The 224,561-nt window shown below is 70.6% G+C and carries 216 protein-coding genes and 1 riboswitch (1 of these 217 only partly in view); of the genes, 97 read left to right on the top strand and 119 right to left on the bottom strand.

Annotated elements, in window-relative coordinates; translation table 11 throughout:
- Window positions 1–746 (bottom strand): Gfo/Idh/MocA family oxidoreductase (locus tag AB0J64_RS03490; RefSeq protein ID WP_364019930.1); only part of this gene is annotated, 746 nt, incomplete at its 3' end.
- An 82-nt stretch (window positions 747–828) separates the two neighbouring features.
- Between AB0J64_RS03490 and AB0J64_RS03485 the strand changes: the two genes are divergently transcribed.
- Window positions 829–1,716: a LysR family transcriptional regulator gene (locus AB0J64_RS03485; protein ID WP_364019927.1), complete on the top strand. Its 888-nt coding sequence runs from the start codon at window positions 829–831 to the stop codon at window positions 1,714–1,716.
- An 18-nt stretch (window positions 1,717–1,734) separates the two neighbouring features.
- Here the strand turns inward: AB0J64_RS03485 and AB0J64_RS03480 are convergent, their stop codons facing one another.
- Window positions 1,735–2,397, bottom strand: a complete 663-nt coding sequence (locus AB0J64_RS03480) for an alpha/beta hydrolase (protein ID WP_364019924.1) — start codon at window positions 2,395–2,397, stop codon at window positions 1,735–1,737.
- A gap of 115 nt (window positions 2,398–2,512) precedes the next feature.
- Between AB0J64_RS03480 and AB0J64_RS03475 the strand changes: the two genes are divergently transcribed.
- Window positions 2,513–3,067 carry an ATP-binding protein gene (locus AB0J64_RS03475; protein WP_364019921.1) on the top strand — a complete coding sequence of 185 codons (555 nt, stop codon included), beginning with the start codon at window positions 2,513–2,515 and terminating at the stop codon, window positions 3,065–3,067.
- Between the two features lie 6 nt (window positions 3,068–3,073).
- Here the strand turns inward: AB0J64_RS03475 and AB0J64_RS03470 are convergent, their stop codons facing one another.
- Complete coding sequence (locus AB0J64_RS03470; RefSeq protein ID WP_364019918.1) at window positions 3,074–4,147, bottom strand: hypothetical protein; 1,074 nt, start codon at window positions 4,145–4,147, stop codon at window positions 3,074–3,076.
- Window positions 4,148–4,248: 101 nt separating this feature from the next.
- Between AB0J64_RS03470 and AB0J64_RS03465 the strand changes: the two genes are divergently transcribed.
- From AB0J64_RS03465 to AB0J64_RS03445, 5 genes are read left to right on the top strand one after another with little or no spacing between them, the layout of a single operon-like run.
- Window positions 4,249–5,547 (top strand): hypothetical protein, encoded by a 1,299-nt coding sequence (locus AB0J64_RS03465; protein WP_364019916.1) that lies wholly within the window; start codon window positions 4,249–4,251, stop codon window positions 5,545–5,547.
- 33 nt (window positions 5,548–5,580) lie between these two features.
- Entirely contained in the window at window positions 5,581–6,081 is a 501-nt protein-coding gene (locus AB0J64_RS03460; protein WP_364019913.1) for a MarR family transcriptional regulator, read from the top strand.
- Window positions 6,072–7,328, top strand: a complete 1,257-nt coding sequence (locus AB0J64_RS03455) for an MFS transporter (RefSeq protein ID WP_364019910.1) — start codon at window positions 6,072–6,074, stop codon at window positions 7,326–7,328. The genes AB0J64_RS03460 and AB0J64_RS03455 overlap by 10 nt, the downstream gene beginning before the upstream one ends.
- A gap of 45 nt (window positions 7,329–7,373) precedes the next feature.
- Window positions 7,374–8,222 carry a hypothetical protein gene (locus AB0J64_RS03450; protein ID WP_364019907.1) on the top strand — a complete coding sequence of 283 codons (849 nt, stop codon included), beginning with the start codon at window positions 7,374–7,376 and terminating at the stop codon, window positions 8,220–8,222.
- 48 nt (window positions 8,223–8,270) lie between these two features.
- Window positions 8,271–9,002 (top strand): class I SAM-dependent methyltransferase, encoded by a 732-nt coding sequence (locus AB0J64_RS03445; protein ID WP_364019904.1) that lies wholly within the window; start codon window positions 8,271–8,273, stop codon window positions 9,000–9,002.
- A gap of 28 nt (window positions 9,003–9,030) precedes the next feature.
- On the opposite strand, the gene AB0J64_RS03440 is transcribed toward AB0J64_RS03445, so the two are convergent.
- Together AB0J64_RS03440 and AB0J64_RS03435 are read right to left on the bottom strand one after the other, a co-directional pair.
- Entirely contained in the window at window positions 9,031–10,065 is a 1,035-nt protein-coding gene (locus AB0J64_RS03440; protein ID WP_364019901.1) for a hypothetical protein, read from the bottom strand.
- Between the two features lie 7 nt (window positions 10,066–10,072).
- Window positions 10,073–10,663, bottom strand: coding sequence for a hypothetical protein (locus tag AB0J64_RS03435; RefSeq protein WP_364019898.1), 591 nt, complete (start codon window positions 10,661–10,663; stop codon window positions 10,073–10,075).
- 354 nt (window positions 10,664–11,017) lie between these two features.
- Here AB0J64_RS03435 and AB0J64_RS03430 point away from each other — a divergent pair, with 354 nt between their 5' ends.
- Both AB0J64_RS03430 and AB0J64_RS03425 read left to right on the top strand, forming a co-directional pair.
- Window positions 11,018–11,587, top strand: a complete 570-nt coding sequence (locus AB0J64_RS03430) for a hypothetical protein (RefSeq protein ID WP_364019895.1) — start codon at window positions 11,018–11,020, stop codon at window positions 11,585–11,587.
- Between the two features lie 406 nt (window positions 11,588–11,993).
- Complete coding sequence (locus AB0J64_RS03425) at window positions 11,994–12,959, top strand: virginiamycin B lyase (protein ID WP_364019892.1); 966 nt, start codon at window positions 11,994–11,996, stop codon at window positions 12,957–12,959.
- Between the two features lie 61 nt (window positions 12,960–13,020).
- On the opposite strand, the gene AB0J64_RS03420 is transcribed toward AB0J64_RS03425, so the two are convergent.
- From AB0J64_RS03420 to asnB, 4 genes are all read right to left on the bottom strand, one after another.
- Window positions 13,021–14,103 (bottom strand): Gfo/Idh/MocA family oxidoreductase, encoded by a 1,083-nt coding sequence (locus tag AB0J64_RS03420; protein WP_364019889.1) that lies wholly within the window; start codon window positions 14,101–14,103, stop codon window positions 13,021–13,023.
- Entirely contained in the window at window positions 14,088–14,792 is a 705-nt protein-coding gene (locus AB0J64_RS03415) for a ThuA domain-containing protein (RefSeq protein ID WP_364019886.1), read from the bottom strand. Before AB0J64_RS03415 ends, AB0J64_RS03420 begins: the two co-directional genes overlap by 16 nt.
- Before the next feature lie 93 nt (window positions 14,793–14,885).
- Window positions 14,886–15,716 (bottom strand): glycerophosphodiester phosphodiesterase family protein, encoded by an 831-nt coding sequence (locus tag AB0J64_RS03410; protein WP_364019884.1) that lies wholly within the window; start codon window positions 15,714–15,716, stop codon window positions 14,886–14,888.
- 183 nt (window positions 15,717–15,899) lie between these two features.
- The gene (gene asnB / locus AB0J64_RS03405) at window positions 15,900–17,741 is read right to left on the bottom strand and encodes an asparagine synthase (glutamine-hydrolyzing) (protein WP_364019881.1); all 1,842 of its coding nucleotides are present in this window, start codon (window positions 17,739–17,741) and stop codon (window positions 15,900–15,902) included.
- A 194-nt stretch (window positions 17,742–17,935) separates the two neighbouring features.
- Between asnB and AB0J64_RS03400 the strand changes: the two genes are divergently transcribed.
- Complete coding sequence (locus AB0J64_RS03400) at window positions 17,936–18,283, top strand: luciferase family protein (RefSeq protein WP_364019878.1); 348 nt, start codon at window positions 17,936–17,938, stop codon at window positions 18,281–18,283.
- Window positions 18,284–18,292: 9 nt separating this feature from the next.
- Here the strand turns inward: AB0J64_RS03400 and AB0J64_RS03395 are convergent, their stop codons facing one another.
- On the bottom strand, window positions 18,293–18,925 hold the full coding sequence (locus AB0J64_RS03395; protein ID WP_364019875.1) for a nucleoside/nucleotide kinase family protein: 633 nt from the start codon (window positions 18,923–18,925) through the stop codon (window positions 18,293–18,295).
- Between the two features lie 71 nt (window positions 18,926–18,996).
- Between AB0J64_RS03395 and AB0J64_RS03390 the strand changes: the two genes are divergently transcribed.
- The 8 genes from AB0J64_RS03390 (at window position 18,997) to hypF (ending at window position 29,202) form a co-directional block, all read left to right on the top strand.
- Window positions 18,997–19,467, top strand: coding sequence for a PPOX class F420-dependent oxidoreductase (locus tag AB0J64_RS03390; protein ID WP_364019872.1), 471 nt, complete (start codon window positions 18,997–18,999; stop codon window positions 19,465–19,467).
- Window positions 19,468–19,591: 124 nt separating this feature from the next.
- Window positions 19,592–20,191, top strand: coding sequence for a hypothetical protein (locus AB0J64_RS03385; RefSeq protein WP_364019869.1), 600 nt, complete (start codon window positions 19,592–19,594; stop codon window positions 20,189–20,191).
- A 28-nt stretch (window positions 20,192–20,219) separates the two neighbouring features.
- Window positions 20,220–24,512 carry an HAD-IC family P-type ATPase gene (locus tag AB0J64_RS03380; RefSeq protein ID WP_364019866.1) on the top strand — a complete coding sequence of 1,431 codons (4,293 nt, stop codon included), beginning with the start codon at window positions 20,220–20,222 and terminating at the stop codon, window positions 24,510–24,512.
- A 100-nt stretch (window positions 24,513–24,612) separates the two neighbouring features.
- The gene (locus tag AB0J64_RS03375) at window positions 24,613–24,738 is read left to right on the top strand and encodes a hypothetical protein (RefSeq protein WP_364019863.1); all 126 of its coding nucleotides are present in this window, start codon (window positions 24,613–24,615) and stop codon (window positions 24,736–24,738) included.
- A gap of 152 nt (window positions 24,739–24,890) precedes the next feature.
- On the top strand, window positions 24,891–25,166 hold the full coding sequence (locus AB0J64_RS03370; protein ID WP_364019946.1) for a GlsB/YeaQ/YmgE family stress response membrane protein: 276 nt from the start codon (window positions 24,891–24,893) through the stop codon (window positions 25,164–25,166).
- 76 nt (window positions 25,167–25,242) lie between these two features.
- Window positions 25,243–25,920, top strand: a complete 678-nt coding sequence (locus AB0J64_RS03365; RefSeq protein WP_364019860.1) for an alpha/beta hydrolase — start codon at window positions 25,243–25,245, stop codon at window positions 25,918–25,920.
- A gap of 159 nt (window positions 25,921–26,079) precedes the next feature.
- Entirely contained in the window at window positions 26,080–26,805 is a 726-nt protein-coding gene (locus AB0J64_RS03360; RefSeq protein WP_364019857.1) for a hypothetical protein, read from the top strand.
- 129 nt (window positions 26,806–26,934) lie between these two features.
- Window positions 26,935–29,202 (top strand): carbamoyltransferase HypF, encoded by a 2,268-nt coding sequence (gene hypF, locus AB0J64_RS03355; RefSeq protein ID WP_364019943.1) that lies wholly within the window; start codon window positions 26,935–26,937, stop codon window positions 29,200–29,202.
- Here hypF and AB0J64_RS03350 read toward each other — a convergent pair.
- On the bottom strand, window positions 29,178–29,693 hold the full coding sequence (locus AB0J64_RS03350) for a hypothetical protein (RefSeq protein WP_364019854.1): 516 nt from the start codon (window positions 29,691–29,693) through the stop codon (window positions 29,178–29,180). The two genes, hypF and AB0J64_RS03350, sit on opposite strands and share 25 nt — an antisense overlap.
- 108 nt (window positions 29,694–29,801) lie before the next feature.
- Here AB0J64_RS03350 and AB0J64_RS03345 point away from each other — a divergent pair, with 108 nt between their 5' ends.
- The 12 genes from AB0J64_RS03345 (at window position 29,802) to hypE (ending at window position 39,272) form a co-directional block, all read left to right on the top strand.
- On the top strand, window positions 29,802–30,848 hold the full coding sequence (locus tag AB0J64_RS03345; RefSeq protein WP_364019851.1) for a hydrogenase expression protein HypE: 1,047 nt from the start codon (window positions 29,802–29,804) through the stop codon (window positions 30,846–30,848).
- A 16-nt stretch (window positions 30,849–30,864) separates the two neighbouring features.
- Entirely contained in the window at window positions 30,865–32,670 is a 1,806-nt protein-coding gene (locus AB0J64_RS03340; RefSeq protein ID WP_364019848.1) for a nickel-dependent hydrogenase large subunit, read from the top strand.
- Between the two features lie 9 nt (window positions 32,671–32,679).
- Entirely contained in the window at window positions 32,680–33,117 is a 438-nt protein-coding gene (locus tag AB0J64_RS03335; protein WP_364019846.1) for a hypothetical protein, read from the top strand.
- Window positions 33,114–33,740 (top strand): DUF5947 family protein, encoded by a 627-nt coding sequence (locus AB0J64_RS03330; protein WP_364019843.1) that lies wholly within the window; start codon window positions 33,114–33,116, stop codon window positions 33,738–33,740. Before AB0J64_RS03335 ends, AB0J64_RS03330 begins: the two co-directional genes overlap by 4 nt.
- Window positions 33,737–33,955, top strand: a complete 219-nt coding sequence (locus AB0J64_RS03325; RefSeq protein WP_357603912.1) for a hypothetical protein — start codon at window positions 33,737–33,739, stop codon at window positions 33,953–33,955. The genes AB0J64_RS03330 and AB0J64_RS03325 overlap by 4 nt, the downstream gene beginning before the upstream one ends.
- A 10-nt stretch (window positions 33,956–33,965) precedes the next feature.
- Entirely contained in the window at window positions 33,966–34,604 is a 639-nt protein-coding gene (locus AB0J64_RS03320) for a DUF6084 family protein (RefSeq protein WP_364019839.1), read from the top strand.
- Window positions 34,605–34,610: 6 nt separating this feature from the next.
- On the top strand, window positions 34,611–35,489 hold the full coding sequence (locus tag AB0J64_RS03315) for a hypothetical protein (protein WP_364019836.1): 879 nt from the start codon (window positions 34,611–34,613) through the stop codon (window positions 35,487–35,489).
- Window positions 35,486–36,286 carry a hydrogenase maturation protease gene (locus tag AB0J64_RS03310; protein WP_364019834.1) on the top strand — a complete coding sequence of 267 codons (801 nt, stop codon included), beginning with the start codon at window positions 35,486–35,488 and terminating at the stop codon, window positions 36,284–36,286. The genes AB0J64_RS03315 and AB0J64_RS03310 overlap by 4 nt, the downstream gene beginning before the upstream one ends.
- A 124-nt stretch (window positions 36,287–36,410) precedes the next feature.
- Window positions 36,411–36,776, top strand: a complete 366-nt coding sequence (locus AB0J64_RS03305; RefSeq protein ID WP_364019831.1) for a hydrogenase maturation nickel metallochaperone HypA — start codon at window positions 36,411–36,413, stop codon at window positions 36,774–36,776.
- Window positions 36,754–37,026 carry a HypC/HybG/HupF family hydrogenase formation chaperone gene (locus AB0J64_RS03300; RefSeq protein ID WP_364019828.1) on the top strand — a complete coding sequence of 91 codons (273 nt, stop codon included), beginning with the start codon at window positions 36,754–36,756 and terminating at the stop codon, window positions 37,024–37,026. The genes AB0J64_RS03305 and AB0J64_RS03300 overlap by 23 nt, the downstream gene beginning before the upstream one ends.
- Before the next feature lie 21 nt (window positions 37,027–37,047).
- Window positions 37,048–38,202, top strand: a complete 1,155-nt coding sequence (hypD, locus tag AB0J64_RS03295; RefSeq protein ID WP_364019825.1) for a hydrogenase formation protein HypD — start codon at window positions 37,048–37,050, stop codon at window positions 38,200–38,202.
- On the top strand, window positions 38,199–39,272 hold the full coding sequence (hypE, locus tag AB0J64_RS03290) for a hydrogenase expression/formation protein HypE (protein WP_364019822.1): 1,074 nt from the start codon (window positions 38,199–38,201) through the stop codon (window positions 39,270–39,272). Before hypD ends, hypE begins: the two co-directional genes overlap by 4 nt.
- Here hypE and AB0J64_RS03285 read toward each other — a convergent pair.
- The 5 genes from AB0J64_RS03285 to AB0J64_RS03265 form a co-directional block, all read right to left on the bottom strand.
- The gene (locus AB0J64_RS03285; protein WP_364019819.1) at window positions 39,255–39,854 is read right to left on the bottom strand and encodes an SIS domain-containing protein; all 600 of its coding nucleotides are present in this window, start codon (window positions 39,852–39,854) and stop codon (window positions 39,255–39,257) included. The genes hypE and AB0J64_RS03285 overlap by 18 nt on opposite strands.
- Window positions 39,851–40,063 (bottom strand): HypC/HybG/HupF family hydrogenase formation chaperone, encoded by a 213-nt coding sequence (locus AB0J64_RS03280; protein ID WP_364019816.1) that lies wholly within the window; start codon window positions 40,061–40,063, stop codon window positions 39,851–39,853. Before AB0J64_RS03280 ends, AB0J64_RS03285 begins: the two co-directional genes overlap by 4 nt.
- Complete coding sequence (locus tag AB0J64_RS03275) at window positions 40,060–40,545, bottom strand: phosphoheptose isomerase (protein WP_364019813.1); 486 nt, start codon at window positions 40,543–40,545, stop codon at window positions 40,060–40,062. The genes AB0J64_RS03280 and AB0J64_RS03275 overlap by 4 nt, the downstream gene beginning before the upstream one ends.
- A 129-nt stretch (window positions 40,546–40,674) precedes the next feature.
- Window positions 40,675–41,037, bottom strand: coding sequence for a YciI family protein (locus AB0J64_RS03270; protein WP_364019810.1), 363 nt, complete (start codon window positions 41,035–41,037; stop codon window positions 40,675–40,677).
- Window positions 41,038–41,132: 95 nt separating this feature from the next.
- Complete coding sequence (locus AB0J64_RS03265; RefSeq protein WP_364019807.1) at window positions 41,133–43,859, bottom strand: AAA family ATPase; 2,727 nt, start codon at window positions 43,857–43,859, stop codon at window positions 41,133–41,135.
- A 99-nt stretch (window positions 43,860–43,958) separates the two neighbouring features.
- Here AB0J64_RS03265 and AB0J64_RS03260 point away from each other — a divergent pair, with 99 nt between their 5' ends.
- Window positions 43,959–44,423, top strand: coding sequence for an SAM-dependent methyltransferase (locus AB0J64_RS03260; protein WP_364019804.1), 465 nt, complete (start codon window positions 43,959–43,961; stop codon window positions 44,421–44,423).
- Between the two features lie 18 nt (window positions 44,424–44,441).
- Window positions 44,442–45,605 carry an FAD-dependent monooxygenase gene (locus AB0J64_RS03255; protein WP_364019802.1) on the top strand — a complete coding sequence of 388 codons (1,164 nt, stop codon included), beginning with the start codon at window positions 44,442–44,444 and terminating at the stop codon, window positions 45,603–45,605.
- Here the strand turns inward: AB0J64_RS03255 and AB0J64_RS03250 are convergent.
- The 5 genes from AB0J64_RS03250 to AB0J64_RS03230 all read right to left on the bottom strand — a co-directional run bounded on the left by AB0J64_RS03250 (window position 45,595) and on the right by AB0J64_RS03230 (window position 48,970).
- Entirely contained in the window at window positions 45,595–46,818 is a 1,224-nt protein-coding gene (locus tag AB0J64_RS03250) for a cytochrome P450 (RefSeq protein WP_364019799.1), read from the bottom strand. The two genes, AB0J64_RS03255 and AB0J64_RS03250, sit on opposite strands and share 11 nt — an antisense overlap.
- Before the next feature lie 38 nt (window positions 46,819–46,856).
- Window positions 46,857–47,057: a ferredoxin gene (locus AB0J64_RS03245; RefSeq protein WP_364019796.1), complete on the bottom strand. Its 201-nt coding sequence runs from the start codon at window positions 47,055–47,057 to the stop codon at window positions 46,857–46,859.
- The gene (locus AB0J64_RS03240) at window positions 47,041–47,712 is read right to left on the bottom strand and encodes a TetR family transcriptional regulator (RefSeq protein ID WP_364019793.1); all 672 of its coding nucleotides are present in this window, start codon (window positions 47,710–47,712) and stop codon (window positions 47,041–47,043) included. Before AB0J64_RS03240 ends, AB0J64_RS03245 begins: the two co-directional genes overlap by 17 nt.
- 2 nt (window positions 47,713–47,714) lie before the next feature.
- Window positions 47,715–47,858: a hypothetical protein gene (locus AB0J64_RS03235; protein ID WP_364019790.1), complete on the bottom strand. Its 144-nt coding sequence runs from the start codon at window positions 47,856–47,858 to the stop codon at window positions 47,715–47,717.
- A 164-nt stretch (window positions 47,859–48,022) separates the two neighbouring features.
- Entirely contained in the window at window positions 48,023–48,970 is a 948-nt protein-coding gene (locus tag AB0J64_RS03230; RefSeq protein WP_364019787.1) for a right-handed parallel beta-helix repeat-containing protein, read from the bottom strand.
- Between the two features lie 335 nt (window positions 48,971–49,305).
- On the opposite strand from AB0J64_RS03230, the gene AB0J64_RS03225 reads away from it, so the two are divergent.
- Window positions 49,306–50,163, top strand: coding sequence for a hypothetical protein (locus tag AB0J64_RS03225; RefSeq protein WP_364019785.1), 858 nt, complete (start codon window positions 49,306–49,308; stop codon window positions 50,161–50,163).
- Between the two features lie 171 nt (window positions 50,164–50,334).
- On the opposite strand, the gene AB0J64_RS03220 is transcribed toward AB0J64_RS03225, so the two are convergent.
- A complete protein-coding gene (locus tag AB0J64_RS03220) occupies window positions 50,335–50,871 on the bottom strand; it encodes a TetR/AcrR family transcriptional regulator (RefSeq protein ID WP_364019782.1) in 537 nt (178 codons plus the stop codon).
- Between the two features lie 82 nt (window positions 50,872–50,953).
- On the opposite strand from AB0J64_RS03220, the gene AB0J64_RS03215 reads away from it, so the two are divergent.
- On the top strand, window positions 50,954–51,847 hold the full coding sequence (locus tag AB0J64_RS03215; protein WP_364019779.1) for an LLM class F420-dependent oxidoreductase: 894 nt from the start codon (window positions 50,954–50,956) through the stop codon (window positions 51,845–51,847).
- A gap of 16 nt (window positions 51,848–51,863) precedes the next feature.
- On the opposite strand, the gene AB0J64_RS03210 is transcribed toward AB0J64_RS03215, so the two are convergent.
- Genes AB0J64_RS03210 through AB0J64_RS03200 form a run of 3 tightly spaced genes read right to left on the bottom strand, consistent with a single transcriptional unit; the run spans window position 51,864 to window position 55,090 of the window.
- The gene (locus tag AB0J64_RS03210) at window positions 51,864–52,784 is read right to left on the bottom strand and encodes a TIGR04222 domain-containing membrane protein (RefSeq protein WP_364019776.1); all 921 of its coding nucleotides are present in this window, start codon (window positions 52,782–52,784) and stop codon (window positions 51,864–51,866) included.
- Window positions 52,785–52,835: 51 nt separating this feature from the next.
- A complete protein-coding gene (locus tag AB0J64_RS03205; RefSeq protein WP_364019773.1) occupies window positions 52,836–54,227 on the bottom strand; it encodes an aminotransferase class V-fold PLP-dependent enzyme in 1,392 nt (463 codons plus the stop codon).
- A 41-nt stretch (window positions 54,228–54,268) separates the two neighbouring features.
- Window positions 54,269–55,090 carry an AraC family transcriptional regulator gene (locus tag AB0J64_RS03200; protein WP_364019770.1) on the bottom strand — a complete coding sequence of 274 codons (822 nt, stop codon included), beginning with the start codon at window positions 55,088–55,090 and terminating at the stop codon, window positions 54,269–54,271.
- A 100-nt stretch (window positions 55,091–55,190) separates the two neighbouring features.
- Here AB0J64_RS03200 and AB0J64_RS03195 point away from each other — a divergent pair, with 100 nt between their 5' ends.
- Window positions 55,191–56,075: an alpha/beta hydrolase gene (locus tag AB0J64_RS03195; protein WP_364019768.1), complete on the top strand. Its 885-nt coding sequence runs from the start codon at window positions 55,191–55,193 to the stop codon at window positions 56,073–56,075.
- Here AB0J64_RS03195 and AB0J64_RS03190 read toward each other — a convergent pair.
- Genes AB0J64_RS03190 through AB0J64_RS03170 form a run of 5 tightly spaced genes read right to left on the bottom strand, consistent with a single transcriptional unit; the run spans window position 56,072 to window position 63,305 of the window.
- The gene (locus AB0J64_RS03190; RefSeq protein ID WP_364019765.1) at window positions 56,072–59,164 is read right to left on the bottom strand and encodes a BTAD domain-containing putative transcriptional regulator; all 3,093 of its coding nucleotides are present in this window, start codon (window positions 59,162–59,164) and stop codon (window positions 56,072–56,074) included. The genes AB0J64_RS03195 and AB0J64_RS03190 overlap by 4 nt on opposite strands.
- 18 nt (window positions 59,165–59,182) lie before the next feature.
- Window positions 59,183–59,728 (bottom strand): helix-turn-helix domain-containing protein, encoded by a 546-nt coding sequence (locus AB0J64_RS03185; protein ID WP_364019762.1) that lies wholly within the window; start codon window positions 59,726–59,728, stop codon window positions 59,183–59,185.
- A 49-nt stretch (window positions 59,729–59,777) separates the two neighbouring features.
- The gene (locus tag AB0J64_RS03180; RefSeq protein WP_364019759.1) at window positions 59,778–60,773 is read right to left on the bottom strand and encodes a cytochrome d ubiquinol oxidase subunit II; all 996 of its coding nucleotides are present in this window, start codon (window positions 60,771–60,773) and stop codon (window positions 59,778–59,780) included.
- A 2-nt stretch (window positions 60,774–60,775) separates the two neighbouring features.
- Window positions 60,776–62,215: a cytochrome ubiquinol oxidase subunit I gene (locus AB0J64_RS03175; protein ID WP_364019756.1), complete on the bottom strand. Its 1,440-nt coding sequence runs from the start codon at window positions 62,213–62,215 to the stop codon at window positions 60,776–60,778.
- Between the two features lie 58 nt (window positions 62,216–62,273).
- Window positions 62,274–63,305: a LacI family DNA-binding transcriptional regulator gene (locus tag AB0J64_RS03170; protein ID WP_364019753.1), complete on the bottom strand. Its 1,032-nt coding sequence runs from the start codon at window positions 63,303–63,305 to the stop codon at window positions 62,274–62,276.
- A gap of 71 nt (window positions 63,306–63,376) precedes the next feature.
- On the opposite strand from AB0J64_RS03170, the gene AB0J64_RS03165 reads away from it, so the two are divergent.
- The 3 genes from AB0J64_RS03165 (at window position 63,377) to AB0J64_RS03155 (ending at window position 67,502) form a co-directional block, all read left to right on the top strand.
- Window positions 63,377–64,321, top strand: coding sequence for a nucleoside hydrolase (locus AB0J64_RS03165; RefSeq protein WP_364019751.1), 945 nt, complete (start codon window positions 63,377–63,379; stop codon window positions 64,319–64,321).
- Window positions 64,318–65,232 (top strand): adenosine deaminase, encoded by a 915-nt coding sequence (gene add, locus AB0J64_RS03160; RefSeq protein WP_364019748.1) that lies wholly within the window; start codon window positions 64,318–64,320, stop codon window positions 65,230–65,232. The genes AB0J64_RS03165 and add overlap by 4 nt, the downstream gene beginning before the upstream one ends.
- Before the next feature lie 110 nt (window positions 65,233–65,342).
- Window positions 65,343–67,502 (top strand): DUF6055 domain-containing protein, encoded by a 2,160-nt coding sequence (locus AB0J64_RS03155; protein WP_364019745.1) that lies wholly within the window; start codon window positions 65,343–65,345, stop codon window positions 67,500–67,502.
- Between the two features lie 39 nt (window positions 67,503–67,541).
- On the opposite strand, the gene AB0J64_RS03150 is transcribed toward AB0J64_RS03155, so the two are convergent.
- Window positions 67,542–68,981 (bottom strand): alpha/beta fold hydrolase, encoded by a 1,440-nt coding sequence (locus AB0J64_RS03150; protein ID WP_364019742.1) that lies wholly within the window; start codon window positions 68,979–68,981, stop codon window positions 67,542–67,544.
- Window positions 68,982–69,132: 151 nt separating this feature from the next.
- Between AB0J64_RS03150 and AB0J64_RS03145 the strand changes: the two genes are divergently transcribed.
- A complete protein-coding gene (locus AB0J64_RS03145) occupies window positions 69,133–70,332 on the top strand; it encodes a sensor domain-containing protein (RefSeq protein ID WP_364019739.1) in 1,200 nt (399 codons plus the stop codon).
- Window positions 70,333–70,359: 27 nt separating this feature from the next.
- Window positions 70,360–71,004 carry a response regulator transcription factor gene (locus AB0J64_RS03140; protein ID WP_364019736.1) on the top strand — a complete coding sequence of 215 codons (645 nt, stop codon included), beginning with the start codon at window positions 70,360–70,362 and terminating at the stop codon, window positions 71,002–71,004.
- Here AB0J64_RS03140 and AB0J64_RS03135 read toward each other — a convergent pair.
- The 3 genes from AB0J64_RS03135 to AB0J64_RS03125 all read right to left on the bottom strand — a co-directional run bounded on the left by AB0J64_RS03135 (window position 70,995) and on the right by AB0J64_RS03125 (window position 74,984).
- Window positions 70,995–72,320 carry an MFS transporter gene (locus AB0J64_RS03135; RefSeq protein WP_364019733.1) on the bottom strand — a complete coding sequence of 442 codons (1,326 nt, stop codon included), beginning with the start codon at window positions 72,318–72,320 and terminating at the stop codon, window positions 70,995–70,997. The two genes, AB0J64_RS03140 and AB0J64_RS03135, sit on opposite strands and share 10 nt — an antisense overlap.
- 106 nt (window positions 72,321–72,426) lie before the next feature.
- The gene (locus AB0J64_RS03130; RefSeq protein ID WP_364019940.1) at window positions 72,427–73,674 is read right to left on the bottom strand and encodes a serine hydrolase domain-containing protein; all 1,248 of its coding nucleotides are present in this window, start codon (window positions 73,672–73,674) and stop codon (window positions 72,427–72,429) included.
- Between the two features lie 320 nt (window positions 73,675–73,994).
- Entirely contained in the window at window positions 73,995–74,984 is a 990-nt protein-coding gene (locus AB0J64_RS03125; protein WP_364019730.1) for a hypothetical protein, read from the bottom strand.
- 138 nt (window positions 74,985–75,122) lie between these two features.
- On the opposite strand from AB0J64_RS03125, the gene AB0J64_RS03120 reads away from it, so the two are divergent.
- Entirely contained in the window at window positions 75,123–76,112 is a 990-nt protein-coding gene (locus AB0J64_RS03120; protein WP_364019728.1) for an alpha/beta hydrolase, read from the top strand.
- Between the two features lie 13 nt (window positions 76,113–76,125).
- Window positions 76,126–76,839 carry a WYL domain-containing protein gene (locus AB0J64_RS03115; protein ID WP_364019725.1) on the top strand — a complete coding sequence of 238 codons (714 nt, stop codon included), beginning with the start codon at window positions 76,126–76,128 and terminating at the stop codon, window positions 76,837–76,839.
- A 94-nt stretch (window positions 76,840–76,933) separates the two neighbouring features.
- Here the strand turns inward: AB0J64_RS03115 and AB0J64_RS03110 are convergent, their stop codons facing one another.
- From AB0J64_RS03110 to AB0J64_RS03065, 10 genes are all read right to left on the bottom strand, one after another.
- Window positions 76,934–77,128 (bottom strand): hypothetical protein, encoded by a 195-nt coding sequence (locus AB0J64_RS03110; protein WP_364019722.1) that lies wholly within the window; start codon window positions 77,126–77,128, stop codon window positions 76,934–76,936.
- A gap of 174 nt (window positions 77,129–77,302) precedes the next feature.
- The gene (locus AB0J64_RS03105) at window positions 77,303–79,546 is read right to left on the bottom strand and encodes a family 43 glycosylhydrolase (RefSeq protein ID WP_364019719.1); all 2,244 of its coding nucleotides are present in this window, start codon (window positions 79,544–79,546) and stop codon (window positions 77,303–77,305) included.
- A 3-nt stretch (window positions 79,547–79,549) separates the two neighbouring features.
- Window positions 79,550–80,359 (bottom strand): carbohydrate ABC transporter permease, encoded by an 810-nt coding sequence (locus tag AB0J64_RS03100; protein WP_364019716.1) that lies wholly within the window; start codon window positions 80,357–80,359, stop codon window positions 79,550–79,552.
- The gene (locus AB0J64_RS03095; protein WP_345001687.1) at window positions 80,356–81,270 is read right to left on the bottom strand and encodes a sugar ABC transporter permease; all 915 of its coding nucleotides are present in this window, start codon (window positions 81,268–81,270) and stop codon (window positions 80,356–80,358) included. The genes AB0J64_RS03100 and AB0J64_RS03095 overlap by 4 nt, the downstream gene beginning before the upstream one ends.
- Window positions 81,270–82,604: an ABC transporter substrate-binding protein gene (locus AB0J64_RS03090; protein WP_364019713.1), complete on the bottom strand. Its 1,335-nt coding sequence runs from the start codon at window positions 82,602–82,604 to the stop codon at window positions 81,270–81,272. Before AB0J64_RS03090 ends, AB0J64_RS03095 begins: the two co-directional genes overlap by 1 nt.
- 162 nt (window positions 82,605–82,766) lie before the next feature.
- Window positions 82,767–84,593, bottom strand: coding sequence for an ABC transporter ATP-binding protein (locus AB0J64_RS03085; RefSeq protein ID WP_364019711.1), 1,827 nt, complete (start codon window positions 84,591–84,593; stop codon window positions 82,767–82,769).
- On the bottom strand, window positions 84,593–86,428 hold the full coding sequence (locus AB0J64_RS03080) for an ABC transporter ATP-binding protein (RefSeq protein ID WP_364019708.1): 1,836 nt from the start codon (window positions 86,426–86,428) through the stop codon (window positions 84,593–84,595). Before AB0J64_RS03080 ends, AB0J64_RS03085 begins: the two co-directional genes overlap by 1 nt.
- 106 nt (window positions 86,429–86,534) lie before the next feature.
- Window positions 86,535–86,966 (bottom strand): TIGR03618 family F420-dependent PPOX class oxidoreductase, encoded by a 432-nt coding sequence (locus tag AB0J64_RS03075; protein ID WP_364019705.1) that lies wholly within the window; start codon window positions 86,964–86,966, stop codon window positions 86,535–86,537.
- A 16-nt stretch (window positions 86,967–86,982) separates the two neighbouring features.
- On the bottom strand, window positions 86,983–88,410 hold the full coding sequence (locus tag AB0J64_RS03070) for an MFS transporter (protein ID WP_364019702.1): 1,428 nt from the start codon (window positions 88,408–88,410) through the stop codon (window positions 86,983–86,985).
- 71 nt (window positions 88,411–88,481) lie between these two features.
- Window positions 88,482–88,961 (bottom strand): MarR family winged helix-turn-helix transcriptional regulator, encoded by a 480-nt coding sequence (locus AB0J64_RS03065; protein ID WP_364019699.1) that lies wholly within the window; start codon window positions 88,959–88,961, stop codon window positions 88,482–88,484.
- 100 nt (window positions 88,962–89,061) lie between these two features.
- Here AB0J64_RS03065 and AB0J64_RS03060 point away from each other — a divergent pair, with 100 nt between their 5' ends.
- Entirely contained in the window at window positions 89,062–89,946 is an 885-nt protein-coding gene (locus AB0J64_RS03060) for an alpha/beta hydrolase (protein WP_364019696.1), read from the top strand.
- Window positions 89,943–91,199 carry an MFS transporter gene (locus AB0J64_RS03055; RefSeq protein ID WP_364019693.1) on the top strand — a complete coding sequence of 419 codons (1,257 nt, stop codon included), beginning with the start codon at window positions 89,943–89,945 and terminating at the stop codon, window positions 91,197–91,199. The genes AB0J64_RS03060 and AB0J64_RS03055 overlap by 4 nt, the downstream gene beginning before the upstream one ends.
- 42 nt (window positions 91,200–91,241) lie before the next feature.
- Here AB0J64_RS03055 and AB0J64_RS03050 read toward each other — a convergent pair whose 3' ends face one another.
- From AB0J64_RS03050 to sigJ, 3 genes are all read right to left on the bottom strand, one after another.
- The gene (locus AB0J64_RS03050; RefSeq protein WP_364019690.1) at window positions 91,242–94,502 is read right to left on the bottom strand and encodes a fibronectin type III domain-containing protein; all 3,261 of its coding nucleotides are present in this window, start codon (window positions 94,500–94,502) and stop codon (window positions 91,242–91,244) included.
- A gap of 85 nt (window positions 94,503–94,587) precedes the next feature.
- Window positions 94,588–94,947, bottom strand: coding sequence for a hypothetical protein (locus tag AB0J64_RS03045; protein ID WP_364019687.1), 360 nt, complete (start codon window positions 94,945–94,947; stop codon window positions 94,588–94,590).
- Window positions 94,944–95,888: an RNA polymerase sigma factor SigJ gene (gene sigJ / locus AB0J64_RS03040; protein WP_364019684.1), complete on the bottom strand. Its 945-nt coding sequence runs from the start codon at window positions 95,886–95,888 to the stop codon at window positions 94,944–94,946. The genes AB0J64_RS03045 and sigJ overlap by 4 nt, the downstream gene beginning before the upstream one ends.
- Before the next feature lie 152 nt (window positions 95,889–96,040).
- On the opposite strand from sigJ, the gene AB0J64_RS03035 reads away from it, so the two are divergent.
- Window positions 96,041–96,547, top strand: coding sequence for a carboxymuconolactone decarboxylase family protein (locus AB0J64_RS03035; RefSeq protein ID WP_364019682.1), 507 nt, complete (start codon window positions 96,041–96,043; stop codon window positions 96,545–96,547).
- 91 nt (window positions 96,548–96,638) lie between these two features.
- Complete coding sequence (locus tag AB0J64_RS03030; protein ID WP_364019679.1) at window positions 96,639–96,806, top strand: hypothetical protein; 168 nt, start codon at window positions 96,639–96,641, stop codon at window positions 96,804–96,806.
- Here AB0J64_RS03030 and AB0J64_RS03025 read toward each other — a convergent pair.
- The 3 genes from AB0J64_RS03025 to AB0J64_RS03015 form a co-directional block, all read right to left on the bottom strand.
- A complete protein-coding gene (locus AB0J64_RS03025) occupies window positions 96,797–97,726 on the bottom strand; it encodes a hypothetical protein (protein WP_364019676.1) in 930 nt (309 codons plus the stop codon). The two genes, AB0J64_RS03030 and AB0J64_RS03025, sit on opposite strands and share 10 nt — an antisense overlap.
- A gap of 43 nt (window positions 97,727–97,769) precedes the next feature.
- A complete protein-coding gene (locus AB0J64_RS03020; RefSeq protein WP_364019673.1) occupies window positions 97,770–98,522 on the bottom strand; it encodes a DUF429 domain-containing protein in 753 nt (250 codons plus the stop codon).
- A 341-nt stretch (window positions 98,523–98,863) separates the two neighbouring features.
- On the bottom strand, window positions 98,864–99,508 hold the full coding sequence (locus AB0J64_RS03015; protein WP_364019670.1) for a TetR family transcriptional regulator: 645 nt from the start codon (window positions 99,506–99,508) through the stop codon (window positions 98,864–98,866).
- Between the two features lie 100 nt (window positions 99,509–99,608).
- On the opposite strand from AB0J64_RS03015, the gene AB0J64_RS03010 reads away from it, so the two are divergent.
- Genes AB0J64_RS03010 through AB0J64_RS02995 form a run of 4 tightly spaced genes read left to right on the top strand, consistent with a single transcriptional unit; the run spans window position 99,609 to window position 103,803 of the window.
- Window positions 99,609–100,121 carry a 2Fe-2S iron-sulfur cluster-binding protein gene (locus tag AB0J64_RS03010; protein WP_364019667.1) on the top strand — a complete coding sequence of 171 codons (513 nt, stop codon included), beginning with the start codon at window positions 99,609–99,611 and terminating at the stop codon, window positions 100,119–100,121.
- Window positions 100,118–101,095 (top strand): xanthine dehydrogenase family protein subunit M, encoded by a 978-nt coding sequence (locus AB0J64_RS03005; protein WP_364019664.1) that lies wholly within the window; start codon window positions 100,118–100,120, stop codon window positions 101,093–101,095. The genes AB0J64_RS03010 and AB0J64_RS03005 overlap by 4 nt, the downstream gene beginning before the upstream one ends.
- Window positions 101,088–103,322 carry a xanthine dehydrogenase family protein molybdopterin-binding subunit gene (locus AB0J64_RS03000; RefSeq protein ID WP_364019661.1) on the top strand — a complete coding sequence of 745 codons (2,235 nt, stop codon included), beginning with the start codon at window positions 101,088–101,090 and terminating at the stop codon, window positions 103,320–103,322. Before AB0J64_RS03005 ends, AB0J64_RS03000 begins: the two co-directional genes overlap by 8 nt.
- Before the next feature lie 22 nt (window positions 103,323–103,344).
- The gene (locus AB0J64_RS02995) at window positions 103,345–103,803 is read left to right on the top strand and encodes a nuclear transport factor 2 family protein (RefSeq protein WP_364019658.1); all 459 of its coding nucleotides are present in this window, start codon (window positions 103,345–103,347) and stop codon (window positions 103,801–103,803) included.
- On the opposite strand, the gene AB0J64_RS02990 is transcribed toward AB0J64_RS02995, so the two are convergent.
- The 8 genes from AB0J64_RS02990 to AB0J64_RS02955 all read right to left on the bottom strand — a co-directional run bounded on the left by AB0J64_RS02990 (window position 103,796) and on the right by AB0J64_RS02955 (window position 117,476).
- Complete coding sequence (locus tag AB0J64_RS02990) at window positions 103,796–105,088, bottom strand: ArsB/NhaD family transporter (RefSeq protein WP_364019656.1); 1,293 nt, start codon at window positions 105,086–105,088, stop codon at window positions 103,796–103,798. The two genes, AB0J64_RS02995 and AB0J64_RS02990, sit on opposite strands and share 8 nt — an antisense overlap.
- Before the next feature lie 146 nt (window positions 105,089–105,234).
- Window positions 105,235–106,428: a site-2 protease family protein gene (locus tag AB0J64_RS02985; protein ID WP_364019653.1), complete on the bottom strand. Its 1,194-nt coding sequence runs from the start codon at window positions 106,426–106,428 to the stop codon at window positions 105,235–105,237.
- Between the two features lie 54 nt (window positions 106,429–106,482).
- On the bottom strand, window positions 106,483–108,540 hold the full coding sequence (locus tag AB0J64_RS02980; protein ID WP_364019650.1) for a sensor histidine kinase: 2,058 nt from the start codon (window positions 108,538–108,540) through the stop codon (window positions 106,483–106,485).
- Between the two features lie 153 nt (window positions 108,541–108,693).
- A complete protein-coding gene (locus AB0J64_RS02975) occupies window positions 108,694–112,668 on the bottom strand; it encodes an Ig-like domain-containing protein (RefSeq protein WP_364019647.1) in 3,975 nt (1,324 codons plus the stop codon).
- A gap of 36 nt (window positions 112,669–112,704) precedes the next feature.
- Window positions 112,705–114,537 (bottom strand): beta-L-arabinofuranosidase domain-containing protein, encoded by a 1,833-nt coding sequence (locus AB0J64_RS02970; protein ID WP_364019645.1) that lies wholly within the window; start codon window positions 114,535–114,537, stop codon window positions 112,705–112,707.
- Window positions 114,530–115,294 (bottom strand): carbohydrate ABC transporter permease, encoded by a 765-nt coding sequence (locus tag AB0J64_RS02965; RefSeq protein ID WP_364019643.1) that lies wholly within the window; start codon window positions 115,292–115,294, stop codon window positions 114,530–114,532. Before AB0J64_RS02965 ends, AB0J64_RS02970 begins: the two co-directional genes overlap by 8 nt.
- Window positions 115,291–116,205: a sugar ABC transporter permease gene (locus AB0J64_RS02960; RefSeq protein ID WP_364019641.1), complete on the bottom strand. Its 915-nt coding sequence runs from the start codon at window positions 116,203–116,205 to the stop codon at window positions 115,291–115,293. The genes AB0J64_RS02965 and AB0J64_RS02960 overlap by 4 nt, the downstream gene beginning before the upstream one ends.
- Complete coding sequence (locus AB0J64_RS02955; RefSeq protein WP_364019639.1) at window positions 116,202–117,476, bottom strand: sugar ABC transporter substrate-binding protein; 1,275 nt, start codon at window positions 117,474–117,476, stop codon at window positions 116,202–116,204. The genes AB0J64_RS02960 and AB0J64_RS02955 overlap by 4 nt, the downstream gene beginning before the upstream one ends.
- Before the next feature lie 111 nt (window positions 117,477–117,587).
- Between AB0J64_RS02955 and AB0J64_RS02950 the strand changes: the two genes are divergently transcribed.
- Complete coding sequence (locus tag AB0J64_RS02950; protein WP_364019637.1) at window positions 117,588–118,601, top strand: LacI family DNA-binding transcriptional regulator; 1,014 nt, start codon at window positions 117,588–117,590, stop codon at window positions 118,599–118,601.
- A gap of 55 nt (window positions 118,602–118,656) precedes the next feature.
- Window positions 118,657–118,926, top strand: a complete 270-nt coding sequence (locus AB0J64_RS02945; protein WP_364019635.1) for a helix-turn-helix transcriptional regulator — start codon at window positions 118,657–118,659, stop codon at window positions 118,924–118,926.
- Between the two features lie 15 nt (window positions 118,927–118,941).
- On the opposite strand, the gene AB0J64_RS02940 is transcribed toward AB0J64_RS02945, so the two are convergent.
- The gene (locus tag AB0J64_RS02940; RefSeq protein WP_364019633.1) at window positions 118,942–119,880 is read right to left on the bottom strand and encodes a beta-ketoacyl-ACP synthase 3; all 939 of its coding nucleotides are present in this window, start codon (window positions 119,878–119,880) and stop codon (window positions 118,942–118,944) included.
- A 45-nt stretch (window positions 119,881–119,925) separates the two neighbouring features.
- Here AB0J64_RS02940 and AB0J64_RS02935 point away from each other — a divergent pair, with 45 nt between their 5' ends.
- A complete protein-coding gene (locus AB0J64_RS02935) occupies window positions 119,926–120,525 on the top strand; it encodes a TetR/AcrR family transcriptional regulator (RefSeq protein ID WP_364019630.1) in 600 nt (199 codons plus the stop codon).
- A gap of 75 nt (window positions 120,526–120,600) precedes the next feature.
- Here AB0J64_RS02935 and AB0J64_RS02930 read toward each other — a convergent pair whose 3' ends face one another.
- From AB0J64_RS02930 to AB0J64_RS02915, 4 genes are all read right to left on the bottom strand, one after another.
- Window positions 120,601–120,816, bottom strand: coding sequence for a hypothetical protein (locus AB0J64_RS02930; protein WP_345001616.1), 216 nt, complete (start codon window positions 120,814–120,816; stop codon window positions 120,601–120,603).
- 37 nt (window positions 120,817–120,853) lie between these two features.
- The gene (locus AB0J64_RS02925; RefSeq protein ID WP_364019627.1) at window positions 120,854–121,204 is read right to left on the bottom strand and encodes a nuclear transport factor 2 family protein; all 351 of its coding nucleotides are present in this window, start codon (window positions 121,202–121,204) and stop codon (window positions 120,854–120,856) included.
- A 4-nt stretch (window positions 121,205–121,208) separates the two neighbouring features.
- Window positions 121,209–121,526: a DUF3140 domain-containing protein gene (locus AB0J64_RS02920; RefSeq protein WP_364019624.1), complete on the bottom strand. Its 318-nt coding sequence runs from the start codon at window positions 121,524–121,526 to the stop codon at window positions 121,209–121,211.
- Window positions 121,527–121,603: 77 nt separating this feature from the next.
- The gene (locus tag AB0J64_RS02915) at window positions 121,604–121,684 is read right to left on the bottom strand and encodes a YdeI/OmpD-associated family protein (protein ID WP_357604287.1); all 81 of its coding nucleotides are present in this window, start codon (window positions 121,682–121,684) and stop codon (window positions 121,604–121,606) included.
- Between AB0J64_RS02915 and AB0J64_RS02910 the strand changes: the two genes are divergently transcribed.
- A complete protein-coding gene (locus AB0J64_RS02910; RefSeq protein ID WP_364019936.1) occupies window positions 121,652–122,629 on the top strand; it encodes a transposase in 978 nt (325 codons plus the stop codon). The genes AB0J64_RS02915 and AB0J64_RS02910 overlap by 33 nt on opposite strands.
- On the opposite strand, the gene AB0J64_RS02905 is transcribed toward AB0J64_RS02910, so the two are convergent.
- The 4 genes from AB0J64_RS02905 to AB0J64_RS02890 all read right to left on the bottom strand — a co-directional run bounded on the left by AB0J64_RS02905 (window position 122,626) and on the right by AB0J64_RS02890 (window position 125,311).
- Entirely contained in the window at window positions 122,626–122,811 is a 186-nt protein-coding gene (locus AB0J64_RS02905; protein WP_364019621.1) for a hypothetical protein, read from the bottom strand. The two genes, AB0J64_RS02910 and AB0J64_RS02905, sit on opposite strands and share 4 nt — an antisense overlap.
- Window positions 122,808–123,602, bottom strand: coding sequence for an alpha/beta hydrolase (locus AB0J64_RS02900; RefSeq protein WP_364019618.1), 795 nt, complete (start codon window positions 123,600–123,602; stop codon window positions 122,808–122,810). Before AB0J64_RS02900 ends, AB0J64_RS02905 begins: the two co-directional genes overlap by 4 nt.
- A 354-nt stretch (window positions 123,603–123,956) precedes the next feature.
- Window positions 123,957–124,973, bottom strand: coding sequence for a LacI family DNA-binding transcriptional regulator (locus AB0J64_RS02895; protein WP_364019615.1), 1,017 nt, complete (start codon window positions 124,971–124,973; stop codon window positions 123,957–123,959).
- Window positions 124,974–125,041: 68 nt separating this feature from the next.
- Complete coding sequence (locus AB0J64_RS02890) at window positions 125,042–125,311, bottom strand: sulfurtransferase TusA family protein (protein WP_364019612.1); 270 nt, start codon at window positions 125,309–125,311, stop codon at window positions 125,042–125,044.
- Window positions 125,312–125,371: 60 nt separating this feature from the next.
- Here AB0J64_RS02890 and AB0J64_RS02885 point away from each other — a divergent pair, with 60 nt between their 5' ends.
- Window positions 125,372–128,236 (top strand): BTAD domain-containing putative transcriptional regulator, encoded by a 2,865-nt coding sequence (locus tag AB0J64_RS02885; RefSeq protein ID WP_364019610.1) that lies wholly within the window; start codon window positions 125,372–125,374, stop codon window positions 128,234–128,236.
- Here AB0J64_RS02885 and AB0J64_RS02880 read toward each other — a convergent pair.
- On the bottom strand, window positions 128,158–129,474 hold the full coding sequence (locus AB0J64_RS02880; protein WP_364019607.1) for an FAD-dependent monooxygenase: 1,317 nt from the start codon (window positions 129,472–129,474) through the stop codon (window positions 128,158–128,160). The genes AB0J64_RS02885 and AB0J64_RS02880 overlap by 79 nt on opposite strands.
- Window positions 129,475–129,904: 430 nt before the next feature.
- Window positions 129,905–130,126, bottom strand: coding sequence for a hypothetical protein (locus AB0J64_RS02875; protein ID WP_364019605.1), 222 nt, complete (start codon window positions 130,124–130,126; stop codon window positions 129,905–129,907).
- Between the two features lie 53 nt (window positions 130,127–130,179).
- Here AB0J64_RS02875 and AB0J64_RS02870 point away from each other — a divergent pair, with 53 nt between their 5' ends.
- The 4 genes from AB0J64_RS02870 to AB0J64_RS02855 all read left to right on the top strand — a co-directional run bounded on the left by AB0J64_RS02870 (window position 130,180) and on the right by AB0J64_RS02855 (window position 134,068).
- Window positions 130,180–131,316, top strand: a complete 1,137-nt coding sequence (locus AB0J64_RS02870; RefSeq protein ID WP_364019602.1) for a sensor histidine kinase — start codon at window positions 130,180–130,182, stop codon at window positions 131,314–131,316.
- The gene (locus AB0J64_RS02865) at window positions 131,313–131,981 is read left to right on the top strand and encodes a response regulator transcription factor (RefSeq protein ID WP_364019599.1); all 669 of its coding nucleotides are present in this window, start codon (window positions 131,313–131,315) and stop codon (window positions 131,979–131,981) included. The genes AB0J64_RS02870 and AB0J64_RS02865 overlap by 4 nt, the downstream gene beginning before the upstream one ends.
- A gap of 97 nt (window positions 131,982–132,078) precedes the next feature.
- Window positions 132,079–133,317 (top strand): cytochrome ubiquinol oxidase subunit I, encoded by a 1,239-nt coding sequence (locus AB0J64_RS02860; RefSeq protein ID WP_364019596.1) that lies wholly within the window; start codon window positions 132,079–132,081, stop codon window positions 133,315–133,317.
- Between the two features lie 10 nt (window positions 133,318–133,327).
- Entirely contained in the window at window positions 133,328–134,068 is a 741-nt protein-coding gene (locus AB0J64_RS02855) for a cytochrome d ubiquinol oxidase subunit II (RefSeq protein ID WP_364019593.1), read from the top strand.
- A gap of 17 nt (window positions 134,069–134,085) precedes the next feature.
- Here AB0J64_RS02855 and AB0J64_RS02850 read toward each other — a convergent pair whose 3' ends face one another.
- Genes AB0J64_RS02850 through AB0J64_RS02840 form a run of 3 tightly spaced genes read right to left on the bottom strand, consistent with a single transcriptional unit; the run spans window position 134,086 to window position 137,375 of the window.
- On the bottom strand, window positions 134,086–135,846 hold the full coding sequence (locus tag AB0J64_RS02850; protein WP_364019590.1) for a 5'-nucleotidase C-terminal domain-containing protein: 1,761 nt from the start codon (window positions 135,844–135,846) through the stop codon (window positions 134,086–134,088).
- A gap of 25 nt (window positions 135,847–135,871) precedes the next feature.
- Window positions 135,872–136,639 (bottom strand): alpha/beta hydrolase, encoded by a 768-nt coding sequence (locus AB0J64_RS02845; protein WP_364019587.1) that lies wholly within the window; start codon window positions 136,637–136,639, stop codon window positions 135,872–135,874.
- 1 nt (window position 136,640) lies between these two features.
- Window positions 136,641–137,375 carry an SDR family oxidoreductase gene (locus AB0J64_RS02840; protein WP_364019584.1) on the bottom strand — a complete coding sequence of 245 codons (735 nt, stop codon included), beginning with the start codon at window positions 137,373–137,375 and terminating at the stop codon, window positions 136,641–136,643.
- Between the two features lie 66 nt (window positions 137,376–137,441).
- Between AB0J64_RS02840 and AB0J64_RS02835 the strand changes: the two genes are divergently transcribed.
- Complete coding sequence (locus AB0J64_RS02835; RefSeq protein ID WP_364019581.1) at window positions 137,442–138,038, top strand: TetR/AcrR family transcriptional regulator; 597 nt, start codon at window positions 137,442–137,444, stop codon at window positions 138,036–138,038.
- Between the two features lie 28 nt (window positions 138,039–138,066).
- Here the strand turns inward: AB0J64_RS02835 and AB0J64_RS02830 are convergent, their stop codons facing one another.
- The 4 genes from AB0J64_RS02830 to AB0J64_RS02815 form a co-directional block, all read right to left on the bottom strand.
- A complete protein-coding gene (locus tag AB0J64_RS02830) occupies window positions 138,067–139,728 on the bottom strand; it encodes an alpha-amylase family protein (protein WP_364019578.1) in 1,662 nt (553 codons plus the stop codon).
- Window positions 139,729–139,825: 97 nt separating this feature from the next.
- The gene (locus AB0J64_RS02825) at window positions 139,826–140,971 is read right to left on the bottom strand and encodes a helix-turn-helix domain-containing protein (protein ID WP_364019575.1); all 1,146 of its coding nucleotides are present in this window, start codon (window positions 140,969–140,971) and stop codon (window positions 139,826–139,828) included.
- A gap of 63 nt (window positions 140,972–141,034) precedes the next feature.
- Window positions 141,035–141,235, bottom strand: a complete 201-nt coding sequence (locus tag AB0J64_RS02820; RefSeq protein WP_364019572.1) for an EF-hand domain-containing protein — start codon at window positions 141,233–141,235, stop codon at window positions 141,035–141,037.
- 31 nt (window positions 141,236–141,266) lie between these two features.
- Window positions 141,267–142,133 (bottom strand): LysR family transcriptional regulator, encoded by an 867-nt coding sequence (locus AB0J64_RS02815; RefSeq protein ID WP_364019570.1) that lies wholly within the window; start codon window positions 142,131–142,133, stop codon window positions 141,267–141,269.
- Window positions 142,134–142,207: 74 nt separating this feature from the next.
- Between AB0J64_RS02815 and AB0J64_RS02810 the strand changes: the two genes are divergently transcribed.
- Entirely contained in the window at window positions 142,208–143,188 is a 981-nt protein-coding gene (locus AB0J64_RS02810; RefSeq protein ID WP_364019567.1) for an aldo/keto reductase, read from the top strand.
- A gap of 65 nt (window positions 143,189–143,253) precedes the next feature.
- Here the strand turns inward: AB0J64_RS02810 and AB0J64_RS02805 are convergent, their stop codons facing one another.
- Window positions 143,254–144,549 (bottom strand): hypothetical protein, encoded by a 1,296-nt coding sequence (locus AB0J64_RS02805; protein WP_364019564.1) that lies wholly within the window; start codon window positions 144,547–144,549, stop codon window positions 143,254–143,256.
- Window positions 144,550–144,642: 93 nt separating this feature from the next.
- Entirely contained in the window at window positions 144,643–146,928 is a 2,286-nt protein-coding gene (locus AB0J64_RS02800) for an MMPL family transporter (RefSeq protein ID WP_364019561.1), read from the bottom strand.
- A gap of 177 nt (window positions 146,929–147,105) precedes the next feature.
- On the opposite strand from AB0J64_RS02800, the gene AB0J64_RS02795 reads away from it, so the two are divergent.
- Window positions 147,106–148,350 (top strand): MFS transporter, encoded by a 1,245-nt coding sequence (locus AB0J64_RS02795; RefSeq protein WP_364019558.1) that lies wholly within the window; start codon window positions 147,106–147,108, stop codon window positions 148,348–148,350.
- Here the strand turns inward: AB0J64_RS02795 and AB0J64_RS02790 are convergent.
- Together AB0J64_RS02790 and AB0J64_RS02785 are read right to left on the bottom strand one after the other, a co-directional pair.
- Window positions 148,319–148,804 (bottom strand): hypothetical protein, encoded by a 486-nt coding sequence (locus AB0J64_RS02790; RefSeq protein ID WP_364019555.1) that lies wholly within the window; start codon window positions 148,802–148,804, stop codon window positions 148,319–148,321. The two genes, AB0J64_RS02795 and AB0J64_RS02790, sit on opposite strands and share 32 nt — an antisense overlap.
- 121 nt (window positions 148,805–148,925) lie before the next feature.
- Window positions 148,926–149,555, bottom strand: a complete 630-nt coding sequence (locus AB0J64_RS02785) for a hypothetical protein (RefSeq protein ID WP_364019552.1) — start codon at window positions 149,553–149,555, stop codon at window positions 148,926–148,928.
- 67 nt (window positions 149,556–149,622) lie between these two features.
- On the opposite strand from AB0J64_RS02785, the gene AB0J64_RS02780 reads away from it, so the two are divergent.
- The 7 genes from AB0J64_RS02780 to AB0J64_RS02750 all read left to right on the top strand — a co-directional run bounded on the left by AB0J64_RS02780 (window position 149,623) and on the right by AB0J64_RS02750 (window position 156,191).
- Window positions 149,623–150,252, top strand: coding sequence for a helix-turn-helix domain-containing protein (locus AB0J64_RS02780; RefSeq protein ID WP_364019549.1), 630 nt, complete (start codon window positions 149,623–149,625; stop codon window positions 150,250–150,252).
- A gap of 83 nt (window positions 150,253–150,335) precedes the next feature.
- Window positions 150,336–151,505, top strand: coding sequence for a homogentisate 1,2-dioxygenase domain-containing protein (locus AB0J64_RS02775; protein WP_364019546.1), 1,170 nt, complete (start codon window positions 150,336–150,338; stop codon window positions 151,503–151,505).
- Window positions 151,487–152,260: a hypothetical protein gene (locus AB0J64_RS02770; protein ID WP_364019543.1), complete on the top strand. Its 774-nt coding sequence runs from the start codon at window positions 151,487–151,489 to the stop codon at window positions 152,258–152,260. The genes AB0J64_RS02775 and AB0J64_RS02770 overlap by 19 nt, the downstream gene beginning before the upstream one ends.
- Window positions 152,257–153,360: a fumarylacetoacetase gene (gene fahA / locus AB0J64_RS02765; protein ID WP_364019541.1), complete on the top strand. Its 1,104-nt coding sequence runs from the start codon at window positions 152,257–152,259 to the stop codon at window positions 153,358–153,360. The genes AB0J64_RS02770 and fahA overlap by 4 nt, the downstream gene beginning before the upstream one ends.
- A 74-nt stretch (window positions 153,361–153,434) precedes the next feature.
- Window positions 153,435–154,601 carry an Ig-like domain-containing protein gene (locus AB0J64_RS02760; protein WP_364019538.1) on the top strand — a complete coding sequence of 389 codons (1,167 nt, stop codon included), beginning with the start codon at window positions 153,435–153,437 and terminating at the stop codon, window positions 154,599–154,601.
- Between the two features lie 78 nt (window positions 154,602–154,679).
- Entirely contained in the window at window positions 154,680–155,111 is a 432-nt protein-coding gene (locus AB0J64_RS02755) for an NfeD family protein (protein WP_364019535.1), read from the top strand.
- 3 nt (window positions 155,112–155,114) lie between these two features.
- On the top strand, window positions 155,115–156,191 hold the full coding sequence (locus tag AB0J64_RS02750; RefSeq protein WP_364019532.1) for an SPFH domain-containing protein: 1,077 nt from the start codon (window positions 155,115–155,117) through the stop codon (window positions 156,189–156,191).
- A gap of 52 nt (window positions 156,192–156,243) precedes the next feature.
- On the opposite strand, the gene AB0J64_RS02745 is transcribed toward AB0J64_RS02750, so the two are convergent.
- From AB0J64_RS02745 to AB0J64_RS02725, 5 genes are all read right to left on the bottom strand, one after another.
- Window positions 156,244–156,774, bottom strand: a complete 531-nt coding sequence (locus AB0J64_RS02745) for a hypothetical protein (RefSeq protein ID WP_364019529.1) — start codon at window positions 156,772–156,774, stop codon at window positions 156,244–156,246.
- Entirely contained in the window at window positions 156,771–157,013 is a 243-nt protein-coding gene (locus AB0J64_RS02740) for a hypothetical protein (protein WP_364019526.1), read from the bottom strand. Before AB0J64_RS02740 ends, AB0J64_RS02745 begins: the two co-directional genes overlap by 4 nt.
- A 120-nt stretch (window positions 157,014–157,133) precedes the next feature.
- Window positions 157,134–157,724, bottom strand: coding sequence for a hypothetical protein (locus tag AB0J64_RS02735; RefSeq protein WP_364019523.1), 591 nt, complete (start codon window positions 157,722–157,724; stop codon window positions 157,134–157,136).
- Complete coding sequence (locus AB0J64_RS02730) at window positions 157,721–158,299, bottom strand: RNA polymerase sigma factor (protein ID WP_364019520.1); 579 nt, start codon at window positions 158,297–158,299, stop codon at window positions 157,721–157,723. The genes AB0J64_RS02735 and AB0J64_RS02730 overlap by 4 nt, the downstream gene beginning before the upstream one ends.
- Window positions 158,300–158,353: 54 nt before the next feature.
- Window positions 158,354–159,523 (bottom strand): Gfo/Idh/MocA family oxidoreductase, encoded by a 1,170-nt coding sequence (locus AB0J64_RS02725; protein WP_364019517.1) that lies wholly within the window; start codon window positions 159,521–159,523, stop codon window positions 158,354–158,356.
- Between the two features lie 223 nt (window positions 159,524–159,746).
- On the opposite strand from AB0J64_RS02725, the gene tdh reads away from it, so the two are divergent.
- From tdh to AB0J64_RS02695, 6 genes are all read left to right on the top strand, one after another.
- Window positions 159,747–160,775 (top strand): L-threonine 3-dehydrogenase, encoded by a 1,029-nt coding sequence (gene tdh / locus AB0J64_RS02720; RefSeq protein WP_364019515.1) that lies wholly within the window; start codon window positions 159,747–159,749, stop codon window positions 160,773–160,775.
- A complete protein-coding gene (locus AB0J64_RS02715) occupies window positions 160,775–161,944 on the top strand; it encodes a glycine C-acetyltransferase (protein WP_364019512.1) in 1,170 nt (389 codons plus the stop codon). The genes tdh and AB0J64_RS02715 overlap by 1 nt, the downstream gene beginning before the upstream one ends.
- Before the next feature lie 313 nt (window positions 161,945–162,257).
- Window positions 162,258–163,160, top strand: coding sequence for a LysR family transcriptional regulator (locus AB0J64_RS02710; RefSeq protein WP_364019509.1), 903 nt, complete (start codon window positions 162,258–162,260; stop codon window positions 163,158–163,160).
- A gap of 60 nt (window positions 163,161–163,220) precedes the next feature.
- Window positions 163,221–163,766 (top strand): RNA polymerase sigma factor, encoded by a 546-nt coding sequence (locus AB0J64_RS02705; RefSeq protein ID WP_364019506.1) that lies wholly within the window; start codon window positions 163,221–163,223, stop codon window positions 163,764–163,766.
- A complete protein-coding gene (locus AB0J64_RS02700; protein WP_364019503.1) occupies window positions 163,763–164,617 on the top strand; it encodes a hypothetical protein in 855 nt (284 codons plus the stop codon). Before AB0J64_RS02705 ends, AB0J64_RS02700 begins: the two co-directional genes overlap by 4 nt.
- Before the next feature lie 24 nt (window positions 164,618–164,641).
- Window positions 164,642–165,835 carry an MFS transporter gene (locus tag AB0J64_RS02695; protein ID WP_364019500.1) on the top strand — a complete coding sequence of 398 codons (1,194 nt, stop codon included), beginning with the start codon at window positions 164,642–164,644 and terminating at the stop codon, window positions 165,833–165,835.
- Here AB0J64_RS02695 and AB0J64_RS02690 read toward each other — a convergent pair.
- The 7 genes from AB0J64_RS02690 to AB0J64_RS02660 form a co-directional block, all read right to left on the bottom strand.
- Entirely contained in the window at window positions 165,821–167,527 is a 1,707-nt protein-coding gene (locus tag AB0J64_RS02690; RefSeq protein ID WP_364019497.1) for a YfjP family GTPase, read from the bottom strand. The two genes, AB0J64_RS02695 and AB0J64_RS02690, sit on opposite strands and share 15 nt — an antisense overlap.
- Window positions 167,524–169,215 carry an ABC transporter gene (locus tag AB0J64_RS02685; protein WP_364019494.1) on the bottom strand — a complete coding sequence of 564 codons (1,692 nt, stop codon included), beginning with the start codon at window positions 169,213–169,215 and terminating at the stop codon, window positions 167,524–167,526. The genes AB0J64_RS02690 and AB0J64_RS02685 overlap by 4 nt, the downstream gene beginning before the upstream one ends.
- Window positions 169,216–169,244: 29 nt before the next feature.
- Complete coding sequence (locus tag AB0J64_RS02680) at window positions 169,245–169,922, bottom strand: response regulator transcription factor (RefSeq protein WP_345002255.1); 678 nt, start codon at window positions 169,920–169,922, stop codon at window positions 169,245–169,247.
- A 44-nt stretch (window positions 169,923–169,966) separates the two neighbouring features.
- Window positions 169,967–171,379 (bottom strand): HAMP domain-containing sensor histidine kinase, encoded by a 1,413-nt coding sequence (locus AB0J64_RS02675; protein ID WP_364019491.1) that lies wholly within the window; start codon window positions 171,377–171,379, stop codon window positions 169,967–169,969.
- On the bottom strand, window positions 171,379–172,071 hold the full coding sequence (locus tag AB0J64_RS02670) for a response regulator transcription factor (RefSeq protein WP_364019488.1): 693 nt from the start codon (window positions 172,069–172,071) through the stop codon (window positions 171,379–171,381). The genes AB0J64_RS02675 and AB0J64_RS02670 overlap by 1 nt, the downstream gene beginning before the upstream one ends.
- A 17-nt stretch (window positions 172,072–172,088) precedes the next feature.
- Window positions 172,089–173,279, bottom strand: coding sequence for an L-2-hydroxyglutarate oxidase (gene lhgO, locus AB0J64_RS02665; RefSeq protein WP_364019485.1), 1,191 nt, complete (start codon window positions 173,277–173,279; stop codon window positions 172,089–172,091).
- A gap of 67 nt (window positions 173,280–173,346) precedes the next feature.
- Window positions 173,347–173,721, bottom strand: a complete 375-nt coding sequence (locus AB0J64_RS02660; protein ID WP_364019482.1) for a hypothetical protein — start codon at window positions 173,719–173,721, stop codon at window positions 173,347–173,349.
- Between the two features lie 138 nt (window positions 173,722–173,859).
- Between AB0J64_RS02660 and AB0J64_RS02655 the strand changes: the two genes are divergently transcribed.
- Window positions 173,860–174,738, top strand: a complete 879-nt coding sequence (locus AB0J64_RS02655; RefSeq protein ID WP_364019479.1) for an alpha/beta fold hydrolase — start codon at window positions 173,860–173,862, stop codon at window positions 174,736–174,738.
- A gap of 161 nt (window positions 174,739–174,899) precedes the next feature.
- Entirely contained in the window at window positions 174,900–175,832 is a 933-nt protein-coding gene (locus AB0J64_RS02650; RefSeq protein ID WP_364019476.1) for a GNAT family N-acetyltransferase, read from the top strand.
- Between the two features lie 45 nt (window positions 175,833–175,877).
- On the opposite strand, the gene AB0J64_RS02645 is transcribed toward AB0J64_RS02650, so the two are convergent.
- Together AB0J64_RS02645 and AB0J64_RS02640 are read right to left on the bottom strand one after the other, a co-directional pair.
- A complete protein-coding gene (locus AB0J64_RS02645) occupies window positions 175,878–176,534 on the bottom strand; it encodes a response regulator transcription factor (RefSeq protein WP_364019473.1) in 657 nt (218 codons plus the stop codon).
- The gene (locus AB0J64_RS02640; protein ID WP_364019470.1) at window positions 176,531–177,634 is read right to left on the bottom strand and encodes a histidine kinase; all 1,104 of its coding nucleotides are present in this window, start codon (window positions 177,632–177,634) and stop codon (window positions 176,531–176,533) included. Before AB0J64_RS02640 ends, AB0J64_RS02645 begins: the two co-directional genes overlap by 4 nt.
- 131 nt (window positions 177,635–177,765) lie before the next feature.
- On the opposite strand from AB0J64_RS02640, the gene AB0J64_RS02635 reads away from it, so the two are divergent.
- Complete coding sequence (locus AB0J64_RS02635) at window positions 177,766–179,064, top strand: alpha/beta hydrolase (RefSeq protein WP_364019467.1); 1,299 nt, start codon at window positions 177,766–177,768, stop codon at window positions 179,062–179,064.
- A 3-nt stretch (window positions 179,065–179,067) separates the two neighbouring features.
- On the opposite strand, the gene AB0J64_RS02630 is transcribed toward AB0J64_RS02635, so the two are convergent.
- On the bottom strand, window positions 179,068–180,084 hold the full coding sequence (locus tag AB0J64_RS02630) for a hypothetical protein (protein WP_364019464.1): 1,017 nt from the start codon (window positions 180,082–180,084) through the stop codon (window positions 179,068–179,070).
- Window positions 180,085–180,160: 76 nt separating this feature from the next.
- On the opposite strand from AB0J64_RS02630, the gene AB0J64_RS02625 reads away from it, so the two are divergent.
- Window positions 180,161–180,688, top strand: a complete 528-nt coding sequence (locus AB0J64_RS02625) for a SigE family RNA polymerase sigma factor (RefSeq protein ID WP_364019462.1) — start codon at window positions 180,161–180,163, stop codon at window positions 180,686–180,688.
- Complete coding sequence (locus tag AB0J64_RS02620) at window positions 180,685–181,833, top strand: hypothetical protein (RefSeq protein WP_364019459.1); 1,149 nt, start codon at window positions 180,685–180,687, stop codon at window positions 181,831–181,833. Before AB0J64_RS02625 ends, AB0J64_RS02620 begins: the two co-directional genes overlap by 4 nt.
- Here AB0J64_RS02620 and AB0J64_RS02615 read toward each other — a convergent pair.
- Window positions 181,830–183,098, bottom strand: coding sequence for an MATE family efflux transporter (locus tag AB0J64_RS02615; protein WP_364019456.1), 1,269 nt, complete (start codon window positions 183,096–183,098; stop codon window positions 181,830–181,832). The genes AB0J64_RS02620 and AB0J64_RS02615 overlap by 4 nt on opposite strands.
- A gap of 87 nt (window positions 183,099–183,185) precedes the next feature.
- On the opposite strand from AB0J64_RS02615, the gene AB0J64_RS02610 reads away from it, so the two are divergent.
- A complete protein-coding gene (locus tag AB0J64_RS02610; RefSeq protein WP_364019453.1) occupies window positions 183,186–184,154 on the top strand; it encodes an aldo/keto reductase in 969 nt (322 codons plus the stop codon).
- A gap of 108 nt (window positions 184,155–184,262) precedes the next feature.
- On the opposite strand, the gene thpR is transcribed toward AB0J64_RS02610, so the two are convergent.
- The 4 genes from thpR to AB0J64_RS02590 all read right to left on the bottom strand — a co-directional run bounded on the left by thpR (window position 184,263) and on the right by AB0J64_RS02590 (window position 188,175).
- Complete coding sequence (gene thpR, locus AB0J64_RS02605) at window positions 184,263–184,820, bottom strand: RNA 2',3'-cyclic phosphodiesterase (protein ID WP_364019450.1); 558 nt, start codon at window positions 184,818–184,820, stop codon at window positions 184,263–184,265.
- Window positions 184,821–184,903: 83 nt separating this feature from the next.
- A complete protein-coding gene (locus tag AB0J64_RS02600; protein WP_364019447.1) occupies window positions 184,904–186,133 on the bottom strand; it encodes an MFS transporter in 1,230 nt (409 codons plus the stop codon).
- Window positions 186,134–186,156: 23 nt separating this feature from the next.
- The gene (locus tag AB0J64_RS02595; protein WP_357604128.1) at window positions 186,157–186,609 is read right to left on the bottom strand and encodes a MarR family transcriptional regulator; all 453 of its coding nucleotides are present in this window, start codon (window positions 186,607–186,609) and stop codon (window positions 186,157–186,159) included.
- 123 nt (window positions 186,610–186,732) lie between these two features.
- Entirely contained in the window at window positions 186,733–188,175 is a 1,443-nt protein-coding gene (locus tag AB0J64_RS02590; protein WP_364019443.1) for an NCS2 family permease, read from the bottom strand.
- An 83-nt stretch (window positions 188,176–188,258) separates the two neighbouring features.
- Between AB0J64_RS02590 and AB0J64_RS02585 the strand changes: the two genes are divergently transcribed.
- Window positions 188,259–188,471 carry a DUF2530 domain-containing protein gene (locus AB0J64_RS02585; RefSeq protein ID WP_364019440.1) on the top strand — a complete coding sequence of 71 codons (213 nt, stop codon included), beginning with the start codon at window positions 188,259–188,261 and terminating at the stop codon, window positions 188,469–188,471.
- Window positions 188,472–188,493: 22 nt separating this feature from the next.
- On the opposite strand, the gene AB0J64_RS02580 is transcribed toward AB0J64_RS02585, so the two are convergent.
- On the bottom strand, window positions 188,494–191,538 hold the full coding sequence (locus tag AB0J64_RS02580; RefSeq protein WP_364019437.1) for a hypothetical protein: 3,045 nt from the start codon (window positions 191,536–191,538) through the stop codon (window positions 188,494–188,496).
- 162 nt (window positions 191,539–191,700) lie between these two features.
- Window positions 191,701–192,504 carry a DUF3027 domain-containing protein gene (locus AB0J64_RS02575; RefSeq protein WP_364019434.1) on the bottom strand — a complete coding sequence of 268 codons (804 nt, stop codon included), beginning with the start codon at window positions 192,502–192,504 and terminating at the stop codon, window positions 191,701–191,703.
- A gap of 125 nt (window positions 192,505–192,629) precedes the next feature.
- On the opposite strand from AB0J64_RS02575, the gene AB0J64_RS02570 reads away from it, so the two are divergent.
- A complete protein-coding gene (locus AB0J64_RS02570; protein ID WP_364019431.1) occupies window positions 192,630–194,141 on the top strand; it encodes an MFS transporter in 1,512 nt (503 codons plus the stop codon).
- Between the two features lie 23 nt (window positions 194,142–194,164).
- On the opposite strand, the gene AB0J64_RS02565 is transcribed toward AB0J64_RS02570, so the two are convergent.
- Both AB0J64_RS02565 and AB0J64_RS02560 read right to left on the bottom strand, forming a co-directional pair.
- Entirely contained in the window at window positions 194,165–194,560 is a 396-nt protein-coding gene (locus AB0J64_RS02565; RefSeq protein WP_132331104.1) for a cold-shock protein, read from the bottom strand.
- 89 nt (window positions 194,561–194,649) lie between these two features.
- Complete coding sequence (locus AB0J64_RS02560) at window positions 194,650–195,267, bottom strand: HAD hydrolase-like protein (protein WP_364019933.1); 618 nt, start codon at window positions 195,265–195,267, stop codon at window positions 194,650–194,652.
- A gap of 119 nt (window positions 195,268–195,386) precedes the next feature.
- Between AB0J64_RS02560 and AB0J64_RS02555 the strand changes: the two genes are divergently transcribed.
- Together AB0J64_RS02555 and AB0J64_RS02550 are read left to right on the top strand one after the other, a co-directional pair.
- Window positions 195,387–195,782 carry a hypothetical protein gene (locus AB0J64_RS02555; protein WP_364019427.1) on the top strand — a complete coding sequence of 132 codons (396 nt, stop codon included), beginning with the start codon at window positions 195,387–195,389 and terminating at the stop codon, window positions 195,780–195,782.
- Between the two features lie 82 nt (window positions 195,783–195,864).
- Window positions 195,865–196,482, top strand: coding sequence for a helix-turn-helix domain-containing protein (locus AB0J64_RS02550; protein WP_364019424.1), 618 nt, complete (start codon window positions 195,865–195,867; stop codon window positions 196,480–196,482).
- On the opposite strand, the gene AB0J64_RS02545 is transcribed toward AB0J64_RS02550, so the two are convergent.
- Entirely contained in the window at window positions 196,475–197,368 is an 894-nt protein-coding gene (locus tag AB0J64_RS02545) for a hypothetical protein (RefSeq protein ID WP_364019421.1), read from the bottom strand. The genes AB0J64_RS02550 and AB0J64_RS02545 overlap by 8 nt on opposite strands.
- 45 nt (window positions 197,369–197,413) lie before the next feature.
- On the opposite strand from AB0J64_RS02545, the gene AB0J64_RS02540 reads away from it, so the two are divergent.
- Window positions 197,414–199,756 (top strand): helicase C-terminal domain-containing protein, encoded by a 2,343-nt coding sequence (locus AB0J64_RS02540; RefSeq protein WP_364019418.1) that lies wholly within the window; start codon window positions 197,414–197,416, stop codon window positions 199,754–199,756.
- 25 nt (window positions 199,757–199,781) lie between these two features.
- On the opposite strand, the gene AB0J64_RS02535 is transcribed toward AB0J64_RS02540, so the two are convergent.
- Window positions 199,782–201,221 carry a hypothetical protein gene (locus AB0J64_RS02535; protein ID WP_364019415.1) on the bottom strand — a complete coding sequence of 480 codons (1,440 nt, stop codon included), beginning with the start codon at window positions 201,219–201,221 and terminating at the stop codon, window positions 199,782–199,784.
- A 352-nt stretch (window positions 201,222–201,573) separates the two neighbouring features.
- On the opposite strand from AB0J64_RS02535, the gene AB0J64_RS02530 reads away from it, so the two are divergent.
- The 3 genes from AB0J64_RS02530 (at window position 201,574) to AB0J64_RS02520 (ending at window position 205,286) form a co-directional block, all read left to right on the top strand.
- Complete coding sequence (locus AB0J64_RS02530) at window positions 201,574–203,049, top strand: AMP-binding protein (protein WP_364019412.1); 1,476 nt, start codon at window positions 201,574–201,576, stop codon at window positions 203,047–203,049.
- An 87-nt stretch (window positions 203,050–203,136) separates the two neighbouring features.
- Window positions 203,137–203,499 carry a DUF4190 domain-containing protein gene (locus AB0J64_RS02525; RefSeq protein ID WP_364019409.1) on the top strand — a complete coding sequence of 121 codons (363 nt, stop codon included), beginning with the start codon at window positions 203,137–203,139 and terminating at the stop codon, window positions 203,497–203,499.
- 140 nt (window positions 203,500–203,639) lie between these two features.
- Entirely contained in the window at window positions 203,640–205,286 is a 1,647-nt protein-coding gene (locus AB0J64_RS02520) for a DNA repair helicase XPB (protein ID WP_364019406.1), read from the top strand.
- A 218-nt stretch (window positions 205,287–205,504) separates the two neighbouring features.
- On the opposite strand, the gene AB0J64_RS02515 is transcribed toward AB0J64_RS02520, so the two are convergent.
- Window positions 205,505–205,843: a hypothetical protein gene (locus AB0J64_RS02515; protein ID WP_364019403.1), complete on the bottom strand. Its 339-nt coding sequence runs from the start codon at window positions 205,841–205,843 to the stop codon at window positions 205,505–205,507.
- A 229-nt stretch (window positions 205,844–206,072) separates the two neighbouring features.
- Between AB0J64_RS02515 and AB0J64_RS02510 the strand changes: the two genes are divergently transcribed.
- Window positions 206,073–208,082: an AAA family ATPase gene (locus AB0J64_RS02510; RefSeq protein WP_364019400.1), complete on the top strand. Its 2,010-nt coding sequence runs from the start codon at window positions 206,073–206,075 to the stop codon at window positions 208,080–208,082.
- A 78-nt stretch (window positions 208,083–208,160) separates the two neighbouring features.
- Window positions 208,161–208,691 (top strand): YbhB/YbcL family Raf kinase inhibitor-like protein, encoded by a 531-nt coding sequence (locus AB0J64_RS02505; protein ID WP_364019397.1) that lies wholly within the window; start codon window positions 208,161–208,163, stop codon window positions 208,689–208,691.
- An 80-nt stretch (window positions 208,692–208,771) separates the two neighbouring features.
- Here AB0J64_RS02505 and groL read toward each other — a convergent pair whose 3' ends face one another.
- The 5 genes from groL to AB0J64_RS02480 all read right to left on the bottom strand — a co-directional run bounded on the left by groL (window position 208,772) and on the right by AB0J64_RS02480 (window position 213,615).
- Window positions 208,772–210,397 carry a chaperonin GroEL gene (gene groL / locus AB0J64_RS02500; RefSeq protein ID WP_345001424.1) on the bottom strand — a complete coding sequence of 542 codons (1,626 nt, stop codon included), beginning with the start codon at window positions 210,395–210,397 and terminating at the stop codon, window positions 208,772–208,774.
- 451 nt (window positions 210,398–210,848) lie between these two features.
- The gene (locus AB0J64_RS02495) at window positions 210,849–211,049 is read right to left on the bottom strand and encodes a cold-shock protein (protein ID WP_238503559.1); all 201 of its coding nucleotides are present in this window, start codon (window positions 211,047–211,049) and stop codon (window positions 210,849–210,851) included.
- Window positions 211,050–211,293: 244 nt separating this feature from the next.
- The gene (locus AB0J64_RS02490) at window positions 211,294–211,569 is read right to left on the bottom strand and encodes a MoaD/ThiS family protein (protein WP_345001418.1); all 276 of its coding nucleotides are present in this window, start codon (window positions 211,567–211,569) and stop codon (window positions 211,294–211,296) included.
- Window positions 211,570–211,593: 24 nt separating this feature from the next.
- A complete protein-coding gene (thrC, locus tag AB0J64_RS02485) occupies window positions 211,594–212,826 on the bottom strand; it encodes a threonine synthase (protein WP_364019391.1) in 1,233 nt (410 codons plus the stop codon).
- A gap of 13 nt (window positions 212,827–212,839) precedes the next feature.
- Window positions 212,840–212,981, bottom strand: a riboswitch (SAM riboswitch).
- Between the two features lie 79 nt (window positions 212,982–213,060).
- Window positions 213,061–213,615, bottom strand: a complete 555-nt coding sequence (locus tag AB0J64_RS02480) for an RNA polymerase sigma factor (protein ID WP_360678901.1) — start codon at window positions 213,613–213,615, stop codon at window positions 213,061–213,063.
- A gap of 31 nt (window positions 213,616–213,646) precedes the next feature.
- Here AB0J64_RS02480 and AB0J64_RS02475 point away from each other — a divergent pair, with 31 nt between their 5' ends.
- Window positions 213,647–215,077, top strand: coding sequence for a trehalose-6-phosphate synthase (locus AB0J64_RS02475; protein ID WP_364019388.1), 1,431 nt, complete (start codon window positions 213,647–213,649; stop codon window positions 215,075–215,077).
- Between the two features lie 47 nt (window positions 215,078–215,124).
- Here AB0J64_RS02475 and AB0J64_RS02470 read toward each other — a convergent pair whose 3' ends face one another.
- The 3 genes from AB0J64_RS02470 to AB0J64_RS02460 are packed head-to-tail and all read right to left on the bottom strand — an operon-like array spanning window position 215,125 to window position 216,842.
- Window positions 215,125–215,697, bottom strand: a complete 573-nt coding sequence (locus tag AB0J64_RS02470; RefSeq protein WP_364019385.1) for a hypothetical protein — start codon at window positions 215,695–215,697, stop codon at window positions 215,125–215,127.
- Window positions 215,698–215,732: 35 nt separating this feature from the next.
- Entirely contained in the window at window positions 215,733–216,503 is a 771-nt protein-coding gene (gene otsB, locus AB0J64_RS02465; RefSeq protein ID WP_364019382.1) for a trehalose-phosphatase, read from the bottom strand.
- A 39-nt stretch (window positions 216,504–216,542) separates the two neighbouring features.
- Window positions 216,543–216,842 carry a DUF3263 domain-containing protein gene (locus AB0J64_RS02460; RefSeq protein WP_345001405.1) on the bottom strand — a complete coding sequence of 100 codons (300 nt, stop codon included), beginning with the start codon at window positions 216,840–216,842 and terminating at the stop codon, window positions 216,543–216,545.
- A 111-nt stretch (window positions 216,843–216,953) separates the two neighbouring features.
- Between AB0J64_RS02460 and AB0J64_RS02455 the strand changes: the two genes are divergently transcribed.
- From AB0J64_RS02455 to AB0J64_RS02435, 5 genes are all read left to right on the top strand, one after another.
- Complete coding sequence (locus tag AB0J64_RS02455; RefSeq protein ID WP_364019378.1) at window positions 216,954–217,760, top strand: SAM-dependent chlorinase/fluorinase; 807 nt, start codon at window positions 216,954–216,956, stop codon at window positions 217,758–217,760.
- Window positions 217,761–217,922: 162 nt separating this feature from the next.
- On the top strand, window positions 217,923–218,447 hold the full coding sequence (locus AB0J64_RS02450) for a hypothetical protein (RefSeq protein WP_364019376.1): 525 nt from the start codon (window positions 217,923–217,925) through the stop codon (window positions 218,445–218,447).
- Window positions 218,444–219,583, top strand: a complete 1,140-nt coding sequence (locus tag AB0J64_RS02445; protein ID WP_364019373.1) for a S8 family serine peptidase — start codon at window positions 218,444–218,446, stop codon at window positions 219,581–219,583. The genes AB0J64_RS02450 and AB0J64_RS02445 overlap by 4 nt, the downstream gene beginning before the upstream one ends.
- Before the next feature lie 52 nt (window positions 219,584–219,635).
- A complete protein-coding gene (locus AB0J64_RS02440) occupies window positions 219,636–220,040 on the top strand; it encodes an OB-fold domain-containing protein (protein WP_364019370.1) in 405 nt (134 codons plus the stop codon).
- A complete protein-coding gene (locus AB0J64_RS02435) occupies window positions 220,037–221,221 on the top strand; it encodes a lipid-transfer protein (protein WP_364019367.1) in 1,185 nt (394 codons plus the stop codon). Before AB0J64_RS02440 ends, AB0J64_RS02435 begins: the two co-directional genes overlap by 4 nt.
- A 50-nt stretch (window positions 221,222–221,271) precedes the next feature.
- Here the strand turns inward: AB0J64_RS02435 and AB0J64_RS02430 are convergent, their stop codons facing one another.
- The 4 genes in view from AB0J64_RS02430 to AB0J64_RS02415 are tightly spaced (at most 14 nt apart) and all read right to left on the bottom strand, a layout consistent with a single transcriptional unit that may run on beyond the window.
- A complete protein-coding gene (locus AB0J64_RS02430; RefSeq protein WP_364019365.1) occupies window positions 221,272–222,285 on the bottom strand; it encodes a dipeptide ABC transporter ATP-binding protein in 1,014 nt (337 codons plus the stop codon).
- On the bottom strand, window positions 222,272–223,312 hold the full coding sequence (locus tag AB0J64_RS02425) for an ABC transporter ATP-binding protein (RefSeq protein ID WP_364019362.1): 1,041 nt from the start codon (window positions 223,310–223,312) through the stop codon (window positions 222,272–222,274). The genes AB0J64_RS02430 and AB0J64_RS02425 overlap by 14 nt, the downstream gene beginning before the upstream one ends.
- A gap of 14 nt (window positions 223,313–223,326) precedes the next feature.
- Window positions 223,327–224,301 (bottom strand): ABC transporter permease, encoded by a 975-nt coding sequence (locus AB0J64_RS02420; protein WP_364019359.1) that lies wholly within the window; start codon window positions 224,299–224,301, stop codon window positions 223,327–223,329.
- Window positions 224,294–224,561 carry the final stretch of an ABC transporter permease gene (locus AB0J64_RS02415; RefSeq protein ID WP_364019356.1) on the bottom strand. 677 nt of this gene lie beyond the right edge of the window, so 268 of the gene's 945 nt are visible here — the last part of the coding sequence; the start codon falls outside the window, past its right edge; the stop codon is at window positions 224,294–224,296. Before AB0J64_RS02415 ends, AB0J64_RS02420 begins: the two co-directional genes overlap by 8 nt.

Below are 224,561 nucleotides of genomic sequence, written 5' to 3'. Positions count from 1 at the left end.
TCAGGCCCGGCTGGAACCCTCCAACGGCCCATCATGACCCGAGTCTGAGTCCCCAAACGCCGCCTGGGAAGACCACCAAGATCTTCAGGAGACTCATAGGCGGTGTCTTCCGCGGCCGCACCGTAGGTGACGTGGGTGCGGACCGGTGAGAGAGGCCCGAGCAGCCGGTCGGTCAGGAACAGGTAGTGCGAGGCGACCTCGCGCAGGAACCCGCCCTGCGCCCGCCCGGCCACCCACCCGGCGCTCTCCTGGAACGAGCGGGGCCACTCGGGGAAGGTGAACCGCATCTCGACCCCGCGCACGGTGCCGGCCTGGCCGGTACGCAGCGCCTCCGCGACGGCCAAGGCGGCGCCGCGGTCGGACATGACGAAGTTCAGCGCGTTCACCGTGCCCGTCGCCGCGGCCACGGTCACCATCTCCTCGCCCTCGGCCAGGTCCACGGCGAGTGGCTTCTCGGCGAAGACCGCCAGCCCCGCCTTCATGGCGCGTACCGCGTAGTGGGCGTGCGTGGCCGGCGGCGAGGCGATGTAGACGGCATCGAGCGCGCGGCGGCCGAGCAGTTCGTCCGGGTCCCCGACATAGGCCGGTGCCGGCTGGGCCGCCCGAGCCCGTTCGACCGCCTGCTCGCTGGGATCCGCGGCCACGACCACCTCGAACCGCGGGTGCCGCTGCGCGACGTCGAGCATTTCAGCGCCCATCACGCCCAGGCCGATGACGCCGAGGCGGATCTTGCTCCCCATTTCCATGTACGGATCCTCGACTATGGGGAAATTTCAGCACAAGCGATGATTTCTTAACCATTGTGAAGTGGGACTGTATGATCGGCCCGTGCTGGACGTTCACCGCCTGGCTGTGCTGCGGGCCGTCGTGGAGACCGGCTCGATCCAGGCCGCCGCCGCCAACCTCGGCTACACGCCCTCCGCGATCAGCCAGCACATCGCCGCCCTGCAGCGGGAGACGGGCACGGTGCTCATGGAGCGCCACGGCCGCGGCATCCGGCCCACCGAGGCGGGCCGGCTCCTGGCGAGCCACGCCGGGCAGATCCAGACCCAGATCGCCCGCGCCGAGACCGCACTCGCCGACCTGCGCGCGGGCAGAACGCGCCGGCTTACCGTCCGCTACTTCGCCACGGCCGGAGCCGTCCTGATCCCGCCCGTCATCGCGGAGTTCAACCGCCGGTTCCCGGAGGTCAGGGTGGAGCTACGGCTCGGCAAGGGACTGACCGGCGAGGCCGCCGACGCCGAGATCATGGTGCTGGACGACACCGTTCAGGTGCCGGCCGGGCTGCGGGCCGTCCACCTGCTCGACGACCCCTTCCTGGCGATCCTGCCGCCGGGGCACGCGCTCGCCGCCGAAGAGGTCATCGAGCTGGGCAGGCTACGCGGCGAACCGTGGATCGACAACGAGTGGCCCACCAGCGTCTGCCGGCAGACCATGCTCGACGCGTGCGGCGCGGCCGGCTTCAGCCCCAACTTCGTGGTGGAGGCCCACGACTACGCCACCGCGGTCGCCTTCGTCGCGACCGGACTGGGCGTGACCATGGTTCCCCGGCTCGCGCTCAGCATCATGCCGGCCACCACGTTCACCTGCGTGCCGGTCACCCGGCCCGCTCCGGTCCGCTCCATCTTCGTCGTCGTGAAGGAATCGACCGAGGGTCATCCGCCGCTGTCGGCGTTCCTGGACCTGCTCCGGGAAGCCGCCGCCGCGCATCGTTGACCCCGTACCGCCTGCGCGTCACGCTCCGCCGGCCACGCCGACCAGGTAGTCGGCCAGCTCGCGCGGGTGCGACAGCATCGCCATGTGGCTGCCGGGCAGCTCGTCCGGGGCGATGCCGAGGCGCTCCTTCACGTGGCGGCGGACGAAGTCCGGGGTGAAGAAGCGGTCGTCGCGGCAGAGCACGTACCTCGTCGGCACGTCGGGCCAGGCCGCCAGTGGCCAGGGCTCGCGAACCGCCCGGTCCATGCTCATCTTCTCGGCGAGCGCGCGGTCGTGAGCCAACACCCGCTCGCCCAGCTCGCGCGGGACGTCGTGCAGGTAGAGCTCGTACTCGTCCTCGATGTCCGACGAGGGCCGGCCGCTGCGCTCCCACCAGTCGCCCGGCGCCTCCCCCGGACTGGGGATCATGGCGGTGACCAGCACCAGCGCGTCGGCCCTTGCCCGCGCGCAGACGAGCGGGCCGACGAAACCGCCCCAGGAGTGGGCCACCACGACCAGGTCCCGGCGGTCGCCGACTGCCTGGACGACGGCGTCCGCGTAGTCCCAGAGCCCCGCCTGCGGGTCGGACACCGGGAGGTCCACCGCGACCGTGTCATGCCCCTGGGCGCGTACCTCGGCTTCGACCAGGTGCCAGTCGAAGGCGCTGCCACCGCCGCCGTGGATCAGAGCGAAGGTTGTCATGACTGTGTTGACCTGCGGCGGGGCGGAAACTCATCGCGGTGTCCCGGCATAAGCTCCTCCGGTGGGCACATCAAGGACTTCGTGGCGTAACACAACACATGACTGGGCGAGTGGCGTGGACGGCGAGCACCTCGCCCATATCCGTCAGGACCCGCTCGCCTTCGCTCCCGGCGGTCTTCGCCACCTGGTCCTCGAAGTCGTCGCCTACGCGGCCGACGAGGCGGAGAGCAGCGGCGGCGGGCACTGCACCGTCACGCTCCATGCCGACGGCTCGGTGTCGGTGGCGGATGACGGGCGGGGCACCGACACCCGCCTCGACGAGCACGACCGCGCCGTGAAGAAGCCGATCATGGCCACGAAGGACCTGCGGTTCTTCGACCGCCCCGGCACGCAGGTGCTTCCCGACGGTCATCCGCGCCGGGGGATGTCCGTCGTCGCGGCGCTCAGCGAGTGGCTCGTCCATACCAACCGCCGCCGGGGCGGTGCCTGGACGCAGCGGTACGAGCACGGCGTACCCGTGACCGATCTGGTGCCGATCGCCGACGACGGCACGACGGGAACGGTCGTCCACTTCCGCCCGGACGGGCTTCCAGGTGCGGCGAGCGGAGAACTGGCGCGCCTGGTCTCCTCGTGGGGCCTGCTGTCGGTCGAGATGAACGACCACCGCTAGCGCCGTTCAGGGACGGCGCGGCGTGTACGGGGCCAGTGCGGCGAGGTCCACGTCGGCGTCCGGCCAGCGCCGGCGTAAGGCGTCGGCCAGGCGGTGGCACCAGCCGGCCAGTCGCGGCAGTGCCCGCCAGGCCTCGGCGGTGCGGGCGGCGGCCTCCAGGACCGCGACGAGCTGGGTCCGGCTGTTGTCACCGGCTGGACGGGCATCCAGCACAGACAGGCGCCACAGGCGGACCAGCGCGAACGCCACGCACGCCGCCGCCAGGGCCGTGCCGTAGCGCCGCTCGTCCTCGGCCTCCGGCACACCGGCGGCCAGAGCGCGCCGGTAGGCATCGGCCGGCTCCCGCTGAGCAGCCGCGGCGGGCGTGCCCACCGACATCCACGCCGGGCCCGGGACGTACAGGCAGACGGCGTCGTGCAGGGCGTGGGTGAAGCCCGCGAACTCGAAGTCGATCAGGCGCGCGTCAGGCGGACCATCGGCGTGCACCAGCACGTTGTTGGCCTCCGCATCGCCGTTGCTGAGCACCAGGAACGGCCCTGGATCGGCCAGCGTCTCCAGCGCCGAGGCGAGCTCGTGCTCGACCGCGCCGGTGATCGGCTCCCCCAGCACCTCGGCCTGCGGCACTCCTTCCGCGCGCAGCCGCGCGACCCGCCCGAGCCGGTCGGCCTCCGCGTCAACCGGCCCGAGTGCGGCTCGGCGCCGGTAGTACGGCTCCGCGCGACCGGTGGTGAGCGCCCCGAGCTCGCCGCGAGCGCGGGCGCAAGCGGTCAGCCGTTCCAGATGGGCGTCGGCGCCGTCACGGCGCAGCAGCCCGTCCAGCGCGGTCCGCGGGGCGAGGTCCTCCAGCACGATGCGCCCGCCGGGCAGGTCCTCCGCCAGCACGCGCGGAGCCAGGTCAGCTCCAAGGTCCTCCGACAGGAACCTGAGCGCCGCCACCTCCGTGCACAGCCGCCATGCCTCACTGTGCCTGCCGTCGACGTGCGGACCCGTCCATTTGACGATCACCGTCTCGTCGCGGTCGGTGCGGGCGCGGGCGACCCGCCACGGCTCCAGCCTGGTCCATGCCACCACGTTGAGCATCGCCGATCACCTGTCCTGTGGGCGGTCTGGAGCCGGCCTATGGTCACGTCCACTTGCATGGTGTATGAGTCGATCTTAACGGGTGAACAAGGGAGACCTTCGTGGCCGAGCAGTGGATGACGTCCGCTCTGACCTGGTTCGTACGGATGGCAGCCGCGTGCGCCCTGGCCGCACCCGTGATGTCACCCACCGGCGCGGCGGCACTGACGACCGCTGCGGCGCCGCTCCAACCGCTGAGCCTGACAGGCCTCGCTCTGCGCGCCGGATCCGACCCCTACACGGTGCCGCTCTCGGCGGAGTACGAGCAGGTGGGCATGGGCGGCGTGCTCAGCGGGAGCGACCGTACCGCGTTACCGGGCAGCGAAGACGCCGGCTGCGCGGCCCGGGCGGCGTACCGGCCGCTGGTGCCGGTCAGCACCTGGTTCTGCTGGGACGCCGCCGCCCAGGGCGACAAGGACGACCTCCCGCACTCTCCCTGGGTACCTCAGGGGCTGGCCACCTCCGGCGAGGCCCAGCTCGGCGGCACCCCGATCGGCAGTGAGCACAGGGCGCTCATCACCAGCTGGGCCTGGCTGAACTCGCCCGACCCGAACGCCCCCGACTACCGCACCAACTCCGTGATCCTGAAGGTCGTCGACCTCGACGACCGCCGCTACCGCAACGTCCTGCCCGTGTGGGTGGACAGCCGGGGCGGGCTGCGACGCGTCTACGGACACGGCGGCGGGCTGGCGTGGTACGGCCCCTACCTGTTCATGACCTCCAGCTCCAACTGGAATGGCTACTCAGGCCCCGACTCCACCCAGCACACGATCCGGGTGTTCGACACCCGCAAGATCTACCGCAAGCGGGACGGAGGGGGCGGTGACTACCGTTACGTCATTCCGGAGGTACGCCACTACATCACCCCCATCCTCCTCGACTTCGTCTCACTCGACCGCAACAGCTCCGGCGGCGCGAGCCTGGTCGCGGGCACGTACAAGCGCTCCAGCGGCACCTCCGCCTCCCTGGCCGGCACCAAGCTGGTCCGCTACCGCTTCCAGCCGCCGCCCGACGGCGACTACCGGCTCATCACCTCCCCCGTGCAGGCCTGGGTGTCCACCGTCCCGGCGAACCCGGCCGACGCCATCAGCGACGTGCAGGGCGTTCAGGCCGACGGCAACGTCCTCTACCTCAACATGTCGGCCGGCTCTCACCCCGGCCCGAACCCCAGCAGGCGCTTCGCCACCGTGAACGTCAGCGGCGCCGCCTCCACCTGGACGATCCACGCCCACACGAGCTGGGCCTACCGGCCGGAGGACCTGTCACTCTGGTACGGCACCGGCGAGCTGTGGGGGCTCACCGAAGGCGAGGAGGAACGGGTCGTCTTCTCCGTCAGAGTCGCCGACACCGATCCGGCATAACAGCACTTATATAAGCACTGTTACAATGCGGGCATGACGGAAGACCCCACACTCGATCCCACAGACCAGAGCCTCTGGCGGCCGCTGCGGCTGCTCCAGGAGTCGATGGACGCGGACATCGCCCGGCTCTACACCGAGAACCAGATCGACGGCCTCAAGCCCAGCTTCGTGATGGAGCTGCTCCGGCTGCACGCCCGTGGACCGATGACCATCACCGAGCTGGCCGAGTCGGTCGGCAGGACGCACTCGGCGCTCAGCCAGAAGGTGGCCGCGATGCGCACGGCCGGTTGGGTGGAGACCGTCACGGGCGACGACGCGCGCAGCAAGAAGGTGACGCTCACGGACGACGCCCGCGCCGTCGTCGGTCGCCTGGCGGCGGAGTGGCGGGCCACCGAGGCCGCCCTCGCCGACCTCGAGGCGGAGATCCCTTATCCGCTCTCCCGGGTCGTCACCGACATCGAGCGGGCTCTCGAGCGCAAGAGCTTCCACGACCGGATCGCCGAGAAGCTGGCCCAGGACCCCGCGTGGGGCTGAGGCACGCGCTGGTCGACGTCACCCCGCTGCGGTCGTCACCGCCGTTCCGGCGGTTATGGATCGGCGGGGCGCTGTCCGGGTTCGGCAGCCAGATGACGCTCGTCGCCGTGATGTTCCAGGTCTGGCAGACGACGGAGAGCACTGCCTGGACCGGCGCCGTCGGCCTGGCGCAGGCGATGCCGCTCGTGGTGCTCGGACTCTTCGCCGGGTCGGTCGTCGACCGCGTGGACCGCCGGAAGCTCTGCCTGTTCACGACCGCCGGGCAGGCGGTGTGCTCCTTCCTTCTCGCGCTTCAGGGCTTCTTCGGGCACCTCCCGGCCGCCGGGGTGCTGGGGCTGGTGGTCCTGCATTCCTGCTGCTCCGCCGTCGGCGGCCCGGCCTCGCGCACCTTCGTCACGCACCTTCTGCCGAAGCACCAGCTGGCCGCCGGGCTGGCGCTGAGACGGATCTCCTTCCAGGGCTCCATGCTGGTGGGCCCCGCACTGGGCGGGCTGGTCGTGGGCGGGCTGGGTGTCGGCGGCTGCTACCTGATCGACGCGCTCACCTTCCTCGTCGCGCTCTACAGCGTGTCCGGCCTGCCGCCGATGAGCCCCGAAGGCGAGCCCGCCCGTCCCGGTCTGCGCGGAGTGCTGGACGGCCTGACCTTCCTGGCGGGCACTCCCGTCATTCGCGGAGCCCTGCTCACGGACCTGGCCGTCACCGTGCTGTCGATGCCGGTCAGCCTGTTCCCACTGATCAACGCCGAACGGTTCGGCGACGATCCGCGTGCTCTCGGGCTGTTCCTCACGGCCATAGCCGTCGGCGGCGTCGCGGCGTCCCTGTTCTCCGGGACCTTCACCCGGCTGCCCCGCCCCGGCCTGGTCATGCTCGGCGGATCCGCCACATGGGGCGCGGCGCTCACGCTGTTCGGCCTGTCGCCCCATCCATGGGCAGGACTGGCCTTCCTCGTCGTGGCCGGCGCCGCCGACACCGTCTCCGTGGTGTCCCGGAGCACCATCGTCCAGACGCACACCCCGAACGAACTGCTCGGCCGCGTCAGCGCCGCAGAACAGATCGTCGGGCAGGCCGGTCCGGACCTCGGCAACCTGCGCGGCGGTCTCGTCGCGGACGCCACGTCAGGCGCGGCGGCCCTGGTCAGCGGCGGCCTGCTCTGCCTTTGCGCCGTCGCTCTGGTGGGGGCCACGACGCCGGGCCTGCGTCGGCCGTCCGCGGTGTCCTCGCCCCAGGCAACGCCGACCAGCCCGTAAGGCCCCGGCCTCTCGTGCCAAGATCACCATATGGACCGATTAGTCATGACACTTCTGGTGGCGATGCTGCTCCTCAGCGGTGGCAGATACCTGATCGGACCGCTCGAGTTCGAGGACCACGCCGCGCAGGCCGTCCGGACCTGGCGGACCAGCGGCGCCGCGGAGATCTGGCGCGACGGTTTCGTGCCCCTCGGGGACCTGAGCGCGATGTCGCCGGAGGTGCGCAAGAAGATCGAGCACGACGACGAGGAGTACGGCTGGGGCGTGGCCGGCCCGCTCCCCGCTCCCCCGGCTGGGGCCCAGATCCGCTGGGACGACGGGTCCACGATGCGGGTCCCCGTGATCGAGCCGCGGGAGGCGCTGATGGCGCTGTCCCCCTGGCCGGAGGAGTACACCTTTCCTGATGACAAGACGTACAAGCTGACCGGGGCCACCCTCACGACGATGCGGCTGGAGACCGTACGCGGCATGGCGACCGTGCCCGCGTGGCGGCTGCACTTCACGAACCTGCCCGGCCCGATCGACCGTGTCGCGGTCGATCGGGGCGCGATGGTCAGCATCGTGGACGCCGTGGGCGAACACGCGTCAGGCGAGGGGGTCACAGACGTCAAGGTGCTCGACGAACGCACGCTGCTGGTGGAATACGCGTACGGCTCCTGCGGCGGCGAGCCGCCCGACGCCCGGCTACGCGTCAGCGAGCGGTCGGATGTGGTGGTGTTGGGCCTCTATGTCGCCGAGCAGGTCTCCGGTCCGTGCGCGGGCGTCGGCCTGTGGGGCGAGGACGTCATCAGGCTGGAGGAGCCGCTGGGCGATCGCGTGGTGCTGGACGCGAGCAGCCGGCTTCCCGTCCTCTGTCATGATGCGCCGTACGGGTGCGATTCCAGGAACGGGTGACCTGGAAATTCGGTTGGCAGCCGCTGACAGTGTCGTGATACTGCGGGGATGTTCACCGATGCCGACGCCGCCGCCCTGTACGACGTGCTCAACCCGTGGGACCCCGTCCGGTATCCCAGCAGCGCGTTCTACGACGAGTTCGTGATGGCCGCGGACGCCGTGCTGGACGTGGGGTGCGGCACCGGAAGCATGCTCCACCAAGCCCGCGCGCTCGGTCACCGCGGGCGTCTCGTCGGGCTCGACCCGGACCTGGCCGCGCTGGAACGGGCCCGGCGGCGCACGGACATCGAGTGGGTCGCCGGCGTCGCGGCGGACGCGGCCTGGGATCGCGAGTTCGATCTGGCGATCATGGCCAGCAACGCCTTCCAGTGCTTCGTCACCGACGAAGAGCTGTCGGAGTCGCTGGCCGCGATCCGGAGGGCGCTATATGACGGCGGCCAGTTCGTCTTCGAGACGCGCAACCCCAGGGCGCGCCAGTGGGAAGAGTGGAACCCGTCGAACGCCATCGACATCGTGGACGGAGAGGGCCGTCGGCTCCGCGTGTCGCACCACGTCGAGTCGGTGGTCGACGACGTGGTGACGTTCACCGAGACGACTGCCGACCAGGACGGAGCCGTCCTGCGCGTCGATCGTGCGAGTCTGCGCTTCCTCGACGTGCCGGAACTCGGGACGTTCCTCAGCGAGGCGGGCTTCGAGATCGAGGCGCAGTACGGTGGCTGGCACCGCGAGCCTGTCACCGATGCCGGCCGCTCGATCGTCACGATCGCGCGCAGGATCTAGACGCGCACCGCTGGGCTCCTGGCTGGTGTCAGCCGGTGGCTTGCGCGCGCGTACGGCGGAAGCGGAAGAAGACCATCACCGCGGCGGCGATCAGGCTGACGAGGCCGGCGAGCGCGAGAATCAGGATCCAGGGCGAGTCCACCGAAGCCGCCAGGCCCCACGTTCCGGCCTTGGCGGGAAAGGTGAGCGTCCCGGTCGTCGTGCGGGCGACCCGGCCGCTCCTGAGGATGAGCTCGAACTTCCACGGCCCGTCGGGGAGTTCATCACCCAGCTCCACGGTGATGTCCCCGCGCTGGCCGGGTGCCAGGGTCGTGCCACGGGCGACCTGGAACGGCCCGGCGCTCATGGAGCTCGGCCCTTCCGTCAGCGTCAGGTGCCCGTCGATGTCGATGGCGCGCTCGCCGGTGTTGGCGACGGCCGCCACGACCTTGGGCTGCCCATCGTCGGTCCGCTGGGGAGTGATCGTGCCGATCTGGAAGTCCGAGGGCGGGTCCCCGCCGAGCCCGACATCGAGATAGGCGCGGATTCCGACGCGGTTGACGAGCGTGACGTTTCCGTTGGTGCCGTTCGCCTTGTCCGACGAGACCTGGGCCCAGATGACGGCGTAGCGCTCCCCTTTGCTGGCCCATCGCGGCACGGCGACGCGGGCCTTCAGCCGCGCGCTGCCGTGCGGCGGAAGGTCCACCGCTGAGCGGTCGAGCCTGATCCACGAGGTCAGCTCGTTGGCGGTGCGGTCGGGCGCGAAGGTGAAGCGGCCGCGACCGACGGAGGCCGCGGCCGGGTAGAGCTCGACATGCTGCGCCTCGTCCGAAGTGCTGCGGATCTCCATGCGCCGGGTGAAAGCGGTGCCCGGATTGACATGGTCGACGATGAACACATGTGAGCGCGGGTCGTCCACCCGGTTGGCGGGGATCTCCAGCAGCCTGATGCTGATCGTGCCATCGTCCGAGGGGCGCGCACGTCCCCGCTCCGGGTCCGCGACCGCCGGAACGCCGATCATGGCGTGCAGAAGGAACGCGAGCAGCGTCGCGGAGGCGGAGCGGGGAAACGTTGATCGAGACATGTACGCGTTACGCGACTGAGTGGTTCACCGTGCCCGTATAGGTGCCCGCCACCGCGGCGTCGGGGACGTTGATCACCAGAGTGGGGTTCCAGGTGGCGAAGTTGTCGCCGGAGCCGGTCGTCTTGCTGAAGGCGGTGCGTGTGGCAGACAGTGTCTCGGCGGCGGCAGCGGTGAGCTGGCCTGGCACGAATGTTCCGCCGGTGTTCGAGGTGGCTGTGGCCGGGCCCGACCAGTACAGCACAGCCGTATTGGGGATGGTCTCGGCACCCGTGCTGCCGCCGGTGGTGAAGCCTCCCGATGCGGCGACCACCGACGCGACCCAGGTGGCGTTGAGCGCCGCGCGCTGGTCCTGCACCGTGACCGAGCCGAGGTGGCCGCTGATCTGGCCGCCCGAGTTGCCGCTTCCGAGGTCCACGGCGGGAGGGCCCGGCACGGTTATGGACAGTCCTCCCTCGGCGGTCACCGTGAAGGTCACGGTGGTGGGGCAGGTGGTGCTCGCGGCGCAGGTGGTGTCGGCCTGCGCGGGCGCGGTCATGGCCACGGCTGCGACCAGGCCGGCGGCACCCGCAAGAGAAGAGCCCAGACGACGGTTGAACACTGCTGTCTCCTTCATCGATTGCCGCCCAGTGCCCGGGCTGCCTGCATAGTCACATTCTTCGCAGCAGTCACAGAAGAAAAACCGGACGCATCGGTGCATGGACAATTCTTGGCTTGCGCGTGGGGGACGCCACATATCTTCCGTCGTCGCCCCTTCCTGGAAATTCACCGTATAGCGGGGACGAAACGACAGCATCCGAGCGCCGCTGCCGAATCGGCGTCCTTACCGAGGCCATTACGTCAGGCTTGCGATACACATACGCGGCGAGGGAATGCCCAGGGGCTGCGGTGATCTAGGCTGCCAACGTTCGCGCACACCATTTAGCTGACGCTCCACGCGCTGCGAGGAATCGGAATGAGGACGAGCCGTGCCGATGGCTCCGTAACGCGAGTCTGCTGGTCGCTGCTCGCGTCGGCCGTGCTGCTGGTCTCCCTTCACCCGTCGGCGGCCCAGGCCGCCAGGACGGTGCCGAGCAGGGCGCTCGGCCGGCATGCCGCCACGCTGTCCGTCACCGTGCCCAGCGGCACGGTCAACTTCGGAAACGTCTCCAGGGGCGCCACGATCAGCGCCTCCCTTGGCACGGTGAACGTCACCGACACCAGGATCGGGATTCCCCCCTGGACGGCAACCGTCACGTCCACTGACTTCACCACCGTCGCGACACCCACGCAGACCATCACGAAAGGCAATGCCGCTTACTGGTCCGGCCCGGTCACCGCCCAGTCAGGCACCGGCAACCGCGTCCCCGGCCAGCCCACCGCGAACGACAGACGCTCTCTGGCAACGTCGGTGACCGCGTTCAACGGGCGCAAAATCTCGGCGATCAGCCAATCGACGAGCTGGGCGCCGACGGTCGTCGTCACCATCCCAGCCTCCGCCATCTCGGGGACCTACAGGGCCACCATCAGTCACTCGGTCGCCTGAACGGACGCCTTCCGACCAGAAAGCCGAGCCTCCAAGAGACCGCCGATGAGTTGACTTTTCCATGACCAGCCACGAACACGGATGGTCCGGAGCAGGCGGTGACCGTAAGTGATATTGGGAGCACCGGAGCGATCACGGCCAGATCGGGCGTCAAAGGTCGCGCCGGTGCCGCAGGGCTCGGCTGGTGGCGGCATGACAGCCGAGAGTCCCTATGCGCCATGCGGGTCCGGCGGCCTTTCGCTCTTCGTCCGGAAAGGATGTCATGCGTTCTCGACGTCTGAAGTATCCGCTCGTGGCCATGGCTTTGGCACTGGCGGCAAGCACGCTCTCGACCGCATCCGCTGACGCGGAATCCGACCCGTCACCCCTACGCCCGTGGGTGAAGCTCTGTCTCAAACTCAAACGGATGCCCGAGCACCGTCACATACGCTGCAAATTCCCGCCCCCGCGCCGGCACGCTTCGGCTGCCAGGCTCGCGGCACAGGCCCAGCGGGCCTCGATCGACGAGATCGAGATTCCGACCAGCCCCGCCACTCCCGTCGGCATCATCAGCGGGCCGGACGACAACCTGTGGTTCACCGAGAACACCGCCAACAAGATCGGGAAGGTCACCACAGGGGGACTGTTCACCGAATACTCCATTCCCACCACCGATTCCCAGCCGGGCCACATCGCCGTCGGCTCGGACGGCGCCCTGTGGTTCACAGAGGCGGTCGGCAACAAGATCGGAAAGATCACCACCAGCGGCACCATCACCGAATACACCCTGCCCACCAGCGACGCCTACCCGTGGGGCATCACCGCGGGACCGGACGACAACCTGTGGTTCGTCGAGCAGCTGGGCAACAAGATCGGGAAGATCACCACCAGCGGCACCATCACCGAGTACAGCCTGCCGACCAGCGACGCCTACCCGATGCGCATCACCGCGGGGCCGGACGACAACCTGTGGTTCACGGAGTCGCTGACGGGCAAGATCGGAAAGGTCACCACCAGCGGGACGTTCACCGAGTACAGCATCCCGTCCTCCAACGCTATCCCCATAGGGATCACCTCGGGCCCGGACGGCAACCTGTGGTACACCGACGCCAACGCGAAGGTGAGCAACGTCACCACCTCGGGCAGCTTCACCGAGTACGAGCTGGAGGACGTCAACGCCTTCCCGTGGGGCATCACCACGGGGCCGGACGACAACCTGTGGTTCGCCGAGCAGATCGGCGACAAGGTCGGCACCATCACCACGTCGGGAGACATCAGCGAATACGAGCTGCCCACGACCTTCTCCGGGGCGTTCGACATCACTAGCGGATCAGACGACAACCTCTGGCTCACCGAGGACTACGTCGACCAGCTGGCGATCATCACTCCTTGAGTGAACCGGCCGGCGGCGCCGCTCTCCCGGGGACCGGAAAGCGCGCCGCCGACCGCTTCTTTCACCGCATGTGGTCCACGGGGCGGGGCCGTGCGCAGGTGCTCGTGATGGTGACCGCCGCCCCGGAGTGGGCCGAGGCCAGCAGCGACTCCATGACGTCGAGCACGTGGAAGGCCAGCGATCCGTCCGTACGGGCCGTCTCTCCCGCCGGGGTCGAGGCGAAGTCCGCCAGACCCACGCCGCGCCCCGCCTCGACGTAGCCGGCCGCCTCGGGAAGGGCGCGCCATCCCTCCTCGCCCATCCCCGACACGAGGACGGACCCGTCGAAGCGGTTGGGATCGGGTACGACGAGCGAGCCCTTCTCCCCGTGCACCTCTATGTTGGGCGACTTGGTCGCCACCCCGTCGAAGCTCATCACCAGCGTGGTCAGCACTCCCGACTCGTGCACGAGCACTCCGGTGACGTGGGTGTCGACGGTGACCGGGATCTCCTCACCCCGCCGGGGGCCTGACCCGATCGTACGCTTGGCACGCGTGCGGCTGGCGGCCCCGATGACCGTCGTCACGGGTCCGAGCAGGGTCACCAGGCTGGTGATGTAGTAGGGGCCCATGTCGAGGAGGGGGCCGCCGCCGGGGACGTAGTAGAAGTCGGGGTTGGGGTGCCAGCGCTCGTGGCCGGGAGTCATCATCGTCGCGGTCGCCGCGATCGGCCTGCCGATCAACCCGTCGTCGATCGCCTTGCGCGCCGTCTGCGTACCCGTCCCCAACACCGTGTCGGGCGCGCAGCCCACGCGTACCCCGGCGGCGTCGGCCGCCCCGAGCATCCGCCCGGCATCCGCCACGGTCGCGGCAAGGGGCTTCTCGCAATAGACGTCCTTGCCCGCCGCTATGGCCTGCAGCGCGATCTCAGCATGCGCGGCCGGAACGGTGAGGTTGAGCACGACGTCCACGCGCGGATCCGCCATCAGCTCCGCCACGCTCACCACGTCGACCCCCGCGTAGGGCCGCACCGCCTCCCGCGCCCGGTCGAGGTCGAGGTCGGCGACGGCCACCAGCCGGACGTGCGGCAGCCGGTCGATGGTCTGGAAATACTGGGCCGAGATGGCGCCGCATCCGACCACGCCGACGTTCACCTGCTGGCCCACAGCATTCCCCTCTCGATGACGGTGCGCACGCTGTCGTTCTCCAGGACGTCGAGGCTGTGCCCCGGGGTCGCGACGAAGATCCGCCCACTCCCCCACTGCCGGGTCCAGATCGCCGGCGAGGTGACCTCCCGGTGCCAGGGGTCCCACGGGCGCACCTTCTGCGTCGTCGTCGCCAGCACGTCGATGTAGTCGTCGGTCAGGACCCAGTACTGCTCGGTGACGAGGTCGAAGTCCGCGATGCCCTCGGTGATGGGGTGCGTGGCCGCCTCGGGCAGCATGTTCACGGTGTACGGCACGAAGTTGTCAGCCTGCGAGCCCTCGCGCTCGGCCGGGTCCTTGCCCGGGTGGCAGGCGAACTGCCCGCCGATGAGGTGCAGGTAGTCGGAGGAGTTGCGGAAGGAGTCGGCGATGCCGCCGTGCCAGCCCGCCATTCCGGTGCCCGCCTGGATCGCGGCCTCCAGGCCCCGCAGTTCCGCCTGCTCGATCGTGCCCATCGTGTAGCACTGCACGATGAGATCGACGCCGGACATGAACGCCGGATCCGCGTACGGGGCCGGGGAGTCCGACCGGTGCACCTCGAACCCGTGCTTCTCCAGGAAGGGGACGAAGAGCTCGGTGGCCGCGACCGGGGCGTGCCCTTCCCAGCCGCCCCTCACCACGAGAGCCCTTCGCCCTTGTTCGTCTGTCATGCATTCGCCTATCGCTCAGGGGGACAAACGACTCCAATCGTCGCATTCATGAATGAACTATCTGAAGGGGCTGGTACTGACATTTTTCGCTACTTACCAGTACCGCTTGATGCTGTCGAGCTGGCCAGGCCGGTTCGTCATGATGGCGTCGACGCCGTACGAGAGCAGGCGACGCATGACGACAGGCCGGTCCGTCGGCCCGGTGTAGACCCGCATGCCCTTGCCGTGAACTGTCCTGACGAGTTCCGGTGTGAGGCTGGAGCGCGGCAGGCTGATCCCCTTGGCGAAGGTGCCCAGGTCGGAGAGCTTGCTCAGGTCCGGCTTGCCGAGCAGCGTGATGGGGACCTCGGGGATCATGCGATGGAAGGACCGCATCGCGTTCCAGTCGAACGCCTGCACGACCAGCCCACGGCCGCTCCACAACGAACGGTTCTGCCGCAGGAGGTTGGCCACCCGCTGATCGATCCCGGTATTGCCCGGCGAGTGCTTGATCTCCAGCAGCAGCCCGACGCCGTACCGCCGCATGGCCTGAAGCGCCTCGCCGAGAGTGGGCACCTTCTCGCCGCGGAACCCCGAGGAGAACCACGAACCGGCGTCCAGCCGCCGGATCTCCGCGAGCGTGAAGTCGGCGACCCGCCACGGGGACCGGTCGGGGAAGACCTGCTCGACGTTGGTGGTGCGGGACAGCGTCTGGTCGTGGATCAGGACGAGCTGCTGGTCCTTGGTCTGCTGGATGTCGAACTCGCACGCGTCGGCCCGCTGCATCCACGCCATGGTGCAGGCCGCGATGGTGTTCTCGGGCGCGTACGCGGCGCCGCCTCGATGCGCGATGTTGTCGACCGACGGCGAGGCGTGGGCCGCACCCGACATGCAGATCATGGTGGCCAGGGCCGCTGTGAAGGTGGCACCAAACGGGCGATACATACTTCCTCCTCGGGCTAGTAACCCGAACCCGACAAAGCGTCTCTTATGTCGAATGCGAGGAAAGTTCCCACTAGATGCCAGCAGCGATCGGTTTACCCGGCGTGTCGCTCATATCGGCACGAACTCTTTGCCCTGCCGGAAGCGCGGTTGGCGAGAGTGCGCCGCCGGCCAAGGATTCGTCGATCAGAGGGCGAGCCGGACCTCGTACTCCCTGAGCCACGCGTCGAGCTGCAGCATGCGCTCCAGCGCGGCGCGGTCGCCGCCGTTCTCGGCCGCCGGCCCGTCGATCAACGCACGCGCCCGGTCCAGGTCGATCACCTGTGCGCAGGCCGGGTCGCCGCGCTCGATCAGCGCGCGGGCCTCGTCGCGCAGTGCCTGGTCGTAGCCCGGGTCCTGGGTGGCGGGGTAAGGGCTCTTGACGCGCTGGAGGACCGAGTCGGGCAGCAGGTCGGCGGCGGCCGCGCGCAGCAGGCTCTTCTCGCGCCCGTCGAAAGTCTTCAGCGCCCAGGGGACGTTGAAGACGTACTCCACCAGCCGGTGGTCGCAGAACGGCACGCGCACCTCCAGCCCGACGGCCATGCTCATCCGGTCCTTGCGGTCGAGCAGGATCTGCACGAACCGGGTGAGATGCAGGTAGCTGATCTGCCGCATGCGCCGCTCGTGCCCCGTCTCGCCGGTCAGGGCGGGCACCTCGGCGAGCGCCCTGCGGTAGCTCTCGTCCTGGTAGCCGGGGAGGTCGAGGAGGCGCCGCACGTCGTCCTCGAGCAGGCGGTCCACCCCGGTCAGCGGGGAGAGCCCACCGACGAGCCAGGGGAAGGTGTCGGCCCCGACCGCCTCGGGGTCGTGGAACCACCGGTAGCCGCCGAAGACCTCGTCGGCCGACTCCCCGGACAGCGCCACGGTGGAGTGCCCCCGGATCGCCTTGAACAGCAGGTACAGCGAGCTGTCCATGTCGCCGATGCCGACCGGCAGGTCGCGGGCGCGCAGCACGGCGGCACGCACGGCGGGGTTCATCAGCTCGGCCGAGTCGAGCACGATGTCGGTGTGCTCGGCGCCGACGTGCCCGGCGAGCTCGTGCACGTACGGCGCGTCGGGCGTCGAGCGGGTGGAATCGGGCCTGAAGTGCTCGGTGTAGCCGGCGAAGTCGACGGCGAACGAGCGGACCGGGCCGAGCCCCTGGTCCCGCAGGCCCTTCGCGGCGATCGCGGTGATGGCGCTGGAGTCGAGGCCGCCGGACAGCAGCGAGCACAGCGGCACGTCGCTGATCAGCTGGCGGGTGACGATGTCGTCCAGCAGGCCGCGCACCGTCTTGACCGTGAAGTCGACGTCGTCCGGGTGCTCCTTGGATTCCAGCTGCCAGTAGCGCCGCTTGCTGATCCCCTCGCGGCCCACCCGTACCAGCTGGCCAGGACGCACCTCGTACATGCCCTTGAAGATCCCCTGCTCCGGCGTCTTGACGAACGACATCAGCTCGCGCAGCCCGTCGGCGTCCAGCACCCGCTGCGCGAGCGGGTTGGCCAGGATCGCCTTGGGCTCCGACCCGAACAGCACGCCGTGCGGCGTCGGGTAGTAGTACAGCGGTTTGATGCCCATGCGGTCGCGTACGAGGAGCAGCTCCTCGCGGGCGGCGTCCCAGACCGCGAAGGCGTACATGCCGTTCAGGCGGGCGGCCAGTTCCTCACCCCACTCCAGGTAGGCGCGCAGGACCACCTCGGTGTCGCTCTGGGTGCGGAAGCCGTGCCCGCGGGCGGCCAGCTCCGCGCGCAGCTCGCGGTAGTTGTACGCCTCTCCGCTGTACGTCAGCACGGCCGGCGCCCGCCCGCCGTCGTCGGCGACCATCGGCTGCCGGCCGCCCGGGAGATCGATGATGGCGAGCCTGCGGTGCCCGATGGCGGCGTGCGGCGCCGTCCAGAGCCCCTCGTCGTCGGGGCCGCGGCAGGCCATCGTGTCCGTCATGGCCCGGGCGATGTCCCCGGCGTCCCGTAGGTCTCGCTCGAAATCCACCCATCCGCAGATGCCGCACATATCGCTTTCCCCCGATTTCTCCGCAGGATCTGTCAGCTGCCCGGCCTGGGCGGGATATCACCCGGTCAAACGCCTCTTGACCAGGAAGAACGCCTGGTACGCGGTGCGGCGGCGGGCGGGCGGCCTGTTCCTGTGGATAACAGTTGAAGAACAGCCGATAGCGGGATTGTGGCCGTATGCAGCAGCATGGATATGTGTCAGTCATTTCCGCCAGGCGGAGATCGACCTTGCGCCGCGGGCCGTACCTGGCCCGAGCGGTGGTTCAGCTGCTGTCCTGGCCGGCGCTGGAGGTGCGCGACAACCGGCGCGGCATCGCGTTCACGGTCCAGGGCATCGAGATCCTGCGCCTGACCGGCGCGGACGAGGCGCGCCTGCGCCTGACGGAGCCCGCGATCGAACGGCTGGAGCCCGAACTGGGCGACTGCGATCAGGTCCAGCTCTGCGCCGACCACGCGTGGGTGACCTTGAAGGTCGAGGCCGAGCCCGACCTCGACCTGCTCCTCGCCCTGACCAGCGTGGCGATCAAGGCGCACGCCGCGTAAAAGGCGCTTTCAGGAGAGCGCGTCGAGGTCCACCAGCAGGTCGGCGCTCTCGCGGGTCGCGCGGATGGCGGCGGCGTTGGGCTCGTCCACCTCGGCGACCCAGCGGACGGCGTGATCGGGGGACTTGCCGAACCTGATGTGCCGCTGGGTGAGGCGGTCCAGGCGTACGCGGTCGTCGATCTCGACGTACCAGACCTCGGTCATGGCTGCCCGCACCTGCCGCCACGGATCGGCGTCGGCCAGGAGGTAGTTGCCCTCGCTGACCACGACCCGCGCGGCCGGCGGCACCGGGATGGCGCCCGCGATCGGCTGCTCGATCTCACGGTCGAACGACGGCGCGTACACGACGGCGGCGGTCTCGGCTCGGATGCGGCGCAGCAACGCCAGGTAGCCGTGGGCGTCGAAGGTGTCCATGGCGCCCTTGCGCCGCAGCCGGCCGAGGCGTTCGAGCTCGACGTCGGCCAGGTGGAAGCCGTCCATCGGCACCCACACCGCCGGCAGCCCCGACGCCGTGAGGCGCTCGGCCAGCCGGCCCGCCAGCGTCGACTTGCCCGCGCCCGGGCATCCCGCGATGCCCACCACGACCCGCTCACCGCTCGCGGCCAGCCCGTGGACGCGCTGGAGGAGCTGCTCACCGTTCACGGCACGAAGGATAGAGGTCGATGGGGGATGAAAGGATCGGAGCACTGAGGATTGACAGAAAGGCACATGAGATGGCTCCGAACATCGCCACCGCCCGCCACGTGGACCTGCCCGAACTGCTCGAGTTCCTCCGCCCCAGGCACCACGGCCTGCTCTCCACCACCCGCAAGAACGGGCGGCCGCAGCTCTCGCCCGTCACCTGCGGGGTGGACGGGGACGGCCGGATCGTGGTCTCCACGTACCCCGACCGCGCCAAGGCGCGCAACGCCCGCCGCGACGAGCGGGTGTCGATCTGCGTGGTGTCCGACGACTGGAACGGCCCGTACGTCCAGGTCGACGGCCGGGCCGAGGTCCTCGACATGCCCGACGCCCTCGAGGGGCTCGTCGAGTACTACCGGTGCATCTCCGGCGAGCACCCCGACTGGGACGAGTACCGCGCCGCCATGCGCCGCCAGGACAAGTCGCTGATCCGCATCCACATCGACGGCTGGGGCCCCATCGCCACGGGTGGCTTCCCCGCCCGCCTGGTGTCCGGGGACTGATCCCCGCCTTCTCACCAACCCCAAATTTGGGTCGGCAAAAACCTTCAAATACCCCCTGTCCGGAATAACGGGCCTGGGGGTGGATAGGGAGACCTACAGGTTTCCTCGTCCTGGAGGAGGGGTCATGGCTGTTGCCCAGCCGCGAGCCACGTCCGACGGTAAAAAGCAGTACACGCTGGACCTGCCGATGATGAGCATTCAGGTCCGGCAGCCGGACGTCCGGTTGCCGCACATCGAGATGCCACACATGGAGATGCCGCGCCTCAGCAGGCAGGAGCTCGGCCACTACATGGACGTCGCCCGCACGTTCCTCCCGGCACCGGAGCGCATGGCCTATTACGGGGCGCTCGGCGCGCTCGCGGTCTTCGGCGTGCTCGAGTGGCCCGTGGCGGCCGCCATCGGCGCGGGAACGGTCATTGCGCAGCGGCGGCCGCGGCAGACACCGATGTTCGGCCGGCAGCCGAGCCGGCCGCAGGAGACCGCCGCGGCGGCCAAGGAGCCCACGCCGCCCAGCGGGCGGGCCGCGACCACCCGGCGCGGCACCGCGACCACCCGGGGCAAGGCCGCCACGACCACCGCGGGGGCCGGCGGGCGCAAGACCACCGCCGGAAAGACCACCGCCGGAAAGACGACCGCCGGAAAGACGACCGCCGGGAAGACCACAGCCGGGAAGACCACGTCAACGTCGACCAGCAGGCGAAAGAGCACCTCGCCGAGCAAGTGAAGCCGCGACGCCGTAGACGGGAGGCCACATGGCGTTGTTCGGCCTGCGCTGTGCTGACACGCTGCTCGACCTGCTCCCCCAGCCGATAAGGAGCATCCTCCCGCGCTCCCGCCGGGTACAGCCGTGCCCTGGAGGGGTCCGCATCGAGTTGCGGAACATCGGCGGGCCGCGGACCGAGCGGCCCGCCCGCCTGTTGGAAGGGCGGCTGCGCGCGCTGGGCGCGCCGCGCGCCGAGGTGAACGGGGCGCTCGGCTCCGTGTTCGTGGCCTGCGACACCGCGACGGACGACGTGGACAAGTTCGTGTCCGTCGTGGAGGAGCTCGACGAACCGGACGGGGAACCCGCCCCTGCTCGTGTCCTGGACGGCGCGGAGCAGCAGGCCCGCGCCGCCGTCAGTCTCGGCCTCCACCTGGCCGGCACGGGGCTGGCCCTGGCCGGCCGGCTGGCCCGCGTACCGCGTCTGTCCACGGCGGTCCCCGGCTTCCTCTCGCTGGCCGAGAACACCCCGCGGGTCCACCGGGAGCTGGAGCAGCGCATCGGCAAGCCGGGCGCGGACGCGCTGATGACGGTGACCAGGATCGTCACGTACGCGCTGGCCATGCGGCCGTCGTCGCTGCTGATCGACTCCATCGCCGCGGCCGGCCGGTACGCCGCCGCGCGTGCCGGGTCGCAGGCGTGGGAGCTGCGCGAGGAGGAGTTCGCCGCCGCTGAGGGGGCCTACCGTCACACCAGGGCCGCCGCGACCCCGCGCCCGGCCCCGCTGCCCCGCGGGCCGGTGGAGCGCTACGCCGACGCGGCGAGCGTGGCGGCACTGGCCGGGCACGGCATCACCACGGTGATCAGCCGCGACAACCAGCGGGGGCTGTCCGTGCTGATCGCCGGCATCCCCAGGGCCGCGAGCCACGGCAGGGACGCCTTCACCAGCGCCGTCGGCCGGAGCCTCGCCGGACGTGGCACGATCGTGCTCGACCGCGACGCGCTCTACCGCATGGACCGCATCGACGCCGTCGTCTTCGACGCCGCCGTGCTCACCACGGGCGCGTGGACGATCGACGGCGTCGTCCCGCTCGCTCCCGAGGTGGATCCGGAGGAGCTGCACACCCGGCTGTACGCGCTCCTCGACCTCACCGACCCCTCGGCCCGGCGGGAGCTCGACGGATGGAGCGCCGAGCCCCGTACGGAGACGCCGGAGGAGGGAGTCCGCTCGGTCGAGGTGGCGCGGGACGGGACCCCGGTCGCCCTGGTCCACCTGGCCCGCGAGCTGCATCCGCTCGCCGAGGCCCTGGTGACGGCCCCGAGGGCGGCGTGCGAGGTGATCCTGGCCGGCGGGGACCCCGCGCTCGCCCGGCGGCTGGGCGTGGAGCGGGTGGTCGAGAGCGGGAACCGGCTGGCCTCGTCGGTGCGGGCGCTGCAGGCCGAGGGGCACGCGGTCGCCGTGGTGTCGCGGCGCGGCCGGCGCGGGTTGCGCCAGGCCGACCTGGGCATCGGCGTGCTCGGCGGGATGCGCGCGGTCCCGTGGGACGCCGATGTGATCGGCCCGCTCGAGGGCGCGTACCTGCTGCTCCGGTGCCTGCCGTCGGCCAGGAAGGCGAGCGTCCGCAGCGTGTGGGTGGCGGGGGGCGGCTCGATCGCCGGGGCCGGGCTGGCGCTGCTCGGCCCGGCCACGGCCGCGGTCGGACGCGCCAACCTGGTGCGCGACTGCACGTCGCTCGCCGCCATCGTGGCCGGGGAGTGGGCGGGCCGGAGCGCCGGGCGGACGGCCGCGCCGGTGCGCGCCGACCACACGCCCTGGCACGCCATGGCGGCCCGCGACGTCCTGGCCCGCCTCCGTACCTCGCCCGAGGGGCTGACCGAGGCGGAGGCCGACCGCCGCAGGACGGCCCCGGCACGCCCGCTGGTCACCGGCCCGGAGTCCCTGTTCAGCGCGTCCATGCACGAGCTGGCCAACCCGCTGACCCCGGTGCTGGCCGCCGGCGCGGGTGTGTCGGCCGCGGTCGGCTCGCTGCTCGACAGCGTGCTGATAGGCGGCGTGATGGGGGTGGACGCGCTGCTCGGCGGCGCCCAGCGGCGAAGCGCCGACCGGGCGCTGCACAGCCTCACCGAGACCACCGCCGTCCGGGTACGCATACGCCGCCCCACCGGCGCCGTGGCGGGCTACGCCGACTCCCTGGTGCCCGGGGACGTGATCGAGCTGCGGGCCGGCGATGCCGTACCGGCCGACGGGAGGCTCATCCAGGCGCACGGACTCGAGATCGACGAGGCACCCCTGACCGGCGAGTCGCAGCTCGTCACCAAGACCGACGCGCCGACGGCGGCGCCCGCCATCGCGGAGCGCGCCTCGATGGTGTACGAGGGGACGACCGTCGCGGCGGGGCACGGCCTCGCCGTGGTCGTGGCCACGGGAGAGGCGACCGAGGCGGGCAGGACCGCCAGGCTGACCCAGGAGGGCCCGCCACCGAGCGGGGTGGAGCTGCGCCTGCGCGCGCTGAGCCGTCGCATACTCCCCGCCGCCCTCGGCTCCGGCCTGTTCCTGATGGCCGTCGAGCTGCTCCGCGGCTCGCCGCTGTCGCAGGCGGTCGGACCCGCGGTGAGCATGATGGTCGCGGCGGTCCCCGAAGGGCTGCCCTTCGTCGCCACCGTGGCCGAGCTCGCCTCGGCCAAGCGGCTGTCGGCCCACAACACGCTGGTACGCAACCCGTCCACGATCGAGGCGCTCGGCCGGGTGGACGTGCTCTGCTTCGACAAGACGGGCACCCTCACCGAGGGTCACATCAGCCTGCGCCGGGTGTCGGACGGCCGGGTCGATCAGGCGGTGGAGGAGGCCACACCCGAGCTGAGGGCCGTCGTCGGCGCGGCGCTGCGCGCGGGGCCCAAGTTCGAGGGCGGGCGCGCCATCCCGCACCCGACGGACCGCGCGATCGTGGACGGCGCGGGCAGGCTCGGCGTCACGCCGCGGTACGGCCTGCGCACCTGGCAGCGCGTGGACGAGCTGCCCTTCGAACCGGCCCGCGGCTACCACGCCGTGCTCGGCCGGTCCGAGTCGGGGCAGCTGCTGAGTGTCAAGGGCGCTCCCGAGATCGTGCTGACCGCCTCCACGAGCATCGTGATCGACGGGAAGCAAGTCCCGCTGGACGACCGGATCAGGCGGCAGCTGGAGGAGGAGGTGGACCGGCTCGCCCTGCGCGGCTACCGCGTGCTCGCCGTCGCCGAGCGTCCCGCCTCCAGCCGCGCCGACCTCGACGAGTCCCGTATCGAGAGCCTGTGCTTCCTCGGGTTCCTCGGCCTGGCCGATCCGGTGCGCCCGACGGCCAAGCGGAGCGTGGAGGGGCTCATCCGGGCCGGCGTACGCGTCGTCATGCTCACCGGCGACCATCCCAGCACGGCGGAGGCCATCGCCGCGGAGACCGGCGCGCTGAACGGCCTGCGCGTCATGACCGGTCCCGAGCTCGAGGGCCTGGACGACGACGAGCTGGCCAAGGCGCTGGCGGAGGTGGCGGTGTTCGCCAGGGTCACGCCCGAGCACAAGGCGCGGATCGTCACCTGCCTGCGCAAGGCCGGCAGCGTCGTGGCCGTGACCGGCGACGGGGCCAACGACGTGCCCGCGATCCGGCTGGCCGACGTGGGCGTGGCGCTGGGGTCGCACGCCGCCCCCGCCACCAGGGCCGCAGCCGACATCGTGGTGATCGACGACCGCATCGAGACGATCATCGACGCGATCGTCGAAGGCCGGGCCATGTGGGCCTCCGTACGCGACGCGCTGGGCATCCTGCTCGGCGGCAACGTCGGAGAGATCGCCTTCACCCTGGGATCCAGCCTGCTCACCGGGCGCAGCGCGCTCAACGCCCGCCAGCTCCTGCTGGTCAACATGCTCACCGACATGCTGCCCGCCATGGCGGTGGCCGTCCGGCCGCCCAGCGCCGCGAGCCCGGAGAAACTGCTCGCCGAGGGCCCCGAGGCCTCGCTCGGCGCCGCCCTGACCCGCGACATCTACCTGCGCGCCGTCACCACGGCCGTCGCTGCCGGAGCGGCGTGGCTGCTCGCACGGATGACCGGCACCCGCGGCCGGGCGGACACGGTGGGGCTCATCGGGCTGGTGTCGGCCCAGCTGATGCAGACCCTGGCGCTGGGCGGCCGGGATCGGACGGTGGTGCTCGCCGCGGTGTCGTCCCTGGCCGCGCTGGGTGTGATCGTCTCGGTGCCCGGGCTCAGCCAGCTCTTCGGCTGCCGCCCGGTCGGCCCTGTGGGCTGGGGGATCGGGCTCGGCTGCGCCGTGGCCGCGGCCGTGGTGGCGGCGATGATCGAACGGCCGGCTTCGGAGTAGTCATCGTCTGTTCACCGAATAGACACCTAAAGCGTGACCGTATATACACCTTTCTACCGAAATATGACCTTAAGTGCAGTTTCGTTAGTGAGGTAGAGAGTTGTCCGAGTTCCTGGCCTCCCTGCTTGCCAAGGCCGCCATGATGCTGCTTGAGGCGCTGATCATGCGCTTCATCCAGAGCTTCGCCGCGTCGATCTTCCAGCCCGCGGGTTTCCGATTCGCCTAGAGCCTGGAAGCGGTCCACCGCCGCCCCCAGGGCCTCCGCCGTCTTCTCCTGGCAACCGCCGGCCGTGACCGGATCCTGACGCAGGAACCGTCACCGTGGCCGCGTTCGTTGTGCAGGACAGGCGGACCACCGAGTTTCCCGGGGAGTTCAGCGTGGAGATCACTGGCATCATTTCCGGCCTCATCATCGGCATCGTGATCGGCGCACTGGGGCGGCTCGTCCTCCCAGGCCGCCAGCGCATTCCCATCTGGCTGACGATCCTGATCGGCGTGATCGCGGCGCTGGTCGGCACCGCGATCGCCGCCGCTCTCGGCGTCGCCGACACCCGCGGGGTCGACTGGATCGAGTTCGGCATCCAGATCGCCCTGGCCGCTCTCGGCGTCTCACTGGCCGTCGGCCTGTACGGCGGCAAGCGGCGGCGCGAGTAGCGGCGGCGTTCCGAGCGGCCACGGGTCACCTCTCCCGTGGCCGTTCGCGCAGGCGCGCCGCTGCGAGACTGTGGGGATGGACACAGTTGAGGTGAACGGTCTGCGGCTGGCCTACAGCACACAGGGAGCGGCGTCGGCGCCACCCGTGATCCTGCTGCACGCGCTCGGCGAGAGCGGCTCCACGTGGGACGTCGTGGCGCCCGCGCTGGCCGGGACCCATCGCGTGTACGCGGTGGACCTGCGCGGGCACGGCAGCAGCGACCGGGTCGGCGAGTACTCGTTCGAGCTGATGCGAGACGACCTGCGTTCCGTCCTGGACGCGCTGGGCCTGTCCAAGGTGACGTTGATCGGACATTCGCTCGGAGCCGTCGTCTCCTGGCTCCTGGCGGGCGAAGACCCCGAGCGCGTGGACCGGCTGATCTTGGAGGAGCCCCCGCCGCCGGTGGCGGCGAACCCGCCACGGATGTTGCCCGAAGAGCCCGACCCCGACGCGCCTTTCGACTGGAACGCCGTCGCCGCCATCTACCGCCAGCGCAACGAGCCCGATCCTGCCTACTGGGACCTGCTCAAGCACATCACGGCCCCCACCCTGGTCATCGCCGGAGGGCAGCAGAGCCAACTGCCGCAAGATCAGCTCGCCCGGATAGCGGGACTCGTACCCGACGGGCACATGACGACGATCCCGTCGGGACATCACGTCCACCGGGACCGGCCGGAGGCGTTCATCGCCGCGGTGAGCGCCTTCCTAGCGTGAAAGCGGCCGGCCGACTCGCCCATCCGGTCAAACTCCCCGAACCGCTGACAAGAGCCGATTTTTCGGACGATCGTGTGCAAAACTCACGAGATCATGGCATCCTCTCGCAGATGCGGCCGAACTGGCACGCGCATCCACAATCTGTAAGAGGAGCTTGACATGGACCGGAGAGGGTTTCTCACGCTGACCGGCGCCACCGGACTGGCCACCCTCGGACTCGCCGGCCCGGCCGAAGCGGCCGGCGGCTATTTCTTCAACCGCCGCATCCCGGACGAGGCGCACAAGACGATGGGAAAGATGGCGGCCTCCGGCATCACCTCGTTCTCGTTCACGCCGTCCAACGGCTGGGTCATTGTGACGCAGAAGGGCGGTTACTTCGCGCGGAACATCCCTGACGAGTGCTTCGCCAAGCTGAAGCAGATGATCGCGGACGGCAACAGGATCCATTGCGTCGCGTTCGCCCCCGGAGGCGGGTGGGTGATCACGGGTGACCGTACGCTGTTCGCCCGCAACATCCCTGAGGAGTGCTACCAGCGGATCCTCTCGTACTACAAGGCCGGCCAGCAGGTCGTGCACGTCGCCTTCCCCCCGGCGGGCGGCAACCGCTGGGCCGTCGTCGCCACGAAGGGCTTCTACGCCCGCAACATCGACGAGGCGTGCTACCAGAAGATGCGCGAGCTGTCGCGCGGCGGGCACCGCGTGACCCGGGTCGCCTTCCCCTACACCGGCGGCTGGGCCGTCGTCGCCGGGAACGCCTTCTACACCCGCGGCATCGACAACGAGTGCTACCAGACGATGCGCAAGTTCGCCGCGAAGCACCTGCCGATCCACAACGTGGCCTTCTCCCCCGTCAACAACGGCTGGTCACTGATCTCGCGCGGCTGACCGAGGCTCCCCCGGTGGGCCCGGCTCCTCGGGGAGCCGGGCCGCCGCCTCCGTGCGCGCAGGCAGCGGCCGACACACGGGCAGGCGGCGAGGGTGATTCAGTCTGTGCGGGTTCCGTTGCAGACTGTGATGATGGGGGTTCGGGTACGGGTCGAAGGCGTGGTCCAGGGGGTGGGGTTCCGGCCCTTCGTGCACGGGCTGGCGACGCGGCTGGGCCTGGCGGGCCGGGTCGGCAACGACGCCCACGGCGTCTTCGTCGAGCTGGAGGGCGGCCGCGACCAGATCGGCGAGTTCCTGGTACGGCTGGAATGCGACGCGCCCCCGCTGGCCTCGATCGAACGGGTCACCGTCACCTCGACCCCCCACGTGACGCGGGCGGGCGGCCGGTTCCGCATCGTCGAGAGCGACCCGTCGGGAACGTCCCGCACGCTGGTGTCGCCCGACATCGCGACCTGCGCCGACTGCCTGGCCGAGCTGGCCGACCCCGCTGACCGGCGCTACCGCTACCCCTTTGTCAACTGCGTCAACTGCGGGCCGAGACTGACGATCGTGCGGGCGATGCCGTACGACAGGCCGCTGACGACGATGGCCGGGTTCGAGATGTGCGGCGACTGCCGCGCCGAATTCCACGATCCGGCCGATCGCCGCTTTCACGCCCAGCCCATCTGCTGCCCTGCCTGCGGCCCCACGCTCAGCCTGATGGGTGTGGCAGGCGACCCGCTGACCGGGGCCGCCGAGGTGCTGCGGGCGGGCGGGGTGCTGGCGGTGAAGGGCATCGGCGGCTACCACCTCGCGGTGCTCGCCTCCGACGAGAGCGCCGCCGCCGAGCTGCGGCGGCGCAAGCGGCGCGCGGACAAGCCGTTCGCCGTCATGGTCGCCGACCTGGACGAGGCCCGGCGGCTGTGCGAGGTGGACGGCGTGGACGCAATAGGCGCGGCGCTGCTGGCCGATCGCGCGCGTCCCATCGTGCTGCTGCCGCGCCTCCCGGAGGCGGCGGTCGCCGGCGCGGTCGCACCGGGCGAGCGCTACCTCGGGCTGATGCTGCCGTACACGCCGCTGCACCACCTGCTGCTCACCGCCGTGGGCGCGCCGATCGTGCTGACCAGCGGCAACGGCTCGGACGAGCCCATCGCGTACGACGACCGCGACGCCCTGGACCGGCTCGGCGGCATCGCGGACGCGTTCCTCACGCATGACCGGCCCATCCACCTCCGTGCCGACGACTCGGTGGTGCGCCCCTTCCGGGGGCGAGGGATGATCCTGCGGAGATCGCGCGGCCACGCCCCTCGCCCCTTCACGCTGCCGTACGAGGCGCCCCGGCACATCCTCGGCTGCGGCGCCGAGCTGAAGAGCACGTTCTGCCTGGGAAAGGGACGTCACGCGTTCGTCTCCCCGCACATCGGCGACCTGGAGAACTACGAGACGCTCCGGTCCTACGTCGAAGGGATCGAGCACTTCGCCGCGCTCTTCGGCGTGCGCCCGGAGGTGGTCGCGTACGACCCGCATCCGGAGTACCTGTCCACCAAGCACGCCCTGGACCTGCCCGACGTCGAGGTGACCGCCGTACAGCACCACCACGCGCACATCGCCTCCTGCCTGGCCGACAACGGCGAGCACGGGCGGGTGATCGGGGTCGCGTTCGACGGGCTCGGCTACGGGCTCGACGGGACTCTGTGGGGCGGCGAGTTCCTCCTGGCGGACCTGGTGTCGTTCGAGAGGGCCGGGCACCTGGCGCCCGTGCCGATGCCGGGCGGCAGCGCGGCGATCCGGCAGCCGTGGCGCATGGCCGCCGCGTACCTGGAGGGCGACGGCGCGGCGCTGGACGTGGCCCGGCGTCATGAGCGGTGGTGGGCGAGCGTGAATTCGCTGATGCGCGGCGCGCCGGTGACGTCGAGTGCGGGGCGGCTGTTCGACGCCGTGGCGGCGCTGCTCGGCGTGCGGGACACGATCACCTACGAGGGGCAGGCCGCGATCGAGCTGGAGCGACTCGCCGATCCGGCCGAGCGGGCCGCCTACCCGGCGGCCGTGTCCGACGACCTCGTCGTGGCAGGCGCGGATCTGGTGCGGGCCGCCGCGGCGGACCTGGTCGCGGGGGTCGAGCCGGCCGTCATCTCCGCCCGCTTCCACAACGGCGTGAGCGAGGTCGTCGTGCGCTGCTGCCACGTGCTGCGCGACGCCACGGGCCTGGCGACGGTGGCGCTGTCCGGCGGCGTCTTCCAGAACGTGCTGCTGCTCGGGCGCACGGTGGAACGGCTGAGCGGCGCGGGGTTCCGGGTGCTCACCCACGCCGGAGTGCCGGCCAACGACGGCGGCATCAGCCTCGGCCAGGTGGCCGTGGCCGCCGCCCGTGACCGGCTCCGGTCGTACGGCGATCAGTCCTCGGCGGGTTTCTCCTGATGCGGCCAGGGCGAGGCGCCGACCACGACCCCGTACAGCAGATGGTCGGCCAGTAGCGCGAGCCGCTCCACGGTGGTGCGGGGATGGCGGGGCAGGCCGAGCGCGGGCGCGATGGCCGTCTCGAAGGCGGCCCAGAACGCCGCCCCGTAGACCGGCCCGACCCAGGGACGGCCGCGCACCGTGGAGGGCAGCAGCCCGAACAGCACCCCGCCGCACGCGCCGTACCCCCAGTGCGCCAGCTCGACGAGGGCCGGCCGCTGCTTGGGATGCACCCGGCGGAAGATCCTGGGCATGGTGCGTTCGAGCACGGACTCGGGCGGGACCTTCGCCACCAGGCCGATCGACGTCGTCAGCTGCCGGAGCCCGGACATCGCCATGGCGCCGATCGCGCCCCGGGCGCCGGCACGCGGCAGGGAGCGCCGGGGCCGGACGGCCACGCGTTCCCGCAGGTCCTCGTATGGCCCGGTACGGGGCGGCAGGGTGTGGGTCATGGTTTACAACCCTCCTCAATACGGTATGTCCGCTACGTAGAGTCGCAGGTCGGCTACCAATCGGAGCGCGACCTAAACCTCTACCGGGCCAAGAAGGGGGCTTGGGCCATGACAACCACGCAAACGCCGACTGCCCTTGAAGAGGTGCACATCCTGTGGACCTCGGAGGGCATGAGCTGTGACGGTGACACCGTCTCGGTCACCGCCGCCACACTGCCGAGCCTGGAGGACGTCCTCCTCGGGCTCGTGCCGGGACTGCCCAAGGTGCACCTGCACAACAAGGTGCTGGCCGCCGAGGTGGGCGACGCCTTCATGGCCCCATTCCACCAGGCGCACAGGGACGAGCTCGGCCCGTTCATCTTCGTCGTCGAGGGCTCCATCCCGAACGAGCGGATCAACGGCGAGGGCTACTGGACGTCGATGGGCAACGACCCGGTCACCGGTGAGCCCATCACGGTCAACGAGTGGATCGACCGGCTCGCGCCCAAGGCGTGGGCGGTCGTCGCGGCCGGCACCTGCGCGACGTACGGGGGCATCCACGCGATGGCCGGCAACCCGACGGGCTGCATGGGGCTGGCCGACTATCTGGGCAAGGACTTCCGCTCTGCCGGCGGCCTGCCCATCGTCAACGTGCCGGGCTGCCCGGTCCAGCCGGACAACTTCATGGAGACGCTGACCTGGCTGCTCTACCAGGCCGCCGGCATGGCCCCGATGATCCCGCTGGACGAGATGCTCCGCCCGACCTGGCTGTTCGGCAAGACGGTGCACGAGGGCTGTGACCGGGCCGGCTACTACGAGCAGGGCGACTTCGCCCGCGACTACAGCTCTCCGAAGTGCCTGGTGCGCGTCGGCTGCTGGGGCCCGGTGGTCAACTGCAACGTCACCAAACGGGGCTGGATGGACGGCATCGGCGGCTGCCCCAACGTGGGCGGCATCTGCATCGCGTGCACGATGCCCGGCTTCCCCGACAAGTTCATGCCGTTCATGGACGAACCCCCCGGCGCGGCGGTGTCGGTGGCGCTCAGCAGCCAGTACGGCCGGCTGATCCGCCGCCTTCGCGCCTTCACCAACAACGCGGCGAACAAGGAGCCCAAGTGGCGCCACAACCGCCGCAAGCTGACGAGCGGGTTCGACCCCCGCTGGGGAAACGGTTGAGAGGGAGAGCGGCGAGGTGGCAATCCGTACGGAGCCGACCAAGAAGCGGGCGGGCGAGACCCGCGAGCTGGTGGAGATGTCCTGGGACCCGATCACCAGGATCATCGGCAACCTGGGCATCTACACGAAGATCGATTTCAAGAACCGCGAGGTCGTCGAGTGCAAGAGCACCTCGTCGCTGTTCCGCGGCTACAGCGTGTTCATGAGGGGCAAGGACCCTCGCGACGCGCACTTCATCACCAGCCGCATCTGCGGCATCTGCGGCGACAACCACGCGGTGTGCTCGATCTACGCCCAGAACATGGCCTACGGGATCAAGCCGCCTCCCCTGGCTGACTGGATCATCAACCTGGGCGAAGCGGCCGAGTACATGTTCGACCACACGCTCTTCCAGGACAACCTGGTCTTCGTCGACTACTGCGAGCAGATGGTCAAGGAGACCAACCCCAACCTGCTGCGCCGGGCCGAGACGACCGAGGCGCCCAACGCCGGCATCCACGGCTACCGGACGATCGCCGACATCATGCGCGCGTTCAACCCGTTCAGCGGCGACCTCTACAAAGAGGCACTGCAGGTCAGCCGGATCACCAGGGAGATGTGCTGCCTGATGGAGGGCAGGCACGTGCACCCGTCCACGCTGTATCCGGGCGGCGTGGGCACGGTGGCGACGCCCCAGGTGTTCACCGACTACATGTCACGGCTGCTGAAGGTCCTCGACTTCGTGAAGAGGGCCGTCCCGATGAACGACGACATCTTCGACTTCTTCTACGAGGCCCTGCCCGGCTACGAGGAGGTCGGCCGCAGGCGGGTGATGCTCGGATGCTGGGGCGCCTTCCAGGACCCGGCGGTGGTCGACTACGACTACCGGAGCATGAACGGCTGGGGCCGGCGGATGTTCGTCACGCCGGGCATCGTCCTGGACGGCGAGCTGCTGACCACGAACCTGGTGGACATCAACCTCGGCATGCGGATCCTGCTGGGCAGCTCGTACTACGACGACTGGCAGGCCGAGGAGACGTTCGTCACCCACGACCCGCTCGGCAACCCGGTGGACCAGCGCCACCCGTGGAACCAGACGACGCTGCCCAAGCCGCAGAAGCGCGACCTGGAGAGCGGCAACTACAGCTGGGTGATGAGCCCCCGCTGGTACGACTCGCGCACCGACGACTACCTGGCGCTCGACACCGGCGGCGGCCCGCTGGCCCGGCTGTGGTCCACGGCGCTCGGCCGCCTCGTCGACACCGGCACGGTCCGTTCCACCGGGCAGAGCGTGGAGATCAACCTGCCCAGGAGCGCGTCCCTCCCGGAGACGCGGCTGGAGTGGAAGATCCCGCGCTGGGCGAACACCCTCGAGCGAAACCGCGCCCGCGCCTACTTCGTGGCGTACGCGGCGGCGATGGCGCTGTACTTCCTCGATCAGGCGATGGGCGAGGTCAGGGCCGGGCGCACGAAGGTGTTCACCGACTTCGACGTGCCGGACGAGGCGATCGGGGTCGGTTTCCACGAGGCGGTGCGCGGGGTGCTCTCGCACCACATGGTGATCCGCGAGGGCAAGATCGCGAACTACCATCCGTACCCGCCGACGCCGTGGAACGCCAGCCCGCGCGACATGTACGGCACGCCGGGGCCCTATGAGGACGCGGTGCAGGGCATGCCGATCTTCGAGGAGAACGGCTCCGACTCGTTCAAGGGCATCGACATCATGCGTACCGTGCGCAGCTTCGACCCGTGCCTGCCCTGCGGCGTGCACATGTACCTGGGCGACGGCAAGGTGCTCAAGCAGGTGCATTCGCCCACCTTCGGCGCAAGCTTCTCCGGCTAGGGACGGGCGATGAACGAGCGCATCGACAGGATCGAGGCCCTGCTCGAACAGGCCGGCCCGGCCGCGACCGAGCTCGTCGGGGAGCTGCTCGACCTGTACGGCGAGGGCCTGGCACGGGTCATGGCCGTCGCGGGCGAGGAGGCGGCGGCGCGCCTGGCCGCGGACGAGCTGGTCTCGCCGCTGCTCCTGCTGCACGACCTGCACCCGCTGGACACGCGGGCCCGGGTGGAGACGGCGATCGCCGACAGCTCGGCCGACGTGCTCGCCGTCGAGGAGGACCTGGTACGCCTGCGCCTGCGGGCGGGCGCCTGCCGCTCGTCCACGGCCGCCATGCGGCAGGCGGTGCACGACGCGGCACCGGAGATCGAACGGGTCGAGATCGAGTTCGCGGACACGGCCCTGATCCCGGTCGAGAGCCTGGCCGTCCGCCGGGCGCCGGCGACATGACCGGTCTGCTGCGCCGGCTCGCCACGCGGCCCAATGAGCGCGAGCGGCCGCATCCGGCGCAGGACTGCGAGCTGTGCGCCGAGCCGCTGCCCGCCACCCACCGCCACCTGATCGAACTGCCCAAGCGCGAGCTGCGCTGCGCGTGCCGGGCCTGCCAGGTGCTGTTCGACCACGCGGCGGCCGGCGGCGGGCACTATCGGCTGGTGCCGGAGCGCCGCCTGCGGCTGAGCGGCCTGAGCCTGGACGAGGAGACCTGGGCGGGCCTGCGGACGCCGGTGCGCACGGTGTTCGTGATCCATGACTCGGGCACCGGGCTTCCGGTCCAGTACTACCCGAGTCCCGCCGGGGCGGTGCAGGCGTCCGTCGACCTGCCCGCCTGGGAGCGGCTGCTGCGGGAGAACCCGGCGCTCCAGGAGCTGGAGCCCGACGTCGAGGCCCTGCTCGCCGACCGCGACCGCGGCGCCTGGATCGTGCCGGTGGACGACTGTTACGCGCTCGTCGGCGCCATCCGTACGCGGTGGCGAGGGCTGACGGGCGGCCCGGACGTACGCCAGCACATCACCCGATTCTTCACCGACCTCGACGACCGGTGCTCGCCGGTCACCGACAGGAGCACGACATGACCAAGAAGAGCACGATCAAGACGGGCCGGCGCGACGTGCGCCCCGACGCCCCCGCCCACGTCAAGGGCGTCCACGAGGGCAACACGAGCGGCAACTACGACAAGCAGGACGGGCACCTGTCCGACGGCCGCTCCACGGCTCGGCGCTCGACCGGCGTCAACCCGGCCAAGCACGACCCGATCGACCCCGACATGCCCAACCTGTCGCCCGCCTGATCCCGACACCATGCCACCGACATCACCGGCGCTGCGGATCGAGGTGCGCGGCGTCGACGCGACCGAGCCCGCCGTCGCGCCCGCGCTGCGTTTCCTGCTCCGTCTGGAGGCGGACGCGCCGATCCGCGCGCTCACGCTGACCACGCAGATCCGCATCGACGCCACCAACCGCAGCTACGACGAGCAGGCGCGGGAGCGGCTGGCCGAGCTGTTCGGCCCGCCCACGGCCTGGGGACGCAACCTGTCCAGCCTGCTGTGGACGCAGACGGTCACGCACGTCCCGGCCTTCACCGGCGCCACCACCGCGCCGGTCACCGTCCCCTGCACCTATGACTTCGACGTGGCCGCGGCCAAGTACCTGCACGGCCTGCCCGACGGCGAGGTGCCGCTGCGGTTCCTGTTCACCGGCACCCTGTTCTACTCGGACGAGGGGCGCCTGCAGGCCGCCCACCTGCCGTGGGACACGGAGTCGGCCTTCCGCATGCCGGTGGCGGTGTGGAAGGAGCTGATGGACCGCCACTTCCCGCGTACCGCCTGGATCCGGCTGGAGCGCGACACGTTCGACCGCCTGTACGCGCACCGGGTGCGGCACACGCTGCTCGGCTGGGACGACGCGGTGCGGTCGCTGTTGGAGACGAGCGGAGGCTGACCACGCATGGACCATGTCAGGCAGATCGCGCGTGCCGTGCTGTACGAGGGCTACCTGCTGTGGCCGTACCGGGAGTCGGCGCTGAAGAACCGGCACCGCTGGACGATCGGCGGCGTCCACCCCGAGGGGTACGGCAGCCCGTCGATGATGCGTACCGAGTGCCTGCTCCAAGCCGGGCCCCGCGACACCGTTGACGTGTGCGTGCGCTTCCTGCACGTCGTGACCCGCAACCCGCCCGGCCAGGAGGCGCGGGAGCGCGAGGTGAACGTGCCGGGCCTCGTCCTGGACGAGCTGCTGTCCGGCCCCGTCATCACCAAGCTCGACATTCCGGACGGGCTCCGCCGCGGCCCCGGAGACGTGGCCCGCGGCTGGGAGGCCCTGTGCGGCCGGATCGAGGCGAGCGCGCGGCGGCTGCGGCCGGACCTGTTCCGGATCACGGTCGAGGTGGCCAACACGACGCCCTGGCACGGAGGCACCCGCGACGAGGCCATGCGCCGCACGCTGGTCTCCGCGCACACCGTGCTGCGAGCGCGGGGCGCCCGGTTCGTCTCGCTCATGGACCCGCCCGAGGAGCTGCGGGCGTACGCGGCGGGCTGCGACAACGTCGGCGCCTGGCCGGTGCTCGTCGGGCAGGACACCGTCCTGTCCGCACCGATCATCCTGTACGACAACCCGAAGATCTCGCCGGAGAGCCCGGGCGACCTGTTCGACGCGACCGAGATCGACCAGCTCCTCACGCTGAGCGTGCTCGCGCTCAGCGACGAGGAGCGGCACGAGATCCGTGATGGAGACCCGCGCGCCCGGGAGATCCTCGACCGCTGCGAGTCCCTCACGCCCGAGGAGCTGATGCGGCTCCACGGCATCATGCGCAGGACGGAGCCATGAGCGAATTCTGGGATCAGATGGAGAGCCCCGGCCCCGGCGAGGTGGTCGTCGGCGGAGTGCCGGTCGGGCCGGGCAGCAGGGTCCGGCTGCGACCCGGGAACCGGGCCGACATCTTCGACCTCGTGCTCGACGGCCGCGTCGCGGTGGTGGAGAGCGTGGAACAGGACGACGAGGGCGCCTTCCACGTCGCGGTCACGCTCGACGACGACCCCGGGCGCGACCTGGGCGAGGCCCGGCTGCCCGGGCACCGGTTCTTCTACTCCGCCGAGGAGATCGAGCCCCTCGAAAGCCCCGTCCGCGTCCTGGTCGCCGGGATCGGCAACGTGTTCCTGGGCGACGACGGGTTCGGCGTCGAGGTGGTCCGCCGCCTCGCTGAGGAGGCGGCCGTCCCGGAAGGCGTGGACGTCGTCGATTTCGGCATCCGCGGCATGGACCTGGCCTACGCCCTGCAACGGGAGTACGCGGGCGTGGTCTTCGTGGACGCGGCGGCGCGCGGCCAGGCTCCCGGCACGCTCACCGTCCTCGAGCCCGAGCTCCCGGACGAGAGCGACACGCTGGTGGAGACACACGGCATGGACCCGGTCAGGGTCCTGCGGCTGGCCCGGCAGCTCGGCCGGCTCCCCGCCCTGGTGCGGGTCGTCTGCTGCGAGCCGGTCTCGGTCGGGGAGGCGCTGTTCGAGCTGAGCGAGCCCGTACGGGCGATGGTCGGCGAGGCCGCGAGCCTTGTGAAGTCCCTGGTTATGGAAATGATTGCGGAAAGCACCGTTCCGGGCTCCCGCGATCCGGCACCCCGGTGAGGTGATCTGAGATGAGGAAGTCACGCGTGATATCGCTGCTCGTGGTCTGCGGGCTGACGGCGCTGATGGTCCACCAATGGCCGGACATCCGGCGGTACCTGAAGATGGAACGAATGTAGGCAGCATGCATGAGATCGGGATGTGCGAGGGCCTCGTCGAGCTGATCCAGCAGCGGGCGGGGGGCAGGCGGGTCAAGGCCGCCCGGGTACGCGTCGGCGCCCGGCACGCCGTCGTCGGTGACGCCTTCGACCAGGCGTTCACGATGGCCGCGGCCGGCACGGCCGCGCAGGACGCCGAGGTGGAGCTCGTCGTCACGCCGATGACCGTGCGCTGCGAGACCTGCGGCAGCCTCTCCGAGTCGGTGGACGCGCTGGCCGTCTGCCCCGTCTGCGGCGGTGACGACGTCGACGTCAGCGGCGGCGAGGAGCTGGTGCTGGAGTCCGTCACCTTCGGCGAGGAGGTGCCCGGTGTGTCTCGGCATCCCCGGTGAGCTCGTCGAACGCGTCCCCGAGCACGACGACCTGGCCGTGGTGGACGTCAGCGGCGTGCGCCGGCGCATCAACATCGGCCTGCTCGCCGAGGAGCGGCTCGTGCCGGGCGACTGGGTGCTCGTGCACGTCGGGTTCGCGCTGTCCAAGATCTCCGAGAAGGAGGCGCAGGCCGTGCTCGACTACCTGGAGGGGCTCGGACAGCCGTACGCGGACGAGCTAGACGCGCTGCGTGCCTCGGACATCACGTGAGATCGGGCGAGGGGGCCTCTGATGCGGTTCGTCGATGAGTTCCGCGACGCGGACCGGGCGCGGGCGCTCGCCGCGCAGATCGCCGCGCGCTGCCGGCCGGGCCGCCGGTACACGTTCATGGAGGTGTGCGGCGGCCACACGCACACCATCTACAAGCACGGCCTGGAGGACCACCTGCCGCCCGAGGTGCACCTCGTGCACGGTCCCGGCTGTCCGGTCTGCGTGATCCCGATGGGCAGGGTGGACGACGCCATCCACATCGCCCGCCAGCCCGACGTGATCATGACGTCGTTCGGCGACATGATGCGGGTGCCCGGCGGTGCGGGCTCGTTCCTGGACGCCAAGGCGGCCGGGGCCGACATCCGGATGGTCTACTCGCCGCTGGACGCACTCAAGATCGCGCGGGCCAACCCGGACCGGAGAGTCGTGTTCATGGCGATCGGGTTCGAGACCACCGCGCCCTCCACCGCGATGACCGTGCTGCGGGCCGCGGAGGAGGGCCTGGCCAACTTCTCCGTCTTCTGCAACCACGTCATGATCATTCCGGCGATCAAGGCCATCCTCGACTCGCCGGACCTGCGGCTCGACGGGTTCATCGGCCCCGGCCACGTCTCGGCGGTGATCGGCTGCGAGCCGTACGGGTTCATCGCCCGCGACTACGGCAAACCGATGGTGGTGGCCGGGTTCGAGCCGCTGGACATCCTGGCCTCCGTGCACATGCTGCTCGGCCAGCTCGCCGAGGGCCGCTGCGAGGTGGAGAACCAGTACGCCCGCGTGGTGCCCTGGGACGGCAACCGCGTCGCGCTGTCGGCCATCGGCCGGGTGATGCGGCTGCGACCGCACTTCGAGTGGCGCGGGCTCGGGTTCATCGCGCACTCCGCCCTCGCCATGGCGGACGAGTACGCCGCCTTCGACGCCGAGCGGATCTTCGACCTGCCCGGTGTGCGCGTGGCCGACCCCAAGTCCTGCCAGTGCGGCGAGGTGCTCAAAGGGGTGCTCAAGCCGTGGGAGTGCAAGGTGTTCGGCACCGCCTGCACGCCGGAGACGCCGATCGGCACCTGCATGGTGTCCTCGGAAGGCGCCTGTGCCGCGTACTACAACTTCGGGCGGTTCAGCCGGGAGCAGATGCGGGCGGCGGCTCGCGAGCCGCTGGCGGAGGAGGCGAGCCGGGCATGAGCCGCGAGCAGCAGGTGCTCGACCGCATCGAGCGGATCCGGCGCCGCAAGCCGGTCATCAGGGAGGAGCTCATCACGCTCGCCCACGGCGCCGGAGGCAAGGCCACGCAGACCCTGATCGAGGCCGTCTTCCTGGAGGCGTTCCGCAACCCGCTGCTCGCCCCGTTGGACGACGGCGCGCTCCTGCGGATCGGGGACGGACAGCTGGCCTTCACCACCGACTCCTACGTGGTGTCGCCGCTGTTCTTCGCCGGCGGCGACATCGGCGACCTGGCCGTCAACGGCACCGTGAACGACCTGGCCATGTGCGGGGCCCGGCCGGCCCACCTGTCGGCGGGCTTCATCCTGGAGGAGGGCTTCCCCGTCGCCGACCTGCGGCGCATCACCGACTCGATGGCGGCTGCCGCGGCGGCGGCCGAGGTGGCGATCGTCACCGGCGACACCAAAGTCGTCCAGCGCGGCAAGGCCGACGGCTGCTACATCACCACGGCCGGAGTCGGGCTCGTCGAGGAGCCGGTCACGCTGTCGGCCGCGCGTGCGCGGCCCGGGGACGCCGTCATCGTGTCGGGCCCGATCGGGGAGCACGGCGCGGCCATCATGCTGGCCAGGGGCGACTTCGACATCGAGGCGCCGATCACGTCCGACACGGCCCCGCTCCACGGGATCGTCTCCGAGCTGCTGAAGGCGCTGCCGCAGCACGTCAGGGCGCTGAGAGACGCCACCCGGGGAGGGGTGGCCACCGTGCTCAACGAGGTGGCCCGCGCGTCGGAGGTGGCCGTCGTGCTGCGGGAGGATCAGATCCCGGTACGGCCCGAGGTCACCGGCGTGTGCGAGCTCCTCGGCCTCGACCCGCTCTACGTGGCCTGCGAGGGCCGCTTCGTGGCGGTGGTGGACGGCGAGCACGCCGGCCAGGCACTCGAGACCCTGCGCTCCCACCCGCTGGGCGCCGACGCCGCGATCGTCGGGACCGTCGCCGACGCTCCGGCCGGGCTGGTCCTGCTCCGCACCGCCTTCGGCGGCACCAGGGTGGTGGACGTGCTCGTGGGCGACCCGCTACCCCGCATCTGCTGACACCAGGACGGCCAGCACGTGGTACAGCGTCGCCTGCGCCTCCTGGATGCGGTGCACCGACGACGACGGGACCACGAACAGGTGCTCGGCCAGCCGCTCCTCGGCCATGCGCCCGCCTCCCGAGCCGGCGAAGCCGATCGTCACCATCCCCTGGCTCCCGGCCTGGGTCAGCCCGCTCAGCACGTTCGCCGAGCCGCCGCTGGTGGACAGCGCGCAGGCGATGTCGCCCTCGCCGCCGAGCGCGGCGAGCTGGCGCGCGAACACCACGTCGAAGCCGATGTCGTTGCCGAGCGCCGTGACCAGCGCCGAGTCGCAGGCCAGCGACACCGCGGGCAGCCCACGCCCGGTGAACAGCGCCGCCAGCGATCTCGCGTCCGTGCTGCTGCCGCCGTTGCCGAACGTGAACAGCCGCCCGCCCGCGCGGAACGCGGCGGCCATCGCCGCCGCGCACGCCACCAGCGGCGCCTCGAGCTCGTCGAGCACCCGCCGCCGCAGCTCCAGGCTCTCGAGCGCCTTCTCGGCCGTGGACATCGCCAGGTCGAGCGGGTCACGCCGCAGGAACGGATAGAGCGTCCCGGTCATTGTCCGTCCCTTCCGATCACGGCGATGGCCTCGCCCGCGTGCACCAGCACGGTGTCGCCGACCCGCGCGTCCACGAGCGCCACGCTGATCTCCTCCGTACCGGCGCCGGTGTCGGCCCGTGCCAGCCCCGCGGGCAGCAGGCCGACCACCCGGACCTGTACGGCGACGTCGCCGCAGGTCACGCAGGATTCACAGGCGTCCTCGGTCATGCGGTGGCCTCCTGGAACACATGGACGAGCTCCCACAGCAGGTGGTACACCGTGATGTGGATCTCCCGCGCGACCAGCGGATCCTCGCTGCGCGCCGACAGCACGTGGTCGGCTTCCCGGCAATCCTCGTTCGCCGTCAGGGCGACGGTCAGCATGCCGAGCGCGCGGGCGGCGGCGAGATCACCGGTGGCGGGCCGGACCCCCACGGCGATGTCCTGAGGCCGTCCCAGTATCGGCAGCAACGAGGGGTCGGCGCCCAGGCAGAGCGCGGGCAGCGCGCGCTTGCCCACGATCACCGGGTGCGTGAACTCCACCGCCACGTGCGCCGCGTCCGCGGCCGCCTCGGCCCGGCCGAACGCCAGCAGCCTGCCCCCGCTCCGGAACCGCCCGGACATGTCGGACGCGGCCTCGATGACGGCGCCGACGTCTGCCACCAGCGCCATACCCGCGGCGTCACGGACCCGATCGAGCACTTGCGCCATCCCGTCTTCCTCGGATGCACGACATCGCCCATTCCACCGCGGCCCGGCATGGATGAAGGGGATTTCTCCGCCACCGATTCGGCAAGGTCCCGGCAAGATTCGCCTGGCGGGACCCTGCCGTCGGCGCGGCTACTCCAGGTGGTCGCGTGGCTCGCCCTGGAACTCGCGGACCTCGATCGGAAGCGTGGTCGCGCGGGCCAGCTTGCGGCCCCATGCGAGCGCGGACTCCAGGTCGGGGGCCTTGACGATGGACAGGCCGCCGACGTGCTCCTTGCCCTCGACGTACGGGCCGTCGGTGACCAGGGGCTCGCCGCCCCCGGGCCGCACCACGACGGCCGCCCCGGCATCGTGCAGCCCGCCGGCGAAGACCCAGGCCCCGGCCGCCTTGAGCTCCTCGTTGAACGCCGCGACCTCACGCATGATCGGCTCCAGGAGCTCCGGCTGCAGCGGGCCGCCGTCGGGCTGCTGGATGCTGAGCAGGTAGTGCCTCATATCGCTGTGATCCTCCCTTGACGTGGACGATGCCCGGCATCGGGCTTCACCGGCTACACGAACGGCCTCCCGCCGATTCGACATCGAAGGGAAGCTCAGACCATCCGATCTCCGAAGTCGATGCCCGACAGGTCGGCGCGCGAGGAGACGCCCAGCTTCGGGAAGGCCTTGTAGAGGTGGAACCCCACCGTCCGCGGGCTCAGGAACAGCTGGGCGCCGATCTGCCGGTTCGTGGCGCCCGTGGCGGCCAGGCGGACGACCTGGAGCTCCTGAGGGGTCAGCGCGTCGAGCGGTCTCGCCTCGACCCCGAGCTCCGGCAGGTCGGCGCGGGCGCCGGTCGCGGCCAGCTCCGTACGGGCCCGTTCGGCCCACGGGGCGGCTCCCATGGCGGCGAACCGGCCCATCGCGGCGCGCAGCCGCACTCCGGCGTCGGAGCGGCGGCGCGCCCGCCGCAGCCATTCGCCGTACAGCAGCTCGGTCCTGGCCCGCTCGAACTCGCACCCTCCCCGTGCGTGCCACTCGAGCGCCGCGCCGTAGTGCGGCTCGGCCTCGTCGCGCGGGGCGAGCAGGGCGCGGCAGCGATGCGCGACGGCGGCTGCCCACGGCTGCCCGCTGGCCGCCGCCCAGGCGTCGAACCGGGCGAACGCCTCGGAGGCGCGCTCCGGCTCCCCCAGCCGGGCGCAGGCCTCGACGTGGCCGGCTATGGCGAAGGTGACGATCACGGTGTGGCCGAGCGGGCCGTCGAGGACCCGCGCCATCCGCCCGGCCACCGCCTCATAGCGGGCACGTACGAGGTCGAGCAGGGTCAGCGCACAACCGCCCCACCCGGATCCGTGGCGTTCCTGGGCGGCGCCCTCGGCCTGCCGGGCGAGCCGTACGCACGTCTCGTCCTCGCCCTCGACGGCGGCGAGCCACGCCAGGATGCCGTGCAGGTGCCGCAGCCGCCCCGCCTGCCCGGTGTCGTGGGCGATCTGCCAGGCCTCGGCCCCCGACTCGGCCGCCTCCGCGTGCCTTCCGCGCAGGATCTGCGCCTGGGTGAGCAGTTGCAGGGCATGCGGCAGCGCGCCGATCAGGCCCTGCTCCCTGCAGGCGGCCACGCGCGCGGCGGCCAGCTCGCAGGCCGCGTCGGCGTCGCCGGTCATCAACGCGCTGAACACCGCGTACGTACCGGCGACCGGGTCGGTGGCGTCGCGCGGCGAGACGGCGGCGCGCATGAGCGGCAGGCCCGCGGCAGGGTCGCCGGCCGCCACGCGCTCCATGCCGCGTACCGTCCCGGCCACGGGATCGTCGCCGGGCACGACGGATTCGAGCAGTTCTGCGGCCTGCCTCAGCGCGGCGTGGTCGCCGGCGAACCAGGCCTCGCCGGCGGCGGTCGCGAGCAGGGACGCGGCGTCGGCCGGCGCGGTGCGGGCGATGCCGGCGGCGGCGTCGATCAGCGCCGCCGGCTCCGGCGTGCCGTGCTCGGAGTCGACCGCCGCCCGCACGGCGACCAGCCGGGCCAGCACCACGGGCTCGTCGGTCAGGCGCCGGCCCCGGTCGGCCGCGGCGCCGGCCCGCGCCAGCTGCCCGGCGCCCAGTGCCGCGTCGGCGGCCGCGGCCAGCCTGCGGGCCCGCCACCGCTGATCGACGGTCAGCTGCGCCGCCCGCTCGTACGCGGTGGCGGCCGAGGCATGGCTGCCGCGCTGCCGGGCCCGGTCTCCGGCGGCGGCCAGCACGCCGGAGGTCTCCTCGTCGGGCCCGACGGCCGCGGCGGACAGGTGCCAGGCCCTGCGGTCGGCGTGCTCGTCGCCGTCGAGCGCGTCGGCCAGCGCGCGATGGGCGGCCACGCGCCGCGCGAGCGGCGCCTCGTGATAGGCGGCCGTCTTGACCAGGGGATGGCGGAAGCGCAGCAGCCCGTCGGAGACCCGCACCAGGTGGCGGCGCTCGGCCGGCTCCAGGTCGGGCAGCCCCGCCCCGAAGCCCTCCGCCGCCCGCAGGACGAGCTCCAGGCCGCCGGCGCCCTCGGCCGCGGCGACCAGGAGCAGGAGCTGCGTGCGTTCGGGAAGCTGCCGGATCGCGGCGCGCAACGACTGCTCGAGCCGCCCGGCCAGGGAGAGCCTGGGCGGTTGCAGCGGCAGCGGCGCCAACTGCCCCGCCCGCTGCTCGGGGGTGAGGACGGCGGCGAACTCCACGAGAGCCAGCGGGTTCCCCTCGGCCTCCTCGATCACGCGGTCCCGGACCTCGGGCACCAGATCGGCGGCCGACTCCGCGAGCAGGGTCTCGCAGTCGGCCCGCGTGAGACCGGTCAGCCTCAGCTCGGGAACGCCGTGGACGGGCGGCTCCGCACCGTCGTCGCGGGCGGCCAGGATCATGGTGATCCGCTCGGCCTCCAGCCGGCGCGCCGCGAACACCAGCGCGTCCACCGACGCCCGGTCCAGCCACTGCACGTCGTCGACCAGGCAGAGCAAGGGGCGCTCCTCGGCGAGGTCGGCGAGCAGGGTCAGCACGGCGAGCCCGACGAGGAAGCGGTCCTGGGCGCCCTCCTCGCTCTCGCCGAACGCGCCGAGCAGCGCCGCCCGCTGCGCCGCGGGAAGGGCGGGGATGAGGTGCCGCGCCGGTCGCAGCAGCAGGTGGAGTGCCGCGAAAGGCAGCTCCGCCTCGGACTCCACGCCGGTGACCCGCAGCACCAGCAGATCATCCCCCGCCGTGCGGGCGGCCTCCGCCAGCAGCGCCGACTTGCCGATCCCGGCCTCGCCGCGCACCAGGACGGCGTTGCCCCGGCCGGTCACCGACTCGGCGATCATCTTCTCGAGGAGGGCGATCTCCGCATTACGCCCGATCATGATGCCCCCGACCCTACCTAAGCGGCAGCCTGCGCCCGCGAGCCGCCCGGTCATCGTGACTTATTCACCGGCGACGCCCGCCCCGTACGGTCAGGAGCCATGACGACCGTGACTCTGCAACCGGTGGGCACCGTCGTCGGCGGGCGCACCGAGGCGTTCGACGACGACTGGAACACCGAGGAAGCACTGATCCGCCTCGACGGGACGCGCTTCGCACCGGACTCGCTCGCCGGGCTTGACGAGTTCTCGCACCTGGAGGTGGTGTTCCTCTTCCACCTCGTGGACCCGGCTGCCGTGCACACCTCGGCCCGCCGCCCCAGAGGCAATCCGGACTGGCCGCCGGTGGGCATCTTCGCGCAGCGGGCCAAGAACCGGCCGAACCGGCTGGGGGTCTCCCGCTGCCGCCTCCTCGCCGTGGACGGCCTCGACGTGCGCGTACGCGGTCTGGACGCCATCGACGGCAGCCCGGTCCTCGATCTCAAGCCGTACATGGCGGAGTTCGGCCCGCAGGGTGAGACCGCCCAGCCGGCCTGGGCGACCGAGCTGATGCGCACCTACTACTGAGACAAGGGGATCCCGGACATGAACGCACAGCTTCCCGAGAGCACGGACGTCCTGATCGTCGGCGCGGGCCCGGCGGGCCTGGCCCTGGCCACCGCGCTGGCCCGGCAGGGCGTGCAAGCCGTCCTGGTGGACAAGGCGGCGAGCGGCGCCGACACCTCGCGGGCCTCCGTCGTGCACGCCCGCACCTTGGAGGTGCTGCGCGAGATCGACGTGAGCGACGAGCTGGTGTCCCTGGGCGTCACCGTGCCGCGCTTCACCGTACGCGACCGCGACCGGATCCTGCTGACGGTGGGCTTCGACGAGTTGCCGACCGACTTCCCGTACACGCTGCTGGTGCCTCAGGACGTGACCGAGCGGGTGCTGCTGGACCGGCTGCTGGCCGCGGGCGGGACGGTGCACCGCCCGTACGAGGTCACGGGCGTCGAGCAGAGCTCCACGGGGGTCACCGCCACGACCGCCGACGGCCGGCTGATCCGCGCCTCGTACGTGGTCGGCGCCGACGGCATGCACAGCACGGTACGCGAGCACAGCGGCATCTCCTTCACCGGCGACACCTACGCCCAGTCGTTCGTGCTCGCCGACGTGCGCCTCGACTGGGCGGGAGCCGCCGACGAGGTCTCCCTGTACTTCGCCCCGGCCGGGGTGACCGTCGTCGCCCCGCTGCCGGGCGGCCGCCACCGGATCGTCGCGACGGTCGAGGAGGCCCCCGAGCGCCCGGACATCCCCGACGTCCAGGCGCTCCTGGACACCCGCGGCCCGGTCGCCCACCCGGCCACGGTCACCGACCTGGTCTGGAGCTCACGCTTCCGCGTCCACCACCGCCTCGCCGACCGCTACCGGGCAGGCCGGATCTTCCTGGCCGGGGACGCGGCCCACGTCCACAGCCCGGCCGGCGGCCAGGGCATGAACACCGGCATCCAGGACGCGCTCAACCTGGCGGGCAAGCTCACCGCGGTGCTGCGCGACGGCGCCCCGGAGACGGTCCTGGCCGCGTACGAGGCCGAGCGGCGCCCGGTCGCCGAGGAGGTCGTCGCCTTCACGCACAAGATGACGAGAATCGCGACGGTGGGCAGCGGCCCCCTCCGCTCCCTGCGGAACACGGCCCTGCGCGCCCTGGACTTCATCCCGGCGGTTCACCACACGATGGCGATGAACCTGTCGGAGCTGGCGGTCACCAAGTGACGGGCAGCTCGTAGACGCCGTAGACCGCGCCGTCGTGCTTGAACGGGACCCGGTCCAGGTCCGTCGCCAGGCTCAGGGTGGGGACGCGCCGGTAGAGGGTGCTGTAGGCGACCTGCAGCTCCATCCGGGCCAGGGGCTGGCCGAGGCACTGGTGCACGCCGAAGCCGAAGGCCACGTGGCGGCGGGCGTCACGGCGGATGTCCAGCTCGTCCGGGTTGTCGGGGAAGGCCGAGGGGTCCCGGTTGCCGATGTCGTTGGCCATGATGATCCCCTCGCCCGCCCTGATGGTCCGGCCGGCGATCTCGATGTCCTCCAGCGCGATGCGACGGCGCCCGTTGTGGGTGATGTTGAGGTAGCGCAGCAGCTCCTCCACCGCCCCGGCGACCAGCTTGGGGTCGTCGCTCTCGCGCAGCAGGGCCAGCTGGCCGGGGTTCCGCAGCAGGGCGAGCGTGCCGAGCGCGATCATGTTGGCGGTGGTCTCGTGCCCGGCGATCAGCAGGAGCACGCCCATCTGGGCGGCCTCCTGCCGGGTCAGGTCGCCGGCCTTCACCCGCTCGGCCACCCGCGACAGCAGGTCGTCGCCCGGCTCGGCGAGCTTCCTGCCCACCAGGTCGTCCAGGTAATGAGCCAGCCGCCCGCCGGCGGCGGCCCGCTCCTCGGGCGCCACGCTGCGCTTGATGATGGTCTTGCTGTTCTCCTGGAAGAAGTCATGATCCGTGTACGGCACGCCGAGCAGCTCGCAAATCACCAGCGAAGGCACCGGCAGCGCGAACGCCTCGACCAGGTCCACCGGCTTCGGCCCTGCCAGCAGGTCGTCGATCATGTCGTCCACGATCTTCTGCACGGCCGGGCGCATGGACTCCACCCGCCTGACGGTGAACGCCGCCTGCACCATGCGGCGCAGCCGCGCGTGCTCGGGGTCGTCCATCAGGATGAAGCTGAGTCCGATGCCGCCGCCGCTTCCGGCGGGCGCCGGGATCGGGAAGCCAGGGCGGGTGACGTCGGAGCTGACCCTCGGGTCGGCCAGCAGGGCCCGCTGCTCGGCGTACGTCGTCACCAGCCACGCGGTGCCGCCGCTCTCCGGGATCCGGACCCTGGCCAGCGGCCCTTCCTGCTGCAGGGCGCGCAACTGCGGCGGCGGGTCGAACGGGCACCCGGCCGCCCTGGCCATCGGGAAGTCCGGAGTCTCGGCCGGGCTCAAGGTGTCGCTCATCGCGTGCTCTCTTCTGGGAGAAGTCGGTAGGGAGGGTGTTACGCGTTCTCGCTGAGCTCGATGGCGGCCGCGGGACAGACGGCGGCGGCCTCACGGACCGACGCGTGCAGGTGCTCGGCGGGCTCCGCCTCCAGCAGGATGACGATGCCGTCGTCCTCACGCTGGTCGAAGACGTCCGGCGCGAGCAGCACGCACTGGCCTGCGCCGCAGCACTTGTCCTCGTCAACGCGTACTTTCATCAGAAGTTCCTCTCTGCTCGTCGGGTGTGAAAGGGGCCGCCCACAGCGCGACCACGGCGTCGATCAGCCCGGTCGCGGCGTCGTGCCAGGTGGCCCGGGGCGTGGGCCGGCCTTCGGCCAGAGCGCGTTCGCGCTCGGCGCACATGTGGACCATCAGCTGGCTCGTCATTTCGCTGCGCTCAGCGCGTACCTCGGGGGGCAGCTGGGGCAGGCACCGGTTGAGCCCGGTGACGATCTCGACGAGCGTGGGCGAGGTCAGGGCCTCGTCGATCATGATGTCGCGCAGCGCGGGGTCGGTCGTCACCTGCGCGCCGAACCTGGCGAACCACGTGGGGCTGCCCAGCGCGTCCAGGTGTTCGGTGACCGGGCGGATCAGGCAGGCCGCCCAGTCGCGGGCGTCGGCCGAGTCGCCGATCTCGGCCAGCATGCGCCCGCGGATGCGCTCGAGCCGCTCGGCGTGCTTGCGCACGATCGCGCGTACCAGATCGGCCTTCGTACCGAAGTGATAGCCGACCGCCGCGTTGTTGCCCTGGCCCGCGGCCTCGCTGACCTGCCGGTTGGACACGGCGAACACGCCCTGCTCGGCGAAGAGCCGCTCCGCGGCCGTCAGGATCTGCTCGCGGGTCGCGCTGACCCGCTCGGCTCGAACGGCCATGCTCACCACCGCACCGGGACTTTCTGGAGTCCACCGACGACGAGTCCTTCGTCCCGGCGCGGCTCCGCCCACTCGGCGGGCGGCTCCAACGCGGCCTGGCTCGGAATCGGGTAGCTCAGCACCTGCTCACCGCCGGCTTGACTCACCGTGACCTCCCAGAGTGGACATCGATCCGGGTTCACCCAACCAAAGCGTCACCGCTTAAGTCAAGCGACTGAATTAAAATCTACCCTCTTCGAGGCGTACGCGAGCATGGGACGGCCTCCCACGGGTGTGGAGAAGACCCGGGGGAGGCCGTCTGCGAGTGGGGTCAGATGCTGATGCGGCCCGCGCCCGCACCTCCGGTCACGATGGACTTGACGTTGGAGGGGGTGTCCAGGGTGAAGGAGTACGGGATCGAGCCGACGCTGCCTCCGGCGCTGCCGCTGCCGGAGTTCACGAAGTAGTTGTTGCGGGCGACGAGGTTGCCCGCGGGAGAGCTGCCCTCGCCACGGTGGAACGGGTCCTTGGTGTTCTCGAAGTAGTTGCCCTCGACGAGGACGCCCGCCTCACACGTGGACGCCACACCGTAGCTGCCGATGCTGGAGTAGTAGTTGTTGTACACGTGCACCGGGTTGCCGAAGCGCACCCGCGGGTGGCGCTGGTTGGTCCCGTCGAACCAGTTGTGGTGGTAGGTCACCCTCAGGTGGCCGCGGTCCTCGCCGCCGTTGCTGTCGCTGTGGCCGAGCAGCATGGTCTTGTCGTGGTTCGAGAACCTGTTCCAGGAGACGGTGACGTAGTCGCTGGCGCGCTTGATGTCCACCGCTCCGTCGTAGCCGTTGCTGAAGGAGTTGTGGTCGATCCACACCCGCGTGGAGTACTGGACGTTGATGCCGTCGTCGTTCCAGTTGCGGAAGGTGAGGTTGCGGATGATGACGTTTGACGCGCTGGCGACGTTGAATCCGCAGCCGGCGATCACCGCGCCGGAGTTGCCGATGACGGTCTTGTTCGAGGCCACGCGGAGCATGCCGGAGCAGGAGATCGTCCCCGACACCCTGATCACCGCGGCAGAACCGGACGACAGGGCACTGGTCAGGGCGGAGGACGAGTTCACCGTCGTCGTGGCCGCGCTGCCACCGCCCGTCGTGCCGCCGCCCTGCGTAGCCCATCCGACCAGGGCGGTGTCGGCCGCCGACGCGGGCTGCGCGGTCATGGCCAGCCCGGCCACCCCGGTGATCGCGGCGGTAAGGCCGCTGATCAGTTTGGAGGTGCGTCGCATCTCTGTTCTCCTCCCGTGCTTGCGAGTCGTTTCCTGACTGCCGTTCACATTTGTGAACGCCACACACATGAGCGAACGACCGCAACGGTAGGAAAGCGCTTTCCTAGCGTCAATGCCGGGACCGGTCGCGATCACTGCCGGAAAGGCATCGCCGCTGGCCAGCGGCTAACAGTGACACTTTCTCGCGGTGAAACTTTCATGTCGGGCCGCCCTTGGGGGTGCCGAATCGGAAATTTACGATCTCCGGCAGTGTGGACAAGCGTGTCCGTCGTCGTGGCATCCTGATCGGCTGCGATGTTGGTGCTCCAGGTCTTCGCCGTCACTGGAGCGCAAGAATGATCGATCTCCACTTCGTCGGGCCCAGCCGCCCGGCCAACGACTACCTGTTCGTCGACGTGACCGACGGCGACACGCCGAAGATCGAGATGTCGATCCGCATGGTGTCGATCGACACCCCGGAGAGCCACTACGGCGGCAGCCCGCCGACCGCCCAAGCGACCCTCGAACGCACCAAGGCCCGGCTTCAGGACGGCACGTACGACGCTCTCCCCCAGCACCTGCGCGACTACCTCGTCTCGCGCATCACCCCGGACGCCGCCCTGCACCACCTGACCGCCGGCGAGCTGGCGGCCGAAGCACACCGGAGCATGGTGAAGACCCGGCTGACCCGCCGGGACGGGACGCGACGCAAGATGGCGGTCGTCGCCACCGGCGAGCTCGTCGAGGGCCACGGGCGCCTGCTGGCCTACACCGCGCCCTGGTTCTCAGGCTCCGCCTCCGATCCGCTGCCGCCGCGCGACGATCCCGAGCGGCGTACGTTCAACCTCGACATGGTGGCGCTCGGCTGGGCCGCCACCTTCGTGATCTACCCCTCCATCCCGCCCACTTCCGACCTGAACCTGCTGCTCACCGAGGCCGAGGCGGCATGGCAGGACAAGCGCGGCGCCTGGGCGAACTTCGGCCCGGATCTGCTGCTGGGGTACGAGTACCGCGCCTGCGTCAAACTCGGCACCCAGCACCTGGACGACCCTGCAGAGGCGATCGGGGACGCCTATCAGCGCGTGTGCGTGGACCTGCGTACGCTGACCGAGGTCGGCCTGTACGGCTACCACGAGGTGCCGCCGCCCTACCGGCTGTGGATCTGGGCCAAGGACCTGGACCAGGCCCGCAAGGACCTGCCCATCAAGCACTGACAGAGATGATGTAGGTGAGCACCTCCCGCCGGGTTCGACTCAAGCTCTGACTGACAGAGAGGGGCGGTTCGTTCTTGGGCCCAGGCGGACGCCGGTGGCGGTCTCCTCCGTGAGGAATTCCAGGCGAAGCGCCGCAGCTCCGGATCCAGCGAGACCTCACGGGCAAGGCGGTCAAGCGCTCCTGCGCGCCCTGAGGCCGTCGAGCAGCACGGTAGTGAGCGGGTCGTCGGGCCGGGCGCCAGGGCGGCAGACCATCACGTTGAGCAGCTCGACGACCTGCTCCGGCGTGAGGTCGCGGCGCATCGTGCCTTCTTCCTGCGCCTGCTCGACGACCTCGGCCAGCAACGCGTTGACCTCCCGTACGAGCTCGCGGGTCGAGGGCGGCGCCGGGGGCGTCCCGACGAGTGAAGTGATCAGGGCGAACGGCTGACCGGCGCAGTGACGCACGACGCGCAGGAGCACCTCCCAGCGGGAGATGTCCTCGGCCGATTGCGCCAAGGCGTGGTCGCGCAGAGCGTGCAGCGCCGTGTTCGCGATGTCCGTGACGAGGGTGAGCCGGTCGGGGAAGTGGCGATAGAGCGTACCCACGCCGAGTCCCGCCGCGTGGGCGATGTCCTCCATGGACACGGCGGGTCCGTGCTCGGCGAACAGGTCGAGCGCGGTCGTCGTGATGCGTTCGCGGTTGCGCCGCGCGTCAGCTCTTACCATTCACCCCCCCTTACCGGAATTTCCGATTCAGGTTATCGTAGCCTCCCTTAAGCGGAATATTGTCTTCACCTTAGGAGCAGCCATGAAGCTCGGTGTCTACCTCCACAGCGGCGGCGCAAGCGTGGACTCCCTGGTCGGCCATGTGCGCGACGCGAAGGCCGCGGGTTTCGAGAGCGCCTTCTTCAGCCAGCTGACCTCGTGGGACTCGATCACTGTGGCGGCGCTGGCCGGACGGGAGGTGCCGGGCATCGACGTCGGCACGGCCGTGGTGCAGACGTACCCGAGGCACCCGCTGGCGCTGGCCGGACAGGCGCTCACCGCCCAGTCCGTCAGCGGGAACACCTTCACGCTCGGCCTCGGCCCGAGCCATCGGGAGATCGTCGAGGGGGCGTTCGGCCTGTCCTATGACCGCCCCGCCCGGCACGTGCGCGAGTACCTCAGCGCGCTGATGCCGCTGTTGCGCGGCGAGACGGTCGAGTACCGCGGCGAGACGCTCTCGGCCGCCGGACAGGTGGACGCGCCCGGCGTCGCCGCGCCACCGGTGCTGCTGTCGGCGCTCGGCCCGATGATGCTGCGCATCGCGGGAGAGTTGGCCGACGGCACGGTCACCGTCTGGACGGGCGCCCAGGCGATCAGCGAGCACATCGTGCCGCGCATCACCGAGGCCGCGCGGGCGGCGGGCCGCCCCTCACCACGGGTGGTGGCCAGTGCCATGGTGGCCGTCACGGACGATCCCGAACGGGTCCGTGGCGAGATCGGCGAACGTTTCGGCTTCGCCGGGAGGTTCGCCAGTTACGGCTCCATGCTGGAGCGCCAGGGCCTTTCCGGCGTGCACGAGACGGTTATCGCCGGAGACGAGCGCACCGTCGAGAAGTCGATCGCCCAGTACGCGGACGCGGGCACGACGGAGTTCCTGGTCAGCCCGGTCGGAGACGCGCAGGAGCGGGCCCGCACCCTCGACTTCTTCCGCCGCTGAGACCAGGTGGTGGGGATCACCCACTCCCGCCGCCGCCACAACCCCCGCCGCCGCAGCCACCGCCCCCACAACCCCCGCCACCGCATCCCCAGCCGCCGCCGCTGCCGGGGATGGCCCCGTACGAGTGGCTGAGGCCCAGGTCAGCCGGGTAGAGATGGCCGTCCGGGATCGCCCGGGTGCTGAGCTCGGCCGACAGTCCGGGGTCCCCGAGGTGGCTCAGTCCGTAAAGGGCCAGCGGCATGGCCACCGCGTCGGCGACGACCCCGTGCGGGTGCTCCCGCCGCGCCTTCTCCACGTGGTGGCGCCCCGCCCGGCCCAGCGTGACCCGCCGGTTCCCGGCGTACAGGGGTGCGAGTTTCTTGGCCACCAACCAGCTCGCGCCGAACCCCAGCAGGCTTGCCACCGACAGCTCCGGCGAGCCCATCACGATCATGACGACCACGTTGGCCACCGCCCCGCCGATCGCGATCGCGGGGATCCACCTCAGCAGGTCCCGGCAGACGCGGTACCCGGCCACGGCCCGAGGATCGACGATCAGGCCCAGGCCGACGAGCCTGTCCCTGATCTCGGCGACCTCCGCGCTCCCCGCCAGCTCACGCTTGACGCGCACGGCCGGGCGGCCGACCGACCGCGCGGCCATGATCTCGAGCAGCCGCCGCTCCACCGGGTGCCCCGCGGAGACGGCGGTGCGGACGCGGTGCAGCTTGCCCCCTCTCGAGACCCGGATCTCGCCCTCCCTCGACAGCAGCCCCACCACGGTGTCCGCCACCCGCCAGGGGCCGCCCGCCAGATAGGCGAGGTCGTAGTAGCCGAGCTCGACGTCCCGCAGCCCGCCGATCCGCAGGCGGGCCCGGGCCAGCGACAACTCCGCCGTGAGAACCGTGCCGACGGTGACCGCCCCCAGCAGCGCCGACACAAGAGCCAGGACAACGTCCATAAGACCTCCCCGTGTCTCGATCAACGCATAAGGAGCAGATAAGGGTTCCGGTCAACGGACCTCCTGTGAGGCGGCCGTGCGGATGATGCCCAGGGCCTCCTCGAGGCGGTCCGCATGGGTGCGGAAGTTGAGCACGCACAGGCGGAGGAAGAACCTCCCGTCGATGGTCGTGCTGCTCAGGTACACGCGCCGAGTGGCGTTGATCTCGGCCAGGAACCGCCTGTTGCGTTCGTCCGTACCGTGTAGCCGGAAGAGCACCACGGTCAGGTCCGGCTGCCACGGCACCTCGAAGCGCGGGTCCTGGGCGAGGCGGCGGTGGAGGTCGGCGGTGAGGTCGAGCTTCTCGTCCAGCTCTCGCTCGAAGGCCCGCACGCCGTGCAGGTGCAGCGGCAGCCAGAGTCGCAGACCGCGGAACTCCCGGGTCAGCTCCACCCCGAGGTGCCCGAAGTCGGGCAGGTCGCCCGTCGGGCTGAGGTCCTGGAGGTAGCGGCCGTCGGCCGCGTGGGCGGCATGCAGTACGTGCGGGTCGCGCACCAGCAGCAGGCCGGTGCCGTACGGGAGGAAGAGGCTCTTGTGCGGGTCCAGCACGATCGAGTCGGCCGTCTCGATCCCGGCGAGGCGGGCCCGGCCGCGCTCGGTGAGCTGGAACCCCCCGCCGTAGGCGGCGTCCACATGGAACCAGAGCCCCTCCCTGCGGGCCAGCTCGCCCAGCTCGGCGAGCGGGTCGACGGTGCCGGAGCTGGTGGTCCCCGCGGTGCCGACCAGCAGGAACGGGCGGAGCCCCGCGGCGCGGTCGGCGGCGATCATCGCGGCCGCCGACGGAACGTCCATGCGCAGGTCGGCGGTGGCGGGCACGGTACGGATCCGCTCGGCGGGCAGGCCGGCGATACGGGCGGCCTTGGCGACGCAGTAGTGCGTGTGCTCGGTCACGTAGATCGTGCCGTCCCCCAGGGCCTGGCGCGCGGCGAGCAGCGCTGACAGCGTCCCCACCGAGCCACCCGTCGTGACCAGCCCGCCCGCGCCCGGCGGCAGCCCGAACCGGTCGCAGAACCAGGTCAGCACCCCGTGCTCCATGGCCACCAGCGCGGGCGCCGTCTGGGCCACGCCGGTGAACCGGTTGACGGTCTGGGCCAGCAGCTCGGCCAGCGCGGCGGTGACCAGCCCGCCCGCAGGGAAGTAGGCGAGATAGCCCGGCCCGGCCGTGTCCACGCCCTGCCCGGCGGCCTCGCGGAAGAGCTCCAGGAGCGCGCCGAAGTCGCCGGGGCCGTCGCCGGGCGGCCGCCGCAGCGCGGTGGTCAGCGGTTCGGCCTGCTCGTAGTCGCTCGCGGGGGCCGAGTCCAGCTCGCGGACCCAGTCGGCCAGGAAGTCCACCGCGTGCCGGCCCAGGCGTGCGATGGCGGAAGGGTCGAGGTCGAGAGGAAGAGCACGTTCGTCGGTTGTCACCCGGGCACGGTAGACAGGCGGCGTACGTGAAGGATTGGACGTTATTGCACCCCGCGCTGGTAAGCGCGCGGCGGCACGCCGACGAGACGGCGGAAATGCCGCGATAGGTGCGACTGATCGCAGAACCCCACCGTCACAGCCGCCTCGGCGGGCGGCGTGCCCTGCCGCAGCAGCTCGCGGGCCTTCGCGACGCGCAGCTGGGTCACGTAGGCGTGCGGCGGCATGCCGTACGCCCGCCGGAACGAGCGCACCAGGGCGTACGGCGTGACCCCCGCCACGGCCGCCAGCTCCGCCAGGCCGGGCGGGTCCGGCATCGTAGCGTGCAGCAGGTCGCGTACCCGGGCCACGCTCCGCCTGCCGATCCCACGGGTCTGGCGCTGCGGCCGGCGCGTGCCGTACGTGCGGAGCATGAGGACCAGCAGCGTGTGGAGCTGGGAGTCGGCGGCCAGCGACGCGCCGGACTCCGCCGCGCGGTGGGCGGCCAGCACCCGCCGGGCCATCCGCGGGTCGGCGATCACCCGCCGGTCGAACGACGGCGTCCCGCCCGGGACGCCGAGCTCGTCCCCGACCTCCCGCACCTGCTCGACGCTCGGGTACAGCACCCGGTACACCCAGCCGTCGGCGGTGTGGGACTGGCCCGTGTGGACGACGCCCGGCTCGATCAGCACGACCTCGTCCACGCCCGTGCGCTCCACGCCGTCGGCGAAACGGATCTCCTCCAGGCCGGCCTCCACCGTGCCGAGCGCGTACGTCTCATGGCTGTGCCGGGCGAACCGGTGCCGGACGAACTGCGCGCGCATCAGGTCCAGGCCGCCGAGCCCGTGATAGCGCCAGTAGCGGGCAAGTTCCACATGTCCCTTCATAGCGCGAAATTTGCTGAAACAGCGGTGAATGCCCCGTAAAACACCCCGCTCGCAGACTTCGTGATGTCAGGCAGTCCCGCCGCATCACCAGGAGTTCTTCATGAGCCGGCACATCACGACCCCGCTCGGCCGCCGCTACGAGGTCGAGGGCAAGCAGCTGTTCCTGCACCGCTCGGGCACCGGCGGCCCCGCCGTGGTCATCCTGCCCGGCGCCGCCGCCATGGGCCTCGACTACCTCAATCTTCACGAGCGCGTCAGCCGGTTCACCACCGGCGTCATCTTCGACCGGGCGGGCACCGGCTGGAGCGACCCCACCACCCTGCCGCGTTCCGCCGCCGAGGCGGCCGACGAGCTGCTCGGGCTGCTGCGTGCCGCCGACGTGCCGGGCCCGTATGTGCTGGTCGGCCACTCGCTGGGCGGCCTGCACGCGCGCCGCTTCGCCCAGCGCCACCCCGACCAGGTGGCCGGCCTGGTCGCGCTGGACGTCTTCTACGAGAAGTGGGACGAGTACGTGCCGGAGCCGTTCAGGCTCACGCAGGCGCAGGCCATGAACGAGACGGTGACCGAGATCCCGGCAGAGCTGGTGGAGGCCGCCCGTGGCCTGCTCGACGGCATGTTTGCGCAGTGGCCGCAGGAGATCCGCGAGGCGCTGGTCGAGCGGCACCTCGACCCGGAGGAGTTCGCCGCGGGGATGCGGGAGCGCGCCAACCTCGCCGACCTGGCCGACGAGGTCCGCCGGGCCGGTGAGGTGCCCGCCGTCCCCGTGATCGCGTTCGCCGCCATGGGCATCGACCCCGGCCAGCTGCTGTACCTGCCGGAGGAGCTGCTGCGCGAGCAGAACGAGGCCAAGCGCGCCATGTACGCCGACATGACCGGCGGAGAGGTCCGCGTGCTGGAGAACGCCTCGCACAGCTGGATCCACATCGAAGCCGAGGACGCCGTCGTCGAGGGCATCGAGGAGATGGTCGCCAAGGTCCGCGGCTAGTGGACCCGCTCGCGCAGCGCCGCCAGCGCGGCGGCACGCAGCTCGCCGCTCCCCAGGGCGCGGTATGCCGACACCGCCTCGGCGTACCGCTCCTTGCCGGCCTGCTCGGCGAGGCTCCGTACCCGGTCGGACGACATGGTCGGCTGGAACCTGCGCAGGAACGACAGCCGCTCGGCCAGCGCGATCAGCCGCACCCCCGACGCGGGCTCCCCACGCTCCAGGTCCACCACGGCGAGGGCCAGCAGCAGCGCCCCGCAGATCGGGTGGTCCACCAGGTACGGCGAGGCGCCCGCGTCGGAGTCGGCGAGCATGGCCTCCAGCGTGTCCGGCAGCTCCTCGACGATCTCCTGGACGAGGTCGAGCCGGCCGTGCCGCGCGTGGGCGATCACCGCGGCGGCCCGGCTCTCCAGCGTCCACGGCCGCAGCCCGCGCGAGTCGGGGCGGAAGATCCGGCTCCGCGTCTGGTCCAGCCGGTCCACGGCCCGCCGCCACAGCCGGAGCCCGGCCTCCACCTCGCCCCGCGCGAGCGCGATCTCCGCCCGTGCCGCCAGGTCGGGCACCAGCTCGGCCGCCGCCTCGTCGACCGGGTTCAGCTCCGTCAGCGCCAGCCACTGCTCGGCCTCGTCGATGTCGCCGAGCTGCAGGTTGGCCAGCACCAGGCCCCACCGCAGGTCGGCGACGGACGACCAGGCCCCGAGCTCCTCCAGCGCCGGCAGCGCCGCCCGGAAGTGCCGCCGCATCCGAGCCCCCTGCTCGTCCTGCATGCACAGGGCGCCGATCCGGATGTGGGCGACGAGCCGGATCCACGGGAGGTCCACGCTCTCCAGCGAGGCCAGCATCCGCGCGGCCGACTCCCGCGCCCCGTCCGGGTCGTTCTCGGCCTCCCTGACGTAGCCGGCGAACCCGTTCGCGATGCCCGCCAGCAGCGGCTGCCCGCTCTCGCACAGCTCCGGCAGCGCCGAGCGCTCCGCGACCAGCACGGTCGCCAGCGCCCTGACCACGGTGTCCGGCGGGGCGGGCGGCAGGCGGCGGAGCGCGACCAGGGCCCGCGTCGCCTGCGGACCCTGGATGGCGAACGTGTACGCCGCGCACAGGGCCGCCGCGGTCCTGGTCACCTCCACGAGCTCGGGCCCCGGCCGCAGGCGGGCCAGGGCCGCGGCCGTCTCCCGGATGAGCGCGCCCAGCCGGGGATGGTCGGACTCGACCGTCCACAGGCCCGCGAGCACGGCGCAGGCCGCCACGGCCGTCGCGTCATCCCCGCGTTCGAGGGCGTGGCGGAGCGCGTGCACGAGATTGTCCTGCTCCGCCCGGATCTGCCGCATCGCGGGGAACGGGTCGGCGCCGAACAGCGACCCGTGGTGCGCCAGGCCGAAATCGCGGGCCCAGGCCAGGAAGCCGCCGACCACGCGCTCGCCCTCCCCCGCCGACTCACGCTCGGCCGTGCTGAACTCGCGTACGGTCTGCAGCATCGACAGGCGCGTGCCCGCCTCCGTCTCCGTCACCTTGACCAGCGACTGATCGACCAGGGATTCGAGCACGTCAGGGTCGCCGACCAGCTGCCGCGCTGCCTCGGCGGTGAACCCGCCGGGGAACACCGACAGCGCGCGCATGGCCGCCCGTCCGGCCGGGTCGAGCAGGTTCCAGCTCCAGCCGACCACGGCGTGCAGCGTGTGGTGCCGGTCCGGCGCGTCCCGCGGGCCGCCGCGCAGCAGCCCGAACCGGTCCTCCAGGCGGCGGGCGATCTCGGCGACCGACATGAGCCGGACCCGCGCCGCGGCCAGTTCGACCGCGAGCGGGAGGCCGTCGAGCCGGCCGCACAGCTCGCGTACGACGTCGGCGGGCAGCTCCACGCCGGGCCGCGCCGCCCGCGCCCGCTGCTCGAACAGCTCGACGCTGGTCGGGAGCGCCAGCTCCGGCAGCGCGTACACCGACTCCGACGACAGGCCGAGCGGGGCCCTGCTGGTGACGAGGACCCGCAGGTCGGCCGTCATCGCCACGAGGGCCCGGGTCAGCTCGGCGGCGCCGCGGACGACGTGCTCGCAGTTGTCGAGGACGAGCAGCGCCGGACCGCGGCCGAGCGCCTCGACGATGCCTTGGAGGAAGTCCGGCCGGGAGACGCCGAGCGCCGAGGCGACCGCGCCCGCCACCTCGTCGTCGGCCGTGACCCCGGCCAGCGCGACCAGCTGCACGAAACGCTGCTGCGCCCGGCGGCTCACCGCGTGTGCCAGCCGGGTCTTGCCCAGGCCGCCGGGGCCGACGATGGAGGTGACCCTGGAGCGGCGGAGCAGGTCCGTCACCGCGGCGATGTCGCCGTCGCGGCCCAGCAGCGCGTTCGGTTCGTGGTCGACGCCGTGCCTGACCACGGGCGACCGGCCGCGCAACAGCTGCTGGTGCATGGCTCGCAGCGCGGGGCCGGGATCGGAGCCGAGCTCGTCGCGCAGGGACCGGCGGTAGGCGTCGTACGTGGCCAGCGCCGCCGACGGCCCGGCCGTGGCCTCCTCGCAGCGCAGCAGCTCCAGCAGCACCTCCTCGTCCTTCGGCCGGGCACGGAACAGCTCGGCCAGCGCCGGTGCCGCCTCGGCGGGCCGGCCCAGCCGCGACAGGGACAGCGCGCGTACCCGTACGAGCGACCGGTACGCGGAGCGCCGCTCCGCCCGCAGCGCCGCGACCGGGTCGTCGGACCGTCCGTCGTCGTCCGGCGTCCCCTCCCACAGCGCCAGGCCCGCCTCGGCGTGCGCCAGCGCCGCCGCGTGGTCGCCCGAGCGCGTGTGGCGGGCGCTCGCGGACAGGCGTAACACGATCGCCGAGGCGTCGACCTGGTCCTCGCTCAGCGTCAGCCGGTATCCGGCCGGAGTGCGGGCGATCACGTCGGAGCCGAGCTGGGCGCGGGCGCGGGAGACCAGCACCTGCAGCGCCCTGGCCGGGTGCTCGGGCTGCTCCTCCGGCCACAGCCCCTCGACCAGCCGGCCGGTGCCGCAGCCCGTGCGCAGGTCGCCGGCCAGGAGGGCGAGCAGGCCGCGCAGCCTGGCGCCGCTGATCTCCACGCCTTGGTAGGCCACCCGCGGCAGCAGGATGAGCTCCGTCGTCACCGGACCAGGTTAGGGGGATCAGCCGGGATCGCCGGACGGCTGCTCGATCGGGAACTGGATCGGACTGATCAGGTACTGCGTGCGCCCCGGCGCGGGGGCGTTGTCCAGCACCGGCACGATCGCGCGGCGCATTTGAGCGATCAGCTCCAGCAGCTCGTCCCGTGTGAGCCAGACGGCGTGCTGGCGGTAGCCGACGAGGTCCGCCGCCGGGTCCGCGTGCTCCTTGTCCAGATAGGCGTTGAACTCGGCGAGCAGGGCGGCCATCGCCACGGCGAACCCGCGCCGGTGATCCTCCGTCGTCAATGACCCGGCGGTGCCGGCGTCGATCGTGGCCCGGTCCTGGCGCAGCCGGTAGAGGCGCTCCACCGCGCCGCGCACCCGCCGCTCCTCGGCCACCTCCAGGATCCCCCCGGCGGCCAGCAGCTCGATGTGCCGGTAGACGGTGGCCTTCGAGACGTCAGGGATGCGAGCACACAGCTGGGAGGTGGTCAGCGTCCGGTCGCCGCGCAGCGCGTGGACGATGCGTAGCCGTACGGGCTGTCCCAGAAGCTCCAACGGGTCCATTCCCCTACGGTCTCATGCTCTGCCACCTTTCTCGAAAGTCGAGAAAGCCTTACCCGCGGTCCCGCTGGAAGGTGGCGTACAACCACCACAGCGAAGGCAGCAGCAGGACGGCGCCCACGGCCAGCGATCCCAGGCTGGCCGCCAGGACCGCGTCGGTGGCGGCCGCCTCGTCCAGGGAGACGCCGGGGAGCGGCGCGGGATACTGCCCGACGCCCCAGCCCCACAGCAGCCCTGTCACGGCCAGGGCGGCGGTGAGCCGTACGGCCACGTACGCGCGCCACCACATCAGCGCCAGCGAGGCCAGTCCCGCCACCACGGAGAGCAGGAGGAGCGGCAGGGCCCGCCCCGACGTCAGCTCGGTGTACAGGTCCGGCGTGTCGGCCCGCAGGACGATCAGGCCCACGGCCGACAGCGCCCCGACGGCCACGCCGCAGACCAGCGCGCGCCGGCGGAAGGCCGCCACCAGGTCGGCGGCGCCGGCGCGCTGGGCGTCGCGGGTCAGGTAGACACAGGCGAGGTAGGCGGCGACGCCGACGGCCAGCGCCCCCGCTGTCACGGAGGTGGGGTTCAGCCAGCTGCCCACCAGGTCGCCCCTGGCGATGCCGAGCGGCACCCGGCCCGAGGCGATGGCGCCCGCGACCGTGCCCAGGAAGAACGGGGTGACGACGGAGGAGAAGGCGAACGTGGCGCCGAACAGCCGGCGCTGCCACAGCTCCGTGGAGACCTTGCGGAAGGCGAAGGCGGCGCCGCGGCCGATGATGCCCAGCGCGGCCAGCGTGAGCGGGATGTAGAGGGTGGAGGCGACGGCGGCGAACACCGACGGGAGCCCGGTCCACGTCAGCACGATCACGAAGATCAGCCACACGTGGTTCGCCTCCCAGACGGGGCCGATCGAGTGCTCGATCAGCTCCCGCTGCCGATGCCCGGTCTTGGCGCCGCCGGCGAGCAGGTCCCAGATGCCGCCGCCGAAGTCCGCGCCGCCGAACAGCACGTAGGCGGTCAGGCCGACCCACAGGACCACGAGCATGATCTCCGGCAGCGGCATGCTCACACGACCTTGTAACCGCTGATGTCGCGTTCCTGGGGCGCGACCGGCACCGGGACGTCGCGGGCCAGCCGGCGCAGGACGTAGACGGTGGCCACGGTGAGCAGCAGGTAGACCACCGTGACCAGGACGAACCCGTACACCAGGCCGGGCGCCGGGTTGACCGCCTGCGACGTGCGCAGCACCCGGAAGACGATCCACGGCTGGCGGCCCACCTCGGTGACGACCCAGCCGGACTCCAGCGCCAGCACCGCGGCCACGCCCGACGCCGCCGCCCCGCGCAGGAACCAGGGCGAGCGGGGCAGGTCACGCCGCCGTCTCCACTCCCACGCCAGCCAGGCGGCCAGGGCCAGCAGGGCGAAACCGAACGCGACCATGATCTGGAACGCCCAGTGCACCACGTTGACCGGCGGACGGTCGCCGGGCGGCACCTCCTCCAGCCCGTGGATCTCGGCGTTCGGATCCCAGTGCGCCAGCAGCGACAGCCCGTACGGGATCTCCAGGGCGTACCGCATCTCGCCGTCGATCGCGATGCCGCCGAGATGGAGCGGGACCCCGCGCCCGGTCCTGAACACGCCCTCCATGGCGGCGAGCTTGACCGGCTGATGGTCGGCGACGGCGTGGGCGGCCCAGTCGCCCACGCCGATCTGCACCGGGGTGATGACCGCCGCCACGGTCAGCGGCAGCAGCAGGCCGAGCCGGTGGTAGCGATCGCGGCGCCCGCGCAGCATGGCGACGGCGTAGACGCTCGCCATGCCGAACCCGGAGACCATGAACGCGGCCAGGATCATGTGCGTGGTCATCGGCGGTGTGGCCGGGTTGAACATCGCCGCCCACGGATCGACCGACACCACGCGGCCGTCCTTCACCTGGAAGCCGGTCGGCCGCTGCATCCAGGCGTTGGCGCTGACGACGAAGAACGCGCTGGCCACCCCCGCGAGCACGATCGGGGCTCCGGCCAGCAGGTGCGCCCTGGGCGGCAGCCGGTCCCAGGCGTACAGGTAGATCCCCACGAAGATGGCCTCGATGAAGAACGCGATGCCCTCCAGGGAGAACGGCAGGCCGATGACCTCGCCGTACACGCCCATCATGCCCGGCCACAGCAGGCCCATCTCGAACGACAGGATCGTGCCCGAGACCGCGCCCACCGCGAACAGCACGCCCATCGCCTTGGCCCAGCGGCGGGCCAGCAGCCGGTAGTGCGAGTCGCCGCTGCGGTGCCCCCGCCACTCGGCGATCAGCGTGATGGCCGGCATCCCGACGCCGAAGCAGGCGAGCACGATGTGCCAGCCCAGCGAGAGCGCCATCTGCATCCGCGCGGCGCCCAGGTCGGCACCGCCGACGCCGTCCAGGACATGAACGGCCAGCGCGGCCCCGTGACACATGACCTTCGCTCCCCCGCTGCTCGGCTCGATCCCGCCGTCGCGGGTCCTGCCCGGCATCGGGTACGGGTAATGCCACGCCTCTCTGTAGCTCTGGTGTCACTCGGCGGATCTGGTGTCACTCCGAGCAGCCGCAGCTACGCCTCGGGACCAGGGCCGCCGTCGGCGGTTCGGCGCTCCCGTCAAGGGAGAGCAGCAGGTCCACGGCCTGTTCGGCCATGGCCTGGAGCGGCTGCTCGGTGACCGTCAGCGCGGGAGCGGTGTAGGCGCTCTCCGGGGTGCCGTCGAGGCTGATCAGGGCGAGCCGGCCGGGGACGGGAAGGCCGCAGGCCCAGGCGCCGGACAGGACGCCGATGGCCTGCTCGTCGGTGGCCGCGATCAGGGCGCGCGGCAGTGCGCCCTCCGAGATCAGGCGGCGGGTCAGTGCATCCGCCGCCGCCCGCGAGTAGTCGGAGCGCAGGAGCACGGAGCCGGGGTCACCGCCGACAGCCGCCTCCCAGGCCTCCCGCCGCACCCCCACAGAGCCGGGCTCTCCGCCAACCGCCGCCTCCCAGGCCTCCCGCCGCACTCCCACAGGGCCTCCGTCGTGCGGACCCGCCAGGAAGGCGACGCTCCGGTGCCCGTGCTCGCGCAGGTGCGCGACCGCCTGCCGCACGGCCGCCCGGTTGTCGGCCGCCACCACCGGCGCGTGCCCGCCCGCGGGGCCGTGGTGGACGTAAACGGCGGGTACGCCGGTCGGCGCAGCCGCGTCACCGGAGGTGTCCGATGAGACGATCACCAGCCCGTCGACCTGGGCGGCCAGGAAGCGCTCGACGAGATGCCCCTGGCGCTCCGGCGAGTATCCGGCGTTGCCCACCAGCGTCAGCCGGTCGTGCCTCTCGAGCGCCTGCTCGACGTACCTGGCCAGCGCGCCGAAGTACGGGTTGGACGCGTCCGCCAGCACCAGGCCCACCACCCCCGTGGTGCGCGAGCGCAGCGCGCGGGCGATGCGGTTGGGGCGGTAGCCGAGCTCGGCCGCCGCGGCCAGGACGCGCTCGCGGGTCGCGGCGGCCACGGGACGGGGGCCGTTGTTGATCACATAGCTGACCACCGCCGTCGAGGTCCCCGCTCGGCGGGCGACGTCGGCCAGAGTGCTCGGGCGTTTCGTCATAGCGGTTTACATTCTCGCATCTAATCGTTTAGATAGAGCCTTCTAAACGATTAGATGTTAGGAGGTGCGCCGTGCTGCCCTTGATCATCGACACCGACACGGGCTCCGACGACGCGGTGGCGCTGCTGCTGGCCGCCGCCAGCGGTCTGGGCGACGTCCGCGCCGTGACCACGGTGGCGGGCAACGTGCCCCTGGCGACCGGGACCCGTAACGCGCTCATCTCCCTGCAGGCGGCCGGGCGCGGCGACGTTCCCGTCCATCCCGGCTGCGAGTGCCCGCTGACCCGCCCGCTCTCCACCGCCCAGCAGGTGCACGGCCATGACGGGATGGGCGACATCGGCCTGCCGGACCCCGAGCGCGCCGCCCGGCTCGAGCACGCGGTCGACGTCCTGCTGGACTACCCTCTCCGGCACCCCGGCGAGCTGACGCTGGTCACCCTCGGCCCGCTCACCAACCTCGCCGTCGCCCTGCTCCGCGACCGCGACCTGCTCGGCCGGTACCGGCACGTCTACTGCATGGCCGGCGCCGCCGACATGCACGGCAACATCTCGGCCACCGCCGAGTTCAACGTGTGGGCCGACCCCGAGGCCGCCCGGCTGGTGCTGGAGCGCGCCACGCCGGAGCAGGTGACGTGGATCGGCTGGGACGCCTCGCGCAAGGACGCCGTCATGACGCCCGCCGACCAGCTCCGGCTGGAGCAGCTCGGCACCCCCATGGCCACGTTCGCCCACCGCGTCAACCGCACGGTCGCCGAGTGGGCCCGGGACGTCACCGGGCTGGCCGGGTACGACCTCCCCGACCCCCTGGCGATGGCCGTGGCGCTCCGGCCCGAGCTGGTCCTCGAGCAGGAGCGGGCGTACGTGGGCGTCTCCCTCGGGGACGACACCCGCGGCCAGCTGATCGTCGACCGCCGCCGCTCCGCCCCCGCCCCGAACGTGACGCTGGTCCGGCGGGTCGACGAGCACGGCTTCAAGCAGTTGCTGTTCACCACCTGTGCCCTGGAGGGACATCGATGACCCCGCGCTACGAGCTCCACTGCCACCTCGACGGATCTGTACGCCCCGGCACCGTCGCCGACCTGGCCCGCCGCCAGGGCATCACCCTGGACGGCCCGGTCGAGCGGCTGGTCACGGCGCCCGCCGGCTGCGGCACCCTGAGCAGGTTTCTCACGTACATCGACGTGCCGCTCCAGGTGCTGCAGACCCCCGACGCGCTGAGCAGGGCCGCCCGCGAGCTGGTCGAGGACTGGCAGGCCGACGGCGTGGTCTACGGCGAGGTGCGCTTCGCTCCCCAGTTGCACGGCAGGCACGGCATGTCCCAGGACGAGGCGGTCGAGGCCGTCGCCGAGGGCCTGGCGGCGGGGCGGGCGGCAACCGGAGTGCGTACCGGGCTGCTGCTGTGCTGCCTGCGGCACCAGACGCCGGAGGAGAGCCTGTCCGTCGCCGAGACGGCGCTGCGGCACCGCGACAAGGTGGCCGGGCTCGACCTGGCCGGCGACGAGCGGCTGTACCCCGCCGCGCCGCACCGGGCCGCCTTCGACCTGGCCCACGCGGCGGATCTCCCGTGTACGGTGCACGCCGGCGAGGCGGCGGGGCCGGAGAGCATGTGGGAGGCGATCGACGTGCTCGGCGCCCGCCGGATCGGCCACGGCGTACGGTGCGCGGCCGACGCCGCGCTGCTCGACCGGCTGCGGCACGACCGGATCGCGCTGGAGATGTGCCCGATCAGCAACGTGCTGACCGGCGCCGTCCCCAGCCTGGCCGCACACCCGGCCACCCGGCTCCTGGCCGCCGGGCTCCCCGTCACCGTCAGCACCGACGCGCGCACCACCGCGGGGACCACGCTGGCCCGGGAGTTCGAGGGGTGGACGGCCGAGCAGGAGGAGCTCGCCCAGGCCCACGCGGCCGCCGCGGCGTTCGGGAACTGAAATTTTCACCGCGTCTTGACAGCCCCTGTTGCCAACCCGAACACTCTATGCCGCTTCTGCGACGTGACATACCACACAGTGTTAGCGTTAACAGCTTCGGGAGGCTACTCATGAGACGATCGCGCGCGACGGCGATCGCCCTTCTCTTGCTCCTCAGCGCGTTCCTCTTACCCGGGTCACCGGCCGCGAGCGCGGCCGCCAAGACCGTCTACATCCCCTCGCGCTGGGCGAGCACCGGCGAGGTGCCGTGGGCCTCCGATCGGACGAAAGAGTCCACGAACTTCATCCTGTTATGGGGTGACCGGTCGGGCACGAACCCCAAGACCGCGCCCTCCCCGTACAACTTCGACCCCGACAACATGCTCAGCCAGTTGGAGAGCCTCTACTCCTTCTACGTGAACACCATGAAGTTCACGCCGGAGAGCGGGCTGCTGGCGCAGTACAAGATCATCGTCATCGTCACCAGGACCTGGTCGAACGCCCCGCTCGACGCGTGGGCCACCGGCGGCTCGACCGACGGCAAGGTGGGCGTCATCAACATCGCCCCCGCCGCCGCGCTCCCCGGCTCATGGGGGCTGGCGCACGAGCTGGGGCACGTGTTCCAGAACTACACGTTCCTCGGCAGGTCCGGTTACGGCTTCACCGACCCGAGCGCGGGCACGTTCTGGGAGACGAGCGCCGAGTTCATGGCCATGCAGGTCTATCCGAAGACGGCCGCGGGCGACCTGACCAGGTTCATCCGTACGGAGAACCTCGCCTACAGCAGCAGCCGGCACCACTACGGGAACTGGATGCTCCTGCAGTACATCAAGGACCGCGACGGGCTGGCCATGTTCAACCGCATATGGAACGAGGCCAGGAGCAACGAGCACCCGCTGGAGACCTACCGCCGCCTCGCCGGCATCGACCAGGCGGAGCTGAACCGGCGGCTGGGTGAGTACGCCCAGCACCAGGTCACCTGGGACTACTCCAACCGCGCCGACTTCATGCCGTTCATCACCAGCCTGTATCCGTTCGTCACGGCCTACAACGGCGTGGACGTGCAGGCGGTCAACGCCGCGGCCGGGCACTTCCGCATCTCCGACGCCCTCGCGCCCTCCGACTACGGCTACAACAAGATCCGGCTCGTCCCGAGCAGCGACGGCGCCCTCATCCGGATGCGGTTCAGGGGGCACGTGAACTCCGCGGCGCAGTCGGGCTGGTCGTACGGGTTCGTCGCGGTGAAGAATGGCACGCCCCGGTACAGCCCCATCTACAACTCCTCGAACGGCGAGGTGACCTTCCAGACCCAGTCCGGCGAGAAGGACGTCTACCTCGTCGTCCTGGGCGCCCCCGGAGCCGTGCACAAGTACGCCTTCCTCGACGGCTACCCGAAGAACTACCGCTACCCGTACCAGTTCCGCCTGCAGGGCGCCGTGCCGTGGGGCTTCGAGCCCAACCACGTGCAGCCGGCCGCGCCGGGCGGCGGCCACTGGCACTCCAACGGCGGCGGCTGGGTGGACAACCGGGCCAACGTGGCCGCCACCGCCTACGTCGGCCCCCGAGCCGCCGTGTACGGCAACAGCACGGTCAGCGGCACCGCCCGCATCGAGGACCTGGCCTGGGTCAACAGCGGCGCGACCGTCGGCGGCAGCGCCGTGGTGAAGAACAGCGCCCTGGTCCAGGGTGGGGCGAACCTCGGCGGCAGCGTGGTCATCGGCGGCGACGCCGAGCCCGCCTCGGCCTGCTCCTCGGGGACGTACCTGATGTTCAACCCGGACCGCGGCTGCGACGGGCGCGGCGGCGAGACGGACGTGAACCCGTCCCATCCGATCTTCAGCGACGCCGACCTCGCCTTCGGCACCGGCGGCGGAGGGGATCCCACCCCGGTCAACCTGGCCGCGAGCGCGACGCCCTCGGCCTCGTACACCTCGCCCTGGGAGAGCGTCGCGGCCGTCAACGACGGCCTCGTGCCCAGCCCGCGCTGGGGCACCTGGCCGGAGACCGGCACCCAGTGGGCCGAGCTGACCTGGTCCACGGCTCAGACCCTCAAGTCGGCCGAGGTCTACTTCTTCGACGACGGCGGCGGGGTGCGCGTGCCCGCGTCGTGGAAGCTGCAGTACTGGAACGGCAGCGCCTACGCCGACGTGCCGGGGGCGAGCGCCTACGGGATCGCGGCCGGCACGTACAACCCGGTCACGTTCACCGCCGTGAGCACCACCCGGCTGAGGGTCGTGCTGGAGAGCGGTCAGGGCTCGGTCGGGCTGCTGGAGGTACGCGCTTACGGCTGACGCCGAGGAGGGCACCCGGACCGGGTGCCCTCCATGGGGTCACTCGGCGGGACAGACCGTGCCGGGCGGCGGCAGCTTCAGATCCACCAGGTACGTGGTGGCGTGCCTGATCGGGCATTTCTTGCCGGACAGGTACATGACGTGCCCAGGCCCGTCGTAGGCCACGGTGACCGAGCCCGGGATCATCTTCGTGAAGCTCTCGGTCCATCCGTAGTCGACCCACGTGGTGCCGACCCCCAGGAAGGGCGGCAGCCCGCGGACCGGCAGGGGCCGGGACGGGTTGGCCGCCGGCAGGGGCCAGCCGGCGCAGGCCAGCGCGTCGAAACCGGCTCCGCCGAAGTGGGGCGAGACCGCGCGCGACCGGCGGCGGGCCTCCCGGAACTGGGCGTAGCTCGTGAACCCTCGATCGTCCCCGCAGGTCATCGCGAGGAGCCCGGGCGTCGCCCAGACGCGTGCGTTGCCGAGGGCGAAGTCGGCGAAACCGGAGCCGTCGCCTCGACGCGCCTTGTCCACGGCGTCGGCGAAGGCCAGCCACCGCGAGTTCCCCGGTCCCGGGTCTCCGACGAAGCCGAAGCTCCGCAGGTGCCAGCCGGTCAGCTCCCCCTTGCCGAACTGCGACGAGGTGACCGGGATGGGCTTGCGATCGGCGTCCCGGGTGAGCTTTCGCCAGACCGCTCCGGCGTCCTCGCCGTGCAGCGCGCAGGCAGGGGTGGTCGCGCACCAGTCGGTGAACGTGGGGAACACCAGCCGCTCCATCTGCCGCAGCGACAGAAGCCCCTGGCCGAGCCAGCCGGTGGTCTGGTTGATCGTTCCGTCCAGGTACATGGCCCTGATGCGCTGCGGGAAGAGCCGGGCGTAGGCGGCGGCGGGCACCCCTCCGTAAGAGTTGGCCATGAAGCTCAGCCGCTCCTCACCCAGTCCCGCGCGGACGGCCTCCATGTCCCTGGCCACCGAGAGCGAGTCCATGTGGGCGAAGAGCCCGGTCCTGTCGTCGTTCTGGCACGTCCTGAACGCCTTGGCCATCGTCGCCGACAGGGCCTCGTACTGCCTCCGGTTCCTGGGCTCGTACAGCGTTGTCCCGGGCTGCTTGCAGGACGCGGGCTGGTGGTCCCGCCACACGGTGGTGCGGGGGTTGTAGGCGACGAGGTCGAAGCGGTGGCCCAGTTCGGCGAGGTCGGACGCGGCCCGCTTGAGGTCGTCGATGCCCTTCGCGCCGGGGCCCCCGGGGATGCCGAGCACGCTGCCGATGCGCCGGGCGGGCTCGGTGGCGGGCAGCCTGGCCAGATCCAGTGCGATCTTCGGCCCGTCCGGCTTCGCCCAGTCCACGGGCACCTCGATCGTCGCGCACTCCATGCCCTTGGGCACGTTCTCGCCCGGGCATGCCCGCCACGTCAGCCCCTGGGCGGCCGCCGGGGGCGTTCCCGCCAGCGCAGCCGCCATTGCCGCACCGACGACCAGGGCTCTGGTCTTGCCAGACATGTCGAATCCTCCGTTTCCTGGAGCTCTCCATGACCACGCTCGCCGAGCCGGGCGGCTGACACCACGGGGACGTCCGCCGTACCGGCTTCGGGATGTCCCCCAGGGGTTGTCCGGGTGGCCTCCCGGCGCGGGTGTTCGCCAAGCTGGACGGGTGGACAAGTGGCGAACGGCGGTCACCGCCCCGGTGGGGGCACGAGCGTGGCGGGAGCTCGGATACGCGCTGGCCATGCCGCTGATGGCGGGAGCCGGTCTGATCTACCTCCTCGTCGTGCTGCTGAGCGGCCTGATGGCGGCCAACATCGTCGGCCTCCCGCTCCTCGCCCTCTCCGTACGGGGTGCGAGGGGGCTCGGCGCGGCGAACCGAGGGCTGGCGCGGGCACTGGCGGGGGTGCGGGTGCCCGCGCCGGGCCCGTTCCGGTCCGAGCCCGGCCTGCTCAACTGGATGATGGCGGCGCTCGGCGACGTCGCGGGCTGGCGGGCGATCGTCCACAGCCTCGTCAGGCTGCCGACGGCGGTCCTCGCCTTCGCCGTCGCCGCCGGGCTGTGGGGCGGCGGCCTGTTCCTGCTCGTTTCCCCGCCGTGGTGGCCGGCCGTGGCGGCCGGGCCGGTGCTGCTGTTACTGGCGCCGTGGGGGGTGCGTCTCGCGCTCGTCCCCGAGCGGAGGCTCGTACGGATGCTCCTCGGACCGGCCCCGGGCACCGCGCGGATCCAGGCGCTGGAGCGCACGCGGGCGCTGGCCGTGGACGACGCCGCGGCCGCGCTGCGCCGGATCGAACGCGACCTGCACGACGGGACGGCGGCCCGGCTGGTCACGCTTGCGATGAGCCTGGGCATGGCGCAGGAGGAGCTGGAGGAGGCTCACGAGCCCGACCGGCTGGAACGCGCCCGCTCCCTGGTCGACAGCGCGCACCGCACCGCCAAGGAGACCCTGACCGAGCTCCGCGACCTGATCCACGGCATCCACCCGCCCGCGCTGGACAAGGGGCTCGAGATCGCCCTGGCCACGCTCGCCGCACGCAGCCCGCTCCCCGTCGAGCTCGACACCGACCTGCCCGAGCGGCCGTCCCCCGCGGTGGAGAGCATCGCCTTCTACTGCACGGCGGAGCTCCTCGCCAACGTGGCCAAGCACAGCGGCGCCCGGCGGGCCTCGGTCGAGGTACGGGCGCGGGACGGCCGGCTCAGGCTGCTCGTGTCCGACGATGGCCACGGCGGCGCGGCGATGGACCACGAAACCGGGACCGGGCTGCGCGGCCTCGCCGACCGCGTGCACATGGTGGACGGCCACCTCGACCTCCGCAGCCCGGCCGGAGGTCCTACGATGATCAGCATCGACCTCCCCCTGCACGTCTGACTCCCCGCACCTCCGAACGGAACCCGCATGCGCATCGTCATCGCCGAGGACGCCGTGGTTCTCAGAGACGGCCTCTGCCTGCTGCTCACCTCCCGGGGCCACCAGGTCGTCGCCGCCGTGGGAGACGGCGACGCGCTGCGGGCGGCCGTGGCCGAGCACCGCCCCGACGTGGCGGTGGTCGACGTACGCATGCCGCCGTCCCACACCGACGAGGGCGTGCGTGCCGCGATCCAGATCCGCCGCGACCACCCGGACCTGGGCGTGCTGGTGTTCTCCCAGTACATCGAGACCCGGTACGCGGCCCAGTTGCTCGCCGACGGGGCCCGCGGGGTCGGTTACCTGCTGAAGGAGCGCGTCGCCGACGTCAGGGACTTCCTCTCCGCCCTCGCCCGGATCGCGGACGGGGAGACCGTGCTGGACCCTGAGGTCGTCACCCAGATCATGGGCGCCAGCCGGCGCGTGGAGGCACTCTCCATGCTCACCCCCAGAGAGCGCGAGGTGCTGGCCATGATGGCGGAGGGCCGCTCCAACAGCGCCATCGCCGACGCGCTGTTCCTCTCGTACGGCTCGGTGGAGAAGCACGTGACGCAGATCTTCACCAAGCTGGGCCTGTCGCCCTCGGACGGCGACCACCGCCGGGTGCTCGCCGTCCTGCACTACCTTCAGGCTTGATCGTCGTACTCGATCGCGTAGTCCTGCTGCGACCGGTCCTTCAGCATGGCCGCCGCAACCACGCTGATCAGCGCACATATCGCCATATATACGGCGATGGCGAACGAGCTCTTGTACGTGGCGTACAACCACACCGCGATCAACGGCGCGGGCCCGCCCGCCGTCACCGAGGCCAGCTGGTAGCCGAGCGAGGCCCCGCTGTAACGCAGCCGCCCGGTGAAGCTCTCGGCGATGAACGTGGCCTGCGGGCCGTACTGGATGTCGTGGATGGGCGCGGCCAGCACGATGGCCAGGAAGACCAGCGAGGGCACGCGGGTGTCGAGCAGCGGCCAGTAGATGAACGACCAGGCCACCATGGCCGCGGCGCCGACGATGTAGAGCCTCCGGCGCCCCACGAGGTCGGAGATGTATCCCCAGAAGGGCACGGTGAACAGGGACACGATCCCGGCGGCGATGACGTACGGATAGATCTGCCCCGCTTCGAACCCCAGGGTCTTGGTGGCGTACGTCAGGATGAAGACGGTGAAGATGTAGAACGGCGCCTGCTGCCCGGTCCTGAGCAGGGCGCTCAGCACGATCTCCCGCCAGTTCCTGACGATGACCTCGCGCACGGGGACGCGCTCGACCCTGTTCTCCCGCAGGACCTTGGCGAAGACCGGCGTCTCCAGGATGCCGAGCCTGATGTAGAGGCCGACGCCGGCCATCACGATGCTGAGCAGGAACGGGATGCGCCATCCCCAGTAGGGGTCGAGCGGCTGGAACACCTCGAGGGCCAGGTAGCCGAGCACGAGCCCGACCGGCACCCCGAACTGCGGCCAGCTGCCCAGGAAGCCGCGCCGCCCGCCGCGCGACCTGCCCCACTCGGTGGCCAGCAGCACGGAGCCACCCCACTCGCCTCCGACGCTGATGCCCTGGAGCAGCCGGAGCACGGTCAGCAGGATGCCGCCCCAGACGCCGATCTGCTCGTACGTCGGCACCACGCCGACGAGTGCGGTGGCGACGCCCATGCTCAGGAGCGTGATGATGAGGGTGGCCTTGCGGCCGATCCGATCGCCGTAGTGTCCGAAGATCGCCGCCCCGATCGGGCGGGCGGCGAACCCGCCGAAGTAGGTGCCGAGTGACAGCAGCAGACCCGTCGTGGGGTCACTCTTCGGGAAGAACAGGTTCGCGAAGATCGTGCTGGCGGCGAAGCCGTACAGGAAGAAGTCGTACCATTCGATCGAGGTCCCCACGGCGGAGGCGATCACCGCCCGGACCCGCTGCCTTCTCGTCTGTGATGGTTGTCCTGTCGCGTCGAGTCGCTGCTCCTCTACCATCTACCGCTCCTCGGTAGGTCTTGCCTTTCCCGCGACGGTACATGAGTCGTCATCGACGGTCACCAGTCCGATCACCGGGCGCACGGGCGCCCGGTGATCGTGCCGGTCAGAAGTACTTCGAGGTGAGGTCCGTGGTGGGCCACGTCTTCACGGTGCTGATCGCCTCGCCGAGGATGGGATCGATCGAGTCGAAGTCGGGCGTCCCCGCTTCCGCCCTGCGGTTGAAGATCGCGCAGTAGCTGACGCCGTTCTGCACCCGCGCGAGGAAGCTGAACGTGCCGGGCAGGCTGCCGGTGTGCCAGGTGTTCAGGCCTCCGGCGTTGTTCGTGCGCACGTTCCAGCCGAGGCCGTACCAGGAGCCGTTGCCGGTCACGCCGGTCTCGGGCTTGGCGAAGATCCGGGAGAGCGACGTGGAGTTGAGCACGGGCCCGGCGGCGTTGAAGACGAAGCCCCACTTGACCAGGTCGACGGCCGAGGCGAGCCAGCCGCCGTTGGCGTCCATGTTCGGCAGGTTGAAACCGCCGTACGGGAACGGCACGACGGCGCCCGACTGGTCCACGACGCTCTTGCTGGTGAGCTTCGACGCGTAGGTCACCTCGGTGGAGAAGGCCTCGGCGCGGAGGCTGCGGCCCAGCCGCGGCCGCGTGATCCCGACGGGGGCGAGCAGCTTCTGCCGCACGTACGACTCGTAGCTCATGCCCGAGACCTTCTCGATGATCCGGCCGGCCAGCATGTAGCCGTAGTTGCTGTAGACGTACTTCGTGCCGGGGTCGAAGTCGAGCTTCCTCGCGGTGACGTACTTGATGATGTCGGCGTGGTCGACCGGCAGCGGCACGCCCAGCGACGCGGAGATCGTCTGGTCGTTGAAGAGCGGGTCCTTCGACACGGCGCTGTCCCAGCCGCCGAGGTGCTGGAGCAGCCGCCACAGGGTGACGTTCGCCAGCCGGGGGTCGGCCGTGGTGGACAGCCCCAGCAGCGAGGCCACCTTCGCGCCCAGCGTCAGCTTGCCGTCCTGGACCAGCCGGACGATCGCGGCCGCGGTGAGGCTCTTGCTGAGGCTCGCGATCCGGAACAGGGATGTCGGCTGCACCCGCACGAGGGCGCCCGGCTTGGAGTAGACCCCGTAGCCGCGCGCGAGCAGGATCTTGCCGTTCTTGGCGACCGCGAGCTGGGCGCAGGAGATGTCCCGCTCGGTGATGAACGTCTTCATCGCCTTGTCGAACCCGGCCATCGCGCTCGGCACGACACCGGTGGTCAGCGGCTCGGCCGCGGCGGCCCACGCGGGACGCGTCCCAAGCGCGATCGCCGGCACGGCGCCTGCGCTCGCCTGGAGGAGCCGTCGTCGGCTGAGCATGGTCACATTGCCCCCTACCGTCACTTTTATCGCAATAGGGGTACTTCGTACCACACCAGCCTGGGAGGCGGTGTTCGTGCTGGTCAGGATAGTGCCGCCGTTCGCATCCTGGTGGCCGTGCGGCTCTGGGATCCGGGACCGAGATCTTGACCTTGAGCCGGTGGATATCGACCATCGGTGAATGCGCCTGCCCCGCGTCAAACCCGAGCACGCTCCCGGCCAGGACCGTGACGAGTGGATCGTTGGGCGAGTGGATTCGGGCGACTTCGTGGCTGTCCCCGCGGAAGGGCTGCTGCCCGACCGCGTACGGCCGCCGGCGGCTAGAACTCGCTGAGTTCGAAGACGCCGATGTCGTCGGCCGAGGTGCCCTGGCTCGGGGAGGTCTGGTTGAGCGACGCCTCCACGGCGACCCAGCCGTGGAAGCCGCCCGCGCTGTCGATGATCTGCAGCATGGGCTTCACGTGCGAGTTGCCGGTGTAGCAGTGCTCGCCGCGGGCGTCGGCCAGTTCGCGCCGCCAGTGCCAGATGGTGTCCCTGCGGTCGGTGGACGTGGCGTTCGCGGTGGACAGGTAGTAGTCGGTGGCCGTCGTGGCGCCGCCCAGGCACCGGCCGCTCGAGCAGGGTCGCCACCCGAGCATCCAGAACGGCTTGCCCGCGCCCTCGTCGAGGTACGGCGTGCCCGCGTCGGTCTTCCACAGGTGGTAGTCGTGCTTGAGCCGGGTGTGGTCGAAGGCGGCGATCTCCGCCATCGACGCGCGCTCGCTCCATGTGGCGTTGCTGCCGTAGCCGTACCCGTGCGTCGCGCCGAACGAGCTGCCGCGGTAGGTGAGCTTGGCGAGCCGCCCGGCGATCGGCTCGCTGACCGTCCATTCCTCCCATCCGTTCCCGTCCCAGGTGATCCGCAGCACCGAGCCCGTCACCGTGTAGGTCCCGCTGAGGTGCTCGGGGAAGCTGGTGGCGGGGAAGCCGCCTGCGGTCTGCACCTGGCAGGCCCGCGCGCCGCAGCCGGCGCCGGTGACGCCGGTGTAGGCGCGGGACACGCGTACGCGCTGCGACCAGTGGAAGTGGGACTCGGTGGCCTTGCCGTCGGCGGTGAGGGAGTAGGTCGCGAGGCGTACCCAGTTCTCACGCGAGGTGGTCTTCAGGCCGCCGATGGCCACCACGAACCTGTACATTCCAGCCGGCGCCGCCGTGGCCGCGGCAGCCGGTACGGCGGGCAGCGCGACAGAAGCCGCCACCGTGGACACGAGGAGTACACGCAGGAAGACCGTCACAGGGACCTCCGGAGGCGAGGGCGTGCCATCGATCATGATGACAACCGGTGGCCGGCAGGGGAACGTGACGGAAAGACCAGATGACCTTCATGAGCCGGCCGGTCCCACCTGTGAGGGAGATCACGCGGCAACCGTGACACAACGGTGTCGCGGCGGGTCACCATCCTGAGGCCCATGAACACACCGATCACGCTGCTCATCGGCCAGGAACCGGCCGAGCTCGCCGAGACCCGCGACACCAACGACCGGCTGGAGAAGTTGCTGGACAGCCAGGTTCCGCTGCACGTGGCGGACGATCCGCAGGCTACCAGGGCCGCGCAGCGCGCCGGCGGTTTCGGGTTCCCGCCGCTCGGCCACGTGAGCGAGGCGAGCTGGCGGACCGTGACCACCCCGGACGGCAGCCGCCTGCCGCTGCGAGTCGTCCTGCCGCCCGGCGACAGGCGGCCGGACGGCGTGTTCCTGCATCTCCACGGCGGCGGGGGCGTGATCGGGTCCGCCGACGGGCAGGATCGGCGCCTGCGCGACCTGGCGGTCAACTGTCACGTCGCCGTGGTCAGCGTCGAGTACCGGCTCGCGCCCGAACACCCCTACCCCGCCGGGAACGACGACGCCGAGCAGGCCGCGCTCTGGCTGATGGAGCACGCCGCCGCCGAGTTCGGCTCCGGGCGGCTGCTCATCGGCGGGGAGTCGGCGGGGGCGCGGCTGTCGGTGAGCACGCTGCTGCGGCTGCGTGACCGGCACGGCGTGTCACCCGCGGAGGCTTTCCTGGGCGCGCAGCTCTCCTTCGGTTGGTACGATCTCGCCTTCGGCACGCCCAGCAGCCGCCACGCGGGCGACCGCAACCGGCTGATCAACACGCCGATCCTGGAGTGGTTCCGGGACAAGTTGCTGCCGGGACTGGGCCCGACCGAACGGTTCGATCCTGATATTTCCCCTCTTTATGCTGATCTGAGCGCCATGCCGCCCGCCCGGTTCGCTGTCGGCACCGCCGATCCGGTGCTCGACGACTCGCTGTTCATGGCGGCTCGCTGGTGGGCCGCCGGGAACGCCGCCGAGCTGGTGGTGGCGGCCGAGGGGTGGCACGGGTTCACGCTGCATCCCACAGCGCTGGCCCGGCAGGAGCTGGCGGCGCAGGAAGAGTTCGTCCGCCGGTGCCTGGCCTGATTCGAGAGGTGTCGTGAACCGTACCGAGCGCTTGTACGCCCTGGTCGACGAGTTGCGCGCGATCGCGCCCCGGCCGCGTACCGTCGGCTGGCTGGCCGCCAGGTTCGCCGTGTCACGGCGAACCGTTCAGCGTGACCTGCAGGCGCTCATGGAGGCCGGGGTGCCGGTGCGGGTGCAGCCGGGGCAGGGCGGAGGCTGGTTCGTCGACCGCGACCACGCCCTGCCGCCGATCAACCTCACCGCGGCGGAGGCGCTGGCGGTCGCCGCGGCGCTGGCCGGGGCCGAGGACGGGACCCCGTTCTCGGCCGCGGGCCCGGCCGCGATGCGCAAGCTGGCCGCCGCGCTCGGCTCGTCCGCCGCCGAGGAGGTACGCGCGCTGACCGAACGCATCCACGTGCTGCCCGCACGCACGGCGCCGGACGTGCTCGCGACCGTCGAGCAGGCGGTGGCACGGCAGCGCGTGGTGTGGATCCGCTACGCCGACGCCGGCGGCAGGGAGAGCGAACGGGAGGTCGAGCCGGGCGGGCTGCTGGCGGCCTCGGGATCGTGGTACCTGATCGGGTGGTGTCGCAGCCGCCGCGCCGGCCGCGGCTTCCGCCTCGACCGGATCCGCGCCGCCGAGCTGCGCGACGAACCGTGCCCGGCCCGTACGGTCCCGGCGCTCGACCGCGACCTGGCCGAACGCGTACGCCGGGCGGAGACCCTGAGATCGCTCAGCGGCGCCTGATCTCCCGAGGCCAGGACACCGCACCCGTCAGGCGCTGGCCTTCAACTGGTGGACGCGCTGCTTGGACAGGCCCATGACACGTGCGGTGTCCGGCTCAGCCCGGTGGCTCGAAGACCAGCTCTACGCCGGGGGTGTCCTCCGGCCAGGCCAAGGCGTGGATCTGCGCCAAATCGCGCTCCATCTGCGACAAGGAGCCGGCCACGCCGACGCCCTCCGTCTCCCCGGTAGGGCACCGCGACACCCAGCGCCCGTGTTCGTAGGTGATGACGTAGGTGATCGTCTCGCTCATCGGCTCGTCCTTCCGATGACCGCCTCCAGGCGCTTCAGGGTTTCACGAAGCATCAGCACGCAGCCTCCTATCCGAAGAGGAAGCCATGCAGTGCAATGCCGAGACAGGAGCGCTGGGGCGACCGCGTGAGCCGCCCCAGCGCTTCCGCGCATGATCCGGCGGGCTGTCAGCCGTTCACCGATGCTGCGCCGGCGAGCGGTAGATGCGTACGTAGTCGAACTCGGCGTTGACCGCCGGCTGCGCCCCGCCGTGTGCGACGAGGCCGATGCGCGGCGCGGTGTCCTTCGGGAACGTCCACACGCCGCCCCACGTCCACGTCCTGCCGTCGCGGCTCGAGCCGGCGCGGAACTCGTGCTCCCCGCTCACCGGATCCACGTGATGCGCCAGCCTGAGCCAGGTCGTCCTGGCCGGCGGGCCGACGATGTTGCCGCCGTAGGAGAGGCGGCCGGCGAACGAGAGCTCCCGGCCGTACTCCACCTGGCGGGTGTTCCAGATGGCCACCTGGGAGAGGCGGGCGAAGTCGTCGTCGGAGACGTAGGCGACCAGACCGGCCTGCTGGTAGTTGCGTACGGTGTCCTCGCCGAGGTCGAGCGTCACCTTGGTCTCGGCGATGTAGTCGCCCTCCGGCGCGTCGCGGAGCAGGACGCTCGCGGTGTTGGCGGTGCCCACCAGGTCGGAGCCCTGGACCGGCCAGCGCAGCACGCCGCCGTCCACGCGGGCGTCCGGGTCCTGGCGGACCCACTGCCAGGCGGAGTCCGTGCCGTCGAACTCGTCGGCGTCGACCAGCTTGCCGGTACGGGGCACCGGCGCCGGACGGGTGACGGGCTTGGCGAGCTTGGCCACGCTGACGTTGTCGAAGTCGGCCACACCGTCGGCTACCAGTGCGAACGTGCCTGACAGCGCAACCGGCGAGTCGAGCCGGACCGTGGCCTGGGGATCGCCGAGGCGGCTCGACGAGACCTCGGCCGTGATCGTCCGCCCCTTGACCGTGACAGCCAGGTTGCGCCACGTGGTGGCCCCGCCCGGCAGGGCGACCGTACGGCGCGCGCTTCCCGCCGTGACGGTGAGGCCGCTGCCGGACACCGTCACGGTCGCGCCGCCGATCCGCAACCCGGCCGACTGCCCGGCCGGTTGCCCGGCCGGCTCTCCAACCGGCTGCCCGGCCGGTTGCCCGGCCGGCTCTCCAGCCGGCTGCCCGGCCAGGCGGAGGTCCGTTTCCGCGCGGACGTCCCCGCCGACCGCCTGCCGCGCCGTCAGCGCGCCCTTGTCGGTGTGCCGGACATAGCCATCCTGTATGGCCCAGCCCGCACCCCGCCACCCCGACAGATCATCGGTCAGGCTCACGAACCCGCGCGTGACCGGCGTCTCCTCGGACCGCTCCGAGGGCCCGGCGCCCGCCCGCACCGCAGGCCAACCGTCGATCCAGTCCAGCCGGTCGAGCAGCATCGGCCGCTCGTTGATCCCGTACGGCTGGTCCAGGAACGGGTCGGCCCGGTCGATCGCGTGGTACACCATCCAGTCCTGGCCGGAGAGGTCGGTGAGCTGGGCGTGGTGGCCGGTCCCGATCCAGCGGTTGCCGTTCTGGTCGAGGACGGGGGTGCCGCCCGCACGGGACGCGAGCAGCGGCTGCCCTTCGCGGTCGACGAACGGGCCGCGCGGGCTGGTGGCACGACCGGCCAGGACGGAGTAGCCGGTGGTGGGGCCGGCGCAGCAGTTCGCGGACGAGGCGAGCAGGTAGTAGTAGCCGTCGCGGCGCACCACGTACGAGCCCTCGAACTTGTTGTCGATGGCCACCTGCGTCGGCTGCCCCACGGTGTGGAGGCCGTCGGGGGTCAGCTCAGTGACCCACAATCCCCCGAAAAATCCGCCGAAGTAGAGGTACTTCCGGCCGTCCACGTCCGTGAACTGCGCCGGATCGATCGTGTTCCAGTACGAGTCCCCGGACGGCCGCGGCGCGACCACCGGAGCCGGGAGGTGGGTCCACGGGCCGGTCGGCGTCGGAGCGGTGGCCGCGCCGATCGAGTAGTCCCACTCGTGCGGGGTGCTGGTGGTGTTGGTGACCGTGAAGTACATGACGTACCGGCCGTCGAGGTAGCGGACGTCGGGCGCCCAGAGCAGGCTGCCGGGGGCGGCGTACGGGGGCAGGTTGTCCTCGCCGAACGCGTCGCCCACGTACGTCCAGGAGACCAGGTCGGTGGAGCGGGCGATCGGCAGCCGGTGGTGCTTGCCCTCGCCCTCGCGTAGCGGGTCGGAGGTGCCGTACGAGTACCAGTAGCCGTCGAGGCCGCGGATCACGGCCGGATCGGCGAAGGTGTCGGCGAACCCCGCCGAGACGGGATTGTCGTACGACTGCCCAGCAAAGGAGGGCGTGGGTGAGAGTAACGACATGACCAGCGAAACGACCGCTGCGATCCGCATATATCAGCCTTTCAAGCCACTACGAGAGATGCCTTCGATGACGTACCGCTGGGTCAGCGCGAACAGGATCAGCACCGGAACGCTCGCCAGCACGGCGCCCGCCATGATCACCGGATAGTCGATCGTGTACGCGCCCTGCAGGATGGACAGCCCAGGCGGCAGAGTGAAGTAGTCAGGACTGAAGATCACGAAGACCGGCCAGATGAAGTCGTTCCAGTTGCTCATGAAGCTGAGCACCGCCAGCGTCGCCAGCGCGGGCTTCGACAGCGGCAACGTGATCCGCAGGAAGATGTGCCAGTGGTTGGCGCCCTCCATGAGCGCCGCCTCGTCCAGCTCGCGCGGCAGCCCGAGGAAGAACTGCCGCAGGAAGAACACCCCGAACGCGCCCGCCGCTCCCGGCACGATCAGCGCGGTCAGGCTGTCCAGCCAGCCCAGCTGGTCGATGATCAGGAACTGCGGGATGAGGAAGACGAACCCGGGCACCAGCAGCGTCCCCACGATGACGCCGAACATCAGCCTCTTGCCCCGGAACTCCAGCCTGGCCAGCGCGTACGCGGCCAGCGACGAGACGGCCAGGACGAGCAGCATGTGCCCGGTGGCCGCGATCAGGCTGTTGAGGAACCAGCGCAGCACCGGCGTCTGCGTGGTGCCCTCGAAGAGCCTGCCGTAGGCGTCGGCGGCCGGCTCGGCGGGCCACGGCGTGGGCGGCACCCGCGTCGCCTCGCTCTTGCTCTTGAACGAGGTGCCGAGCGCCCACAGCAGCGGCGCCACGAAGACCACGGCCAGCGCGACGAGGGCCGTGTACCGCCTCACGACCGCCCCCTGAAGAGCCGGAAGTTGAGCAGGCTGATCACGATCAGGGCCAGCGTGAGCACGTAGCTCATCGCGGAGGCGCTGCCCATCTTGTACTGGTTGAGCCCCATGTCGAGCATGTAGACGATCGCGGTCCTGGTCTCACCGCCGGGCGCGCCCTTGGTCAGCAGGTACGACTGCCCGAACATGTTCGCCGAGGCCAGAATCGTCGTCGTCACCACGAACAGCGCCACGGGCCGCAGTCCGGGCAGCGTCACGTGCCGGAACTCGGCCCACCGCCCGGCCCCGTCCACCTTGGCGGCGTCGTACAGTTCGCGCGGGATGTCCTGCATGCCCGCCAGGTAGATCACCCCGTTGAACCCCAGCGTCCACCACACGGTGACCCCCACGAGGGCCACCCACGCCCAGGGCAGCGAGGTCGTCCACGCGATGTCGGTGCCGAGCAGCCAGTCGACGAGGCCGAGGTTCGGGTCGAGCAGCAGCCGCCACATCAGGCAGACGACCGCCACCCCCAGCACGTACGGGGCGAAGAACAGCCCACGGAAGAACGTCCGCCCCCGGAACCGGCGGTTGAGCAGCAGCGCCACCCCGAGCGGCAGCACCACCAGGAACGGCACGCTGAACAGCGTGAAGATCCCGGTGGCCCGCATCGACATCCAGAAGTCGTCATAGACGGCCGAGGCGGGGTCGAACAGCGCGGAGTAGTTCTCCAGACCGACGAAGGGCTTGCCTTCGAGCATGTAGTCCCAGTCGTGGAGGCTCACCCAGATCCCGAAGACGGCCGGGGCCAGCACGAAGACGCCGAAGAGCACGAGGTACGGGGCCATGAAGAGGTAAGGTGTGGCCCGCCCTGACCAGGTGAGCGCTCCGGATCCGGCTTTCCTCGCCGTGGTGACGGTGAGCGTGGCCATCAGGCGCCGTACTTCTTCCGGTTCTGCTCGAGGATCTTGTCCGCCTTGGCCGCCGCCTCGGTGAGCGCGTCCTTCGGGCTCTTCTTCAGCAGGATGGCCGCGTTGACCGCCTGGTCCACCACCGCCGAGGCGTCACCGATCCCCGCCACCGACGGCAGGAAGTACAGGTAGTCGATCTGGGAGCCGATGGCCGCCTGCTCCTTCAGCGCCTTGAACTCCGCGCTCTCGCGGATGGACCTGCGCGCCGGGACCTGCCCCGCCTTGGCCCACTCGATCGAGTGGCCGCTGATCCAGTTGATGAACACCTTGGCCGCGGCCAGCTTGTTCTGGTCGGGCTTGCGCTGCCGGAAGACGACGAACTGGTGCGAGCCCGCCCAGGCGGAGGGCTGCGTGCCGATCTGGGGCAGCGGCGCCACGCCCCACTCCAGGCCCTTGACCTCGCGCAGCGTGTTGATGGACCAGATGCCGTTCCAGTTGAAGGCGGCCTTGCCGTTCTGCAGGGCGATGAAGTCGGCGTCCTGGCCCACGTTCTTGGGGCTGTAGCCCTTGTCGACCAGGTCGACGAGCCAGGTCAGCGCCTGCACGCCGGGCTCCTCGGCGAAGCGCGACACGCTCGCGTCGTCGGCGAACAGCCGGCCGCCGTTCTGGTGGAGCAGGGTGCCGAACTGCATGCTCCCGGTGAACGGGAACGGCGTCGCCCAGTGCCCCTGGATGCCGGCCCTTTTGAGCTTCTCGAGAGCAGCCAGGTACTCCTCGCCGTTCTTGGGCGGGTTGTCCGGATCGAGCCCGGCCCGCTCCATGACCGTCTTGTTGTAGAACATGCCGAGCGGGTGCACGTCGAGCGGGATGGAGTAACGCGCGCCCTTGTACACCCCGGCCTGCCAGACCGGGGGCGAGAAGTCGGCCTCGGTGAGGCTGAGCGCCTTCGCCACGTCGTCGAGGGGCAGGACCACCTGGCGGGCGGCGTTGGTGGCCACGCTGTCGACGTGCATGATGCCGATGTCCGGGCCCTGACCTGCGGTGACGGCGGCCGGGACCTTGGTGTAGTAGTCCGACCACTGGTAGACGTTCATGGCGACTTTGATGTTCGGGTGCTCGCTGTTGAACTGCTCCACCAGCCGCTTCATGAACGGGCCGTCGCCGCCGGTGAAGCCGTTCCAGAACGCCAGGGAGACGGCGGGGCCCGTGTAGCTCGTGGGGGCGGCCGTCGCCTGCGCGCCCGTCTGCTGCTGCGCCGCCTGCCGCGGCCCGCCGCCCCCGCCGCATCCGGTGAGGACCAGTGCGCCGAGACCGAGACCGAGCGCGCGCCGCCGGGTGAGGCCATCCAAGGACATCTCCATCACACTCCTGCTGCCCATGTGGTGATGCCTCGTTCTACATCGTTGTATCCAACGTTGTAAACAGCGGCGGAGAACTTGTTGCATCGTTGTAAATCCCGGCCGCGATCCCGACGACGTGCCACATCGGCCCCCCGCCTCCCGAGGCGGGGGCGCCGATCAGCCGCCGTCCGCGACAGACACGAAGCCGGTGCCGGCCCGGTAGTGGGGCGACTGGTGCCGGAAGTAGGTGTTGTAGACCTCGCAGTAGCGGCCGCCGCGCGCCAGCAGGCTCGCGTGGTCGCCCTCCTCCACGATCCGCCCGTGATCCAGCACGATGATGCGATCGACGTGCTCGATCGTGGAGAGCCGGTGCGCGATGACGATGGACGTCCGCCCCGCCAGCACCAGGTCCAGCCCCTCCTGGATCTGGGCCTCGGTCAGCGGGTCGACGCTGGCCGTGGCCTCGTCCAGCACCACGATCGCCGGATCCTGGATCAGCAGCCGCGCCAGCGCGACGAGCTGCCGCTGCCCCATCGACAGGGCACGCCCGTGCTCGCCCACATCCGTCTGCAGGCCGTTCGGCAGGGCGTCGATCCAGTCGCCGCCGCCGACCGCCGCCGCGGCCGCCCGCACCTCGTCGTCACTCGCGGCCGGCCTCGGGTAGCGGATGTTGTCGGCCACCGTGCCGCTGAACAGGAACGGCGCCTGCGGCACCGCGCCGATCTGGCTGCGGTAGGCGCCCAGCTCCAGGGTGCGGATGTCACGCCCGTCGATCAGCAGCCGGCCTTCCTGGAACTCGTAGAACCGGGTGATCAGCTTGCTGAGCGTCGACTTGCCGGCACCGGTGTGGCCGACGAGCGCCACGGTCTCCCCCGCCTCGATGTGCAGGTCGAAGGCGCGCAGCACCGGGTGGTCGGGGTCGTAGCCGAAGGTGACGCCCTGGAACTCGATGCGGCCCGCCAGCCGCCCCGGAGGCTCCGCCGCGGTCTGCACCACGCGCGGCGGGGCGTCGATCAGCGCGAAGACCCGCTCGGAGGCGGACAGGCCCTGCTGGAACTGGGACCAGAACGCGGCAATGGAGGTCAGCGGGAACCAGAAGAGCGACACCCCTTGCAGGAACAGGTACCAGTCGCCGGCGGACAGGCCACCCTCCAGCACCGCCGTGCCGCCCAGCTGGACGAGGGCCACCGTCGCGAGCCCGGCCACGAGGAAGAGCACGGGGAAGATGGTGGAGAAGACGAACCCCTGCCTGAGCGTCACCTGGTAGCTCTGCCGGTTGATGGGCCCGAACTCGTCGTAGACCTGCTGCTCCTGGCGGAAGTTCTTCGCCACCGCGATGCCGCCCATGGTCTCCTGGAGGTTGGCGTTGACCCGGCTCAGCGAGCGCTGCGCCCTGCGGGTGCCGATCCTGGCCAGGCGCCGGAAGAGCAGCGCGAGGCCCACCACGACCGGCACCACCAGCAGCGTCAGCAGGGCCAGCTCGGCACTGCGGACGAACAGCAGGACCGTGACGAACCCCACCATCAGCGTCTGGCTGATCAGGTCCATGGTCAGCGTGGACACACTGGCGAAGTCGTCGGTGTCGGACGTCACCCGGCTGACGATCTTGCCGGACGGCGTCTCGTCGTAGAACGACAGGTCGCGCTCCAGCACCGCGTCGAACGCGTCCTCGCGCAGCCGCAGCACCACGTCACCGGTGACCCGCGCGCTGTACTTCTGCCGGACGAAGTTGAACACCCACGAGAACGCCCCGGCGACCAGGGTCCCCACCGTGAGCAGCCAGCCCACCTGGCCGATCGTCCCGTCGGCGAGCGCGTCGACGGCCAGGCTGCCCAGCGCGGGTATCGCCGCCTGGCTCGCGGACACCAGCACGATCATGGTGGCGACCAACAGCATCGTCCCCAGCTTCGGCCGGAAGTACGACATGATCCGGCGCAGCAGGTCACGGTCGCTGTATGTGCGGTCGTAGTCCTCGGCGTCAAGGCCGTCCATGATGAAGCCCATCAGCGCACCCCTCCCTGCTCCCCTGCCAGGACCCCGAGCTCGGCGCCCTCTCCGTCCGTCTCCACCTCGTCGTAGTGCGCGAAGATCCGGCGGTAGAGGCGGCTGCGGGTGATCAGCTCGTCGTGGGTGCCGAAGTCGACGACCTCGCCCCGCCGCAGCAGCAGCACCTTGTCCGCCCACCGGATCTGGGACAGGCGGTGGGTGATCAGCAAGGTCGTACGCCCTTCGAGGATGCGCCCGATCGCCTGCTGGATCAGGTCTTCGGTCGCGGAGTCGATGGCGCTGGTCGAGTCGTCGAGCACGAGGATCGCCGGATCGGTCAGCAGGGCGCGCGCGATGGCCAGCCGCTGCCGCTGCCCGCCGGAGAGCGTGACCCCGCGCTCCCCGATCACGGTGTCGTAGCCGTCGTCCAGCTCGGCGATGAACTCGGCGGCCTGAGCGTCCTCCGCCGCCCGCACCACGGCCTCGTGGTCGGCGCGCTGCCCCAGGCTGAAGGCGATGTTCTCGGCCACGGACCGCGAGAACAGCACGATGTCCTGCTCGATGGTGGAGATCTGCGACCGCAGCGAGTCGAGGTCCCAGTCGCGCACGTCGACCCCGTCGACGAGGATCCGCCCGGACGTGACGTCGTAGATCCGCGGCACGAGCTTGGTCAGCGTGCTCTTGCCCGACCCGGTCTCGCCGACGATCGCCACCGTCTCCCCGGGCCGCACGGTGAACGTCACACCGCGTACCGCCGCACCCGCGTCGTCCTCGTACGCGAACGTGACGTCGTCGAAGACGATCTCCCCGCTGATCGGCGCGGCGTGCCCGTCCGCCCGCTGCTCGATCTCGCTCTCCGCGGTCATGATGCCGAGGATCCTCCGCGCGGAGACGATGCCGATCTGCATCAGCGAGAACGTGAAGATCGACATCTGCGTCGGGAACCCGAGCATGCCCATGAGCCCCATGAACGCCACCAGCTCCCCGATGGTGATCGCCCCGGTGCTCTGGAGATAGAGGGCGTGCCACAACGCCCCCGCCATGGCGAAGGAGAACAGCAGGGTGGGCAGGTAGCGCGCCTGCACCAGCCCGTTCTTGACGAACGAGTCGCGGTAGCGCCGCGCGTCGGCCCGGAACCGGCGCCGCTCCTGACCCTCCTGCGCGGTCACCTTGATCACCTCGATGCCCCGCACGGCCTGGTTGAGCCCCGCGTTGAGGTCGCCGAACTGCTCCCGCATGCGCGTCGCCACCGGGTTGAGCTGCTTCATGTAACGCCAGAGCGCGATCGCGAACACGACCGCGAACACCCCGGGCGCCAGCAGCAGCCGCAGGTCGATCGCCCCGATGAAGAAGATGGGCACCAGCCCGGTGAGCCCCGAGTCGACGATCAGATCGGCACCGGGCGTGATCATGATGGAGAGCTGCCGGATGTCGTTGGCGGCCCTGGCCATCAGGTCGCCGACCCGCTGCCGGTTGTGGAAGGTCTGGCTCTTGCCGAGCAGGCTCACGTACAGCTCGTCACGCGCGTCCCGCTCCAGCCGCTTGGCCAGGACCTCGCTCGACAGCCGGGCGACGAGATCGAACAGCCCGCGGGCCAGCACGATCGCCAGCAACGCCAGGGCGATCAGGCCGAGCGCGTCGAGCGGCTCCCCCCGCTTGCCCAGCACGGCGTCGAAGGCGTCACCGGTGAACTGCGGCACCATGGCGTTGAGCACCACCATGACCAGCGACCCACCGAGGAATCCGATGAGGTGGAGTGGGTGGCGGCGCAGATGGGACCAGAGCCAGCGCACCGGGCCACGCCGGTTGTAGCGTGGCCCGGAGACGGAGAACTCCGAATGGCTGGTGGTCACAGTCAGGCCCTCCCCGGCCGCGAGCTGGTCCGTATCGAACCTGCTTTCTATCACCGGGCACCGACAATTCTCCAACGGTTTCCCGGCCCCCGCCTGACGCACATGGTCAGGGGATGTCCAGGGCCGTGCCGTACAGGCGGGAGACCTTGATCCTGATCACGACGCGGTTCTCGCGCGCCTGCTGCTCCAGGAAGGCGGCGGGATCGGCCTGATCGCCGGCGAAGGCCAGCAGTTCCGCCGCGCTGTCCGACACCGCGGCCGCACCCTCGGCGACGGCGAAGGACCACACGTCCGGGCCGCTCACATGGAGGGCGACGCGCGGGTCGTTGCGCACCTGCCGGGCCTTGAGCCGGTCGGCCGTCGTCGAGATCCGGATGATCCGTTCTGCGGGGTCCCACCGGTAGAGGACGTTGGACATGGCGGGGTGACCGCTGCGCTTCACCGTCGCCAGCACGCCGAACTGCTGCTCTCCGAGAAGCTTCACCAGCTCCTCCTCGGTGAGCGACCGGGGGGCGGGACCCGACTGGTTCTCGTTCATGTTCTCTCCTGTCGAGTCAGAGGGTGGCGAGCGGGACCTGCTCGGGCTCCGGAGCGGGAGCCGGGCGGCGCAGTACGGCGAGGCTGACGACCAAGGCGGCCACGAGGAGCCCGGCGGAGACGGTGAAGGCCAGCCGGTACCCGCCCGTCAGCGCCACCGCCTCGGAGGCCCCCGAGGCCAGCAGTTCGCCGGTGCGCGAGGCGGCGAGCGTGGACAGGACGGCGACGCCGAGCGCCATGCCGACCTGCTGCGTGGTGTTGAACAGCCCGGACGCGAGGCCCGCGTCGTCGGCCTTGGCGCCGGACATGCCCAGTGTGGTCAGCGCGGGGAGCACCAGCCCGCCGCCCGCGATGAGCAGCATCACCGGGAGCAGGTCGATCGCGTACGAAGCCTGCACCGGCACCCTGGTGAGCCAGCCCATCGCGCCCAGCAGCAGCACCAGACCCGCCACCAGGACGGCGCGCGCGCCGAAGCGGGTGTTGAGCCGCGCGGAGACGAACAGCGACACCCCGCCGATGGCCACCGCCGCGGGCAGCATCGCCAGCCCCGTGGCGAGTGCGCCGTAGCCGAGGACCTTCTGCATGTAGAGGGCGACGATGATCTGGAAGGCGAACATGGCCGACAGAGTCAGCATCTGCACCAGGTTGGCGCCCGAGACGTTGCGCGAGCGGAGGATGCGCAGCGGCATCAGCGGGGTGCGCGCCGTCGCCTGGCGGACGAGGAACGCGGCCAGCAGGACGATCGACACGGCGCCGAGGCCCAGCGTGTGAGCCGCCAGCCAGCCGTACTCCTCGATCTTGACGACCGTGTAGATCCCCAGCATCAGCCCCGCGGTCACCAGAAGAGCGCCGAGCACGTCGGCGCCCGCGGCCAGGCCGGCTCCCTCGTCGGCGGGGATGGCCTTGATCGCCAGCGCGACGGTGGCGATCCCGATCGGCACGTTGATGAAGAAGATCCAGTGCCAGCTGAGCGCGTCGGTGAGCACCCCGCCCAGCACCTGGCCGATCGAGGCCCCGGCCGCGCCGGTGAAGCTGAAGACGCCGATGGCCCTGGCCCGCTCACCTGGCTCGGTGAACAGCGTCACCAGGATGCCCAGCACCACCGCCGAGGCCATCCCACTGCCCAGCCCCTGCAGGAAACGTGCGGCGATCAGCAGGCCGGGACCGGTGGCCGCCCCGGCGAGCAGGGAGGCGGCGGTGAAGACCGCGTTGCCGGCCAGGAACATCTTCTTGCGGCCGACGAGGTCGCCCAACCGGCCGGCCAGCAGCAGCAGTCCGCCGAACCCGATCAGGTACGCGTTGACGGTCCAGCTCAGCCCGGCAGGGGTGAAGCCCAGGTCCCGCTGCATCGCGGGCATGGCCACGGTCACGATGCTGCCGTCGAGGACCGCCATCAGCATCGCGGCGGACAGCACGATGAGGGCGCGGAGTTTGGAATACGACATGGTCTCTCCTGTTCAGTCGCAACAGGAGAAACCGTAGCAGATAGTTTTGTTGTAGACGATCCCTAGCGGACCTATTGTCGGGCCCGCCGGGCCGGTCGCGGCGTCTCCATCGGGGTGGCCAGGTGCCCTTCGACCAGCCGGTTCATGGCACGGAGCAGCACCTCGCGCTCGTCCTCCGGCAGCGCGTCGAGTGCCCTACGGTGAACGCCGTCCACGATCCGCTGGCTGCGCTCGGCCACCTCCCTGCCCTTCTCCGTGACCGCGATGATCCTCGCCCGCCGGTCGGTGCTTGACGGGCGGCGCTCGGCCAGCCCGGCCTTCTCCAGGGCGTCCACCGTGACCACCATCGTGGTCTTGTCCATGTCGCCGATCTCCGCGAGCTGGATCTGCGTGCGCTCCTCCTCGATCGCGTGGACCAGCACGCAGTGCATGCGGGCGGTCAGCCCGATCTCGTCGAGCGCCGCCGCCATCTGCGTACGCAGCACGTGGCTGGTGTGGTCGAGCAGGAACGACAGGTCGGGCTCCGCGCGGGATGGCGCCATTGAGGTCATGACCACATTCTAGTTTCGTTGCGGATTATCTGAACCGGGCCCAGTGAGAGGTCCGATATCCGCCGTCGGTCCGGCCCCCGGCTTCACCAAGATGAACGCCATGATTGAACATCCCCCCGGCCAGGCGTACGAGATCCGTGGCCGCCGCATCTGGGTGGAGCAGCACGGAGAGGGCGACGCCGTCCTGCTGCTCGCCGGGCTGGGCCCCGCGGGCTCTCATGTGATCTTCCACCCGCACTTCGACGCCCTGGCGGCGGACCACCGGGTGATCTACCTGGATCTGTACGGCCGCGGCCGCTCCGGCCGCCCCCAGGACCTCGCCGAGATCACCTTCGCCGACGACGTCGCCGACGTGGTCGCGCTGCTCGAGCGGCTGGGCCCCGCACACCTGTACGGCTTCTCGTACGGCGGCCTGATCGCGCAGGCGATCGCCCTGGACCATCCCGCCATGGCGCGTACCGTCACCCTGGCCAACACCCTGCACAGCCCCGAGATGTGGCAGCTCAACCACGCCAACATCAACCGCGAGCTGGCCACCCAGCTCCCAGAGGTGTGGGAGCGGATCCAGGCACTGCGGCTGGACGGGCTGCGCTCCACCGACGAGCCGCTCAGGCAGGAGTTCGCCAAGGCGGCGGCGCTGGTCCGGTTCTACCATCCCGCCAACGCCGCCCTGCTGGCCGACGAACCCGGCGCCAGGAACCAGGAGCTGTACCCGATCTTCTGCGGCGACGACGTCGATTTCGTGATCGGGGGTGAGGTGGCCAGGATCCCGGACTTCCGTCCCCGGCTCAAGGAGATCGGCGTTCCCCTGATGGTGCTGGCCGGCCGGTACGACCGGGCGCTGCACCCGGCGCTGCAGCGCGACTTCCGGCGTTTCGCGCCCCAGGCCCGGTTCCACATGCTGGAGCGGAGCGGCTCCTTCGGCCATGTCGAGGAGGCAGAGACCGTCCACTCGCTCCTGCGTGACTTCTGGCGGCAGGCATGACGTCCGTGGTGGAAGGCGCCGGGCGTACCCGGGCACGCCGTGACTTCGGGCTGCTGTGGGCCGGGCAGTCCCTGTCGCTGTTCGGAGACCAGTTCATGACGCTGGCGCTGCCCCTGCTCGCGGTGACAGTGCTGGGGGCGACACCGGCCCAGGCGGCGCTGCTGCCGTTCGCCCTGTTCCTGCCCTTCCTGCCGCTCGGCCTGCCGGCGGGCGCCATCGTGGACCGGCTGCCGCGCCGTACCGTCATGCTCGTCTGTGACGGCGTGCAGGTGGTCGCGTTCGGCGCGATCTGGGTCTCGGCGGCCACCGGCGTTCTCAGCTTCCCCCTGCTGTTCGCGCTGGTTCTGCTGAGCGGTTGCGCGGTGGTGTTCTTCCAGGTCGCGTACACCTCGTATCTGCCCGGGCTCTTCCCCGACCCGGGCGAACTGCACACCGGCAACACCCGCCTGGCGCTGTCGGAGTCGACCGCGAAGGCCGTCGGTCCGATGGCCGCGGGTCCGGTCATCGGGCTGCTCGGCGTGGCCGGCGCGCTCCTCGCCAACACGCTGAGCTTCGCCGCCTCGGTCGTGACGCTCGTCCTGATCCGGCACCGGGAGGCGCCGCCCGCTGTCACCGTGCGGGAGCGGGGCTGGGTACGGCGGGACGTCGCGGCCGGGCTCAGGTTCGCGCTCGGGCACCCGGTCCTGGAGCCGGTCCTGACCTGCGGCACCGTTTACGTCCTGTTCCTCTCCATGGTCGAGACCAGCCTGGTCCTGTACTGCCGCAACGTGCTGGGGCTGTCCCCGCAGTGGATCGGGATCGTGGTGGGCGCCGCCGCGGCCGGCTACCCGGTCGGCAACCTGGCCTCCGCCGTGCTCATCAGGCGCCTCGGCAGTCCGCGCGCACTCATGCTCGCCGCCACCGTGTCGGTGCTGGGCATCGTGGCCATGCCCGTGCTGGGCACGTACACAGGGCTGGGGGCGATCGGCCTGGTCGTCGGCAGCATCGTGCACTGCGTGGGCGAGGGCGCGTTCAGCCCGACCTCGATAACCCTGCGCCAGACGCAGACCCCTCCCGAACTCCTCGGACGGGTCTCCGCCGTGCAGCGGTTCCAGCTGTGGGGCGCGGTCGCGCTCGGAGCCCTCCTCGCCTCTGTCGCCACCGCGCTCGCCGGATTGGAGGTCACGGTCTGGATCGGCGCGCTCGGCACGATCCTCTGCCTTCCCGCCCTTCTGCGGCGCGGCATCCGCACCGCCACGTTCGCCCGCTTCTGAGCCCCCAGCCTGGGGGCTCAGAAGCGGTAGGGACAGGCCCGGTCAGCTCACCGCGAGCCGATCGACGTTGGGGCCTCCGTTCGACGTGGTGGCCGTGGCTCGGATCTTGTTCACCCCCTGGAGGAGGTCGGCGGTCACGGTGACCGTCTGCCAGGTGGTCCAGGCGCCGGTGCCGGTGAAGTCGCGGGTGACCGTGGTGCCGTTCACCGCGATGGTCATCGGCCGGTTCGTCGTGGTGCCGTTGGCGAAGCGGACCTCCAGGGTGGCCGGGCCGGCCGCGGCGGCGTTCACCGTCCATTCGACGTAGCTGCCCGTCACGTTGTCGTAGTTCACGAACCCCGTGCCGGTGTAGCCCTCGTGGTTGGACTCCACCACGCCCTGCGAGATCGTCGCGTCCTCCGCCTGGTAGACGGCGGGGCCGCTGCCGGTGGTCTCGGTGACGGCGTTCGACGGGCCGGAGGAGTTGCCCGCGGCGTCGCGCGCTCTGACCGTGAACGTGTACGGCGTGCCCGCCGCCAGGCCGGAGACCGTGGCGGTGGTGCCGGTGACCGTCGTGGCGAGGGCAGTGCCGTTGTAGACGTCGTAGCCGGTGACGCCGACGTTGTCGGTGGCGGCGTCCCAGGCCAGCGAGACGCTGGACGAGGTCTTGCCGGTGGTGCGCAGGTTGCCGGGCACGGTCGGGCTCTCGGTGTCGGGCGGCCCGGTCGGGACGGTGAGTGTCGCCGTGTTCCACCCGGACACCCGTACGCTCGCCGAACCGGTCAGGTCGGAGGCCCGATAGGTGGCCGTGAGCGTCTTGGACTCCCCCGGCCAGAGACTGATCGCGTTGTCCGACCACTGGATCGGCAGCACCGGCTTGCCTGCCGCGTCCACCACGTGGGCGTCCAGCATGAAGGCGGGGATCGCGCCGGTGCCGGTGTTCTTGACGGTCACGGTGACGCTGCCCGCGGAGGGCGCCGATGCGGTGGCGGTGATCGGGGCCTGGGCCAGGTTGTTGAGGCCCTTCAGGTTGGCGTAGCTGGAGGTCGGTACGTAGTACCAGTCGTTGTTGTCCCAGTCGATCACATCGTCCGAGGTGGACAGCCAGTAGACGTTGCGGTCGATCTCCTGGCCGCCGCGGAGCAGCGTCAGCCGTACCAGATAGGTCGTGGAAAGGCCGCTGATGGATGGTACGGTGACCGCGGTGGCCCTGCCCCCGTCGGCGGGGACGCTGACCGTCGCCGTGTTGGTGTACTTGCTCGCTCCGTCCGTGTTGAACACGTCGGTCTTCACGGTCAGGCCCGAGGCGGGCGAGATGCCGGAGTTGACCACGACGACGGACTTGTTGTCGTACGAGTACTGCACGTGCAGCGGCTTGTTGGCCTCGCGGGCGCCCCAGTAGGAGCCGCCCTGGTCCAGGTAGTAGTCGAAGAGCTGCCAGTGGAGCGACGACCAGCCGCTGTTGAGCATCCAGTAGATGACGCCCGTGGACGGGTTTGACGAGTCCGTGAAGTTACGGCCATAGGCCTCGAACTGCGCTCGCACCGCCTCGTACTGGGCGAGCTGCGCCTTCTTCATGTAGTCCGCCAGCCCGGACGGCACGCCGTACCTGCCACTGAGGGCGTTGTGATAGATCGTCAGGTCGTCGAAGGTGTCCGACGGCGAGCGGTGATACTGGGTGGCGGTCGGGCTCTTCCAGAGCGAGTCGATCTGCGCGGAGGTCATCATCCGCTTGAGCGAGTCGAGCGTCGGCACGTCGGGACCCGCGCTGGTCTCGGAGTTGAAGCCGAACGCCCCGCCTTCGCGCTTGTTGTACCAGTAGCTCGGCGGCACCCAGTCATACGGTCCGGGCATCTTCAGGCCCGAGTTGCCCAGCTGCGGGCTGGACTTGTCGGAGGCGACGGGCACGATCGGGAGCTGCCACTCGGCCGCCGTGAGCGCGTCGAGATAGTTGGTCTCCTTCTGCGCCGTCGGCGGGTTGTCCGAACCGATCAGGAACGAGATCACGCTGGGGTGGTTGCGTAACCGCGTGGCCTCCGCCTGCATGGACGCCTTGGCGATCGGATAGTCGGAGCTGCTGAACGAGCCCTCCCACTTGTCGCAGCACTCCCAGCCGGGCATGGTCAGGATGCCGTACCTGTCGGCCAGGTCGTAGAGCTCGTCGGTGTCCAGGTGGCCTTCGACGCGGATCGTGTTGAGACCGAGGTCCTTGACGTAGCGGATCCGGTCCTCCAGGTAGCCCAGGTTCTTGCGGAGGAAGATGTCGGGAGACCAGCCACCGCCCCTGATCAGGATCGGCCTGCCATTGATCTTGTAGAAGCGGCGCCCACTGGCGTTCTTGCCCGACTCCACCTTGCGGACACCGAAGCGCTGGGTCAGCGTGTCGCTCTCCACGCCGCCGACCGTCGCCGTGAGGTTCAGGTCGTAGAGCGGCTGCGCGCCCATCGTGTGCGGCCACCACACCTGCGGGCCGGTCAGCGTCTGGTTGAACGTGATCCGCTTGGTCTGGTTCGCGGCCAGCGTGACGTCCTGGGAGAACGCGAGCGAGCCGATCGTGCCCTTGACCGTGGCGGTCACCGCGCTGCCCGTGCCGTTGCGTACGTCGGCCTTGATCGTGAGGTCGGCGCGGTCGAGCGCGGGCACCGCCAGGTCCGTGATCACATGCGCGTCGCGGAGCGAGACGTCGCCGCTGCGCCTGATCACGACGTCGCGGAAGATGCCCATGTTGTCGTCGCGCGGCAACTGCACCCAGTCGATCCAGCCGATCGTGAGGTGGCTGTTCGGGTTGTTCGGGTTGACGCGGAAGGCCACGGAGTTGACGCCTGGGTGCACCAGGGTGGTGATGTCCCGCTCGTTCCTGGTGTAGGCCCCGGCCACCTGGGCGGCGGTGGCGACCTGGGTGCCGTTGACCCACACGTCGGCGCTCGAGATCACACCGCTGACGTCGAGGAACGTCCGCAGTCCCGACTCGCTTCCCAGGGTGAAGTCCGAGCGGTACCACCACGGCACGTCGAAGTCCGCCGTCGGGATCGACTGCATGTTCGTGGAGTAGAACGGGTCCGGATAGACGTTGGCCTGCAGCAATCCGGCCAGCACGGTCGAGCGGGGACCGACCGCGTACCAGCCACCGGCCGCATAACCGGGCGTGGAGATGACGGCCCCGGAGTCCGACACCTTCGCCGAGGACTGGATCTTGTATCCCGTCAGCGACGTCGGTGCCGGTACGGCCTGCGCGGCCGGGACCACGGCCAGGGCGACGCCTCCGGCGTTCACCAGTAATGCACAGGCCGACAGCAGGATGAGGATGAGCCGAGAGCGCGCCACGGGGCCTCCCAAGGCCGATCTATTTGTTAATAAACCTTCTTAACAACTAAACCGGACCTCGTAAATGCCCAAATTTCTGGATGCCTTAGGTGCGGCGGTCGGCCACCACCCGGCTGAGCTGAACGAGGCTCAGCCCGAACAGCAGCGCGCCCAAGGGGACGTGCAGGGTCTTCACCTGCGCGATGCCCAGCGCTATCTGCGCCAGCGTGAGACCGAAGAGCACGGCCGCGTACAGGATGGGCCTGGGCGAGCCGCCGCCCGGCCGCCACATCAGGATCACGATGATCAGGTGCAGCAGCGTCACGGTGAACACGCTGTACGCCGAAGCACTGTGCAGCGTCCGCCCACTGGGCGCGGTGAGCAGCAGTCCGGCGGTGATCGGCGCGGCGAAGAGAGTCAGGGTCTGCAGGATGATCGCGATACGCAGGAACAGGGGTGATTTCACAGTTCGCCGCCCTGCGCGTCCACGGTCCACGGCCGGAGCTTCTCAGGGTTGCGCACCGCCCACATGTGCTTGATCCGGTCGCCCACGACCTCGAACGCGATCACCGCCACGGTGACGCCGTTCTGCTGCAGCACCAGGCCGGGCTGACCGTTGACCGTACGCTCCAGAAGCGCCATGTCGGGTGTCCTGCCGGAGAGACCCAGGGCGTAGCGGGCGATGCGCTCGCCGCCGTCGATCGGGCGGAGTACGGCGCTGACCAGGCCACCACCGTCGGCGATCACCGTGGCGTCGGGGTCGAGGAGGGCCATGAGGGCCTGGAGGTCCTTCGCCTCCCACGCCTGCTTGAACTTGCTGACGATGCCGGCGTGCTGGGCCGCGGGCGCAGCGGGAGCCTGCGAGGCGCGGATGCGCCGGCGAGCCGAGGTGGCGAGTTGGCGACATGCTTCCGGTGAACGGCCGACGATGTCGGCCACCTCGGGGAAGGAGTAGCGGAAGACGTCATGCAGGATGAACGCGACGCGCTCGGCCGGGGTCATCGACTCGAGCACGACGAGGAAGGCCATGTTGACCGACTCGTCGAGGGTGATCCGGTCGGCCGGGTCCGCGCCGGGCCGCACGCTGATCCAGTCCGTACGCTCGGGCAGCGGCTCGGGGATCCATTCGCCCACGTAGCGCTCCCGCCGGGCCCGTGCCGAGCCGAGCAGGTCGAGGCAGATGCGACTGGCGACCTTCGTCAGCCAGGCGCCGGGCGATTCGATGGCCTCCTGCTGCTGCCCGGACATGGCGTACCAGCGCGTGTACGTCTCCTGGACGACGTCCTCGGCATCGGCCAGGGAGCCGAGCATGCGATAGGCCAGATTGATCAGATGGCGCCGCTCGCTCATGATCGCGCTCAGGCTCTGATCTGCCGGGGCGTGTCCCGGCTCGGTAGGGGTGTTCATGGTGTCGCCGACTTTCCTTCGTCGCATCTGCCGTCATCGCCTCGACGAGACAGCGCGCCGAAGTGTGAGGTTAGCGCGTCGCCTCACATTTCCCACGGTAGGGACGTCGGACTCCGAGACAGCATCCAGCGTGCAAGAGAGGAAGACCTCCCATGTCCACACCCGCGATCGCCGAGCAGGACGAGTTTCAGTCGCGTCTGCCCAATCCCGCCCGGTTCCTCCCCGAGGTGGGGACAGTAGCCGGAGCCATGACCAAGGCCGTCCACAACGGGGCGATTCCGCGGACCACCGTCGGCCTGGTGCAGCTCCGCGCCGGACAGATCGTCGGCAGCACGTACCACACGGTCCGGCAGACCGGTAACCTCCGCAAGGCCGGCGAAACGGACGAGCGCATCACCGCCGTGGCGTCATGGCGGGACGCCCCCTACTTCACCGACGCCGAGCGGGTCGCGCTGGAGCTGGTGGAGGCCGTCCTCACCCCGAACCCGTGCGGGGAGCGCGTCCCCGACGAGCTGTTCGCCAAGCTCTCCGCCCACTACGACGACAAGGCGCTCTGGACGCTGACCATGGCGATCAGCCAGATCTGCTTCTTCATCCCCGTCGCTCTCGTCGCCAAGCCGATCCCCGGCAAGCCCCTCGGCAAGAACTACAGCGAGTAACGCCCTTCTGACGGCTCGAAGCTCGCTGCAACACGTCGGAGTGCGCCGGACACTTACCCAGGTGTCCGGCACCCTTCGGCTAGGAGACCTCGTGACCCAGCGAGATCGCTTCGAGGCGATCTATGACGCCTATTACCCGGCGGTCCATCAGTACGCCGCCCGCCGTACCGGCTCCCCCGACGACACGGCCGGCATCATCTCCGAGACGTTCCTCACCGCGCGGCGCCGCATCCGGCCACCATCGCAGCCTCATTTCTGAGGCGTCCTGCCCTTCTTGATCGTCCACGCCTCGTACGTGCTGTCCCCCGGCAGCACCCACAGCACCGCGTCAGGCCGGGCGATCGTCCGCAGCGGCGTCACCTTGCCGGTCGCCTTCGAGACCCGGTAGATCGCCACCCCGGTCTTCGTCCTCGACCGGACGATCACATGCCCCGCCTGGTCGAAGTCGAGGTCGTCGATGTACTGTCCGCGCGGCAGCCGTACGGTCACCGTGCTGCTCGCGCGGCCGGTACGCAGATTGAGCATGCGCAGCTTGCGGTACTTGGGGTACGTGCCGACGGTCACCGCCGACGTGACGTGGTCGTTCGCCAGCGCGACCGGATCCAGCGACGTCTTCAGCCGCATCCGGACGCGCAGCCCCCGGTCGAACACCGTCAGCCGGTCCCCCGCCAGCATCAGCCGCTTGCCGTCCTGGCTGAATCCTATGAAACCCCAGGCATCCGTCTTTCCCGGAGGCGGCAGCACCTTGCCTTTCCGCAGGTCCGCGAAGATCCCCACCCCTGGCGCCGAGGTCGTCGTGACCACATAACTGCCGTCGTACGACACCAACGGCCACTCCTCGTCGATCGAGGCCGTCGTGAGATTCCGCGACACGACTCTTTCCTTGCCGTTAAGAGTCCGCTCGACGAACAATCCATCCGATTTCCTGAAATAGAAGAAATGCCGTCCATCCCCGCTGATCAGGAACGGCGCCCACTCACCGGCGTTCACCACGTCGTCGGGCGCCTTGGCGAGCGCCTCGGGCAGCTCCACCACGTCTCCGTTGGTGAGCACCAGTTCCCAGGTGTGCGTCCACTGCGCGTACGCGATCGTGGCCGGCGTGGCAGCCGCCGCAGGCTGTGCGATCAGCGTTCCGGGGGTCAGGAGAAGAAGTGTCCCAAGAGCCGTACGAAATCTCATGTTTCATGAGATGACAGAAAATGTACGAATGTTCGGCGGCAGCTCAGGCGTCTGTAACGAGGCGGTCCAGGGGTGTGGTGGGCAGGGCGATCCAGCCCTCCGTGGCCGCCACGCCGGCCTGCTCCCCCGTCGGCACGGTCGCCAGGCCGAGAGCCGATGCCCGCGCGGCGAGTGCGGACACGACGGCATCCGTGGCGTCGTCCGAGGCCCGGCAGAGCGGCTCGTACTCGCCGAGGTCCAGCCAGGGCGCCGCCTCCAGCAGCCGGTCCACGAGCCGGCCCAGCTCGGTGAGGTTGGCGGCGCGCTTGTAGCCGCGGTACGGCAGCCCCCACCGCTTCAGGCAGGCCGCCGGGTAGACCTCCACGACGGCCTCGCCGCCGCGCCGGTCGACCGGCCGGCCACGCCGGGCGAGCTCGGCCAGCAGGGCGGCGCAGCGCATGGTGGCGTGCCCGATGCGGTCGGCCGACACGCTCAGCGGCGTCAGCCCGGTCTGCTGGTGCACCACCTGGTCGGTGACCCGCAGCGCCAGATCCCGCCGCCAGGTCCGGCCGGCGAGGCCCTCCGGCACCTGGACGTGCCCGGCCCGGTGGGCGCTGACGAAGTCGACGAACCTGTCGGGCCAGCCGAGCGGGCAGTCGATCCCCGCCTTGTTCGCGCCCATCACGGCCTCGACGATCAGCGCGTCGTCCGCCGCGACCACCACCCTGACGAGCCGGGCACGGCCGTCCGACCAGTCGAGCCAGGCCACCGCGGTCCGCACCGCCTCGGCGGCGAGATCGATGCCGACCGTCACCATCCCCTCACGATACGAGCACCTCTCCAAGATTGCTGCCAGATCGGGCCACGGCAGATCAGGCCACGACCCGTAACGGTCCCATAGCGCACTGATCGGCAGCGCGGCCAGGTTGCTGGGCTCTGAGAAAGGACGTGTCGCCCCCGGCCGGCTCTTGCTGCGCGAACGGCCAAACTTCGATGATGCCCGCTTGTCCGGCCAGGGACTCGCTGAGCGACGGGGTTGCCAGAAACCTGGTCGAACCAGCGAGGACCGACATTTCACAGCGCTTCGAACCGACATCTATGACATCAGGCACCGACAGTTGACAGCACACTCACCGACAGCCGACGGCTGCCCGAAGCTCAGTCCTCCCTGAGCGTGGGGAGCCCGGCGAGGAACGCCTTGAGCGCGCGGACGAGGGTGGAGAGGAGGTCGGGGCAGGCCGCGGCGATGTCGGGCTCCTGGGCGTACAGCTCGGCGAGTGTCGGCGAGGGGTTCGACACCGGATAGAGGGCGCCGGCCAGGACGCTGGCGGCGGAGACCAGGTCCACGCCCTCCCCGTCGCGAAGGCCCGTGACCCGGGCGACCTGCTCACTCAGGTCGGCGACGACGGCCAGGACGGCGCGCTTGAACACACGGGCCGCCTCGACGGACACGTTCTGTTCCAGGGTGCTCGCGGTGTGGCCGAGGAGGTCACAGAAGAGCGGCCGGTCCGCGAGCGTCTCCGCGAGGATCACCGGGACGTCGCCGGAGACCTCGAGCCGGGCGGTGACGGCCGCCGCCCACTGGCGCCACTCCTCGGCGGCCAGGATCAGGAAGATCTCCTCGCGAGTCCCGAAATATCGCATGATGTTGGACTTCGCCAGTCCGACGGCCTCCGCGACCGCACCCAGGCTGACGTTGCGCACGCCGGAGTCGACGGCGAGCTCGCGCGCGGCCGCGAGGATCGCCTCGCGCCGCTGCTGCTTGTGCTCCGGCCGCCTGGCCCGGAGGAATGCCCGCGTCATGTCGCGCCCCAGCATAGCCACCCCACTTTAAAGAACAACGTTCTCTTGTTAAGGAAACACCGTTCTGTTAGCGTCAGGGCTCCGGACAGAGGGGGAAAGAGTGACCCGAATACGGATACGGGTGAACGGCGTGGTCGAGTCCCTCGACATCGAGCCGTGGGTGAGCCTGCTCGACGCCCTGCGCGACCACCTGGGGCTGACCGGCCCGAAGAAGGGCTGCGACCAGGGCGCGTGCGGCGCCTGCACAGTCCTCGCGGACGGCGTGCGGATCAACGCCTGCCTGGCCCTGGCCATGCAGTACGCGGACAAGGAGATCACCACGATCGAGGGGATCGCCAAGGACCGCGAGGACACGCACCCGATGCAGCAGGCGTTCGTGCGCCATGACGGGCTCCAGTGCGGTTACTGCACCTCGGGCCAGATCTGCTCGGCCGTCGCCATGCTGGCCGAGCACGCCGCGGGCATGCCCAGTTCCGTCACCTCGCGCCAAGGGGGCACGCACCTGACCGACGACGAGATCAGAGAGCGCATGAGCGGAAACCTGTGCCGCTGCGGCGCCTACAACGGCATCCTCGACGCCATCAAGGACGTCGCCGCGCAGGAGGCGCCATGAGGCCGTTCGCGTACGTGAAGCCGCTCGACATCGCCGAGGCCGTGGCAGCCGTCGGTCCCGGCACGAAGTTCCTGGGCGGCGGCACCAACCTGGTCGACCTCATGCGCGAGGGCATCGAACACCCCCAGACGGTGATCGACATCACCGGGCTGCCGCTCGACGAGGTGGACGAGCTGCCCGACGGCGGGCTGCGGATCGGCGCGCTGGTGCGTAACAGCGCCCTGGCCGCCGACCGCCGCATCCGCGCCGCCTACCCGGTCCTGTCGCAGGCGATACTCGCCGGAGCCTCGCCGCAGCTGCGCAACATGGCCACCGTGGGCGGCAATCTGCTGCAACGCACCCGCTGCCGCTACTTCTACGACCAGGCGTACGCCTGCAACAAGCGCGAGCCGGGCGCCGGCTGCGACGCGCTCGGCGGGTTCACGCGCGGGCACGCCGTCCTGGGCGTGAGCGAGAGCTGCATCGCCACGCACCCCTCCGACATGTGCGTGGCGCTCGCCGCCCTGGACGCCACGGTCACTGTCACGAGCGTGCGCGGTACGCGGCGGATCCCGCTGGCGGACTTCCACCTGCTGCCCGGCGACACGCCGCAGGTCGAGACCGCGCTGGCCGCGGACGAGCTGGTCACGGCGGTCGAGCTGCCGCCCGCGCCGGTCGCGGCCAACTCCCGTTACCGGAAGGTACGCGACCGGGCGTCGTACGCGTTCGCCCTGGTCTCCGTCGCGGCGGCGCTGGACGTGCGGGACGGGACCGTGACGGCGGCCCGGCTGGCGCTGGGCGGCGTCGCGACCAAGCCGTGGCGCGCCCACGAGGCGGAGCGGATCCTGGTCGGCGGTCCGGCGACCGAGGAGGCGTTCGGCCGCGCGGCCGAGGCCGAGCTGGCGTCCGCGACCACGCGGCCGGGCAACGCGTTCAAGGTCGGCCTGGCCCGCGCCACGATCGTGGCCACGTTGAGGGAGCTTTCGGATGAGTGAGAAGTATGTCGGCCGCCCCGTCGACCGGCTCGACGGCCGGGCCAAGACCACCGGGCAGGCCCGCTTCGCGGCCGAGCACCCTTACCCGGATCTCGCCCACGCCGCGCTCGTGCACGCCACGATCCCCCGGGGCCGCATCACCGCCATCGACACCGAGGCGGCGCGGGCCGTGAAAGGCGTGATCGACGTTCTCACGCACGAGAACGCCCCCGCCATGAAGCCTCCGCCCTCCCAGAGCCTGCTGAACCCCAGCACGCTGGTCATCGGGACGTCGGTCAACTATCTGGCCACGGACGAGGTGCACTGGAACGGCCAGCCTGTGGCGGTCGTGGTGGCCGAGTCGCCCGAGGCGGCGCGGCACGCGGCGGACCTGGTGCGGCCCACGTACGAGGAACTGCCCGCCGTGGTGGACTTCGCGGCCGAGGAGCCGAACGCCACCCCGCAGAAGAGCAGCGCGATCCGGCCGGCGGCGACGGACAAGGGGAACGCCGAGGCGGCGCTGGCGGCCGCGCCGGTCTCGGTGGACCTGCGCTTCACCACGCCACCGCACAGCCACAACGCGATCGAGCCGCACGCGACGACCGCCGTGTGGGACGGCGACCGCCTGACCGTGCACGAGAGCACGCAGAGCATCGCGTGGCTGCGCAGCCACCTCGCGCAGCGGTTCGGCGTCCCCCAGCGGAACATCCGCGTGCTCTCCCCCTACGTGGGCGGCGGGTTCGGCGGCAAGGGCTCGGTCTGGGCGGGCACGCTGCTCGCCGTGCTGGCCGCCCGGGCCACCGAGCGCCCGGTGCGGCTGGCGCTCACCCGGGCGGCCGTCTACCACACGGTCGGCGGCCGGACCCAGAGCACCCAGCGGGTCGCGCTGGGCGCCGAGTCCGACGGGAAGCTGACCGCGCTGATCCACACCAGCGTGGCCAGGACCGGCCGCGTCGGCGGCATGCCCGAGCAGATCACCGCGGCCTCCCGGCACCTGTACGACTCCCCGAACATCCGCCTGCGCCAGAGCCTCGTCCGGCTCGACCTCCTTCCCAACACCTTCATGCGGGCCCCCGGCGAGTCCATCGGCACCTTCGCCCTGGAGTCGGCCGTGGACGAGCTGGCCTGCGAGCTGGGCATGGACCCGATCGAGCTGCGGATGCGCAACGAGCCGGCGCGCAACCCGGTGGACGGCAAGCGGTTCGCGAACCGGATGCTGCGCGAGGCGTACGAGCTGGGGGCGGAGCGGTTCGGCTGGCGTGAGCGCGATCCGCGGCCCGGCTCGATGAGGGACGGGCGGTGGCTGGTCGGCATGGGGGTCGCGTCGGCGTACCACCCGTCGTTCCAGCTCCCGGCGAACGTCACCGTGCGGCTGGGCGCGGACGGCGGCGTCGTGGTGCGATGCGCCCTGCAGGAGATCGGCGTCGGCGCGGCGACCGCGCAGGCGCAGATCGCCGCGGACGAGCTGGGGGTGCCGCTGGAGTCGGTACGCGTCGAAGTCGGCGACTCCGAGCTGCCGGAGGGCCCGATGGCGGGCGGCTCGGGACAGACGGCGAGCGCGGCGGCCGGCGTGATCGAGGCCTGCCGCAAGCTGAAGCGCTCCGCCCTCGACCTGGCCCGGAAGTCACCGGACTCCCCGCTGCGCGGGGCGGCCTCTCCGGAGGCCCGGGACGGCGGGCTCTACCAGGGTTCCCGTGGGGAGACGTACGCGGCGATCCTGACCCGCGCCGGTCGCGACCACCTGGAGGCCGCGGCCGGGATGGGCATGCTCAGGTTCCTGGCGAAGACCGTCCGTGACCAGCGGCGCTGGGTGAAGGCGGCGTGCGGGGCGCAGTTCTGCGAGGTGCGGGTGGACCGGGACACCGGCGAGGTACGGGTGTCGCGCTGGGTGGGCGTGTTCGACGTCGGAAGGGTGATCAACGCCAAGACGGTGGCCAGCCAGCTGCGCGGGGGCATCGTGATGGGCATCGGTCTGGCGCTGTCGGAGGAGACGCTGATCGATCAGCGCACCGGGCGGGTCGTGAACGCGAGCCTGGCCGAGTACCACGTCCCCGTCCACGCCGACATCCCGCGCATCGACGTGCACTGCCTGGACGAGCCCGACCCGACGATGCCGCTGGGGCTGCGCGGGGTAGGCGAGGTCGGAATCACGGGAGTCGGCGCAGCCGTGGCGAACGCCGTGCGCCACGCCACGGGCAAGCGGGTCCGCGACCTGCCGATCATGATCGATAAGCTGCTGCCGCTGTGAGAATCCCCGCTTGGAGGAGATCATGTCGAAGCCGCCGGTCCCGCCGTTCACCGAGGAGAGCGCCCGCGTCAAGGTGCAGGCCGCCGAGGACGCCTGGAACACGCGCGACCCCGACCGGGTCGCGGCGGCGTACACGGAGGACTCGGTGTGGCGCAACCGCGACGAGTTCGTGACCGGCCGCGACGAGATCCGGGCCTTCCTGCGCCGGAAGTGGGACAGGGAGCTGGACTACGCCCTGCGCAAGGAGCTGTGGGGCGTGCTCGGCAACCGCATCGCCGTCCGCTTCCAGTACGAGTCGCGCGACGTCACCGGCCAGTGGTGGCGCAGCTACGGCAACGAGCAGTGGGAGTTCGACGAGTCGGGGCTGATGCGGCGCAGGGAGGCGAGCATCAACGACGTGCGCATCGAGGAGGGCGACCGCCGCATCTTCGGCCCGCGCGGTGACGACGAACGCGGCGTGGACGTGCTCCCCCTCAGGTGAGGTAGCGGAGCCACAGGTACGGCACCGACAGCGCCACGGTCACGAACGTGACCACCAGCCCGTACTTGGTGAACTGCCAGAAGCTGATCGGGGTGCCGTTGCGGGCGGCGATGCCGAGAATGACGACGTTGGCCGCCGCCCCGACGGCCGTGGCGTTCCCGCCCAGGTCGGCTCCGATGGCCAGCGCCCACCACAGCACCTGCGCGGGGCCGCTGCCCCCGTTGGCCTGCACGAGGTCGGCCACGATGGGGCTCATGGTGGCGACGTACGGGATGTTGTCCACGACGGCGGACAGCCCGGTCGAGACCCAGAGCAGCAGCATCGTGGTCAGGCCGAGCTGCCCGTGGGTGGCCTCCGATGCGGCCTTCGAGATCTGGCCGATGACCCCGGTCTCCACCAGCGACCCGACCATGACGAACAGGCCGGCGAAGAACACCAGCGTCGGCCACTCGACCTCGCGGATGGCCTCCTCGGTCGACACCTTCGTGGTCGCCACCAGCACCCCCGCGCCGAGCAGGGCGACCACGGACGGCGCGTAGTGCAGCACGGGATGCAGCACGAACGCCGCCATCACGAGGGCCAGCACGGCGAGCGCCTGCCACAGGAGCCTGCGGTCGGCGATGGCCTCCCGCTCGTTCAACGTCATGATCTCCGCGGCCCGCTCGGGGTCGTACCGGAACGACTCCCTGAACAGCCACCTGCACAGCCCGACGAACACCACCACCAGCACGACGATCAGCGGCGCCATGTGGACGAGGAAGTCGTTGAAGGTCAGGCCGCCGCGGCTGGCGATGATGATGTTCGGCGGGTCGCCGACCAGCGTGGACGCGCCGCCGATGTTGGACGCCATGGCCTCGGCGATCAGGAACGGGGCCACGGGCGCCGACAGCCGCTCACACACCAGGAAGGTCACGGGGGCGATCAGCAGCACGGTGGTCACGTTGTCCAGCAGTGCGGAGGCGGACGCGGTGATGACGATGAGCAGCGCCATGAGCCTGAACGGCCGCCCTCTGGCCCGTTTCGCCGCCCAGATCGCCAGATACTCGAATATTCCGGTCTGTTTCAGGACGCCGACGATGACCATCATGCCGAGCAGCAGGAAGATCACATTCCAGTCGATCCCGGAGTGCTCGTCGAAGAACGCCGCGCCCGCGTCGGTGGCGTGGATCAGCAGCATGATCCCGGCGCCGCCGAGCGCCGCGGCGACCCGGTGCACCTTCTCGGTGGCGATCAGCGTGTACGCGCCGAGGAAGGCCACCACCGCCACCCACGCGGTGACGGTCATGAGGCCTCCGGAACATCGGCAGTCAGGCACGGCGGAACGATCGCCGACCAGACTTCCCGGCACACCTGCCGATAACCTATCAAAGCACGCAGACGGCACCGGGCCGCCGCCCGCGACCGGCGATCCTGCAAGCGACTGCAGAACGCTCAGGCGGCGTCGCGGTGATGGCCGTGGTAGGGCGGCGCGAGGTCCGTGCCGCGCGGCCCCGAAAGCGCGCTGCGCAGATCGGCCGTCTGGACCGTCCGGCTGATGTCCGTGGGCGTCAGCAGCCCGACCAGCCGTCCGGCCGGATCGAGCACGACCGCCCGCCCGTCGGCGCGCCCCGGCATCCTGGCCAGCAGGTCGGTCAGCGGCTCGTCGGGCCTGGCCTGCGGCACGTCCTGCGGAGGGCGGGCGATGTCCGCGAGCCGTACGGTGTCGCGCAGCTCCGGCCGCACCTCGCGGATCCGGTTGAGCGTCACCATGCCTTGGAAGGACCCGTCCACACCCACCAGCGGATATGTGGACAGCCGGTGCCGCAGCACCACCCGCTCGACGAGCCCGGACACGGTCTCCTCCGGCGAGGCGACCACCGGCTGCGCCGTCATCGCGTCCACGACGCGGATCCCGCGCAGGGCGGTGCCGAGCCGGGTCTGCTGCTCCTCGGCGGTGGCGGCGCTCACCAGGAAGAGGCCGATCAGCCCGAACCACAGCCCGTCGAGGCTGCTCCCGGTGGCCACCTGGAGGAATCCCAGGATGATGAGCACGTACCCGAACCAGCGTCCGGCCCGCGCGGCGGTGATCGCCGCCCGTGCCCGGTCGTGCCAGCGCATCCACAGGACCGCCCGCAGCACCCGCCCGCCGTCCAGCGGCGCGGCCGGGATCAGGTTGAAGACGGCGAGCAGCACGTTCACCACGGCCAGGTACGCGAACACCCCCGCCACCAGCGACGCGCCCGAGACCAGCCCCGCGCCCAGCCACGCCGCCCCGAACACCAGCCCGGCGACCAGGCTCGTCGCCGGCCCCACTACCGCGATCCGCAGATCCGCGCCTGGCGTACGCGGCTCGCCACGCAGCTCCGCCACCCCACCCAGCAGCCAGAGCGTGATCCGCTCCACCTCGATGCCCTCGCGCCGCGCCATGATCGCGTGCGCCAGCTCGTGCGCGAGCAGCGAGCCCATGAACAGCACGGCCGCCACCAGCCCGGCCAGCAGGTAGACGGGCAGGGAGTGGCCGGGGAAGATCGCGGGGAAGCGCCCGTAGGCCAGCCCGACCACCAGGATCGCGACGATCACCAGCACGCTGACGTTGAGCCCCACCTGCACGCCCTTGATGCGGCCCAAAGGGATCGATGAACGCATCTCGGCCTCCCCGGGGATCGACTCCCCCTGGCCAACTGCCCGCAAAGGCGCGTCTCAGGCCACCTCACGCGCGGTCAGGAGAGGGAGCATGACCTCCACGCGCGTTCCCGCGCCGGGCTCGCCGTTGACCACACAGATCCCGCCCAGCTCCGCCGCGCGCTCGCGCATCGATCCCAGCCCCACGCCCGCCCGATGCGCCTCGGGCAGGCCCTTGCCGTCGTCGGCGATCAGCACGCGCAGCACCGACCGCTCCCGCTGCAGGACGATCCGGGCGGTGGCGGCCTGGGCGTGCCGCCGGACGTTGGTGAGGGCCTCCTGGACGATCCGGTAGACCGCCACCTCGACGGCCGCGGGCAGCTCCGACAGGTCTCCCTCCACCTCGACCTCGGCGGGCGGCGAGGACTGCTCCGCCAGCTCCCCCACCGCGCGGACCAGGCCCAGGTCGTCGAGCGCGGGCGGGCGCAGGCCGTACACGAGCTCGCGGATGTCCCCCGTGACCGCGCCCATGCCCGCGTGCAGCTCGCGCAGCAGCTCGTCGGCCGCCTCCGGGGACTTCTTCAGGCTGAGCCTGGCCATGTTGATGGTCATCGCCATGGCCGAGAGGGTCTGGCCGAGCCCGTCATGCAGGTCGCGGCGCAGGCGGCGGCGCTCCTCCTCCCTGGTCGTCAGGATGCGTTCCCTGGAACGTTGCAGGTCCGCGGCCATCCGCACCGCGTGCGCCACGTCCGCCGCGTACGGCGTGAGCGTGGCCAGCACCCGCTCGTTGTGCGCGGCGGGGAAGCGGCGCGGGCCCGGCGGACCCACGAGCAGGCGGCCGACGCGCTCCCCGTGCCAGATCAGCGGCACCTCGCGGACGTCGGTGCCCACCCGGCCGCTCTCGATGTAACGGGGCTCGCCGTCGGCCACCTCCACGGCCACGCCCTCGACCGCCAGTCCGTCGCGCAGCACGCTCACCACCGAGGTCAGCGCCCTGGACGGGTCGCCGCGCCGCAGCGCCTGGGTCAGGCGCTCCGCCAGCATGCCGGGGTCGCCGACAGCCCCGTACAGGAGCCGGTCCACGGCCCGCTGCAAGGCGCGCCGCAGCGGCTGGAAGAACGCGCCGGCGAACAGCGCGGCGACGACGCTGGCCACCTGGCCGTAACCGGAGACCAGCAGGCTCGACAGCGCCCCCGCGCCGAAGTAGACGGCGCTGATCACGGCCACCACCCCGGCGGCCACGAAGGCCCGGCTGATCACCGTGTCGATCCCGTAGAGCCGGTAGCGCATCACGGAGAACGCCGTCGCGACCGGGATGAGCGTCGCCCAGCCGATCGCGATCCACGCGACCTCGGGCACGAACGCGGTCACGATCAGGAAGAGGATGTACCCGGCGAACGCCAGCAGCGGCCAGCCGATCTGCCGCCTGGTGACGGAGTCCGCCCGCCGCAACCGCACGGCCAGCGACAGCGCCGCCAGCGCCATGGAGACGTAGATCCCCGTCCAGGCGATCATCGAGACCGTCTCGGCGTACGGCGCGAGCTCGAGAACCTGCAGCGGGTTGGGGATGGCCCGCGGGTACGGCGTGTGAGCCGGCGGCACGCGGAGCACGGCGCGCAGGAAGTCGGTCGTGATCGAGGCGAAGCCCAGCAACAGGGCCCACCGCCAGCGAGGAGAGGGCAGGCGGCCGTCGGGCGAGTACAGCGGCAGCACCATCGTGAGCGTCACGCCGCACACCGCCCACCCGAGCTGGGCCGGCAGGCGCATATAGCCCGCGAAAAGCAACTCTCCGTCGGCGGCGGCGCGGAACATCAACGCCTGCGAGAGGTCGCTGATCGCCGCCGCGAGGCCACCCGCGCACATGAGCCACGCCAGGTTCAGGCGGGGGCGGTGGAAGAGGAGGAAGGCTCCCACCGCGGGGAACGTCAGACCTGCGGACGTCTGAGGGCTCACCGTCCTGGCGGGCGTCCACTCGTCGGGCAGCCCGGCCCAGAGCGCCACCGCGACCACGATGAGCAGCGGCGACAGCACGGCCATGGCGATGGCGGCGGCCCGCACGGCCGTCACTCCAAAGGCTTCGTCCCCGACCGTATCCCCGACGGCATCACCGGCGGTGTCGGCGAATCCCCCAGCCATTCTCCTCGCCCCGCCCTTCCGATGCCAGGTACGCCTCCCGTTGAAGAGGATTATGACCGCTTTATCGGGATAAACGTGCCAAACGTTTCGGCGCGCGTGGAGACCCTGCCCCGGCCCGCGATCCCGCAGAGGCCAGGGCAGGGAGCCGAGGGGCTACTCCACCGTGACCGTGGCCTTGGCGGCGACGGTCGTGCCCGGCACCTGGCCGCTCACCGTGAACGTCCCTGGCTGGGCGTACTTGTCAGGGCTGATCGCCTCCCAGGTGACCGCCACGGAGCTGTCCTTCGACCCGTCGTTGTACGTCGCCACGACGGTCCCGGGCAGCGAGGGGGCGACCCCGGCGCGGGTCGTGACCGCCTCCTCCGCGATCGAGGTGATCGTCACCGCCGACGTCGTGCGGACGTACACCGTCGCCTGGGCGGGCTGACGCACGCCCTCGGCCAGCCCGGCGACGGTGAAGCTGGTGCCGCCGGTCTTCACCTGGTCGGCCGTCACCTGCTGCCAGGTGACGGCGGCCGAGCTGCGGGCGCCGTCCGCGTACAGGGTCTCCACGGTGGCCGGCAGCTTGGGCAGCGCGCCGACCAGGGTGGGGACGTGCACGGGGCGCACGGAGTCCGGCGGGACCTCGTAGGCCTTGACCTCCAGCAGCCCCACCGACGCCCCGTCGGCCTCGAGCTGCACGCGCAGCTTGGAGGTCGTGACCGTGTCGAACGAGACGGCGTTGTAGGCGTCGACCGCCTTGGGGTACGAGGCGACGCCGGTGACGTCCTCGAACGAGTCGCCGTCCCACTGCTGGATCTTCCACGAGGCGGGCAGGCGCACGCCGCCGCCGTCGTCGAAGAAGTACACGTCGGCCTTGTTCAACCGCACCGGCGACGGCCATTCGAGCTGCACCCACTGCGTGCCCTGCTGCGGCCAGGTGCCCCAGCGCGGGTTGGACCCGTCGTTGGAGCGCGGCGGGTCGATGCCGTCGTTGATCGCGGCGACCTTCTCCCACGGCGAGGTGTAGGAGGCGGTGGGCGTGGCCTTGGGAGCCACGTTCACCTGCGCGGCCTGAGCCGTCGCGGCGACGGTCACGGTCGTCGAGGTGCTCTTCGCGCCGTCCGAGGCGGTCAGCCTCAGCCGGTACGTGCCCGGCTCGGAGAACGAGACGACCGTGCTCGTGCCCGTCGGATCGGTGAAGAACACCTCACCCGGACCGTCGACCTTGGCCCACTGGGTGGTGAGCTTGCCCGACGGCAGCGCGTCGTCCTTGGCCACCGCGTCGATCCTGGCCTGGCCGGGGCGGCTGAAGGCGGGATCGACGACGGTCACCACGTACGGGGCCCGGTTGGAGACCGAGCGGGCGTCCGCGCCCGTCCGGTACACCTGCACCTCCTTCAGCCCCGTGGCATACCCGGGCCGGTGTGTGACCAGCACCCGCAGCTTCTGCGCCGTGACGGCCGGGAAGCGCACCTCGTTGAGGTTGGCGCGGGGATGGACGGGTTTCCTGGCCTGGTCCGGCACGTCCTTCCACGTGTCGCCGTCCTGGTACTGCAGCTGGTAGAACGCGGGCTCGCTGTACCCGGCCGCCTTGCGGTCGTTGAAGAAGTACAGCTTCACGAGGTCCACGGGCCGGGCCGAGCCGAGGTCCACCTCCAGCCAGTCCTGCTCCTTGCCCGAGCCCTTGCTGCCCCAGTACGGCTCGTTGATCGTGAACCCGTCGGCCGCGCCCGCCGCGTCGCCGAAGGAGGCGGTGGCGGACTTGACCAGGTTGGGGCGGTCGGAGCGCAGGTCCACGCCGGCCTTCTGGAACAGGTCCTCGACGCGGTCGCCGGTCAGCTTGACCTGGGCCGGGGCCTTCATCGACCCGGCCTTCTCCGAGTGGACGACCTGGCCGCCCTCGACCTTGCCGGTCGCCGGGTCCCACACGGCGTGCGCGAGCCCGGACAGGGTGACCTTGCGCTTGCCGTCGATCAGGATCGAGTACCCCTCGGGCACCCCGGCGTAGTGCCTGGTCCCGTCGCCCGGCTTGTCCCAGACGATGGTCAGGTCGCTGCCCCGGTAGTTGATGCCGTTGACGGTGAAGTGGTCCCAGCCGATGTCCACCGGCCAGAGCTCGACCTTGCCGTCCGAACGCGGGCGCAGGCCCATGACGTCCTCGATGACCGTCCAGTTGCTGCTGCCCAGGATCGTGTGGTGGATCCAGGAGCGGTAGCCGATGCTCTTGGTCGCGGGGTCCCAGTCGGCCCAGAACTCGTTGGCGTCGGGGTAGCGGGTGTCGCCGCCGATGTACTGCGACCAGGCGTTCCAGTACAGGAGCTGCTTGTACTGGTCGGCCGTGATGTACGGCGAGGTGTACTGCCGCAGCGCCTTGGAGAACAGCGCGAAGTTCCGGGTGGAGTTGATCTGGGAGAAGTTGTTGGAGCCGGGGTTCCCGGCGGCCGCGGCCTCCGCCTTGTCCTTCTGGTTGGCTGTGTACGCCGGAAATATCGGGTACTCCGCGGGGTCGGTCCACAGCCGCAGCGCCTCCCGGTACTTCGGGTCGTCCGTCGGTACGAGCCCGGTGGCGTACGGGATGTAGTTGTTCGACTCCTTCCACGGGATCAGGTTGCCCGTCTGGAGGTCGCGGTGCTTGAACAGCTTGTCCTTGTCGTCCCAGAGCAGCGTGAGGATGCCGTTCTTGACCTTGTCGGCCACACCGCGCATCTCCACGGCCTTTGCCGAGTCGCCCGTCAGCTCGTACGCCTGCGCCGCCGCCATCGCGTTGGCGTACACGTACGCGCCTTCGAGCCGCTCGTTGGCCCGCCCGTAGTAGTGGAACGACACCGCGTCGGCGTCGTTGCCGGTCATGTACTCCCGGTCGTACTCGATGACCCCGTTCTTGTTGGAGTCGTACGCGTTGAGCTGGCCGTACACGTCCTTCTCCGCGTAGCGGGCGAGGTTGCGCAGGATCGACGGCTGCCCGCCGTGGATCTGGTAGCTCTCCAGCGCCGAGGCCGAGATGTACTGCGTGTAGCTGTTCGACCAGTTCTCGGGATCGCCCGGGTTGTCGGTGTACTTCGAGTTACGCGAGACCTCGCCCACCGACACCCACGGTCCGTACGAGTAGATCGGGTCGCGCAGGTACTTGAGGTCCTGCAGGAACATCGGCACGGTCAGCACGATCGCGTTGTTGTAGCCCAGCGCCCCCTCGACCGAGGTCGGGAACTGGAAGTCGTTCCCGGGGATGTCGGCGTCGAGGAAGTTGAAGCGCATGAGCCACCAGCGGTAGTACACGAACTTCTTGATGTTCTCGTCGGGCACGTCGATGTAGGGGAGGTTCTCGGCCCACCAGGCGTTGTAGTCCTGGAGCTGGCGGCGCAGCGCGTCCTGCGGCGAGCGCCCCTTGTAGCCGTCGTACTCGGCCCGCGACCCGGACAGCTCCTCGGTGACGAAGCCCATCTGCACCTTGGTCCGGACGGTCTTGCCCGGCTCGACCGTCACCGAGCCCTTCAGGGTGCCGTCGGCGACCTTCAGCCCGTCACCGCTGAGGCGGGGGAAGATCGTGGTCAGCCGGTTCTTGGCGAACACCGCGCCGGTCAGCTCCCGGTCGCCGTCCGCTGTCCTGGTGTAGGGCGAGGTCACGGTGATCGGCACCGAACGCGCGGCAGAGCCGGTGTTGGTGATCTCCAGCGTCGTCACGGCCACGTTCTCGTGCGTGATGAACTTCTTCACCCCTACCGACAGCCCGTCGCCCGCGTACTGGCCGGTCCAGTGGCTGGGCATCTGCAGCCGCTTGGCCACGTCCTCTTTCAGCTCGCTGCCCAGCGAGATCTCGTACGCGCCGCGGTTGTCGATGCTCTCCCAATAGGCCACGTACCCGCCGAAACCGATGACCGACGGATCGTGCTCCTTCATGAACAGCGCCCGCCCGCGCGACATCAACCACGTGCCCGCCGGATCGTCGCCCGGCCGGGCCAGCATGCGGTCGATCCAGTACGAGTCGCCGCCCTTCTCCTTCCGGTAGATCTCGTCCATCATCTTGCGCGGGTGGTACGCCACGGGCTCGGCGGGCACGGGATCGGCGCCGGTGAACACCGGCATGCCGAGGCCGTCCTGCGCGGCGTACGAGGGTGACGCGGCAAGCGAAGCTGTGAGCGTTAACACAGCCAAGCACACCAACGGTTTACGCACTTGCCTCTCCTAGATCGGTAGCCAGACCCGCATGGTCGCGGGGCCGCGGTTCCCCCACCGGTGGTAGGGCACCAGCCGGAGCGTGACGTCGGTGCCGCTCGCCCGCCCATGGGAAGCGGGCGCGTACGGCCAGCCGTCTGGGGCGCCGGACCCGAGCGACGCCTCGACCTCCAGCTCCACGACGCCGTCCGCCGCGCGCTCCACGGGCGGCTGGACCCGCGCGGTCAGGTCGCCGAGCGGCGGCTCGTCGCCCACCGACTCCGCGCAGTAGACCAGCGGCCCCCGCTCCACCGCCGCGCTCCCCCGCAGCGCGTCGATCCGCCGGTCGGGGTACGTCCACCGGGGCGCCATCGGCAGTTCCAGCCGGATCTCGTCACCGGCCCGCCACGGACCCTCGACATAGGCGTAACCGGGATCGACGGGACGGACCGCCGGGCTCTCCTCCAGCGGCGCGTCAGGCGAGGACGCCGGGACGCGCGCGAGCGTGGCCTCCGTGGCCCAGGCCGGGACGCGCAGGCCGATCCGGCCCTCGCCGCCCTCCAGCACCCGGACGGTCACCGAGCCGTTCCACGGGTAGCCGGTCTCCACCCGCACCGCCAGCCCGTCGTGCCGGATCTCCGACGGCGTGTGGTGGTGGATCTGGATGCCGTCGGCCGACGAGGTCGCGAGGTAGGCGGGCAGCGATGCCAGCGTGCGGGCGATGTTGTGCGGGCAGCAGGACACGTCGAACCAGGGCGAGCGGAGCCCGCCCTCGGCGGCGTGGTTGACGCCCTCGAGCGGCGTCGCGGGCACCCGCACCTGCAGCGGGTTGGCGTAGAAGAACGACTTGCCGTCCAGCGCCACCCCCGTGGCGAGCATGTTGTACATGGTCCGCTCGGCCAGGTCGGCGTACCGGGCGTCACCGGTGGCCAGCAGCAGCCGGTGCGCCAGCATGATGGAGGCGATGCTCGCGCAGGTCTCGTTGTAGGCCCGATCCGGCGGCAGCTCATAGTCGTCGCCGAACGACTCGTCGATGTGGCGCGAGCCCATGCCGCCGGTCAGGTGCGTGCGGCGGGCGATCGTGCGCTCCCACTGCGCCTCGACCGCCTTCAGCAGCTCCTGGTCGCCGGTCTCGACGGCCACGTCGACCACGCCGGAGGCCAGGTAGAGAGCGCGCACCGCGTGCCCGCGGAACACCTGCGCCTGCCTGGCCGGCATGTCGTCCTGGTAGTAGGCGCGGCCGAAGGGGATGTCGGCGAGCGCGGGCAGTCCGCGGCGCTCGACGAAGCGGCGGGCCATCTCCAGGTAGCGTTCGGTGCCGGTGACGCGGTAGAGCTCGACGAGCGCCATCTCGATCACGGGGTGCCCGCAGGTCTCGGTGCCCTCCATGAAACGGCGGCAGACGTGGTCGGCGGCCCGTACCGCCACCTGGGTCAGCCGGTCCTCGCCGTGCATGCGCAGCCGGGCGACCCCGGCCTGGATGAGGTGGCCGTAGCAGTAGAGCTCGTGGCCCCACTCGAAGTCGGTGTAGCGGCTGCCGGACCAGCGGGTGTTGATGTAGCCGTCGCCCTCCTGCGCCTGGGCCACGGTCTCGGCCAGCGCGGGCAGCCCCGGATGGTCGGCCCAGGCCATGGCCTCCAGCAGCTTGTAGGTCTCCGAGTCGCTGAACTCCCGGCCCCTGCGGGGACGCACCCCCCGGAAGTTGGGTATCCAGCCTTCGCGCTCCTCCCATTCCACGCAGTGGGCGATGGTCACCTCGCTGTTGAGCGCGGCCCGGTCGCCCCAGAAGCCGGGGTTCAGCCGTACCTTGTCGAGGCCGAGGGGGGACAGGACGCCCGATGAGGGCAGGACAGGGTTAGCCACGCAGAGCTCCTGACATGAATCCGCGCACGTAGTGGCGCTGCAACACGATGAAGAGGATGAGACAGGGGATGGCCATGACCATGACGCCGGCCTGGAGCATGCCGTAGTCGATCGCGCCGAACGTGTGCTGCGTCATGCTGACCACGGCCACCGGCAGGGTGAACGAGGAACCGTCGTTGAGCAGGATCAACGGGGCGAAGAAGTCGTTCCACGAGGCGAGGAACGCGAACAGGCCCACCGTGATCAGCGCGGGCCGCACGGCGTGCAGCAGGATCCTGGCGAACGCCCTGAACGTGCCGCACCCGTCGACCAGCGCCGCCTCCTCCAGCTCGCGCGGCAGCGCCTCGAACGCGTTGCGCATCATGAACAGCGCGAACGGGAGCTGGAACATGACGAACACCAGCGACAGGCCGACGAGCGAGTTCTGCAGCCCCAGGTAGCCGAGCAGGACGTAGAGCGGGATCAGGATCGTCGCGTACGGCACCATGAGGATCGCCAGCGTGGCCAGGAACAGCACGTTCTTGCCCGGGAAGTCGAAGCGGGCGAAGCCGTAGCCACCGAGCGCGGAGATCACGAGCGTGCCGGCCACGGTCATGACCGACACCAGCACGCTGTTGGTCGCGTACGTGCCGAGCCCCTCGCCGAAGCGGGCCATCTCCAGGTAGTTCGACGGCTCCTCCAGCGAGGCGTAGCCGCTCCACACCAGCGGGAACAGGAACAGCACCGCCAGGGCGGACAGCGTGAGGTACCGGCTCATCGCAGCCTCCGCATCATCACCGTGTTGAGCCCGACGAGGGCGACGAGCAGGACGACCGAGAGCGCCGCCGCGCCGCCGAGGTCGAAGCGGAAGAACGCGTCCCGGTAGACGACCATGACCATCGAGACCGTGCTGTTGTCCGGGCCGCCGTTGGTGAAGACGAAGAACTGGTCGAAGGCCAGCAGCGAGCCCGTGACGCTGAGGATCAGCATCAGCGCGAGCGTGGGGCGGAGCAGCGGCAGCGTGATCTTGGTGAACACCTGCCAGCGGTTCGCGCCGTCGCTCCTGGCGGCCTCGTACACCTCGGTCGGGATCGCCTGCAGGCCGGTCAGCAGGATGAGCATGTTGAATCCGGCGAAGCGCCACAGCACCAGCGCGATCGTCGAGAACAGCGCCATGTTGGGCGTGCCGATCCACTTGACCGGCTCGCTGGTGATGTGCAGCGCCTGGAGCAGGGGGTCGATGGGGCCGAAGTCGTTGTTCAGCATCCCGTAGAACAGCAGGCCGGCGGCGGCGAAGCCGACGGCGCCGGGCAGGAAGAACGCGGTCCTGAAGAAGCCGATGCCCGGCCTGCGGTCCTGCACCAGCAGAGCGAGGCCGAGCGCGACGGCCGACAGCAGGACCGTCGTGATGGCGGTGTACTTCAGCGTGAAGAGGACCGCGTCGATGAAGAGGGGGTTGTCGCCGATCTTCAGGTAGTTGTCGGGGGCGTTGAACGTGGCCTGGCCGAGCAGGGGCCAGCGGTTGAGCGACATCCAGACGACCAGCGCCAGGGGCGCGATGAAGAGCACCCCCACGATGACGGCCGTCGGGGCCGCGTAGAGCCAGCCCTGGACCTTCCTGCTCCGCCACCGGGCGGACGGCGTGGTGTGAGCCGGCCGCCGCCCGGATCGCGTGATCGTCAAGGTCATTGCTGCAGCGACTTCGTGATCTCGGCGTTGAGCTGGGGAACCTTCGAGGCGTCACCGAACACGGCCTCGCGGGCCATCCGGAGCCACGGCCCCTGCGGGTCGTTGAACGTCTGGCCGAAGCGCAGCGCGTACGGCGTCTGGCCCTTGGCCACCAGCGAGTTGATCAGCACCACGCGCGGGTCCTCGGCGGAGTACTTGTTGCTGGCCAGGTCGGTACGCGCGAGCACGTCCTTGTTCTTGGCCATGACCTCGACCTGGGCCTCGTCGCCGACCGTCCAGGACAGGAAGTCCCAGGCCGCGTCGGGGTTCTTGGAGGTGGCGGAGATGCCCACGGAGTCGCCGCCCACGAACGTCGACTCGCCGCCGTCGGGACCCGCGATCGGGGTGACGCCGATCTTCATGTCCTTGGGCATCAGGCCGAGCGTGGTGGAGGGCATCGGCATGACGCCGATCTCACCCTTGGGGAAGAAGCCGGTCCAGGTCGGGCCCTGCTCCTCCTTGGCCGTCGGACCGGTGACCTTCTTCTCGTACAGGTCGCGCCAGATCTTGAACACATCGGTCATCGCGGCCTGGTCGTTGAGCGACTGGGTGCCCTCGGCGTTCATCACCTGGCCACCGGCGGCCCAGACGGAGGGCCAGAACGTGAACACGTAACAGCCGCCGCAGTTGCCGCCGAAGAACGTACCGTGAACCTTGCCGTCCTTGCCCAGCTTCTCCTGGATCGTGGTGGCCTGCTGGGCGAACTCCTTCAGCGACTTCGGCCCCTTCTCCGGGTCGAGCCCGGCCTTCTGGTACAGGTCCTTGTTCCAGAACCAGACCGACAGGTCGAGGGTGTGCGGAAGCGTGTACTGCTTCCCGTCGAGCGTGCCCAGCTTCATGTGCGAGGGCGCGAGGCCGTCCTTGAACGGCAGCTTCGCGATCCTGTCCGTGATGTCCATGAACAGGCCCTGCGAGGTGTAGTTCGGGACGAAGATGACGTCGGCCGCGAACACGTCGGGGAGCTGCTTGGCACCGGCCGCCGCGGCGATGCGCGGCTGGTAGTTGTCGGTAGGAATGACGGTGAGCTTCACCTGGATGTTCTTGTGACTGGTGTTGTACGCCTGGACCAGCCGCTCGCTCTGCGCCTGGGTGGCGGCGCGGGTCCACATGGTGATCGTCACGGGGCCTTCCGACGGCTTCGCGCCCCCGCCGCCTCCGCCGCCGCTGCCGCAGGCCGCCGCTGTGAGCGCTAACACGCCGAGTAGGGAGATCCCGGCCAGCCTTCGTCTCATGATGTGCTCCTGGACTTAAAGGTTTTCGGAAACGTAGAAGAAACAAGAGTCCATGTCAATGGGTGCTAGGGTTCTAGGCAGTTCACAGGTGACCGAAAAGGGTTTCGAAACATGGCGAGTAAGCGGGCGACCATCTCCGATGTGGCCTCGCTGGCGGGGGTCTCGATCGCCACGGCGTCCAAGGCACTGAACGGGCGCCAGGACGTGCGGGCGGCGACGCGCGAGCGCGTGCTCGCCGCCGCGGCGGAGCTCTCCTTCCAGCCGAACGCCCTGGCCAGGGGACTGATCTCGGGGCAGACGCGCACGGTCGGCCTGCTGACCTCCGACAGCGTCGGCCGGTTCGGCATCCCCGTGCTGCTCGGGGCGGAGGACGCGTTCGGGGCCGGCGAGATGGCCGTGCTGCTCTGCGACGCGCGGGGCGACGCGATCAGGGAGCAGCACCACGTACGGGCGCTGCTGTCGCGCCGCGTGGACGGGCTGATCGTGGTGGGCGAGAGCACGAACCCGCGGCCGTCGGTGAGCAAAGAACTGCCGATCCCGGTGGTGTACGCCTACGGCCCGTCGGAGGATCCGGAGGACGTGTCGTTCGTGCCGGACGACGTGGGCGCGGCGGCCATGGCCGTCAACCACCTGCTGGCCATGGGCCGCCGCAGGATCGCCCACATCACCGGGCCGACGCACTACAAGGCGGCACGCGACCGCGAGGAGGGCCTGCGCCAGGCGCTCGAGGAGGGGGGCGTGGCGCAGGCCGGGCAGACGCTCTCGGGGCCGTGGTCGCAGCGGTGGGGGCGGCACGCGGCCGAGATGCTGCTGATGGCCGAGCCGGAGATCGACGCGGTGTTCTGCGGGAGCGACCAGATCGCGGCCGGTTTCGTGGAGGCGGCCAGGGAGCGCGGACGCCGGGTGCCGGACGACATCGCGGTGGTGGGCTACGACAACTGGGAGGTGCTCTCCACGGAGACCCGGCCCGCGCTGACCACGGTGGACATGAACCTTGAACTGCTGGGCAGGACCGCCGCCCAGCACCTCTTCGCGGCCATCGACGGCAGGGCGACGCCGGGGGTGCACAAGATGCCCTGCCAGCTCGTCATCCGCGACTCCACCTCCCCGCCCGGCATCTCCTGACCCTCGCCTCTACCAGCCCAACATTTCACCATGCGCTATTGAATGACAGCAAAGCGTGACAGCATGGGGCCTATATAGCATCAACGCAGAGGCCTATGAAGCCGCACGCCTTGCCTATGAGCTGGGTAAGACCGTCAGGGCGATGCGCGAAGGACGGGGATGGAGCCAGAACGATCTGGCACGTGAGGCGGGAATGACCCAGTCAGCGGTGGCGCGGTTCGAGGCCGGCGGCACGATACCGACGTTGCCGGTCCTGGAGAGGCTGGCACACGCTATGGACGCGGATGTCGAAGTTCGTCTGACGCCGCGCGCTCCGGCCGCGTGACCCGGCCGCGCGCCGTCAGGGGCAGCGTACGATCATTCCCGCGTAGGACAGGTTGCCCCCGAAGCCGAAGAGGAGCATCGGCGCCCCGCTCGGGACCTCGCCCCGTTCCAGCAGCTTCGACAGGGCCAGCGGCACGCTCGCGGCCGAGGTGTTGCCCGAGTCCACGACGTCGCGCGCCACGATCGCGTTGACCGCGCCCAGCTTGGCCGCGAGGGGCTCGATGATGCGCAGGTTCGCCTGGTGGAACACCACCGCCGCCAGGTCCTCCGGCCGTACGCCGCCGCGCTCGCACGCCCGGCGGGCGATGTCGGGGAGCTGGGTCGTGGCCCACCGGTAGACGGTCTGGCCGTCCTGGGAGAAGCGGGTCGGGGTGCCCTCGATGCGTACGGCGGTGCCGAGTTCGGGCGCCGAGCCCCACACCACCGGGCCGATCTCCGCCTCGGCCGCCGCGCTGACCACCGCCGCCCCCGCCCCGTCGCCGGTCAGCACGCACGTGGTCCGATCGGTCCAGTCGGTGACCGCCGTCATCTTGTCCGCCCCCACGACCAGGGCGTTGATGGCCGCCCCCGCACGGATGGCCTGGTCGGCCAGCGCCAGGGCGTGGGTGAAGCCGGAGCACGACACGCCGACGTCCATGAGCGCCGCGCCCGGCACGCCGAGCCGGGCGGCCACGCGGGAGGCGACGTTGGGGGCGCGCTCGGTCTGCGTGCAGGTGGCGATGAGCAGGAGATCGATGTCGGACGCGGCCAGGCCGCTCGCCGCCAGGGCCTTCGCGGCGGCGTGCCCGGCCAGGTCGGCCACGCTCTCGTCGGTCTCGGCCACATGTCTGGTACGGATGCCGACCCGCTTGCTGATCCACTCGTCGCTGGTGTCCACCATCGCCGCCAAGTCCTCATTTGTCAGGATTTTGGCTGGTTGATAGTGGCCTGTGGCGACAAGTCGTGATCCGTTCATGGGCGGACTATAGCAACCGAACGTTCGGACGCTAAAGTGCCGGGCATGAGCCCGCGCAAGTCCGCTGCCGAAGCCCTCAGCACGCGTGCGGCCATCCTCGACCGCTCGGTCGCCATCGCCTCCGCTGAAGGGCTCGAAGGGCTGACCATCGGCCGCCTCGCCCGCGAGCTGGGCATGAGCAAGGCGGGCGTGCTCGGGCACTTCGGCTCCAAGGAGGCGTTGCAGCTCGCCGTCCTCGGCAGGGCCGGGGAGATCTTCCGTGCCGAGGTCTGGGAGCCCGCCATTCCCGCCGCGCCCGGCCTGGCCCGGCTGCGGGTGCTCTGCGAGACGTGGATCTCGTATCTGGAACGGGAGGTCTTCCCCGGCGGGTGCTTCTTCGTGGCCGCGGCACACGAGTTCGACGGCAGGCCGGGGCCGGTGCGGGACGCGGTCGAGTCCCTGTTCGACGCCTGGCGCGGGCGGCTGCGCAAGGAGACCCGGCGGGCGGTGGACGCCGGGGAGCTGCCGGAGCGGACGGATCCCGACCAGCTCGTGTTCGAACTGCTGGGCACGGCCATGGCCCTGAACCACGCCATCCAGCTGCACCGCGACCCGCGGGCGCCGGAGCTCGCCCGCCGCACCCTACAAGCCCGCCTGAGCCCCTAGCCTGCCCATCTCGCGGCACAGCGTCATGCGCCCGGCCGCGTCCTCCGTAAGGGCGACCGGGAGCCGGGCCGTGTGCTAAGCGCCCGCCGACAGCCGTTCGAAGAGTGCCACCGCCGCTTCCCGGACCTCGTCCGGAGAGACGCCGTCCAGCGTCATCCGGGCGTGTGAGATGTCGCGGGTCGTGGCAAGCGTGATGGCCACGGACGAGGCGGCGGCGTGGTCGATCGATCCCGTCGGGGCGGCGTCAGCCAGTTCCTGGGCGCTCGCGGCGAGGTCGAGGTTGTCTCTCAACGGATCTCCTCGGATGAAGACGGTTCGGCCCATTGCATCATTTGACGTCCTGTCGCATCCACCATTCGGTGAATTCCCGGCATCGGCCGTCGGGTACGAACCTGATCACCCACAGGTTACTGTACGTTTTGTCCGGATATGAAGTGACCCCCTGGATAACGCTCACGTCATCGGCCACGGTCACCGGCTGCCACTCGAACGTGGCCTCACCTGGCTTGTCCCGCCGCCCCAGCCACTGCGAGACGATCTCGTCACGCCCCCGCCAGGGCGGGACGTACGGCTCGGTGTAGTAGACGGCGTCCTCGGTGAAGAGCGCGGAGATGTCGTCGGGGTCGTTGGAGTTCCAGGCGCGTACGTACCCCTCGATCCACGGGCGCGGCTCGACCATCGGCCTATCCTCTCAGCGGATCGTGGCCCACGGACATGAGCTCCCGCCGCGACTCGTCGTCCGTCCGCTCGCCCAGGGTCTCGACGAGGTCCACGACCTGGCGCATCAGCTCGACGTCGTCCTCGGTGAGGTCGCCCTTCCGCTTGCTCAGGACGTGCAGCACGCCGCGCCCCAGCCCGTCGATGCCCAGGTCGGGGTCGGGCGGGAAGCCGTCCTCGCCGGAGGCGTCGGCCAGCAGGTACGCGCGCAGCTCCTCGGAGTTCATGTTCACCAGCCGGTGGAACTCGTCCCACAGCAGGTCGGTGTCAAAGCCCTCAGTCATGGTGGCCGCATACCCGCCGAACACGGCGTTACGCGCCTGTCGCCGGGTCGCACGGGACCCAAGCTGGGCGAACGCCCTCAGCCGATGCCGTCGGCGAGCTTGGCGACCGTGTCGGCGACGCGCCGCTGCCTGGTCTCCGGCTTCTTGGCGCCCTCGATCGGAGATCAAGGGCGCGGACCCCTGGCTTCAGCCATGGGGGTGAGCCCTTCTGTCGAATCCGCCTCACCCGCCCACTCGGCGGCAGGGTCAAGAACGCCACCGTCAGCCAGGACGGCCCCCACTGGTATGTCAGTTTCCTCGTCGAAGACGGCGTGGTCACACCGCAGCGGCACGACAAGCCGGGCAGCGCGGTCGGTGTCGACCGAGGTGTGGCCAAGGTCGTCACCCGCTCCGACGGGCTCTTCCACCACCAGGTCTTCGCCCGCGGACGGGAGGTCGAACACGCCGCCACGCTCCAGCGTCGCCTGGCCCGCACCCGAAAGGGCTCCGCCCGGCGCAAGCACGCCGCCGCAAAGCTCGGCAAGGCGCTGGCGAAGGTACGGCGCCGCCGCGCTGACTTCGCCGCCAAGACCGCCCACACCTTGGCCACGAGTTTCGAGCTGATCGTGTTCGAGGCCCTGGCGACCACGAACATGACCGCCGCCGTGGCACCCAGACCAGACCCCGAACAGTCGGGCGCGTTCCTGCCCAACGGGGCCGCGAGCAAGTCCGGCCTGAACCGGTCCATCCTGGACAGAGGCTGGCACCGAATCGAGCTGGCCACCCGCAGCAAGGCCCGCTACACAGGCACCCACGTGATCACCGTGAACCCGGCGTACACCAGCCAGACGTGCAACGTGTGCACGGTGGTGGATCGGAAGTCCCGCCAGAGCCAAGCGGTCTTCCGGTGTACCTCGTGCGGCCACACCGAACACGCCGACGTGAACGCCGCCAAGAACATCCTCACCGCCGGGAGGGCGGAGCACGCACCACCCGGACCGGGTGCGCGGGCTGGGGCGCGCAAACCACGCAACCGCGTGGGCCGGAAGGCGAACCGCCAAGCAACAGCAGCTCAGGGCCACGCTACGGCGAGCCCCGAGCTGGCTGGAATCCCCCTACTTTAGTTCGTGGGGAGCGCTTCAACTGCAGCACGTACCGCCTCTTGCGCGAATAGGAGAAGCTCTCGAAGAATCGTGACCGTCACCCAGGGCCGCTTCCCGCCGCCGAGCCCCTCGACGACCTCGGCGGGGACCTCGAATCCCGTGGCCGTCTTGCCGCCCAGCTCGATCGTGGCGCGGAACCTCATCGGAAGAACCCCTCCAGCACGGGCGCCAGCGCCGCCGGCTTGACGATGTGGGTCTGGCCTTCGAGCGTGCGGTGCTCGGCATTGGGCAGCAGCTCGGCCAGCGACCTGGCGGCGTTGCGGATCCACGCCTGGCTCTTGCCACCGTCCATGACGAGCGTGGGGGTCTTCACGGAGGCCCAGCTCGACGCCGGGTACGGGGTGCCCTGCTCGTACGGGACCACGAACGCCGCGTCGTACGGGAGCGTGTGCGCCACGGCCTTGAGCGTGGACCAGGCGGGCATGAACCGCATCATGGCCACGACCACCGCCGGCAGGCCGACGCCCTTGCGCATGAAGTAGCGGATCGCGTCGGCGCTGCGGCCCTCGGCCACCAGCTCGTCGAGCCGGCGCTCGTAGTCGTCGGGGATGGGCGGGCGGCTGCCGTCCACGATGAACGGCGGCTCGTACAGCGCCAGCTTCTCGACCGGCAGCCCGCTCTCGACGGCCGCCAGCGCCACGGCGGCGCCCGACGACGTGCCGTACAGGCGGACCTCGCCGCCGGCCTCCGCGACCAGGGCGGCCAGGTCCTCGGTCTCCCGCTCGGGGGCGAAGGGCCTGGTGTCACCGCTCTCGCCGCGTCCGCGCCGGTCGTAGGTGTAGACCGTGAAGCTCCCGGCCAGCGCGGTGGCGAGGCCGGTGTTGATGCTCTGCCCGCGGTAGCTCATCGCGCCGTCCACGAGGATGACCGGCGGGCCCTGGCCTGCGCGGGTGTACGCGATGGAGGTGCCGTCCGCCGAGATGACCTTGCTCATGATGTCCTCCGCTCTCTGAGGATGAGAGTATGTGCCGACAAAAAAAATTGTCAAGGTGCGGCCGGCGGCTCGGGTCACGGTTCGTGTCATTTCGTATCTCGTTTAGGTATAGGGGTACTCAGACGGCCTGCCCCGAACTCCGTCATGGTTGGAGCCGTCCCGGCGCGGGGGACGCGGGGGCGGCTCCGGGGGGGCGTGCCGCGAAGGAGGGGACGGCACGTGCCGCGGGTGCGGGACTCGGCGGTCTGCCAGCCGCCCGGCTCCCACCCGCGGCACGTGCCGGGACGCACCCGGCTCGCGCCCACGCAGGGGGCGCCGCACGGCCGATGGGCGGGCAGCCTGGGAGGCGGAGGTCTACGTACCGGAGTGAACGGGACCGGTGCTGCCGCGCGGCGTGAGCACCGCCGCCTGGTCCTCGTAAGGGGGCACGCTCTCGCCCGCGATCAGCGCGAGCAGCCGCTGGGCGGCGTGCGCGCCGTACGCGGGGATGTCGCGGGTGAGCGCCGTCAGCGGCGGCCGGACGACCTGGGCCAGCGGCGAGTCGTCCCAGGCCACGATGGACAGGTCGCGCGGCACCTCCACCCGCATCTCCTGGGCGACGGACAGGCCCGCCACGGCCATGATGTCGTTGTCGTAGACGATCGCCGTGGGGCGGTGGGGGGAGCTGAGCAGCCGCCTGGTGGCCCTGGCGCCCTCGTCGCCGGTGTAGTCGGTGTGCACGGTGACGTGCTCGGCCACGCCCTCGCACGCCTGGGCGAACGCCTGGTCGCGTACGGTCGTGTGCACCAGCTCGGGCAGCCCGGCCACCCGCGCGATGCGGCGGTGGCCCAGCGCCACCAGGTAGCCGACGGTCTCGCGCACCGCCTCGCCGTCGTCGGACCAGATGGCCGACAGCGAGCCCGACTCCGAGGGATGGCCGATGACCACGACCGGCATGCCGAGCTGCTCCAGCTCGGCCACCCGCGTGTCGGAGTAGTGCAGGTCCACGAGGAACACGCCGTCGATCCGGCTCTCACCCCACCAGCGCCGGTAGACCTCGCTCTCCTGCTCGTGGCCCGTGACGACCTGGAGCAGCAGCGCGTAGGAGCGGTCGGCGAGCACGCCCTCGATGCCGCTGATCAGCTCCATGAAGAACGGCTCGACGCCCAGGATGCGCGCGGGACGGCAGAGCGCGAGGCCGACGCAGTTGGCTCTGGCGCCGTTGAGGGCCCGCGCCGCGCTGTTGGGCTGCCAGCCGATCTCCTCGGCGATGGCCACGATCCTGGCCCGCGTCGCCGCCGACACGCCCGGCTGCCCGTTGAGCGCGTAGGAGACCGCCACTTTGGACACCCCGGCCCGGCTGGCGATGTCGGCGATCGTGGGTCGCTTCACGGTCTCCCTCTCTGAACCGGATAACCCTCATACTCTAGGGCACCCCCTCCGATAAGGGAATTAACCGCTTAAGCCACGTGCCACGGCTTGGCTTCCTCGGTCTGCTTCGCCGCTCCGGCCACGCGCAGCGCGTACGTGGGCCGCTCCGCCCCCGGCACCGGCCCGAGATAGGTGTGCCCGGTCAGGTGGCACCAGGCGGGCAGGTCGACGGGCGCGGCGGGATCGGAGGCGATCAGGTGGATCACGGCTCCGGGACCGGCTGTGCGCACGTGCCCGCGCAGCTCGATGAGCAGTTGCACACAGAGCTTGTCGCCGCCGTCCACCACTAGATCAGGCATACACCCAGGAAACCACCAGACCTCACAAGCCGGGAACGTCGGTCGTAATGTGGAGCCGGCGTGCGAGGGGAGGGCGGGGTGCGGGTCGGGATCCTGGGGCCGCTTCAGGTGGCCGGGAGCGAGGTCGCCGGTGCTCGGGTGCGGGTGCTGCTGGTGCGGCTGGCGCTGGACCCCGGCCGCGTCGTGACCGCCGACCGGCTGATCGACGACCTGTGGCCGGACGAGCCGCCCGCCCATCCCCTGGCGGCACTGCAGTCGCTGGTGTCCAGGGCTCGCAGGGAGGCGCCCGGCCTGATCACGTCCCATCCGGCCGGATACGTGCTCGACGTGCCGCAGGACGAGGTGGACGCGTGGGCGTTCGAGCGGCTCGTACGGGCCGGTGACGTGCACAGGGCGCTGGCGCTGTGGCGGGGCACGGCCTTGGCGGACGCGTACAAGCTGCCCTTCGCCGAGGCCCCGGCGGCCCGCCTGGAGGAGCTGCGCCTCACCGCCCTGGCCACGAGAATCGCCACCGACCTCGCAGCGGACGACCAGACCGAGGCGGTGGCCGAGCTGGAGGAGCTGGTCGCCGCCCATCCGTTACGCGAGCCGTTCCACGCGCTGCTCATACGCGCGCTGACCGCGAACGGGCGGCGCGCCGAGGCACTCGACCTCTTCGAACGGACAAGAGCCGCCCTGGCCGAAGAACTGGGCGTCGACCCCGGCCCAGAGCTGCGGGAAGCCCACCTGGAAGCACTCAAGGACCATGAGCCGAGCACCAACCTGCCCGCCCGGCTCACCAGCTTCGTCGGCCGGTCGGAGGACGTCTCCCGGCTGAACGCGCTCCTCGGCCGCGCCAGGCTGGTCACGCTCGTCGGACCCGGCGGGGCGGGCAAGACCCGGCTGGCCGTGGAGGTGGCCGCGGGGCTGGCGGTGCCGGACGGCGTGTGGCTGGTGGAGCTGGCCGCCGCCACCGACGTACGGGCCGCCATGGACAGCGTGCTGAGGACGACCGACCTCGCCAGAGCCCTGCGCGGCACCGCGCCCCTGATCGTGCTGGACAACTGCGAGCACGTGATCGAGGACGCCGCCCGGATCGCGCAGTGGCTGCTGTCCGAGGCGGGCGGGCTGCGGATCCTCGCCACCAGCAGGGAACCGCTCGACATCCCGGGCGAGGCGCTGCACCAGGTGCTGCCGCTGCCGGAGGAGAAGGCGGCCGAACTGTTCATGGACCGGGCCGTCGCCGCCAGGGCCGACGTCCGGCTGAGGCGGGCGGAGGCCGTGCGGATCTGCCGCGAGCTCGACGGCATCCCGCTGGCCATCGAGCTGGCCGCCGCGCGCCTGCGGGCGATGCCGGTGTCCGTGCTGGTCGAGCAGCTCGGCGACCGGCTCGCCTTCCGCGGCGGCCGTACGTCCGAGCCGCGCCACCGCACGCTGCGCGCGGTCATCGACTGGAGCTGGAACCTGCTCTCCGAGCGCGAGCGGGAGCTGCTCCGCGGCCTGACGGTGTTCTCCGGCGGGGCCACGTACGAGGCGATCTCGCGGGTGTGCGGCGGCGACCTCGACCTGCTCTCCTCGCTGGTGGACAAGTCGCTCATCCAGCTCTCCGGCGACCGCTACACGATGCTGGAGACCATCAGGCAGTACGCCGCCGCCGACCTCCCCGAGCTCCGCCAGGCCCACGCCCGCTACTACACCGAGCTGGCCGAGGCCGCGGAGCCGCACCTGCGGAGCGGCGAGCAGCTCAGGTGGCTGGCCGTGCTGGACGCCGAGCGGGGCAACCTGGACGCGGCGCTGCGCCACACCGACGACCCGCTCAGGCTGATCCTGCCGCTCTTCTGGCCGTGGACTCTGCGGAGCAGGCACCGCGAGATCCGACAGCAGGCCGAGGCGGTGCTGCGCAGGGTGGGAGACGTGTCGCCGCCGGGCCGGGAGCTGGCGCACGGGCTCTGCCGGGTGGCCATGGGGGCCGAGCCCACCCGGGCGGTGCTGGAGTCGGACCATCCGGCCGCGCTCAACTCCTGGGCGATGGGGATGATCAGCGGGGGCGCGCCGCCCGCCGACGTGGTGAGCCGCACCGATCGGGCCGCCGAACGGCTGCGCGATCATCCCGACCTGTGGACCAGATCGGCGGCGCTGCTGGTCGCGGGCATCGTCCGGTTCGAGTACGGGGCGGTGGCCGGGGCCGAGGACCTGCTGAGGCCGGCGGTCGAGGGGCTCAGGCGCACCGGCGACCGGTGGGGGCAGTGGGCCGGGCTCTTCTGGCTCTCGCTGGCCGCCGAGAACCGGGGAGACTACGCCGCGGCGGTCGCCCTGGCCGAGGAGCCGGAGCGGCTGGCCGCCGAGCTGACGGGGCCCGACACCTCGATGGGGGTGATGACGTTCCTGCTGCGGCTCGGGCAGCTCAAGGGGCGCGCGGGTGACCACGCCGGGGCCGCCGCCGCGCTGGAGCAGGCGTGGGCCGCGGCCGTCAGGTCCGAGGACCGGGCGATCGTGGTCAGGGTCATGCATGCCAGGGCCGAGCTGGCCAGGCGTACCGGCCGTCCGGAGGAGGCCGCCCGGCTGCTGCGGTCGGCGCTCGCGCTCGACGTCGAGCTGCCCGCGCAGGCCAGGGCGTTCATGTACGTCGAGCTCGCCAGGGTGGGCGAGCCCCGCGAGCCGCTGCGCCGGGCCCTGGAGCTGATGGTCACGTGCTCCGACAGCACCGCGCGGGCGACCGTGCTGGAGGGCGTGGCCGAGCACATGGAGCCGAAGGTCGCGGCCGAGCTGCTCGGCGCGGCGCGGGCGTTGCGCGGGATCGGCGAGTCCGCTGATCCCCACGTCAACGAGCTCGCGGCGAAGTGCCGGGCCGCGCTGGGCGAGGAGGGCTACCGCGCGGCGTCGGCGCGGGGCTCCATGATGCCGAACCCCGAGAGGTACGCGCTGAGCCCGCTCTCGTCCCCGTGATAGCCGATGTAGCCGTCGGGGCGGACGAGGATGACGCCCTTCTGGCCGTCGAGCGGCGGCAGCACCTTGAACGGGTACTCCGCCGCGGTGTCGGCCAGCAGCAGGAAGCCGGTGCCGCGCTGCTCCTCGAAGAGGGTGCCGAGCCGGTCGCCGCCGCGCTCCCCCACGGACAGAGGGCTGCCGAGGTAGGCCAGGCCGAGCTGGTTGGTGTCGTCCCCGCGCTTGTTCTCCTTCTCCCTGTACAGGCGGGTGCTGAGGCCCAGCACGTGCTCCGCCACCGCCATCCGCTCGTCCTCGTACGTCTCGAGCAGCGCCTCCGAGCCGATGGCCAGCTTCCAGCCCAGGTTGTAGGCGTCCTGCACGCCGGTGTTGAGCCCCTGGCCGCCCGCCGGCGTGTGCACGTGGGCCGCGTCCCCGGCCAGGAACACCCTGCCGACCCTGAACCGCTCGGCCATGCGGATGTTGACCCGGTACTCGGAGCGCCACACGATCTCGTCGATCCGCACGTGCGGGGCGTGCTCGGCGACGAGCCCGATCAGGTCGTCGTCACCGGTGTACGGGGCGACGAGCTGGAAGACGTCAGTGTTCGGCAGCGGGCAGATCGAGAAGTAGAGGGTCTGCTCCGCCATGGAGCCCCAGACGTGCCAGTGCTCCCGGTCCAGGTCGCCCGTCCTGATGTCGGCCAGCAGCATGCGCTCGCTCTCGTACGTCTCACCTGCGAAGCCGACGCCGAGCTGCTTGCGTACGGTGCTGCGGCCGCCGTCCGCCCCGACCAGATAGGCGCACTCGACGCGCTCGCCCGTGCTCAGGTGGGCCGTCACGCCCTTGTCGTCCTGCTCGAACCCGGTCAGCTCGACCCCGAACTCCACCTGATGCCCCAGCTCGGCCAGCCGGTCGCGCAGGATCTGCTCGGTCCGCCACTGCGGCTGCATGATCAGGTTGGGGTACGGCACGCCTTCCGACGCCTCGCGGATCTCGTCCATGCGCCCTTCCCAGACGACCTGGTCGCCCTGGTAGCTGCGCAGGCCCGGGTACTCCCGGCCGGTGGCGAGGATCTCGTCGATCACGCCGAGGTCGTCGAAGACCTCCAGCGTGCGCGGCTGCAGCCCCTTGCCGCGGACGCCGGTGGGCGGCTGCGGAGATCTTTCGATGATGCGGAGGTCGACGCCCCTGCGGGCCAGCTCGATGGCCAGAGTCAGTCCTGTCGGCCCGGAGCCGACGATCAGCGTGTTCGTCATGGGAATGACGATGCACGGGGGCGCTGCCAGATCTCTGTCAGCCGCTTTCAGGGGCGCAGCCGATGGAACTCCTTGCTCGGCCCGAGCTCGTCATCCCCCCATTCGAGGGCCGCGGCGGCGAGCTCCACCTCCGGGGCGCCGACGAACGTCTCGTCCCAGTCGAGCACCGCGACGATGCCGCCGTCCCTGGCCAGCTGGCCAGCAGCCGCGCGCCCGCCACGCGCTGCTCCGGCACGTCGGAGTCCGGCCAGTCCCCCTCGACGTAGGGCCAGCAGGAGATCGGGCGGCCCGCCACCATGATGGCCGTCGCCCCCGTCAGCGGTGGGAACGGGTGCGACGGCCTCGGGCAGAGTGGTGGCGGCGTGCAGGAGCCACGGCCTCGCGGATCTCGGGGGTCAGCGGGGTCTTGGTGTAGATCGCTTTGCCAAACCTACGTGACGCCTTCCTGCTGGAGGCGCTGGAGCAGCGTGTCCCGGCGGCGCTCGAGCTGGGTGATCAACTCTTCCTGCTCGTCCGCCTGACTGATCACGGCCGAGATCTCCACCTGGTCGGTCGCACCGAAGTCGCGGACCTGGCTGCGCAGGTCCTGGTTCTCGGCTCTCAACCTGGCCAGGTCCTCTTCGACCTGCTGGAGTTCGTCCTTTGTGGTCATTTACCTGCTCTACCCAGATGCGTCCCTCCGATTACCCCTCCACAATGGGAGGCATGCGAAGGCCGTCCACCAGCACGATCGTGTCACTGGTCGTGATCGCGGCGACGCTGGCCGGCGTGGCCGTGACGTACGCGTTCCGGGGGGCCGAGCAGCCCAACGCCCTCGACCTGGTGCTGCCGATCATCGGCTGCGGCGCGCTGCTGCTGCGGGAGCGCTACCCCGTCGGGGTGCTGATCCTGGTGATGGTGGTCGTCGCCGTGTACTACCGGTACGCGGCCCTCGACGGACCGCTCGCCATCCTGCCGTTCGTCGCCCTCTACACCGCGGCCGACCGGGGGCACCTCACCGCGGCCATCACCATCGGGGCGGCGTCGGTGCTGGGCATGGGGATCGGTGAGACCGGCGGCGTCAGACACGTGGACAACAGCCTGTTCCTCATGATCGCCGGCTGGGAGGTCGCCGCCATCGCGTTCGGCGGCGTCACCCGCAACCGCCGCGCCTACCTGCGGGCGGTCGAGCAGCGCGCGCTCGAGGCCGAGCACAGCAAGGAAGAGGAGGCCAGACGGCGGGCGAGCGAGGAGCGGCTGCGGATCGCGCGCGAGCTGCACGACGTGCTCGGGCACAACATCTCCATGATGAACGTGCAGGCCGCGGCGGCGCTGCACGGGCTGAAGAAGCGGCCCGAGGACGCCGAGACGGCACTCCGGACGATCAAGGACACCAGCAAGGAGACGCTGCGCGAGCTGCGTACCACCCTGGGCGTACTGCGCCAGGTGGACGAGGACGCCCCGACCAGGCCCGCCGACAGCCTCGCGCGGGTGGACGCGCTGGTCGCGGCGTCGGGGCTGGAGGTGCGTACGGAGCTGTCCGGGCCGCTCGACGCCGTGCCGGCGGAGGTGGACCTGGCCGCCGTCCGGATCATCAGCGAGTCGCTGACCAACGTCTCCCGCCATTCCGGCACGACCCAGGCCACGCTCACGGTCAGCAACGCATCCGGAAATATCATGATCTGCGTGGAGGATGACGGGCCGGGTGCCACATACGACGAAGGCAGCGGCTTCGGTCTGCAGGGCATGCGCGAGCGCGCCACCGCGCTCGGCGGCACCCTGGAGGCCGGCCCCCGCGCCGAGGGCGGCTTCCGCGTCGTCGCCCACCTGCCACTGAACCAGCCATCGAATGGGGCCGGATGATCCGCGTACTGCTCGCCGACGACCAGACCCTGGTACGCGCCGGGTTCCGGTCCATACTCAGCGACGAGGACGACTTCGAGGTCGTCGCCGAGGCGGCCAACGGCGCGGCGGCCGTGGCCGGGGCCCGCGAGCACCGGCCCGACGTGGTGCTCATGGACATCCGGATGCCCGAGCTCGACGGCCTGGAGGCCACCCGCCGGATCACCGCCGACGCCCGGCTCGAGGGCGTCAAGGTGATCATCCTGACCACGTTCGACCTGGACGACTACGTGTACGCCGCGTTGCAAGCCGGCGCGAGCGGCTTCCTGGTCAAGGACACCGAGCCGGCCGAGCTGATCCATGCGGTCAGGGTCGTGGCCAGGGGCGACGCGCTGATCGCACCGTCGATCACGCGGCGGCTGATCGCCGAGTTCGCCGGCCGGGTCAAGCGTCCCGAGCCCGGCCCCGAGCTGAACGCGCTCACCGAGCGCGAGCGCGAGGTCATGGCGCTGGTGGCCGGCGGCCTGTCGAACGACGAGATCGCGGCCCGGCTCGTGCTCAGCCCCGCGACGGCGAAGACGCACGTCAGCCGCATCATGACCAAGCTGTCGGTACGCGACAGGGCGCAGCTCGTCATCATCGCGTACGAGGCCGGCATGATCGTCCCGGGCTGGGTTACACCCTGAGTCGTACGCTGGTCGATCTTCGTGCCACCGGAGATGTACGGCAGGTTGCTGCCCAGGCATGACGCGGCAGGCGTAGCCGTACCGGGAACCTCTGACCATGAACACCGTGGATCTGGCCCGCCTGCAGTTCGCGCTCACGGCGGGTGCGCACTTCCTCTTCGTGGCGCTGACGCTCGGCCTGGCGACGCTGGTCGCCGCCATCCAGACCAGGGCGACCTTCAGCCGCGACCCCGTGCACCTGAGGATGACGCGCTTCTGGGGTCAGCTCTACATCATCAACTACGCGATGGGCATCGTCACCGGGCTGGTGATGGAGTTCCAGCTCGGGCTGTCGTGGAGCGGGCTCACGGAGTATGCCGGGAACGTCTTCGGGTCGGCGCTGGCCATCGAGACGCTGGTGGCGTTCTTCGTGGAGTCCACGTTCCTGGGCCTGTGGATCTTCGGCTGGGACCGGCTGAACCGGTGGGCGCACCTCGCGCTGATCTGGGTCGTGACGCTGACCGCGTACGCGTCGGCCTTCTGGATCATGGTCGCGAACGGCTTCCTGCAGCACCCGGCCGGCCACGTGGTGGACGGCGGCGTGCTGCGGCTGGTGGATCTCGGGGCGATGGTGGCCAACCCGGCGGCGCTGGTCGCGTTCGGCCACATCATGGGCGGCGCGATGATCACCGGTGGGTTCTTCCTGGCCGGGGTGAGCGCGTACCACCTCCGTAAGCACACCGCCGAGCAGGACTTCTTCCGCAAGTCGCTGCGGATCGGGATCGGGGTGGCGGTGCCCGCGCTGTTCGTCACCGTGACGTTCGGCGGGCTCGGGTTCCAGACCCTGCAGCCGACGAAGGTGGCGGCGTGGTCGGGCTCGCCCGCCGAGATCGCCGCGCTCCAGGCGCAGATGGCGGCCACCTACGGCCCCGGCGACTACATGCCGCCGGTGGGCCCGGTGCTCGGCGCGGGGATCACGATGATGACGCTCTGGCTGGTGATGACGGTGGTCGCCGCGCTGAGCGGGCTGCTCGTGCTCTTCCGCCCGGTCGTGCGCGGGTTCAGGCCGTGGCACTGGCTGCTGACGCTGATGATCCCGGTCCCGTTCGTGACCATGCTGTCCGGCTGGATCTTCCGTGAGCTGGGCCGCCAGCCGTGGGCCGTGTACGGGCTGCTGAAGACGGCCGACGCGATGTCACCGGTGTCCGCGGCCCAGATGCGCTTCTCCCTCACCGCCTTCGCCACTGTCTTCGCCGTACTGATCGCGATCAACTACTGGCTGCTGGCCAGGCACGCCCGCCGCGGGCCCGCCACCGCGGCACTGGGCGCTCCTGCTGTCCCCGCTCTGAGCTTCTGAGGAGCCCGTCATGGAGATCTTCATCCTGGCCTTCTTCGCGCTCGGCTACCTCGTGCTGGCCGGGGCCGACATCGGGGTCGGCATGGCGCTGCCGTACCTGGGCAGGTCGGCCGGCGAGCGGCGGGAGGTGATCGCCGCCGTCGCGCCCTTCTTCCTGGGCAACGAGGTCTGGCTGGTGGCCACGGCGGGCGTGCTCGCGGGGCTCTTCCCCGAACTGGAGGGCACGCTGCTGAGCGGCAACTACTCCCTGGTGGTGACGCTGATCCTGTCGTGGATCATCCGCGACATGGGCCTGTGGCTGCGTGGACGGGTGCCGGGGCCGCGGTGGCAGGCGTTCTGGGACGGCGCGATCGTGGCCGGGAGCTGGGGGCTGGCCTTGAGCTGGGGTTCGCTGCTCAGCCACGTGCTGCTCGGCATCCGTGGCCCGATCGCCGTGCTGCCTGCTCTGGTGCTGGCCGCCCTGTTCGCCACGCACGGGCTGGCCTTCGCGGCGCTGCGGCTGCGCGGGAGCCTGCGGGAGCGGGCGGCCGTGCTGTCGGGCGGGGCGGGCGAGGCCCGCACCTACGCGCTGACGGCCGCCGCGCTGCTGGCCGTGGGCGTGCTGGCGGGCCTCCGGCTGCCGCTGCACCCCGGCACGTCGGGCGCCGTGCTGGTGCCGGTCATCCTGGCCCTGATCCCGCTGCTGGTGGCCGCCCAGGGCTGGGTGTGGTGGACGTTCAGGCACCGGGTCACGGGACCTTCCTACCTCTGACCCGGTGCCCCGTACGCCTAGAAGACCGGCACGCCGTCCCTGGTCAGCTTCCAGTTCTGGACGGCGAAGTCAGCCGGGTCGACGGCGCCCTTGGCGGTGGCGTAGTCGATCAGCGCCTGGCGGATCTCCACCTGCGCGTTGTAGAGCACCGGAGCGCCCGTGACGTGCGGGAAGCCGCCGCCGCCCGACTGCCGGTAGTTGTTGATCGCGACCACGAACTCCTTGTCGGCCGGGACCGGGGCGCCGTCGTAGGCGAGGTTGGCGATCCGCTGCCCGACCGGCTTCGAGATGTCGATGTCGTACGACACCCCGGAGAGCTGGTCGTAGTTGTAGTCGGGGGTGTTGCCGGCGTTCGTCAGCTTGGTCACGTCCACCGGGGCGCCGGGGGCGAGCTGGTTGAAGTACTTGGCGGAGTACTCCAGGTAGTCCTTGATCTGCGCGCCGGTCAGCTTGATCGCCAGCAGCGTGTTGTCGTAGACGTACAGGCCGGCCACGTCCCTGACGCGGATGTCGCCGGCGGGGAAGACGGCGGTGCGGCTGAACGGCGCGGCGATCGACAGCACCGGCAGCGTGTTGCCCGGCAGCGCCTGCTTGACCGTCTCCACCTGCACGTGCTGGATGTAGTCGAGGATCGCCGTGTCCTTGTACGGCGACTCAGCGGCCGACAGCTCCTGCGTCGACTTGGCCACGACCTTGTTCACGTAGCCGACGGTCGCGTCGTGCTGCGGCTTGAGCAGCTGAACGATCTTGGGGTCCTCGGCGACCGTGTTCGTGTTGACCGTGGTGGACGACTTGCCGGTGACCACCCACCTGCCGTGCTGCCTGGTGAGCTGGAAGTCCAGCCTCGACAGGCGCTGGCCCCACTTGCCCGGCTCGGTCAGCAGCACCTGCCGCCCCGTCACCTTGTTCGTGACGAACCGCTGGGGAACGTCGTTGTGCGCGTGCCCGAACAGCACCGCGTCGATGCCCGGCACCTGCTCGGCCACCATCGCGGAGGCGTTCTCCACCGGCAGGTCGCCGCCATAGGAAGACATGCCGTTGTCGCCCGCGTGCGCGGTCACCACGACCACGTCCGCGCCGAGCCCGCGGATGACCGGCACCCACTTCTTCGCCGACTCGACCAGGTCGGTGAAGCGGAGCTTGCCCTCGACGTTCGCCTTGTCCCAGATGGCCACGCCGGGGTTGGTCAGCCCGAGCACGCCGACCTTGATCGGCTTCTCACCCGCGACCTTCATGGTCTTGATCACGAACGGCCGGTACGCGGGCAGCCCGCTCTTGTCGTGGACCGCGTTCGCGCCGAGCACCGGAGCCTTCATCTGCTTGATCCAGGTGGCCAGCAGCGGCAGACCGTAGTTGAACTCGTGGTTCCCCAGCGTCACGGCGTCGTACCCGATGGCGTTCATGGCCTTGGCCATGGGGTGGATCTGGCCGGTCTGGGTGATCGGCTCGACCTTGGCGTAGTAGTACGCCAGCGGGGTGCCCTGGATGGTGTCACCCGAGTCGAACAGCAGCGTGTGGTCCGCCCCGCGCTCGGCCCTGATCTGGTTGACCAGGGAGGACACCTTGGCCAGCCCGACACTGTTGCCCGCGCTGTCGGCGTAGGCGGTGTCCTTGAAGTAGTCCCAGTTGAGGCCGTTGCTGTGGATGTCGGACGTGCCCATGACCGTGACGGTGACCGGGGCGTCTACCGAGGCGGCACCGGCCTGCGCGGGGGGAGCCACCAGGGCCAGCGCGTACAGCGCGGCGGCCCCGGTGAGGGCGAGCTTCTTGGTCTGCATGAGAGTGGAGAGTAATCAGGACAAATCACTCGTTGGTTACGCGTGTGATGAACTCTCGGATCAGCTTCGTGACCTCGGCCGGCCGTTCGTGCAGGACGACGTGGCCGCTGTCCAGCTCGGCGTACTCGCTGCCGGGTAGCGCCGCGTGCAGCGCACGGGCGTGCTCCACCGGGATCAGGTAGTCCCGGGTGTTGCCGATGACCAGCGTGGGTGCGGTGACTTTCGGCAGCAGATCCCTGATGTCGACGCGGAGGTCCAGCTCGATCTGGCGCAACGTCCCGCGCGGAGACTCGCCTGCCATGATGGCCCCGGCGCCGACCGCGCTCACGTACCCGGGACTGAACGCCATCAGCGGCCCGTACGCGGCGAAGCTCTCCGGGTCGGTGGCCGCCAGCCTGGCCCAGGTCCGCAGGCCGAGGCTCAGCCGGGAGTCTTCCGCGTGTGTCCAGCCGGCGATCAGCACCAGGCGCCTGACCAGCTCGGGATGCTCGGCCGCGACCGCGACGGCGACGGCCGCGCCCAGCGAGAAGCCGACGAGGTCGGACGGGCCCTCGAACGTGGCCGCGACCTGTCCGGCGAGCAGGTCGAGCGTGAGGTCGCCGCCCGGGTCCGCGGTCTGGCCGCTGCCCGCGTAGTCGGGGGTTATGACGGTGCGGATGCCGGCGAGGTCAGGCACGAGGTGGGCGTAGTTGGTGACGGCGTCGCCGCCGGTGCCGTGCACCATGACCAGGCCAGGGCCGCTGCCCGCCCGGCGGTAGTGGACCTGGCCCGAGCTGTGGGTGACGGTGGGCATCTCAGAGGTTCCCTCCGCCGGTGGCGTCGATGGTGCTGCCGGTGATGAAGCTCGCCTCCGGTGAGGCGACGAACGCCACCGCGTTCGCGATCTCGTCCGCCTGGCCGATCCGGTTGAGCGCGTGCCTGCCGGCCGCGTACGCCTCCGCCTCCGGATCACCGCGCAGCCAGGCGGCATTGGTGTCGGTGTCGATGATGCCGGGCGCGACGTTGTTGACCGTGATGCCGCGCGGCCCTAGCTCCTTGGCCAGTGCCAGCGTGAACACCTGCACCGCGCCCTTGGTCATCGCGTACGCGATCCCTTCCGGGAAGGCGATGCGGGTCACGCCCGAGGTGATGTTGACGATCCTGCCTCCGTCGGGGACCAGCGGCAGCAGTTGCCGGGTGAGGAAGAACAGCCCCTTGACGTTGACCGCGAACACCCGGTCGTAAGCCTCGGGCGTCTCCTCCGCGATGGGCTTGGACATGCCGATGCCCGCGTTGTTGACCAGCACGTCCAGGACGTCCGTCTCGCTTCTCACCCGCTCCGCGAGCCGGTGCACGTCCTCCTGCTGCCCCAGGTCGGCCTGTACGGCGAACGCGCTGCCGCCGTCCTGCTCGATCAGGCTCACGACCTCCATGGCGGCCTCCTCGTCCCTGGCGTAGTTGACGGCCACCCGGAAGTCGTCCCTGGCCAGGCGCAGCGCGATGGCGCGGCCGATCCCCCTGCTGGCTCCGGTCACCAGTGCTGTCTTCATTCTTCGCAGCCTTTCTTTAGCGATCGCTACAGAACATACCATAGCGATCGCTATAGAATGTGGGGCATGGCCAGACAGCGGGCATTCGACAGAGAGGTGGCGCTGGAGCAGGCGCTGCTCACGTTCTGGCGGCACGGCTACGAGGCGACCTCGGTCGCCGAGCTGACCGCCGCCATGGGGATCAGACCGCCCAGCCTGTACGCGGCCTTCGGGGACAAGCAGCGGCTGTTCGAGGAGGCGGTGCGGCGCTACCAGGAGACCTACGGGGCCTTCACGCCCCGGGCGCTCGCGGAGGAGCCGACGGGCCGGGCGGCCGTCGAGCGGGTGCTGCGGGAGACGGCCGCCGAGCACACCGACGACTCACACCCCGCAGGATGCATGATCATCACGGCCGCGGTGAACTGCGGGCCCGAGTCAGCCGAGGTCCAGGAGCTGCTGCGGGAGTTCAGGGAGGCGGGCAAGGCGGCGCTCAAGGCGCGGATCGACGATGACGTGGCAGCCGGGCGGCTTCCGGCGGACACGGACACGACAGGGCTGGCGACGTTCTACGCCACGGTGATCCAGGGCATGTCCACGCAGGCCCGCGACGGCGCCTCCCACGCGGCCCTTCTCCGCGTCGCCACCCTCGCCATGTCCGCCTGGCCCGCCGCCCCCTCACCCTGACCCGGCGTCCATGCGACATCGGGCGAGGTCACAGGGCTTTGACCGAGGCGTCCTCCGGGGGGATCTCGGGGCGTGAGGCGCGGAACCAGCGGCAGCCGTGGGGGTCCAGCGGGACCCGTACCGAGCCGTCCGCCGAGACCTCCAGCGTGCCGTCCATCAGGAGGTCAGTGAGGAGGTTGCCCTCCAGCCCCTCCAGCGTCAGCTCCACGTCCACGGCCGTGTCGCACAGGTTGTGCGTGACCACCACCGTGGCCCCGTCTGCGTCGCAGCGGTGGGCGAGGACCGAGGGCCGGCCCGTCTCCAGCACCGTGTGGCTGCCCCACGCCAGCTCCGGGCACTCCCGGTAGCGCTCGATCAGCAGTTGGAACCAGCGCAGCAGCGAGTTCACGTCCCGCTTCTGGTCGGCCACGTTGACCCGGTCAGGCGCGAAGGAGCCCTCCGGGATCTCGCGTACCGGCTCCGCCTGGGTGAAGCCGCCGTCCGCCGACCACTGCATGGGGATGCGGACCGCCATGCGGCCCTCCTCGTCGAGGTTCTCGCCCATGCCGATCTCCTCGCCGTAGAAGATCACGGGTGTGCCCGGCAGCGAGAACAGCAGGCTGTAGGCCATCTTGATGCGCCGCAGGTCCCCGCCGAGCATGGTCGGCAGGCGGCGGCGCAGGCCGCGGCCGTAGATCTGCATGTCCTTACGCGGCCCGAACGCCTCGAAGATCTCCTGCCGTTCCTCCTCCGTGAGCTTGTCGAGGGTGAGCTCGTCGTGGTTGCGCAGGAACATGGCCCACTGGCAGTCCTTCGGCGGCTTGGGGCGCTCGCGCAGGGCGCGGGCGAGCGGCGTGGCGTCGCTGCGGGCCATCGACAGCCAGGCGTTCTGCATGCCGATGAAGTCGAAGCACATGGTGAGCTGGTCGCCGAGGCCCTCGCCGAAGTACGCGGGCAGGTCCTTGTACGGGACGTTGACCTCGCCCAGCAGGATCGATCCGCCCTTGCGCCGCGTCATGAACGCCCGCAGGTCCGCCAGGAACTCGTGCGGGTTCGCCAGCTGGGGGTTGACGTTCTCGATGAGGAACGGCACCGCGTCCACCCTGAACCCGGACAGCCCGAGCTCCATCCAGAAGCCGAGTATGCGCGCGATCTCGTCCCTGACCTCGGGATTGCCGACATTCAGGTCCGGCTGGTGCCGGTAGAAGCTGTGCAGGTAGTACTGTTCCGACTTCTCGTCGTACTGCCAGATGCTGTTCTCCTTGTCGGGGAAGACGATCTGCGAGGGGTCGTCCGGCTCGGGGGTGTCGGACCAGACGTACCAGTCGCGCATGGGCGAGTCCCTGCTCGACCTGGACTCGACGAACCAGGGGTGCTGGTCTGAGGTGTGGTTGACGACGAGGTCGGCGATCACCCGCAGGCCCCGGTCATTGGCGGTACGCATGAACTCCACGAAGTCGCCCAGCGTGCCCAGTCGCGGGTCGATGTTGTAGAAGTCAGTGATGTCGTACCCGTCGTCCCTGTTGGGGGTGGGGAAGAACGGCATGAGCCAGAGGCACGTCACGCCGAGCCCCGCGAGGTAGTCGATCTGCTGCGTCAGGCCACGGAAGTCGCCCACGCCGTCGCCGTTGCCGTCTTTGAACGTCTCCACGTCGAGGCAGTAGACGACGGCGTTCTTGTACCAGACGTCGGAGGTGTACGTCAGTCGCATGCGACGACCGCTACCCCCAACAGACGCGCTCAGGCCCGCGGAGCCGCCGGAGCGCCGAGCGCGCAGGTCAGGGCGTGATGGACGTCCACCGCTGGGCTCAGGCCCCCTGGACGGCCTGCCTGGCCCGTAGCGCTATCTCCAGTTCGAAGCGGATGTCCGGATCGGCGAGTTGGTCCCCGTACAGCTCCTCGAGCTGCCGCAGCCGGTAACGCACGGTCTGCGGGTGCACGTGCAGCCTGGCGGCCACCTCGCCCGCGCCGCGCCCGTACCGCAGCCAGGCCAGCAACGTCTCCGCCAGCCGGTCCTGCTGCGCCGGCCGCAGGTGCGCCAGGGGTGCGAGGCGCACCTCGGCCAGCGCGTTGACCAGCTCCTCGTCCTTGAACACCACCAGCGTCGCCATGTGGTCCTCGCACCGCAGCGTCCCCCGGGGCAGGACGCCGCGCCGCGACAGCTCGAGCGCCTCGCCGGCCCACCGCAGCGAGGTCGCGGCGGCGGCCAGGGGCACGGCGGGGCCGATCGCGGCCCGGCGCCCGCGCAGGGCGTGCTCGAGCAGCCGGGCCCGGCCGGGTCCGTTCGGGTCGGGCGCGAGCAGGCACGGGACCGGCCTGTCGAGGCCCAGGAGCACGTCGGGAGCCGGCGCCGGCATGCCGTGCCGGTCGTCGAGCGCCACGCAGGCGACGGTCTTGGGCAGCCGCCACCCGGCGGACTTGGCCAGCTCGGCGACGGCCTCCGCGCCGGCGGGCGGGTGGCTGAGCAGCAGGTCGAGCAGGCGGGCGCGGCGGCGCTCGATCTCGCCGGCGGCGCGCGCCCTGGCCTCCTCGAAGCCCTCGGCCGCCGCGTCGGCGAGCTGGTCGAGGTAGACGAAGATGGCCTCGCCCAGGTCGTACAGCGTCTGCGGGGAGAGCCCGAGCGGCTCCGCGAGCTCCGTGAGGCGCCGCCAGCCGACCCGGGCGCCGAGCCGCATCGCGGTCTGGAGCGGCTCGAGGTTGCGGCCCTCGGCCGCCTCGCCCTTGCCGATCATGCGGAACGGCTCCGGGTCCCAGGGGGTGTCCGGATTCTCGATGCGGTCGAGGAAGCCCTCGATGGCCTGCTCGACCGCCATCCTGATGACCTTGAGGTAAAGACCGTCCGATGGCCGGGCGTACTCGGGGATCCGGGCCTGGATCTCCTCGATCACCTCTTCTGTGACCGTGCCGACCCCCGCCCTGAGGGCTTGCACGGGGATATCACTCGTGATGACCATCGTCCCTCCCGTCGCCATTGTGACCCAGGCAACAGGAGATTGTGTAGCAAGAGCTTGTTTTTATCACTTCTGGAGGAAGTCGGCGAACTCCTGCTTGTCGATCAGGCCGTCGCCGTCCTTGTCGAGCTTCCGCACGCCTTCCTGCGCGGCGTCCAGGCTGATCGGCTGGCCGAGCACCTCCATCAACCGTACGAGCTCGACAGCGGAGATGCGGCCGTCGTTGTCGGCGTCGATGAGGTCGAAGGTGATGTCGTGGTCGCTCATGTCTCGCCCTTCCACGGGATCAGATGTCCCGTCAGACCTTAGCGACGACTTGTCGGAGCGCGTTGATGAATGCCGCGACTTGTGGGCTTCTATCCCCTTCGCGCCAGGCGATGGCGAGCTCTCCAGGGGGCAGCCCCGTCACGGGACGGTAGACCAGGCCGGGCCTGTTGTAGAGCGTGGCGTTCCCCTCGGCCACGAGCACGACCCCGAGTCCGCTGGTCACTGCCTCGAACACCTCCTCCGGCGTGTTCGCGGTGACCCCGATCAACGGCTCGTCGTCGCGGGCGTCCAGACCCAGCCAGAAATCGCGCAGCGGCCCCGCCGCCGGCGGCAGGGCGATGAACGGCTCGTCGCGCAGCGCCCCGAACGGGATCTCCGGCAGCTCCGCCAGCGGGTGATCGGCCGGCATGGCCACCCCTCTGCCCTCGGTGGCCAGCACGTACGTCTCCAGCCCCGTCGGCACCGGCAGCCAGATGAAGGCCACGTCGGAGGACCCGTCAGCCAGCCCGCCGCTGGGATCGTCCCAGCCCACCAGCCGGAGCGACACCTCCCACCCCGGCATGGCCGCCCAGAACCGCCGCAGCGCCGCCTGCTGCAGCCCTCTGCCCACGGCCGTCTGCATCCCGATCACCAGCGTCCCCGCGGGAGCCGCCGCCCGCGCGGACTCTGCCCCGGCCGCCCAGCGTTCGAGCAGCTCGCGGGCGGTGGGCAGGAGCGCCTCGCCCTGCCGGGTGAGCTCCACGCCGCCGTGCACCCGCTCGAACAGCGGGAACCCAAGCTGCCGTTCCAGCACCCTGAGCTGCTTCGACAGCGCGGGCTGGGAGACGAACAGCCGCTCGGCGGCCCGCGTCACGTTCAGCTCCTCGGCCACCGCGACGAAGTACCGCAGCTCTCGCAAGTGCACATCCATAACTAGTGGTTATAGCAAAGGGTCTTGGACGGGCCGGGCCTCCGCGCAGCAGGATCGAGCGCATGAAGACACGAACGCTTGGCAGCCTGCAGGTTTCCGCCCTCGGCTTCGGCGCCATGGTGCTCTCGCCGGGCGTCTACGGCGAGATCGACGACGACCGCGCCGAAGTGGCGCTCAAGGCCGCGCTGGACGGTGGCGCCACCCACGTGGACACCAGCGACGCCTACGGCGTGGACGGCCACAACGAGCGCCTCGTGGGGCGCGCGATCAAGGGCCGCAGGGACGAGGTCGTGGTCGCGACCAAGTTCGGCCTGGCGATTCCCGAGGGCGAGCCGAGCCGGTCGCATCCGGTCGGTTACGCGTTCAACGAGCTACGCGTGAACACCGACCCCCGCCTGATCCGCGGCTACGCGGAGCGCAGCCTGCGCAACCTGGGCACGGACGTGATCGACCTCTACTACTCGCACTATCCGGACCCCGGCGTCCCGGTCGAGGACGTGGCCGGCGCGCTGGCCGGGCTCGTACGGGACGGCCTGATCAAGCACATCGGCCTGTCCAACGTGACGGCCGCCCAGCTCAGGGCCGCGCACGCGGTGCACCCGGTGACGGCCGTGCAGAACGAGTGGTCGATGTGGCGCCCCATCGACCCCGACCTGCTCGCGACCGCGAGGGAGCTGGGCGTGGGGATCGTGGCGTGGAGCCCGCTGGGCACCGGATTCCTGACCGGCACGGTGCAGACGCTCGAGGAGGGCGACTTCCGCCACAACGCGCCCCGCTTCTCCGCCGAGAACCTGGCGGGCAACAACGACCGCTACGCCCCGATCAGGGCCCTGGCCGCGCAGCTGGGCATCACGCCCGCGCAGCTCGCTCTGGCCTGGCTGCTGCACCAGGACGAACACGTGGTGACCATCCCGGGCAGCCGCACCCCTGCCCACATCGAGGAGAACCTCGCGGCGGCCGACCTCACCCTGCACCCCGACACGCTCGCCCGGATCGACGCGGCGCTGACCAAGTTCGAGGTCACGGGCGGGACTCTCCTCTGAGACCCGGCTCATGACGAAGGCCCGGGTACCGGCGAAGCGGTGCCCCGGGCCTTACGGAGGGAGAGTCAGGCGGCGTGCAGGTAGACCTGGCCGAAGACCTCCGAGAGGTTCTTCAGGTCCGTGGCCACGTCCACCTCGGGGTTGGCCGGGTCGTAGATGGTGGCCAGCCGGGCGCGGACCGAGTCGAGCTTCTTGAGCTGCTCCCAGGTGGTGTTGGCGGCCCACTTCTCGCCGTACACCCGGTTGACCTGGCCCTGGTTGTTCTGCCAGCGCGTCCACAGCGTGACCGTCTCCGCCGCGTCCTCCTGGAGGGGGGAGGCGATGCGTTCGGTGATGGCCTTGGTGGCCTGCTCCTCGTTCAGCTGGGAGCTCCCCGAGGCGGCGAAGGAGGCGTCCTCGACGGCGATCTGGGCGTAGGCGTCCCAGGCGCGGGCGCGAACCTGGATCGACTGGTTGCGCTGGGCCTCAGCGGCGTCGATCTTCCAGGTGGCGTACTCGGTGGCCAGGTGGCCGTTGTCGAGGGCGAGCTGGTCGATCAGGCCCTTGTTGAGCCAGGCGCCGATGCGCTCGGGGTCGAGCAGCGGGTACTTCTTGGTCATCTCGGCCTTGCAGGCGTCGTTGGCGCCGCAGCCGAAGACCGGGACCACCGTGTGCGCGGCCAGCTTCTTGCCCGGCACCGCGGTACGCAGCGCGGCCGTGGTCTCGGCGACGAACTTGTCCAGCTCGTCCGCCGTGGTGAAGGTCTGGTTGAAGCCGAGCTGCGAGGTGAACCTGACGCCGACGACGCCCGGCTGCGCGGCGACCAGCGCGGCGACCTTCTTGACGGCCTCGGCCAGCTTGCCCGCCTTGTAGTCGTCGGCGAGCTCGGTCTCGATCCAGAGGCGCATCTTCGTCTGGACGACGGCCTGCGCGGCCTTGCCCGCCGGGCTCTCCTGGGCGGAGGTCTTCTCGGCGGTCGTGACTCCGGTGGGGTCGACGTAGCCGCACTCGTTGCCGTTGTTGCATTCGGGCGTGCCGCCGTCCTCGGCGCCCGGGACGTCCGGGGAGTCGACGTCGTGCATCTCGCCGTCGCCCTCGGAGTCGGTCGGGCACACGTTGCCCTCTTCGGTGCAGTCCACCGTGATGGGGTTCATGGGGCCGGCTTCCTGCATGTGCTGGCCGTCGTTCTCGAGCCAGAACCGCGCGATGTCCGCGGCCTCCTCAGGGGTGGCCAGCCATCGGCACATCACGTACGCCGGAGTGTCGGCGGACAGCAGGTCGTTACAGCTCCTGGGGTCGTCCTCCGACCACGCCGGAACGCCGATGCCTAGGAGTGAGAGAGCGAGTCCGATGACGAAGAGCTGCCGTAACCGCCGTCGCATGGCACCTTAACTTCCAGGGGATGATCGTGGGCATATCGCACACTATCCGGACGATCAATAACGTTCAATGAAATCCATGACTTCACGTCAGCCTCATTCGTCCACCTCGACCCATTTCCAGCCTGATCCGTCGGTATTGGCGCGCACGGCCCTGGTACGCCCCTCCGCCACCTTCTCCCACGCGGGCCGGTCGAGCTCCGCGGGCTCGGCGGGCACCGGCACGGGATCGGTGTCCGCGCCGAAGACGGCCGGTCTTCCCTTGAGGGTCAGCATCGGGCGCTGATCGGAGCCGCCCGCCGTGATCGGACGCCGGTCCGCAGGCGGCAGCGGAGGGGGCGGCGGATCCTCGCGCGGCTCGGCGCGCTCGCGGGGCCGGAGCGGCCACCAGCTCACGGAGCCCAGCAACCGCAGGGAAGCGGGCCCCAGCAGCACGCGCACCAGCACCGCGTCCACCGCGATCGCCACGCACAGCCCCACCCCGAGCAGCCGCACCACCGTGATCCCCGCCGTCGCGAACGCCCCGGCGACGGCCATCGGCAGGAGCGCCGCACCCGTGATCACCCCGCCCGTCTCCCGCAGCCCCGCCGCCACGGCCCCCGCGTGGTCCCCCTTGCTCAGCCACTCGGAACGCGCCCGGGAGACGAGGTACACCTCGTAGCTCACGGACAGTCCGAAGAGCACGACCACGATCAGCAGCGCCACGGAGACGTCGACGGGCCCCGCGAAGCCCAGCCACCCGCCCTGGAACGCCCACGCGAGCACCCCGAACGACGCCCCCACGGACAGCACCATGGCCGTCAGCGCGCGAACGGGCAGCACCAGCGACCCGGAGCCCGCGCACAGCAGCACCGACATCACCGCGCAGACCACCAGCGCCAGCCACGGCAGGGTGGCGGAGAGGCTGTCGGAAAGATCGAGCCGCGCGGCGGTGGGCCCGCCGACCACGACCTGCCTGACGTCCGGCCCGGGAGCCAGGGACCTGATCGACGTGACCAGCGCCTCGGCCTGCGCCGACATGGGGTCGAGATCATGCCGTACGGCGAGCCGCACGTCGCCGTTCTTCCTCGACTCCCCCGCCACGTCCACACCCGTGACGTGCGGCAGCCGCTCCACCTGCTCCATGAAGGACCGGGCGTAGAGGGCGCCGTCGGCCAGGACGTGCACGTCGATCGGCGAGAGTGCCTTCCCGGGGAAGTCCCGGTCGAGGGCCTCGGCCACCAGGCGGCTGTCGGAGGCGGCGGGGAGCGCCCGGTGGTCCGCGTTCCTGAACTGGAGGTGCGAGAGCGGCGCCGACAGCGACACCAGCACGACCGTCACCACCACCAGGTACGCGACCGGCCGGCGCACCACGCCGGACGCGACGGCGTGCCAGAGGCCGCCGTCCTGCCGTACGGACCCGAAGTCGGGTACCAGCCTCAGCGCGTCCACGCGGGACCCGAGTATCCCCAGCAGGGCAGGCAGCACGGTGAGCGCGGCCACGGCCGCGACCAGCGCCACCGCCGCCGCCCCCAGCCCGATCGAGCGTAGGAACGGCTGCGGGAACAGCAGCAGCGCCAGCAGCGACGCGGCCACCGTCGCCCCGGAGACGGCGACGGCCCGCCCGGCCGAGGCCATCGTCCGCGCCACCGCCTCCTCCTTCGACGCCCCGGCCCTGAGCTCTTCCCTGAACGTCCTGAGCACGAGCAGTGAATGGCCGGCGGCCAGCCCGAGCCCGAGCAGCATGACGGCGTACCAGAAGTAGACGGACACCTCAGGGAGCAGCGCCAGCGCGCAGAGCACCGCGAGCGCCCCCACGAGCAGCGGCAGGAGCGCCGCCACCAGGCTCCCGAACACGGCCACGAGCAGCACCAGCAGCACCGGCCCACCGATGGCCGCGGCTCGGCTCAGGTCGGCGGCCGCCTGCGCGTCCAGCTCCGCCTGCGTCGGCACCGCCCCGCCGACCTTGACGTAGAGGTTCCTGGCGCTCCTGAGCCGCCCCGCGATTGCCGCGTAACTCTCCCTCTTGCCGCCCTTCAGCGTGATCAGCGCGTACGTCGAGTGCTCGTCCCCGGACACCATCTCCTTCGACCCCGTCGTCCAGTACGTGGTCATCCGCCGCACATAGGCGTCCGGCAGCCGGCGCAGCGAGTCGTGCACCGCCTTCTTGTACCGCGGGTCGCGCACCTTGACCGCCGGGTGCCGGTAGAGGACGACCACGTCGGGGCTCTGGCCGCCGTACCACTGCTCGCTCCAGCGCGCGGCGATCGCGGAGCCGGTGCGCGAGTCCTCGAAGCCGCCGCCCGTCACCCGTCCTGACATGGCCAGCGGCGCGATCAGCAGAGCCGCCACCAGGCTCAGCGCCAGGAGCGTCCACCTACCGCGATAGACCAGCCGACCCATGGAGTCCCCTCGCCGACAGTCGGGCCCTAGCAAATTACGGGAGAAAGGGGACCGGAGTCTTGCCAAAGGCGGACACATTCCGTGTCAGGTCTTGTTACCGGAGGAATATTCGCACGACAAGGGCCATGGAGAACGGCAGAATAACGGAGTTTGGCCGTTTTCCTTGGGGGTGCACCGGTGCAGAGCTATCTACGCGATCTCGGGCTGCTCCGGGATCGCCGGTTCGCGTTGCTGGTGTCGGCGAGGACCATCGCGGTCCTGGGCAGCGCGTTCGCACCCGTGGCCCTGGCGTTCGGCGTGCTCGGCCTCCCCGGCGCCACCGCCTCCACCCTGTCCGCGGTGCTCACCGCCGAGTCGGTGCCCATGATCGCGTTGACCCTGTTCGGCGGCGTGCTCGCGGACCGGCTGCCGCGGACGTGGGTGCTGATGGCCGGCGACTTCCTGATGGCGACCGGGTATCTCGCGCTGGCGGCGATGCTGCTCACCGGCTGGACCCCGCTGCCCGCGCTGTGTGCGGCGGCGGCGTTCAGCGGGGTGGCGACGGCGATCGCGTTCCCCGCGTTCACCGGGATCATCCCCGAGGTCGTGCCCCTCGACCGGCTGCAGGCCGGCAACGCGCTGATCGGCCTGGGCGGGAACGCCGCCCGTGTGCTGGGCGCGGTGCTGGGCGGCGGCGCGGTGGTGCTCCTCGGCGGAGGCTGGGCGCTGATCGTGAGCGGCGCGATGTTCACGACGGCCGGCCTGCTGATCGCCATGATGGGGATGAAGCCGGACACGGCCCCGGAGCCGCGGCGGCGGCACTCGGTGATGGGCGATCTGCGGGACGGCTGGCGGGAGTTCGCCTCGCGGCAGTGGATCTGGGTGGTGGTCGCGCAGTTCTCGCTGATGGTCATGGCCATCCAGGCCGGTCACGGGGTGCTCGGCCCGCTGCTGGCCAAGGAGAGCCTGGGCGGCCCGGCGGCCTGGTCGGCGTTCCTGGCGGGCGAGGCCGTCGGGACGATCGTCGGGGTGCTGATCGCGATGCGGTTGCGGCCGCGCCGCCCCATTCTGGTGGCCGTGCTGCTCTGCCTGCCGACCGCGCTGCCGTACGTGCTGCTCGGGCTGGACGCGCCGCTCTGGGCGATCGTGATCGGGGCGTTCGTGCTGGGGGTGTGCTTCGACGTGTTCGGCGTGCTGTGGCAGACGACGATGCAGCGCGAGGTGCCGGGCGAGTCGCTGTCGCGGGTCAGCGCGTACGACATGCTCGGGTCGCTGATGTTCGGCCCGATCGGGCTGGTGCTCGCGGGGCGGGCGGCGGAGTGGTTCGGCACGGAGGAGTCGCTGCTCGGGTGCGCGGTCATCGTCGTGCTGTCCACGCTCGCCGCCCTGCTCTCCCCAGGGGTGCGCAATCTCAGGGCGCCGGCAGGCGAGCCGGTCTCTTGAAGTAGGCGTTGGCCCTGGGCTGGAACATCAGCGTCACCGCCCCCAGCACGGCCACCACGTGCATGATCCTGCTGCCCGCGAAGATCAGCCCCATCGCGTCCGCCCCTGAGACGGCCTCTCCGATCGAGCCGCCGGCCAGCAGCCACTGGACGGGGCCGATGACGAGCGAGAGCGTGCCGAAGATCCCCAGCGTCACGGCGAGGGTCAGGCGGGCCCAGTTCTCGCCGCGCTTGAGCCGCAGCGCCAGGAAGACGGCCACGGCGAACACCGCCAGCCGGATCCCGGCCTGGGGCAGCAGTTCGGCGACCGTGGCGGTGCCCTCGTACAGCAGCTGGGCGACCATCAGGACGGTCTCGAACGCGCCGAACGCCACGGCGGCCAGCCAGAGCATGGCGGCGGTATGCACGACGGGCGGCAGAGGGTCGGTTCTGCGTGCTTCCATGACGGTGCTCATGGCGGACCTCCGTAGGTGAGCGATCTGTACCTGAAGTGTCCGCCTCGCACCGGGGCGGAATCATGCCCGCCGTCCCCCGACTTGCGGTGAGGAGAGCCCTACCAGGGGCTGTCCGCGCCGTTCAGACGACTATGAGCCGGACCACGACGCCCGCGCAGTTGCCCGCCACGCAGATCCGTACGGGCACCTCCGAGATGCCGGCCGCCGCGGGCACGCCGCCCACATGACCGTCGGGGCCGATGGTCACGCCTGCGGGCAGCCTCGTGTGGTCGGTCACGGTGAACGTGGGCACCACGCCCGGCGGGCCGCCGTTGACGCCGATCTCGCTGTCCAGCGGGATGCCCACCTGGCCGGGGAAGGTGAGCTCGCGCGGCTCCCAAGGCACGTTGCCGTGCACGTTGAGGGTGAGCGGCTGCTCCTGGCACGACTGGCCGGCGCAGATCGCGACGGGGGTGAGGTACGTGCCGGCGCGCTGCGGCGTGCCGTACAGCCTGCCGCTCTGGTCGACCCTGATCCCGACGGCGAGGTAGGCGGGGCGGAACGTGACGCCCTTCGTGGTGGGCAGCAGCTGCTGGCGCACCTCGATGCCCTGGGTGAGGTCGAACGCGTTCTCGACCAGGTTGTCGGCGGGCGGATCGAGCGGGATCTGCCTGGCCATGAACGTCATGGCGAGCCTGGGCACGGTGGTGTACAGCGCGCACATGGCGAGCACACCGAGCACGAGCACCCACCATTGCCGCAGCATCGTCATCCCCCCGGACTCCCCCGACTCGATACGTACCCCTTTCAGTGCGCAGAGTCACTGGATAATCGTTCCTATGGCCGCTGAATCCGCTCAGACCCTGGAGCGCGGGCTCCGCCTGCTCAGACTGCTCGCCGACGGCAAGGGCGGCCGCACGCCGACCGAGCTGAGCGCCGAGCTGTCGCTGAGCCGTCCCGTGGTGTACCGGCTGCTGACGACGCTGATGAGCGAGGGGTTCGTACGCAGGGACGCCGAGGGACGGGTCCACCTGGGGTTCGGGGTGCTGGTGCTGGCGCAGGCCGTGCAGCCGCTGCTGCGGGCGGCGGCCGTGCCGACGCTGCGGCGGCTGGCCGAGGACGTGGGCGCGACCGCGCACCTGACCGTGGCCGAGGGCGAGGACGGGCTGGCCGTGGCGGTCGTCGAGCCGTCCTGGACCGACATGCACGTGGCCTACCGCGAGGGCTCGCGCCATCCGCTGGCGAAAGGGGCGGCCGGGCAGGCGATCCTGGCGCTGCGCCAAGGGCGTGACGACTACTTCACGACGGAGGGGCAGTTGCAGGAGGGTGCGCGAGGCGTCGCCGCGCCCGTCACCGGGTTGTCCTGGTTGGAGGCGTCGGTGGGGGTGGTGACGTTCGGACCGCTGGAGGAGTCCACGGGCCCTCGGGTGGTCGCCGCCGCCGCCGAGCTGGCCGCCGCGCTGGGTTGACATCTCCAGGCCGATGGCGGACGGTTGTTACACATAAAGGACACTTCCGTCCGATTAACGGACATCATAACGGAGGCAGGGAGATGCCGTACTACCGCGTCGTTGGGGAGGTGCCGCGCAAGCGACACGTGCAGTTCAGGCGGCCGGACGGCGGTCTCTACGCGGAGGAGCTGATGGGCGAGGAGGGCTTCTCGTCCGACTCCTCCCTGCTGTACCACCGCTACCTGCCGACCGCGATCGTCAAGGCGGAGGCGGTCACGCCCACGGCCGAGACGCGGCTGGAGCCCAACCTGCCACTCTCGCCACGCCATTTCCGCACGCAGGAGCTGTCCAGCGCGGGCGACCTGGTCACGGGACGCATGCTGCTGGCGGGCAACGGCGACGTCCGGTTGTCGTACGCCACCAGCGACCGGGCGAGCGAGCTCTACCGCAACTCGATGGGCGACGAATGCGTCTACGTGCAGCGGGGCCGGGTCAGGTTCGAGTCCACGTACGGCGTGATCGAGGCCGGGGAGGGCGACTACATCGTCATCCCGACCGGCACGATCCACCGCTGGGTGCCGGACGGCCAGGTCAACGTGCTGGCCATCGAGGCGGGCGGGCACATCAGACCGCCCAAGCGCTACCTGTCACAGTACGGGCAGCTCCTGGAGCACGCGCCCTACTGCGAGCGCGACCTGCGCGCCCCGGCCGAGCCGCTCATCGTCGAGGGCGAGGAGGTGCCGGTGCTGGTGCGCACGCGCGGCGGGCTGAGCAGGCTGGTCTACCGCAACCACCCGTTCGACGTGGTGGGCTGGGACGGCTACCTCTACCCGTTCGCGTTCAACATCGACGACTTCGAGCCGATCGTGAAGAAGACGCACGCGCCGCCGCCCGTCCACCAGACGTTCGAGGGACCGGGGTTCGTGGTGTGCTCGTTCTGCCCGCGGCCGCTCGACTTCCATCCCGAGTCCGTGCCGATCCCGTACAACCACCACAACGTGGACTCCGACGAGTTCATGTTCTACGTGGGCGGCGACTACTCCGCGCGCAAGGGCTCGGGCATCGACGTCGGCTCGATCTCGCTGCACCCCGCGGGCTTCACGCACGGGCCGCAGCCCGGGGCGGTCGAGGCGGTGATCGACGCGGTCTCCCGCGGCGTCACGACGACGAGCGAGAAGGCCGTCATGGTGGACACGTTCCGCCCGCTCGACCTGGGCCAGGGCGCGCTGTCCTGCGAGGATTCCGGCTATGCGTGGACGTGGTCACGATGAACGTCTACACGTCACTGGTGGACGACGCGGGGCTGTTCCCGCCGACGTCCCTGCACATGGACGAGGCGCTGGCCCGCAACCGGCGCGATCTGGAGCACGGCTGCTCCGTGCTCACCCACCGCTTCCTCTGCCCGGCCAGCCGGCTGCACCGGCTGCGCGACATGGACTACCTGCCGCGGCGGATCGGGCTGATCCTGGACCAGGAGGAGGTGCCCGGCTTCGACGACCTGCCCGTCGACTTCGTCGAGGCCGCGCTGCCGCCCGACATGACGATCGACGTGCTGGCCCGCGGCCTCGGGCTGACGGAGAGCGTGCGGCTCTTCGTGGAGCTGGCGCCCGCGAGGCTGGGCGTCGACGTGCCCGACGGGATCGGGCTGAAGGTGCGCTGCGGCGGGCTGACCGCGGACGCGTTCCCGCCGGCGGAGCATCTCGGGGCGTTCATCAGGTTCTGCGTCGAGCACGACATCCCGTTCAAGGCCACGGCCGGGCTGCATCACGCCGTACGCCACTTCGACCCCTCGCTCGGCGTCGACCGGCACGGCTTCCTGAACCTGGTGCTGGCGGTCTGCGAGGCCGTGGAGGGGCGCGACCCCGTGCCCCTCCTGCGCACCACCGACGTGGGCCACATCGTACGGCTCGCGCACTCCGTACAGGAGGACACCGCGAAACGGGCGCGGCAACTGCTCGTGAGCTACGGCTCATGCAGCACCAGCACCCCCGTCGAGGACCTGCGCACACTGGGGCTGATCACGTGACCTTCGGAGTGGACAATCTTCCTTACGGCGTCTTCTCGCGCCCCGGTGAGGCGCCCCGCGTGGGCGTGCGGTACGGCGACCACGTGCTCGACCTGGCGCCGGCCCTGCACGACGAGGTCTTCGCCGCCCCGTCGCTCAACCCGTTCATGGCGCGCGGGCGCACGGCCTGGCGCGACACCAGGGCGCTCATCCAGAACAAGCTGACCGGCGACGCCTCCATGACGGAGCGGCACCTGATCCCGTTGGAGCAGGTGCGGCTGCACCTGCCGTTCGAGGTGGCCGACTACGTCGACTTCTACTGCTCGATCGACCACGCGAGCAACATCGGCCAGATCTTCCGGCCGGGCACCGAACCGCTGCAGCCGAACTGGCGGCACCTGCCCGTCGGCTACCACGGCAGGTCGGGGACGGTCGTCGTGTCGGGCACTCCGGTCAGGCGCCCGCAAGGACAGCTCGGGCAGGGCGCGTTCGGGCCGTGCGCGAAGCTGGACATCGAGGCGGAGCTGGGGTTCGTGGTCGGGATGCCGACCACGCTCGGCTCGCCCGCCGGGGCGTTCGAGGAGCACGTGTTCGGGGTGACGCTGGTCAACGACTGGAGCGCGCGTGACATCCAGGCGTGGGAGTACGTGCCTCTCGGGCCGTTCCTGGGCAAGTCGTTCGCCACGTCGGTCTCGCCGTGGATCACGCCGCTGGAGGCGCTGCCCCGGATCCCCGGCCGCGCCCAGGATCCCGAGCCGGTCGGCTACCTGCGCAGGCAGAGCGACTGGGGGCTGGACATCTCGCTCGAGATCGTGCTCAACGGGGAGGTCGTGTCGCGGCCGCCGTACTCGAGCATGTACTGGACGCCCGACCAGATGCTCGCCCACATGACGGTGAACGGGGCCTCGCTGCGCACCGGAGACCTGTTCGCCAGCGGCACGATCTCGGGGCCCTCACCGGGCGAGCGCGGCTCGCTCATCGAGCTGACCTGGAACGGGAGCGAGCCTCTCAAGCTCTCGAGCGGTGAGACCCGCTCGTTCCTGGAGGACGGGGACACGGTGACCATCCGGGCCAGGGCCAGGGAGCTGACATTGGGAGAAGTTTCCGGAACTATCGTATAAGTGACTCAACGTGCTTGATCACTGACTGACCGCTACCCTGGGTTCGCCCCCTCCCTCGGACCCTCAGGAGTGACATGCGGCAGGCGGTGCTGACTTGTGTCACCTTCCTCCTCCTGGTCTGCGGTTGCACCTGCGTGACGGCCGAGACCCCGTCCTCGCCCCCGGTCGTGCGGGTCTCGCCGGCCTTCGACGCCAGGCGGGCCCGCACCGACCGCGGCCTGGTGATCAGGTCGCTCGGCGGCACGCTCGACCGGGTGCTGGTCTCCGTGGGCGGGGAGCAGGTGCCGGGGCGGCTCGACGGCTCCCGTACGATCTGGCGCTCCGCCTGGACGCTCAAGCCCGCGGCCGAATACACGGTGACCGCCACGGCCCAGGGCGCCCGCGGCCCCGCCACGGTGGCGATGGGCCGCTTCCGCACCCGCCCGGTCGAGCACACCTTCCAGGTGGCCTCGACGACGCCGCTGCCGGGCGAGACGGTCGGCGTCGGCATGCCGGTCATCATCGACTTCGACAGCCCGATAACGGACAAGGCGGCCGTCGAGCGGACGCTGGAGGTCAAGGCGGAGCACCCGGTCGAGGGCGCGTGGCGGTGGACCAGCGACACCCAGGTGATCTACCGGACCCGCCGCTTCTGGACCCCGCACCAGCGGGTCACGGTCACCGCGCATCTGGCCGGCGTACGCGCGGGCGCGGGCCGCTACGGCGCCACCGACTCCACCTTCGCCTTCACCGTCGGCCGCGCGCAGACCAGCGCCATCAACACGAGGACCCACCGGATGCTGGTCCGCCGCGACGGTCAGATCGTGCAGCGGATGGCCATCAGCGCGGGCATGGCCACCACCCCCGAATACACCACGACCAGCGGCATCCACCTGACCATGGACAAGGGCGACCCGGTCCGCATGGTCTCCCCGGGGCGGGTCAAAGGCGAGCCCGGCTATTACGACGTGATGATCGACCATGCGGTACGCATCTCCAACAGCGGCGAATATGTGCACGCCAAGGACAATGTGTGGGCACAGGGCCGGGCAAACGTCAGCCACGGCTGCATCAACGCCAGGCCCGACCAGGCGGCCTGGTTCTACGACGGCTCGCTGCGCGGCGACCCGGTCACGATCACCGGCACCGACCGCGAGCTCGAATGGAGCAACGGATGGGGTTTCTGGCAGCTGTCGTGGGAGAGATGGCAGCAAGGGAGCGCCCTGCCTGACGCCGATCCCGCAGGTGCCCGGGTGCCGTAGGGATGATTCCAGGATTACGGTAGAGAAGGGGGAACCACTTACAGACACAGGCCCGTTGTCCCATCAGGAGGGCCGGACATGGCAGATTGGATCGTCTGGGTAATCCTCGCGGTAGTCCTCGGGGTGGCCGAGATATTCACCCTCACGGCCTCGCTCGGACTGCTGGGCGCGGCCGCTCTTCTGACCGCCGCCACCGCGGCCGTCGGATTGCCCGTCCCCCTGCAACTGCTCTGCTTCGCGGTCTCGTCCGCGACCGGCCTGCTGGTGCTCAGGCCCATCGCGATGCGCCACATCAGGCAGCCGCCGCTGCAGCGGTTCGGCGTGGAAGCACTGGTCGGCAAGCCCGCCTACGTCGTCTCAGAGGTGACGGGCCGCGACGGTCGCGTACGCATCGGGGGCGAGGAGTGGTCGGCACGCGCCTACGACGAGACGCTGGTGATCCCCGAGGGAGCGACCGTCGACATCATCGAGATCGAAGGGGCGACAGCCCTCGTCTATCCCCGGGAGTGACTCATGGATCCACTGTTGCTGGTCGGAATCCTGATCATACTGTTCGCCTTCCTCACCGTGCTGAAGGCCGTACGGATCGTCCCGCAGGCGCGGGCACGCAACGTGGAGCGACTCGGCCGATACCACCGCACGCTCAAGCCGGGTCTCAACTTCGTCATCCCGTACATCGACCGCGTCTACCCCATGATCGACCTGCGCGAGCAGGTCGTCTCCTTCCGCCCGCAGCCCGTCATCACCGAGGACAACCTCGTCGTCGAGATCGACACGGTCCTCTACTTCCAGGTCACCGACCCACGAGCGGCGGCGTACGAGATCGCCAACTACATCCAGGCCGTCGAGCAGCTGACCGTCACCACACTGCGTAACGTGGTCGGCTCCATGGACCTGGAGAAGACGCTGACCTCGCGCGACACCATCAACAGCCAGCTGCGCGGGGTGCTCGACGAGGCCACCGGCAAGTGGGGCATCCGCGTCAACCGCGTCGAGATCAAGGCCATCGACCCGCCCAAGACCATCAAGGACGCGATGGAGAAGCAGATGCGGGCCGAGCGCGACAAGCGCGCCGCGATCCTCACCGCCGAGGGCCAGCGGCAGTCGCAGATCCTCACGGCCGAGGGCGACAAGCAGAGCCGCATCCTCCGCGCCGAGGGCCAGCGCACGGCGGCCATCCTGGAGGCCGAGGGCCAGTCGCGCGCCATCGACCAGGTCTTCCAGGCGGTCCACCGCAACGACCCCGACCCGAAGCTGCTGGCGTACCAGTATCTGCAGGTGCTGCCGCAGCTGGCACAGGGCGACGGCAACACGTTCTGGGTGATCCCGAGTGAGGTCACCTCGGCGCTGCAGGGGGTCTCTAAGGCGTTCACGGAGGCCCTGCCCAGGTCGGCGGCCACGCGCGAGGAGGTGCCCGAGACGTCGCAGACGGACGAGGAGGTGCTCAAGGCCTCGGAGGCGGCCGCCGAGGCGGTCGCGGACGCCCAGGAGGCGGAGAGCCCCAGCGGGCCGCGCCAGCTCACGCAGGGCGCCCAGGAGCCGTCGCCGTTCCCTGAGGTGGACCGGGAGCCGAAGGAGGCCGAGCGCTGATCCTTTCCCGGCGGACGGCAGGTCGGTCGAGGAGTGAGCCGTCCGCCGGGGATCAGCAGGCGATCTCGTAGATGTGACCCACTTGGGCCTGCTGGTGAGTCTCCCTGGCGCGGCAGGCCAGTTTGACCGCGGCATCGGCGATGACGATGTCGCGGTTCACCGACGGGATGTCGTCGCCCATCGTGGTGCGCAACCACTCCGAGATTTCGGCCCAGGAGTAGAGGCTGATGTTGTCGGCCTCGATCAGCGGCTTCGGGAAACCACCGGGACCGCGCTGCCCGGTGGCGAGCTGCCGCAGGCTGGCCTGGGTGCGGCCCCCGTGGCGGCGCGCCGCGTCCCCCAGCGTCACCCCGTCGTCCTCTCCCACGCCGGTCGCCCAGAGGCCCGGGACCGTCCTGATCTGGAGGAGAACGGATTCGATCGCGTCCATCAGGGTCTCCGCCTCACGGTCGCACATGACGTAGGAGTTGCCGTCCCTGAAGCCCGATATCGTGCAGTCATCCAGACCTGCCTCGTACAGCGCGTCCAGCTCCTCATCGGTGGGTGCTCGATTCAGAGTGACGCGGAAGTCCCACGTAATCATGACGTCTCCTCGTTCTTTGCGCACTCGGCGTGATCGTCGACCCACCGGAAGATACGCTTCACGTGGTTGCCCGGGTTGCGCGGCGTGCACCAGACAGACTGTCGAGCGCCACAGACGCATTCGATCCATCCCCAGCGGTGACCGTTGTGGCTTTCCACGACGGTGAACCACCCGATCTTGCGGATCGCCTTGAGGGCCGCGTTGATCTCGTTGTGTTGGTGTCTTCCTTTTCCGACCATGTAGCAAGCTTGCAACAGTGTTGCACAGTTAGAACGGCGATTCCAACCCTGGAGTCCCCACTAATGACGACGGCGCCCGCCGCACACGAGCGTGCAGCAGGGCGCCGTCGTTTCGCCTGGTCAGTGCGACAGCGGGGCCTCCGTGGTGTCCACCAGCGTGCAGTCGGCGATCGGGCCTTCGCCGACGCGGGCCCAGACGCCCGCGACGACGTCGCCCCCGACCTCACTGACGCTGAACTCCAGCACCCCCGTCTGCCCACTGCCGATCACGCGCGGGTCGATGAGGAAGCCCGGCTCCGAGTCCTCCGTCGGCTCCCAGCCCTTCGGGCGCGGGAAGACCGCCAGCGGCGCCTCGTCCTGGCTGAGGAAGTGGCTGCTGCGCGGCTGCGGGCTGCACTTCTTGCCTTGGGGGATGTAGTCCACCACCACGTCCGCTCCCATGGCCCGCAGGTCCGCCTGGAGCTGCTTCGGGTCCTTGGCCTCGTTGATGGTGATCTCGATGAGCCCGTCGGGGCCCTTGGTCACGGCGTACGCGGGAGCGCCGCCCAAGAGCAGCGGGACGGCCACCGCGGCGGCGGCCGCCAGCCCCGCGACGGGAGCCAGGACGGTGAGGCGCCTCCGCGTGGGCTTGCGGTCGATCTGGGTCATGACGAACTCCTTGAGCAGTCGGTGACGGCCCTCGGGAAGATCGCGTTCGGCCGGCCAGTTCATCGGATCTCCTCCTTCTCGGGGCCGAGGTCACCTACTACCTGTCGGGGATCCAGGGGCGGTTCCCGGTCCGCGAGCTTCTTCCTGGCCCGCGACAGCCGGGACTTCACGGTGCCCACCGGGACGCCGAGCGCCTCGGCCGCCTGGGCGTAGTCGAGCCCGGCCATGACGCACAGCGCGAACACGTCCTGCTCCTGGCGGCGCAGCCGCCCGTACGCCTGCCGCACCGCCGCCAGGCGCTCGGCGTCGTCGATGCGGCCCACGACCTCGTCGGCGAAGTCCGGCACCTCCTCGCCCCGGGGCAGCCGGGCCAGGGCGTCGTCGTGCCTGCGGGCGGCCCTGCGCACGTTCCGGGCGACGTTGGTGGCGATGCCGAGGAGCCAGGGCCGCAGCGAGCCGCCCTCCGGGTCGATCCGATGCCGTAATCGCCAGGCTTCGAGGAACGTCAGCGCCATCGCGTCCTCGGCCGTGGACCAGTTGGCGGTCAGGCGGAAGGCATGGTTGTAGACGGATTTCGCGCAGTCGTCGAAGAGCTCGCCGAACGCCGCCTTGTCCCCGCCACGTATGCGGGCACGCATCGACATATCCACATCTGTCTACTGTCCGCGGGGCGCGGCCGGGTTCCCCGGGTATCAGCCCTGCCCGGCGTCGAAGTACGCGGCCAGCTCAGGATCCAGCGGCGGCACGTCGTACGGCATGCCGCCGTTCCGCAGCGACATCGTGGCCATGTAACCGGCCGCCACGCTCATCCTGGCCGCCACCGGAGAGGTGTCCGTCGCGCCGCCGTCCCGGACGAACCGGCAGAACTCCGCCATGATCTGCGCGTCCGCGCCCCCGTGCGACCCCTCCGCGAGAGGCACCTTGTACGCGATGTCGCAGTCGTCCCGATAGGCCGTGGGCCCCGCGTTCCACACCTTGACCGTGTCGCCCGGCCCGTCGCCGAAGTTCTCCAGGCGGCCCTCCGTGCCGATGACCGTGTAGTTGCGCACGTAGTCGGGGGTGAAGTGGCACTGCTGGTAGGCGGCGATGACGCCGTTGTCGAGCCGCATGTTCATGACCGACACGTCCTCGACGTCCACGACGTGGTGCAGGCCGGTGCGTGAGACCGGCGGCCACTCGTACTCCTGGAGCCACCCGTCGGGTCGCGGCGTGCCGGGCGCGCGACGCGGCAGGTCGCCGTGGACCATGAGGTCGCCGAACGCGTTCACCCTGGCGGTGTAGCCGCCGGCCAGCCAGTGGATCACGTCCAGGTCGTGCGCCGCCTTCTGCAGCAGCAGGCCCGTGGTGCGGGTGCGGTCGGCGTGCCAGTCCTTGAAGTAGTAGTCGCCGCCGTACGACACGAAGTGGCGCACCCAGACGGTCTTCGGCTCGCCGATGTCGCCCTTGCGGATGATGTCGCGCATGAGCCGTACCACGCCCATGTGACGCATGTTGTGCCCCACGTACAGGCGGGTGCCGGTGTCGCGGGCGGCGCGCAGGATGTTGTCGCAGCCCTCCACCGTGATCGCCATCGGCTTCTCCAGGTAGACGGGCTTGCCGGCCTGGAGGCAGTCGACGGCGAGGGCCTCGTGGGTGTCGTCGGGGGTGTTGACGATGATCGCGTCGAGGTCGCGCCGGGCGAGCAGCTCGCGGTGGTCCCCGGTCAGGAACTCGGCCTCGAACCTCCCCGCCTGCCGCTTGAGCACCGCCGGGTCGGAGTCGCACAGGGCGGTCACGACCGAGCCCCTGCCCGGCCGGTGCGCGTGCAGGGCGAGGCTCGTACGCAGGCCGAGGCCGATGACGCCGATGCGCAGGTCTTCCACGGGTGTCCTCTCCAAGAGAAATGAGCGGCCCTGCTGGAGGCTAGTACGTATTTATGCCAATAACCAGGCTGAATCTTGCAGATCTGAGCACGTCCGCCCGAAGAGGCTCCGCTTTGCTGTGGCGTGAAGCAGAGCTGTGGGGGCACTTAAGAATCCCTCGATGGACATGCTCGGAGGTGAGCGGGCACAGTGCGTTAGGTTCGGACTAGGGGGAAATGGAGCCATGAAAGCGCTGGTCAAGGAGAAGGCCGAGGCCGGCCTCTGGCTTGTGGACGTGCCGGAGCCGGAGGTGGGCCCCGGCGAGGTGAAGATCCGGGTGCTGCGGACCGGCATCTGCGGCACCGACCTGCACATCCGGAAATTTGATGATTGGGCGCGGCAGACCCTGCGGCTTCCGCTGATCGTCGGGCACGAGTTCTGCGGCCACGTGGTCGAGGTGGCGCCGGGCGTCGAGGACGTCTCCGTCGGCGACCTCGTCAGCGGCGAGGGCCACCTCGTGTGCGGCAAGTGCCGCAACTGCATGGCGGGCCGCCGCCACCTGTGCCGCAACACGGTCGGCCTCGGGGTCAACAGGAACGGCGCCTTCGCCGAATACGTCACGCTGCCCGCCTCCAACGTCTGGGTGCACCGGGTCCCCGTCCACCCCGACGTGGCGGCCATCTTCGACCCGTTCGGGAACGCCGTACACACGGCCCTGTCATTTCCCCTGGTCGGGGAGGACGTGCTGATCACCGGGGCGGGCCCGATCGGGCTGATGGCCGCGGCCGTGGCCACGCACGTCGGCGCGCGCAACGTGATGATCACCGATGTCAGCGACGAGCGCCTCGACCTGGCCGGCAAGCTCGGCGTCTCCCTCGCCCTGAACGTCTCCAGGTCGTCGATCGCCGACGGCATGCGGCAGCTCCACATGCGCGAGGGCTTCGACGTGGGGCTGGAGATGTCCGGCAACCCCCAGGCCATGCGCGACATGATCGCGAACATGACCCACGGCGGGAAGATCGCCATGCTGGGGCTGCCCGCGGAGGAGTTCGCGATCGACTGGGCGACCGTCGTGACGTCCATGATCACGATCAAGGGTGTGTACGGCCGGGAGATGTTCGAGACCTGGTACAACATGTCCGTCCTGCTGGAGAAGGGTCTCGACCTCTCCCCCGTGATCACCGACCGGTTCCCGTACCAAGACTTCGACGCCGCCTTCGACACGGCCGCCAGCGGCCGGACCGGCAAGGTCATCCTGGATTGGAGCGCCTGATGTTCACCAATGTGCGCGAGCAGCTGCGTACGACGCTCGACGAGATCACCGAGGCCGGGCTGCTCAAGCCGGAGCGCGTGATCACCACCCCGCAGAGCTCGTCGGTGAGCGTGGCCGGGCGCGAGGTCCTGAACTTCTGCGCCAACAACTACCTCGGCCTCGCCGACAACCCCACCGTGGTCGAGGCCGCCAAGGAGGCGCTGGACCGGTGGGGGTTCGGCATGGCGTCCGTACGGTTCATCTGCGGCACCCAGGAGGTGCACAAGGAGCTCGAGACGCGCCTGTCGGACTTTCTCGGTATGGAGGACACCGTCCTCTACAGCTCGTGCTTCGACGCGAACGGCGGCGTCTTCGAGACCCTGCTCGACGCCCAGGACGCGGTGATCTCCGACGCGCTCAACCACGCCAGCATCATCGACGGCATCCGGCTCTCCAAGGCCCAGCGCTTCCGTTACGCCAACCGCGACATGGCCGAGCTCGAGGCCAGGCTCAAGGAGGCGTCGGAGGCGCGGCGGCGGCTGATCGTGACCGATGGTGTGTTCTCCATGGACGGATATCTCGCTCCGTTGCGGGACATCTGCGACCTGGCCGAGCGGTACGACGCCATGGTGATGGTCGACGACTCCCATGCCGTCGGCTTCGTCGGCCCGACCGGCCGTGGCACGCCCGAGCTCCACGGCGTCACCGACCGGATCGACATCATCACCGGCACGCTGGGCAAGGCGCTCGGTGGTGCCAGCGGCGGCTACGTCTCGGCCCGCAAGGAGATCTGCGAGCTGCTGCGGCAGCGCTCCCGCCCGTACCTGTTCTCCAACTCGCTCGCCCCGGTCATCGCCTCGGCGTCGCTGCGCATCCTCGACCTGCTGGAGACCTCGAACGAGGCCCGCGAGCAGCTCCGCTCCAACACCGCGCGCTTCCGCAGCGAGATGACCAGGGCGGGATTCGACATCCTGCCCGGCGACCACCCGATCGTGCCCGTCATGATCGGCGACGCCGCCGAGGCCGCCGCCATGGCCGATCGCCTGCTCGATCTGGGCATCTACGTGATCGGCTTCTCGTACCCGGTCGTACCGCACGGCCAGGCCCGGATCCGCGTCCAGCTGTCGGCCGCCCACTCGGAGGAGGACGTGGACCGCGCCGTCCAGGCGTTCATCCAGGCCCGCGGCTGAACCACCGGTCCCGGATCCCACAACGGCGGCGTGACCGGCAGCCGGGCAGCGACCCATGACGCCATGGAGCCGACGCCGGCCGCCGTAGGCCGACGCCCGGTGGCGCAGGCCGACGCCCGGTGGCGCGAGCCGATATGGACGGTATTGGCCCCCAAGGCGGGTCAGCGCGGCCCGACGCCGGGCGCGAGCCGACGTGGGCGAGCGTTACCAGGCGCCGGGTCGGCGGGACGGCGTACGGCGGAGCTCGGCGCAACGCGAGCGGCGCTGACCGGCGCCCGACCGCTCCCGCCCGCAGGGTGAGTATTCTCGCTGCGTGATAGACACGCGGCGGCTGCGCACGCTGCGGGCGGTGGCCGACCACGGCACGGTCACCGCCGCCGCGGCCGCGCTGCACCTCACCCCGTCGGCGGTGTCCCAGCAGCTCGTCGCCCTGGAGCACGAGGTGGGCCACCGGCTGTTCACCCGTGACGGGCGCGGCGTGCACCTCACCGCCGTCGGCAAGATCATGCTCGGCCATGCCAACGAGGTCCTCGCCCAGCTCGAACGCGCCGAGGCCGAGGTGGCCGCGTACACCACGGGCGAGGCGGGCGAGGTCACGGTGGCCTGCTTCGCCACCGCGATCAGCGCCGTGCTCTCCCCCGCCATCGCCGCCCTGCGTGCCACCTCCCCCGGCGTGCGCGTACGCGTGCTGGACGCCGAGGGCGACCACAGCCTGGCCATGCTGCTGGACGGCGAGGCCGATCTGGCGATCACGGTCGAGTACCGGGGCGCGCCCGACGCGGCCGACCGGCGCCTGGCGCGCCTGCCGCTGTACGCCGAGCCGTTCGACCTCGTGCTCCCCCAGGACCACCCGCTGGCGGCGTCGGCCACCCTCGTGGCGCTCTCCGATGCGACCTGGATCGGGCCGTATCCGGGCAACCCGGTGCACGACGTGATCACGTTCGCGTGCCGGCAGTCGGGGTTCACGCCGAACCTCGCGCACTGCTCCGACGACTTCCGCGCCGTGGTCGCCCTGGTCGGAGCGGGGGCGGGGGTGGCTCTCGTGCCGCGGCTGGCCCTGCGCGACATGGCGCTGACAGGGGTCGTGGTGCGCCAGACGCCGGGGCCCGAGCGGCGCGTCTTCGCCGCCATACGCCGTGGCGCCGACGCCCATCCCCTCCTGCGCCCACTCCTGTCGGCGCTGCGCACGATCGCGGGCTCGCTCGGCACCGAGTGAAACATCCCGGCTTATCCGGACATCTCCTCCGGTGTGTTCGCCAATTGGAAGGACCACCACATGGGACCACCCGAGCCCGAGCAGCGCTTCGAGGAGATGTATTTGGCGCATTATCCCGCCGTCGCCACTTATGTCAGGCGACGTACGGGCTCCCCTGACGACACCGCGGACGTGATCGCGGAGACGTTCACGACCGCCTGGCGCCGCCTGAACGACGTGCCCAAGGGGGACGCGGCCAGGCTCTGGCTGTACGGCGTCGCCAGGCGCGTGCTCGCGAACCACTTCCGCGGCGAGGAACGCCGGGCCGCCCTGGCCGTACGGCTGCGCGAGGAGATCACGACGTGGGCGGGCCCCGTCGCCGGCGCCGACCCCGCGTACGAGGCGTTCAAGCGGCTCTCCGACGACGACCGGGAACTGCTCGCGCTGGTCGCGTGGGAAGGGCTCAGCGGGGCCGAGATCGCGAAGGTGCTCGGCTGCTCGCGCGGGGCCGCCAGGCTCCGGCTGCACCGCGCCCGCAAGCGGCTCGCCAAGGAGCTGGCGGACCTCGACCCCGACCTCACCGGATACGGACAGCGTGCCGTCTCTCTCGCGAAAGGACAGTCATGACCGACAGCATCGACCAGATCGTCGCCCGGTTCGCGGCTCCGCCGGTGTCGGAGGTCAGCGAGGGGGCCCGCGAGCTGATGCACGAGATCGCTGCCGGGTCGCCCGCTCCCGAGACCGGCAGGACCGGCAGGAGGCGTGGACGGGTGGCTGTCGTCGCCGGTGGCCTGCTGACAACCGCCGTCGTGGCGCTGACCTGGATGTTGCCCAATTCCACCGCCACGGCGCTGGACATCAAGAAGGAGGGCGGCTACTACATCATCGAGATCAAGGACTTGTACGCCGACCCGGAGAACTACGAGACACAGTTGCGCACCGTCGGGCTCGACGTCTCGCTCAAGGTGGTCCCCGCCACCGCCGCCTTCGAAGGGCAGGTCTTCCCTACGGCTCCCGACAACGAGTACGTCACCGAGATCCAGGGCATCTACCCGCCCGGCCCCTGCGAGAAGCTGGACGGCTGCGCCATCGGCTTGAAGATCCCCGTCGGCTTCAAGGGCACCGCCAAGGTGGAGGTCGGCAGGAAGGCCAGGCCGGGCGAACAGTTCCAGAGCACCACCTCCTGGGATGCCAAGGGTGAGCCCATGCACTGCGTCCCCTATTACAACAAGACCGTCGCCGAGGTGCGGACGATGTTGCGGGAACGCGGGGTGAGCATCGAGGAGTTCATCGTCGCGGATCCGAACCGGACCGACGCTCTCGACTACGACAAGCAGGATTCCGTGCCCGACTCCTGGCTGGTGCACGGCGGCAGCATGACGGAACCCGGCCGCGCCAGCGTCGACGTGTACTCGACGCCGATGCCCCAGAGGTTCATCGACAACATCAACAAGGCCAACGGCTGCCCCACGTCGTGATCTTCGAGGAATAGCCTGCGGCATATGGAGCCGGTGCCGTATCGCAGGTTGCTCGGGCTGCCGGGCGTGCCGGCCCAGGCCGTCCTGGGGTTCCTGGCGCAGCTCACCCAGCAGGTCGCGCCAGTGGGGATGGTGCTGGTGGTGCAGGGCGCGAGCGGGTCGCCGGCGCTGGCCGGGGTGACCGCGGCGGCGTTCTCCGTGGGAGCGGGGATGGGCCGCCCGGTGCAGGGGCGGCTCATGGACCGGAGCGGGTCGGGGCCGGTGCTGGCCGCCACTGCGCTGCTGCACGTGGCGGCGCTCGTCGCGCTGGTCGTGGGCGCCGGCCGCTGGCCCTGGTGGATCGTGGTGGCGCTGGCCTGGGTGGCGGGGGCCGGGCTGCCGCCGATCTCCGTCAGCATGCGGATCGAGTGGGGCCACCGGATGGCGGGCGCGGGACGTACGGCCGCCTACAGCCTCGTGTACCTGGTGCAGGATCTGGCCATGCTCCTGGGACCGCTGGCGTTCGGGACGCTGATCGCGATCATGCCCGCGTCCGGGGGCACGGCGGTTTCCGGAGCTCCGCTGGGGTTGGGCCTCGTGGCTGTGGTGGCCGGAGCCGGGACGCTGGGCTTCGCCCGCGCGCTGCGGACCGGGCCCGACGTGCCCTCGCGGGAGCGCGGGCAGGTGTTCGCGGATCGGCGGATGCCGGTGCTGCTGGCCGTGGTGCTGCTGCTCGGCGGGACGATAGGAGCGCTGCAGGTGGGCGTGCCCGCGCTGGCCGCCGCGCGTGAGGTGCCCGCGGCGACCGGGCCGCTGGTGGCGGCGCTCTCCTTGGGCGGGATCGCGGGGGCCGCCGCCTACGGCGCCCGCTCTTGGCGGTCCGGGGCCGGGGTGCGGATCGTCGGGCTGATGCTGGTGCTCGGCGTGGTGCTGGCGCCGCTGGCTGTGGTGGACGCGTGGCCGCTGTTCTGGGCGGTGCTGTTCGGCGGCGGGCTGGTGCTCAATCCGGCGCTGACCACGTCTTCGCTGCTGGTGGACGAGCTGGCGCCGGCGGCCCAGGCGGAGGCGTTCGGGTGGATCTCCACGGCCATCGGCGTCGGGGGAGCTCTGGGGTCGGGGGCGGCTGGGGTGATCGTGGAGCGGTCAGGGGCGTCGGCGCCCTTCCTGGCGGCGTCCGGGTTCGCGGTGGTAGGGGCGGGGCTGGCGGCCCTGCTGCTCCGGCCGTCACGTGCCGCCTAGGGCTCGGTCGACTGCCTCGGTGAAGCGGGCGTACCGGTCGAGCTCCGCTCTTACGGGGGCCAGTACGAGCTCGTCGCTCACCTGGCCGATGGCCGTACGCAGGGCTCTGGCCGTACGCCTGGCCCTTCTCCTTCCGCCTGCCCACGCGGCCAGCCGCGACAGCAACGCGATGAGCACGCCGGCGAGTGCCCCGCCCAGCAGCAGCACCGTCGGCCACGGCACCACGCCCACGGTCGGCAGCGGCGGCTGGGGCAGGCGCAGGTAGTCCATCGCGAACAGCCCGCCCAGCCACAAGGCACCGGCGAGCATGGCCGCGAACACCAGCCACTGCAGGACGTTCACGGCCCGCCACCACCTGGGACGCCTGGTGGCGCGGACGGAGTCCATGGCCACCGCCCGGTCCACCGCATCGGCCAGTTCCCCGGAACGGGACCGCGCCGCCTGCCGCACCGCCGCCGCCCACGGGCCGGACAGACCCGCCGCGGCCGCCTCTCCGACGTCCCTGATCGCCGTCTCGACCTTCGCCCTCTGTACGGCCGAGGCCGCCGGCACGGACGTACGGCCGACGATCCCCGCCCCCGACGCCGACGGCGGCCGCTCGGCCGACGGCTCGTCCGCCGGTTCGCCCTGTGGCTTGGTCGACAGAACAGCCTGTGGTTCGCTCGGACGCGTGCCTGCCGGGACGGTGGCGCCGATGCGCAGTCTGCGCAGCGGGTCGGGCCTGAGCTTGCGTATCCAGCGGGTGACGGGCCACCCCGTGGCGACGACGGCACGGTGCCGATGTCCCTTGGCCACGGCCTCCACGACCAGCGGCACCCCGGCCGCGTCATACAGCGCGCCAGTGAGCGCCCGGTCCATCCCCACCGCCCGCCCTGCGCCGCCCTCCGCCGCTGCTCCGCCGAGGTGGGTGGCGGCGGTGGTGATGTCCGCGGCCAGGCGCGTGGACCAGGACCTGCGGTGTGCGACGCGGTCGCCGAGGAGGGAGCGGAGCTCGCCGAGCCCCGCGCCGGTACGGGCGGACACGGCGAGGACCGGGACGCCCGCCAGGCCGTCCTCGTCCAGCAGGCGGCGGAGGTCCGCGAGGCAGCGCTCGACGGCCTGCGCGGGGAGGCGGTCGACCTGGTTGAGCACCACCAGCATCACGTCCCGGTGCGCGGCCAGCGGGCGCAGGTAACGGTCGTGAAGGGCCGCGTCGGCGTACTTCTGCGGGTCCACCACCCAGACCAGCAGGTCCACCAGCCCCACCAGGCGGTCCACCTCCAGGCGATGGGAGAGCCGGATGGAGTCGTGGTCAGGGAGGTCCAGGAGGATAAGTCCGGACAAGTCGGGGGTGGGGGCGGTGGAGTGGCGCTGGGGGATGTCCAGCCAGTCCAGCAGCGGGCCGGAGCCCTCGCCGTCCCATAGCGCTGCCTGCGCGGTCGAGGTGGTGGGCCGCACGACACCCACCGCCGCCAGGTCCTCTCCTGCCAGGGCGTTGTAGAGCGAGGACTTGCCGCTGCCCGTCGCGCCCGCCAGCGCGGCCACCGTGTGGTCGATCGAGAGGTCACGGCGTGCCCCGGCCCGTTCCGCGACCGCGCGTGCGCCGGACACCGCCTCCTCGGCCAGCCGCCCCTCGGCCAGCGAGGCCGCCTCGAACAGGGCCGCCAGCCGGGAGTCGAGAGACGGGCCTTCCTTCCTGCGGAGCAGCTTCATGGCTTCTCCATCATGTGGACGCGCTCGGCCGCCACCAGGAGCGCGTTCGCCGTCCCGCTGGGCGGCTCCACCGCCTCCAGCTGGGCCGTGAACCGGTAGGACTCCTCATCCAGCAGCCTCTGCACCCGATCCCGCAGGTCGGCCCGTGCGGACACGGTCAGCGTACGCACTGCCTGGTCCCCGAAGACGGCCTCGAGCAGCTTCTGCGACAGCAGGCTCGTCCCGCCCGCGATGCCGACCTCGATCCCGGTCAGCCCGCCCGTCGAGGCGAACGCGGCCAGCATGAGCAGCAGCCCCGCCCCGTTCACCCCGAACGACGCCACGCGGGCGGCCGTCCGCCTCTCCGAACCTTCCTCCCGTACGAGATCCAGGACGAACTCCTGCCACTTGCGGACCGCTGACTCCGAGCGCTTGCCCAGGTCGGGCGAGGCGCGGCCGAGGCGGGCGGCCTCCATGGGGCCGAGCCGTTCCAGCAGGCCGGGACCGCCGGGCGCGGCCGCCCAGCCTTCCAGGGCGCGCTCGGCGGCCCCGTCGGCGGCGCCCCTGATGAGCGCCTCCACGCCGCTCTCCAGGGCGTCCCTGAGCTGGAGCTCCGGCATCCGCCCCGTGAAGAAGCCGACGATCCGGTCGCGCAGCCGGCCGACCCGGCTCTCCAGGGAGCGCATGAGATCGCCGGTGCCGATGAAGTCCTGCCAGCGGGCCAGCACCTCGCCGCGCAGCAGCGACCCGTCACGCATGCCCGCATCGAAGTCGGCCAGCCCGCCCGCGTACGCGCTTGCCACGATCGAGCGCAGGCCCTCGAAGGCCGCCTGCTGGCGTTCGACGGCCTCGGCCAGCGCGGGAACCCGGGTGGCCAGGCTGTCGAGCGCTCCCGACAGTGTCTGGCGTACGACGCGGGATCTCTCCTGGGCGTCGGCGGCCAGCCCGGTGAGCCAGGACGAGACGGGCCGCACGGTTTCCGCGGGCAGCCTGGCCCGCTCGGAGGGGAGCACGGCCTCGGGGATGGTGAACAGGAGGGTGCCTTCGAGGCCGTTCTCGGCGAGGAGCCGGGACAGGTCGCGCGAGACGGGGTCGACCGCGTCCAGGGGCACCCGGTCCAGTACGAGGGCCAGGGCGGTGCTGCGTTCGCGGGCGGAGCGCAGGAAGCTCCACGGCACCTCGTCGGCGTAGCGGGCGGCGGTCGTGACGAACAACCACAGATCGGCGGCGGCCAGCAGCTGCGCGGCGAGCTCCCGGTTGGCGACCACCACGGAGTCGATGTCGGGCGCGTCGAGCAGCGCGAGACCGGGACCCAGCGCGTCGGAGGGGACCACGCGCAGCTCTCCTGGTCCGGTGCCCGTGGCACGGGACAGGCCGGGCAGCACGTTCTGGCCCATGAACCAGGCGCGGTCGGCCGGGCTGACCACGAGCGTGGGCACCAGCGTGGTGGGCCGCAGCACGCCGGGCTCGGTCACGTCGGCCCCGACCAGCGAGTTGACCAGCGTGGACTTGCCCGCCCCCGTGGACCCGCCGACGACGGCCAGCAGCGGCGCGTCGAGGGCGCGCAGCCGGGGCAGCAGGTAGTCGTCGAGCTGTCCGGCGAGCTCGCGCTGCGCGCGCCGGTCGGCCGCCGCCTCGCCGACCGCCAGGGGGAACAGCTCGCGATCCAGCGGCCGACGCAGCGCCTCCAACGCGCCCAGCAGGTCCATAGATTCACGCTACCCACGGTGGGCCGCGTTCAGCCTGTGGGCGGCTCTCTCAGCACGTAGCCGACGCTGCGCAGGGTGTGGATGAGGCGCGGCTCGACGTCGTCCACCTTGCGTCTGAGGTAGGAGACGTACGACTCGACGACACCAGCGTCGCCGCCGAAGTCGTAGTTCCACACGTGGTCCAGGATCTGCGCCTTCGACAGCACGCGGCCCGCGTTGACCATGAAGTAGTGCAGCAGCTTGAACTCCGTCGGCGACAGGCGTACCTGCCGCCCGGCCCGCCACACCTCGCGGGCGTCCTCGTCCAGCTCCAGGTCGGCCACCTTGAGCTTGCTGGCGGGCGCGCCCTCCCCGCGCGTGCGCCGCAGCACGGCCCGGATCCTGGCCTGCACCTCCTCCAGGCTGAACGGCTTGGTCACGTAGTCGTCGCCCACCCGCAGCCCGGCGATCTTGTCCTCGGTGTCGCCGCGGGCGGTCAGGAACAGCACGGGCGCGTCGATCCGCTTGGCCACCTCGAACCCGTCCAGGTCCGGCAGCATCACGTCGAGCACCACGAGGTCGGGCGAGGTCCGATCGGCCACCTCGACGGCCTCCTGGCCGTCGGCGGCGGTCAGCACCTCGAACCCGGAGAAGCGCAGGCTGGCGGACAGGAGGTCCCGGATGCTGGGTTCGTCGTCCACCACCATGATCAGCGCCTCGGGTTTCATCACCTACTTAGAGTGACTCAGCGACCTGAGGGTTAGCTGAAGGCTCACTCCAAGGCAAGTGGGAGTTCGACCCGGAAGGTGGAGCCGGCCTCCGGCGAGCTCTCCACCGTCACCGTGCCGCCGTGGGCGTGGACGAGCGCCTGCACGATGGCCAGGCCGAGCCCGCTGCCCCTGTCCTCGCCGGAACGGCGGCGCGACCTGGCGGAGTCGGCGCGGTAGAAGCGCTCGAAGACGCGCTCGACCTGCTCGGGGGTGAGCCCCGGGCCCTGGTCGACCACCTCGAGGAAGAACGTGTCCGCGCCCGCCCCGGCCCGGAGGATGATCGGCGAGCCGGGCTCGGTGTAGATGATCGCGTTGCTGACGAGGTTGCTGATGACCTGGCGCAGGCGTACCTCGTCGCCCGAGACGATCAGAGCCGCGCCGCCGACCACGTCCAGCTTGATGATCCGGTCGGGCGCGAGGATCCTCGCGTCCTGCACGGCGTCCGCGGCCAGGGCCAGCATGTCCACCGGGCGCATCTTGAGCGGCCGCTGCTGGTCCACCCTGGCCAGCAGCAGCAGGTCGTCCACCAGCAGGCTCATCCGGCCCGCGGCCTTCTCCACGCGCTGCATCAGCTCGGCGGGGTCGGCGCCGGGGTTCTGCCTGGCGTACTCGGCGAACCCGCGGATCGAGGTCAGCGGGGTGCGCAGCTCGTGCGAGGCGTCGCCGACGAACTGGCGCATGCGGTCCTCGGAGCGGCGGGCCGCCGCCTCGGACGCCGACCTCGCCGTGAAGGCGGCCTCGATCTGGGCGAGCATCCCGTTCAGCGACCTGGCCAGGCGTCCCACCTCGGTACGCGGGTCGGCGTCCGGCACCCGGCGGCCCAGCTCTCCCCCGGCGATGGCCTCGGCCGTGCGCTCGATCTGGCCGAGCGGGCGCATGCTCCGCCGCACGATGGTGATGCCCACGACGGCCAGCAGGAGCAGGATGCCGCCGCCGCCCAGCAACTCGATGAGCACGAGCCGCCTGGTGATCGCGTCGACCTCCTCCATGTCCACCGCTACCACGAGCGTGCGCCGCTGGACCAGGCTCTCCAGCACCCGCCACTCACCGTCGCCGCTGATCGCGTGGGTGGTGTACGGGTCCGAGCCCGGCGACGGCGACAGCACCGGCTTCGGCTTCACGTCCACGTCGCGGTCGGTCAGCATCGGCACGAACTGGCCGCCGGGCTCCTTGACGAGGGCGATCGCGTCGGACTCGATGAGGATCGGCCGGTCGGTGGTCTCCCTGTCATTGCGCCAGTCGCTCTTGACCTTCTTGACCATGCGGGCGCTGAGCAGGGTGAGCTGGCTGTCCACCCGATCCAGGAGATAGCCGTGCAGCACCGAGACGCTCACCAGACCGATGAAGGTCAGCCCGAACCCGAGCAGCGCCACCATCGACGCGATGAGCTTGATCCGCAGCGGCAGGCCGCGCATCAGGGGCTCGGTGGCAGGCGTAGCACGTATCCGACACCGCGCAGGGTGTGGATGAGCCGGGGACTGCGGTTGTCGATCTTCCGGCGGAGCACGGACACGTACGACTCGACGATGCCCACCTCGCCCCGGAAGTCGTAGTCCCACACGTGGTCGAGGATCTGCGGCTTGGACAGGACGCGGCCGGCGTTCGTCATGAAGTAGCGCAGCAGCTTGAACTCGGTCGGCGACAGCGCCACCGCGTTGCCCCCGCGCCACACCTCGTGGCTCTCCTCGTCCAGCTCGATGTCGGCGAACGTCAGCCGCGGCGGGGCCATCGGGAGGTCGCCGCTCGTACGGCGCAGGACCGCGTGGATCCTGGCGACGACCTCCTCCAGGCTGAACGGCTTGGTCACGTAGTCGTCGCCGCCGATCGTGAGCCCGCGGATCTTGTCCTCGGTCTCGTCACGGGCGGTGAGGAACACCACGGGCGTGTGCAGCCCGCCGCCCCGCAGCCGCCTGACGATCTCGAAGCCGTCCAGGTCCGGCAGCATCACGTCGAGCACGACGAGATCAGGGCGGTGCCGCTGGACGGCGGCGACGGCGTCGTGGCCGCTCTTGGCGGTGGTCACGTCGAAACCCGCGAACCTCAGGCTGGCGGCGAGCAGCTCGAGGATGTTCGGGTCGTCTTCGACGATCAGTAGGCGTGATTCCATCACGTTCAAGGATGCACTCATCGGACGGGTGCTGGGACAATTCCGGCAATATGCCGGGCAATTGCCAGGCTTGACGTGGCCGCGGGCGAAGGCGCATTGCGTACCAGGACGATGTTTCCGTGCACGTCGACCACGAAGTCGTCGAGCAGGCGGCCGTCCCTGGCGACGGCCTGGGCGCGGACGCCGCCGGGGGCTCGTACGAGGTCGGCGGCGGTGAGCTCGGGGACGTAGCGGCGCGCTCCGTTGAGGAAGGCTTTCTTGACGAAGGAGCCGTAGGCCTCTTTGATCCCGGTACGCCAGTGGGCCATGGCCATGCGCAATGTCCCCGGCCAGCTGAGAATTTGCCCGAAATCACGGATATTTCGCCATTGGTAGCCCTCATAGGCCAGGGCGAGCACCGCGTTCGGCCCGACGAGCACCCGGCCGTCGATCTGCCGCGTCAGATGCACCCCCAGGAACGGGTACCGCGGATCCGGCACCGGATAGATCAGCCCGCTCACCAGGTCCTTCGCCTCGCCCCTGAGCGCGTAGAACTCCCCTCTGAACGGGACAATCCGCACATCACCCGGATACCCCGCCATCTCGGCCACCTTGTCGGTCCCCAGCCCGCCGCACACCACCAGGCGGTCGAAGGCGAACTTCCGCTTCGCCGCCACCACCTCGACCTTTCCCGAACGCTCCCTGATCGCCCTGACCGGATGCGAAAGGCGTACAGAACCGCCCATCTCCGCCACATCGAGCGCGAGCCGGCGTGCGACGGCGGGGAAGTCGCAGATCGCGGTGTACGGCGAGTGGATCGCGCCGACGCCGACCGCGTGCGGCTCGATCTCGCGCAGCGCGAGCGCGTCGAGCTCGGCGATGCCGGGCACGCCGTTGGCGCGCGCCCGCTCGGCCAGCGCGCTCAGCAGCGGCCGCTCGGCCTGGTTACCGGCGACGACCAGCTTGCCGACCTCGTCGTACGGCAGCGCGTGCGCGGCGCAGTACTCCTTGAGCAGCGCCACGCCCTCGCGGCACAACCTGGCCTTGAGCGAGCCGGGCGGGTAGTAGATGCCCGCGTGCACGACGCCGCTGTTGTGCCCGGTCTGGTGGGCGCCGACGTGCGACTCCTTCTCCAGCACGGTCACCTCGGCGCCCCTGGTCCTCGCCAGCTCGCGCGCCACGGCCAGGCCGACGATGCCGGCTCCCACGACCCCGATCTTCTCCGTCACATGACGATTTTCCGCGCTAACCGGCCCTCCCCGCCATATCCGTACGAATCCGCGCCTCTTGAGCGCCTCATCGGGAGTTGCGCATGGTCGCGGTGAACATGTCGCCACGCAACGCCTGCTCCACGACGGCGATGGAGCGGGCCAGGCGGACCAGACGTGGTCCCTCCTCGCGATAGACGTCGAGCACCGCCTCGACAGCATGAGGAGGGAGCTGACCTTTGAGATCCACCGCGGCACTCCGGTATCCCGCCCGAGCCGCTTCAACCGCCGCGTTCACGTGGTGAAAAGCCATCCTGGCCAAGGCGATAGGGAAGCGTTTCAAGATTTCATAGGCCCTGTAGTCCGGGGGCACGGCATCGAGCAGCCAGGCCACGGCCGAGGTCTCCCAGTCGGGAACGCTGGGTGGACGGACCTCGGGCGGCCACTCCGGCGGCAGATACATGAGTCCATCGTACTCACGTTCGATTTCGAGTCACGAGGCCGCTCTCCGGACCTGCGGGGCATCAGCTCCCTTACGGATCTGGCGCGACCAGTAGTTCTACAGAAGGCGTCCGTAGCCGGCGACGGCATGCTTTGAGGCATGCAAAACGTGAACATCTGGAGCGAAGAGTTCGGCGCCGAGACGGATGCGCCGATCCTGTTGATCATGGGTTCGATGTCGCAGGGCATCCTGTGGCCGGACGAGTTCGTCGGCCGACTGACCGCCGGAGACCGCCGGGTGATCCGGTACGACCACCGTGACACCGGCATGTCGGGCACCGTCGACTTCGAGGCGGAGCCGTACACATGGGACGACATCAAGAACGACGTCTACCGGGTGATGGACGCCCACGGCCTGGAGAGCGCGCACCTGGTCTGCCACTCGGCGGGCGGCCTGCTCGGCCAGTTCGTCGCCGTGGAGCGGCCGGAGCGGGTGCGCTCGCTGACCGTCATCGGCTCCTCCCCGCTCGGCGGCGGCGAGGGCCAGGTGATCATGCGGGCCCTGATGGGACAGCCGCAGCCCGAGGGGAGCCTGCCGGAGCCGGCACCGGAGTTCGTGGCCTTCTACCGTACGCTGATGGCCGCCCCGCCACCGGCGGACCGGCGCGCGCGGATCGACGGCATGATCGCCGAGCAGCGCCTGCTGCACGGCACCGGGTTGCCGTTCGACGAGGACGCGGCGCGGCGCCTGCAGGAACGGATCTACGACCGGGCCCGCGACCTGTCGGCGGCGGCCAACCACCGGCTGGCCGCCATGGCCAAGCCCGACTTCGAGCCGGTGGGCGTGCTCCATCAGGTGAAGGCGCCCACACTGGTCATCGAGGGCAGCCATGAGCCGGCCAAGCCGGGCCACAGCGCGATCATCGCCGAGCAGATCCCAGGGGCGCGGCTGATGATCGTGGCGGGCATGGGGCACACACTGCCGCCGGAGGTGCACGAGGAACTGGCCGCCGCCATCCTCGCGCACACGGCCGAGTGACGCGGGTTCAGGCGCGGGTAGCCTGCGTCCGCCATCGCGCCGACGCGATCTCATCCCTCATGAAGGTGTGTGCCGCCGCCTTCCGGCCGCACGAAGGCGGGCTTCAGGGAATGACCGGACATTTGGCTCAGATGATGACAAAGGTTAGGTATTTTACTCAGATGATCTCCTACCGCCCTACCGTCGCCGCCGACCTCGACCGCGTGACCGCGTGGAGCGTGACCGAGCCCGTCGGCTGGATCCCCGCCGACCGTTACCTCGCAGATCTGGCCGAGAACATGTACCGGCCGGAATGGACGTGGATCGCCGAGGTTGACGACCAGATCGTGGGACGGGCGCTGTGGTGGGGGCCGAGGGACAGCGCGTACCCGGTCGCACTCGACTGCCTCGACGTGGACCCCGCAGTGGGTGAGCGCACGGCCATCGCCGCCGAGCTGATCAGGGCCGCGCTGACCGGATTCCCGCAGCCGGTGCAGTACGCGATCAAGGCGGCCGGCGGCCGGCGCGACGATCCGCTCACCTCGGCGGCCGTGGAATGGCGGCGGGCGGCAGCACACGCGGCCGGCCTCACCCGGGAGGTGGAGCGGCTGCAGTTCGAGTGGACACCCGCCGACGGGGTGCCCCCGGCGACCGGCGTGCTGCGGTTCGCCGAGGCGTCCGACGAGGAGTTCCTGACGGTGTTCACGAGAATCGCCGAGGGCAGCCTGGACGCCCAGACCCGCGCGAACCTGGCGGCCAAGGGCGTGGACGCGACCGCCCGCGAAGAGATGGACTTCTATCTCAGGGCGCCGGGCAAGCGGGAGTGGTGGCGGATCGCCTATACGCACGAGGGCGAGGTGGCGGGAATGGCGATCCCCTCCGCGACGCCGTACAGCGTGAACGTGGGGTACCTCGGGGTGGTCCCGGAGTTCCGGGGGCGCGGCTACGTGGACGAGATACTCGGCGAGATCACCCGCATGCACGCGGCCAACGGAGAGCTACGCATCACCGCCACCACCGACGTGAGCAACGCGCCGATGGCGGCCGCGTTCGGGCGCGCCGGATACCGCAACACGGAGATCCGGATCAACCTCTCCAACGACCTCCGGCCCTAGCCCGTCCGCTGCCGGGAGCGCAACATTGCCGCCTTCAGACAACGCTCACCCTCCGGGCTGGATGAGGCCCGTCTCATAGGCGGCGATGACGGCCTGGATCCGGTCGCGGAGGCCGAGCTTGGTCAGCACGTTGCTGACGTGCGTCTTCACCGTGTGCTCGCTGACCACCAGCTCCGCCGCGATCTCAGGGTTCGACAGGCCACGGCCGAGCAGGGTGAGGGTCTCGCGCTCGCGCCCTGTCAGTCTGCTCAGGTCCGCAGGGGGCGGCCCGGGGCGGGCTCGCTTGCGGACGATGTCGTCGATCAGCCGGCGCGCGACCGCGGGCGCGAGCAGGGCCTCGCCGCCGACGGCGACCCGTATCGCGTGAACGAGGTCGTCGGCGCGCACGTCCTTGAGGAGGAAGCCGCTCGCCCCGGCCTGGAGCGCGTCGTAGACATAGTCGTCCTGGTCGAACGTGGTCAGCATGATGACCTTCGTGGTCGTCTCCGCGCACACGACCCTGGCGGCCTCGATGCCGTCCATGCCGGGCATGCGGATGTCCAGCAGGGCCACGTCGGGGGCGTGGCGGCGGACCGCCTCGACCGCCTGCCGCCCGTCGCCGGCCTCGGCGACGACCCGCATGTCCGGCTGGGAGTCCACGATCAGCGCGAACCCGCTCCTGACCAGCTCCTGGTCGTCCGCCACCACCACGCTGACGGTCACGCCGGCTCCCCGACGGGCAGCCTGACGACGACCTCGAACCCGGTGGAGCCCGCGCCGTACGTGACGGCGCCGCCGCAGGCCGCCGCCCGCTCGCGCATGCCCACCAGGCCGTGGCCGCCGCCCCCGGGTGCCGGCCCGCGGCCGTCGTCGGAGATCGTGATCATCAGTTCGTCGTCCTTCCAGTCGAGCCTGACCTCGCCGGTCGCGGCCTGGGCGTGCTTGACCATGTTCGTGAGCGCTTCCTGGACGATGCGGTACGCCGCCACCTCGGCATCCGCGGGCAGGGCGGCCGGGGTGCCCGCAACCGCCAGCCGTACGGCGGGGCCCGTCTCGGAGACCCGGGCGACCAGGTCCGGGAGACCGCCCAGGGTGGGCTGCGGGGCACGCGCGGAGTCGGCGTCCCTGAGCAGGTTGAGCATGCGGCGGAGCTGGCCCTGCGCCTCCCGGCCCGTGTCGGCTATCGCCCTGAACGCCCGCTCTGCCCGCTCCGGCGCGTTGCGCACGGCGTACGGCCCGGCCTCGGCCTGGACGATCATGACGCTGATGCCGTGGGCCAGGATGTCGTGCATGTCGCGGGCGATCCTGGCCCGCTCCCGCTCGGCGGCCCGCTCCTCCACCAGGGCCGCGTACTCCCTGTGCTGCACCACGGCGCGGCCCATGACGTAAGCGGCCGCGGCGGTCAGCGCGCTGCGTACGAAGGTCGCGGGCGAGACCGTGAATCCGGGGGCCAGGCTGAGCAGGATCGCCAACGCCCGCTGCCAGCCAGGACAGAGCTCGGCGACCGTGTAGAGACCGGCCAACCAGCCGTACGGGATGGGCTGGGGCGGGATGTCGGGATCCTTGAGCGAGTAGACCGCCGAGGCGGCCGCCACCACGACGAACACCGTCATCGGGAAGCGGCGGCGCAGCAGCAGCGGCAGCGAGCTGGCGAGCACCGGCCAGTATTCGGCCAGGGCCCACGGTTCTGGGCCGGACATCCTCCGCGTGAACAGGAACGGTACGGTCTGGCCGATCAGCACGGCCAGCGCGATGGCGAAGTCGACGCCGGCCGGTGGGATCGCGCGCAGGCGCTCCCTGAGTTTCTTCAGCAGATCGGGCACAAGGGACAAGTATCCCCCGCATCTCCCTCACGTGAGGGAGGGGCCAGATCGCCTGCGTCGGCGATGCCCCCAAAGGCCGATTTTTCGAGACTTATCGGTGTTCGCAGCACTTCGTAGACGGAGAAACACCGATGAAGCTCGTGGCCGCCGCTCTCCTGGCAGCATCCCTCCACTCCCCAGCCGGCCAGGACGTGTCGCTGAAGACCACCGACGTCACCTTCACGACCACGGACGGACAGCGGCTGGGCGGCGAGATCTTCCGACCCGCGCACGCGACCGGCAAGCTGCCAGGTCTCCTCCTCGTGCACGGCTCGGGCGCCGGCAACAGCTGGCGGGAGCTGCGGGCCGAGGCCGAGGCCTTCGCCGAGCAGGGCATGGTGGTGCTGGCCCCCGACAAGCGGGCCACCGGCTACTCCAAGACACACCGCGACTACTCGCAACTGGCCGACGACGCGCTGGCGGCGCTGGCCGTGCTCAAGCGGCAGCCCGGCGTGGGGCCCACGGGGGTGTGGGGGCTCAGCGAGGGCGGCTGGGTGGCGCCGATCGCGGCCGTCCGATCGAAGGACGTGAAGTTCCTGGTCACTGTGGGCGGCCCCGGTCTCGCTCCGCTGCGCACCCAGTCCTGGAACGCGATGAACAAGCTCGACCGTGCCGGCGTGCGCGGATCGCTGCGCAGGGCGTACGCCGGCTCGCTGCACCGGCTCGCGGCCGACGCCGGGCTCTTCCCCGAGGCGTACTACGACCCGGCGGTCACGCTCGGCAAGCTCACGCAGCCGGTGCTCGCCATGTGGGGCGCCGCCGACAACCAGGTGATGCCTGCCGAGAGCGCCCAGCGGTTCCGCGCGAACGTGCACAGCAGCCTGACCGTGAAGTTCTTCCCGGGCGCTCCCCACGCGCTGCACGTGAACGAGAGCACCCTCACCCCCGGGTACGCCGAGGCGGTGGGCTCGTGGGTGAAGGGCGTGGCCGCGGGAGACGTCCCGCCCTCCAGCGCGGAGCCGTACCCCGCGCAGGAGCCCCGCAGCATCGACACCCCGCCGTCGGCCTGGTGGGAGTCGTGGCAACTGATGATCGGCGCCATGGCGCTGATGCTGCTGGCCTTCCTGGCCTACGCCGTGCGCCGCCTGGGCGCCGGCTCCTGGGCCGCCCGCGTCCTGGCCGTGTCGGGTGCCCTGTCGATCGTCGTCATGGCGTACACGCTGACGAGCCTGCTCATGACGTCCAACGGCTACGGCGTCACGACAGGCCCGATGCTGCTCGGCCGTCCCGTCACCTGGCTGGCCGCCCAGCTGTTCGCGGCCGTCGCCACTGTCGCCGCGATCACCTGTCTCACCCGGTGGCGTACGGCCTCGCTCAGGGTGCGCATGGTCGCGGTCGCGGGCACCCTGTTCATCCCCTGGGCCCTGTACTGGGGGCTGCTCATCCCGTGACCGTCATCGGGTGCGGCGGGCGATGAAGGTGATGGTGCCCAGGGCAGCGACGGCGGCGGCGAGCCAGATCAGGATGTTCTTGGCCGTTAAGCCGGTCCCTGCCGCACGTGCCTGGCCGGTGCTCGCGGCCGCATGGGTGGCAGGAGTCCGGGTCTTCGTGGGAGTGGGCGCGGGGGTGGCTGCCGTGCCGGCCGGGAGGGGGACGCGGTAGACCGGGCTGCGGGGCCCCTCCGACCCCGTGAGGAGGGCCTTGCCGTCGGCCGTGTACGCGATCGACTCCGCCTGCTTCAGCTCCGGCATCGACACCCTGGTGATCGTCTTCCCCGAGGGCTCGTAGAGGGTGGCGGAGAAGTACGTGCGGATGACGTACGAGGAGCCGTCGGGAGCGTAGGCGGCGTCCGTGGCCATGAGAGGCGCGGAGGCCACCTTGCGCAGGACGTTCGTCCTGTCGGTACGGAGCTTCTTCGGCGCGGCGTAGACCGACCCCGCGAACTCCTTGGACACCACGTAGAGCCGGCCCGTCCGAGGGTTGATCATGATGCCCTCGGCGTTGCGTCCGCCGTCGGCGTAGCGGAAGCGGTAGCGGGTCGCGGGCAGCGTGGCGTCCTGGAGGGTCTGCGGCTCCATCACCCGGTAGACGGAGACGTCCGGCCACGCCCCGTCGAGGTTGTCGCCGATGTCGGCGAACCAGAGCACGCCCTGCCCCGTCGCCGGGTCCTTGGTCGCGGCCATGGCCTCCCAGTCCCTGGCCTGGGCGCCCCGTACCTGGAAGGTGGCCTTCGTCCGGCCCTTGCCGTCCACGGCGTAGAAGGTGGGGGCGGCGGAGCTGTCATTGTGCGTGTAGTAGACGCCCTCGTGGGTCGGCGAGACGGCCAGGCCGCTCGACTCCGTGATCCGGCGGTCCTTGAAGGTGAACAGCTGCTCGCCCCCGTCGTCCGCCGCCGCCTGGGCGGGAACGGCCAGCAGCACGCAGGCGGCCGCCACCGCAGCCCCCATCGCCCGACAAACGACATCCCCCACGCGGACATCATGCCCCACGTGCCGCCTTCCAACGCCGCCGCTCCCGCGCGCGTTGATAGCGGGTGAGAGGAGACGCATGGACCCATATGAGGGCTTCAGGGAGTTCGTCCGGGGGCGTCAGCACGCACTGATGCGTACCGCGTACCTGCTCACTGGCGACGCCCCGCAGGCCGAGGACCTGCTGCAGACCGTTCTGATGCGTACCGCCAGGCACTGGAGGAAGCTGGCGCGCGACGGCAATCCGGAGGCGTACGTACGCAGGGCGCTCGTCAACGAGCACATCTCCTGGCGGCGGCGCAGGCGGGCCACGGAAACGCTCACCGCGCACCCGCCGGAGACCGCGCCCGGGGCCGACCCCGGGGACGAGAGCCTGCACCGCATGGCGCTGCAGCGGGCCCTCATGCGCCTGACGCCACGGCAGCGGGCCGTACTGGTGCTGCGCTACTACGAGGACCGCAGCATCGACGAGACCGCCGACCTGCTCGGCTGCTCGCCCGGCACGGTCAAGAGCCAGACCAACCACGCGCTCGGCCGTTTACGCGCCCTTTCACCCGAGCTGGCCGAGCTGCTCCACGACGTCGATCCCGAGGAGGTCCACCGATGACCCGGTTCCGTGACGAACTCCAGCTGATCGCCGCCCAGGCGCCCGAGGTCGACCTGGCCGAGCGGGCCGTGCGGGGGGCGCGCAGGAGGAAAGCGGCGACGTTCGGCTCGGCGGTGGCATCTCTGGTCGCGACGGCGCTCACGGCCACCGTCCTGATCATCGCCCCGGGCGACGCCACAATGAGTGGCAAGATCGCGGACGTGCTGCCCGCCTCCGGCGTGGACCCGGCCGCGTACGCGTACTACGACTTCTGCGGCCGGCGGTGGGACCCCCGGAAGAATACCCGGACCTTCGGCCAGGAATGCGCCCAGTGGCGGCTTGTGACCAGCACCGGCGGGAGCTTCCGGATGCCCGAGGCGCTCAGCGTCTACACCGAGCAGACCCCCGACAATTACATGAACACCGGCGGCCCCCTGACGATCTCCTCGGACGGGAAGCGGGTGGCGTACTACAGCGAGAAGGACCAGAAGTTCGCGGTCCGGGACCTGGCCGACGGCCGAATCTGGCTCACCCCGCAGACTGTCACACGGGAGACGATGGTGAAGAACGGGATGGTGCTGGTGCTCTCCCCCGACGGGCGTTTCCTCGGGCTGGCGGGCCGGACGAACTCCGTGGTGGACATGGAGACGGGCCAGGTGACCGAGATCCCCGAGGGATGGCACGTGCGGCGGATCGGCAACGGCGGGAGCCCGGTCGTGGTCAGCGATGATGAGGACCGGCTGGGGCTGTTCGACGGCGGGAAGGTGACGCCGTCGAACAAGTCCGCGCAGGAGGTCAGCGAACTGTCCGCGGACGGGCGCACGCTGGCCTACCTCGACGGCGAGGAGATCAAGGACAACGTCGTGACCCGTGGCGTCGACGCGATCGTCACACTCGACGCCACCACCGGCAAGGTCCTGTCCAAGGCCAAGTTCACCGACGTCCCCAAGGACCTCCGTTTCCCGCGGATCGGCGGCTGGCAGAGCCCGACGGAAGTGGTGATCAGCTACATCCGGAAAGACAGCTCCTGGGTGCGCGACAAGGGCGGCGTGCCCACGCAGGGTGAGGTCACGTACGCGCTCGACGTCAACACGGGCCGGGTCCGCAAGCTCGCCGAGTACACGTACAAGGCATGGGCGGGCGACCTCTCCCTCCCGGGGTTCTAGCCGACGAGGACCCGCCCCAGCTTGGCGCTGTGGCGGTGGAAGCCGGTGCCCTGGAGCACCACCAGGAGCCCGTTGGCCACCGCCATGGCCACCCACAGGCCCGTGATCCCCCAGGTCCTGGCCACGGGTACGGCGGCCACGACCAGCAGCCCGTACCCGACGGCGAAATTGCCCAGGCTCGACGAGGACCGCTTGAGCGCGGTGAGTCCGAAGCCCTGCACCGCCTGGGCCCCGTCGAGCATCGACGACAGCAGCATCAGCGGCAGCAGCGAGAGCACGCGCTCGCGCACCGCGGCGTCATCGCTGAACAGCACCAGCAGCCGATCCCCGAACCCGAGCAGCAGCCCGGCGCCGACCAGCGTCCCGGTCACGGCGAGCAGGGCCGCGGTCCGGCTGACCCGCCGTACCTGCGCGGTGTCGGAGGCGCGGGCCATGTCCGGCACGGCCGCCTGGGCGATGGAGAGCGAGGCCAGCATGATGAAGCCGGTGAGCGTGGTCAGCACCGCATGGGCGGCGGTGTCGCGCGTGCTCGTGGTGCTCGCGGCGAAGGTGACGACCCCGAGCACGCCGAACTTGATCAGCACGGTCCCGGCCAGCGGGATGCTGACCTTCGCCAGGCGGACGATCTCGGCAACCCTGGGCCTGGCCTGCCCGACGGGCCGCCCGAGCGCGCGCCGCACGTTGTAGGTGGCCGTGGCGGCCGCCGCCGTACCGGAGATCACCCAGGCCAGGCCCACCCCGGTCAGCCCCAGCGACGGCACCAGGGCGACGGTGAGCACGCTGAGCACCCCGCCGGAGACCAGGGTCGGCCAGAGCACGTTACGGCTCCGCCCGAGGGCGATCAGGATGGTGCTCGCTCCGCCGGTGGAGGCGAAGACGAGGAGATACACCGCCAGCAGGTACGGCAGCAGGCCCATCTCGGCCACCACCTCGGCGGGCACCCCGGTGGACCTGGCGAGCAGTGGCACGCAGATCACCGCGAGAGCGCCGAGCAGGCCGGTGGCCAGGCTGAGCCAGCGCGCGTCCCGCACGATCGGCACGGCCGCCCCCGGGTCGTCCCGGTAAGGGGCGATGAACGGCCCGAGCCCGCGCAGCGCGCCCTGGACCGCGGCCGTGGCGGGATTGAGCACGGCGGTCACGACCGCGAACGCGGCGAGGGTGACGGTGTCATGCTTGCCCAGAACCGAGGTGACCACCAGCGACCCGACCATGCTCGCGATCATCGCGAGGAAGAGCGGCACGGCGGTGCGGAGTAAAGCGATCATGAAGCGCGGATTTCCCTCAGCGCTCCATTCGAGATCATGGACCTAGTGTATGGCCTGGAGTGCGCTCCAGGTCCTTAGGGTTGAGTCATGGACTATGTCAATCTCGGACGCAGTGGACTCCAGGTGAGCCCACTCTGCCTCGGCACCATGAACTTCGGCCCGCAGACCACGGAGGAGGACTCCTTCGCGATCATGGACAGGGCCCTCGATCTGGGGATCAACTTCTTCGACACGGCCAACGTCTACGGCTGGAAGCTGGGCGAGGGCATCACGGAGCAGATCATCGGCCGGTGGTTCGCGCAGGGCGGCGGGCGCCGGGAGAAGACCGTCATCGCGACCAAGCTCAACGGCAAGATGAGCGACTGGCCCAACGACCAGAAGCTCTCCGCGCTCAACATCCGCAAGGCCTGCGACGCCTCGCTCAAGCGCCTGCAGACCGACTACATCGACATCTACCAGGCGCACCACGTCGACCGGGACACCCCGTTCGAGGAGTTCTGGGAGGCGATGGAGATCCTGCGCCAGCAGGGCAAGATCGTCTACGTCGGCTCGTCGAACTTCGCCGGCTGGCACATCTCCAAGGCCCAGGAGACGGCGGCCAGGCGCAACTTCAACGGCCTCATCAGCGAGCAGTCCCACTACAACCTGCTCACCCGCACGGTCGAGCTGGAGGTGCTGCCCGCCTGCGAGGACTACGGCCTCGGCGTGATCCCGTGGAGCCCGCTGGCCGGCGGCCTGCTCGGCGGCGTGCTCCGCAAGATGGACAAGGGCCGCTCGGCCGCCGACCACATGGTCAAGCAGCTCGAGAAGCACCGCGACAAGATCGAGCAGTACGAGAAGCTCTGCGACGAGCTGGGCGAGGAGCCGGCGTACGTGGCCCTGGCCTGGCTGCTCAAGCAGCGGGCGGTCACCGCGCCGATCATCGGCCCGCGCACCCTGGAGCAGCTCGAGGGCAGCCTGCGCACCCTGGAGATCGACCTCGACGAGGCCACCCTGGCCCGGCTCGACGAGATCTTCCCAGGCCACAGGACGGCCCCTGAGGACTACGCCTGGTAAATCAGGCCTGGTAATTACGTCAGCAGCGCGCCGAGCACGACGATGAGCAGCAGCAGGCCGAGCACGACGGGCAGCAGCCATGGGCGAGGACGATCCACGCCCTGGAGCCTAGCTCCGCTCGGCGGGTGCCAGCGCCCATTCGGCGAGTGACTCGTACCTCACCTGGGGCCCGGTGTGACTGCGGACGAGACGGACCTGCTCCGCCCGCCACGGCGAGCCGCTGAACCCGGAGAGCGACTCCACCAGCGGGCGGAGGTCCGTCTCGGTCTTGGCTCGGGCGAGCGTGAGGTGCGGGTGAAACCGCTTCTCATCGGTCTGTACGGCTCCCGCCCGCCGCGCCCCCGCCTTGACCGAGTCGGCCAGCCTGGTCATGGAGTCGCCGGTGACGCCGACCCAGAAGACCCTGGCCCGGCGTACGGACGAGAAGGCCCCGAAGCCCTCGAAGGCCAGGTCGAGCGCGCTGTAGCGGCGCACGGCGCGGGCCAGGCGCACCTCCAGCTCAGGCAGGACGTGCTCGGGCACCTCGCCGAAGAAGCCCAGCGTGATGTGCCAGGTGGCCCGGTCGGGCCAGCGCAGGCCCGGCACCTGCCCGACGTGCGGGGCGATGGCGTGCGAGATCTCGTCCAGCACCTTGTCGGGTGGCACCAGCGCGGCGAAGAGCCTCATACCACCCGATTGTCCCACCCCGGGGCCGAGGGAGCTCAGGACTCGGACGGCTCAGAGCTCGGACGGCTCAGGGCTCGGACAGCTCAGGCGACGGCGAGTGTCGGGGCCGGCTGGGCGACCCGGGCGCTGATCAGTCGCGTCATCAGCACCGCGAGCCCGGTGCCGACCAGGACCAGTACGCCGGACAGGATCACGCCCGTCCGCGGACCGCCCAGCTCGGACAGCCACCCGATCAGCGGCGCGCCCAGAGGAGCCCCACCGGTGAACACGAGCATGTAGATCCCCATGACGCGCCCCCGCATGTCCGGCGACGTGGCGATCTGGACGCTGGCGTTCGCGGCCGTGTTGATGGTGATCAGCGCGATCCCGGTCGGGATCAGCAGCAGCAGGTAGACGGGGTAGAACGGGGCCAGCCCGGTGGCGATCTGGAAGAGCCCGAACCCGAGCGCCCCCGCCATCAGCACCTTCCGCGACAGCCGCGCCCGCCGAGCCGCGAGCAGCGCTCCGCCGAGCGCACCCACCGCGAACATGCTGGAGGCCAGTCCGAACGAGGACGCTCCCGCGCCGAACTCCTGGCGGGCCATCAGCGCGATCGACATCGAGAACGACTGCGAGAACATCGACACGAACCCGATCAGCAGCACCGGCATGAGCAGCTCTTCGCGCTGGATCACGTAGCGGAGCCCCTCACGGAGCTGGCCCTTGGCCCGGGGCACGGGCGCGGCGGGGTTCAGCTCGGACTTCCGCATGAAGATCAGGCTCGAGATCACCGCGCCGAACGTCAGCGCGTTGATCAGGAAGATGGGCCCCGTACCGCCGAGCACGTAGATCAGCACACCGGCGAGTGCCGGGCCGACCACGCGGGCGAGGTTGAAGATCGAGCTGTTCAGTGCGATCGCGTTGGGCAGGTCCTGCCGGCCGACCATCTCGACCACGAACGCCTGCCGCGTCGGAACCTCGACGCAGGAGATCATGCCGAGCAGGAACGCCATCACGTACACGTGCCAGACCTGGGCGGCGCCCGTCATGGTCAGCACGCCGATGGTGAGGGCCAGCGTGGCCATCAGCGACTGGGCGGCGATGAGGATGGGCCGCTTGGTGTAGCGGTCGGCGAGCACGCCGCCGAACATCCCGAACAGCAGCATCGGCAGGAACTGCAGCGCCGTCGCCGTGCCGAGCGCGGCCGCGCTGCCGTGGGTCAGGTCGAGCACCAGCCAGTCCTGGGCGGTGCGCTGCAGCCAGGTGCCGACGTTGGAGACGATGCCCCCGGCTGCGAACATGCGGTAGTTACGAACCTTGAGAGACCGGAACATCCCGGTCTTGGGTTCTTCAGGCTCTATATCCTGCTGAGCTTCTCCAGGATCGGCGCCGCCTGCCTGAGGATCGTCCGCTCCTCCGGCGTGAGCTCCTTCAGTCGCTGCGTCAGCCACGCCTCCTTGCGGCGTCGCTCCTCCTTCAGCAGCTTCTGGGCGGCCTCGGTCACGCTCACGGTCACCTGTCGCCGGTCGCTCGGATGCGGGGAGCGCGACACCAGACCGCGCTCCTCGAGCGCGGCGATCACGCGGGTCATCGAGGGCGGCTGTACCTTCTCGAGCTCGGCCAATTCGCCGGGGGTTATCCCGGAATGCCGTTCCACTGCGGCGAGCGTCGCGAACTGTGTGGGAGTCAGCGAGTGGGCTGCCGCCTGTCGTCGTAGGCGCCTGGTCAGCCTTGCCAAGGAGACGCGCAGGGCTGAAGCCAGGCCTGCGTCGCTGCGCAGGTCTGTCTTGTGCTGGGTGTTGGTTAGCATGTGTCATTACCTTTGCTAACTATACGGCATCTCAAGATATTTCCCCAATCAGGTGTCCGGGGCCCTGCCTTCTTGGTACCTCGAAGCCGCCCCGCGCGCGCAGGGCGGCCTCTTCCCGCGTACTCAGATTCCGAACAGCGCTCGGATCGGCCCGATCGCGAAGTACAGGACGAACAGCAGCGTGACCACCCACATCAGCGGGTGGACCTCGCGGGTCTTGCCCCGCACCGCCTTGATCAGCACGTAGCTGATGAAGCCGGCGCCGATGCCGTTCGAGATCGAGTAGGTGAACGGGATGACGACGATCGTGAGGAACGCCGGGATGGAGATCTCGTAGTCGTTCCAGTCGATGTCGCGGATCGCGGTCATCATCAGGAAGCCGACGACGACCAGCGCGGGCGTGGCGGCCTCGTACGGGACGACCGTGACGAGCGGCGCGAAGAAGATCGCCACGAGGAACAGCAGCCCGGTGACCACGCTGGCCAGACCGGTGCGCGCGCCCTCGCCGACGCCGGCGGCCGACTCGATGTAGGTGGTGTTGGAGGAGACGGAGCCCGCGCCGCCGGCCGCCGCGCCGATCGAGTCGACGAGCAGGATCTCCCTGGTACGCGGCAGCGTCCCGTCCTCCTGCACCAGGCCCGCCTGGCGGCCGACGCCCACGATGGTGCCCATCGTGTCGAAGAAGTCCGTGATGAGCAGCGTGAAGACGAACAGCACGGCCAGCAGCACAGACACCCGGCTGAACGCGCCGAACGGGTCGAACTCCGTGAACAGCGTGAGCGGGTTGTGGAAGCCGAAGATCTCCTTGGGGAGGGTGGGGACGTTCAGCTGCCAGCCGCCGGGGTTCTCGGGCGAGGATGCGCCGGACTTGGTGAGCTGCTCCACGATGATCGCCAGCACGGTGGTGCTGACGATGCCGATCAGGATGGCGCCCTTGACCTTACGCGCGACCAGCACCGCCGTGGCGAGCAGCCCGACCAGGAACACGAAGACCGGCCACGAGGTCAGGCTCCCCCCGATGCCCATCTCCAGCGGCGGTCCGGCCGGCACCCGCCGCACGAAGCCGGCGTCCACGAAGCCGATCAGGGCGATGAACAGGCCGATGCCGACGCTGATGGCGGTCTTGAGCTGGGCCGGGATGGCGTGGAAGACGGCCGTCCTGAGCCCTGTCAGCACCAGGATGGCGATGATGACGCCTTCGAGGAAGACCAGGCCCATGGCCTCCTCCCAGGTCATCACCTTGGCGATGTTGAAGGTGACGAAGGCGTTCAGCCCCAGCCCGGCCGCCATCGCGAAGGGCACCCTGCCGACGACGCCCATGAGGATCGTCAGCACGCCCGCCACGAAGGCCGTCCCGGCGGCGACGAGCGCCACGTTGGGCGTGGTGCCGTCGCCGATGACCTGCTTCTGCACGTCCGTGCCGTTGGCAATGATGATGGGGTTCAGCACCACGATGTAGGCCATGGTGAAGAAGGTGGCCAGGCCACCTCGTACCTCACGGGAGACTGTTGAACCTCTTGCGGTGATTGCGAAGAAACGATCTATTGCGTTACGAGTGTCACTCACGACGCGAAGAGTGACAGTCGCGGTGACCTGCGAAAAGAGTCAGTAATGAGATCGAGACCCGATTGGAAGCTAGGCTGGACAACGTGAAGCAGCAGTGGCATCCCGATCCGGAGCCCATCAAGACCAACGACACCGCCGCCGTCGCCGTGGGCACCGGGATCTGGGCGGTCGCGCTGGTCGTCCTGCTGATCTTCCGCCCCGGCCCGGAGCACACGTGGTGGATCTGGACCTGCCTGACCGGGGTCGGGTTCGGGTTCGCCGGCATGTGGTTCGTACGCCGGACGCGCCGGAACTGACCTGCTCCCGGCGCGGCGGCGGTCAGGACAGGTCGGACTCCGCGAGAAGCAGCGGCACCGACTCGGGATCACGCAGCAGCGCCGCCACGGCGAGGCGGTCGTTCCACTGGCCGGTGGCCCAGGCCAGGCCGCGGGCCAGCCCGTCGAGCCCCGTGCAGTGCACTGAGCCCTCGAAGAAGCGCCACGTGCACTCCACCCCGTCCACCAGCAGCTTCTCGTGCTCCACGTACGTGGACGGCGCGGTGGGCAGCAGGGCCAGCACCTCGGAGGGAACAGGGCGCGCCTGCCCCTGCGAGGTGACCTCTCCCGACGTCAACTCCCCGGCGAGCGGTAGATCGAGCAGCTCCGACAGGGCCTCCGCCAGATCGTACGGAGCCAGCACCAGCGGCCGGTCGGCCACGAGCTGCAGCAGGTCGGGCGCCTCCACCACCACGGCGTCGTCCGCGGAGGCCACCACGATGGAGCCGCGCAGCACGGCACGCACCTGGGACGGCGGCGCCACGCGAGAGGGGTCGACGGCGGCCAGCGCGATCCACAGGGCGCGCAGCTGTGCCCGGTCCACCTCGATGGAGGCGTCGGCCATCAGGTCAAGGAGCTCCTCGGGCCCGCCGTGCGACGCCAGCAGCTCCGACAGCGTCGTACGGACGCCCAGCATGGACAGGGCCGCCTCGTCGAGCCCCGCGGGCGCGTCCTCGTACAGGCCCTGGAGCAGCGGGTCGGCCCCGGGGAGCCGCAGCTCCCGCGGCTTGCGCCCGCCCAGCACCGGGTGGTTGGCCAGCCACCACGCCGTGTAGGACGGCACCTCCACCCCGGCCACCCGCACCGGGTGGAGCGCGGCACGCAGCGGCGGGCGGGCCAGCAGCTCCAGGGCGGCCGGCCAGTCGGCCACCAGCTCCAGGTCGCGCACCGCCACGAACTCCGGCACCAGAGGCGGCACGCCGAGCTCCGGCAGCAGGTCGAGCACGTGGTCGAGCCAGTCGGCCTCGCCGTCGAGGTCGTGGTCGCAGTCGTCGGGGTCGAGCAGCACGTCGGCCTCGTGGACCACCGCGAACCCGTCGAGCACGCCCGCCGCCGCCAGCACCCGCGCGCCGTACTCCTCCTCCAGCTCGGAGGCGGCCACCCCGAGATGCGTGTCGGGCTCCAGGAGCCCGGCCAGCGCCCCGCCGGCCAGCATGAGCTCCCCGGCCGGGTAGAGCTCGCCGTCGGCGCCGCGCAGCGCCAGCTCGGCCAGCCACGGCGCCTCCCCCGGCGCCAGCGCCGACGCCTCCACCAGGGACAGCACGGCCCGCGCCACCGGCTCGGGGTCGGGACTGTCGAGCGACTGCGCCACGGCGGCCTTGGTCAGCGGGTCTTCGAGGATCGTCCGCGGCGTGGCCTCGGCCGCCCCCAGCCTGAGCAGCGCGGAGTGGGCCGCCTCGGGGTGCACGATGCGCAGCCCCAGCGGCGTGAGGTCCAGCTCAGCGCCGCCGTCGGTGAGGATCAGCGTGCCGCGCGGCCCGCGCACCAGCCGGCCGTCGGTCAGCGGCACCGGCAGCGCGCCCAGCGACTCGGGGTCGTCGGCGGGCAGCACCTCGTAGAGCGAGCGCCACCACGACGGCTCACGCGCCTCGACGGCCTCGCCCGACAGCAGATCCACCACGTCGGCCAGCTCGACCCTGCGCACGCCCAGCGCGGCCATGGCCGGGTGCCTGGCGGGCCAGCCGGCGGGCAGCAGGCCGGGCACGAAGTCGGCGACCGTCGCCAGCAGCTCGGCCGAGGCGGACGGCACCACGGCCGCCTCACGGCCGGCGACCACCCAGCCGTCGCCGTCGGGCTCGCGCGCGGGGTGCTCGACCTGCCACTCGGCGTCGGGCTCGTAGACCTCGGCGTCGGCGAAGGACGGCGTCTGCACGGCGGGCGCGGGCGCGGACAGCGCGGGCAGCAGCGGCGTCGAGGGCAGCCTGGCCAGCACGGCACGGCGGATCCTGGCGTCCAGCTCGCCCTTGCCCATCAGGGACGGCACCAGGTCGAGCAGCCTGGGCGTGCGCGGCAGCTCCCGCAGCAGCCGCACGTAGGCGTCGGCCACCCGCTCGACCAGGAAGTCGGCCAGCGGACCCTTGGCGAAGTGGCGCCGGTCGGTGGCCATCGGGAACGACGCGATCAGCAGCGCGGGCAGGTCGAGCGGCTCGTCGCTGGGCGTGGGCGCGTGCACCACGGGCGGCACCGTGGCGGGCAGCGGCCCCGGCTCGCCAGTGCCGGTGACGGGGACCGCCCAGCGCAGCGACCAGTAGGGGCGGGCGCGCTCCTCGGTGGGCCGGTCGGCGAAGAGCCGGCTCACCTCCTCGGGCGTGAACTCGCCCGACTCCGACACGACGTGCCAGCCGTCGGCGACCACGGTACGTACGGACCCGTCGAGGTCGATCTCGATGGCCTCCAGCGCCGGCAGGCCGAGCAGCAGCGCCGGGCTCGTCTCGTCGAGCATGCGGCGGACCGCGTCGACGGAGGCCCGGTCGCGCAGCGGCAGGCGTACGAGCGTGTCGAAACCCTCGGGCACGTCGAGCGGCGGCGCGTCGAACGGCAGCCTGAGCAGCGGAACGTGCCCCGAGCGGTCGGCCAGCTCGCCCACGAGCGCGTGGATCTCCGACACCGCCGCCGCGGTGTCGGCACGCGACCAGCGGACCGCGCCGCTCCCGCGCGAGCCGATGGACGGCTCGTCGCAGACCGACACCACCGCCGCGAACCCGACCCCGAACCGCCCCGCGGCACCGAACTCGTCGCGCTTGCCGGAGACGCGCAGCGTCGACAAGCCCTCCACGCCGGTGACGTCGAGCGGGGCGCCGGTGTTGGCGGCCGTCAGCACGTCGCCGTCGAGCGTCAACCGCAACACCCCGGGCACGCCCGCGCGCAGGGCCGCGTCGGCGGCGTTCTGGGCGAGCTCGACGATCAGCCGGTCGCGGTAGCCGCCGAGCGCGAAGTCCTCTTCCGCGTTGGCGTCTTCGCGGAAGCGGGCGGGCGAGGCCGTCCACGCGGACAGGACGGCGGCTCGCATCCGGTCAGTGCCGTAGGTGCCAGAGATGTCGGACGTCATCGATCACGATCCTGATTGAGAGGTAGCGGCCAGGCGTAGGCTAGTTCCGTTTTCCGTACGCCCTCTCTACTGAGAGTGACGCCACGGGGCCGCGCCGCCTGGGTGCGACGACCTGGGAGGAAATCGGCACGTGCGGACCGCGAGGCCGGCGGCCCTTCGCGATCAGGAGTGGCCGAGTTCTTCGGAGGCGGATTCGTCGACCGAGCCCGCCGCCTCCTCCTCCATCAGGTCGTAGCCCAGGTCGTCGAGGATGGGGATGGCCTGCTCGACGGGCGGCGGCAGCACGGCGGCCTCGGAATGGGCGCCGCAGCCGTGGTCGGCCGCGACGACCTTGCCGTCGTCCGGCGCGTACTCATTGGCGCAGACCCCGAACATGTGCCGCAAGCCACCCGTGAGCATCCAGTAGAAGCCGCAGGTGGAGCACTGCGCGGGTGCGGCGTGTGCGATCGGCGTGTGCGGCCCGTGCTCGCCCGAGTGCCAGCGCCTGGCTGCCCGGTCCTTGCCGATGGCCGAGAGCACACGGGCCCGGCCCAGGCCGTACTCGAAAACCGCCTGATGCTCTGCCTCGTCGTCGGTCTCGGTGAAACCCGGCGCGAGCCTGTCGTCGTCCTCGGGTGTCGGCAGCAGGTCGCCCACGCCGAGGTCGCCGGGGCGCAGCCGCTCGCTCCACGGCAGCCACTCGGGCGCGAGCAGCGCTCCGGTGCCCGGCAGCAGGACGGCCTCGCTGACCGTGACCTTCTTGGCCCGCGAGGCGCGCGTGACCGTGACGGCCCAGCGCCAGCCGCGATAGGCCCTGTCGAGACAGGCGAAGTAGTGGGTGACGATCCGGTCGCCTTCGCTCTCGAAGCCGAGGTGCTCGCCGGGCTCCCCCGGACGCGCGAGCTCCTCCGCCGCGGCACGCGCCAGATCGACCGCGGCGACACACGCCTCGTCGGGAGCGGAGACGCGGGCCCTGGTGCGGCTCATCGGGCAGCCTCCGCCGAAAGGTGCTGTTCGCTCACACTTCATTCTCACCCATGGGCGGACCGGAGACGTCCACAACAGGGGATCCTGCTCCGAGATCGCGGACGAATCGGGTAAGACTGGTATTCGTGGAGGGTGGCTGGGGCCGGGCGCGTGAGGTCTCGCGGCGGGTGGCGCGCGGCGTCACCGACGCGGGGCGCGCCACTGCGCGCGCGAGCAGGGCCACAGCCGGCGGCACGGCCAGGGCCGGCAGGGCCACGGCAAAAGGTGCGCGAAAAGTCGGCAAAGCGACGCGGCGCCTCACGTACGCCAACGGCGCGGACCGCACCGGGCTCGGCCGCCTGATCGAACTGTCGGCGGGCAACAGCGCGGGCGACGCGCTGGTCACGGTGGCGCTGGCGAGCACGGTCTTCTTCGGCGTGCCCGTGGGCGAGGCCCGCGGCTCGGTGGCTCTCTACCTGGTCATCACGATGCTGCCCTTCGGGCTGCTGGCGCCGTTCGTGGGGCCGATACTCGACAGGTTCAGGTCGGGGCGGCGGTACGTGATGGCGGGCACGCTGTTCGGGCGGGGGCTGCTCTGCTTCGCGATGGCCGCCGCGGTGGGGCCGGGCGACCTGCCGACGCTGTTCATCGGGGCGCTGGGCGTGCTGGTGCTGTCGAAGGCGTACAACGTGTCGCGGGCGGCGATCATGCCGAGTGTGCTGCCCGCCGACATCACGCTGGTGTCGGCGAACGCGCGGGTGGCGCTGTTCACGTTGATCTCCGCGGGCGTCGCGGTGCCGATCGGCGCGGGGCTGACCGCGTGGCTGGGCAGCGCGATGGTGCTGCGCGTCGCGATGGTGGCCTTCCTGCTGCTGGGAGTCGCCGCCGTACGCCTGCCGCGCCACATCGACTCGCCCGACCTGGAGGAAGAGGGCGCGGCGCCCCGGTGGCGCACCCTGCTCAAGGTGGGCCCCGCGGTCGCCGAGGCCGTCTGGGCGAACGTGGCGCTCCGGGTCTTCTCCGGGTTCCTGCTGTTCTTCCTGCTGTTCCTGGTGCAGGACAAGGCGGTGCCGTGGCTGGCCGCGGGGACGCAGGACCCGTTCTTCGACATCACGAAGACGATCGCGCTGCTGGCGGCCGCGGCCGGGCTGGGCGGCCTGGTCGGCGCCGCCGTGGCCAACTGGACGCGCAACCACGCGCCGCAGCTCATCGTGCTGGTCACGCTGGCCGTGACCGTCGTGACCGCCATCGGGACCGCGATCTTCTTCGACCTGTGGACCGCGCTGGCCATCTCGCTGATCACGGCCTTCGCGCAGGAGCTCGGCAAGCTCGCGCTCGACGCGATCGTGCAGCGGGAGATCGGCGAGGAGGTGCGCTCGTCCACGTTCGGCGTGGTCGAGGCGATGCTCCAGCTCGCCTGGGTGTTCGGCGGCCTGGTCGGGCTGGTGCTGTCGCTGTCCCAGAGCAGCCTGGCCGGGCTGGTCACGCTGGCCGTCGCCCTGACGGCCGCGCTCGGCTGGCTGCTGATCGCCAGGAGGAAGCGCGTACGCGCGACCGACGCCAAGCTCCACAGGGAACGGGCCGAGGCCGGCGAGCGCGAACCTCAGCGCGCCGACGCCCTCGACCCGACCAAACCCCTCACCAACCCCAACGGCTGAGACGACCGCGGGGCGCGGCCGTCTCAGGCGTCGAGGTCGTCGGCGACGGCCCTGAGCACCTGTGCGATCTTCTTGGCGTGCGCCGCGTCCGGGTGCTTGCCGCGCTGGTAGGAGGTCGAGACGCCGTCGAGCAGCTTGATCAGGTCTTCGACGATGACGACCATCTCGTCCGGCTTCTTGCGCTTGCCCTTGGGCTTGACCTTGGCCAGGGTCGGCGGCTGCTCCAGGATCCTGACCGACAGCGCCTGCTGACCGCGACGCCCTTCGGCCACCCCGAACTCGACCTTCTGACCAGGCTTGAGCGGCCCCGCACCGGTGGGCAGCGCGGATGAATGCACGAAGACCTCACCGCCGTCGTCACGGGTGAGGAAGCCGAATCCCTTGTCGGCGTCGTACCACTTGACCTTGCCACTCGGCACAGGAGGACCTCGTTCAAACAGTCGAAAAGATGGATGGATGTAGGTTATGCCCCTGAGCGCGCCAGGGCGACCGGGTAAATCCCGAACAATTACCGGAGTTCATCATGCTTGCGCCAACCGGCGAACCAGGCGGCGAATTCGGTCAGGTCGGTCAGCGCCACATCTGTTCCGTGTTCACGCAGCTCTCCCACCGTGTAAGGGCCGGTCGCGACTGTCACGCTCACGGCGCCGCCGGCACGTGCCGCCTCGATGTCCGCGACATGGTCACCAACATAAGCCGCCGCGCCGAACTGCGCGAGAGCCGAACCCTTGGCCGCACCGAAAACCGAGCCGACCACTTCGTCCACGGCGAGGCCGAGAACCTTGACCGTGCCGATGGCGTCCCGCAGGTTCTTGCCGGTCACCACGATCACCCGGCCGCCGCCGGCGCGTACGGCCTCGATCGCGTCGTGCGCGCCGGCCATGGCCGTGTGCACCGGCACCCCCATTTCCGGATATATCTCCCTATAGAGGTCGGCGGCCGCCGCGACCTCCTCGAGAGGCAGCCAGTTGGCCAGCTCCGTCTCCAGCGGCGGGCCCAGTCTCCTCACCACTGCCGCGGAGTCAATGGTCACGCCCAAACGCACGGACAGCTCGTCGTAAACGGCGGCGATCCCCGCTCGTGTGTCAGCCAATGTCATGTCTAGGTCGAATCCCACCGAAGTCATCACATGTGCAGGATGCCAAACGGCGTCCAAGCACACGTAACGGCGGTCCCCTACTGACAGCCTTGTTGTGGGACCGTAAGAATGCGATGAAAGGAATTACTTATCGGAGAGGAGCGGCTGTGACCGACCCCCCCAAGCCGCCGCATGCCGGAGACCGGCTCGTCGCCTCCTCCGCCCCGCCGCGCCCGCACCGGCCCGCCAGACCGGCCCGTCCGACGGTGACGGCCTGGCACCGGACCGTGTCGGCCCTCGCCTACCTGGTCAAGGTCGCCTCCAAGGTGGCCGCGCTGATCATGGTGCTGTACGCGGTGTTCACGGTGTTCAAGGCCAACCCCGCCAACGTCTGGTACCAGTTCGTGGAGTCGCTCGCCTCATCGCTGTCGCTGGGCCTGGCCAACCTGTTCCAGCTTGCCGATCCGCGCTGGACGACGCTGGTCAACTGCGGCCTCGCCGCGGTCGTCTGGCTGATCATCGGCTCCGCGCTCGCGGGCCTGATCCGGCGCGCCGCTCCATGAGCACGCGCTCCGCCGCTTGCGGCGACCCGCTGGACGTATCCGCTGTTAGGGCTACCCTCAACCTGGAGGTACCAGGATAAATATGACCAGATCAACCCGTGAGCGGATCATCGATGAGGCCCTGCGACTGTTCGCCGAGCGGGGCTACTCCGCCACTTCGGTAGCGGAGATCGAGGCCGCCTCAGGGCTGTCCCCCGGCGCCGGAGGGCTCTACCGGCACTTCAAGTCCAAGTACGAGGTGCTGGCCGCGGCGATCAACGAGCACGCCAGCCGCACCAGGAGCCAGGTGGCGGAGAGCCTGGCCGAGCTGAGCGCCATGGAAGCGTCGGTGGACCTGGAGGAGCGGCTGTCCCACGTGTGCCGCGCCGGGCTGGCCAAGGTACGCGAGGAGTCCGAGCTGACCCGGGTGTTCTTCCGCGACCTGAGCCAGTTCCCCGAGCTGGTCGCCGTGGTGCGGGAGGGGCTGCTGCAGCCCATGTTCGACGCGATCGTGGCCTGGTTCAGGGCGCAGCCCGAGTACAGGGACGTCGAGCTCGACTGGACGGGCATCTCGGCGGTGCTCGGCGGCTCCGTGGTGCACTACCGCCTGTTCCAGGAGACCGTGGGCGAGCTTCCGGGGCACGCCGACAAGGACCAGTTCGTCGCCGCCTGGGTACGCCTGGCGGTCGGGCTCCTCCCGAGCCCCGCACCGGTCAGCTGACGTCGAGCAGCCGGTAGGCCAGCCACACCACGCCCAGCCCGGTCCCGATCATGAACATCGTGCCGCTGACGTCGTAGAACTGCGTGAAGAACGCCTGCAGCCCCGGCTCGCTCCCCACCCGCAGCCCCCCGATGAGCACGCCGCCCACCGAGTAGCCGAGCAGCGGCGCGCCGATCCCGAGCAGCTTGTCGCCCAGCTTCCAGCTCTCGCTGAACAGCACGATCACCGCGCCGGCCGCCCACACCAGCACGGGGATCTCAAAGATCGCCACCGGCGGCAGGTCGAACGGCAGCAGCAGCGCCGCCAGCACCAGGATGACCATCGCGGCGGTTTCGCGCGAGTGCTCCTTGACGATGGTCCTGGCGTCCCTGCCGCCGGTCGCCATCGGGTTCGCGGTGGACATGGCCAGCCTGCGCAGCCCCGCGAACGGCAGCCCCCGGCCCGGCCGCCCGCCGAGGCTCTCCTGAGCGATCCTCCGGTACGTCCGCACGCCCGCAGGCACGTCACCGTCGTCCACGATCGCGGGGAACCGCCTCGTGGACCCCGCGTCCTGGCCAGGGACCGGCCCGGCACCCGGAGGCTGCTCCTGCGTGGATGCGGGATCATGGCCTGTGGCAGGGACTCCCGCCGCCGCGTCGCGCTTGGTGGGTATGCCCGCCTCGGCCAGCCGGCGAGCCTCGCGCTCCACCAGGGCCGCCGGGTCGCCGAACCTGGCCAGCACCTTCGACACCTCGCGGGCGTTCTGGCTGCCGTGCCGTTCGACCTCGATCCTGGCCCGCAGCCGCTTGGCGAAGTCGAGCCGCTGATCGGCCCTGAGCACGCCGTGGGCGGCGTCGGCCGCCTTGGAGACGTAGTTCAGGACGAGCTGGTCCGCGCGCTCCATCACGTCTAGCCATGCTGCCCCAATCAGGGGGGACATACCATGGCAACGATGGAGTTCACGGAGTGGATCAGGGGGCGCACCGACGAACAGCTACGGGCGCTCGTCTCCGCGCGGCCCGAGCTGATCACTCCGGTGCCCGCGCATCTGGAAGGGCTGGCGTCGCGGGCAGGCAGCCCGTCGGCGATCGGCAGAGTGCTCGACCGGCTCGACCGTTTCACGCTCGCCGTCGTGGAGACGCTGGCCGTACAGGACGGTCCGGTGTCCGGGGAACGGCTGCGCGAGCTCGTGAGCGCGGCCCTGGGCGGCGATCGGCCAGGCCCCGACGCCGGGCCCGCGCTGTCGGCGGCGCTCGACAGGCTGTTTGACCTGGCGCTGGTCTACGGGTCCGACGACGCGCTCGACCTGGGCCCCGGCGTGCGCAAGGTGCTCGAGGACCCGGCGGGGCTCGGTCCGAGGGCGGTCGACGCGTTCCGGCATCACCCGCCGGAGCAGCTCGACGAGATGGCCGACGACATCGCGCCGGACACCCAGGGCTCAGGCAAGGAACGGCTGGCGGCCGCGCTGGCCGAGCCTGCCGCGCTCATCGAGTCCGTCTCGCCCGAGGCCAGGGGCGCGCTCGACCAGCTCGCCTGGGGTCCGCCCACCGGGCGCGTGCCCAACGCCAGGCGCGAGGTACGCGTGGCCTCCGCCCGTTCGCCCATCGAGGAGCTGCTGGCCAGGGGGCTGCTGGCGGCCACGGGCGAGGAGAGCGTGACGCTGCCCCGCGAAGTGGGGCTCCACCTGCGTGGCGGGCGGGTGCACCGCGGCCTGCTGGCCGTACCGCCGCCGCTCGAAGGGGCCACGCGTGACAAGGACCTGGCCGACCGCACGGCGGCGGGGCAGGCGTTCTCGTTCGTCAGGTCGGTCGAGGAGCTGTGCGACCGGTGGAGCGTCGATTCGCCGGGCGTGCTGCGTACCGGCGGTCTCGGCGTACGCGATCTGAAGCGCACGGCGAGCGAGCTGGATCTGCCCGAGTGGGTGGCGGCGCTGGTGGTCGAGGTCGCGCACGCGGCGGGGCTGATCGCGGCCGGCGGCGGCGTGGACGGCGAGTGGCTGCCGACCTCCGGCTACGACCTGTGGCGGGTCAGGGCGACCGCCGACCGGTGGGTCACGCTCGCGTCCACGTGGCTGCAGATGGACCGCGTGCCAGGGCTGGTGGGTGAGCGGGACGACCGTGACAGGCCGCTCAACGCCCTGCACACCGACCTGCGCCGCGCCTCCGCCCCCGGGGTCAGGGCCGCCACGCTGGGCGTGCTGGCCGCCGCGCCGGGCCTCGCGCCCTCACGTGACTCCGTGCTCGAACGGCTGGCGTGGGAGCAGCCGCGCCGCAAGGGGCCGTTGCGGGAGCGGCTCACCGAGTTCGCGCTACGGGAGGCCGAGCAGGTGGGCGTGACGGGGCTGGGCGCGCTGTCGACGCACGGGCGGGCGCTGCTCGACGGCGGCGAGCCGGCCGAGGCGCTGGCGCCGCTGCTGCCCGAGCCCGTCGATCACGTGCTGCTCCAGGCCGACCTCACCGCCGTCGCGCCAGGGCCGCTCACGAGCGAGCTCAACCGCTGGATGACGCTCACCGCCGACGTGGAGTCGAAGGGCGGTGCGACGGTCTACCGGTTCAGCGAGAGCTCGATCAGGCGGGCGCTCGACGCCGGGCACGGGGGCGAGGAGCTGGTGTCGATGCTGGCCCGCCACTCGGCCACCCCGGTGCCACAGGCTCTGTCGTACCTGGTGACCGACGTGGCCAGGCGCCACGGCCGCATCCGGGTGGGCACCGCGAGCGCGTACATCCGCTGCGACGACCCCGCGCTGCTCGACCAGATCACCGCCGACCGGCGCTCCGCCGCGCTGCGGCTGCGCCGGCTGGCACCCACCGTCATCGCCTCCCGCTCGTCCAGGGCGGCGCTGGTCGACTCGCTGCGTGCCATGGGGTACGCGCCCGTGGCCGAGTCGCTCGACGGCGACGTGATCATCTCCCAGCTCGACAGCCGCCGTACCGAGGGACCCGCGCCGGTCCGTACCGTCTCCTCGGGCAACGGCCTGGACCCCGAGGTGGCGGTGGCGGCCGTACGCGCCATGCGGGCCGGCGACGCGGCGCACCTGGCGCGGCGCGAGCCCGTGGAGGCGCCGGGCGGCCAGGTGCCGCGCGGGCCCGCGACGGCCACCATCTCGGCCCTTCAGGACGCGATCAAGCAGGGCGTACGCGTGTGGATCGGCTACCTCGACTCCCAGGGCAACGCGACCTCGCGCATCCTGGAGCCGGCCCGGATGGAGGGCGGCTACCTGACGGCCTACGACGAGACCCGGGCCGCCGTCCACCGCTTCGCCCTCCACCGCATCACCGGCGTCGCCGGCCTCTGACCCCAAGCGGCCAGGGTGTGCGGGGTCAGGAGCCCGTGGCAGTGGTTGCGGCCAGGGCGATCAGGGTGCGGGCGTGGGCGTCGTCGCGTTTGCCCGCCTGACGGAGCAGCAGCGCCAGCGATCCCCTGGCCACCGTCGCCACGGGTCCGTCGCAGGATGCCAGCCGCCGTAGGTGCCGCAGCGCGTCGACCGGGTACCGGACGGACAGCCCGCCGCCCAGCGCCACCGCCGCCGCCGCGGCCCGTGGGTCCCCGGGCTCGTCGGCCCAGGCCAGCGCGAGCCGCAGCGCCTCAGGGGCGAGCGTGTCGTCGGCGCACATGTACGACAGCGCGTTCCCCGCCGCCAGCGGCTCCGCGCCACCGCCCCGCGCCCACACCTCCAGGAACTCCTCCCGGACCTCCCCCAGCGAGTACGCCGCCAGCGACGCCACGCCCTCCGAAGCCCGTACCGACTCCTCGAGGCCCTCCAAGGGCAGCGACCGCACCCATTCGCGCAACGGCTGCCACAGCCAGAACCCGTACCGTCCGACCAACTCGGCGAGGACCTGGCCACGGTGGTGCGGCGCCAGGAAGCCCACCCGCCCCTCGTGAAAGCCGATCAAGGGATGAGGAGCGCCGGCCGGCCGGGGCCCGCGCTTCTCGTGCGTCTGACAGATCCGCTCGAGCCGGGCGAACTGCCGCTCGAACACCGGCTCGGCCGCCCCGTGCAGGAACGCCAGCGCCGCCGCCTCCCGCACCTCGTGCAGCGGCGGCTTGGTGTCGAACCAGGCCGCCACCTGCTCCCCGGCCGGCTCCTCGCCCTGCGCCAACCGCGTGGCCAGGCTCACGACCTCGGCCGGCGTCGGCAGGACCAGCGCCAGGTCCCTGGCCCGGGCGAGCTCCTCCGGGGTCCGCACGGCACGCACGTCGTACGTCCTCAGGCAGAAGTCGAACAGCTCCCCGGGGTCGGGTGCGGACCACGGCTGCTCCACCTCGACCGCCTGCGAGGGTGCGCCGTTCCTGGTGATGACCAGGTACGAGCCCAGCTCGGCCAGCTTGCGCGCCAGGTTGACCAGCTCGACCCTGTCGGTGCTCTCCGTGATCCAGTCGTGCAGCAGGTACGCCCTGCCCGGCTCGTACTCGGTCCTGGACAGCAGCTCGGCGGCGGTGCGGGCGGGCGAGAGCACGGTGATCGCGTCGCCGTCGGCCAGGGACATGCGGGAGAGCAGGGCCATGGCCCCCGATCGTTTGCCCGTCTCCTCCTCGCCCACGAGCACGAGCAGGTGGCGGACGGAGAGCCGGCGCACCGCCTCGGGGAAGCAGTCGGGCTCCAGGTAGGAGCGCAGGAGCGCGTCCGCCTCCCGCCTGCTGAGGTCTCTGGTGACCGGCGCCGCGACCGACCGTACGTAGTCGGAGATGGTTATGAGGTGCCGGCGGAGCGTTCTGTCGTCGAGATCGATCTCGCCCGATTCAGGCGTTTCGGCCACGAAAGTCACCTCAGGGTTGACTGGAAACTTTTCTACGGAAAATATCGTCGCCTAACAAGTTTCTTCGCTTAATACCGGACGGTCGCGCAGAGTCACGACCCCTGCCCGACCAGGCTTTTCGCGCGAGACTCACCGCCAGGGCCGCTGTCGCGGACGTGTCGATCATGTCCTCCATTGCTCTCGGCAGGCCCCACGGCCCCTAGGTCTCCACCATTACACGATCTAGACGAACGAGAGAACAAGAATAGCCACAAGGGAGATATATCGCCATTTACTCCCCAACCCCGCTCTGTCCACTGAGCGTAGTCAAGCCTTGACGGCAGAACCTCGATCACATCAGGTTGGGCATGTGATGAGCGAGCAAACGTTGGGCCGGTTGGCCGAGGAGTCATGGGGCCGCTTCGACGATCACGATGCGGTCTTCTACGAGGGGGTCTGGCATCGCAGTCACGTGCTCGCCGAGCGGGCGCGCCGGATGTGCGGCGGCTTCGTCGAGGCGGGGATCAGGCCAGGTGACCGGGTGGTCGTGATGATGGCGACCTCGCCGGAGGTGCCGCTGATCTACCAGGCGCTCTGGGCCGCGGGCGCGGTGGTGACGCCGGTGGTGTTCCTGGTGGGCGCCGAGGAGCTGCGGCACATCCTGCTCGACAGCGGCGCGTCCGCGATCGTCACCTCGCCCGAGCTGGCGGAGACCGTACGGGCCGCCGCCACCGATATCCCTATTTATGTGGACACGGGCGAGCTGGAACGAGCGTCCGAACGCGGCCCGGTGACCAGGGACCCGGGCGATCTGGCGGCGCTCATGTACACCGGCGGCACGACCGGCAAGGCCAAGGGCGTCATGCTGAGCCACCAGGGACTCTGGAAGGTGGCCAAGGACGTCTGGGACACCTCCCACCAGGAGGGGAAGAACCGCGCCCTGCTGCCGGTGCCGCTCTCCCACGCGTACGGGCTGATCATCTCGGTCGCCTCCATGCACGCCACGGAGCCGCAGCAGGCGGTGCTGATGCGCCGGTTCGAGCCGGAGGCGTTCCTCAGGCTGGCCGCCGAGCAGCGCGTCCAGTTCGGCACCGTCGTGCCCACCATGATCCAGCTGCTCCTCGCCGAGCCGCTCGAGTCGCACCCGCTGCCCGACCTCTCGTACCTCACCTGCGGCGCGGCGCCGCTCGGGAGGGACGTGCTGGAGGAGTTCGAGCGCAGGATGCCGGGCGTGCGGATCCTCGAGGGGTACGGCCTGACCGAGACCAGCGCCGTCACCACGTTCAACCCTCCGGACGGGCGCAAGGCGGGCAGCGTCGGCCTGCCGCTGCCCGGCTACACGATCACCATCCGCGACGGCGACGGCGAGGCGGTGGAGATGGGGGACGTCGGCGAGGTCTGCGTCTCGGGGGACTCGCTGATGCTCGGTTACTGGGGCGAGCACGAGCCGGACCCCGAGGGCACCGCGCTGGTCGGCGGCGAGCTGCGTACCGGCGACATCGGCTGCCTGGACGACGACGGCTACCTCTACATCGTCGACAGGAAGAAGGACCTGATCATCCGCGGCGGCTTCAACGTGTTCCCGCGCGACGTCGAGGACGCGCTCAACCGGCACCCCGACGTGGTGAGCTCGGGCGTCGTGGGGCGGCCGGAGCCGCGGATCGGCGAGGAGGTCGTGGCGTTCGTCCAGCTCCGGCAGGGGGCGTCGGTGACGGCCGAGGAGCTCATCGAGTGGGCGCGCGAGCGGGTGGGCCGGGTGAAGTATCCGCGGGAGGTGCGGTTCGTGGACTCGGTCCCGGTCACGAGCGTGCTCAAGCTCGACAGGAAGGCCCTGCGGGCGCGGCTCTAGATCCGCCTCGATCCCCTTGCCGGATCGCGCACTCAGGTCAGGCACGTCGCATTTCCGTGATAAGTGTTGACGTGTCTGGAGGTGACCATGAGCCAGGAAGATTCGTCGGGCTATCCGTACCAGCCCTATGGCGCGCCCTACGGCGAGCAGCCGCCCCCGCAGTACGGCTACGGCTACGGCTATCCCCCGCCGCCGCGCAACGAGGGGCCCAGCGCCAACGCGATCGTCTCGCTCGTGCTCAACCTCCTCGCGCTCGTCTCGTGCTGCAACATCCTCGGCCTGCCCGGCGCGATCCTGGCCGGCCTGGCGCTCGGCAAGGCCCGCACGGAGCCGCAGGCCGCCCGCACGATGGTGATCTGGAGCTGGGTCCTGTTCGGGGTCGGCTTCGTGCTGGGCATCGCCGTCTTCCTCTTCCTGGGGCTCGCCGGCTACCTGGACGACCACTCCTGAGCCCTGCCACGGCACTTCGGCGGGGCTTCTTGGACTAATCCGGGCTCGCGGGTTGTTGGAGTCTCGGAGCGGGGGAGCCGGGATCAGGAGACGATGGTCCTGTTGCGCGAGGCCCCCGTACGACACCACGGAGAATCCCAGTGAGCGATGGACCGCTGATCGTCCAGTCGGACAAGACGCTGCTGCTCGAGGTCGACCACGAACGCGCGGGCGAGTGCCGTAAGGCGATCGCGCCGTTCGCCGAGCTCGAGCGCGCTCCCGAACACGTGCACACCTACCGCGTCACCCCCCTGGCCCTCTGGAACGCCCGCGCCGCCGGACACGACGCCGAGCAGGTCATCGACGCGCTGATCAGCTTCAGCCGCTACCCCGTGCCGCACGCGCTGCTGGTGGACATCGCCGAGACCATGGCCAGGTACGGCCGGCTCCGGCTGGAGAAGGACCCGGTCAACGGCCTGGTGCTGACCTCCACCGACCGGGCGGTGCTGGAAGAGGTGCTGCGCTCCAAGAAGATCCAGCCGATGCTGGGCGAGCGGCTCGGCGCCGACTCGGTCATCGTGCACCCGAGCGACCGCGGCAACGTCAAGCAGGCCCTGCTCAAGCTGGGCTGGCCGGCGGAAGACCTGGCCGGCTACGTGGACGGCGAGGCCCACCCGATCAAGCTGCTGCAGGAGGGCTGGGCACTGCGGCCGTACCAGCGGGAGGCGGCGGACGCGTTCTGGAACGGCGGCTCGGGCGTGGTCGTGCTGCCCTGCGGCGCCGGCAAGACCATCGTCGGCGCGGCCGCCATGGCGCACGCCCAGGCCACCACGCTCATCCTGGTGACGAACACGGTCTCGGCCCACCAGTGGAAGACCGAGCTGCTCAAGCGCACGTCGCTGACCGAGGACGAGATCGGCGAGTACTCCGGCTCGAAGAAGGAGATCCGCCCGGTCACCATCGCCACGTACCAGGTGATGACGACCAGGCGGAAGGGCGTCTACTCGCACCTGGAGCTGTTCGACGCCCGCGACTGGGGCCTGATCGTCTACGACGAGGTGCACCTGCTGCCCGCGCCGATCTTCAGGATGACCGCCGACCTGCAGGCCCGCAGGCGCGTGGGGCTGACCGCGACGCTGGTGCGCGAGGACGGGCGCGAGGGCGACGTGTTCTCGCTGATCGGTCCCAAGCGGTACGACGCGCCGTGGAAGGAGATGGAGAACCAGGGCTGGATCGCGCCCGCCGACTGCGTGGAGGTGCGTGTCACGCTCACGGACGAGGAGCGACTGGCGTACGCGATGGCCGAGTCCGAGGAGCGCTACCGCTTCTGCGCCACCACGCCGTCCAAGACGCACGTGACCGAGGCGCTGGTCCGCCGCCACCTCGGCGAGCAGGTGCTGGTCATCGGCCAGTACATCGACCAGCTCGACGAGCTCGGCGAACACCTCAACGCGCCGGTCATCAAGGGCGAGACCCGGATCAAGGAGCGCGAGCGGCTCTACCAGGCGTTCCGCGACAAGGAGATCCAGGTGCTGGTGGTGTCGAAGGTGGCCAACTTCTCCATCGACCTGCCGGAGGCGGCCATCGCCATCCAGGTGTCGGGCACGTTCGGCTCACGCCAGGAGGAGGCCCAGCGGCTCGGACGGGTGTTGCGGCCCAAGGCCGACGGCGGGGGCGCACGGTTCTACACGATCGTGAGCAGGGACACGGTGGACCAGGAGTTCGCGGCGCACCGTCAGCGGTTCCTGGCCGAGCAGGGGTACGCGTACCAGATCATCGACGCTGACGACGTGTTCGGCGAGGTGTGATGCCCGGCCGCTCACCTCGAGCGGCCAGGCATGTTCAACGTGGTGTCACGTCCACGAGACTCCTCGGGCCGAAGACAATCGAACCACCCCCCTCACCTGCGTACTATCACGCCGCCTGCGACATACCCCCATGATCCGACAAACCCACCTGAAATGCCCGATTTTTTCGGTATTGGCCGTTAGTTGCCAGCCAGCGGGGCTCGCTGCGCGGGGGGCTGCTATCGCACCATCAGACCGCCGAGGAACAGCACGCCCTCCGCGGCGATCCAGGCGAGCACGCCCGCGCCCATGATCCGCCCGAACGTGCGCGGGTCGTTCCTGGACCACGGGAGGAGCCAGGCGGCCACCGTGCAGCAGGCGGCGAGCACGGCGAACAGCCCTGACACCGTGGAGACCGTACCGAGACGTTGTGAGCACGTCGAAGCGGACTCGCCGCCTGCGCAGAACGCCTCCAGGCCCCAGTCCGCGAACACCGACAACGCCCAGAGGGCTGCTAGCAGGAAGCTCGCGATCGTGGGGATGATCGGCGAGAAACGCAGCTGAATCCGCGCCACCATCCGTCCCTACCCCGCCCGGACAACCGCTACTCCGCCCGTCCCCGACGGCCTCCGCCACGCATCTCCTCCCCGCACCGGCGCGCGAGGGGGCCCGCGCGGGACCCACTCACCTCCCGCCACAGGGCCGGACACGGGCGGTAAATGCTTTGGAAGCCGCCCAGAGTCGCCACTAGACTGGCCGATTCGCTGCCTTGACCACCTCCGTTACCACCCAGGGAGGCGCTTTCGCATGCCCGGACACCAGTTGGCCCCCGACATACCCTCCGACGTGCTCGCCGCCGAGCAGGCTCACCTGGCGGAGTCCAGAGCCGCGCTGAAGGCCATGCGCGCACACGCCCAGTCGCTGTCCGCCGACGCGGCGGGTGACTGGGTCTCGCAGCAGATCCTCCAGGCCCTCCTCGACCAGCGGGTGGCCGCGCTCGCCGACCATCCCGACACGCCGCTGTTCTTCGGCCGCCTCGACCGCGCCTCGGGCGACGACCTCCCGAGCACGATCTACGTCGGCCGCCGCCACGTGCACGACGGCCACAGCAAGCCCCTGGTCATCGACTGGCGCGCCCCGGTGTCGCGGGCGTTCTACCAGGCCAGCCCCGCCGATCCCATGAGCGTCGTACGGCGGCGCCGCTTCGGCTACCACGGCGGCGCACTGACGGCGTTCGAGGACGAGCCGCTCGGCGAGGGCGTCGAGATCGGCCCGTCGAAGATCCTCACCGAGGAGATCGAACGCCCCCGAACCGGCCCGATGCGCGACATCGTCGCCACGATCCAGCCGGACCAGGACGAGATCGTCCGCTCCACCCTGGCCCAGACGGTATGCGTCCAGGGTGCCCCAGGCACCGGGAAGACCGCCGTGGGCCTGCACCGGGCGGCGTACCTGCTGTTCACCCACCGCGAGCGCCTCGCCAGGGCCGGCGTCATGATCGTCGGACCCAACCGCGCCTTCCTCTCCTACATCTCCTCCGTACTTCCCGCGCTCGGCGAGGTCAAGGTCGACCAGACCACGGTCGCGGGACTGCTCGGCGAGCACGCGGCGCCGGAGGACCCGATGGTGGCGGCCGTGAAGGGCGACGCCAGGATGGCGCCGGTGCTCGAGCGCGCGCTCTGGCTGCACATCGTGAAGCCGGAGGAGGGCATCGTCTTCACGAAGGGGGCATACCGCTTCCGGGTGGCCGACTACGAGGTACGCGAGATCGTCGCCTCTCTGCGCGGCACGACGCGATACAACCCGGGCCGGGCGGCGCTGGCCCAGCGGCTGGCTCATATGGTGCTGGTACGAATGGAGCAGCGCGGCGAATCGCCCGACGACCGGGTGCAGGACGCCGTGGCCAGGTCGAAACCGGTGAAGCAGCTCGTGGATACGGTCTGGCCAAAACTAACGCCAGAACAGGTCCTTTATCGCCTGCTCTCCGACCCGGAATTTCTCGCTGCCGCCGTCAAAGCAGCTAAATCCGATTTGTCGCCCGAAGAGCAAGAAATGCTCATTTGGCGGAAGCCGTACCGGAGCTGGAAGTCCGCCAAATGGTCGGCCGCTGACGCCGCGCTCCTGGACGAACTCCGCGACCTGATGGAACGCACCCCGTCACTCGGCCACCTGGTGGTGGACGAGGCCCAGGACCTCTCGGAGATGCAGCTGAGAGCGCTCGGCCGCCGCTGCCGCAACGGCTCGGCCACCGTACTGGGCGACCTGGCCCAGGGCACGACCCCGTGGTCGACCAGCTCGTGGAAGTCGGTGCTCGAGCACCTGGGCCAGCGCGAGGGCGAGGTGACCGAGCTGACGCTCGGCTTCCGCGTGCCGAGGGAGGTCCTCGACTACGCCGCGCACCTGCTCCCCTCCATCGCCCCCGACCTGGCCGCTCCCCGCTCGCTCCGCCCAGGCGTCGGCTCGCTCACCGTACGTCCCGGCGGCTCGGTCGCGGAGGCCGCCGCGGAGGCCCTGGCCAAAGAGGGCTCCATCGGCGTCATCGTCCCGGACGCCCTGATCGCCGACGTCTCGCGCGCGCTGGCCGGCATTCCCCATGCCGTGCTCGACCCGGACTCCGCCGAGGAGCACCGCCTGTTGATCGTCCCCGCGACCCTGGCCAAGGGCCTGGAGTACGACCACGTCATCGTCGTGGAGCCTGCCGACATCGTCGCGGCCGAGCCCCGGGGCCTGGCCAGACTGTACGTGGTGCTGACCCGAGCGGTGACGTCGCTGACGGTCCTGCACGACAAGCCCCTGCCCGCGCAGCTGCCGGCGTAGGCGCGATCACCTGACCGGCGGCGGGCACGGCCGCTTCTAGGATGGCTGAGCAAGCAGCTCTCAACCTAGGAGGACGCCGTGCCCGCACCGCTGCCACACGAATACCTGCCGTCGGTTCCCGCGCTCGTGGTCGAGAGCGACGACGTCCGGGACGGAGAGAGGCTGAGCGACCTCCACATCTTCAACGACTGGGGCATGACGGGCCAGAACCAGTCACCCCATCTCCGCTGGTCGGGCGCGCCCGCCGAGACCCGTGGCTACGCGGTCACCTGCTACGACCCCGACGCCCCCACGGGCAGCGGCTTCTGGCACTGGCTGCTGTTCGACCTGCCTGCCTCCGTGACAGAGCTGCCCGCGGGCGCGGGCAACGGCCCCGAGTTCAAGGGCCTGCCCGCCGGGGCGATCCACGCCCGCAACGACTACGGCAAGAAGGAGTACGGCGGCGCGGCCCCGCCTCCTGGCGCCCCGCACCGCTACGTCTTCACGGTCCACGCGCTGGGGGTCGACAAGCTGGGCGTGGACGGCGACGTCAGCCCGGCCGTGGTGGGCTTCAACATCACCGCCAACACCCTGGCCCGCGGCCACATCATCCCCGTCTACGGGGTATGACCAGCGGATCTGTCCTGAAACGCACAAAGGCGGCCCGGGGAGACCCCGGGCCGCCTTTCGCTCTTGCGGCGAGGAGAGACCTAGAAGTCCATGTCGCCGCCGCCCGGCATGGCCGGAGCGGCAGGGGTCTTCTCGGGCTTCTCCGCGATGACGGCCTCGGTGGTGAGGAAGAGCGCCGCGATGGAAGCGGCGTTCTGCAGCGCGGAGCGCGTCACCTTGGCCGGGTCGAGGATGCCCGCCTCGAACATGTTGACGTACTCGCCGGAAGCGGCGTTCAGGCCCTCACCCGGGGTGAGGTTGCGAACGCGCTCCACCACGACGCCGCCCTCAAGGCCGGCGTTGACGGCGATCTGCTTCAGCGGCTCCTCGAGGGCCTTGCGCACGATCGCCGCGCCCGTGGCCTCGTCACCGTTGAGCTCGAGCTTGTCGAACGCCTTGGCGCCGGCCTGCAGCAGCGCCACGCCACCGCCGGGCACGATGCCCTCCTCGACGGCCGCCTTGGCGTTGCGCACGGCGTCCTCGATGCGGTGCTTGCGCTCCTTCAGCTCGACCTCGGTCGCGGCGCCGGCCTTGATGACGGCCACGCCGCCGGCCAGCTTGGCCAGGCGCTCCTGGAGCTTCTCGCGGTCGTAGTCGGAGTCGGTGCGCTCGATCTCGGCGCGGATCTCGTTGACCCGGCCGGCGATCTGCTCGGCGTCACCGGCGCCGTCCACGATCGTGGTCTCGTCCTTGGTCACCACGACCTTACGGGCGCGGCCGAGCAGGTCGAGGGTGGCGTTCTCGAGCTTGAGACCGACCTCCTCGGCGATGACCTGGCCGCCGGTCAGGATGGCGATGTCGTTGAGCATGGCCTTGCGGCGGTCACCGAAGCCCGGAGCCTTGACCGCCACGGAGCGGAACAGGCCACGGATCTTGTTGACGACCAGGGTCGCCAGGGCCTCGCCCTCGATGTCCTCGGCGATGATCAGCAGCGGCTTGCCCGACTGGACGACCTTGTCGAGCAGCGGCAGCAGGTCCTTGTTGGCCGAGACCTTGCTGTTGACGATCAGGATGTACGGGTCCTCGAGCACGGCCTCCATGCGGTCCGAGTCGGTGACGAAGTACATCGACGTCATGCCCTTGTCGAAGCGCATGCCCTCGGTGAGCTCGAGCTCGAGGCCGAAGGTGTTGCTCTCCTCGACGGTGATGACGCCTTCCTTGCCGACCTTGTCCATCGCCTCGGCGATGAGCGAGCCGATCTCGGGGTCGGCGGCGGAGATGGAGGCGGTGGAAGCGATCTGCTCCTTGGTCTCCACGTCCTTGGCCAGCTTGGAGAGCTCCTCGCTGACGCGCTCGACGGCGGCCTCGATGCCCTTCTTCAGGGCCATCGGGTTGGCGCCGGCGGCGACGTTGCGCAGGCCCTCACGCACCAGCGCCTGGGCGAGCACGGTGGCGGTCGTGGTGCCGTCGCCGGCGACGTCGTCCGTCTTCTTGGCGACTTCCTTGACCAGCTCGGCGCCGATCTTCTCCCAGGGGTCCTCGAGCTCGATCTCCTTGGCGATGGACACACCGTCGTTGGTGATCGTGGGAGCGCCCCACTTCTTCTCCAGCACGACGTTGCGGCCCTTGGGACCCAAGGTCACCTTGACGGCGTCGGCGAGCTGGTTCATACCGCGCTCGAGACCGCGCCGGGCGTCCTCGTCAAACGCGATCATCTTGGCTGCCATAAGGCTAGACCTCCCAGATGCAGGGTGGCTTGTCGTGGACCGAGCCGACGCCCGCGACGGCATGGGTCGGCGTCTCCTTCGGCAGACCCCATCGTCCCGATCCGATCGTTGGCACTCTGCATCAGAGAGTGCCAACGAACTGTTTAGCACTCTACCCTGCCGAGTGCAAGCGAGAGGACACCCACCGGGTGTTCCTTCCCTGGTGGGGGTACGCCGACGCCTGAACACGCGTTGCCTGGACTGAGGAACGCAGGGAGCGAAGCGACCGGAGAGACGAGGGAAGGCGACGGCTTTCAGCGACCGAGCCGCCTCTGCGGAGCAGAGGCAATAAGCAGAGCGCGGCGAGCTGCCCCATGCGGCTCGCCGCACCCGAGTCGACGAAAGAGAGGTGGCAGGTTCGCACGGACTGCGCTACCGCGCGATCCTGCCGGTGCATACCAGGTGGGGCGTGTCAGACCGCGCGAACGGCCTCTGCCTGGGGACCCTTCTGGCCTTGCGTGATCTCGAACTCGACGCGCTGCCCCTGTTCGAGAGCTCTGTACCCGTCCATCAGTATCGCTGAGTAATGGACGAATACATCCTTACCACCGTCTACCGCGATGAAGCCGTAGCCCTTGTCCGCGTTGAACCACTTGACGGTGCCCTGCGCCACTTCCGACTCCTCTTACTGGGCCCACAGATCTCGCCCATTCCTCCGCGAGACCCGTAATCGACTGACATAACGGAAAATCGGCCAGACGATCGCCCTCGACCATACCTGTGGCACGGGGTTTGGCAACAGAGTCAATCCGCAAAAGAAGCATTTCTCCGCACCGAAGCTCGATGAAACGTTCATTTGCCCTGGAAAAGCAGAAGGCGCCCACAAGGGGCGCCTTCAAGGATGTGATCTATAGCACTCAGCCGCCGGCGACCGCCGGGATGATAGAGATCTGAGTGCCCTCAGGGGCTGCAGTGTCGAGCCCCTCGGCGAATCGGACGTCCTCTTCCCCAACGTAAACGTTGACGAAACGACGAATCTTGCCCGATTCATCCAAAATTCTCGCGCCGATCCCCGGGTAGTCGGAGTCCAGCTTGATGAGGACGTCACGAAGAGTCGCGCCCTCGCCACTGACTTCCGCGTTACCCCCGGTGTACGTGCGCAGAATGGTGGGAATCCGCACAGTAACGCTCATGGTTAAACTCGCCTTTCCTGGTTGTCAGACAGCCGCGCGGAACGCGTCGAGGGAGGGCCGGATCACGGCCGTGGGCTTGGCGTCGTCGCTGATCGCGTCGAGCGTCTTGAGTCCGTCGCCGGTGTTGAGGACCACGGTCTCGGCCTCGGGATCGAGCCGCCCGCTCTCGGCGAGCTTCTTCAGCACGCCCACGGTCACCCCGCCCGCCGTCTCGGCGAACACGCCTTCGGTCGAGGCCAGCAGCTTGATCGCGGCCACGATCTCGGCGTCGGTGACGTCCTCGACGGCCCCGCCGGTGCGCCGGGCGATGTCCAGCACATAGGGCCCGTCGGCCGGGTTGCCGATGGCCAGGGACTTGGCGATGGTGTCGGGCTTGACCGGCTGTACGACGTCGTGCCCCGCCTTGTACGCGGTGGAGACCGGCGAGCACCCGGCCGCCTGCGCCCCGAAGATCTTGTACGGCGTGTCCTCGACCAGTCCCAGCTGCACCAGCTCCCGGAAGCCCTTGTCGATCTTGGTGAGCTGCGAGCCCGAGGCGATGGGGATGACGATCTGCTCGGGCAGCCGCCATCCGAGCTGCTCCGCGATCTCGTACGCGAGCGTCTTCGAGCCCTCGGCGTAGTACGGCCGCAGGTTGACGTTGACGAACCCCCACTTGTCACCCAGCGGGTCGCCGATCAGCTCGGAGCAGAACCTGTTGACCTCGTCATACGTGCCGTCGATGCCGATCAGCTTGCCGCCGAACACCCGGGCCATGGCGATCTTGGCCGCTTCCAGGTTGGCCGGGATGAACACGCACGCCTCGAGCCCGGCCCGCGCCGCCGCGGCGGTGACCGCGCCCGCGAGATTGCCGGTGGAGGAGCAGGAAAGCGTGTGGAAGCCGAAGTTACGGGCCGCCTCGACGGCGATGGCGACCACGCGGTCCTTGAATGAATGGGTGGGGTTGCCCGAGTCGTCCTTGACGTACAGGGACTTGAGACCGAGCGCGCGCCCGAGGTTTCCGGCCTTGACCAGTTTGGTCCATCCCGGGTTCATGTTGGGCTTACTGGCGACATCGACAGGAACGGGGAGCAACGACCGGTAACGCCAGATGTTGGACGGACCCGACTCGATGTCCGCGCGGGTCACGGTGCCGAAGGAATAGGCCGCTTCGAGCGGCCCGAAACACTCCTGACACGCGAAGCTGGGACCGAGGGGGTAACGCGTACCGCATTCGCGGCAGGACAGACCGACAGCAGGACCAAAGTCGAGCGACATGAAGCGAGGCCTTCCCTCATCTTCGCCCGCGGCCACCTTGACCGCAGACCGGAATTGGCACCTTGTCCCGGTCGGCCTCGCCAGGTCGCGAGCCTCAAGCCGGGAGGGTTGCCGGGGCTTCGTAGGGCCGGTCCCTCCACCCCTCTGGATGAGCAATATTCAGTTGTTGAAATGGACTCTACCTGCCCAGGGGGCCTAAATGGCCACTTGTCTCAACAGGTGAGATGCGATGTCTCAACGATAGTCCTCCCCCAGCACTCCCTGCACGTATTTCCGCGCCTGGTGAATGCGCGACTTGGCGGTGCCGAGCGGGATGCCGAGCTGATCGGCCACCTCGTTGTAGTCGAGCTGGACGATGTCGCGCAGCACCAGCGCCTGCGCCAGGTCGGGCTTGTCGGCCTCCAGCGCCTCCATGGCGTCCAGGAGGTCGAGCCGCGATCCGGCGATCACGCTCACCCGCCGCACGTCGGGCTTCTGCATGGGCAGTTCGTCGGAGCTCTGCTCGGCCGCCCTGCGCTTCAGCGACCTGTACGTGGTGCGCGCGCAGTTGGCCGTCACGATGTGGAGCCAGGTGCTGAACCTGGCTCTGCCCTCGAACCGCCCGATGTTGCGCGCCACGGCCAGCAACGTGTCCTGCGAGGCCTCCTCGGCGTCCTGGTGGTAGGGCAAGATCCGGGCGCAGTGACGCATCACATCGGGCTCGATCCGAGCCAGAAGTTCGCCAAGTGCGCGATGATCTCCGGCTGCGGCGGAACGTGCGAGTTCCTCGGTTAGCTCATCAAGCGCCATAGCTGGGATCCTATGGGCGAAGGGAGCCTAGATGAACAGCGTTCTGGTGGCCTCCAACAGAGGACCCGTCTCGTTCACCGTCTCCGACGACGGCGAACTGACCATGAAACGCGGTGGCGGCGGCCTGGTGTCCGGGCTGTCCGGGGTGGTCAGGAAGGACGGCGTGCTGTGGGTGTGCGCGGCGCTGTCCGACGGCGACCGCAGCGCCGTCCGCCTGGCGCCCGGCGGCAGGATCGATCAGGCCGGCTACGACACGGGCCCGCTGCGCATGCTCGACATCCCGCCCGCCACCTTCCACCGGGCCTACAACTCCGTGGCCAACTCCACCCTGTGGTTCGTCAACCACCTGCTCTACGACATCCCCAACTCGCCCAACTTCGGCACGAGGTTCGAGCGCGAGTGGGAGTCGTACCGCGACTACAACGGCGCGTTCGCGCTGGCGCTGGCCGAGGAGGCCGGTCACGGCGCCCGCGTGATGGTGCAGGACTACCACCTGACGCTGACCCCGGCGATGCTCCGCGCCGAGCGGCCGGACCTGCGCATCGCCCACTTCAGCCACACCCCTTGGGCGCCGCCCGAATACTTCTCCCTGCTGCCCGACGAAGTGGTCGGAGAGGTCCTGGAGGGCATCCTGGGCGCCGATCATGCCGGGTTCCTCACCGACAGGTGGGCGCAGGCGTTCATGGACTGCTGTGAGGCGCTCCTGGGCGCGGAGGCCGACCGCGCCGGCCGCAGCGTCACCTACGAGGGCCGGACCACCCGCATCGGCGTGCACAGCCTGGGCGTGGACGGCGAGGCGCTGTGGGAGCGGGCCTGCGAGCCCGATGTCGAGTCGCACATGGCCGCGCTCAGGGAGCAGGTGGGCGACCGGCGGCTGATCGTCCGCATCGACCGCACCGAGCTGTCGAAGAACATCGTGCGCGGCCTGATCTCCTACCGCGAGTTCCTCGACGCGCACCCCGAGTGGCACGGGAAGGTGGTGCATCTGGCGTTCGCCTACCCGAGCCGGCACGACCTGCCCGAATACCGCGAGTACACCGCGTCGGTGCAGCGCCGCGCTCAGGAGATCGAGGACGAGTACGCCACCGAGGACTGGGACCCGCTGATACTCAACGTCAACGACGACTACCCGCGCTCGCTGGCCGCGTACCGGATGGCCGACGTGCTGCTGGTCAACCCCATCCGCGACGGGATGAACCTGGTCGCCAAGGAGGGCCCGGTCCTGTCGCCGCGCTGCGCGCTGGTGCTCTCACGCGAGGCGGGGGCGGCGGCCGAGCTGGGCCCGCACGCGCTGCTGGTGAACCCGTACGACATCAGCGGCACGGCCGCCGCGCTGCACCAGGCGCTCGTCATGCCGGAGGACGAGCGCCGGATGCGGCGCGACAAGCTGCACGCGGCGGCCACCGCCCTGCCGCCGCAGAAGTGGCTCGCGGCCCAGCTCGACGCACTCGCCGAGATCTGAACGCACTCGCTGAGAGCTGAGGCACTCGCTGGGATCTGGCGCGCGCCTCAGCTCCAGTCGGCGTTCTTGAGCGTGTCGGCCAGGCCCGGCGTGTTCCACTGGTCGACGACCAGGATCTTGCTCTTCGCCAGGTACCACTCGCGCTGCGTGAAGTGCGTGTACACCTTGTTGCCGGAGTAGGAGCGGCACGTGGACCGCCACGCGTTGTACGTGGCCTTGTGCCCCTCCCCGACCTGGCGCAGGCCTCTCGTCACCTTCGGGCCGATGATCTCGCCCCACTTCGGGTTGAACGGGCAGGGCTGCACGTCGCTGGCCGTGTAGAAGGGGTTCTTGCCGGTGTAGGGCCCGAATCCCTCGGCGCCGCGCTTGATGTACTTGGGGCCGAAGACGTAGAACGCGTCACACTTGGACGAGCCCCAGCCCTGAGGCTTGGCGCACTTGCCGGTCACGACCTGGACCGCGTCGGTGCCGGTGCCGTAGACCTTCCACTGGATGGGGATGTAGAGGGTCAGGCCGTTACGCAGCTTGAGCGGCTGCGCGGTCGCGGCGTTCGCGGGCACGGCGGCGGCGAGGAGGGTGGCCGCGGCCACGGCCGAGGCGGCGAGATATCGCTTGAACATGTGCCCGACCCTAGAGATCGGGACTTGCAAACCAATCACGAACGGCTGAAAGCGGACGCCAGTTCGTGCAGCAGGGCCACCACTCCGTCGGGCCCTTCCACCACGATGTCGGCCTGCTCGGCCAGGGCGGTGACCTCGGCGGAGCCGCTGCACACGGTCACACCGGGCAGCCCGGACGCGCGTACGGCCGCGAACGCGGCCAGGTCGCCCAGGTCGTCGCCGACGAACATGACGGACCTCGCCGCCCGCTCGGCCAGGAACAGGCTGAGCGCCTGCCCCTTGTCCATGCCGGGCGGCCGCAGCTCCAGCACGAAGCGCCCGGGCTCGACCACCAGGTCGTGCTTCTCTGCCAGCTCGGCCAGCGGCTCGCGCAGCCTGGCCAGCGCCCCCTCGGGGTCGGGGCTGCGCCTGGTGTGCACGGCCACGGCCCGGACCTTGTCCTCCACGGTCACGCCCTCCAGGGCGAGCTTGTCGAGCAGCAGCGGCAGCTCCGCCTCCGCCCGGAGCACGCCCGCAGGGGGCGGGGGGCCGGAGATCCGGCCGTTCTCCCAGCGCTCGAAGCCGTAGTGCCCGAGCACGACCAGCCCGGGCACGTCGGCCAGGCCGGGGCCGAGCTCCAGCGCGGTGGCCGGCGGCCTGCCGGTCACGATGGCGACCGCCAGGACGTGGGCACCCAGCGCGGCGAGCACCTCGGGGGCCTTCGGGTGGATCACGGCCTTGGCGGGGTCGGGCACGATCGGCGACAGCGTGCCGTCGAAGTCGAGCCCGATCACGGCGCCTGCCGGATCGCTCAAGATCGCTTCCATTCCAGGGATGTTCCTCACGCGGCTGCCGTACCCAGCCGATCAGGGACGCATGCCGAGCCTCCTGGCCGCACGGTCACGCTGGCGGCTGGACCGTAACCTGCGCAGCCTCTTGACCAGCATGGGATCGTGCTCGAGCGCCTCCGGTCTGTCGATCAATTCACCGAGCAACTGGTAATAGCGCGTGGCGGAGAACCCGAAGCTCTCCTTGATGGCCTGCTCCTTGGCGCCCGCGTAACGCCACCACTGGCGCTCGAAGGCGAGGAGCTCGATGTCGCGTTCTGAGAGTGGTTGGCGGGACGGTTCCTGGGCAGCATTGTCACCGCTGAGCGGTGCTCCCATGGTGTCCTCCTCGAAAGGGGCTTGGGTCGATGCACGCATGCGGCCCGTCCCAATCGTAATGTGCCGAGTGCGGCTGTTCACGGCGGATTGGGAGACGTACAGTCACGAAATGTGACCTCAGTCATCACACTCCTCACCGACTACGGGCTCGACGATGGTTATGTGGCGGCGTGTCACGGTGTGATCGCCGGGATCGCGCCCGAAGCACGCGTGATCGACGTGTGTCACCTGGTCCCCTCGGGAGACGTACGGCGCGGTGCGGCGATTCTCGCCCAGACCATTCCGTACCTCCCCCAGGGCATCCACATCGGCGCGGTCGATCCGAGCGCGGGCGGCGCCAGACGCGCGGTGGCCGTCGAGGCGGGCGGCCGGGTGTTCATCGGTCCCGACAACGGGCTGCTGTCGTGGGCGGTGCGCGCCAGCGGCGGCGCCGAGACGGCATACGAGCTCAGCAACGATGAGCACTTCCTGCGGCCGGTCTCCCCGACCTTTCACGGGCGCGACGTGTTCTCGCCGGTCGCGGGGCGGCTGTACGGCGGGCTGAGACCATGCGAGCTGGGGCCCGAGGTGCCGGTCGGCAGGCTGGTCTCACTGCCCGTGCCGACCTCGCTGCTGCGGGACGGTTCGGTGGAGGGCGAGGTCGTCTCGGTGGACCGCTACGGCAACACCCAGCTCTCGATCGCGGCCGGCGACCTGCACGCGCTGGGCGTGCGGGTGGGCGACACGCTCGGGGTGTGGCTGGGCAGGCGGCAGCTCGCGCTGCCGTATCGGGAGACGTTCGCGGCGGTGCCGCCCGGGGAGCTGGTGGCGTTCGCGGACGCGGCGGGGCTGGTCGCGATCGCGATCAATTCCGGCGACGCGGCGCAGCGGCTGGGGCTCCCACCTGGCGCACACGTCCGACTTTCTCCCACTCCTTAGCGCGAAACTTCGCAGATCGGAATTACTCCGCGTATCGGTCTGTTTACCAAATGACCTCCGGACACGTGTCAGAATGCACACGCGGGCAACCTCCCCTCCCGAGATCTCCCGCTCGAGGTCGACGTGTTCCAGCTGTCCGTTGTGCTGCTCTCCATACTGTCCGTGATCTGGCCACTGCCGGAGCCGCCGGTGTCAGAGCGCTGGCGCGCCTGGCCGGTGTCACAGATCTTTCCCGAGACCGTGCCCGGCCTCAGCCCGTCGGGGGCCCGGGTCACGTACGTGCTGGCCGGGGTCGCGCCGGAAGCGCCCTGCCGGACGGCGTTCCAGCCCGCCGCCTTACGACGCGGCTGCCGCGTGGCCCTGCGCGCCACGTACGCCGACAGCACCCAGACGTTCGTCGCCACCGTGGGCATCGCCGTGCTCGACAGGCCCTGGTCCGAGTCCTACCGCGCGGGGCGGCTCGCGACCGTGCGGCCGCTGGCCTTTCCCCGTGGGCCCGCGGAGCGGTTCGGCGAGCGCCAGTACTTCACCGGCGTGGTGGTCGGGTCACATGAGAACTACCTGGTGGCGACGGCCGCGGGATACACCGACGGCCGACCGTACCAGCCGGGTGACCGGGTCCTGCCGCGGCTGCGCGACACCGCGCGCCAGCTCGCGACGGCGCTGTACCGGGCGCTGACCCGATGAGCCGGCTCCTCGTGCCCGCCCTGGTGGCCGCGCTGGTGGTCGGCATCGCCCCGGCGAGCGCCTCCGACGACGTGGGCTTCGACGACGTGGGCGAGGCCGCGCGGGCCGGGCAGTGGCAGCTCGCCGCGCTGCGGCTGCCCGAGGCGTGGCGGTCGAGCAGGGGCGAGGGCGTGGTCGTGGCCGTGCTCGACACCGGCGTGAACGGCCGCCACCCCGACCTGCGCGGCGCCGTGATCGAGGGCCCCGACCTGACCGGCGCCGCCAAGGGCCTCTGGGGGCGGCACGGCACCGCCATGGCCGGCCTGATCGCCGGTCGCGGGCACGGCGACGAGCGCAGGGGCGGCGTCATCGGGGTGGCGCCCGCGGCCAAGGTGCTGTCCATCAGGGTCACGCTGGAGAACGGCGACCCGCTGCGCGTGCAGCAGCGCTCTCGCGGGCACGACGCGCTGGCCAGGGGCATCCGGTACGCGGTCGACCACGGCGCCGACGTGATCAGCATGTCGCTGGGCGGCGGCAGCGGCGCCTGGGAGGGCTCGGCGTTGGAGGAGGAGGCCGTCCAGTACGCCATCGCCAAGGGGGCGGTGCTGGTGGCGTCGTCGGGCAACGACGGCGAATCGGCCAACAGGAAGAACTTCCCCGCCGCCTACCCCGGGGTGATCGCCGTCGGGGCGGTGGACCGGTCGCTGAACGTGGCCCGGTTCTCCAACCGCCAGGACTACCTCTCGGTGGTCGCCCCCGGCGCGGAGATCGTCACGGCGGACGGGGACGACTCGTACGTGGTGAGCGACGGCACCAGCTCGGCGGCGGCCATGGTGGCGGGCATCGCGGCCCTGATCAAGGCGGCGCATCCGGACATGTCGCCGTACCACGTGCGGATGGCGATCGAACTCGGCACCCGCAGGCGCCCCGCGGACGGCTACAGCCCCGCCTACGGGCACGGGGTGGCCGACGCGCTGCTCGCCCTGCGGGAGGCCGACCGCCTGGACGTGCCCGCGCCGCCCCTCCCCCGCCCCGGCCCGTACTTCGGCAACGGCCCGTCACCCGCCTCCAGAGGGCCGGTGGTGGCGGGCATGCTGCTGATCATGGCGGCGATGTCGGCACATGTGATCACACGCCACCGCAGACGCCGCACCTGACCCGCATGGGGACCCTCCCGCCCTAGCAAGCGCTTGTGCGATACTCCGGACTATGACGTTTGCGATCGAGGGCTGGTTCGCCATCGACGACGACGGCGTCTTCCTCCTGGGCACCAGGTGCGCCGCGTGCGGGACCGTCTGCTTCCCGCCCCGCGGCACCCTCTGCCCCAACCCACGCTGCGAGGAGACGTCGATGGAGACGGTCCGGCTCCCCCGTCGCGGGAGGGTGTGGTCGTACACGAACGCGTGCTACCCGCCCCCGGCGCCCTACGTCACGGCGGAGCCGTACGTGCCGGTGACGCTGGCCGCGGTGGAGCTCGACGAGGTGGGCATCGTGGTGCTCGGGCAGGTCAAGGGCCTCACGGCGGCCGAGCTCGAGGTAGGCATGGAGCTGGAGCTCACCTCCGGGCCGCTGGCCGACGGGCCGCTGGTGTGGATGTGGGGGCGGGCTTCATGAGTGTCGTCGTGCTGGGCGTCGGGATGCATCCGTGGGGCAAGTGGGGCCGGCCCTTCCTCGAGTACGGGGTGGCGGCGGCCCGCGCGGCCCTGCGCGACGCCGGGGTGGCGTGGACCGACGTGGAGTTCGTGGTCGGGGCCGACACGATCAGGAACGGCTACCCGGGCTTCATCGCGGGAGCCTCGTACGCCCAGGCGCTGGGCTGGTCGGGCGCCAGGGTCGCGTCCTGCTACGCGGCCTGCGCCTCGGGCGCCCAGGCGGTCGAGATCGCCCGTACCCGCATCCTGGCGGGCCTGTGCGACGTGGCGCTGGTGGTGGGGGCGGACTCGACCCCGAAGGGCTTCTTCAAGCCGGTCGGCGGAGACCGCCCGGACGACCCGGACTGGCAGCGCTTCCGGCTGCTGGGCGCCACGAATCCCGCGTACTTCGCCCTCTACGCCCGCAGGCGCATGGCCCTGTACGGCTCGACGCCCGCCGACTTCGCCGCCGTCAAGGTCAAGAACGCGCTGGCCGGATCGCTCAACCCCATGGCCCGCTATCGCAGGACCGTCACCGCCGAGGAGGTGCTGGCCTCCCCCATGGTCGCCGACCCCCTGCGCCTGATGGACATCTGCGCCACCTCGGACGGGGGCGCGGCGGTGGTGCTGGCCTCCGAGTCGTACGCCCGCCGGCGGGGCCTGTCCCGCCCGGTACGCGTGGCCGCCGTGTCCACCGTCACCCCGACCTTCCCCAACACGGTCCTGGAACTGCCGAACTTCGCCACCGACTCCTGCGTCGCCGTGCCCGCCCCTGAAAGGCCCTTCAGAGCCGCGATCGCGCACGCGGCCTACGAGGAGGCGGGCATCGGCCCGGAGGACGTCTCTCTGGCGGAGGTGTACGACCTCTCCACGGCGCTGGAGCTCGACTGGATGGAGGACATCGGCCTCTGTTCACCCGGCGAGTCCACCAAGCTCCTGCACGACGGGGAGACGGGATTGGGCGGCCGGATCCCGGTCAACCCCTCGGGCGGCCTGGCCTCCTTCGGCGAGGCGATCCCCGCCCAGGCGATCGCCCAGCTCTGCGAGCTGACCCTCCAGCTGCGGGGCGCGGCGGGCCCGCGCCAGGTCGCGAACGCCCGCGTCGGCCTCGCCGCCAACCAGGGCCTCTTCGGCCACGGATCCGCCCTGATCGTCACCACATGACGCGAAGGCCCTCCGAGGAGACACTCCTCGGAGGGCCGTGAAAGAGCAGGTCAGCCCACGTGCACGACGTCGTGCGTCTCCGCGAAGTGGCAGGCGCTCTCGTGCGCGGTCCCCGGCCGCACCTGCAGCAGCGGCTCCTCCTGGGCGCAGATCTCCTGCGCCTTCCAGCACCGGGTACGGAAGCGGCAGCCCGACGGCGGGTTGGCCGGGGACGGCGGGTCGCCCTGCAGGATGATCCGCTCCCGCTGCTCCCGTCCGTCCGGGTCCGGCACCGGCACCGCCGACAGCAGCGCCTGCGTGTACGGGTGCGCCGGCCGGTCGTAGATCTCGGTGTCCTTGCCGAGCTCCACGAACTTGCCGAGGTACATCACGCCCACCCGGTCGGAGATGTGCCGCACCACCGACAGGTCATGGGCGATGAAGATGTACGCCAGGTTGAACTCGTTCTGCAGCCGCTCGAGCAGGTTGATCACCTGCGCCTGGATGGACACGTCCAGGGCGGACACCGGCTCGTCACAGACGATGATCTCCGGCTGGAGCGCCAGCCCTCGGGCGATGCCGATGCGCTGCCGCTGCCCTCCGGAGAACTGGTGCGGGTAGCGGTTGACGTGGTCGGGGTTGAGCCCGACGACCTCCAGCAGCTCCTGCACCTTCTTGCGGCGGTCGCCCCGGGGCGCCACCTCGGTGTGGATCTCGTACGGCTCGCCGATGATGTCGCCGACGGTCATCCGGGGGTTCAGCGAGGTGTACGGGTCCTGCATCACCATCTGGATGTTGCGGCGCATCCGCTTGAGCTCGCCGCCCTTGGCCTTGCCGATGTCGCGGCCGTTGATCAGCACGGAGCCGGAGGTCGGCCGCTCCAGCGCCATCAGCACCTTGGCGAGGGTGGACTTGCCGCAGCCCGACTCGCCCACGATGCCCAGCGTCTCGCCCTTGTGCAGGTCGAACGAGACGCCGTCGACGGCCTTGATCGCGCCGATCTGCCGCTTGAAGACGATGCCCTGGGTCAGCGGGAAGTGCTTGACCAGGTCACGTACCTCGAGGATGCGCTCACCGATCGCCATCGAGGACCTCCCTCCAGTAGTGGCACGCGCTGCCTCGGGTGCCGCTGATCTCGTGGAGCGGGGGGACGTCGGTCACGCAGTCGTCCTGCCGGTACGGGCACCGGGGATGGAACGCGCAACCGCTCGGCAGGTCGAGCAGGTTGGGCGGCAGGCCCTTGATCGCGTACAGGTCCTGGCCTTTGTGGTCGACCCGGGGGATCGACTCGAGCAGGCCCTTCGTGTACGGGTGGGCGGGCGCCTTGTAGATGTCGTGCACGGGGGCGTTCTCCACGATGCGCCCCGCGTACATGACGGCGATCTTGTCGGCCACGTCGGCCACGACGCCGAGGTCGTGCGTGATCAGGATCAGGCCCATCTGGCTCTCGCGCTGCAGCTCGGCCAGGAGTTCCATGATCTGCGCCTGGACGGTCACGTCGAGCGCCGTGGTCGGCTCGTCCGCGATCAGCACCTCGGGGTCCAGCGCGATCGACATGGCGATCATGATGCGCTGCCGCATGCCCCCGGAGAACTGGTGCGGATAGTCGTTCACGCGCTGCCTGGCGGCCGGGATGCGCACGCGGTCCATCAGCTCGACGGCCTTCTTCATGGCGTCGCCCTTGGACATGCCCCGGTGCACCCGGAACATCTCGCTGATCTGCCAGCCCACGGTGAACACCGGGTTGAGCGCGGACAGCGCGTCCTGGAAGATCATCGCGATGCGCTGGCCGCGCACCTGCGTGCGCGCCTCTTCCGACAGCCTGAGCAGGTCGGTGCCCCTGAAGCGGATCTCCCCCTTGGGGATGACCGCCGGCGGCACGTCCAGGATGCCCATGATCGCCTGAGCGGTCACGGACTTGCCCGAACCCGACTCGCCCAGCACGGCGAGCGTCTCACCGGGGGAGACCGTGTAGCTCACGCCGTTCACCGCGTGCACGGCCCCCTGGCGCGTGTGGAACTCCACGTGCAGGTTGTCGACCGCGAGCAGTGGCTCGTCGCCCAGCACTCGCTCGGTGGGCCCAGGCAACACGTCTGCTGACGTCTTCTTCACTTGAATCCCCCCTTCTACCTGAGCTTCGGATCGAGAGCGTCGCGTACGGCGTCGCCCATCATGATGAACGCGAGCACCGTGATGCAGAGGAACGCGGCCGGGAACACCAGCGGCAGCGGCGCCTCCAGGAACCGGTCTCGCGCGTCGGCGATCATGAGGCCCCAGGAGATGTCCGGCGACGCCACGCCCACGCCCAGGAACGACAGCGCGGCCTCGGCCGCGATGAAGCCACCCAGGTTGATCGTGGCCACGACGATGACCGGCGCCAGCGAGTTCGGCAGCAGGTGGCGGAACATGATCCGCCCCGCTCCCGCTCCCAGCGCCCTGGCCGCGACCACGAAGTCCTGGCTCTTCGCCGTGATCACGGCCGCCCGCATGATGCGGAACGTCATCGGCCAGCCGAGCACCGCCAGCGCGAGGATGACCAGCAAGATGCTGTTGACCTTGCCGCGGAAGGTGGCGCCGATGAGCAGCGCGCCGAGGATCGGGGGGATGGCGAAGAAGATCTCGGTGACCCGCGAGGTCACGGTGTCCACCACGCCGCTGCGGTAACCGGCCACGATGCCGAGCAGGCCGCCGAGGACCGTCGTGATGATCGTGGTGAACACGCCGATCAGGATCGAGTTGCGGGCGCCGTAGATCGCCCTGGCGTACACGTCACAGCCCAGGCTGTCCCGGCCGAACAGGTGGCCGGCGCTCGGCACCTGCCTGGCCGTGGCCAGGTCGCAGGTCCTGGCGTTGAACGGGTCGATCGAGGTGAACAGCGACGGCCAGAACGACATGACCAGCAGGATCAGGATGATGATCGCCGAGATGATGAACATCGGCCGGCGCCTGAGGTCGTACCAGGCGTCGGTCCACAGGCTGGCCGGCTTGCCTTCCTTGGCCTTCTTGCCCTGCTGTGCCGGCGCCGGAGCGGTGACCGTGTCGGTGATCAGGCTCTGCGTCTCCGGGAGTCCGGGCCCCAGCGGCGGGGTTGGGTTACTCATAGCGGATCCTCGGGTCGAGCACGGCGTACAACAGGTCGACGACCAGGTTGGCCAGGATGTAGATCAGCACCAGGACGGTCACGATACCCACGACAACTGGTTGTTCTCGCAAGTGGACGCTGTTGAAGAGCTGATTCCCGATCCCCGGCAGATTGAAGATCGTCTCGGTGATCACCGCGCCGCCCATCAGGTTGCCGAGGTCGGCGCCCAGATAGGTGACCAGCGGGATCAGCGCGTTACGCAACCCGTGTCTGCCGATG

It is taken from the genome of Nonomuraea sp. NPDC049695 (genome assembly GCF_040674955.1).
GTDB lineage: Bacteria > Actinomycetota > Actinomycetes > Streptosporangiales > Streptosporangiaceae > Nonomuraea > Nonomuraea helvata.
Note: the sequence above shows the minus strand (reverse complement) of the source record. Positions and strands in the feature narration are given on the sequence as shown.

Excerpts from the sequence above, each read along its gene's own strand:
- AB0J64_RS03270 (WP_364019810.1), bottom strand. The coding sequence starts at position 41,037 with ATGAGGCACTACCTGCTCAGCATCCAGCAGCCCGACGGCGGCCCGCTG.
- AB0J64_RS02420 (WP_364019359.1), bottom strand. The coding sequence starts at position 224,301 with ATGAGTAACCCAACCCCGCCGCTGGGGCCCGGACTCCCGGAGACGCAG.
- AB0J64_RS02985 (WP_364019653.1), bottom strand. The coding sequence starts at position 106,428 with ATGCGTTCATCGATCCCTTTGGGCCGCATCAAGGGCGTGCAGGTGGGG.
- AB0J64_RS02540 (WP_364019418.1), top strand. The coding sequence starts at position 197,414 with ATGGAGTTCACGGAGTGGATCAGGGGGCGCACCGACGAACAGCTACGG.
- AB0J64_RS02440 (WP_364019370.1), top strand. The coding sequence starts at position 219,636 with ATGACGTTTGCGATCGAGGGCTGGTTCGCCATCGACGACGACGGCGTC.
- AB0J64_RS02445 (WP_364019373.1), top strand. The coding sequence starts at position 218,444 with ATGAGCCGGCTCCTCGTGCCCGCCCTGGTGGCCGCGCTGGTGGTCGGC.
- AB0J64_RS03105 (WP_364019719.1), bottom strand. The coding sequence starts at position 79,546 with ATGCGGATCGCAGCGGTCGTTTCGCTGGTCATGTCGTTACTCTCACCC.
- AB0J64_RS03325 (WP_357603912.1), top strand. The coding sequence starts at position 33,737 with ATGACCAAGAAGAGCACGATCAAGACGGGCCGGCGCGACGTGCGCCCC.
- AB0J64_RS02460 (WP_345001405.1), bottom strand. The coding sequence starts at position 216,842 with ATGGGAGCACCGCTCAGCGGTGACAATGCTGCCCAGGAACCGTCCCGC.
- AB0J64_RS03380 (WP_364019866.1), top strand. The coding sequence starts at position 20,220 with ATGGCGTTGTTCGGCCTGCGCTGTGCTGACACGCTGCTCGACCTGCTC.
- AB0J64_RS02600 (WP_364019447.1), bottom strand. The coding sequence starts at position 186,133 with ATGTTCCGGTCTCTCAAGGTTCGTAACTACCGCATGTTCGCAGCCGGG.
- AB0J64_RS02825 (WP_364019575.1), bottom strand. The coding sequence starts at position 140,971 with ATGGTCATCACGAGTGATATCCCCGTGCAAGCCCTCAGGGCGGGGGTC.
- AB0J64_RS03070 (WP_364019702.1), bottom strand. The coding sequence starts at position 88,410 with ATGTCGTATTCCAAACTCCGCGCCCTCATCGTGCTGTCCGCCGCGATG.
- AB0J64_RS02925 (WP_364019627.1), bottom strand. The coding sequence starts at position 121,204 with ATGGTCGAGCCGCGCCCGTGGATCGAGGGGTACGTACGCGCCTGGAAC.
- AB0J64_RS02700 (WP_364019503.1), top strand. The coding sequence starts at position 163,763 with ATGACCGACAGCATCGACCAGATCGTCGCCCGGTTCGCGGCTCCGCCG.
- AB0J64_RS02920 (WP_364019624.1), bottom strand. The coding sequence starts at position 121,526 with ATGACTGAGGGCTTTGACACCGACCTGCTGTGGGACGAGTTCCACCGG.
- AB0J64_RS02595 (WP_357604128.1), bottom strand. The coding sequence starts at position 186,609 with ATGCTAACCAACACCCAGCACAAGACAGACCTGCGCAGCGACGCAGGC.
- AB0J64_RS03130 (WP_364019940.1), bottom strand. The coding sequence starts at position 73,674 with ATGCTCAGCCGACGACGGCTCCTCCAGGCGAGCGCAGGCGCCGTGCCG.
- AB0J64_RS02525 (WP_364019409.1), top strand. The coding sequence starts at position 203,137 with ATGAGCCAGGAAGATTCGTCGGGCTATCCGTACCAGCCCTATGGCGCG.
- AB0J64_RS02685 (WP_364019494.1), bottom strand. The coding sequence starts at position 169,215 with ATGGACCTGCTGGGCGCGTTGGAGGCGCTGCGTCGGCCGCTGGATCGC.
- AB0J64_RS02530 (WP_364019412.1), top strand. The coding sequence starts at position 201,574 with ATGAGCGAGCAAACGTTGGGCCGGTTGGCCGAGGAGTCATGGGGCCGC.
- AB0J64_RS02610 (WP_364019453.1), top strand. The coding sequence starts at position 183,186 with ATGGACTATGTCAATCTCGGACGCAGTGGACTCCAGGTGAGCCCACTC.
- AB0J64_RS03470 (WP_364019918.1), bottom strand. The coding sequence starts at position 4,147 with ATGCTCAACGTGGTGGCATGGACCAGGCTGGAGCCGTGGCGGGTCGCC.
- AB0J64_RS02550 (WP_364019424.1), top strand. The coding sequence starts at position 195,865 with ATGACCAGATCAACCCGTGAGCGGATCATCGATGAGGCCCTGCGACTG.
- AB0J64_RS03250 (WP_364019799.1), bottom strand. The coding sequence starts at position 46,818 with ATGAGCGACACCTTGAGCCCGGCCGAGACTCCGGACTTCCCGATGGCC.
- AB0J64_RS03275 (WP_364019813.1), bottom strand. The coding sequence starts at position 40,545 with ATGGCGCAAGTGCTCGATCGGGTCCGTGACGCCGCGGGTATGGCGCTG.
- AB0J64_RS02490 (WP_345001418.1), bottom strand. The coding sequence starts at position 211,569 with ATGAGCGTTACTGTGCGGATTCCCACCATTCTGCGCACGTACACCGGG.
- AB0J64_RS03285 (WP_364019819.1), bottom strand. The coding sequence starts at position 39,854 with ATGACCGGGACGCTCTATCCGTTCCTGCGGCGTGACCCGCTCGACCTG.
- AB0J64_RS02840 (WP_364019584.1), bottom strand. The coding sequence starts at position 137,375 with ATGAAGACAGCACTGGTGACCGGAGCCAGCAGGGGGATCGGCCGCGCC.
- AB0J64_RS02995 (WP_364019658.1), top strand. The coding sequence starts at position 103,345 with ATGTCGAAGCCGCCGGTCCCGCCGTTCACCGAGGAGAGCGCCCGCGTC.
- AB0J64_RS02660 (WP_364019482.1), bottom strand. The coding sequence starts at position 173,721 with ATGTATCTGCCGCCGGAGTGGCCGCCCGAGGTCCGTCCACCCAGCGTT.
- AB0J64_RS02960 (WP_364019641.1), bottom strand. The coding sequence starts at position 116,205 with ATGACCTTGACGATCACGCGATCCGGGCGGCGGCCGGCTCACACCACG.
- AB0J64_RS02705 (WP_364019506.1), top strand. The coding sequence starts at position 163,221 with ATGGGACCACCCGAGCCCGAGCAGCGCTTCGAGGAGATGTATTTGGCG.
- AB0J64_RS03090 (WP_364019713.1), bottom strand. The coding sequence starts at position 82,604 with ATGTCCTTGGATGGCCTCACCCGGCGGCGCGCGCTCGGTCTCGGTCTC.
- AB0J64_RS02850 (WP_364019590.1), bottom strand. The coding sequence starts at position 135,846 with ATGCAGACCAAGAAGCTCGCCCTCACCGGGGCCGCCGCGCTGTACGCG.
- AB0J64_RS03185 (WP_364019762.1), bottom strand. The coding sequence starts at position 59,728 with ATGGACCCGTTGGAGCTTCTGGGACAGCCCGTACGGCTACGCATCGTC.
- AB0J64_RS02715 (WP_364019512.1), top strand. The coding sequence starts at position 160,775 with ATGTTCACCAATGTGCGCGAGCAGCTGCGTACGACGCTCGACGAGATC.
- AB0J64_RS02805 (WP_364019564.1), bottom strand. The coding sequence starts at position 144,549 with ATGCGACGGCGGTTACGGCAGCTCTTCGTCATCGGACTCGCTCTCTCA.
- AB0J64_RS02965 (WP_364019643.1), bottom strand. The coding sequence starts at position 115,294 with ATGAGCCGGTACCTCACGCTGTCCGCCCTGGCGGTGCTGTTCCTGTTC.
- AB0J64_RS02905 (WP_364019621.1), bottom strand. The coding sequence starts at position 122,811 with ATGAGGTTCCGCGCCACGATCGAGCTGGGCGGCAAGACGGCCACGGGA.
- AB0J64_RS03035 (WP_364019682.1), top strand. The coding sequence starts at position 96,041 with ATGTCCACACCCGCGATCGCCGAGCAGGACGAGTTTCAGTCGCGTCTG.
- AB0J64_RS03260 (WP_364019804.1), top strand. The coding sequence starts at position 43,959 with ATGACGACCGTGACTCTGCAACCGGTGGGCACCGTCGTCGGCGGGCGC.
- AB0J64_RS03005 (WP_364019664.1), top strand. The coding sequence starts at position 100,118 with ATGAGGCCGTTCGCGTACGTGAAGCCGCTCGACATCGCCGAGGCCGTG.
- AB0J64_RS02745 (WP_364019529.1), bottom strand. The coding sequence starts at position 156,774 with ATGATTACGTGGGACTTCCGCGTCACTCTGAATCGAGCACCCACCGAT.
- AB0J64_RS03000 (WP_364019661.1), top strand. The coding sequence starts at position 101,088 with ATGAGTGAGAAGTATGTCGGCCGCCCCGTCGACCGGCTCGACGGCCGG.
- AB0J64_RS03255 (WP_364019802.1), top strand. The coding sequence starts at position 44,442 with ATGAACGCACAGCTTCCCGAGAGCACGGACGTCCTGATCGTCGGCGCG.
- AB0J64_RS03230 (WP_364019787.1), bottom strand. The coding sequence starts at position 48,970 with ATGCGACGCACCTCCAAACTGATCAGCGGCCTTACCGCCGCGATCACC.
- AB0J64_RS03245 (WP_364019796.1), bottom strand. The coding sequence starts at position 47,057 with ATGAAAGTACGCGTTGACGAGGACAAGTGCTGCGGCGCAGGCCAGTGC.
- AB0J64_RS02880 (WP_364019607.1), bottom strand. The coding sequence starts at position 129,474 with ATGACGAACACGCTGATCGTCGGCTCCGGGCCGACAGGACTGACTCTG.
- AB0J64_RS03015 (WP_364019670.1), bottom strand. The coding sequence starts at position 99,508 with ATGACGCGGGCATTCCTCCGGGCCAGGCGGCCGGAGCACAAGCAGCAG.
- AB0J64_RS02955 (WP_364019639.1), bottom strand. The coding sequence starts at position 117,476 with ATGAGACGAAGGCTGGCCGGGATCTCCCTACTCGGCGTGTTAGCGCTC.
- AB0J64_RS03135 (WP_364019733.1), bottom strand. The coding sequence starts at position 72,320 with ATGGTAGAGGAGCAGCGACTCGACGCGACAGGACAACCATCACAGACG.
- AB0J64_RS02650 (WP_364019476.1), top strand. The coding sequence starts at position 174,900 with ATGATCTCCTACCGCCCTACCGTCGCCGCCGACCTCGACCGCGTGACC.
- AB0J64_RS02810 (WP_364019567.1), top strand. The coding sequence starts at position 142,208 with ATGAAGACACGAACGCTTGGCAGCCTGCAGGTTTCCGCCCTCGGCTTC.
- AB0J64_RS03170 (WP_364019753.1), bottom strand. The coding sequence starts at position 63,305 with ATGACGAAACGCCCGAGCACTCTGGCCGACGTCGCCCGCCGAGCGGGG.
- AB0J64_RS02860 (WP_364019596.1), top strand. The coding sequence starts at position 132,079 with ATGAACACCGTGGATCTGGCCCGCCTGCAGTTCGCGCTCACGGCGGGT.
- AB0J64_RS03320 (WP_364019839.1), top strand. The coding sequence starts at position 33,966 with ATGCCACCGACATCACCGGCGCTGCGGATCGAGGTGCGCGGCGTCGAC.
- AB0J64_RS02780 (WP_364019549.1), top strand. The coding sequence starts at position 149,623 with ATGGCCGCTGAATCCGCTCAGACCCTGGAGCGCGGGCTCCGCCTGCTC.
- AB0J64_RS03350 (WP_364019854.1), bottom strand. The coding sequence starts at position 29,693 with ATGACCCACACCCTGCCGCCCCGTACCGGGCCATACGAGGACCTGCGG.
- AB0J64_RS03215 (WP_364019779.1), top strand. The coding sequence starts at position 50,954 with ATGAAGCTCGGTGTCTACCTCCACAGCGGCGGCGCAAGCGTGGACTCC.
- AB0J64_RS03075 (WP_364019705.1), bottom strand. The coding sequence starts at position 86,966 with ATGAACGAGAACCAGTCGGGTCCCGCCCCCCGGTCGCTCACCGAGGAG.
- AB0J64_RS02430 (WP_364019365.1), bottom strand. The coding sequence starts at position 222,285 with ATGGCGATCGGTGAGCGCATCCTCGAGGTACGTGACCTGGTCAAGCAC.
- thrC (WP_364019391.1), bottom strand. The coding sequence starts at position 212,826 with ATGTCGCTCGACTTTGGTCCTGCTGTCGGTCTGTCCTGCCGCGAATGC.
- AB0J64_RS03140 (WP_364019736.1), top strand. The coding sequence starts at position 70,360 with ATGCGCATCGTCATCGCCGAGGACGCCGTGGTTCTCAGAGACGGCCTC.
- AB0J64_RS02680 (WP_345002255.1), bottom strand. The coding sequence starts at position 169,922 with ATGAAACCCGAGGCGCTGATCATGGTGGTGGACGACGAACCCAGCATC.
- AB0J64_RS02830 (WP_364019578.1), bottom strand. The coding sequence starts at position 139,728 with ATGCGACTGACGTACACCTCCGACGTCTGGTACAAGAACGCCGTCGTC.
- asnB (WP_364019881.1), bottom strand. The coding sequence starts at position 17,741 with ATGTGCGGCATCTGCGGATGGGTGGATTTCGAGCGAGACCTACGGGAC.
- AB0J64_RS03225 (WP_364019785.1), top strand. The coding sequence starts at position 49,306 with ATGATCGATCTCCACTTCGTCGGGCCCAGCCGCCCGGCCAACGACTAC.
- AB0J64_RS02435 (WP_364019367.1), top strand. The coding sequence starts at position 220,037 with ATGAGTGTCGTCGTGCTGGGCGTCGGGATGCATCCGTGGGGCAAGTGG.
- AB0J64_RS03315 (WP_364019836.1), top strand. The coding sequence starts at position 34,611 with ATGGACCATGTCAGGCAGATCGCGCGTGCCGTGCTGTACGAGGGCTAC.
- AB0J64_RS03360 (WP_364019857.1), top strand. The coding sequence starts at position 26,080 with ATGGACCGGAGAGGGTTTCTCACGCTGACCGGCGCCACCGGACTGGCC.
- AB0J64_RS02755 (WP_364019535.1), top strand. The coding sequence starts at position 154,680 with ATGGCAGATTGGATCGTCTGGGTAATCCTCGCGGTAGTCCTCGGGGTG.
- AB0J64_RS02890 (WP_364019612.1), bottom strand. The coding sequence starts at position 125,311 with ATGCCTGATCTAGTGGTGGACGGCGGCGACAAGCTCTGTGTGCAACTG.
- AB0J64_RS03095 (WP_345001687.1), bottom strand. The coding sequence starts at position 81,270 with ATGGCCACGCTCACCGTCACCACGGCGAGGAAAGCCGGATCCGGAGCG.
- AB0J64_RS03060 (WP_364019696.1), top strand. The coding sequence starts at position 89,062 with ATGATTGAACATCCCCCCGGCCAGGCGTACGAGATCCGTGGCCGCCGC.
- AB0J64_RS03450 (WP_364019907.1), top strand. The coding sequence starts at position 7,374 with ATGACACTTCTGGTGGCGATGCTGCTCCTCAGCGGTGGCAGATACCTG.
- AB0J64_RS02800 (WP_364019561.1), bottom strand. The coding sequence starts at position 146,928 with ATGGGTCGGCTGGTCTATCGCGGTAGGTGGACGCTCCTGGCGCTGAGC.
- AB0J64_RS03365 (WP_364019860.1), top strand. The coding sequence starts at position 25,243 with ATGGACACAGTTGAGGTGAACGGTCTGCGGCTGGCCTACAGCACACAG.
- AB0J64_RS02615 (WP_364019456.1), bottom strand. The coding sequence starts at position 183,098 with ATGATCGCTTTACTCCGCACCGCCGTGCCGCTCTTCCTCGCGATGATC.
- AB0J64_RS03385 (WP_364019869.1), top strand. The coding sequence starts at position 19,592 with ATGGCTGTTGCCCAGCCGCGAGCCACGTCCGACGGTAAAAAGCAGTAC.
- AB0J64_RS02670 (WP_364019488.1), bottom strand. The coding sequence starts at position 172,071 with ATGGAATCACGCCTACTGATCGTCGAAGACGACCCGAACATCCTCGAG.
- AB0J64_RS02870 (WP_364019602.1), top strand. The coding sequence starts at position 130,180 with ATGCGAAGGCCGTCCACCAGCACGATCGTGTCACTGGTCGTGATCGCG.
- AB0J64_RS02980 (WP_364019650.1), bottom strand. The coding sequence starts at position 108,540 with ATGGCTGGGGGATTCGCCGACACCGCCGGTGATGCCGTCGGGGATACG.
- AB0J64_RS02475 (WP_364019388.1), top strand. The coding sequence starts at position 213,647 with ATGAACAGCGTTCTGGTGGCCTCCAACAGAGGACCCGTCTCGTTCACC.
- AB0J64_RS02760 (WP_364019538.1), top strand. The coding sequence starts at position 153,435 with ATGCGGCAGGCGGTGCTGACTTGTGTCACCTTCCTCCTCCTGGTCTGC.
- AB0J64_RS03480 (WP_364019924.1), bottom strand. The coding sequence starts at position 2,397 with ATGACAACCTTCGCTCTGATCCACGGCGGCGGTGGCAGCGCCTTCGAC.
- AB0J64_RS02750 (WP_364019532.1), top strand. The coding sequence starts at position 155,115 with ATGGATCCACTGTTGCTGGTCGGAATCCTGATCATACTGTTCGCCTTC.
- hypD (WP_364019825.1), top strand. The coding sequence starts at position 37,048 with ATGCGGTTCGTCGATGAGTTCCGCGACGCGGACCGGGCGCGGGCGCTC.
- AB0J64_RS02470 (WP_364019385.1), bottom strand. The coding sequence starts at position 215,697 with ATGTTCAAGCGATATCTCGCCGCCTCGGCCGTGGCCGCGGCCACCCTC.
- AB0J64_RS02835 (WP_364019581.1), top strand. The coding sequence starts at position 137,442 with ATGGCCAGACAGCGGGCATTCGACAGAGAGGTGGCGCTGGAGCAGGCG.
- AB0J64_RS02690 (WP_364019497.1), bottom strand. The coding sequence starts at position 167,527 with ATGAAGCTGCTCCGCAGGAAGGAAGGCCCGTCTCTCGACTCCCGGCTG.
- AB0J64_RS03305 (WP_364019831.1), top strand. The coding sequence starts at position 36,411 with ATGCATGAGATCGGGATGTGCGAGGGCCTCGTCGAGCTGATCCAGCAG.
- AB0J64_RS02675 (WP_364019491.1), bottom strand. The coding sequence starts at position 171,379 with ATGCGCGGCCTGCCGCTGCGGATCAAGCTCATCGCGTCGATGGTGGCG.
- AB0J64_RS03280 (WP_364019816.1), bottom strand. The coding sequence starts at position 40,063 with ATGACCGAGGACGCCTGTGAATCCTGCGTGACCTGCGGCGACGTCGCC.
- AB0J64_RS03065 (WP_364019699.1), bottom strand. The coding sequence starts at position 88,961 with ATGACCTCAATGGCGCCATCCCGCGCGGAGCCCGACCTGTCGTTCCTG.
- AB0J64_RS03310 (WP_364019834.1), top strand. The coding sequence starts at position 35,486 with ATGAGCGAATTCTGGGATCAGATGGAGAGCCCCGGCCCCGGCGAGGTG.
- AB0J64_RS03345 (WP_364019851.1), top strand. The coding sequence starts at position 29,802 with ATGACAACCACGCAAACGCCGACTGCCCTTGAAGAGGTGCACATCCTG.
- AB0J64_RS02575 (WP_364019434.1), bottom strand. The coding sequence starts at position 192,504 with ATGAGCCGCACCAGGGCCCGCGTCTCCGCTCCCGACGAGGCGTGTGTC.
- AB0J64_RS03440 (WP_364019901.1), bottom strand. The coding sequence starts at position 10,065 with ATGTCTCGATCAACGTTTCCCCGCTCCGCCTCCGCGACGCTGCTCGCG.
- AB0J64_RS02855 (WP_364019593.1), top strand. The coding sequence starts at position 133,328 with ATGGAGATCTTCATCCTGGCCTTCTTCGCGCTCGGCTACCTCGTGCTG.
- otsB (WP_364019382.1), bottom strand. The coding sequence starts at position 216,503 with ATGGAAGCGATCTTGAGCGATCCGGCAGGCGCCGTGATCGGGCTCGAC.
- AB0J64_RS02695 (WP_364019500.1), top strand. The coding sequence starts at position 164,642 with ATGGAGCCGGTGCCGTATCGCAGGTTGCTCGGGCTGCCGGGCGTGCCG.
- add (WP_364019748.1), top strand. The coding sequence starts at position 64,318 with ATGACCCCGCGCTACGAGCTCCACTGCCACCTCGACGGATCTGTACGC.
- AB0J64_RS02510 (WP_364019400.1), top strand. The coding sequence starts at position 206,073 with ATGCCCGGACACCAGTTGGCCCCCGACATACCCTCCGACGTGCTCGCC.
- AB0J64_RS02865 (WP_364019599.1), top strand. The coding sequence starts at position 131,313 with ATGATCCGCGTACTGCTCGCCGACGACCAGACCCTGGTACGCGCCGGG.
- AB0J64_RS03175 (WP_364019756.1), bottom strand. The coding sequence starts at position 62,215 with ATGCCGGGCAGGACCCGCGACGGCGGGATCGAGCCGAGCAGCGGGGGA.
- AB0J64_RS02785 (WP_364019552.1), bottom strand. The coding sequence starts at position 149,555 with ATGACGATGCTGCGGCAATGGTGGGTGCTCGTGCTCGGTGTGCTCGCC.
- AB0J64_RS03055 (WP_364019693.1), top strand. The coding sequence starts at position 89,943 with ATGACGTCCGTGGTGGAAGGCGCCGGGCGTACCCGGGCACGCCGTGAC.
- AB0J64_RS03390 (WP_364019872.1), top strand. The coding sequence starts at position 18,997 with ATGGCTCCGAACATCGCCACCGCCCGCCACGTGGACCTGCCCGAACTG.
- AB0J64_RS03330 (WP_364019843.1), top strand. The coding sequence starts at position 33,114 with ATGACCGGTCTGCTGCGCCGGCTCGCCACGCGGCCCAATGAGCGCGAG.
- AB0J64_RS03460 (WP_364019913.1), top strand. The coding sequence starts at position 5,581 with ATGACGGAAGACCCCACACTCGATCCCACAGACCAGAGCCTCTGGCGG.
- AB0J64_RS03025 (WP_364019676.1), bottom strand. The coding sequence starts at position 97,726 with ATGAGATTTCGTACGGCTCTTGGGACACTTCTTCTCCTGACCCCCGGA.
- AB0J64_RS03425 (WP_364019892.1), top strand. The coding sequence starts at position 11,994 with ATGCCCGAGCACCGTCACATACGCTGCAAATTCCCGCCCCCGCGCCGG.
- hypF (WP_364019943.1), top strand. The coding sequence starts at position 26,935 with ATGATGGGGGTTCGGGTACGGGTCGAAGGCGTGGTCCAGGGGGTGGGG.
- groL (WP_345001424.1), bottom strand. The coding sequence starts at position 210,397 with ATGGCAGCCAAGATGATCGCGTTTGACGAGGACGCCCGGCGCGGTCTC.
- hypE (WP_364019822.1), top strand. The coding sequence starts at position 38,199 with ATGAGCCGCGAGCAGCAGGTGCTCGACCGCATCGAGCGGATCCGGCGC.
- AB0J64_RS02875 (WP_364019605.1), bottom strand. The coding sequence starts at position 130,126 with ATGACCACAAAGGACGAACTCCAGCAGGTCGAAGAGGACCTGGCCAGG.
- AB0J64_RS02635 (WP_364019467.1), top strand. The coding sequence starts at position 177,766 with ATGAAGCTCGTGGCCGCCGCTCTCCTGGCAGCATCCCTCCACTCCCCA.
- AB0J64_RS02935 (WP_364019630.1), top strand. The coding sequence starts at position 119,926 with ATGAGCCCGCGCAAGTCCGCTGCCGAAGCCCTCAGCACGCGTGCGGCC.
- AB0J64_RS02845 (WP_364019587.1), bottom strand. The coding sequence starts at position 136,639 with ATGCCCACCGTCACCCACAGCTCGGGCCAGGTCCACTACCGCCGGGCG.
- AB0J64_RS03240 (WP_364019793.1), bottom strand. The coding sequence starts at position 47,712 with ATGGCCGTTCGAGCCGAGCGGGTCAGCGCGACCCGCGAGCAGATCCTG.
- AB0J64_RS02580 (WP_364019437.1), bottom strand. The coding sequence starts at position 191,538 with ATGACGTCCGACATCTCTGGCACCTACGGCACTGACCGGATGCGAGCC.
- AB0J64_RS02775 (WP_364019546.1), top strand. The coding sequence starts at position 150,336 with ATGCCGTACTACCGCGTCGTTGGGGAGGTGCCGCGCAAGCGACACGTG.
- AB0J64_RS02730 (WP_364019520.1), bottom strand. The coding sequence starts at position 158,299 with ATGCGTGCCCGCATACGTGGCGGGGACAAGGCGGCGTTCGGCGAGCTC.
- AB0J64_RS03445 (WP_364019904.1), top strand. The coding sequence starts at position 8,271 with ATGTTCACCGATGCCGACGCCGCCGCCCTGTACGACGTGCTCAACCCG.
- AB0J64_RS02515 (WP_364019403.1), bottom strand. The coding sequence starts at position 205,843 with ATGGTGGCGCGGATTCAGCTGCGTTTCTCGCCGATCATCCCCACGATC.
- AB0J64_RS03195 (WP_364019768.1), top strand. The coding sequence starts at position 55,191 with ATGAGCCGGCACATCACGACCCCGCTCGGCCGCCGCTACGAGGTCGAG.
- AB0J64_RS02480 (WP_360678901.1), bottom strand. The coding sequence starts at position 213,615 with ATGGCGCTTGATGAGCTAACCGAGGAACTCGCACGTTCCGCCGCAGCC.
- AB0J64_RS02820 (WP_364019572.1), bottom strand. The coding sequence starts at position 141,235 with ATGAGCGACCACGACATCACCTTCGACCTCATCGACGCCGACAACGAC.
- AB0J64_RS03120 (WP_364019728.1), top strand. The coding sequence starts at position 75,123 with ATGAACACACCGATCACGCTGCTCATCGGCCAGGAACCGGCCGAGCTC.
- AB0J64_RS02655 (WP_364019479.1), top strand. The coding sequence starts at position 173,860 with ATGCAAAACGTGAACATCTGGAGCGAAGAGTTCGGCGCCGAGACGGAT.
- AB0J64_RS03180 (WP_364019759.1), bottom strand. The coding sequence starts at position 60,773 with ATGCCGCTGCCGGAGATCATGCTCGTGGTCCTGTGGGTCGGCCTGACC.
- AB0J64_RS02790 (WP_364019555.1), bottom strand. The coding sequence starts at position 148,804 with ATGAGCACCGTCATGGAAGCACGCAGAACCGACCCTCTGCCGCCCGTC.
- AB0J64_RS03020 (WP_364019673.1), bottom strand. The coding sequence starts at position 98,522 with ATGGTGACGGTCGGCATCGATCTCGCCGCCGAGGCGGTGCGGACCGCG.
- AB0J64_RS02625 (WP_364019462.1), top strand. The coding sequence starts at position 180,161 with ATGGACCCATATGAGGGCTTCAGGGAGTTCGTCCGGGGGCGTCAGCAC.
- AB0J64_RS03125 (WP_364019730.1), bottom strand. The coding sequence starts at position 74,984 with ATGATCGATGGCACGCCCTCGCCTCCGGAGGTCCCTGTGACGGTCTTC.
- AB0J64_RS02740 (WP_364019526.1), bottom strand. The coding sequence starts at position 157,013 with ATGGTCGGAAAAGGAAGACACCAACACAACGAGATCAACGCGGCCCTC.
- AB0J64_RS02940 (WP_364019633.1), bottom strand. The coding sequence starts at position 119,880 with ATGAACGGATCACGACTTGTCGCCACAGGCCACTATCAACCAGCCAAA.
- AB0J64_RS02560 (WP_364019933.1), bottom strand. The coding sequence starts at position 195,267 with ATGACTTCGGTGGGATTCGACCTAGACATGACATTGGCTGACACACGA.
- AB0J64_RS03430 (WP_364019895.1), top strand. The coding sequence starts at position 11,018 with ATGAGGACGAGCCGTGCCGATGGCTCCGTAACGCGAGTCTGCTGGTCG.
- AB0J64_RS03335 (WP_364019846.1), top strand. The coding sequence starts at position 32,680 with ATGAACGAGCGCATCGACAGGATCGAGGCCCTGCTCGAACAGGCCGGC.
- sigJ (WP_364019684.1), bottom strand. The coding sequence starts at position 95,888 with ATGAACACCCCTACCGAGCCGGGACACGCCCCGGCAGATCAGAGCCTG.
- AB0J64_RS03110 (WP_364019722.1), bottom strand. The coding sequence starts at position 77,128 with ATGAGCGAGACGATCACCTACGTCATCACCTACGAACACGGGCGCTGG.
- AB0J64_RS03265 (WP_364019807.1), bottom strand. The coding sequence starts at position 43,859 with ATGATCGGGCGTAATGCGGAGATCGCCCTCCTCGAGAAGATGATCGCC.
- AB0J64_RS03415 (WP_364019886.1), bottom strand. The coding sequence starts at position 14,792 with ATGACAGACGAACAAGGGCGAAGGGCTCTCGTGGTGAGGGGCGGCTGG.
- AB0J64_RS03155 (WP_364019745.1), top strand. The coding sequence starts at position 65,343 with ATGAGACGATCGCGCGCGACGGCGATCGCCCTTCTCTTGCTCCTCAGC.
- AB0J64_RS02900 (WP_364019618.1), bottom strand. The coding sequence starts at position 123,602 with ATGAGCAAGGTCATCTCGGCGGACGGCACCTCCATCGCGTACACCCGC.
- AB0J64_RS03220 (WP_364019782.1), bottom strand. The coding sequence starts at position 50,871 with ATGGTAAGAGCTGACGCGCGGCGCAACCGCGAACGCATCACGACGACC.
- AB0J64_RS03410 (WP_364019884.1), bottom strand. The coding sequence starts at position 15,716 with ATGTATCGCCCGTTTGGTGCCACCTTCACAGCGGCCCTGGCCACCATG.
- AB0J64_RS02620 (WP_364019459.1), top strand. The coding sequence starts at position 180,685 with ATGACCCGGTTCCGTGACGAACTCCAGCTGATCGCCGCCCAGGCGCCC.
- AB0J64_RS03200 (WP_364019770.1), bottom strand. The coding sequence starts at position 55,090 with ATGAAGGGACATGTGGAACTTGCCCGCTACTGGCGCTATCACGGGCTC.
- AB0J64_RS02735 (WP_364019523.1), bottom strand. The coding sequence starts at position 157,724 with ATGAACTGGCCGGCCGAACGCGATCTTCCCGAGGGCCGTCACCGACTG.
- AB0J64_RS02950 (WP_364019637.1), top strand. The coding sequence starts at position 117,588 with ATGGCGAGTAAGCGGGCGACCATCTCCGATGTGGCCTCGCTGGCGGGG.
- AB0J64_RS03210 (WP_364019776.1), bottom strand. The coding sequence starts at position 52,784 with ATGGACGTTGTCCTGGCTCTTGTGTCGGCGCTGCTGGGGGCGGTCACC.
- AB0J64_RS03085 (WP_364019711.1), bottom strand. The coding sequence starts at position 84,593 with ATGGGCTTCATCATGGACGGCCTTGACGCCGAGGACTACGACCGCACA.
- AB0J64_RS03150 (WP_364019742.1), bottom strand. The coding sequence starts at position 68,981 with ATGTCTGGCAAGACCAGAGCCCTGGTCGTCGGTGCGGCAATGGCGGCT.
- AB0J64_RS02990 (WP_364019656.1), bottom strand. The coding sequence starts at position 105,088 with ATGACCGTCACCGCGTGGGTGGCGGTGGTGGCCTTCCTCGGCGCGTAC.
- tdh (WP_364019515.1), top strand. The coding sequence starts at position 159,747 with ATGAAAGCGCTGGTCAAGGAGAAGGCCGAGGCCGGCCTCTGGCTTGTG.
- thpR (WP_364019450.1), bottom strand. The coding sequence starts at position 184,820 with ATGAGGCTCTTCGCCGCGCTGGTGCCACCCGACAAGGTGCTGGACGAG.